Genomic DNA, 200,339 nt, shown 5'->3' with positions numbered 1-200,339 from the left:
GGGTGGGGGAAGGGGTGGGGAAAGGTGTTGAAAAATGGGGCGGTTCCCCATATTATTAATGACGTCGACAGGCGGGGTGGTTCCCCGCGTACGTGCCATCTGAGTAACCGAGGGGAGGGCGCACATGGGAATGACTGGTGCATACGAGCGCAATCTCGATGCAAAAGGTCGTCTGTCCCTGCCTGCACCCCTTCGCGAGGAGCTTGGAGAGCACGTTCGCGTGTTCAAAGCCCTGGATGTCGATGCTCTGTACGTGTTCTCTGCCGAGGCCTTCGATAAGTGGGTCGAAGGACTCTTCGCGGGTCGTGAGGGCCACGAGGGTTTTAACCCGCGTGACATTAACGACCAGAAGCTCATGAGGGCGATCAACAAGCGCACCACGTCGATGGACGTGGACAGCGCCGGTCGTATCGGTCTTTCAGAGTCTCTCCGCAAACAGGCGAACCTCGACCGCGAGGTCACGGTTGTGGGCAACTACGACCACCTTGAGGTTTGGGATCGCGCCGCGGCCGATGAGGACGATGACGATGAGGCCCTGCTGGACCTCTTCTTCTCGTAAGGGCAAGGCACGGGTAACGGATGGAGCGTGGGATCTTGACACAAGAATATCGGCATGAACCTGTCATGCTCGGCGAAGTGCTTGAGTCGCTGCGGCTAAAGAGCGGCTCCGTTGTCTGCGATTGCACCCTTGGCGGTGCCGGCCATTCGGTAAAGATGGCCGCGCAGGTGGGGGAGACGGGCCTTTTGCTCGGCGTCGATCAGGACGACATGGCCCTCGAGGCCGCTGGCGCTCGTCTGGACCGCGAGGTTCCCGGCGTTCCGCACCAGCTGCTGAAGGGCAACTTCGGCGACTTGGACGAGCTGCTTTGCTCGGCCGAGGTGCCCGGGGTCGATGGCTTCCTGTTCGATTTGGGCGTTTCGTCACCGCAACTCGATATCCCTGGCAGGGGCTTTTCGTATAACGAGGACGCCCCATTGGACATGCGGATGGATCCGGGTAATAACACCTTAAACGCAGCTGAGGTCATCAACACCTATAACGAACACGACCTCGCCCGGATTCTACGCGTCTACGGCGAAGAGAAGTTCGCCTCGCAGATCGCGCGCGAGATCGTGCGCCGCCGCGAGCAAGAACCGATCGAAACCACCGGCCAATTTGTCGAGATCATCAAGGCGGGTATCCCGGCTGCCGCTCGTCGGCATGGCGGACATCCGGCCAAGAAAAGTTTCCAGGCCATTCGCATCGAGGTCAATCACGAGCTCGATGTGCTCGAACGAGGGCTTGATGCCGCCACCAGGTGGCTCAACCCGGGCGGACGTATCTGCGTCATCTCGTATCACTCGCTCGAGGACCGTATCGTAAAGAATCACTTTAAGGAGATGAGCCAGGGGTGCACGTGTCCGCCGGAGATTCCGGTGTGCGTGTGCGGCAACGTGCCGATACTCAAGGTCATCACTCGCAAACCCTTGGTTGCCCAGTCTGATGAGGTTGAGCGCAACCCTCGGGCGAGATCAGCCAAAATCCGCGTGGCGCAGCGTCTGTAGGCGCGACCGCGCGATATTGGACCTCCCGCTCGCACCATAAACGAAGCTTAAACACACTACCAACGTACTCGGGATGGGAGGCGGCATATCATGGGCTACAACACTTCAAGCGCAGCACTCGCCTATGATATGAACGCCATGCCCGCCTATCGTGAGACGCCGCAGGCCCCCGTTGCTCCCCGTGAGCAGCGCACGCCGCGCTTTGATGTCTACACGGGCGCGGGCCGTCAGGCAAACCAGGCGGTAAGCCCGGTTTTCATGAGCGTTCTTAAAACGTTTTGCATCATTGCGGCTATCTTCATGACGATCGGCGTCGCCCGCGTGGCGCTCGCCGGCGTTACGGCCCAGGTGCTCAACAGCAACGCCGAGCTTACCAACACGCTCGAAAAGGCGACCGATGAGAGCTCCGACCTGGAGGTCATGCATTCGGTCTATGGCGCCGACACGCGCATTCGCGACCTTGCGGGCGCTTATGGCATGGTGGAGCCCAGCGAGAGCGTTACACTTGACTTTTCGCAGGATGCAGCCGCGGGCGCCAACGCGACCGCGACCGCTCAGTAGCAAGACGGTAGCTGAGTATGACAAATGACTATCGCCGCGGTTCCGATGGGGGCCGCGGTTCTGGACGTCCCTCGTTGCGGGGACGTTCTGGTTATCAAGGAACGGGTCGGCAATCTTACAACGCCGGGCAGTCCCGTGGCAACGACCCGGCGTCGCGACTTCGCGGCTCGGGCGGCCCTCAAGTGCATAACACCAGGTCGCGCAAGAGTTCGTCGACCGAATGGCTCACAGGCACGCCTCTGCCTCGCCGCAAAGCCGTCATGGGCTTCATTGGGCTTGGCTTGGGCTTGGGCGTCTTTCGCCTTGCCGACTATCAAATTGTCGAAGCCGATAAACTGCGCGAGCGTGCCGATGCGCGCCGCCTGCTTGCACAGACCCTCTATGCCAAACGTGGCACCATCTACGACCGCAACGGTAACGTGCTGGCGTCGTCGGTCGAATGTCGCAACATCGCCGTGAACCCCCAGCTTGTCGAGGATGTTGACAAGACGGTGTCGGCGCTGGTCAAGGCAACTGGAATCGATAAAAAGACCTGCCGCAAGCTCGTTGAGTCCGATGGAACCTGGGTGTATATCAAGCGCCAGGTGGACGAAGACGACGCTGCGGCGCTGGAGAAGAAGAACCTGCCCGGCGTGCTTTTTGAGCAGGCCATGAAGCGCGTATATCCATACGGCAATCTGGCATCGCAGGTGCTGGGTGTAGTGAATGTAGACAACGACGGCTTGACGGGTCTCGAAAAGCAATACAACAAGCTTCTGACCGGCACGAACGGCTCTCTCGTACGCGAGCGCGCGAGGGACGGCAGCTATATCGCGGGCGGTGCCTATAAAAAGGTGGCTGCGGTCGACGGCGTTGATATCGTGACGACGCTCGACGTCAATATCCAGCGTGCGGCCGAGGATGCCCTGGCAGAGGCTGTCGAGAAGACAAAGGCCAAGAACGGCTCGGCGCTGGTCACCGATCCTACGACAGGCGAGATCTTGGCAGCCTGCTCGTACCCGACCTACGACCAGACCGATCTGGAGAACGCCAAGACCGAGGATATGAACCTGCGCCTGGTCACCGACGCCTACGAGCCCGGCTCGGTCTTTAAGACGCTCGTGGCGGGCGCCGGCTTCGACTTGGGCGTCGTGCGATCGAGTACGTCGTTTGAAGTGCCGGCGAGCATCAAGGTGGGCGACGATACCGTCACCGATGCCGACAAGCGCGACTATGCCATGACCATGGATGTACGCGAGATGATGCGCCGTTCGTCCAACGTGGGTTTTGTCCTGGTGGGGCGCAAGATCGGTGCCGACGACTTTGCCGCCTATGTGGACAAGTGGGGCATCGGTCACAGCTCGGGTGTCGATTTTCCGGGCGAGAGCCTGGGCATCGTCAAGGAGCGTGACCAGTATGACGGCGCCACGCTGGGCTCGATGAGCTTTGGACAGGCGTTGTCCGTCTCGCCGATTGAGATCGCACGTGCCGTGGGCGGCATCGCCAACGGCGGCGTGATGATGACCCCGCACTTCTATAAGTCCAGCAAAGGCGACGAGAAGGACTGGGGCGAAGGCGAGCGCGCGATTTCGGAGGACGCCGCATCCCAGGTGACATCGTGCATGCAGACGGTCGTGTCGGAGGGAACGGGCGTTGGCGGCGCGGTTGACGGCTATGACGTGGCAGGTAAGACCGGTACGGCCGAACGTGCCGACGAGAACGGCGGCTACCTCAAGGAGAACTACATGTCGTCCTTTATGGGTTTTGCACCGGCACAATCGCCCAAGGTGCTGTGCTATATCACGCTCGACGGAACGCCGAGCGGCTCAGATGCCGCTGCGGTTCCGTTCCAGTCCATTATGGCCAACGCGCTCGACGTGCTGGGTATCCCGCACACGAAGTAGGGGGTTACAATCTTTGGGGCGTGGTTTGTTGTCCCATATGAGGGGTGTTCACATGCCCTGCACCACGCATGCGCGGCGCTGGGATACAATACGCCGATAGCATTATTAGGTTTACAGGGGAGCTGCAATGATAGAGATCGCCGTCAACAACCTCGCGGCCGCAACAGGGGCCCGAACCGTGACGGGAGAAGCCGATCGGGTATGCCGCGGGTGCGTTATCGACTCGCGCCAGGTCGAGGAAGGGACGATTTTCGTCGCCTTTCCCGGTGAAAACGTCGACGGCAATGATTTTGCTTCCCGTGCCGTCCAGTCGGGTGCCGGCGCCGTCGTGATGACGCGTGAGCCCGAGGCCGAGCTGGTCTCGCTGGCACAGGACAAGGGCTGTGCCATCTTGCTGACCGATGATCCCGAGGAGTTTCTGCTGCGTTTGGCGCACGCGTATCGCCTTGAGCTTGGCTGCCTGGTCGTTGGCATTACCGGTTCCATCGGCAAGACGACGACCAAGGACGTGCTCGCCGCTGTGCTCGCCAAGCGCTATCGCGTTTGGGCCACCAAGGGCAATTTCAATAACCTGATCGGCATGCCGCTCACGGTGCTTTCCGCTCCGGCCGATACCGAGGTTCTGGTGCTCGAGATGGGCATGAACCATTTCCACGAGATTGAGCGCCTGTCCCAGTCCGCCAATCCCAACCTTGCCATCGTGAGCAAGATCGGTACCTCTCATATCGGCATTTTGGGCAGCCGCGAGAACATCGCCCGCGCTAAGGCCGAGATTGTCCAGGGTATGTGCGCCGCCGGCGACTATTTGCCGCTGCTGGTTTTGGGCGGCGAGGACGACTTTACGCCATTCATTCGCGATACGTTCGCCCGGCCTGCTGGTATCGACGTGATGCTGGCCGGCGTCTCGGACGATGATGAGGTTCGTGCCCGCGACGTTCGCGTTGATGACGAGGGCCGTCCGGTCTTTACGCTCGATTTTGGCCAGGGCGAGACGATCGATACCATGCTTGCCATCCCCGGCGTGCAGTCCGTTCCTAATGCCGTTAAGGCCGCCGCGGTTGCCTATCGCCTGGGCGTGACGCCCGAGCAGATCGATGCTGCCTTTAGGGGCCTCACGATCACCGGTCACCGCCAGGAGATCAAGCGCGCCAAGAGCGGTGCCCGCGTCATCGACGATTCCTATAACGCCAGTGCCGAATCTATGGCTGCTGGCCTCGATCTGCTGTGCTCGCTTTCGTGTACGGGGTCTCGCATGGCGATCCTGGGCGAGATGGGCGAGATGGGCGATGAGGCTCCTCGCATGCATGAGCTCGTGGGCGCCTATGCCGCCGCCAAGAAGCTCGACATGCTGGCGTGCGTGGGTGGTGAGCTGGCCCAGCTTATGGCCGATGCCGCACGCATGATGGGCATGGACGAGGACCGCATCCAGGTGTTCTCCGATTATCAGCAGGTGCTCGACCGCATGGGCGGTGCGCTTGAAAAACATGATGTTGTACTGGTCAAGGGTTCCCGCTTTGTTGAGCTCGACCGCTTTGTGGAAGGTGTGTGCTAGCCCATGTTCGGCAATCCCTCGTATCCAACGTATCAGGCTTTTTTGGGGCTTGGCATCGCCGCAGCCATTGCGCTGCTGCTCATGCCGTGGTGGATCAAGCTGCTCAAGGTCGAGGGTATCGGCCAGCAGGTTCGTGCCGACGGCCCCAAGCGTCATTTGGTTAAGCAGGGAACGCCCACCATGGGTGGCGTTGTCATCCTCGTCGCGATCTCGCTGACCTGCCTGCTGATGGGCAAGCTCACCACCGAGCTCGTACTCGTGCTGCTCGCCACGCTGGCGACCGGCGTGCTGGGCCTGATCGATGACCTGACCTCCGTTACGCATGGGCGCTCGCTCGGTCTGACGCCCCATGCCAAGATGATCGGCCTAACCATTATCTGTGTCACCTTTACGGTACTTGCCGTCAACTGGTGCGGCGTCGCCCCCGAGATTCGTTTTCCCGGTGGGTTGACGATCGACCTTGGCGTGCTTTCGACTACCATCTGCGGCTATTCGTTCCCGTGGCTCTATATTGTCTTTTGCTGGCTGATGATTGCCGGTCTTTCTAATGCCGTGAACCTGACCGATGGCCTTGACGGTCTTGCTGGCGGCACCTCCATGATCGCCATGCTCGCCATGGCTGCCATGGCGTTTTTGCATGGAGACGTGAACCTGTCCATCTTCTGCACCGCGTGTGCCGGTGCCTGCTTGGGCTTTCTGTGGTTCAACTGCTATCCGGCGAGCATCTTTATGGGCGATACCGGCTCGCTTGCCCTGGGCGCCGCGTTTGCCTGCACGTCCATCATGACCAACACCGAGGTCGTCTCCCTCATCATCGGCGGCCTATTTATCGGTGAGACCCTGTCGGTCATGATTCAGGTTGTCTACTTCCACTTTACGCACAAGCGCGTCTTCCTTATGGCGCCCATCCATCATCATTTCGAAAAGAAGGGCTGGGCCGAGACCAAGGTCGTCATCCGTTTTTGGATTATCGCTGCTGCCTTTGGTGCCGTTGGCCTTGCTCTGTTCTTCCAGTTGGGATAGTGGTCTTTCATGCCTCTTGCTGATGTCTTTAGCCTGCTCGTTTTGGGTCAGGGCAAATCCGGTCTCGATGTCGCCCGCTGGGCGCTGGCACATCCCGAGCGCGTAAGCGCCGTTACCGTGTATGGCGGCGGCACCTCTGAGCCCAATGATGCCACGCGTGCGCTCGAGGCTGCTGGTGCGTCGTTTGTCTATGGGACCGAACAGGTCGAGGGCGCCTATGACGTATGCGTGACATGCCCGGGCATCTCGGAGTTCTCGGGCTTCTTTAAGGCCGGGCTCGAGCATGCCGCTCAGATTATGGGTGAGCCCGAGTTTGCCTATCGCCTGTCGCCCGATAACTGGATTGCCATCACGGGCACCAACGGCAAGACAACCACCACGTCGCTGACCGATTATCTGCTCAAGGTTGCCGGCGAGGCCAGCGTAGCTGTCGGCAACATCGGCGAGCCGCCGGTCAACGAGATTGACGGCCGAGCCCACAACGAGTGGTTTGCGGCTGAGCTCTCGAGCTATCAGATTGCTACGACCACCGAGCTCCACCCTCGCGTGGCGGTGCTGCTCAACATCACTCCCGACCACTTGGGCTGGCATAAGAGCCATAAGAACTATGCGCTTGCCAAGATCAAACTGTTTGACAATATGGTCGATGACGATCTGGTGGTCGTCGACGTCGAAGACGCCGGCATCCACGAGTTCGATGAGTACATCTACACGCCGGGTCGTCGCATCTGCAAGGTTGCCTTTGACGAGCCAGAGGGTGAGGATGTCGCCTTTGTGCGCGATGGCAAGATGATCGTGCGCCTGAAGGGCGTCGAGACCCCGCTCATCGCTACATCCGAGCTCAAGATCTCGGGCCATCACAATGTTATCAATGCTCTGTGCGCTGCCACGGCTGCGCTGGCCGTCGGTGCCGATCCCGAGGGCATTTGCCGCGGTCTGGCCTCGTTCCAGCCGCTCGAGCACCGCGTGGAGCCGTGCGGCGAGATTGACGGAGTGCGCTACGTCAACGATTCCAAGGCGACCAACACCGACGCGGTCGAGAAGGCACTGACGGCGTTTCCCGATGACGACGTGATTTTGCTGCTCGGCGGCCACGATAAGGGCACGCCGCTCACGGACTTCGCGCGCGTTGTTATGGATAACGTACGCTCGGTCGTCTGCTTTGGCGATGCGCGCGAACGCTTCACCGCCGCTATGGACGAGGCCGATGTCGATGGCGATGTGGATATCGCCCAGGCGGATGACCTACGCGATGCCGTGGACGTTGCCCGTTCGCTGTCGAGCCGTGGCGACGTGATCTTACTTTCTCCTGCCTGCTCTTCGTTCGATGAGTTCTCGGGCTATGAGGAGCGCGGCCGCGTGTTTAAGGACTATGTGGCCCAGCTTGCCGCTGCAGCGAAATCGCAAATGGAATAGGGGTTGCCGGTGAGAGAGGAGAGCCCCCGACAAGGTATGAGGAGGCCCGACTCGGACCGTGCTTCCTCGCGGCGTAGCACACCGCGTTCCGGACGCGGCGGGCAGTCGTTTAGCGAACGCTATATTGCCGGCGTTCCCGCCCGTATCATGCGCCCCCGTCTGATATTCATGGCCTGTCTGTTTATCTTGGTGTGTTTTGGCCTGCTGATGGTGTACTCGGCGTCTTCGGTCGAGGCGCTGCACGAGAATGGCTCAGCGACGTTTTTTCTGGGTAGACAGGTCGCGTTTGCCGTGGTCGGTGTTCTGGCGCTGATTGCCATCGTGCGCATTTTGCCGGACAGCTGGTTTGGGGAGGATGTGCTCAGGATCTTCCTATTCGTCATGATGTTCTTGCTTCTGCTGGTGTTCTTGGTGGGCAGCGGCAGCCGTGGCGCCACGCGCTGGCTCAACATCGCCGGCATTCAGTTCCAGCCTTCCGAGTTTTTAAAGCCATTTGCCATTGCGTATTCGGCCATCATGCTTGATCGCTTCTTTTCGCCCGGTGGCAACATCAACGAATTCCTTCGCAAGATGGGCATCTACCTGGGCATTTCGCTCTTTCTGATCTTTATCCAGCCCGATTTCGGTACCGTCCTGATCATCCTGTTGACTCTCATGTGCATGGCGTTATTTGCGGGCCTCGACCCCAAATTAATCATCGGCGTGATAATCTTCGGCATTCTCGTGATCGTGATTGCGCTTGTTGCAGAGCCGTACCGTATGGTGCGTATCCAGGTTGCCTTGAACCCTTGGGCCGACGAGTATGGTGACGGCTATCAGGCCACGCTTGCCATCATGGCCTTTGCCTCGGGCGGTCTGTTCGGCCGTGGCATCGGCAACTCAACCATGAAGTACTCGTATCTGCCCGAGGCGCACAATGACTACATCCTGGCCATCATTGGCGAGGAAGTCGGTTTTGTCGGAACCGTGCTGTTCTTCTTGGTGTTTGCGATGCTGATCTACTCGGCGTTTCGCATTGCCGAGCAGGCGACCGATCGTCGGGGCGCGCTCATGGCGTCTGGCTCCGCGGTCATTCTCGCGGTGCAGTTTTTGATCAATGCGTTGGGCATCCTCAACGTGTTTCCCATGACGGGCAAACCGTTGCCGTTTATTAGCTACGGCGGTTCGTCGATTATTGTGTCGCTCATGCTCGCCGGTCTGATCCTGCGCGTTTCGTATGAGAGCGCCCGTCGCGATGAGTACGACCGTCGCCGCGAGAGCTTTGCCGTTATGGATGAGAGTACCGCCGGCGTGCCCCACGTGCGCGGCGAGCGATCTTCGCGTAACGGCTTTACCGTTCTGGATGGCTCTGCGACCGAGCCGGCAGCCCGTCCGCGTCAGCGAACGGCGCCGCAAGGTCGTTCGCAGCGCCCAACCCCTCGCAATGCGGGCGGCGGATATAATCGAATCGATTTGAACTCGGACCCGTCGGCGCGTTTGCGCACCGACGACCAGGGACCGCGTGTACGAAGGGACTACCATGACCGATAAGATGACCGTTGCTATTGCAGCCGGCGGTACGGCAGGGCATATCAACCCCGCGCTCGCCTTGGCCGAAGAGCTGCGTGACCGTGGCCACCACGTTGTGTTCGTGGGCCAGTCGCGCAAGCTCGAGGGTCGTCTGGTCCCCGAGGCTGGGTTTGATTTTGTGCCCATTACGGTTACGGGCTTCGACCGCTCCCGTCCTTGGACGGCGCTGACCTCGCTGTGGCGTGTCAACAAGGCCAAGCGTGCGCTCGCCAGTCATTTCTCAAAGGTCGGCAAGCCCGATGCCGCCATCGGTTTTGGTGCCTATGTCGAGGTTCCGCTGCTGGGGTGGTGCAAGGGCGCGGGCGTTCCGTATCTGCTGCATGAGCAGAACTCTGTTCCGGGCCTGGCCAACAAGATGATGAACTCCCACGCCGCCCGCGTGTGCATCTCGGTGCCGGCAGCGCGCGCGGTCTTTGAGCGCGAAGGTGACCCTGACCACGTACTCATGACCGGCAACCCCGTACGTCGCTCGGTGATCGAGGGCGATCGCGCTCGCGGCCGCAAGGCACTTGGCGTTCCCGAGGACGCTACGCTGCTGCTCGTCTTTGGCGGTTCACTTGGCGCTCAGCACCTCAACGAGCGCGTGGCTTCGCTCAAAAACGAGCTGCTTTCGCGCAAGAGCCTCTATGTGTTGCATTCGACGGGTGCCGACGGCTTTGAGGAGACCGAGCGCGCTTTGGCGCTGACGCCCGAGGAGGCGAAGCGTTATCGCGTCCAGCCTTACATCGACAACATGGGCGATATGCTGGCTGCTGCCGATTTGGTGCTCTCGCGTTCGGGCGCATCGAGCGTGGCCGAGATCGCTGCGCTCGCCGTGCCCTCGGTGCTCGTGCCGTATCCGCATGCGACGGCCGACCACCAAACCACCAATGCCCGTTATCTGGTCGACGCCGGGGCCGGTGTGCTCTGCGCCGATGCCGATATCGATGGTTCTGCCTTTGCCGATGAGCTGCTGCACTTGGTCGATGACGCGGCGGCGCGCGACGCCATGCGTCAGGCGGCACGTGGTCTGGCTCAGGATAGGGCCGCCGCTCTTCTGGCGGATGCGGTAGAGGGTTTGCGTTAGTTAGACGGGATATCGTCGGTCGCCCTCGCGCTGATGCGGTAGGTGCGGTACAGTTAACGGGTTACAGGCAGTGTTTACGCAAGGAGTACACGAGCACATGGCTGATTCCCAGACTGCAACCTCCGCGCCCGAGTTCAAGAGCGCCCACTTTATCGGTATCGGCGGCGCCGGCATGAGCGGCATCGCCCTCGTTCTGCACGAGCGCGGTTATGCCGTTACCGGCTCCGACCTTAAGACGTCACGTTATATCCGCCAGCTTACCCGCGCTGGCGTGAAGGTGCATGTGGGCCATGAGGCCGCCACGATCGACGAGGTCAAGCCCGACGTGGTTGTTGTCTCCACCGCTATTCCGGAGTCCAACCCTGAACTCGTGCGCGCTCGCGAGCTTGGTATTCCCGTGTGGCCCCGTGCCAAGATGCTCTCTGCTTTAGGCCACGGCTACACCACCGTCGCTGTTGCTGGCACGCATGGCAAGACCACCACGTCTTCGATGTGCGCCACCATGCTCGACCGCATGGGTCTGGATCCGAGCTTCTTGATCGGTGGTATCGTCGAGGGCTATGACACGAATGGCAAGAACGGCTCGGGCGACTACTTTGTCGCCGAGGCCGACGAGTCCGACAGCTCCTTCCTGTTCCTGAACCCCAACGTGGTCATTGTGACCAACGTCGAGGCCGACCACCTCGATCACTACTCGGGTATCGAGGAGATCGAGGCAACTTTCGCCAAATTCATGAGCCTGGTGGGCGAGGACGGCACCGTCATCGTCTGCGGTGAGGATCCGCATCTGGTCGAGCTCGCCAAGTCGACGGGCCGTCACGTGCTTTCCTACGGCTTTGCCGAGAGCAACGACATCGTCTGCGTGCACCCGGATGTCAAGGGCATCCAGAGTGACTTTATCGTTCGCTTTGAGGACGGCACTGAGCACGCTGTGGAGATCAAGAGCAATCCCGGTCGCCACAACATGCTCAACGCCACGGCGGTGCTCACCGTCGCCCATGTCCTGGGCCTTGACATCGACGCCGCCGCCAAGGCGCTCTCGAGCTTTGAGGGCGTCCGCCGTCGCTTTACCCACGTGGGCGATATCGATGGCATCACCGTGGTCGATGATTACGGCCATCATCCCACCGAGATCAAGGCGACGCTTGCTGCCGCTTCGTCGCTGGGCTACAAGCACGTCGACGTCGTGTTCCAGCCGCACCGCTATTCGCGCCTGCAGGCCCTGTGCGACGACTTTGCCGATGCATTTGCCAATGCCGATAAACTGCTGCTGATCGATGTGTTCTCGGCTGGCGAGATGCCCATTCCGGGTGTCACCTCTAAGATGCTCGCCGATACCGTGCGCGCCAAGCATCCTGGCAAGGAGGTCGTGTACTGCTCCAGCCGTCTTGAGCTCAATCAGGAGCTCGAGCAGATGGTGGGCGAGGGCGACCTGCTGCTCACCATGGGTGCCGGAGATGTTACGACCGTCGGTCCCGAGTTCATTGAGTATCTGACTGCCAAGAAAGACGCTTAAGTCTAATGGGTCTGTTTAACGCCGTCATGGCGCTCTCGGGCATGATCGACACGGATGTGATCGAGGACGAGCGCCTTGCGCGTCATACGAGCTATCGTATCGGCGGCAAGGCCGACCTCTTTGTGACGTGCCATAGCTATCATGCCCTCCGCCGCGCCGTGGCGGTGCTCGATCGCGAGCAGGTGCCGTGGGTCATCATTGGCAAGGGCTCCAATCTGCTGGTTGCCGATGGCGGTTATCGCGGTGCCGTCATTTCGCTCGGACGTGAGTTTCAGCGCACGGTTGTTGCCGATGACGGTTGTACGCTGACGGTCGGTGCGGGCGTGATGTTTGCGCGCCTGGTCAACGATGCCCTGTCGCGTAGCCTCTCGGGCCTTGAGTTTGCCGTTGGCATCCCTGGTTCGGTCGGCGGCGCGATATCTATGAATGCCGGCACACGGACCGAGTGGATTGGCTCGCTGGTTGAGGATGTCGTAACGTTTGACCCGGCATCCGGCATCAAGCATTATGCGGGGTCCGAGATCACTTGGGGCTACCGCGAATGTAGCCTTCCCCGCAATGAGATTATCCTCGAGTGTGTGCTCAAGCTTAAACCGGCGCCCAAGGCCGACATTCGCGAGCGCATGGAACGGTACCTGACGAGGCGCAAGCGTACGCAGCCCATGGGTCGCGCATCCTGCGGGTCGGTCTTTCGTAACCCGCCCGATGCGAGTGTGGGCAAGCTTATCGAGGATTGTGGATTAAAGGGTTTTTCAATTGGCGGCGCGGAAGTTTCGCCCGTTCACGCTAATTTTATCGTTAATAACGGAACTGCCTCGGCCGATGACGTTGCCGCGGTTATCAGACATGTGCACGGAAAGGTGAGGGAGGCGTATGGCATCGAGCTCAGACCGGAAGTTAAATTCCTCGGCTTCTAGAGCATCGAAACCCACCTTCCGCCGCGCCGGAGGGCGTTCCGGCGCGCCTGCCAAACCTCAACGCAATACCGTCGCGCACTCTAAGTCTGTCGGGCATGCTCGACAGGCCAGTCGTCCGGTCGTCGGCTCGCAGCTCGGTAATCGTCCGGCCGCAAAAAAGTCCTCGCGTCCCTCGGTGACGTCAAAGCCTGTTATGGGCGTCAAGCCTGCCTGTCCCATGGCAACTCCTAAGCCCTCGACGGGAACTAAAGCGCCGCGTCCAGGTCGTACGCTGGGCGCATCGAAACCGCGCTCGCTGACATCGGTGCCGGCTACCGCTAAGAAGCCTTCGAGTAAAAAAGGCGTCAACCCGTTGTCTTCACTTGGGGCAATGGTAAATAAAACATCAGATGCCGCTTCTGTCGTTACAGGCAAAGGCAAAATCGTGGGCGGCGTTCTGGCCGTCTTGGCTGTGCTCGTCGTCGTTGCCATCGTGGTGATTAACTCTGGATTGTTTACCGCCACTGATATTCAGATTCAAGGCAGCGAGCATGTGACGAAGCACGATGCTATCCAGCTGATCGATTTGCCCGAGGGAACGTCGCTTTTTAACGTCGATCCCGACCAGATTACCGAGGACCTCAAGCAGAACCCGTGGGTCTCGGGCGTGGATGTCCAGCGTCAGTTCCCGCATACGCTCATCATTACGCCGATGGAGCGCAAGGTCATCGCAATTGCCTATATCAGCTCCGATGACCTTGCCTGGGCCATCGGGGATGATGACACCTGGATCGCCCCACTGTCGACGTCGGTCGAAGTGGACGACCAGGGCAACGTCATCACGACAGGGCAGGGTTCAAATACCTTGACCGGAATCGATGCCGCGCTGGCGCTCGCTAAGCATTATGGCGCGGTGTTGTTGACTGATGTCTCGGCGGATGTCGCTCCGGTTTCCGGCCAGGCAGTGAGCTCCAAGGCCGTTAAGGCCGGCTTGGATTATGTGCGTGGTTTTTCGAGCGAGTTCTTGGGACAAGTCAAGGACATTTCCACGCCTTCGGTCGAAGCCATCTCGGCAAACCTCAATAACGGCATTGAGGTGTCGCTGGGCGATTCGGACGATATCGTCAAGAAGGAACGTGTAGTCACCAAGTTGCTTTCGCAGGTAGAGGGCGTAACGTATATCAATGTGCGCTCTCCGGGCAACTACACATTTAGGAATGCTCCGACCTCGTAGCGCTGGTTGATGCTTTGTTGAGGGGCCATACCACGCCGTTTATCTGGTTTGTTTGGTTTTCACGGTCAATTATTTGACTGATACGTTCATAATGTGCAAACATAATACGGTTTACCTTTGCATTTACTTTCAACCTGAAGGTTAATGTGCGCAGGGGTCGACCCATGCTATGGCTATAACCTTTGTTCGGAGGACCGACATGCACGAGACAGAGATCAACAACTACCTTGCCGTCATTAAGGTGGTCGGCGTCGGCGGCGGCGGTACCAACGCGGTCAATCGAATGATCGAAGAGGGCATCCGCGGCGTCGAGTTTGTTGCCATCAACACCGATGCTCAGGCACTCGCGATCTCTGATGCCGATATCAAGGTGCACATCGGCACCGACCTTACCCGCGGCCTGGGTGCCGGCGCCAACCCCGAGGTTGGCCGTAAGGCTGCCGATGAGTCCCGCGACGACATTGCCGAGGCGCTCGCTGGCGCCGACATGGTGTTCATCACCTGCGGCGAGGGCGGTGGCACCGGTACCGGCGCCGCTCCCATCGTTGCCGATATCGCGATGAACGAGGTCGGTGCGCTGACCGTCGCCGTCGTGACCAAGCCCTTCACCTTTGAGGGCCGCAAGCGCAAGAAGAGCGCCGAGGAGGGCATCAAGACCCTCTCCGATTGCGTCGACACCATGATCGTCATCCCTAACGATAAGCTGCTCGACATCGCCGAGAAGAAGACCACCATGCTCGAGGCCTTCGCGATTGCCGATGGCGTCCTTTCCCAGGGCACCCAGGGCATCACCGACCTCATCACCGTCCCCGGTATCATCAACCTGGACTTCGCCGATGTTAAGACCATCATGAAGCAGGCCGGTACCGCCATGATGGGTATCGGTACCTCTTCTGGGGACACCCGTGCCGTCGATGCTGCCCAGCAGGCCATCTCCAGCCCGCTGCTCGAGAGCTCCATCGATGGCGCCACGCGCGTGCTGCTCTCCATCGCCGGTTCCAAGGACCTGGGCATCCAGGAGATCAGCGACGCCGCCGACGTTGTCGCCAACGCCGTCGACCCCGAGGCCAACATCATCTTCGGTACCGTTGTCGATGAGTCCCTGGGCGATCAGGTGCGTATCACCGTCATCGCTACGGGCTTCTCCGACTCCAACGTCAACCGTCAGGACGAGCTCTTTGCTGCTCAGCAGTCTCAGAGCAAGGCTGCTGCCTCCGCCGAGCCGCAGCGCACCACTCCTGCCGCCAGCCCGGCTCAGGCCGCTCCGACCCGCAACGTCGGTGGTACCGAGCTGCCCAACTTTGGCAACGACCAGTTCGAGCTTCCCGGCTTCCTGAAGCGCGGTAGCTTCTAGTTCGTTTTTCTCAACGACCTGCACGGGGTGTGTCCATTTGGATGCACCCCGTTTTGTTTCTCGTTTGTAAACGAAAGCCTCCAATCTCCTTACGTTCCCTTTACGTTTGGTCCCTACCGCTGCGGGTATCCTTTTAAGGAAGTATGACAGCCGTATAAACGCGGACTGCGCGGCAACGCCGCGGTACTTGTGTTATTAGGAGGCTTTAGTATGGCAGCACGTGCGGACAACGTTTCGCGTGTCGACCATGATGGAGTTACGTTGGTGGAGGGCGCGACATCCGATGTTCGCTTTGCCTTCACCGAGCGCGCCGGTGGTGTTTCCGAAGATGCGTACTCCTCACTCAACTTGGGCTCGCATGTTGGCGATGATCCCTTTGCTGTTCAAGAAAATCGTCGCCGCGCACTCGAGGCTATGGGTGCCGCCGAGTGCGAGCACAACCTGCTCGTTCCCAATCAGGTCCATGGTGACCATATCGTTGCGGTTACCTCGAACGGCGCCGATGACCTTGAGGACGTCCGTGAGCAGATTGCCGAGGGCTGCGATGCCATCGTCTGTACGGCGCATAACGTGCCCGTGCTTCTCTGCTTTGCCGACTGCGTTCCCGTGGTGCTGGTGGCCCCTGGCGGATTTGCCGTGGTGCACTCCGGTTGGAAGGGCACGATTGCACGTATTTCTGCCAAGGCGTGCCAGGCGCTTTGCGATGCTGCCGGCTGCGATGCGAGCGACGTTTCCGCCTATATCGGCCCCCATATCTTGGGTGACGAATATGAGGTATCCCAGGAACTCATGGATCGCTTTGCCGCCGAGTTCTCGTGCGTCGATGCGAGCACCTCTCGCATGCTCGATCTTTCCGCTGCCATTTGCGAGGCGCTGGTAGATGTCGGTGTCGACGCGGATAATATCGTGGATACCCAGCTTTCGACTGTGCGTCAGAACGACCGCTTTTATTCCTACCGTAACGAGGACGGCACCTGTGGGCGCCATGCTGCGATCGGCGTGATGCTATGAGAAAGATCGTATCGGTCCTGAGCGCCGCTGTGCTTACGCTTACGCTGTGTGCCTGTTCTTCGGGATCTTCTACCTCTTCCATTACCGTGGCCGGCTCCACGACCTGCCTTCCTATCGCCGAAATTGCGGCAGAGGGCTTTAAGGAAGAGACCGGCATCGACGTGCTCGTTTCCGGTTTGGGCTCTTCCGCTGGCATCGAAGCCGTCAGCGCTGGCACGGCCGATATCGCCAGCTCCTCCCGTGGACTCAATGCCGACGAACAGGATCTGGGCCTGACTCCCATCGTCATTGCCCACGACGGTATCGCGGTCATCGTGAACGAAGACAACCCCGTCGATAACCTCTCGACCGAGCAGCTCCGCGATATCTATGCCGGCAAGATCACCAACTGGAAAGAAGTCGGTGGCGAGGACCTGAGGATTCAGGTTATCAACCGAGATGAGGCGTCTGGCACGCGTGAAGCCTTCCGTACCATCGTGATGGACGGCACCCCGTTCGATCGCCGCTCCGCCGTTCTTTCGGGCACGGGCCAGGTGCGCGACGTGGTATCTCGTTCGCGCGGGGCTATCGGCTACATTTCGCTGGGCTTCGTCGATAGCCTCAACGCCAAGACCTCGGTCAAGGCCGTCTCGATCAATCATGTTGAGGCATCCGAGAAGACGGTCGCGAGTGGCGGCTATCCCATCTCGCGCGACCTTTACTTCTTTGTGAAGGGTGCGCCTTCGCAGCAGGCGCAGGATTACATCGACTACGTGACGTCCGAAAAGATGGACAAGCAGATTCGCGAGGCGGGCTTTATTCCCGTCACCAACGACGAGAAGGGGAGTGAGTAGCATGGAAGCACAGGAAAACTCCCAGACTGAGCAGAATGCTCAGGCGCCCAAGAAGCGCGAGCTGGCGCTTGTATCGCGCAGTACCTATATCAAGGAGAAGGCGCTGCAGTGGATCTTCTTTGCCTGCGCGTTCTTGGCGGTCGTTACCGTCATCCTGATTTTTGTCTTTACCACGTACTCGGCGCTGCCCGTCTTTACTGACATCGGTCTGGCGGACTTCTTTAGCTTTACGTGGGCGCCCTCTGAGGGCCACTACGGCATCATGTCGCTGCTTGCCGGCTCGGGTCTGGTGACCGTCGGTGCGCTCGCCATGGGCGTGCCGCTAGGTGTGGGTACGGCCGTATACCTGGTCGAGATCGCCGGCAAGCGTGTGCGCAAGCTCATCAGCCCTGCCGTCGACCTGCTGGCCGGCATCCCTTCTATCATCTACGGCTTTTTCGGCATGATCATCATCCGCCCGTTTATCGCACAACTGACCGGTGGTCTTGGTTTTGGTGCGCTGACGGCGTGGTTCGTGCTTGCCATCATGATCGTTCCTACCATCACCACGCTCACCATCGATGCTCTCAATTCCATTCCCATGGGCATTCGCGAGGCATCGTATGCCATGGGTGCCACCAAGTGGCAGACCATCTATAAGGTCGTGTTACCTGCCGCCAAGCTGGGTATCGTGGATGCCATCGTGCTGGGTATGGGCCGTGCCATCGGCGAGACCATGGCCGTGCTCATGGTCGTGGGTAACGCCCCGGTTATTCCCGACAGCATTGCGAGCCCCATCTCGACGCTCACGAGCCAGATTGCGCTCGACATGAGCTATTCCTCGGGTCTGCACCGCTCGGCGCTGTTCGGCATGGGCGTGGTCCTGTTTATCATCTCCGCTACGCTGGTGGGCATCGTCCGTCTGATTTCCAAGAAGAAGAGGGGGTAGGCTATGTCCGATTCCGTTGACATGACGGTCGATACGACCTCGTCGCGCGAGCGCATCAAGCGTGCCCTTTCCCACGGCACGAAGGGCCGCATCAACAAGGACCTGTCCAACAAGATCATGCTCGGCGTGTTTCGTGCCGCTGCCTACATCACCACGCTGGTGCTGGTCGCTATCATCGCCTACGTGGTCATTAACGGCCTGCCACATATCTCGCTTGACTTTATCTTCGGTTGGCCCCAGGGCGTCAACGCCGAGGGCGGAATTTGGCCCACGATCGTCTCAACCGTCTACGTGACGGCGCTCGCCATGCTTATCTGCACGCCGATCGCTGTGCTGGCAGCCGTCTATCTGGCCGAGTACGCCAAGCAGGGCAAGGTCGTCGAGCTCATCCGCTACGCTGCTGACGCTTTGGCCTCGGTGCCCTCCATCGTTATGGGCCTGTTTGGCTACGCCTTGTTTGTCGAGGCCATGGGCCTGGGCCTTTCGATGGTCTCTGCCGCTCTGGCACTCGCGCTCTTGATGCTTCCCATCGTCATGCGCACCACCGAAGAGGCCATTCGCGCCGTTCCGCGCTATATCCGGTGGGGTGCGTACGGCCTGGGCGCCACCAAGTGGCAGGTCGTCTCCAAGATCGTGCTTCCTTCTGCCTTTGGCCGTATTGCCACGGGTATCGTCCTCGCCATCGGCCGTGCCATTGGCGAGACCGCGGTGGTGCTCTACACCATGGGCCAGGCCATCAATCTACCTATTTCGCCGCTCGATTCCGGCCGCCCCATGACGGTTCACCTGTACCTGCTTGCCAACGACGGCATCAACATGAACGCAGCCTATGGCACCGCGCTCTTGCTGATGGTGATCATTCTGGCCTTCAACCTGTTTGCGCGCTTCCTGTCGCGCAAGCGTCGCTAGTTAAGGAGTCCCATGTCCGTTTATCAGTCCGCTCCCACGCTGGAGCAAGCGGCCATTACGGCCAAGGATTTCAACTTTTGGTACGGTGACTTTCATGCGCTGACGGGGCTTGACCTCAACATCGCCAAAAACGCCATCACCTCCTTCATTGGCCCTTCGGGCTGCGGCAAGTCGACGTTTTTGCGCTGCATCAACCGCATGAATGACCTGATCGAGGGCACGCGCGTCGAGGGCACCATGACGCTCGACGGCAACGATATCTATGCCGAGGGCGTCGACCCGGTCGACCTCCGTCGTCGCGTGGGCATGATCTTTCAGCAGCCCAACCCGTTTCCCAAATCCATCTACGAGAATGTCGCCTTTGGCCCTCGTCTGCAGGGCGTGACTAGCAAAAGCGACCTCGATGACATCGTGGAAGAATCGCTCAAGCGCGCCAACCTCTGGAAAGAGGTATCCAATCAGCTCAACAAGGATGGTTTGGCGCTCTCGGGCGGTCAGCAGCAGCGTCTGTGCATCGCGCGCGTGCTTGCGGTGCAACCCGATGTCCTTCTGATGGACGAGCCCTGCTCCGCCATCGACCCCACGTCCGTCTCTAAGGTCGAGGATCTGATGGCCGAGCTGGCGCCCGAGATGACGATCATCATCGTCACGCATTCAATGCAGCAGGCAGCTCGTATCAGCGACTACACCGCATTCTTCTTGCAGGAAGTTGCCGGCGAGCCCGCCACGCTCATCGAGTATGGTCAAACCGACGCGATCTTCACCAGCCCGGTGGACTCGCGGACGGAAGACTATATCACCGGCCGCTTTGGCTGATCGGTGCGACTAGTCCCAAGCCGATCGGACCTGGTCCGGTGCGTATTCACTGTGCGGGCGGCATGACCGCACCCAACTGATTGGAGTGAACCATGCGCAAACTGTTTTCCCGTCAGCTCGTCGAAGCCCGTCACGAGATGCTGAGCATCTATGAGGCCGTCGATCTGGCCCTCCACGATGCCGTGAAGGCCTATGTGACCGACGACCGCAAGCTCGCCACCAAGACCAAGAAGCGCACGCTTTCGATTGACGCACGCTGCGCCAACCTGGAGGCCGTCTGCTACAACCTGATTGCCACGCAGTCACCGGTCGCCTCCGACTTCCGCCTGCTTCAGACGATCATCTACGTCGACTTTAACCTGCAACGCATGACCGATAAGGTCCGTCAGATCTGCCGTGCCACGCGTCATATGATCAAGGCTGACATCTCGCTGCCCAAGGAGCTTGTCGGCACGGTCGAGGCCGAGGCTGAGGCCGTCTACCAGGTGCTGGGCTCTTCGCTTTCCGCGCTCGTCACCAATGACATGTCCATCATCTGCAACCTGGCTGTCGAGGACGAGCCAGTGCACGCCGCCTACGAGAAGTTCTTCCGCACCTTTAACCGCATGGATACGGGCGACTTTATGGACGACGACAGCAACTATGACGACCTGCGCCGCGCAATCATGGTTTCGCGCTACCTCGATCGCATCGCTTCGATTTCCATCGATGCCGCTTGCCGTCTGACCTTCCTGTTGACTGGTCAGCGTATGAACGCCGGCGATATCGCCCGTGTGGACGAGGATGAGCTCGAGAGCATGCGCGTGCCTTCGGGCGAGGGCGTTATCATGAGGCCCGCCGTCGACGCGCGCTACGTTGCCAAGGTGCCCGCCAACGAGGTCAGCGAGGGTCTTCGCTACCTGCTCGATCATCTTGAGGACGAGGACGATGGCGAGGACGACGAGGAGTAAGTAACCCCGTTCGTCGAAAGATTGTAAATACCTAAGTGAGCGCGGCCTTGCACATGCGGGGCCGCGCTCTTGCGTTAGCATGGGACTACTTGTTTGGCTGTCAGCGGAGGCGATTAGCAATGGATAACTATTTGGACTTGATGCGCGCTCGCCGCGAGCAGATTCTGGAACGTTTTTATGCGGCGCTCGATCGCGCGGGCCGCCCCCACGACGCCGCGCGCCTCATTGCCGTGTCTAAGACCGTTGGTGTCGATGAGACCGTTGCCGCCATCCAGGCGGGGTATCGCCATTTTGCCGAGAACCGCCCGCAGGAGCTGGTTCGCAAGCTCACGGGTCTGGCGGAGCATCCGGAGCTGCCCGAGGTGCGCTTCGATATGATCGGCAACCTGCAGACCAATAAGATCAATGCGGTGCTGGGCTCAGCCGAGCTGATTCACTCGGTGGGTTCGCTGCATCTGGCGCAGGCGATCTCGAGCCGTGCTGTCCGCAAGATTGAGGCAGGCGAGCTCGCCGGTCCCCAGCGTGTGCTCATCGAGGTCAATGTGAGTGGTGAGGAGTCGAAGGGAGGCTTTTCGCCCGATGAGATTCGCGCCGCCGCGGGTGAGCTTGCGGAACTTGAGGGAATTTGCGTACAGGGGCTTATGACTATGGCGCCCCGGGGGAATAAGGATGTGGCACGCCGCACCTTTGCGGGGCTTCGTGAGCTGAGGGATGAGCTGGAGGCGGCGCATCCTGATTTGAACCTGCCTGAGCTTTCCTGCGGCATGAGCGAGGACTTTGAGCCTGCCCTTGAGGAGGGCTCTACGCTCGTTCGCCTGGGCAGGGTAGTATTTAGCCCGGAGTTTGCAGTAAAATAAGGCTCTGAAGTGCGCACTGATTATCGGGGCGCCTGCACTAAACCGCGAGAGGACACAACCATGGGCTTCCTTGACGAGATTAAAAATAAGATGCACCTGGGCGGCCAGCAGGGTTACGACCAGGGTTATGGCCAGGACGACGACTACGGCTACGATGACGGCTATGACGATGGTTATCAGGGCAACGGCTACAGCGGTGCTTCGGGCGAGGGCTTCTACACCCAAGACGAGCCGAGCAACGGCCTGCTTGGTCAGACGCGCCGTGGTGAAGCTGAGTCGGTTGCCGTGTATACGCGCTCCGGTCAGCTGGTCGGCGATGACTCCCGCCATGCCACGACGTATAACCCGCCTTCGCGCTCGCAGGACAGCGTTGCGAGCGGTTATCGTCCTGGTGCCTATGACACGCCGTCGAGCTACGCCGAGAACACCCGCGCCCGTGCCGCCGCTGCGCCCGCGCCTGCACAGAGCGATGCCTCGGCCTATGCGAGCAACATCATCAACGCCACGCCGCAGCTGCCGGCCTATGTCCTGCGCCCCGAGAGCTATGACGACGTGGAGACCGTAGTGCGCCGCGTTCGCACCAAGCAGCCTGTCGCACTGATTTTTGTGGGCGTACGCACCGAAGTTGCTAAGCGCGTCTTGGACTTCTCTTACGGCTTTGCCTGCGGTCTGGGTGCCACGGTCAAGGAGGTGGGCGACCGCGTGTTCATGGTGCTGCCCGCCGGCTGCGAGGTCAAAGATTCCGATCTCAAGAAGCTTCGTGCCGACGGCTACCTTAAGTAAAGACAAGACGAGGAGATTCCCATCAACATCTACACTATCGTCCAGCTGGTCAACACGCTGTTCAACTTCTATTCCACGCTCATTGTCGTCTACTGCTTTATGACGTGGATTCCCATGAAGCAGGGCGGTTTGCTTCAGGATATTGCCGCGGTGCTTGATAGCGTGTGCGGTCCGTGGCTCAACCTGTTCCGTCGTTTCATCCCGCCGATGGGCGGTATCGATTTTTCGCCGGTCGTTGCGATTATTGCGTTGCAGTTGGTGCAGAGGCTGGTTCTGCAGCTTCTTATAGGTATACTCGTGTAGAACTGACTTAGTAACTTACGTCGGGCGTGTAGCGCCGAGGCGATGAAAAAGGAGACTTGTTATGGCTATTACCCCTGCAGACATCCAGGCCCAGACTTTCTCTGAGGCCAAGCGTGGCTACGATCCTGCTGAGGTCGACGTCTTCTTGGAGACGCTGTCCTCCGAGGTTGACGCCATGCTCGCTAAGATCGTCGACCTTAAGGGTCGTCTGACTGCTACCGAGCAGCAGCTTGCCGATGCGCAGGCTCAGCTTGCCCAGGCTCAGGATGCCACCGCCCAGGCCGTTCCTGCCGCCCCCGTGGCTGCTCCCGCCCCTGACTTCTCCGCTCAGGAGCGCCAGATTTCCGCTGCCCTGATCGCTGCCCAGCAGACCGCTGAGACCATCGTTAACGATGCCAACGAGAACGCTGAGCGTATCCGCAACGAGGCTGACGCCAAGGCCCGCGAGGTTATCCGCCAGGCTCTGACCGAGAAGCAGGCCGAGCTCGAGGAGATCGACCGTCTGAAGGCCTCCCGCGAGGAGTTCAAGGCCGAGTACCTCAAGCTCATCCAGCACTTCATGGACGATGCCCAGAACTCCTTCCCGGCCGACCTCATGGCCTCCACGCCGGTCGGTTCTGCCGCTTCTCCTGCGGTGACTGTTCCCGCCGAGCCGCTGCCCGTCGCTGACCCGGTTGTCCCCGTGGCCGATCCTTTCGCCCCGATCGACAACTTTGCCGCCGACGACTTGGACTAACATTCGTCCTACAATTTAGTGCCTAGAAAGGACCCGCACCTTGCGGGTCCTTTTTTATAACTGCGCAGGGGCGCGCAACATAAAAAACCGAGCCCTGCACATAGTGGCGCAGAACTCGGCAAATGGGTGAGCGGTAAAAGGTAGGTTTTAGGGCATGTGCCAAAAACTACTTGAGGAGGAAGTCGGAGAGGGGAATGGTGCGGGCCTCGCGATGCTCGGGGTCGGCGATATGGTCGGCGGGATAGCCGCAGACGAGCATGTGATAGGGATAGACGCCCTCGGGCAGGTTGAACTGCTCCTGTGCCACCTCAGGCTTAAAATGGCATACCCAGCACGTTCCCAGGCCCTGCTCGGTGGCCTCCATCATCATCTGATCACACACGATGGACGTATCGATTTCACTGGAATTCATCTGGTCATACGGGCGTACCCAAGCATCATCGGTAACGCTGCAAATAAGGAAGACAAGCGGAGCTCCAAAGATAGACCCATCACGAGCAAACCGAGGCTGACAAGCAGCAGCCTTCTCCAACAGCTCAGGCGTATCCAGCATCATCACACGGGCTGGATGATTACTACAAGCAGAAGGAGCAATCCGCCCCGCCTCAACAATGGCATCCACAACAGCTTGCTCAACAGGACGGTCTTCAAAAGAACGACAAGAATACCGACCACGAGCCAAATCCAAATAAGACATACAAGCCCTCCTACAATTAAAAATCAAACAAACCCAAAGTAACCCAAAGAGTACCCAAAGCAGCAATCGGCCAAACGCTCATCAAGGGCCAAAGTGTCCGAACGGGTACCAAAGGTCCCTTCAGCCAAACCCCCATTGCGCTAAACCTATCAGCCAAAGTTCCCAATGGTGGTACGTAAGGGAGCGGGCCCGACCACTAATACCTTTTGAACGACTCTGCTTGCAGCCGGAGTGAAAAGGGTATTAGTGGCGGGCCCGCGACCGGGGGGATACGTGCCCCCAATTAACTGTTCTTCATGACAATCGAATCCACAACATCGGCCACATTCTCACAGCAGTCAGCGCAGTACTCCAGGAAGGCGTACACGTCACGCCAAGCGATGACCTCGAGCGGGTCCTTGCCGTTAACGTGCAGGTTTCGCATGGCGTTGATATAGAGCTCGTCGGCCTCGGACTCGATGGTGTTGATCTGGATGACGAGCTCGCGCAGCGTTTTGGACTTGCGGTAGTTGGGAAGCTCGACCATAAGGTCCTTCATGGCGCGGCAGGCGTCGGTCACCTTGTGAGCGATGACGATGGCATCGGGGTGGATGCTCTGGATGTTGGTGAAGTAGACGCGCTGCACGACGCCCTCGATGCGGTCGAGCACGGTGTCGAGCGAGCAGCTCATCAGGTCCAGATCCTCGCGCTCGAGCGGGGTGATAAAGGCGGTGAGCAGGGCGTCTTCGAGCTCATGGTGCTTCTTGTCTGCCGCATGCTCGATCGCATGCATCTCCTCGAGCATATCGTGAATCTTCGCGGGATCGAAGTTCTCAAAAATCTGGGTAAGCAGCTCGGCGGCCTGGACGGCGAGGTCGGCGCAGGCGACGTAGTTGTCAAAGTAGAACGAATCGGGTTTCTTTGCCATGAGTGGGTCCTTTCGAGGCGAAGACGGGTGGGCGAGGCATTACGGTCCGGATGGACGCTCGGTTTGACTAGATGAACATCATGAACAGCTTGGCCATGACAAAGCTGATGAGTCCGCAGGCGGGGAAGGTGAAGAACCAGGTGAACATCATGTCCTTGACGACGCCGAAGTTGATGGCCGAAAGGCGCTTGACGGCACCGACGCCCATGATGGCGCAGGTCTTGATATGGGTGGAGGACACGGGGATGCCGGTAAGGGTGGCAAGCAGCAGGTTTGCGGCGCCCGCGAGGTCGGCGGAGAAGCCCTGGTACTTTTCGAGCTTGACCATGCTCTGGCCAACGGACTTGATGATGCGCTCGCCGCCCACGCTGGTGCCGATGCCCATGGTGGCCGAGCACAGCAGCATAATCCAGATGGGGATGCCGGCATCGCCGACGCTCGTCTGGCCGCTGGCAAAGGCCACGCCTAAAAAGAGCACGCCGATGAACTTCTGTCCATCCTGCGCGCCGTGCATAAAGCTCATGGCCGCAGCGCTTGCGATCTGAGCGTATTTAAAGAAGACATTGGCACGTCGCCTGTTGGCGGCGGCGAAAAGAATCGAGACGAGCTTGCACAGGACCCAGCCCATGACAAAGCCCAGGCCGATGGAGAGCGCCAGGCCGTAGATGACCTTCATCCACTCGTGGACGTTGACGCTGCTCGCACCGCCGAGGGCGATGGCGGCACCGGTCAGGCCGGCGATAAGGCTGTGGCTTTGCGAGGTGGGGATGCCAAAACGCGACGCTGTGGCGCCGTAGACGACGATGGAGAACAGCGCCGCGCACAGGCAGGCGAGCGCCATGGTGCTGTTTCCGCCAAAGTCGACAATATGGGAGATGGTGTTGGCGACGCTCGCGTTAAAGTGCGTCATGATGAGCACGCCAAGGAAGTTGAATGCGGCACTCATGAGGATGGCGGCGCGGGCGGGCATGCAACGCGTGGTGACGCAGGTCGCGATGGCGTTGGGTGCGTCGGTCCATCCATTGACGAAGATGGCGCCGAGCGCGAGGATCACGGTGACGGCAAGGACTGGGTTCGACACAAGTTGGCCGAGGAAGGTTGAGAACGTTACGTCCATATATGGGCTTTCTCGAAGTTTGCAGGCACGTTACAGAAACATGATAAATCGTATCACCTCCTGCGGGTTTCTTTACCGAGTTCTGATGGGAGCAGTGAATTTTTTGGCACTAAAAATGAATATTAGCCCTGTTGACCGCGGGTGTTCTTTTTGCTAACACACCATGAGGACACGTGCGCGCGCCCCAACACCCCAAAACCACAGTCTGTTCGCTTTACAATATGCAAACATGCGTTCGATAATAGGAGGCATGGAATATCGACAGACAGACGGCAAAACTCGGCGCGTGCACAAGCAGTATGTGGACGTCGTGACCCGCATCCTTGCGGGCGGACAAGTCGTGCCGGTCACCGTCTGCTGGGTCGACGGCCGTTGCTTTACGATCGACGAGATTGTCTCGTCCACCGGTTTTGGCCTGACGGTTCACGGCATTCGTACGGCAACCTATAAGGTACGTTTTGGTGGACATGCGACCGAGTTGTATCTGGAGGACCAAACGCGTGAGCGGGCGGACGGCTCGCAGGCGCACGTGATGCGTTGGTGGGTCTGGGCTTTTGATCGTACGCTCGAGGGCGAGCGCCGCAGGTAAGAGCGCGCGGCATTCGGGTACAATGGCAGGAATCTTGTCACCTACGGCGCTGTTGTGGCGCTTTTTGAAAGGACGAAGTATGAACGATATCCAGGGCTATCAGAACGGCCCCATCGAGACCGGCGCAAGCCGCGCCAAGGAGATGTCGCCGCGCGCGTACAATCTTGCCATGTCCGCCCTCATCTTCTTGGGCTTTTGCGCCATGGGCGCCGGTGCTTACTTTACGAGCACCATGGCGTTTGCCCGCATGATGATGAGCGGCGCCGCCCTGCCACTGGTCTTTGGCTCGTTTATTTTAACCATCGTCGGCATGGTCATGATGTCGGCTGCTGCGGGCAAGCAGTCCGTGGGTCTGTCCCTTGTGGGCTACGTAATCTTTGCGAGTACCTTTGGCCTGACCGCGTCGTTTGGCCTTGCCAACTACGACCTGCCCACCATCAACACTGCCTTTATCGCCACGGCCGCCATCACCTTTGTCTTTGGCGCCTTGGGCGTGACGTTCCCCAAGTTTTTCCAGCGCGTATATGGCATCGGCTTTGGCATTCTGCTCGCCACTATTCTGGTTGAGATCGTGCTGATGTTTATGGGCGTCTCGCAGACCATCACCGACCTGATCGTGATCGTGGTGTTCGCCGGCTTTATTGGCTACGACACCTATGTTGCCACGACGGTGCCGCCCACGCTGCCCAATGCGGTGCTCATGGCGTCCAATCTGTTCGTGGACATTATCAACGTGTTCCTGCGCATCCTGAACATCCTCGGTCGTCGCGACTAGCGCGGGGGATTGCAGCGTTTCTTGTCGGACGCGGTAAAACGATGTGAAAGGCGGTCCTGCGGGGCCGTCTTTTTTGTAGCGGCGGGGTATCATGGATGGGAAAAGCCGATAGCGGCAGCGACAGGAAAGGTGACCACTTATGGCAGACGTCGACAACAGGAACCGTAACCGCAGGTCCAACCGAGCGGGTCAGCCCAATCCCAAGCGCGAGGCCCGTGCCAAGGCCGCCGAGCGCCATGTGGCGACTGTGTCCGAAGCGTTCGCCAAGGATATCGAGCGTTCGCTTGCCGGTGTTCGCGAGTTTGACGGCATGCCCGCCGGCTTTGTCGCGGCGATGAAGGCCAAGGTTCAGAAGGCAGCGGCTGCTGAGGAGCAAGCTGCCGAGGACGTCGAGGCTGCTGTCGATGTCGAGGTGGCGCCCGAGCCCGTCGAGGAGCCTGCCGAGGAAATCGCCGAAGCTGAGTCCGCGCCTGCTGAGGAGCCCGCAGAGACCGAGTCCGCGCCTGCCGAGGAGCCCGCTCCGACCCTGCCCGAGGTCACCGTGCTTGATGCCTCCGCCACGCAGGCCATTCTGGACAACGGCCGTGGCTATGCGCAGTTTTGCGACATGGCAGTGCTCGCCTTTGCCTCGTTCACCAACCCGGGTGGCGGCTACATCCAGGGCTATCTGGGCCAGGAGGCTACGCTCTGCGCCGATTCGTATCTGTACAACGTGCTCGACAAGCAGCGCAAGTGGTATGGCGAGAACCGTCGCCGCAATATCAACTGCGAGCTCTACCGCAACCGTGCGCTGGTAGTGCCTGCGGTGCGTTTTGACCGCAACCACGTGCATGCGTATGCCGATGTGATCGTGGCCGCCGCGCCCAATGCCAAGCGCGCACGCCAGGAGTACCGCGTGAGCGACGATGCGCTGCTGGACGCGCTGCGCGACCGTATCCGCTTTGTGCTCGCCATCTGCGACGAGCTGGATCGCGAGAAGCTCGTACTGGGCGCTTGGGGCTGCGACAACAACGGTTTTGATGCCGAGGCCGTGGCCGAGATTTTCCGCAAGGAGCTCGCATCGGGCGACTTCAAGGTCAAGCAGGTCTTCTTTGCTGTGCCTTCTACGCGCTGGGATGAGGACTTCGCCAAGTTCGAGCATGTGTTGGCAAGCTTCCCCGAGCGCAACGAGGAGTCCTATGCCCAGGTTGCCGCCCGCACTGCGGCCGCCCGTGCCGCCGAGCGGGCTCAGGCCGCTGCCGAGGACGATGAGGACGAGGACGATTGGCGCAAGTACCTGTAATCGGTACGTGCTGGCAGATAGGTCGAGCCGACGGGAGAGGCTGCTTCCGTCGGCTTTTTATTGAGTGGGGAGCTTACGATGAAAAACGTTATGTGCTTTGGCGACAGCAACACCTATGGCTATGATCCGGCTGGTATGCGCGATGGCACCGCGGTACGCTATGCGCAGGATGTACGCTGGTGCGGCGTGGCGCAGCGTGACCTGGGCGAGGACTGGCATGTGATTGAGGAGGGGCTCAACGGCCGCACGACGGTGCGCGACGATATGTGCCACCTGGACACTAACCTCAACGGCATTCGCGCGCTTCCGATGCTGCTCGAGGCCCATAAGCCGCTGGACGCCATTGTGATCATGCTGGGCACCAACGACTGTAAGACGGTCTTTAACGTGACGGCTTCCGATATCGCCCGTGGCGCCATGGCGCTGATTCGCGCCGTCCGCGCGTTTCCCTGGACCGATGCCGCGCCCTGCCCGCGCATTTTGCTGATGGCGCCTATCAAGATTAAGCCGCAGATCGCCGATGTGTATATGACCGATTTTGACGAGCATTCCGCCGAGGCCTCGGAGCATTTTGCCGAGTACTACGCGCACGTAGCCGAGCAGTTTGGCTGCGACTTTTTGAATGCCGCCGAGTTTGCCGAGCCGGGCGATATCGATTATCTGCACATGATGCCCGAAAGCCACGAGAACCTGGGCCACGCCGTGGCAGCCAAGCTCCGAGAGATGCTCGGTGAGTAGCGCGACCCCAAACCACCGCAAAGGTGTCTGTCCCCTTTGCGGTGGTTTGGGCTGCGAATCTTAATACTGCCACATGTGATTGACGGGGCCGGAGCCTTTGCCCATGTTCAGGCCGGCGGCCAGAGCGCCTGTCAGGTATGCCTTGCCCGCATTGACGGCGTCGGCAAGATCCATGCCCTGGGCCAGCGCGCAGGCGATGGCGGACGAGAGCGTGCAGCCGGTGCCGTGCGTGTTGTCGGTCTCGATGCGCTTGTGGCGGAACCACGTGGTGAGTGGATCTCCCAGATGGTTGCCCTCGTCATCGAGTGGCGCGGGTTCGGCCAGTACATCGTTGGCCTCGTTGACAAGATGCCCACCCTTAACGAGGGATGCGCAACCAAAGCGGCGGGTGAGGAGCATGGCAGCATTTTGCTGCGTGCGCTCGGAATCGACCTCGTAATCGAGCAGCGCCATGGCCTCGGGAATATTGGGCGTGATGACGGTTGCCAGCGGGAACAGGCGGTGTGTAAGCGCTTCGGCGGCGTCCTCTGCGATCAGACGAGCGCCCGAGGTGGCGACCATGACGGGGTCGACTACCACGTTTGTCGCGTTCCAGGCGCTCAGGCGGTCGGCGATAACATCGATAATCTCGGCAGAGGAAACCATGCCGATTTTGACGGCGTTGGGGCGGATATCGTCAAAAACGGCATCGATCTGCGCCGCGACAATATCCGGGGAGATGTTCTGCACGGCGGTGACGCCCAGGGTGTTCTGTGCGGTGATGGCGGTGATGGCCGTCTCGGCATACAGGCGGTGCGCCGTGATGGTCTTGATGTCGGCCTGAATGCCGGCGCCACCGCTGGAATCGGATCCTGCGATGGATAGAACGGCAGGTACCTTACTGCGATCCATGTTCGCTCCCTTGTTCGGTCGGAATCAAATGGGTCTATAAGCCAGCATTATAAAGATGCCCGGGCCGACTCTATGTCGAACCCGGGCGGGCGATGCAATCTTTACGCAAATGCAAGCAAATGTTCACACGTCAACAATTGACAGGCACCAGCTCGCCGCCAGAGCGGCCGCGGCGACAGGGCTAGTCCTCCATGCCGAGGTCGATCGTGGTGCCCTCGAAGATCTTGTTGACGGTGCGGACGGCACACATCTTGCCACACATGGTGCAAGTGCCCTCGGTGGCGGCGGGGGACTCCTCGTAGCGCTTCTTGCCCGTAACCGGGTCGAGCGCGCACTTCCACATAGCGTCCCAGTCGAGCTTGCGGCGTGCCTGGCCCATCTTGTCGTCCATGTCGCGGGCGTGGGGCACCTTTTTGGCGATGTCGGCGGCGTGTGCGGCGATCTTGGTGGCCATGAGGCCGTCGAGCACATCCTGGGCGTTAGGCAGGCATAGGTGCTCTGCCGGTGTCACGTAGCACAGGAAGTCGGCACCGGAGCTGGCGGAGATGGCGCCGCCGATGGCAGCGGTGATGTGGTCGTAACCCACGCCGATATCGGTCACCAGCGGCCCGAGCACATAGAACGGGGCGTTGTGGCACAGGCGCTTCTGTAGCTTCATGTTGGCAGCGATCTCGTCGAGCGCCATGTGACCCGGGCCCTCGACCATGACCTGGACGCCGGCGGCCCAAGCGCGCTTGCACAGCTTGCCCAGCTCGATCATCTCGGCGGTCTCGGTGGCGTCGTTGGAGTCGTAGAGGCAGCCCGGGCGGCAGGAGTCGCCGAGCGAAATCGTCACGTCGTACTCGTGGCAGATCTCGAGCAACTCGTCGTAGAACTCATAGAACGGGTTCTCGTTACCGGTGACCTCCATCCAGCCAAACAGCAGTGAGCCGCCGCGGCTCACGATGTTCATGAGGCGGCCAGTCTCCTTAAAGGTCTTGGTGACCGACTTGTTGATGCCGCAGTGGATAGTCATAAAGTCAACGCCGTCCTCGGCGTGCGCGCGCACGACTTCGAACAGGTCGTCCTTGGTGAGCTTGACCAGCGGCTTTTCCATGTAGCCGATGGCGTCGTACATGGGGACGGTACCTACCATGAGCGGCGTCTCGTCGATGAGCTGCTGGCGGAACTGGCGCGTCTTGCCCGAGTTGGAGAGGTCCATGATGGCGTCGGCGCCAAAGTCCTCGGCGATCTTGACCTTCTTCCATTCCTCGGCGGCATCGGCCTTGTCGCCCGAGATGCCCAAGTTCACGTTGACCTTGGTGGACAGCCCTTCACCGACGCCAAAGGCGCGCATGCCCTTTTTGATGTGCACAATATTGGCGGGAATGGCGATGCGGCCGTCGGCCACGCGCTCGCGGATGTACTCGGGGTCGCGATGCTCGCGCTCGGCGACTTCCTTCATCTGCGGCGTGATCTGCCCGGCACGGGCGAAGTCGATTTGCGTGACGAGCTTGGGCTCGGTCTGTGTGCTCATTGGCACGGCTCCCTTCGTTGGCATTACCCATATCAGGTTTGCGGGTCAGGGCGGGCGCGCCCAATCTCAGCCTGCCGTCTTGTCCCGCAAGCTCCCCGTTATGTCATGGGCTCAAGTATAGCCTGAATGGGTACGATTGGGCCAACGAGCGTGCCTGTGGGGAGGCGTACATGGAAGACAAGCATCTATATCGAGAGACGCAATGGGACGTATCGGCCGAGGAGGGCCGTGCGCACCATGGGTTGGTCGCGATTGGCTTTGCGGTGCTTGCCGTGCTGGTGATTGCCTTTTGTATTTGGACGTTTGGCGGTCGCGGCGGCGCTGCCTGGGAATTTGAGGCTGATGATAGCCTACCGATTATGACGGTGAGGAGTACTGGCGGTAATGCCAATACGCTCGCCGTTCCGGGCGACTACTGGTATCCGCGCGACGAGTTTGTGCAGCTGCAGTTGAGCGGCGGGTCTATTCCGGGTGAAGAAATCGAACGCGTGACGTTTGATGAGGCACTCAAAACACTCACGGTGAAGCTCAAAGATCAGGGCGATGTGCCCACGACCATGGATATCGCTCTGACGGAGTGGCGTCTGGAACCTCCGTCGGGCGTTGCGGTATCCGACGTAGGGCACGTTAAGATTACCTACCAAGATGGCTCGACGAGCGAGATTGCAAAGGCCGATGGCTTGGCGGAGTAATGGGGTGTTTGGAAACGGCGGGCCTATTGTGCCTGCGCGTTCATGAAAACCAGGGTGTTTTTGTCTGAAAGCTCGGGGATGTGCCGATAGCCGATGTTGAATGCGGTAAGTTCGCTTGCATCCTCGAGCTTGTTTTCTGCCATCCACCGCACCATGGAGCCGCGCGCCTTTTTGCTGGCGGTCGACCGTTGGATGGGCTTCCCGTTGCGGATACCCTCGCCAAAGAGGCATGTGACGGCCGTGGCGTCGTCCGCGAGGTGGGGCAGAACGGCTTTGGCATACTCTACGCTGGCGAGGTTGACGATCGTGGTGTTTGAGCCTGCCGGGGCGGTAGCCCGTGCGAGCTTGTCGCCCCAAAACGCGTAGAGGTCTCGGGCATCGTCGACGGCGAGCTTCGCGCCCATCTCCAGCCGATACGGTTCGACGGCATGAAAGGGACGAACGCACCCGTAGAGGCCGGAGAGGATCCACAGGTGGCTTTGCAGCCAGGCGAGCTGTGCGGCATCCATGACCTCGGGCGCCATGCTTTGGTATTGGATGCCGTGATAGGACATGACGGCGGGGGAGATTCGACGCGCGATATCGGGATCGGCGAGGTCGGCATCGCTCAGGACGGGCATAAATTCGTGAAGCGTATCCAGGCACGCTGTAAGCAGCCTGTCGCTCACGTTCCAAAGGGCCTGCAGGCCGCCGCTGCCTTCATTCCGCTCGATATCTAGCAGTGCGCGGTGGAGGCGAGCTGTCTCGCGCACAAAGGGTGGAATGCCCAGGACTTCAAAAGCATCTTGGGCCGCGCGCATTTGCTTGGCGGGTGAAACGATGACCTGGAGCATGAACTCTCCTCTGCCAAAAAGAAGTTGCGGTGGAATGCGGTCTGCGCGGGCCGGTTGAAGGCCAGGTTAGTCCGTATTCCACCGCAAGTTATAAAGGGCTGGTTTGGTGCGCCTTACGAGGGTTTGCTAGGCGCGCTCGAGGAAGGCTTTGTAGCCGCGGTAGGCCTCGTAGATATCGGCCTTGTTGGCGACCTCCCACAGGGCGTGCATGGACAGGACGGCAACACCGGAGTCGATGACGTTCATGCCGTACTTGGCCATGATGTATGCGATGGTGCCGCCGCCGCCAGCGTTGACGCGACCGAGCTCACAGGTCTGGAAGTCCACGCCGGCCTCGTCCATGATGTCGCGGACGAGGGCCACATACTCGGCATCGGCGTCGTTGGAGCCACCCTTGCCGCGGCTGCCCGTGTACTTGTTAAAGCACAGGCCACGACCCATAAAGGCGGCGTTCTTGGTCTCGAACTTGCCGGCATAGCCCGGGTCGAAGCCGGCAGACACGTCGGAGGAAAGCATGCGGCTGCGGGCAAGTGCGCGGCGCAGGGCCAGCGGGCTATCCTCGCCGGCGAGCGTCATGATCTCGGCGACGGTGTTCTCAAAGAAGCGGCTCGTCATGCCGGTGGCACCCACGGAACCGATTTCCTCTTTGTCGACGATGAGTGTGATGCTCGTGCGCTCCACGTTGGCGACGTTGATCTGGGCGAGCATGGACGGATAGGCGCAGACACGGTCGTCGTGGCCATAGCCTAGAATCATGGAGCGGTCGAGGCCCATGTCGCGGGCCGGGCCGGCGGGCACGACCTCGATCTCGGCGGAGAGGAAGTCCTCCTCCTCGACGTCGTACTGCTCCTTGAGGATGTCCAGGAACATCTGCTTGACGGGCTCCTTGGGGGCGTCCTTGTCGTCCTCGTCAAACTTGACGGGGCGGCCGCCCACGATCACGTCGAGGATCTCGGCGTCGACGGCGTCCTTGGCGGGCTTGGACATCTGCTCGCTCGAGAGGTGGATCAGCAGGTCGGAGATGGTAAAGACCGGGTCGTCCGCCTTGTCGCCGATGTTGATGTCGACGGTGGTGCCGTCCTTTTTGCAGATGACGCCCACAAGCGCGAGCGGGGAGGCTACCCAGTGGTAGCTCTTGACGCCGCCGTAGTAGTGCGTGTCGAGGTAGGCCATGTCGCCGGCCTCGAAGGCGGGATTCTGCTTGAGGTCCAGGCGCGGCGAGTCCACGTGGGCGCCCAGGATGTTAAAGCCCTGCTCGAGCGGGGCGGTACCCAGGTTGACGAGCATGAGGTCTTTGCCGTGGTTGGCGGCGTACACCTTGTCGCCGGCCTTGAGCGCGCGGCCCTCGGCGATCACGGTCTCCAGGTTGACGTAGCCCGCCTCCTCGGCCATCTTGATACCGGTCTTGACGCACAGACGCTCGGTCTTATTCTCGCTCAAAAACTGCTTATAGCCGCGGCAAAGCTCCTCGAGCTCCTCGATTTGCTGTGGCGTGTACTTTTTCCATGCGCAGGGACGCTCCATGACGCAGGCTCCTTTCGGATCGATTGTGCTGGTTGATGTACCGTGAGCCATCGTATCACGCACAGGCGCGCGGTGGCGGGGGAGCTTGATGTGTGGTGGCCGCGGGGCGGGGAGCGTGTAAACTGGTGGGAGCAAACCGTGCCCAGCCCAAAGCGAGGTATTCAATATGTCTGACAAGCGCCGCACCTTTGCCGTTATCGACGGCAACTCGCTCATGCACCGCGCCTTCCACGCCGTGCCCCCGACCATGAACGCGCCGGACGGTCGCCCCACCAACGCGATCTTTGGCTTTCTGAACATGTTTCTTAAGATGATCGATGCCTTTAACCCCGACGGTGTGGTCGTGGCGTTTGACAAGGGCAAACCGCGCGTACGCATGGAGATGCTGCCGCAGTATAAGGCGCAACGCCCGCCCATGGACCCCGACTTGCACGCGCAGTTCCCCATGATTAAGGAGCTGCTCGCCGCGCTCAACGTGCCGATTTTGCAGTCCGAGGGCTGGGAAGGCGACGATATCCTGGGAACCATGGCGCGTCTGGGCGAAGAAGCCGGCTGCGACATGCTGCTGGTGACCGGCGACCGCGACATGTATCAGCTCGTGACCGAGCACGTCAATGTGGTCTCGACCCGCAAGGGCCTGTCCGACGTGGCGATTATGACGCCCGAGAGCGTGGACGACCTGTATCACGGCATTACACCGGCGCTCGTGCCCGATTTTTACGGTCTGAAGGGCGATACGTCGGACAACATTCCCGGCGTGCCGGGCATCGGCCCCAAAAAGGCGAGCGCGCTCATCGCGCAGTACGGCAGCCTGGACGAGGTCATCGCGCATGCCGACGAGGTCAAGGGCAAGATGGGCGAGAACCTGCGTGCTCATATCGACGATGCGCTGCTGAGCCGCAAGGTCGCAACCATTCGCACCGATGCGCCTGTCGAGCTTGACTTTGACGCAACGTCCTTCCCGGCGTTTTCTGCCGACGAGGTGTCCGCGGCGCTGGGCACGCTCGGCATCACGGCCATGCAGAACCGTTTCCTCTCGCTGATTGGCAGCGAGGGTGGGGCTGCGGCCGCTGCCAGTACGTTCGATATGCCCGCCGTTTCGCGTGCCGCTGCCGGCGATGCCGAAGCGCTTGCCGCCGCTGCCGCCGAGGTCGTTCGCGCGATTGATGCGGGCGAGTGGGTCGCCGCCGTGGTGGACGACGACAAGGAAGAGGGCGCGCTCTTTGGACTGACGCGCACGCTGTGGCTGGCGACGTCCAAGGGCCTGTTCGCGCTTGAGGAGGGCGACAGCGGTGCGGCGGCTGAGGTTGAGGGCTTCAACTTCGTCCACGGCGTGATTGCCGGCGTGCTCGCGCGTCTGTTTATGGAGGGCCGCGTGGCGAGCCCGGATATGAAAGCGCTGCTGCATGAGCTTTCGCCCATCGATTCTTCCGAGCCCGAGCTTATGGATCCGCTGGCCGTCGACTCCACGCGCATCTTCGATACCGTGGTCGCCGCCTACCTGCTGGATTCCGACCGCTCCGAGTTTGATGAGGCGTATCTGGCCGATACCTATCTGCAGATGGCGCTGCCTGCGGCGCGCGGCGCGGAGGGTGCTGGCGAGGACGCTCCTGTTCCCGCTGCCCGCGCTGCGGCCTTGACGCTGGCGCTCGTGGCGCCGCTGCGCGACCGCATGGCCCGCGAGAACGCCGCCAACGTGTTCGATGGCATCGAGATGCCGCTCGTGCCGGTGCTTGCCAAGATGGAGCGCGCGGGCATGCTCGTGGACCCCGATCGCCTACATAGTCTGTCCGAGGGCTTGGCGACCCAGATTGCCGAGGTCGAGCGGAGCATTCGCGACCTGGCCGGTGACGAGACCTTTAATATTGGCAGTCCCATGCAGCTGTCGCATGTGCTCTTTGATGTGATGGGGCTTCCGACCAAGGGCCTCAAGAAGACTAAGCGCGGCTATTATTCGACCAACGCCAAGGTGCTGAGCGACCTTGCGCGTGACCACGAAATCGTGCGTCTGATCTTGGACTGGCGTGAGAAGTCTAAGATCAAGTCCACCTATCTGGACACCCTGGGCCCGCTGCGCCGTGGTGACGGCCGTGTGCACACCACGTACAACCAGACCATCACGGCGACGGGGCGTCTGTCTTCGAGCGACCCCAATCTGCAAAATATTCCGACTCGCTCGGAGCTGGGGCGTACCGTCAAGACGGCGTTTTCGGCAGGCGAGGGAAGCGTCTTTTTGGCGGTGGACTACTCGCAGATCGAGCTGCGTCTGCTGGCACATCTTTCGGGTGACGAGCACTTGGTGCGCGCCTTTAACGAGGGCGAGGACTTCCATGCCGAGACGGCGGCGCGCGTGTTTGGTGTGCCGGTGTCCGAGGTAACGCCCGACCTGCGCAGTCGCGCCAAGGCCGTGAACTTTGGCATCGTGTATGGCCAGCAGGCCTACGGCCTGTCGCAGTCGCTGCATATCTCGATGGCCGAGGCACGCGACATGATCGACCGCTACTACGAGGCATATCCGGGCGTGCGCACGTTCCTCGACAACGTGGTGGCGCGCGCCAAGCAGACGGGCTACGCCGAGACCATGTATGGCCGCAGACGCCATATTCCCGAGCTCAAGGCCAAAAACCCGCAACTCCGTGGCTTTGGTGAGCGCACGGCCATGAACCACCCCATGCAGGGCACCGCGGCCGACATCATCAAGATTGCCATGGCCCGCGTAAGCCGTCGCCTGGAAGAAGAAGGCTTTGCAGCCCACATGATTCTGCAGGTACACGACGAACTGGACTTTGAGTGCCCGGTCAACGAAGTCGAGCGTCTCACCGCCATGGTCCAAGACGTCATGGAACACGTCGTAGACCTACGCGTACCTCTAATCGCCGAAGCCAGCACCGGCATAACCTGGGCCGACGCGAAATAGGGAAGCGCCCACAGTTCCAAAGTAGACAAAACAGAAGGGAGCTCCTCTCAACAAGGAGCTCCCTTCATCCAAATATATTCAGCTAAGTATCTAGACACTCAAGACGCCATCTTGGCGGCAGGTAAGTAAACCTAGGGCCTGGCTGGGCGGCACGGGTTAACTTTTCGTAGATTCCGCACGCAAAGAAAGCCACTTAATGTGGCTTTCGTCTTGCGCAGGACCTGACCGAGTGAAAAGTTAACCCGTGCCGCCCAGCCAGGCCCGATGGGACGGCTACCGAGCCGCCAAGATGGCGTCGATGAGCGTCAGTACGCCCCCGTCGTTGTTGCTCGGAATGCGCCACTTGGCGTGCGCGTTCATGTGCTCCTCGGCATTGTCCACGATAAAGCTGTGACCGACGCGCTCCAGCATGGGGATGTCGTTGTAGGTGTCGCCCACGGCGGCAGCATCGGCAATATCGATGCCCAGGTGCTCGCACAGGTGCGCGACGCCGGCGCCCTTGTCGACGCCCAGGTTCATAAAGTCGATCCACTCGCGCCCGGCGTTGGTGACGTAGAGCTTGTCCGAGAACTCGGGGCTATAGGTCTCGCGGAAAGCGGGCTCGGCGTCGTAGCCGGGGAAGAAGATCGAAATCTTGTTGGACTCGAGATCAATGCCCTCAAAGCTGTCGACGTAGTTGATTGTGTTGTAGTAGACGCTGATCTCGTCGTGGTATTGATGGTCGCGGGCAAGTACGTAGAACTCGTCGAAGCAGCACAGGACGGGGACAGCGCGAGGATCCTCCGAGGCACGGCTCAAGACCTGCTGATACAGCTCCACGTCAATATTGCTCTTATAGATATAGCTACCGCGATAGATCACGCACGCTCCGTTGTCGGGACAAAAAGCGAGGCGGTTCTTAATGCCCTCGAACATCTCCTCGAGCTTGGGGGCGGGACGTCCGCTGGCGGGGCAGAATACGATGCCGGCGTCGGCGAGCTTGTCCAGGCGCTCATCAAGACCCTGGGGCAGCACACGCTCGTCGGTCAGCAGCGTCTTGTCCATATCGACGGCGAGAATCTTAATGTTGCCGATGTTGGCGTCCGATTCGTAAGTTTGCATAAAAATGCGCCTTTCGTTTCGAGATTGTTTCAGACGTTATAACCATCAACTAGTAGTCGAGCGTATTTTCGCAGGAATGGTGCGTATTTGCACTGCAATTCACAAACTAATGAAAAAACTTTTCAGAAATTTGAATTTGTCGCTTGCGCAGCGTGCACTTTATCGTAATATAGCGAACATCGAAAACGGAGACGGCAAAAGAGCCGTTTACCGAGGAAAAGGTACCGTTTGCGATATTTGAATTGCGCCCGGCGATACGTGAAAGGAGAGGCAGATGCAGTTCGTAAAGATCATCACCACTGCAGACAATGCCATCCGACGCCAGCGCGCAATTTCCCGACGACGATAACAATCGTCTCTGTCCGCATGGGGCGCAATGCCTCAACAGAGTCATTTTGAGGTCGTTGGGTTTAAGCACGACATAGCCGCATGTTTCTAGGGCATGCCTGTGATGCATTCTGCTGAATAACCTGATATTGCACGGTTTTTGACCTCAAGGTGACTTGCAACTGACCGATGTTCTAACTAGCTACCAAGGGCGAAAGGAAACAGCCATGAGCAAGGAAAAAGTCGTTCTCGCATATTCCGGTGGTCTTGATACATCCGTATGTGTCAAGTGGCTCCAGGACGAGAAGAATCTCGATGTCGTTTGTGTCTGCGGCAACGTGGGCCAGGAAGAGACCGGACTGGATGCCAAGAAGCAGAAGGCGCTCGACCTGGGCGTTCTCGATTGCCAGGTGCTCGACCTGCGCGACGAGTTCTCCGATGAGTTCCTGACCAAAGCCATCGCAGCAAACTCCATGTACGAGAACAAGTACCCGCTGCTCTCCGCCCTGTCTCGCCCGCTGCTTGCCAAGAAGCTTGTTGAGGTCGCCCACGAGTTTGGCGCGACCTACGTCGCCCACGGCTGCACCGGCAAGGGTAACGACCAGGTCCGTTTTGAGGCCGCCGTCAAGGCCCTCGACCCCGAGCTCAAAGTTATCGCCCCGGTTCGCGAGTGGGACCTGAAGTGCCGTCCCGACGAGGTCGCCTATGCCCACGCCCACAACGTGCCGGTTCCCGAGGGTGCCAACGACAACCCCTACTCCATCGACGACAACCTGTGGGGTCGTGCCATTGAGTGCGGTCACCTGGAGGATCCCTGGAACGAGCCGCTCGACGACGCCTGGGTTATGACCAAGAACCCCGAGGACACGCCGGACACCCCGACCTACACCGAGATTGAGTTTGAGGCCGGCAAGCCCGTCGCCGTCGACGGCAAGAAGATGAAGCTCTCCGAGATCGTCATCGCCCTCAACAAGATCTCCGGCGACAATGGCTTTGGCCGCCTCGATTTGGTCGAGGATCGTCTGGTGGGCCTCAAGAGCCGTGAGTGCTATGAGGTTCCCGGAGCCCTGACGCTCATCACCGCCCACAAGGCGCTCGAGGACATCTGCGTCGAGGGCGACCTGCTCAAGACCAAGATCAAGCTCGAGCAGGATTGGGCCACCGCCGTGTACAACGGCCAGTGGTACAGCCCGCTCAAAAACGCGCTCGATGCCTTTATGGCCGATACCCAGAAGTTCGTGACCGGCACTGTCCGTCTGAAGTTCTTTAAGGGCAACTGCCATGTCGTCGGCCGCAAGAGCCCCTTCAGCCTCTACGACTACGGTCTGGCTACCTACGACCGCGACACCACGTTTGACGAGAAGGCCAGCGCCGGCTTTATCGAGATCGATACGCTGTCGCTCAAGACGTGGGCAAAGGTCCAGGGCCCCAGCTCTGCTGCCGCCCAGGCCTAGCGCCTCCTTCCCTTGGTATCCGCGCGGCCCATCCGCGTGATACATAACGGGCGCACGGGGTCCCTACCTTTCGTTATGCTTGCTGACACTTCTTAACATCGGTGGCCCCTACGTTCCGCCCGCATATATGATGCCGCGTCTGCGGCTGAGTCCGAGCCCCGCCGGGGTTGTCCGGCGGGGCTCCTTCTATCAATTTGGCGGTTCTGCGCCTATATATATGAGGAGTATCCATTATGTTCAATGCTATCGCGCATGCTTTACTTGCCCTCGCACCCGAGTTCGATGCTGCAAGGGTCGAGGACGTCCCTATGAGCCTGAAGGCCTGGATCGATGGTTCGCAGGGCAACATCCGGAGGGAGACGTTGGGCGCCAAGTGCATGGCGCGTCACTTCTTTGCAAATTAGCTACATGGCTCCGCACACGGTGGGGAATGTGTAAAACTAGCGGTTGAAAAATCGCTTTAGCGATATGGCGCATTGCTTTGGGCGCTTGTTTTGGTATTTGGAGAAAGGGGACGGTTCCATGGCTCTTTGGGGCGGTCGTTTTGAGGCGGGCGTGGCCGAGGTCACGCAGGAGTTTGGCGCGTCGCTGCCGGTCGACAAACATCTCTATAAGCAGGATATCGCCGGCTCTAAGGCGCATGCCAAAATGCTGGCGGCCCAGGGCATCATCAGTGCCGAGGACGAGCAAGCGATTGCCAAGGGCCTGACTGGAATCGAACAGGATATCGATGCCGGCAACTTCACCTTCGACATCAACGACGAAGACATTCATATGTCCATCGAGAGCGAGCTGACGCGTCGCATCGGCGAGGCCGGTAAGCGCTTGCATACCGGACGTTCGCGCAACGACCAGGTGGCGACCGACACACGCCTGGGCGTCAAGGCGCTGGCCAAGGAGCTCATGGAGGCCAATCTTGAGCTGCGCCATGTGCTGGTGGATGCGGCTAAGAAGTACGACAAGGTGATTCTGCCGGGCTACACGCACATGCAGCATGCTCAGCCCGTACTGCTGTCGCATCATCTGCTGGCGTATTCCTGGATGTTCGCGCGCGACTTTACGCGCCTGAAGGCCGCCTTTGATGCCGCCGACAACTGCCCGCTGGGTGCTGCCGCGCTTGCCGGCACGAGCTATCCGCTCGATCGCCAGATGACGGCTGCCGAACTTGGCTTTGCGGGTGTGATCCCTAATTCGCTCGACGCTGTTTCCGATCGCGATTTCCTGCTCGATCTGCATTACGCCGGCTCCGTTATGGCTATGCACCTGTCGCGTCTTTCCGAGGAGATCGTGCTGTGGTCGAGCTCCGAATTTGGCTTTATCACGCTTTCCGACTCGTACTCCACCGGCTCGTCCATCATGCCGCAGAAGAAGAATCCCGACTTTGCCGAGCTTATCCGCGGCAAGAGCGGCCGAGTCTATGGCAACCTGGTGCAGCTGCTCGTGACCATGAAGGGCTTGCCGCTCGCTTATAACAAGGACTTGCAGGAGGACAAGGAAGGCGCGCTCGATACCGCCCATACGCTCATGCAGTGCCTGTCCGTTATGGCCGGTATGATTTCGACCTGGACCGTCAACGAGGATACCATGGCGCGCGAGTGCGGCGTGGGGCACCTTGCCGCCACCGATGTTGCCGATTACCTGGCCAAGCGTGGTCTGCCGTTCCGCGAGGCACATGCCGTGGTGGGCCATCTGGTCCTGATGTGTGAGAAGCGTAGCTGCAATCTTGAGGACCTGCCGTTTGAGGTGTTCCAGGAGGCAAGCCCGCTCTTTGAACGCGATATTACCGAGGCGCTCGACATCCCCTCAATTGTCGCCGCGCGTACGACCGAGGGCGGTACCGCCCCTGCCGCCGTTGCCGTGCAGCTTGAGCGCGCCGAGGCACAGCTCGTGACCGACGAGGGCGTGTTTGGATCGCTGACCAAGGTCGTCGAGATGGGCCACGGGGTAAAGTAAGGGTTTGGCCGAAGCCGTTTTTGCCATGTATTGAGGAATCGTTTTTTGCTTTACGGGCGTCTGCTGATGTGGGCGTCCGTATTTTGTTGCTATGGGGGAGGGGCTTGTCGAGAAGTTCTGTAGGACCTTTGGGCAGGTTGTGAAGGGGGTACGTTCGCGGGCGGCAACCGACCGTCTGCTCTGCTCGATGCGGTTGATGGGCAGTCGGATGGTACTCTAATCGAGCTTCGAAACAGAAGTGACACATATGGAGCGCTTTAATAAATTGTAGCGTTTCAATAAACAGCTTTTTGTTTAACTGCAGCTAAAACTCTGTTACGATGCAGTCCAGGCGGGTGCCGGAATGGGACTTGGGCACGCGCGAACCTACTTGAAAGGCTACCTTATGGCTATCGAGAAGACCTTCATCATGATTAAGCCCGACGCCGTGCGCGATCGCAAAATCGGCGAGATCGTTGCTCGCATCGAGCGCAGCGGCCTTGTCATCGAGCGCATGGAGATGACCACGCTCGAGCGCGCTACCGTCGAGGAGCACTACGCCCATCTGGCCGACAAGCCCTTCTTTGGCGGTCTCTGTGACTTTATGACGAGCGGTCCGGTCGTCAAGATGGTCGTTTCCGGTCTCTCCGCTGTTGCTAAGATGCGCACCCTCATGGGCGCTACTAATCCGCTTGACGCTGCTCCTGGTACCATCCGCGGCGACTTTGCCGTCGATGTCAACGCCAACGTGATCCACGGCTCCGACTGCCTGGAGAACGCCGAGATCGAGATCAAGCGCTTCTTTGGCTAAACCAGCTTTGACTCCTTAAAGCTGTTAGCGTGTGGCTTGGGCGCCGCGGAACTCCATCCGCGGCGCCCTTTTATTCCATAATCTATGAAGGGGCCCGCTCGGACATGAGTTCCGAGCGGGCCCCTGCTGTTAGCTTGTGACACTGACTGGTTTAGGCCTCGTCGACGACCTTGAGGCCGCGCGTGTGGTCGATCTCGTTGAGGAGGTTAACGCGACGCTCGTGACGACCGCCCTCAAACTCGGCGTCGAGCCACTCGTCGACAATCATCTTGGCGAGCTCGGAGCCCACGACGCGGGCGCCAAAGGCGAGCACGTTGGTATTGTTATGCATGCGGGAGAGCTTGGCACTGAAGGGCTCGGAGCACACGACGGCGCGCACGCCCTCTACCTTGTTAGCAGCCAGGCTGATACCGACGCCGGTGCCGCAGATCAGGATGCCCAGGTCGACGTCGCCGTTGGCAACGGCCTTACCCACCTTGTAGCCGGCGATGGGGTAGTCAAAGCTCTCGGAGGTGTCGGTGCCAAAGTTCACGACCTCGCAGCCGCGCTCCTTCAGGTGCTCGGAGATGATGTTCTTGAGCTCGACGGCGGCGTGGTCGTTACCGATACCGATCTTCATGGATGGTTCCTCTCTGGTCTGTGCGGCGCAAATGCTAAAGGTGTTTACCGCGTTCGACTGCATGATAGCGCGACTTTTGCGTAAACGCTCGAGCGTTTTTTGGTCAAACGCTTTAGCAGGCAACAAGACTGGCTTCTCGTGAATGAATGTCGTCAGTTTGCGTTTGAGCGCCGTCCGCCGGAACCATGGTTGCGGTTTTTGATGCATTGTTATCAAATAAAGGAGCTAACATTTTTTGAGAGCCTAGCCCGTTATGCAAGCAGGAGATACCTATGCCTACCGATTCCATCCGTGATGCCGCGTTTTGCGATGTTTTGAACCGCGAACTTGTCTGTGCACTCGGCTGCACCGAGCCCATTGCCGTTGCCTATGCGGCGGCGCTGGCGAGTCAGACGCTCGGTTGCGAACCCGATCATATGGATGTTGCATGCTCGGGCAACATTATCAAGAACGTTAAGAGCGTGACCGTGCCCAACTCGGGCGGTATGCACGGTATTGAAGCCGCGGCCGTGCTGGGTGCCGTGGGCGGCGACGCTAAGAGCGCGCTCGAGGTGCTCGAGAGCGTTGACGATGAAGACCGCGCTCGCGTGGCCGAGCTCCTTGCCGACGCCGGCTACTGCGATGTGTCGCTTGTCGAGGGCGTGCCCAACCTCTACATTAAGGTGACTGCGACGGCCGGGGGCCATACCGCGGTCGTCGAGATTACCGACCACCACACCAATGTCACGTGCCATACCCTCGACGGTATTCCGGTATGCGGCAAGTCGGCGGGGGAGTGTGCCGCCTGCGCCGAGCGCGTGGTGGCCGAGCGCGCGGCAGATAGCGCTGACACGCCCATGTCGATTGAGTCCATCATCGACTTTATCGAGGACGGCGATATCGATGGTGCCCGCGCTGTCGTTGGGCGTCAGATTGAGCTGAATGGCGCGATCAGTGCTGAGGGCCTTGCGCACGCTTGGGGCGCCGAGGTGGGTCGTACGCTGCTGGGTGCTCGTGCCGATGACGTCGCCTGCCGTGCCCGTGCCCGTGCGGCCGCCGGATCCGACGCTCGCATGAACGGCTGCGCGCTGCCGGTCGCCATTGTGTGCGGCTCGGGCAATCAGGGCATTACCTGCGCATTGCCCGTCATGGAGTATGCCGAGTACCTGCGTTGCGACCACGAGCGCCTGGTGCGCGCCGTGATGCTGTCCGATCTTATCGCCGTGCATATCAAGAGCTATATTGGTGCGCTCTCGGCGTTTTGCGGTGCTATTTGCGCTGCGTGCGGCGCCGGCGCTGCGATTACCTGGCTGTGCGGTGGCACGCGCGAACAGATTGGCGCGACGGTCTCGAATACGCTTGGCAACGTGGGCGGCATCGTGTGCGACGGCGCCAAGGCGAGTTGTGCCGCCAAGATCTCGGCTGCCGTTGATGCGGCGATTCTGGGCCATGATATGGCTATGCAGGGTCGCGGCTTCCGCGCCGGCGAGGGCCTGATCCAGGATACCGTTGAGCAGACAATCGCCAGCATGGGCTACGTGGGCCGTGTGGGTATGAAAGATACTGACGTCGAGATCCTCAACATCATGATCGGCAAGACTCGAGTCTGCTAGTTGCGCGGTTTTACCAAACCGCGTAACCAGTCGACGCTGCAAACGCCCCTAAGCGGCAATCTGCCTTTCAATCGTCGGGCATGGCCAGAAGGCCTATGCCCTCCTCTTTCAAGGCACATTGCTCGCTTAGGGGCGTTTTCGCTGACTTATGCTCAACCTGCGGCGTTATTTTGTTTGAGGCGAGGGGTCCTATGACAGTTCGTCGGCTACTTGGTGTTCGTAGAAGGCTTCTACTACGGCGTTAAAGTCGCGGGCGAAGTCTTCCATGGTTCCGCGCCAGGTGGCTCGGCCGGGTTTTCCCTGGCCAACATAGGCGGTTTGAATGCCGCAGGCGGGACTGGGGAAGTCACGCTTGGGGTCGTTGCCCACCATAAGGACCTCGTGTGGCTCGAGTTCCATCACCTGAAGCTGCTCTAGATAGTAGGTGGCATCGGGCTTGCAGCGGGTGGTGTTTCCCATGTGCGTGACGAGCTCAAAGGGGGCGTCGGCCAGCCCGCCCCAACCCATGCGGCACTCGATGGCTCCCTGGGGAAAGCTGGGGTTGGTAAAGAGCGCGCAGCGTAGTCCTGCGTCCTGTACGGCCTGAAGCGCGGCGTGTGCGCCCGGCATGGCGTGGGCGTTGATGACATCGTCGTTCTTGTACGGAAGAACTTCGCGGTCGTAGTAGGTAAACGCCTCGTAGATGAGGGGATCGGAGAGGCAGATCCCGCATCGGCGCTCGACCTCTTCTTGGTAAAACTCAAGATTGGTGCGGTTGTCCGTGCCGCTGCGGCGATTGGCGTTGAGGTCGACCAGGATGGTGCCGAGGCGTGCCATCGTGCCACCGCGGCTGCGGCGCCCGATATCCGCGAGCATCGAAGAGACATCCTTAAAATAGCGAAGGATGAACGCGTTGAGGTTGATGCTGAGAAGCGTCTCGTCCATATCGAAAACGACTGCTTTGAGCACGCGGGCACCTTTCTCGAAAAATCGATCTAGAATCGTTGGCTCCGGATACTTTACCCCAAAGCCGAATGCCTGGCTGGTTATCGTCAAGTTGCGGAGACGTGTGTTCATAAGATTACGAAAAAGTCTCCACACGAGTAAAAAATCGCAGTTCACGCTTGAAATCGAACTCATTTCCCCGTAACCTATACGAACGTGATTGCATAAGCGTCACATTAGTATCTGTCGGCTCCCGAGTGTTCCTAAACGTTGTGTGCTTGTCGCACCCTTCTGTAGGTCCTAGCAATCGGGGCCCCGTAGTTCGAAAGGGGTCCACCTTTGAGTGAGATTCAGAACTCGTCCATTTTCTCTCTTGACGATGTCAATGAGGAGGAGATGAACAACCTCATCGACGGTACGATTACCGACTTTGATGAGGGCGATCTCGTTAACGGCACTGTCGTTAAGATCGAGCATGACGAGGTGCTCGTTGACATCGGATTCAAGTCCGAGGGCGTTATCCCGGTCCGCGAGCTGTCCATCCGCAAGGACGCTAACCCTGCAGACATCGTTGCACTCGGTGATCCCATCGAGGCTCTGGTTCTCCAGAAGGAGGACAAGGACGGTCGTCTGGTCCTGTCCAAGAAGCGTGCCGAGTACGAGCGTGCTTGGAACCGCATCGAGGAGAAGTTCAACTCCGGCGAGAACGTCGAGGGCGAGGTTATCGAGGTTGTCAAGGGCGGCCTGATCCTCGACATCGGCCTGCGTGGCTTCCTGCCCGCTTCCCTCGTCGACCTCCGTCGCGTCAAGGACCTCACCTCCTACATGGGCACCCGCATCGAGGCTCGCGTCATCGAGATGGACCGCAACCGCAACAACGTCGTCCTCTCCCGTCGCGTCGTGCTCGAGGAGTCCCGTAAGGCCGAGCGCTCCGAGATCCTGTCCAAGCTCAAGTCTGGCATGCGTCTCCAGGGCACCGTTTCCTCCATCGTCGACTTCGGCGCCTTCGTCGACCTCGGCGGTATCGACGGCCTCATCCACATCTCCGAGCTCTCCTGGAACCACGTCAACCATCCTTCCGAGGTTGTCAAGGTCGGCCAGGAGGTCGAGGTCGAGGTTCTCGACGTCGATCTCAATCGCGAGCGCATCTCCCTGGGTCTCAAGCAGACCACCGAGGACCCGTGGCGCGCACTGGTCAAGAAGTACCCCGTCGGCGCTATCGTCGAGGGCACTGTGACCAAGCTTGTCCCGTTCGGCGCTTTCGTCGACCTGGGCGAGGGCATCGAGGGCCTGGTGCACATTTCCGAGATGGCCAACAAGCACGTTGATCAGCCTTCTCAGGTCACCCACGTGGGCGACAAGGTTCAGGTCAAGGTCATGGAGATCGACCTCGACCGTCGTCGTATCTCCCTGTCCATGAAGTCCGCTGCTGAGACTCTGGGCGTCGAGATCGAGGTTACCCCGCTGCCTTCCGAGAAGAAGGACGAGGAGACCGACGCCGAGTAAATCGGTTTGACGATCACTTGTTTAAGGGATCCGTCCGTAATGGACGGGTCCCTTTTTGCATTTGGCGGTGATATGCACGATACTGCCGGGGCGTTCTGTTTGGAATTGGATTGTCGGTGCATGAAAAAATGCCGACATCCCGCCTCGGGGAGGAGGCGGGAACGCACCGAGTAGACGGAGGGGTGCGGAGCGCGGTCGCGTCTCGACTGACGACGTTGCCCATCGACAACCCTATTGTACTGCATGGCGTGGTTCTTGGTTTATCGTGTCGAACGCTTGCGTTGTGCCATTGCGTGTGCTGGCGGTGTGCTACACTCTTTCACTGCTGAGTGGGCCAGACGGTCGCGCGATGTGCTGCTTGCAGCACGCGTGAGGAAAGTCCGGGCTCCAGAGGGCGGGATGCCGGCTAACGGCCGGGCGGAGTGATCCGACGGAAAGCGCCGCAGAAAAGAAGACTCCCACCTGCGCCGCAAGGCGTAAAGGGAAAAGCTGAAACGGTGGTGTAAGAGACCACCAGCGTCGTGGCAACACGGCGGCTTGGCAAGCCCCATCCGGAGCAAGCGCGAATAGGAACGCTATGGGCCGGCCCGGTCCGCGTTCGGGTAGCGTGCGTGGAGCTGCACGGTAACGTGCAGACAAGATAAATGACCGTTCACGACAGAACCCGGCTTACAAGCCCACTCAGCACTTTGTTGACGCTGCGAACCCGTCAGCGCGGCAATCTGCCTTTCAAGCCTTCGGGCATGACCATAAGGTCAATGCCCTCGTCTTTCAAGGCACCTTGCTCGCGCTGACGGGTTCTCGCCTTCGACGGCGTCAGCATCATTGGCGTTTCCGTTCTTGTTGGCGAGGGCAATGGTACTGCCTTTGCCGTATTATTGAGGCTGTTTGTTGCTTTGCTTGTTGTTGAGGGGCTTTGTTGGACAGCTATTTTACTCTGCAATCGAATATTGAGGCTTCGGGCGAGTTTGTGGACCGCAAGAGCCGGTTTATTGCCCAGCTGGTCCATATTGAGTCCGAGGACGAGGCAAGCGCCTTTATTGAGATAGTTCGCAAGCGTCATTACGACGCTCGACACAATGTTCCCGCGTGGATTTTGGTCGATGGACGCGAGCGCCAGAGCGATGACGGTGAGCCGAGCCGCACGAGCGGTATGCCGACGCTCGAGGTGTTGCGCGGCGCGGGGCTCAAAAATGTTTGTTGCGTAGTGACGCGCTATTTTGGTGGCACGCTGTTGGGGCCTGGTGGTTTGGTGCGCGCCTATACCGCGGCGACGCAGGCGGCGGTGGCCGCGGCTCAGGAGGCCGGGCAGATCGTCGAGATGACGAGTGTCGTGCCGGTTGACGTGCATGTTGCCTATCCGCAGTATGAGCAGGTGCTTCGTTTGGCGCAGGATTCGGGCGCCAAGGTTTCGGATACCGATTACGCGGATGCCGTGACGATTCATTTAGTGTTTAAAGCGGGGGAGCAGGAGCCGTTTTGCGCTAAGATGCGCGAGCTTATGGCGGGGCGCGAGGAGATTGAGGTCGGCGCTCCCGAGTTTGCCGAGTTCTAACGGCGACGGCCGGCGTGCTTTTGGATGGATTCCAAGCGCGCCGGCCGTCGTTTTTCTGTTGCTGCCGTTTACTCGGCGAGCTGCTTTAGCACATCGCAGGCAATCTCGACAGCATCGTCGATGCAACCGGGGCAGCTGCGGAGCGGACCCTTATCCGATCCGATGCCCTTGAGCGTGCCGCAGACGGTCGTCGTGTTCTTCTCGCCAAAACGCTTGGCAATCTCGCGCGACAGCTTGTAGGTCTGGCCCTTAGTCTTGGGGTTTTCCATGCCGTCGCTCATTACAAAGCCCATGATGGCCACGGCGCCCGAGATGGCGCCGCAGGTTTCGGTCATGCCGCCCATGCCGGCGCCAAAGCCCTCGGTGAGGGCAAAGGCGACCTGGGGGTCGAGCCCGACGGCGGGCGCGAGCGTGCAGGCGACGGCCTGCGCGCAGTTAAAGCCGCGGGCGTGGTACTCGGCAGCCTGAGCCTGGCAGGCGGTGATGTCGAGCTGGGCCGTATCGATTTGCTTCATCGTTGTCTCCTTGGTCACGGTGTACCCGCCTATGGTACCCTTGCCGGCGCATTCGCTTATCGAGACCGCAGTGCATATCTCATTGTTTTTCGCTATCGAACACTTTCATAAGATTTGGGACAAATTAACCTGATTAATTTGTTCCATAACCTATCGGCGGGATGGGTTGAGAGGGGTGTGCGGTAGCGGTATCGTGAACCAAATAAAACGTAACCCAGGCAAGGGAGCTAGATATGAGCGAGCAGACCATCGGTACTACATGTGTTCAGGGCGGCTATCACCCGGGAGATGCCGAGCCGCGCCAGGTGCCCATCTACCAGTCCACCACGTGGAAGTACGACACGTCGGAGCATATGGGCAAGCTGTTTGACCTGGAGGAGTCGGGCTACTTCTACAGCCGCCTGCAGAACCCCACGTGCGATCTGGTTGCCGCCAAGATCTGCGAGATGGAGGGAGGCACCGCTGCGATGCTTACGAGCTCGGGCATGGCTGCGAACTTCCTCGCGATCTTTAACGTTGCCGGTGCCGGCGATCACGTGGTCGCGAGCTCTGCCATCTACGGCGGTACCTATAACCTGCTCGCCCATACCATGGAGCGCATGGGTCTGACCTGCACGTTCGTTGCCCCCGATTGCACCGACGAGGAGCTCGAGGCGGCCTTTGAGCCCAATACCAAGCTCGTCTTTGGCGAGACGATCGCCAACCCCGCCCTTGCCGTGCTCGATATTGAGCGCTTTGCCAAGGCCGCGCATGACCACGGCGTGCCGCTGATGGTCGACAACACCTTCCCGACGCCCGTGATGTGCCGTCCCTTTGAGTGGGGCGCCGACATCGTTACGCACTCCACCACCAAGTACATGGATGGACATGCCGCCTACCTGGGCGGCGTGATCGTCGACCACGGTCAGTTTGACTGGATGGCTCATGCGGACAAGTTCCCGGGTCTCACCACGCCCGACGAGAGCTACCACGGTGTGACCTATGCCGAGAAGTTCGGCCGTGAGGGCGCCTTCATTACCAAGGCCACCGCGCAGCTCATGCGCGACCTCGGCCCCATGCAGAACCCGCAGGCGGCGTTCTTCTTGAACAGCTCGCTCGAGAGCCTGCATGTACGCATGCCGCGTCATTGCGAGAACGGCCTGGCCGTTGCTAAGTTCCTGCAGAGCCATCCCAAGGTGCGCTTTGTGAGCTATCCGGGCCTGGAGGGCGACAAGTACTATGACCTGGCTCAGAAGTACATGCCCAACGGTACGTGCGGTGTCGTGAGCTTTGGCTTTAACGGTGGTCGCGCGGCGGCCGAGACTTTTATGAAGAGCCTCAAGCTCGCCCAGATCGCCACGCATGTGGCCGACGCCCGCACTTGCTGTCTGCATCCCGCTAATGCCACGCATCGCCAGATGAACGATGAAGAGCTCATCGCCTGCGGCATCTCCGCCGACATGGTGCGCCTGTCGTGCGGCCTCGAGGACACGGCCGATCTGATTGCCGACCTTGAGCAGGCGCTTGAGCAGTGCTAGGCTAGCTTCCCGTATGAAGTGACGGTGCCCCTTGGGGTTCCGGTGACATATAGTTCCGATTCCGTAGGCGGGACCCCAATCGCGGCTGTTCGCAGGCGATTGGGGCCCCGTTTTTGCGTTGTGCCACTCGAAAGGATGGATATGGAGAAAACTGCAGAGCAGCTGCGCCGCGAGCGTATTGCCCTAGAGGGCGACACCCATGGCAAGAACAAGTGGGCGATTCTGTTTACCGTGCTCATCATGACGTTTATGGTATGTCTGGATTCGACCGTCGTGACCGTGGCGCTGCCCGTGATGCAGAAGGAGCTGGGCGTGGGCCTCGATCGCATTCAGCTGGTAAGCTCGGTGTATCTGCTTGCGACTTGCGTGGCTATGTTGCCGTTTGGCCGTCTGGGCGACGTGCGCGGCAAGGTGAATGTGTTCCAGCTGGGCGTCATCGTCTTTTCGGTCGGTTCGCTGCTGTGCGGCCTTTCGGCCTCGCTCGAGGTTCTTATCCTGGCACGCATTGTTCAGGGCGTCGGTTGCGCGGCGGCCATGGCTAACAACATGGGTATCATCACCGAGTCGTTTCCGGCGCGCGAGCGCGGTCGTGCCATGGGTATTCTCGCGACCTTTGTGGCCCTCGGCATGATGTGTGGCCCCGTGCTCGGCGGCATGCTGGTGGCAAGCTTTCCTTGGGAGAGTATCTTCCTCATCAACCTGCCCATTGGCGTCATCTCGTTTATCGTGGGGCTCTACACGCTGCCGCATGTTAAGCCGGAGGCCGGCGAGCGCCCCATGTCCCTGATCGAGGCCGCTCGTCGCTGCTTTGCAAATTCGGCCTTCACCATCAACCTTGCCTGCATGCTCATCGTGTTTGTTGGCATTGGCGCATCCGAGTTTATCCTGCCGTTCTATTTTCAGGACGCCCACGGCTTTGGTTCCGACATTTCCGGACTGCTCTTTTTGGCGCTGCCAATGGTGAATGCCTTTATCGGCCCGCTTTCGGGAACGGTTTCGGACCGTGTTGGCTGCGAGGGTCCCACGGCGGTCGGCCTGGGCGTGTACGTGTGCGGTCTCTTTGCAGTAAGCACGCTCGACGAGCACTCTTCTATCCCTGTGATCGTGTGCTGCGTCGCATTTATGTCGTGCGGTACGTCGATTTTCCAGAGCCCCAACAACTCGCTGTACATGGGCTCGGCTCCGCGCGAGGCACTTGGCTTTGCAGGTAGCTTGGGCAGCTTGGCGCGCTATGCGGGCATGGCGCTGGGTATTACGGCAGGTTCGCATATCCTTTATGGGCAGATGAGCGTGGCGATGGGCGAGGCCGTGACCAGTTTTGTTGCAGGCCGTCCGGATGTATTCCTATTCGGCTTTCGCTCGGTGTTCTACGTGTTGATGGCTGTGGCCGCTGCGGGCTTTGCGCTCGCCATGGTGCGTTTGGTGAGGATGCGCGCCCGCCATTAGCGTGTTGGGAGGCTGTCTGCCACGATTCGCGCCGTCCCAAAAAGACTGGTTTGTGGTGCGATGCGGCTTGTGGGGCGGGCGGGGGTCGGTCCGTGGTAGACTATCGAACAACGTTTATTTATCGCGCGGTATCGTTGCCGCGAGAAGGGGTTGCGCCATGCAGGAGCTTGAGGATCGTATTCGCCATGACGGCATCGTAAAGGCCGGTAACGTCCTTAAGGTTGATGCCTTCCTCAACCACCAGTGCGACGTTGAGCTGTTCGACCACATGGGCGCCGAGTGGGTCCGTCTGTTCGAGGGTGTCGAGATCAACAAGATCCTGACGATCGAGGCTTCGGGCATTGGCATGGCTTGCATTGCAGCCCAGCATTTTGGCGGCGTGCCGGTGGTCTTTGCCAAGAAGGCCCAGTCCATCAACCTCGACGGCGAGCAGTATGCCACGACCATTTACTCCTTTACCAAGCAGAAGGAGTACCCGGTCATCGTTGGCAAGCGCTTCCTGTCCGAGGGCGACAAGGTCCTGATCATCGACGACTTCTTGGCCAACGGCTGCGCGCTCGAGGGCCTTATCAAGATTTGCGAGGCTGCAGGTGCCGAGGTATCCGGCATTGGCATTGCGGTGGAGAAGGGCTTCCAAGGCGGTGGCGATAAGCTCCGCGAGCGCGGCTTCCGCGTTGAGAGCCTGGCCCGTATCGCCGATATGGACTGCGAGACCGGCGAGATTACCTTCGCCTAAGCGCGTAACACAAGCGATTGGTATGCGATGTGACAAAGGGACTTTCCCTTTGTCACATTTTTTATGAGGGGAGGTGTTGATATGGATGAGAACAAGATGGGATGGCGCGATTATGCGCGCTATGCCGAGATGTCGGTCGAGGAGTTGGCGCGCGATTGCGAGGTTCAGGTGTTTCGTGCGACGGGCCCGGGCGGACAAGGCGTCAACACGACGGACTCGGCGGTGCGCATGAAGCATGGGCCCACGGGGATTGTCGTGACGGCGCGCGAGAGCCGTAGTCAGTTTCAGAATCGTGCGAGCTGTCTGCGCAAGCTGCGCGCTGAGCTTGAGCGTCGCGGGCGTCCACCGCGCCGACGCGTAAAGACCAAGGTGCCCCAGCGCTCTCGCCAGCGCAGGCTCAACGACAAGCACTTCAACGCCATTAAAAAGGCCAACCGTCGCAAACCGGGCGGGGAGGAATGATCTTCTCAATAAGTTGCGGTGAAATAGGGATGGCTAGTGGGTGGGGTGCCAGACGAGGAGGGCGCCGGCGAGGATGTCCACCTCGATGCGCGAGGCGACGATGGGCTCGCCGTCGGCCTGAATGGGGTAGTCTGGCTCCTCAAAAGTGAGCTCGGCATGGCGGCAGCGGCGCATGCGAACCGGTGGCAGCTTGGTATGGTGACCATCTTTGGCCGAAAGAAACATAGGCAGGGCAACCGCGCGAGGGACAGGGCCGCAGGCGTAGCAGACGTCGAGCATGCCGTCGCAGGGGTCGGCACCGGGGCAGATACGATAGCCCGAGCCATACGTGGGACCCAGCTGAATCGCCATGATGATCGCCCTCATGCGCTCGGCGGGCGCGCCGTCAAAGCTGGCTGTCATGGGGTAGTTGCGATAGCGCAGGCCAAACTGCTCAAGCCCCGAAAGGGTGTAGAGCGGAGCACCCGTCAAGCCGGTCTTTTTGCGCAGCTCGGTGGTGCCAAGGCCGATGGCGGCATCGATGCCGACGGAGAGTGTCTGGTCGTAGTACTCGACGGTAGCCTCGCCGCTGCCTCTTGCGGGGTTCCATGAGCGAATCCGCCCGATGTCCTGACGCTGCAGCTCACAGGTGAGCAGCGCGCCAAAATCCTTGCCGGAGAAATCTTCGATGCCGAGCGTTTGGGCAAAATCATTGCCGGAGCCTACGGGCAGGACGGCAAGCGCCGGTCGAACTGCCTCTTCTAGCGCCATCAAGCCGTTGACGACTTCGTGAATCACGCCGTCGCCGCCAAGGGCGATAACGGTGCGGTAGCCCGTTGCCTGGGCGGCGAGCTCCTTGGCGTGTCCCATGCGCTCGGTTAGCACAAGGTCAAACTGGGATGCGCGCGCGGTCATATCCAAAAAGCGCTGCAGGCGTTCGGCAACCTCACGCGCAGCGCCCGACTGGGCGGCAGGATTGGCGACGATGAGGGTGCGACCAAAATCAGTTGCGTGCATGGGGCGACTCCCGGCGTGTGGCATGACGGTGCGGTCGCGCTCAGGTCGAATTGCCCCCGATTGTGGCTGCACGGCGAATACTTACGTCTACTCTATCAGGTCGTTCTGGCGCTCGATAGCATCCGCTACCGTACCGCCCTCATCCACAATAAGCGAACGGCGCTTGGGTGAGATGATGCGCTGGGCGGGGTACACGCCGCGGTGTCCGCCGGCGAGATAGCTGATAAAGGCCACGATGACAAAGAACCCGGCGGCCGTGCCGTGGAACAGGTCGATGGCCATCATGCAGGTGGTGATGGGCACGTTGAGGCCGGCGCAGAACACGCCGAGCATGCCGAGAGCCGCCAGAAAACTGGGGTCGAGCCCGGTAAGGCAACCGATCCAGCCACCGAGTGCCGCACCGATGCCAAACAGGGGCGTGACCTCGCCGCCTTGGAAGCCTGCGCCCAGGGTAAGCGCTGTGACGACCAGCTTGATGGCTGCGTCCGCCAAGGTGGTGTTGCCTGCAAATCCGGCGCCCGAAAGCCACGTGGAAAGGCCGGCATAGTCCCAGGCATCGAGGAGGGCATAGGCGGCCAAAACCACGAGTGCGCCTATGAGTGCGCGAACGAGGTAATTGGTGATAAAGCGACCGTACAGGCTCTTGACGGTTCGAACCGACCAGGCAAAGAGGCGTGCCGTCAGACCGAAGATGATGGCGCTGATAACAACGATGACAACCGTTCGTGGTGTCATGTTGGGAACGCTGGCGATGACATTCGCTTCGTACTCGGTACCCAGGGCGAGTGATGTAAAGTAGCCGGTAAACGAGGCGACCAGGCAGTAGATGCCCGCGGTGTAGTCGATCTTGCCGATAAAGCACATCTCCATGCCAAAGAAAGCTCCGGCGAGGGGCGAGCCGAATACGGCGCCAAAAGCGGATGAGATGCCGGCGAGCATGAGGTCGTGGTGATCATGCTTTTTGAGGTGGGCGAGGCTCGAGATGTTGCTGGCGATGGTGCCGCCAATCTGCACTGCGGCTCCCTCGCGACCGGCCGATCCGCCCGTTAGGTGCGTGAGCGTGGAGCAGATGAAGGTGAGGACGGCCATGCGCATATGGATGAGGCGTGTGCCCAAGGCGGAGTCGATGACCAGGTTGTTACCGCGTTTGGCGGCAAGACCGTGGTTTTTGTACACCCATGCGGTGGCAACGCCCACAACGGGAAGCAGCGCGTAAATCCACGCATGGTGCTCGCGATAGTCGGTCGCGATATTCAACGAGGCCAAAAACGCCCAAGCGGCAACGCCCATGGCGAGCGAGACGATGACGACGAGTACGAGCAACTTAGCGCTCGCGAGTAGGTTGCGGGCGTTGCGACGCGTGTCGGCAGCCAAGAGATGTTCGGAGCGGGTGAGCTGATGCCTGCCTGCCATGATGGCGTCGTTCAGGGAGAAAAAGCCGCCGTCATCGAGCGGCTGGGAATGATCCTGCGCCTCGTTTGCGCTTTCGGGTTTGTCGTTATGAGCCATACGTTCCTCTTTTAGGTTGCAACGCAAGCATTATAGAACGCGGCAAACGCGACGAACCGGTGGGTTGGTTTCCATTCTGTTTCGCGGCTTGCGGCCGACAGGTGTATTTGCGGGTACAGGCCAAGTCGCGGTCGCGCGTCGGGGGATTATACTGAGACAAGCATAAAGAATCGGCGTCCCTGTTGTGCGCCGTGGCATTAAGAGGTGCATATGGCAGAGAAACTCATTCCGCTGGAGGACGCGCAGTCGATTGTTCTGTCGCACGTTGCTCCGACCGATCTCGTCGAGATTCCCGTGTGGCAGGCCGCCGGTCTTCCCTTGGCCGAGGACGCGGTGGCCGATATCGACATCTCGCCGTTTGCCAACAGCGCTATGGATGGATATGCCGTGCGCTCTGCGGACTTGGCGCAGACATCTGGCGAGGCGCCGGTGACGCTCGACGTTATCGGACACGAGGCCGCGGGCCATGTGTTTGAGGGTACAATCGGCGCGGGCGAGACAGTCCGCATCATGACGGGCGCGCCGGTGCCCGAGGGTGCGGATGCCGTGGTGAAATACGAGATCGTTGAGGTGCTTGTCGGTGACGGCAACGAGGGCTCGCACGTGAGCTTCTCGGCGCCGGCCAAGGTGGGGGAGAACGTTCGCTCTGCCGCCGAGGAGGCCCATGCCGGCGACGTCGTGATGCGCGCCGGGGAGGTTGTGGCTCCGGCGGGCGCGGGTCTGCTGGCAAGCGCCGGATACGCGAGCGTGAAGGTGCACGCTGCCCCGCGCGTGGGCATCATCTCGCTAGGCACGGAACTGGTCGCACCGAGTAACGTGCCGGCGCGCGGGCAGATTCGCGACTCCAACTCCTCGGCGTTAAGGGCCGAGGCACTCGATGCCGGCGCCGAGCCCGTGTTCTACGGCATTGCGCCCGATGATGAGCAGGCAATCGCCGAGCTGGTGCATCGTGCCGTGCAGGAGTGCGATTTTGTCATTACGAGCGGCGGCGCCTCGGCGGGCGACTACGACTACGTGACGGCGCTCGTCCGGCGTGAGGGCGAGGTGCTGTTTGACCGCATCTCGATGCGTCCGGGCAAGGCCATCACGTTTGGCTTGCTCGGGGGTAAGCCCTACCTGGGGCTTTCAGGCAATCCGGCCGCGGCGTATGTGGGCTTTGAGATGCTCGCCCGTCCGGCGATCCGCAAGATGCGCGGCTTTGCCGAGGGTGCGCGTCCCGTGCAGCAGGCGACGCTCACGCACGGCGTGAAAAAGCGACAGCCCCGCCGCTTCTTCGATCGCGCCACGGTTTTGCGCGACTCCGAGACCGGTGAGCTGTTGGTGACCGAGGCCAAGTCGCAGAATTCGGCGCTGCTCGGCACGATGCAGCGGGCCAACTGCCTGCTGCGTATTGACGAAGGACCGTGCGACCTTGCGGCGGGCGACGCCGTGGATGTCGTGCGTGTCGACCTGCCTGAGGGCACGGTGCTATAGGAGGAATACTGTGGACTTGAAGATTTCGATCGTGACGTGCTCGGATACGCGCGATCTTGCCCAGGACGAGGCGGGTGCTGCGCTCGAGGACCTTATCGAGACGCAGGGCTGGACGGTCGCCTCACATGTGGTCGTGCGCGACGACGCCAGCGAGATCGGTGATGCCATTGTGGAAGCCGCCGATGAGTGCCACGCCAATGTCGTGCTCACCTGCGGCGGCACGGGGCTTTCGATGCGCGATGTAACGCCCGAGGCGACGCGTGCCGTCTGCGACCGCGATGTGCCGGGTATTGCAGAGGCAATCCGTGCGTACTCCATGACCAAGACGCGCCGCGCTATGCTCTCGCGCGCCGTGTGCATGCAGCGTGGGTATACGCTTGTCATCAACTTTCCGGGATCCACGAAAGCGGCCCGCGAAAGCTGGGAGGCCGTGAGGGATCAACTGGAACATGCGGCCCAAATGACGGCGGGCGGCGGGCACGCCAAATAATCGCACTACCTGCGGCGGAGCGACCTCATCGGTCGCTCCGCTATTGTTTTCCGCCGAATCGACGCCGAGGTGCATGGTAACTTGAAACTATATTCTCTGGTGAGAATAAATTCTCACTATCATTATTCGCGCGGAAGTATAATCTAATTACAGTATAAAGCTCGCGGCGGGCGCCCGGGCGTAGCCTTCGAAAGGGTTGAACATGTTCGATATGGTTTCTCGCCGCGGGTTCGTCTCGCTTTCTGCTGTCGCCGCTGCCGGCCTTGGTCTTGCCGGCTGCTCCGGCAACAAGGGGCCTGAGCCGGCTGGCTCCGATACCGGTTCTGCTAAGGCATCTTCCAAGAAAGCTGCCGAGCTGCAGGTCTTTGCCGCCAACTCGCTCGAGAAGGCCCTGCCCGAGGTTCAGGAGCTCTACACCGAGCAGACCGGCACCACGTTTGCCGACACGCAGTTTAAGGCGTCTGGCGACCTTGTCGAGCAGATGCGCGCCGGTGCCGTCGCCGACGTGCTCATCACGGCTTCCAAGGGCACCATGGACGACGCCGAGGCCGCCGAGCTCGTCGACGCCGACACGCGTGAGGACATGTTCGTCAACGACCTGGTGATCATTCGCGCCGAGGGCTCCGACACCAAGGTCGAGGCCATCGCCGACGTCGCGAACCTGGACGGCAAGATCGCTATTGGCGACGCCAAGACCGTCCCCGCCGGCAAGTACGCCGACCAGGCCCTGGCCTCCGTGGGCCTCTACACCGGCACCGAGGGCGACGACGGCGAGTATGCTCCCGAGATCGCCGATAAGGTTGCACTGGCCGATAAGGTGGGCACCGCCGCCGCCTATGTGTCCACAGGTGACTGCGTGGCCGGTTTTGTCTACAGCTCCGATATCTTCCGCTACGACGGCATCGAGGAGGCCTTTGTGTGTCCCGAGGACTCGCATAAGCCCATCGTGTACCCGGGTGCCGTTGCCGAGAGCTCCGAACACGCCGACGATGCCAAGGCGTTTATCGACTTTTGCCTGTCCAACAAGAAGGCCCAGAAGATTTGGGCTAAGTACGGCTTTGAGCTTTCCGAGTAGTGCGGCTTGGCGCGATAATTCCATCGTTTTGTGTTTCACTCCGTCCTTGTATTCGCTTGGAGCTTTTCGTGCTTAATAGATTCCGCATGCTTGTCGCCTGTGCTTTGACCTTCGCGCTTTGCTGTGTGCCGGGATTTGCGTTTGCTGGGGACGCCGAGGACGGGGCCCAGGTCGCTGCGACCGCTCATGGGCTTTCCTATGGCATCGAGGGTTTTGAGCGGTTGGCCAAGGGGACCGCTCGTGCCATGGAAGGCCAGCCTGAGGGCTACCGGTTTCCCGTTGACGAGGACGTGGACCTTGTAGTGGCGCCTGCTGCCGATCGCGTTGTGGCGTGGATATCGCCCAAGGCGGTCGAGAAGTTTGGATTGGATCCGCAGGACAACGAGTGCGTATCGGGTCTCAAGGCCCTCGTCTGTAAGCTCGACAGCGCAAACTGCATGGGGGGTGCACAGCTGGGGGACGTGGATCTTCCTTGGTATGTCACGGCGGAAACAACGTTTGATGCCGGCGGGTATACCTATAGCTTTGACGAGCACGGTGCGGATGGGGACCGCTATGTGGTGATTGCATCAGCCTCGGGTGATGCCAAGGGCGGCGCGCGCTGGCTTGATAGCGCTCAAATGGTAGAAGCATCGTCTGTCGTGTTGCGGGATGAGCAGGGGCCCTTGACCTCTCTGGCCTCCTTTTTGGGCGACATCGACTATCGCCCGTTTTGGGTGTCCATAAAAACGAGCGGCCTTGCCCTGCTGATCTCCTTCGCGCTGGGCCTGTTCGCCGCGTGGAAGACTATGGGTACCTCGAGTCGCATCAAGGGCCTGCTCGATTCGGTCTTTACGATTCCTATGGTGCTGCCGCCCACGGTCTGCGGCTTTCTGCTCCTCATGCTGTTTGGCCGCTCGACCGGGGTGGGCCAGTGGCTCATCGCGCACGGCATCTCGATTGTCTTTACCTGGCCCGCGGCGGTCATTTCGGCCGTCGTTGTGTCGTTTCCGCTGGTCTACCGCACGGCGCTCGGAGCCTTCGAGAGCCTCGACACGCAGATGCTCGATGCGGCGCGCACGCTGGGCTGGTCCGAGCGCCGCATCTTTGCCAAGCTCATGATGCCGCTCGGCTGGCCCTCGATTGCTGCCGGCACGGTGCTCGCCTTCGCTCGCGCGATGGGCGAGTTTGGCTGCACGCTGTTCTTTGCGGGCAACTATGCCGGCATTACGCAGACCATTCCCATTGCGATTTACTTTGAGTGGATGGGCGGCAATACGTCGGTGGCCCTCTTTTGGGTCGTGGTCGTAATCGCGTTCAGCTTCCTGGTCATTCTGTTCATCAATATGTACACGGCGCATTCGCAAAAGTACCGCGAGCGCGGCCTGTCCCGCGCGGAGCGCAAGCAGGCCAAGCAGCTGGGCGGCCAGACCGATTCGCTCGACCCAGTCGGCGGCGATGCGCTGCGTATCGATCGCGAGGCGCTGGCCGAGCTCATGCGCGATGATACGGTCGCAAAGGGAGGTCGATAAGCCATGTCGCTTGTTCTGGATATCAAAAAGCGCTATCCGGGGTTCACCCTCGACATCCAACTCGAAGCCGGCGAGGAGTGTGTGGCGCTGCTGGGCGCCTCGGGTTGCGGCAAGAGCTGTACGCTGCGTTGCATTGCCGGCGTGGAGACGCCCGACGAGGGCGAGATCGTCGTCAACGGCGTGACCTTCTTTGACTCGGCGGCGGGTATCAACCTGTCGCCCCAGGAGCGCAAGTGTGCCCTGCTGTTCCAAAACTATCAGCTGTTTCCCAACATGACGGTGGCTGATAACGTGTGCGCCGGTGTAAAGGACGCGGGCGACGCCGCCGCGCGCAAAAAGCTCGCCGAGCGCTATCTGGGCATTTTCGGTCTGGCCGATTTCGCCGACCGCTATCCCGCGCGCCTCTCGGGCGGCCAGCAGCAGCGCGTGGCGCTCGCGCGCATGGTGGCGGCGCACCCAGGCATCTTTATGTTTGACGAGCCCATGAGCGCGCTCGATGCCTATCTTAAGAGCGCACTCGAGCAGAACATGCTCGACCTGTTTGACGTGTGCAACCGCACCGTGCTCTACGTGAGCCACGACATCGACGAAGCGTGCCGCCTGTGCCAGCGCATCTGCGTTATGCATAACGGGCATGTGGAGGAGATCGGCTCCGTCGGGGACGTGGTCCGCCGTCCGCAGACGCTGGCGGCGCTGCGCCTGACGGGCTGCAAGAACACAAGCCGCGCACGAAAGATCGGGCCCGAGGAAGTCGAGGCGCTCGATTGGGGCATGACCTTTAACGTGGGTCGCGAGGTTCCCGATAATGTGGCATACCTGGGCATTCGCGCAAGCTACTTCCATGTGGACAACCGTGCTGAGCGGGGTCGTAACAGCTACGACCTGCATGTGGCCCGTGTGAGCGATTCGCGCTTTGAGCGGCTGGTGCTGCTGGACGTGCCGCGCGGCGATGCGCCCATGCGTCTGCAGTGGAAGGTCAACAAGGTGGGTGTGCCTGTCGACGAGCTGCCGCAAGCAGGCGAGACGCTGCGCATGCACTTCGATGCGAGTAGGATCCATTTGGTTTGTCGATAGCGCCGGGTAATGCCGTCGGGGATATAAGCCTCGGCGGCTTTGTCTTGCCGTTCGCCGAATGAGGAATGGCAAACTCTTATCATTCAAGATAATTATTTATTAAACGACGACACACGGCGCTGTCGTACGAATGTCAACGGTGTTCGCATGGTCGACGACCGTTGATATAGTTGACCTCAACTTGTAAAGGAGGGTGCGCATATGCCGCAGACGACATACATTCGCCGCGTTGCCGCGCGTGCCCTATATATGGCTCGGAGCCGCATATGAGCAGGTATGTTCACGGCTCCGGGAGAGACGACGCACAACTAAATAATCGACCGCAAAGCAGGTTCCCCAAAATTCCGGGTTTAGGCGCGGCTGGGTTTTCGCCACCCACCGTGCAGCAATACCGTAGCTATTCATTTTTGGTTCGAGAGGGGAACCGTCATGGCTGAAGAATTCGATTTCCATCCGATGTGGGAGAGCCTCGGCATGAATCTTGCCGACCACGATATGCTTCTGGGCGCCGTGGGCCAGATGTACGGGGACATGTTCTTGTCGCAGAACAATCGTCCCAAGTCCACGTCCTACCTGGACTTTGTGGCCACCAACATCCACAGCGGCCGCATTAAGGAGATGCTCGACAAGAAGGAGGCCGGCGAGGCCACCAAGATCGTCGGTTCGTTCTGCGTGTACGTGCCCGAGGAGATCGTACTTGCCTGTGACGGCATTCCCGTGGGCCTGTGCTCGGGTGCCGATTGGGCAACCGATAAGGTTGAGGAGCACCTGCCGCGCAACACCTGTCCACTTATCAAGAGCTTTGCCGGCTTTAAGCTGGGCGAGGTCTGCCCCTACATTGAGTCGAGTGACTTGGTGGTAGGCGAGAACACCTGCGATGGCAAGAAGAAGGCCTACGAGTTCTTTGCCACGCAAAAGAACATGTACGTCATGGATATTCCCAACGTGCACGACGAGTCGACGCTCGTGACCTGGAAGGCCGAGGTCAAGAAGCTCGCCGCCAAGATCGAGGAAGAGTGTGGCGTCAAGATTACGCCCGAGCGTCTGAAGGCCGCCATCCACGCCGTCAATGAGAAGCGTCGTGCCCTGCAGCGCCTCGCTGCCACGCGCGCTGCCGACCCGGCGCCCATCAGCGGTCTCGACAGCCTGCTGACCGTTCAGGCCGCCTTTATGGACGACACGCCGCGTCTGACCGGAGCCATCAACGATATGGCGGCTGAGTGCGAGCAGCGTGTCGAGGCCGGCGAGGGCGTGGCGCCCAAGGGGACCAAGCGTATCCTGTACACCGGCACGCCCATGGCCGTGCCCAACTGGAAGCTGTTCAACCTCATCGAGAAGGCCGGCGGCGTTGTGGTGGGCGAGGAGTCCTGCACGGGCTCGCGCTACTACAAGGATCTGGTTGACGAGTCCGGTGAGACGGTTGACGAGATGCTCGATGCCATCGCCGAACGCTACTTTAAGATCAACTGCGCCGTCTTTACGCCCAACGACCAGCGTATGAAGGATATTGTCCAGATGGCCAAGGACCTGCATGCCGACGGCATCGTCGACGTGGCCCTGCAGTTCTGCACGCTTTACGAGATGGAGTCGTTTGTCGTGGAGAAGGCCGCCGAGGAAGCCGGCATTCCGTTTATGCACATCACGACCGACTACGCCGGCGAGGACGCCGGTCAGCTCCAGACCCGCATCGAGGCCTTCCTCGAGACGATTTAGCCGCACCTGCGTTAAGCCGTGCCGCCCGGTGTTCCTATCCACGCGATAGGGATTTCTTTGCTGCCATGCCGGTCGGTGTCCGGATGCACCGCAGGGCGCCGATCAGCTTCGCATAACTGCCGGGGCGGGGATTTTCGCCGTCCCGGCAGATTCTGTCCGTTTGTTCAGACACGAAAGGAACTCAATGAATAACGACCTTTTCAAGGCGGGCGTTTCCCGTCGCGGTTTTCTGACCGGCTCCGCTGCCCTGTGCGTCATGGCGGGCCTCGGCCTCACCGGCTGCGGCGGTTCGGGCGCCGAGAGCGGTAGCGCCGCTGCCTCCGGCCAGGATGTGGAGTATCGCGACGAGCTGCAGATCGCGCTCCCGGCGAGCCCGGACGGTCTCGATCCGCACACCACGTCGTCGCTTGTGACCGTGGATATTGCCTGCAATATCATGGAACCGCTTTTTGGCCTCGACTCCAAGTACGAGCCCCAGCCCGTTCTCGCCAAGAGCTACAAGGTCTCCGACGACGGACTGGTCTATACCATCGAGCTGCGCGAAGGCATCGTGTTCCACAACGGCAAGGAGCTTGGCCCCGACGACGTCGTCGCCTCGATGAACCGCTGGCTTAAAGTCAACGACCGTGCGGCAAGTCTGCTTCCCGATGCCCAGTTCGCTGCGTCGGGCGACCACGAGGTGACTTGCACGCTTACCGCGCCCGCCACGGATTTCCTCACGATTCTGGGTAACCACTCCCAATATCCCGCGATCGTTCCCTCCGAGGTTATCGACGCCGCGGGCGACACGGGCATCGCCGACTATATCGGTACCGGTGCCTATAAGCTTGTGGAGTGGAAGCAGGATCAGTACATTCATCTGACCCGTAACGACGATTATCAGACTGCTGAGGGCAAGGCGTCGGGCTACACCGGCAAGGTCTCCGCACCTACGAAGGATATTATCTATCAGTTTGTCACGGAGAGCTCCACGCGCGTGAGCGGTTTCGAGACCGGCGAATACGATATCGCCGGCGAGATTCCCACCGAGAATTTCCATGACTTTGATGGCAACGATGACGTGAAGCTGTACACGCATACCGCGGGTGTCCTCACCGCGTTCTTTAACATGAACGAAGGCATTTTTGCCGACGAGGCTATCCGCAAGTGCGCTTTTATGGCGATCGACTGCAAGGCTGCCGCTCTGGCTGCCTATGGCGAGGAAGAGCTCTTTACGATCGATCCCAACCTGGGCAACCCCGAAAACGACCAGTGGGCGACCGATGCCGGCAAAAAATACTTTAACCAGGCCGACCCCAAGGCGGCCAAGAAGGCACTCGCCAAGACCTCCTATGCCGGCGAGACGGTGAGGCTGCTCACCACGCCCGACTACAAGGATATGTACAACGCGACTGTCGCGCTGCAGGAACAGCTCGAGAAGGCCGGCTTTACCGCCGAAGTCGAGAGCTATGAGTTCGCGACCTTTATGGATATCCGCTCCAGCAAGGCCGATCAGTGGGACCTGTTTGTGGCATCTACGAACTACAAGCCGATTCCGGCGCAGTCGCTTTCGGTCTCCAAGGGCTTCTATGGTCTTTCGGACGAGAAGGCGCTTGCGCTGGTCGCTGAGACTCGCACGGCCGAGGACCAGAAGGCCGCAACCAAAAAGTGGGCCGAGTGCCAGGAGCGTCTGTACGAGATCGCGGTTGTCGAGCCGCTGTGCCATTACGTTGCCATAACCGGCACGCAGGCCGATGTCGAGGGCTTTGAGCTGCTCGATGGTGCCATCATCTGGAACGCCAAGCGCCCGGAGTAATGCAATAGATGGCGTGGCGGCTGGAGGGGTCTGGTCCCCTGTGGCCGCCACGCCCTGTCCACGTTCAGAGGGGAAATAGACGCCTCGCATGTTGAAGTACACGCTCAAACGTATAGGCGCGATGGTTCCGGTGATGCTCATCATCTCGGTTGTCGTGTTTTTGATTATCTATCTCACACCGGGTGACCCGGCCTCTTCGATGCTCGGCATGGAGGCTTCGGCCGACCAGATCGAGCGCGTCAACGATAGCCTGGGACTCAACGAGCCGCTGCCGCAGCGCTACGTTGAGTGGATGGGCGGCGTGCTTACCGGCGACCTGGGCGATTCGTATTTTATGCGCCAGCCCGTCACGCAGGCGATAGCCGAGCACTTTGGTCCCACGCTATCGCTTGCGCTTCTGGCACAGCTCATCGCGCTGTTGATTGCACTGCCCTGCGGCGTCGTCGCTGCCCTCAAACATGGGTCGCGCACCGACGCGGTCTTGCGTGTCGTTGCTCTTTTGGGCGTGGCGATACCCGGCTTTTTGATGGCGCTCATGCTTATGTGGCTGTTTGCCGTCACGTTGCGTGTGTTCCCGGTGGCCGGCTATGCGCCGCTATCGAAGGGCTGGTTCAGCCATTTACGCTATCTTGCGTTGCCGGCCATATCGCTTGGATGCGTTCAGGCCGCGCTGCTCATGCGCATGACGCGTGCGAGCGTGATCGAGGCCATGCAGCTCGACTGCGTCAAGACGGCGCGTGCCAAGGGCGTCTCCGAGGTTCGCGTGGTGCTGGCCCATGCCCTGCGCAACGCCGCGCTGCCGATTCTCACCTCGGTCGGCTATTCTTTTGGCGCCCTGATTACGGGCGCCGTGGTGACTGAGGCCATTTTTAACATCCCCGGTTTGGGCCAGCTGGTCACGAGCTCTATCGAGCGTCGCGACTATCCGGTGATTCAGGGCGTGCTTCTGGTCGTCGCCTTGTTGAATTCGGTGATCAATCTGGCCGTCGACCTTGCCTACGGCGCTTTTGACCCGCGCGCTCGCAAATGGGGCGATTCATGATGGCAAACTTTAAGAAGGCTCTTGCCAACAAGGGGTTTGTGGTCGGTGGCTGCATTTTCCTGGCGATTGCGCTGATCGCGCTCGTCGGTCCGCTGGTGTGGACGGTTAATCCCAATGCGCAGGAGATGACGTTGCGACTTTCGGCACCTTCGCCCGCGCATCCCTTTGGCTGCGATGACTTTGGCCGCGACCTGCTTGCCCGCGTCATCGTGGGCGCGCGCGTGTCACTTGGCGTTGGCATTGCCGTCACGCTCGCGACGAGTGCGCTCGGCTTGGTGATTGGCGCCTATGCGTGCTACAACGAGAGGCTCGATCATATTCTCATGCGCATCTGCGACGGCCTTATGTCCATTCCGGGCGTGCTTTTGGCTATCGCACTCATGGCTATGATGGGCGCCTCGGTCTGGAACGTCATCATCGCGCTCTCCATCGTCTATACGCCCAGCATGGCGCGCATCGTGCGCTCGCGTGCGATGGTGGTCAAGGAGGAGCCCTTTGTGGAGGCCCTGCGCGTGCAGGGCGCCTCGACCGCGCGCATCGTGTGGCTGCATATCGTGCCCAACGTTATGGCGCCCTTCCTGGTGCAGGCGACCTTCGTCTTTGCCGAGGCCGTGCTCTCGGAGGCCGCCCTCTCGTTTCTGGGCCTGGGTATCAAGGCGCCCGACGCCAGCTGGGGAAACATCCTGCAGGCGGGCAAGAACGTGATGCGCAAAGCCTGGTGGATGATTTTCTTCCCGGCAGCGGCCATCATCGCAAGCGTGCTTTCGCTCAATCTGGCCGGCGACGGCCTGCGCGACGCCCTCGACCCCAAGACCAAGGAGGACTAGCCCATGAGCGAACATCTTTTGGACGTGCGCGACCTCTGCATCTCGTTTGTGGGACGCGATGGCAACGCGCTGGAAGCCGTCAACAAACTCAACCTACATATCGATGCCGGTGAGATCGTTGGTGTTGTCGGCGAGTCCGGCTGCGGTAAGTCGGTGTTTGCCCAGAGTGTCATGCGCCTATTGGAGCATGAACAGAAGATGGCCTATGAGGGCCAGATTGTGTTTGATGGCGAGGATCTGCTGGCGCGTCCGCTCAAGACGATGCGCAAGGTGCGCGGCTGCGACATCGCCATGATTTTCCAGGACCCTTTGAGCTCGCTTAATCCCGTCATGACGGTCGGGGCCCAGGTCGTCGAGGCCGTGCGGGCCCACCGTAAGGTGGGCCGACGCGAAGCCCGCAACGAGGCTCTATCGCTGTTGGAGCGTGTGGGAATTCGAGATGCCGCGGCCCGCTTCGACATGTATCCGAGCGATTTTAGCGGCGGCATGCGCCAGCGCGTGATGATCGCCATGGCGCTCGCCGGACACCCGCGCCTGCTTATCGCCGATGAGCCCACCACGGCACTCGACACGACGACTCAAAAACAGATTTTGGACCTTCTGCGCGACCTCAACAGTTCCGAGGGCATGGCGGTGCTTTTTATCAGCCATGATTTGGGCGTCGTCACGAGCATCTGCTCGCGCGTGCACGTCATGTATCTGGGCCAAATCGTAGAAGAGATCGATGCCTGCGGCCTTATGGAGCGTCCGAGCCACCCGTATGCCCAGGGGCTCATCGCGAGCATTCCGCCGCTCGAAGGCGAGCGTGTTGACACGCTGGCGGATATTCCGGGCACAGTGCCGCCGCTTACGGCAATACCCTGTGGATGCCGCTTTGCGCCTCGTTGCGCCCGGGCGGACGAGCGTTGCCGAGCGCAGGAGCCTCCGCTGTTTGCCGTGAATGCGTGCGACCGGTCTAAATGCTGGCTTGTCGAGAAAGGGGAGTGCCATGGCTGTTGATAGCGAAGCCCTGCTTAGGGTCTCACATCTGACTAAAACGTATCCCATGTCGGGCTCAGGTTTTAAGCGTCAGGCCTTTACCGCCGTGGACGATCTGTCGTTTGAGATTGCACCGGGCGAGGTCTATGGCCTGGTTGGCGAATCCGGATCGGGCAAGTCGACGACTGGACGCCTGATCTGTGGTCTCGAGCGTGCGGATTCCGGCTCGATTGTCTATCGCGGGCACGACCTCGCCACGATGTCGGAGCGCGAACGCAAGCCATTTCGCCGTGAAATCCAGCTGGTATTCCAGGATAGCTCTACGGCTTTTGACCCACGTAACCGTGTCGGCCGCATTTTGGAGGAGCCGCTGATTATCGCCGGCGTGCGCGATGCGGATGAGCGCCATGAGCGCGCGTTCTCGGCCCTGGCCTCGGTCGGTCTTCTGGCAGAGCATTATGACCGCTATCCGCACGATCTTTCGGGGGGACAGCGCCAGCGACTCAATCTGGCACGGGCGCTTATTTGCGAGCCGCGCCTTGTGGTATGCGACGAGCCGGTCTCGGCGCTTGACGTGTCCGTTCAGGCCCAAGTGCTCAACTTACTTCGCGACCTGCAGCGCACATCGGGCGTGGCGCTGCTGTTTATCACGCATGATATGCGTGTGGTTCGGCATATGTCCGACCGGATTGGCGTGCTCTACCGCGGTCGTCTTGTCGAGGAGGGCGAGGCCGAGGACGTGATCGCGCACCCGAGCGATCCGTATACGCAGGAGCTTATCGACGCCATTCCCTAGAGGATGCTTCCTTTTGGGTATGGCGTGGGTTTGTTGTTTAATTGTCGGTATATCGGTGCAAGAGAGGGGAACTATTATGGCCGATATCGAAGAACAGCCGTTGCCGCGCACGTTTGAGGAGTTCAACGAGCAGCGCAAGGCGGCGTTTATTCGCGTTAAGGATTACAAGCAGGCGGGTAATCGCCTGGTCGGCTTTCTGTGCAGCTATACGCCGCTCGAGATTATCGATGCCGCGGGCGCCTCGAGCGTGGCTCTGTGCGGTACGTCCGACGAGGTGATTCCCGAGGCCGAGAAGGTGCTGCCGGCAAACCTCTGCCCGCTCATCAAGTCGACGTATGGTTTTGCCTATTCGCAAAAGTGCCCGTTTACGTACTTTAGCGACATGATCATCGGCGAGACCACCTGCGACGGCAAGAAGAAGATGTACGAGCTACTCAACGAGCTTAAGCGCACGCACATTCTGCATCTTCCGCAGGGTCGCGATCGCGCCTACGAGCGTGAGGGTTGGTACGAGGAGTGCCGCCTGCTCAAGGAGGAGCTCGAGAACTTCTACGGCATCACGATTACCGACGATGACCTACGTGCTGCCGTCCGACGCCGCAACCGTCTGCGTGCGGCGCAACTCGAGATGTTTGCCCTCCAGGCCAACCAGCCTGCGGCCATGAGCGGCGTCGACCTGATGAGCACCATGTTTGCCGGTACGTTCAGCTTTGATATCGAGGCTTATACGCAGCAGCTGGAGCAAAAGGTTGCCAAGCTGCGTGAGGCCTACAACGCGGGTGAGCGCCCGGTCGCGGCAGATGCCAAGCGCATTCTGATTACCGGTTGCCCGGTGGGCGGCGTGATCAACAAGATCGGTCGCACCATCGAGTCCAACGGCGGTGTGGTCGTATGCATGGACGACTGCTCGGGCGAGCGCACGGCGGCCATGATGATCGACCCGGAGGCTCCCGATATCCTGCGCGCCATCGCCGACCGCTACCTGGACATCAACTGCTCGGTCATGACGCCCAACGACGGTCGTATGGAAAATACACTGGCCATGTGCGAGAAGTATCACGTCGATGGCGTGGTAGAGGGCGTGCTACAGGCGTGCCATACCTTTAACGTGGAGAGTGCACGCATGCAGGAGGCTGTCGAGGGTGCGGGTATTCCGTACATGAAGATTGAGACCGATTACAGCAACGGCGATATGGGCCAGATCGAGACGCGCATCGCCGCCTTTATCGAGACACTCTAGCTTCCTCGGGCACTGGATCTTGCCCCTCAAACCGTCGCTTGCGTACCACAAAGTACGCTGCGCTCCTCTTTCGGGGCAACCTCCGGCACCTGAGGAAGCTAGAGCTAAGACGCCTGAACGCGCTGCTGTCTTTGATGTTTAGATTAGGAGAGAGCCATGATAGGGATCGGGATCGATATCGGGTCTACGGCGGCTAAGGCCGCTGTGGTCGATGGGGCGGGTTCGGTGGCGTGGACGTGCGTGCAGCCAACCGGGTTCTCGTCGGTCGATGCGGCCGAGCGCTTGCGCGGCGAGCTTGCTTCAGCCGGCTATGACGTGACGGCCGAAGATGCTCGCGTGGTCGCGACTGGCTACGGCCGTGTCGCCGTGCCCTATGCGCACAAGGTCGTGACCGAGATCACCTGCCACGGCACCGGTGCCGTGCGCCTGTTTGGCGAGCAGGGCACGGTGATCGACGTGGGCGGTCAGGATACCAAGGTCATCCAACTCAAGGGTGGCCGCGTGGCCAAGTTTGCCATGAACGACAAGTGCGCCGCCGGCACGGGGCGCTTTTTGGAGATCATGGCCGACCGCCTGGGCATTTCCCAGCAGCAGATGGCCGACCTGGCGCGTTCCGGCGAGCCTACCAAGATCAGCAGCATGTGCACGGTCTTTGCCGAAAGCGAGGTCATCAGCCTGATCGGTCGCGGTGAGCCGCGCGAGAACATCGCACGTGGCGTGATCGACAGCGTGGTCTCGCGCGTGGCGACCATGGCCGGGCAGGCCGCCGGCGCCCCGTACTACCTGACCGGTGGGCTGTGCGAGAACGCCTTCGTGGTGGAGCGGTTGGGCGAGCTACTGGGGTCGCCGGTGACCACCTCGCCCCAGGCTCGCTTTGCCGGTGCCATCGGCGCGGCGATTCGCGCCGCCGCCTTGGCCTAGGGGTGTACCGCGACATGCGCATCCTCAATATCTCGGCACAAAAACCAGATAGCACTGGCAGCGGCACCTACCTTGCCGCGCTCGTGCGCGAGCAGATCGAGACGGGGCATCGCGCCGCCGTGCTTTGCGGTGCGGCGCCGGGTGATACCCAAGGCGAGCTGGACCGGCGTGCTACCGTGTTTGCCGTACCGTTCGAGTCGCCCGAGCTGCCGTTTCCCATCTGCGGTATGTCCGATGTCATGCCCTATCCCTCCACACGCTATCGTGACCTGACGCCTTCGATGCTCAAGGCGTTTGAGCGGGCATTTGCTGCTGCAATCGATCGGGCGGTGGCTGAGTTTCGGCCCGATCTGGTGCTCTGCCATCACCTGTATCTGGTGGCCGCATTGGCGCGCGAGCGCGTTCGGGGCGTGCCTGTTGTTGCCGTGTGCCATTCGACCGACCTGCGGCAGTTACGTTCGCATGCTCTCGAGCGCGATCGCATCGTAAGTGCGGTTCGTCGGCTCGATGCCGTCTTTGCGCTCCAAGCTGAGCAGGCTGAGCAGATTGGCCTGGTGTGCGGCGTCGATGCCGATCGCATCCACGTGATTGGGACGGGCTACGACCATCGCGTCTTCTGCCGCGACGCAAGCGTGGCGAGGCAGCCGGGATCGCTTGTGTACGTGGGCAAGATTTGCTTTAAAAAGGGCGTCGAGTCGCTGGTTCGAGCCGTGTCATTGCCGATTGACGATGACGTCCGCCCATCTGGCTTGGTACTTGTGGGCGGCCGCGGGGACGATGCCGAGTACGTGCGTATCGAGCACTTGACCGCGGCCTCGGATGTGCCGGTGACGCTGGCGGGGCGCCTGGATAGCGATGGGCTCGTGCGTGCCTACCGCAGTTCCGACGTCTTTGTGCTGCCTTCGTTTTACGAGGGTCTGCCGCTCGTGACGATTGAGGCCCTCGCGTGCGGCTGCAAAGTTGTGGCGACCGATTTGCCCGGCGTTCGTCCCTGGATGGAGGCGATGCTTCCCGGTGCTCCCGTGACGTGGGTGGCGTTGCCGCGTATGACGGATGTCGACACGCCCGTGGCGGCCGACCTTCCGTTGTTTGAGCGCGCACTGGCAGATGCTATCGCGCAGGCGCTTGCGGCTCCGCCTTCGACGTTCGAGCCGTCGGCGGTCTCTTGGGAAGCGTGCCTGGGGCGTATACTTAAAGTTGTTGATTTGTTGGAAGGGGGTTCGTATGGCTAAGGACACCATGAGGCTCACGTCCATGACGGCCGCGAGCGGTTGAGCCGCTAAGTTGGCCCCCGGAGCCCTCGCCCAGGTCCTGGGCGATTTACCCAATGTGCATAACGACAACTTGCTCGTGGGGTTCGATACCTCCGACGATGCGAGCGTCTTCCGCGTAGGGGAGAACCTTGGCCTTGTGCAGTCCATCGACTTCTTCCCGCCGATGGTCGACGACCCGTTCCTGTTTGGCCAGATCGCCGCGGCCAACTCGCTGTCGGACATCTACGCCATGGGCGGGCGGCCGAGCCATGCCATGAACTTGCTGTGCATCCCGAGCTGCCTGGGCGTTGAGGTTGCCGGTCAGATTCTGGCGGGCGGCGCCGACAAGTGCGTCGAGGCGGGTTGCTCCATCGCGGGCGGTCACACCATCAACGACGACGAGCCCAAGTACGGCCTGTCCGTGAGCGGTTTTGTTGCGCTCGACCACATGCTCGCCAACAGCGGCGCACGCGTGGGCGATGTTCTGCTGTTGACCAAGGCGATCGGCTCGGGCATTATCACTACGGCCATTAAGGGCGAGCTTGTCGAGCAGGACGAGGCTGGTCCCATGTTTGACTCGATGCGCACCCTTAATGAGGCGCCGATTCGTCTGGCAGAGGGACTTGAGCTTCACGGCTGCACCGACATTACGGGCTTTGGTCTGATCGGGCATGCGTGCGAGATGGCCGAGGGCTCGGGTGTGCAGGTTGAGCTTGCGTCGGGGGCGGTGCCGCTCTTTGACCAGGTGCTCGACATGGCGCGTCTGGGCATTATCCCCGCTGGCTCCTACCGCAACCAGGACTTCTTTGGCCCGCGCGTGATGGCCGACGAGGACCTTGAGCCAGGCATGTTGGATGCGCTGTACGATCCGCAGACCTCGGGCGGCCTGCTTATCGCGGCGCCCGCGGCGGATGCGGATGAGCTTGCGCGTCGTTTACATGCCGAGGGGCGCGTTGCCGCCGCCGTCGGTCGCGTGTGCGAGCCGGTGCCAGGCGGTCCTGCCGTTCACGTTGTCCGCTAGCCCGCACGTTTATGTAACTGTTTACCGTTCTCTAGAACGGTTCTTTCGAAAGGAATTTGCTATGTCTACCAAAATTGAAGTCAATGCCATGGGCGATGCCTGCCCGCTGCCCGTCGTCAAGACGCTCAAAGCCCTGAAGCAGCTCAATGGCGAGGGTGCCGTGGTGACCTCGGTCGACAACGAGACCGCTGTCAAGAACATCTCCAAGATGGCGCAGGAGAAGGGCTGCACGGCCTCGGTCGAGAAGGTTTCTGACGCCGAGTGGCACGTGACCGTGGCGACTTCTGGCGCCGTTGCCGTGGCCAATCCCGAGCAGGATGGCGCTGCCTTCTGCGACGCCAACGCCGGCAAGGGCAAGCTCGTCATTTCCGTCTACACCGACTGCATGGGCCGTGGCGACGACGAGCTGGGCCACAAGCTCATGAAGGCCTTCATCTTTGCCGTGACGCAGCAGGAGGAGCTGCCCGCGACTATGCTGTTCTACAACGGTGGTGCCAAGCTCACCGTAGAGGGCTCTCCGGTGCTCGACGACCTGAAGGGCCTGGCGGAGCAGGGTGTCGAGATTCTCACCTGCGGTACCTGCCTCGACCACTATGGCATTAAAGACCAGCTTGCGGTGGGCGAGGTCACCAACATGTACGTGATCGTGGAGAAGATGGAGCAGGCCGTGCGCGTTGTGCGCCCGTAGCGTATTGGTTGGAGTTGCCATGAGGGAGAAGTGCCCGGCGCTTGTCATCACGTTTCCCACCACGGCGGCCGCCATGGGCTGCGAGTCCCTGTGCATCGAGCGCGGCCTTCCCGGGCGAACGATTCCCGTACCCGGGGAGGTCGCTGCCGGCTGCGGTCTGGCGTGGAAGGCGTTGCCTGCCGATGAGGAACTGCTGCGCGGCGAGCTTGCCGCAGCGGGCATTCCCACCGAGGGCTATACCGTGATTGATATGTGGGAGGTCGTGCGATGATCTACCTGGATAACGCGGCGACGACCATGCACAAGCCGCAGGCGGTCATCGATGCCGTGACGCAGGCGATGTGCTCGCTCGGCAATGCCGGGCGCGGCGCCACGTCGGGTGCGCTCGATGCGGCGCGTACCATCCACGGCTGCCGCGCCAAGCTTGCGCGCCTTTTGGGTTGCCCGAGGGCGGACCATGTGTGCTTTACGCCCAACTCCACCGCGGCGCTCAACACCGTCATCAATGGTGTGGTGCGCCCCGGCGACCGCGTGGTCACGACGGTGCTCGAGCACAACTCCGTGCTGCGTCCGCTCAACCGCCTGGCGGTAGAGCAGGACGTGACCGTTGAGCATGTGGGCTGCGACGCGAACGGCGTGCTCGACTACGACGAGCTCGAGCAGCTGGTCACGCCGGGCACGCGTGCCGTGGTGGTGACGCACGCCTCCAATGTGACCGGCAACGCGGTCGACATTGCGCGCGTGGCTGCCATGGCCCATGCGGCCGGCGCGCTGGTGATCGTCGATGCCTCGCAGTCTGCCGGCACGGCGCATATCGATATGCAGGCCATGGGGCTCGACGTGGTGTGCTTTACCGGCCACAAGGGGCTCATGGGTCCGCAGGGGACCGGCGGCCTGGCCGTGGCAGAGGGCATTGACGTGTCTCCGTGGGCCATGGGCGGCACGGGCGTGCACAGCTTCGACCCACTGCAGCCGCTTGAGTGGCCTACGCGCTTGGAGGCGGGCACGCTCAACGGTCACGGCATCGCGGGCCTTTCTGCCGGCCTCGACTTTATCGAGGCCCAGGGTGGGGTCGAGGCGATTGCTGCCCACGAGCGTGCGCTCGCTGATCGCTTCCTTGCCGGTGTGCGCAAGATTCCGGGGATTAAGCTCTACGGTGCGTTTGACCAACCCGTGCGCTCGGCGATCGTGTCGCTCAACGTTGGCGATATCGACTCTGCCGAGATCTCGGATGCGCTCATGCAAGGGTGGGGGATTGCGACGCGCCCCGGCGCCCATTGCGCCCCGCTCATGCACCGTGCGCTGGGGACCGAGCGCCAGGGCGTTGTCCGCTTCTCGTTTGGGTATTTCAACACGACCGAAGAAGTCGATACGGTTGTCGATGCTCTGTGCGATTTAGCCTGCTAAAGCTGCTAGACCGTTTATACTTGCGGGACGGGTGTTTTTGCCCGTCCCGTTTTTGTTTCGACCCGAAAGGTGGTCCCATGGCTTCATCCGCCCCGCGTGGTCTGCGCTCCGACCATGTCGTCACCGTCGGCATCGCCCTGTTCTCGATGCTCTTTGGCGCCGGTAACCTCATTATTCCGCCGCTGCTGGCGCTGCAGGCGGGTTCTGCCACGACGGTCGCCATGCTCGGCTTTCTCATCGCTGCCATCGGCCTGCCCGTCATGGGCTTTATCGCCGTGGCACTTGCCGGAACGGCGCGCGAGCTTGCCGGCCGCGTGCACCCCAAGTTCGGCGAGTTCTTTGTCGCGGCGGTCTACCTGGCTATCGGCCCGTGCCTGGCCATTCCGCGCACGAGCTCCACGGCCTTCGAGATGTTGGTGCCGCTGCTGCCCGAGGGCGTCTCGCTCGGCACGGCTCGCCTGGTGTTTGCCGTCGGCTTCTTTGTCATCGCGTTTGCGCTCACGCTGCGCCCCGGCGTCATCACACGCGTACTCGGCCGCATTACGGGCCCCGCGCTCATCGCCCTTATCGTATTGGTCGTGGGCGCTGCCGTGGTCTCGCCGCTGGGTCCCGCTGCCGCGCCGCAGGCTCCCTATAATGCCGGTGTTGCCGTGCAGGGCTTTTTGACCGGCTATCAGACCATGGACCTGCTCGCGTCGCTCGCCTTTGGCATCATCATCGCCGAGACCATTCACGAGCTGGGCGTGACCGACGACAAGCGCGTGGCCTTCGAGATCTCGCGCTCCGGCGTGATCGCCGGCGTGCTCATGGCCATCATCTACTGCGGTCTGGCCCTTGCCGGTATGCAACTCGGCACTGTGATGCCCGACGCCATCAACGGCGCTGCCATCCTTGCTCGCTCGGCCTCCATGCACTTTGGCCTTGCCGGCACGGTTGTGGTCTTTGCGATCTTTTTCCTCGCCTGCATGAACGTGTGCATCGGCCTCATCAGCTGCTGCTCGCGTTACTTCTGCGAGACGTATGTGGTCGAAGGGGGAGCGGAGGCGTCCGAGGAGGCCATGCGCCGTCCCTTTGCGGTTCTCGCCTTTGTGTTCGCGGCGTTTTCGTGCGTGCTTTCCAACGTGGGTCTCGACATGATCCTTATGTTCTCGGTGCCCATGCTCAACGCTTTGTACCCCGTTGCCATTGTGCTGGTGCTTATGGGCCTGGTGCACGGCTTTTGCGACGCTCATCCGCAGGTGTGGGTCTGGGTCGGCGGCGTCGTTGCTGTGCAGAGTGTGATCACCTCGGTCCGCGATGCGTTCTTTGCGGGCACGTGGCTGCCGTTTGATGCGCTACCCCTGGCAGACATCGGTGCCGCGTGGGCGCCGGTCGCCGTAGTTGCCTTTGTGATCGGTCTGCTCCACAGCAAGTTTGTCGCACATTCGAGGAGCTAGGGTTTCTGCGCTTGCACAGGCGGTGAGTCTCCCCTATAATTTCCTTCGCTTTGGGACACGCAAGGTTTAGACCTTAGCTGCTCAACACCTTCGGGACGTGGCGCAGTTTGGTAGCGCGCCTGCTTTGGGAGCAGGATGTCGCAGGTTCAAATCCTGTCGTCCCGACCATATCTTGCGGGCGTAGTTCAATGGTAGAACCCCAGCCTTCCAAGCTGATGACGCGGGTTCGATTCCCGTCGCCCGCTCCATAAGAATTGTTTTAACGGCTTTGGTTTTCTTTGGGGATCAGAGCTGTTTTCGTTTACGCGCCGGGCGACGGGAATCGAACCCGCTCCGCGCCCACCTAAGTTGCGGTGAAATACGGACTGTCTTTTGGCTTTTGCGAGCCCATTAAAGGCCGGGGTAGCTAATTTGGAGCGGGCTATTTGACTGCTCTAGCGATCGGCTGGCAAATGTGGCCAAAAAAGCCCTGTCACAAAATGACCGGTCTGGTGTTGGGCCACGAAAGCGGCCCATCTACTACGTTTGGCCTGCAGGGGTCGACCATAGCGGCATTTTCGGAAAATCGGCAAGCCGTCTACCAGCTGTTTTGATATTTCGGATTTCGGTATGGTCGAGGGTAATCGGTTAAACGTAGTAGATGGGCCCATTTTGTGGCGAACGGCGTGCTTCGCGGTCCAAGGCCGCCGGTTTCGGATGGCCAACGTAGAAGTCGCGGTGAAGTAGTTTCTGAAAAGCGCGAATAAGCCTAAACGGAACTATTTCACCGCAACTTAGGTGGGGATGGGGTTAGCTGCGACCGCGGTGGCGGAGCTTGTCGATGGTGGAGTCGGTGCTTCGGCTGCGGGCTTCGGCGGCGCGGTCGCGGGCTTCGGCAGCGGTTTGGCGCTTGCGGCGGTAATCGATCATGCCTTGGATGATGGGCTTGCCAAAGCTCACGACATCATCGTTGTAGATGGCGGTTCGGGCTGCGAGGAGGCAGTCGGAAAAGTCCATATGGGTCTTGCCAAAGAGTTTGACGGCAAGGGCGACAACGGTGGGCTCGTCGACCATGACGTCATCGAGCAGCCTTTTCATGGCCGCAGCAATCTCAACGCGGGGAACCTTATAGACGTCGCGCAGCGTGACCACGACGCGCGTGATGATTTCGGGGTAGACGCGAGCAGTGCGCGTGGCGATGACCTTGGCGGCGCGCGGTGACAGAACTTCGTCGTCGTCAAGCAGATAGCGTAGGATGACGGTCTCGTCGATGATGGTGCTACTCATGGATATCTACTTCCTCGGGACCCAAAATCGAATCGTCGCTTTCTGTGGCAAGGTATTCAATCCAGGCATTGCGCTCCTCGGAGCGGCGATTGGGATCTCCATATGCTTTGAGCGATCCATAGGCGGCGGTGCCGTCCTTTGTGCGCACGGCGACCGGCTGAAAGGGGAGCTTGCGCATCAAAATGCTCTGCGCGACAAAAAGGCGCACGGCCTCGGCGAGCGATGTGCCCATGGCGTCGTAGAGACGCTCGGCATGCTGCTTGTCTTCCTCGCGAATGCGCACCTGCAGGATGGCTCGTTTTTGAGTCGATGACATCACTGGCCTCCCTTAATGAGCGTGCAATTTGAATAGTCAAATACAGCATCGGCTAATAATAGTCAATCTTACAACCACTACTTTATTGCACTAGAGTAATTGAGTGTAAACGATATTACAAACGTACTACATCCTTCAGAAATGAGCGCAAAATCTCTCTCGGACGTACGCGTGTAATACACTCGCCTTTATATCCTATCGAGAATAATTCCAACCTGCCAAAACCCCTGCAATACACCCGTATTGCAGGGCCTATGCTCAAGTTTGCCCCCTGCAACTGCGTATATTTAACCTGTATATCGTTGGAGGAATTCTATCGAAGTGCCTGTTTCGCCGCATGCACTCGATACGCCGATGCCGGACCACGGGCGGTCCGGGGCAACGTCGGCAGGGTCTCTCCGGCATGGGATTCAGGAGGGAGTGAACAACATGGGCAATAAACGAGTCGTGGCTGATTCTTCACGCTGCATTGGGTGCCAAACCTGTATGGCGGCGTGCATCGAGGCACACGATATTCCCGGCAACATCGCCGCACCTCGCTTACGCGTAACGCGCACCTACGAGATCTCCGCGCCGGTGGCATGTCACCACTGCGAGGACGCTCCGTGCGCGAAGGCCTGTCCTACGGGCGCCTTGTTCTTTGATCCAAAGAACCATCGTATCGGCGTCAACGAGGACAACTGCATCGGTTGCAAGAGCTGCGTTATGGCATGCCCCTTTGGCGCCGTGAGCGTGGCGACCACGCAGGTCCCCGTCTTGATGGGTGACGTTCGCGTGGGTTCGCAGACTAAGAGCTTCGTGCTCAAGTGCGACCTGTGCGTGGACCGTCCCGGCGGTCCGGCGTGTGCCGAGGCGTGCCCGACCAAGGGCCTCACCCTGGTAGACGAGGAGCGTCTGGCAGAACTGACTGCCGAGCGTGCCCGCGCCACCATCGAAAACGAGGCGTAAGTGTTGGGGCGACAGGCCCAATGATTGTCAAATAAGTACCGAGTATTCGGTAGCAGAGAAAGGAAGGAGGGTGTCATGGAGAAGCATAAAGTGATCTGCCCGTATTGCGGCGCCGGTTGCCAGTTTAACCTCTTGGTCCAAAACGGCCAGGTCGTGGGTACCGAACCGCTCAACGGCATCACCAACCAGAGCGAGCTGTGCCTTAAGGGCATGAGCGGCTACGACTTCATCAACGACACCAAGATCTTGACTCCTCGCGTACTGCACCCGATGATCCGCCGCACTAAGGGCGCGGATCTTGAGCGCGTAAGCTGGGACGAGGCACTGGATTTCACCGCATCTAAGATGCAGGCCATAATTGACGAATATGGTCCTAACGCTGTCATGACCACCGGCTCTTCGCGAGGCGGCGGCAATGAGGCGAACTACGTCATGCAGAAGTTTACGCGTGCGTGCATCGGCACCCACAGCGTGGACAACTGCGCCCGTACTTGACACGGCCCTACTGTCCTCGGTCTGATGGACACGGTTGGTTCAGGTTGCATGTCATGCTCCATCCCCGGTATGGAGGATGCGGGCTGCATTTTCCTCTTCGGCTATAACCCTGCCGATTCGCACCCCATCGTCGCAAGGCGTATCGTGCGAGCCAAAGAAAAGGGTTGCAAGATCATCGTCGCCGACCCGCGCCATATCGAAACCGCGCGTATCGCCGATATCTACCTTCCGATCAAGAACGGTTGCAACGTCGCATTCCTCAACGCCTTTGCTAACTGTCTTGTCAACGATGGCCTCTACGACAAGGAATTCGTCGCCGAGCACACGAACGGCTTTGACGAGTGGTGGGAGACCATCAAGAACTACACTCCCGAATCCGTACAGGACATCACGGGTGTCGATCCCGCGCTGATCCACCAAGCTGCCGAGATGTACGCCACGGCGAAGCCCTCTGCCATCATTGGCTGGGGCATGGGCGTATGCCAGCAGAAGCAGAACCTGAAGACGGTGCACACCATCGCCTCCATCGCCTGCGTTGCCGGCCAGATCGGCAAACCCAATTCCGGCCTCGCGCCCGTGCGCGGTCAGAATAACGTTCAGGGCTCCTGCGATATGGGCATGCTGCCCAACCTGTACCCTGGCTACCAGAAAGTCACCGACCCCGCAGTGCGTGCCAAGTTTGCCAAGGCTTGGGGCGTGCCCGAGGAAAAGCTCCCGCTCGAGGAGGGCTACAAGCTCACCGACCTGGGCCACCTGGTCGACGAGGGCAAGGTGCACTGCTTCTACAACTACGGCGAGGACCCGGTGCAGACCGAGCCCGATTCGGCCGGCATGCGCAAGACGCTCTCCGAGCTGGATCTGTTCATTTGCCAGGACATCTTTATGACGCAGACGACCATGCTCGCCGACGTCATCCTGCCCGCTACCTCTTGGGGCGAGCACGAGGGTGTCTTTACCGCATCCGACCGTAGCTTCCAGCACTTTGACGCGGCCGTTCCGCCCAAGGGCGAGTGCCGCCACGACTGGGAGATCTTCGCGGACCTGTCCACGCGCATGGGCTACCCCATGCACTACGACAACACCGAGCAGATCTGGAACGAGTGCATTAGCCTGTGCCCCAACTTTGTGGGCGCGACCTACGAGAAGATGGCTCCCGAGGGCGGCTACGCCCAGTGGCCCGTCAAGAGCACCGATGTGAACGACCACGGCACGGCCGACATGTTCGCTGGTGGCAAGTTCACCACCAAGGACGGCCGCGCCAACCTGATGGCACACGACTGGGAGGCGCCCTCCGAGCTTCCCGACGATGAGTACCCGCTCATCCTGTGCACCGTCCGCGAGGTCGGCCACTACAGCTGCCGCTCGATGACCGGCAACTGCAAGACGCTGGCACTGCTTGCCGACGAGCCCGGCTTTGTCCGCATGAATCCCGCGGACGCCCAGGCACGCGGCATCAAGAATGGCGACATCGTCTCGATCCACAGCCGCCGCGGCCAGGTATACAGCCGCGCCGACGTGAGCGACCGCATCAACAAGGGCACGGTCTATATGACCTACCAGTGGTGGATCGGCAAGTGCAACGAGCTGACCATGCACAAGGTCGACCCGGTCTCGCATACGCCCGAGGACAAGTTCTCCGCCTGCCAGGTCGACGCTATCGCCGACCAGGTCTGGGCCGAGGGCGAGGTCGAGCGTCAGTACACCGAGCTCAAGCAGGCTCTGGTGGACGCCGCCGCTCCCCAGGACGTTGAGCCTGGCGCCGCCAAGTTCGACGACGAGACGCACGTGAATCAAATCGTGTAGTCCCGTTCTCGTTGGCTTTTTGGGCCGGGCGTCCCGTACGTTCGGGAGCCCGGCCCGTTATTTTGAAAGGAAGTGGGGATGAACCGCTTCATCGACATCAACCCGGAGAGGTGCATCGGTTGCGGAACATGCCAGTCCGCCTGTGCCGACGCCCACCGGATGCAGGGTCTTCAGGATACGCCGCGCCTGGCGCTCGTGAAGACCGGCGGTATTTCGGCCGCCCTTGCCTGCCACCATTGCGAGGGTGCCCCCTGCGCCGAGGTCTGCCCGGTGAATGCCATCGAGCACGATGGCGATCGCATCCACGTCAAGGAGCAGGAGTGCATCGGGTGCAGGCTGTGCGCCATCGCGTGCCCCTTCGGAGCCATCCATCCCGATGGCACGTCTATCGCCGGTGTCGCAGGCATGTGCGACCCGACGCCTTCGTATCCTAAGTCCCTGAGCAGCCTGCTTACGTGGGCTCCCGGCCAGTACACCTGCGCTGTTAAGTGCGACCTGTGCGCCTTCGATCCGGACGGTCCGCATTGTGTGGCGGCGTGCCCCACCAAGGCGCTGACTGTCATGGGCGGCGCGGCCGATCGCGAGCTCGACGAGGCCAAGCGCCTGCGCTCGATCGAAAACGGTCCGGTCGTCGACGTTACCGCTGTGGCCCAGGGTCTGTCCGAGAAAGCAGAAGGGAGCGTAAACAATGGATAGCATGACGCTGTTTATCGCATCGCTTGCCGTCTCGTGCATCGGTGCGCTCGCCTCGGTTCTGCTGATTAAGGCCGACAACGCCGCCAAGACCGCCGGCTGCCTGATCGGCGCCGTCGCGGCCGTGCTGTCGTTCATCGCGGGCCTCGAGGCCGTGCTTGGCGACGTTTCGTCCCTCAACACGGTCTTCTTCTTCCCGTTCGCCCGTCTCGAGCTCTTGCTCAACGGCCTTGCGGGCCTGATCGTGGTCCTCATCTCGATTCTCGCCTTTGCGGGCTTCATCTACGGTCTGTCCTACTTCGACGAGTACCCGGGCAAGGTCGGGCGCGCCGGCTTCTTTATGAACACCTTCGTCGCCTCGATGATGCTCGTCATCACCGCCGACAACGTGTTCTGGTTCCTGGTCGCCTTTGAGCTCATGTCCCTTACGAGCTACTTCCTTGTCGTTATCGAGGAGAACAAGAACTCCATTAGGGGCGGTTGGCTCTACTTCGTCATCGCGCACGTCGGCTTCGTTCTCATCATGGCGAGCTTCCTGCTCATGACCAACGGCGTGGGCGGTTCCTTCAGCTTCAGTGATTTCCGTACGCATGACTTTGGACCCGCCGTCTCCTCCGCGTGCTTCGTCCTCGCGTTCTTCGGATTTGGCGCGAAGGCCGGTATCATTCCGCTGCACTCCTGGCTGCCCCAGGCGCACCCCGAGGCGCCGTCCAACGTGTCCGCCCTCATGTCCGGCGGCATGATCAAGATCGGCATCCTGGGAATCCTCAAGGTCGGTCTCGACCTGCTCGCGGGTTCGGGCGTCCAGCTCTGGTGGGGCCTCATGGTCCTGGTCTTCGGATCCATCTCGTCGGTCCTGGGTGTCGTCTACGCCCTCCACGAGCACGACATCAAGCGCCTGCTTGCCTATCACTCCGTCGAGAACATCGGCATCATCTTGCTCGGTGTCGGCGCGTCCATGACGGCGCACGCCCTGGGCAACGACGTCATCGCGACGATCGCGCTCATGGCCGCCCTCTACCACACGCTCAACCACGCCATGTTCAAGGGCGAGCTGTTCCTCGGCGCGGGCTCCCTGCTCTATGCCACGGGTACGCGCAACATGGAGAAGATGGGCGGTCTGTTCCGCCGCATGCCGGTCACGGCCGTCTGCTTCCTCATCGGTGCCCTTGCCATCTCGGCCATCCCGCCGCTCAACGGCTTCGTTTCCGAGTGGTTCACCTACCAGTCCCTGTTCAACATCTCGACGCTCTCCGACCCGGTCGTCATGGTGTTCGCCGTCGCCTCCGCGGCCGCCCTCGCCATCACCGGTGCCCTGGCCGTCACGTGCTTCGTGAAGGCCTACGGCGTCTCGTTCGCGAGCAGCCCTCGTTCCCAGGAGGCCGCGAACGCCAAGGAGTCCCCGGCTCCGATGTTGTTCTCGCAGATGCTCCTCGCGGCCATCTGCGTGGTACTGGGAATCGGCTCCCCGGTCATCGCCCCGGTTCTGGGCGACGTCGCCCAGAGCGTGCTTGCCGGCTCCGCCGTCACAGCCACCTCGGGCGTGTCTCTCGTGAACGAGATTTCCGGTGCCGCCACCTCCACCCCCGCGATCGCCATCGCGCTCGTGGTCCTCACCGGCCTCGCGTTCGCGTTGAGGTCCTGCCTCGGCGCCAAGGCCCCCGCTAAGAAGACCGACCCTTGGGCGTGCGGCTACGAGCCCAACGAGCACATGCCCGTCGTCGCTACGAGCTTCGCGTCCGACGTCGAACTCTTCATGGGCCCGCTCTACACCCTGCGCGAGGTATGCACCAAGATCTGCTGGTCCATCGCGCACGTGTTCCAGAAGCTCACCGGTGTCGCCCAGGGCGTCGAGCCCCTGCCCGACCGTTTCCTGGTCGATGCACCGAGCGAGGGTGCCGACAAGCTGGCCGGCCTCGCCTCCAAGATCGAGGGCGGCAACTACTCCGTATACATCTGCTACATCGTCGCGGCGCTCGTGGTCTTCCTCGTGCTCGCCGTGGTCATGGTCTAGAGAGGGGAGAGGATATTATGAACATCGTTCTTGCGATGGCGCAGGGCCTCGTGGTCATGCTGGTCGCGCCCTTCTTCTCCGGCCTCGCCCGTGTGATTCGCGCGAAGATGCACAATCGCCGCGGTCCGTCCATCCTTCAGGATTACCGGGACCTCGCGAAGCTCATGGCGCGTCCCGAGTCCGTGAGTTCCGACTCGAGCTTCGTGCTGCGCATCATGCCGCCGCTGTTCCTCGCGGTGTCGTTTATGCTCGCCATGGGCCTGCCCATGTTCACGCTCCAGAGCCCCATGCCCGTCTTTGGTGACGCCATCACCATCATGTACGCGCTCGCGCTGTCCCGCTTCTTCTTCGCGCTGTCCGGCGTGGATTCCTCCAACGCCTACGCGGGCTTCGGCGGTATCCGCGAGCTCCTCATGAGCGTGCTCATCGAGCCGTCCATGCTCATCGCGCTGTTCACCGTCGCCATCGTGTGCGGCTCCACGGACATTGCGACCATGGGTCAGCACATCGTTACGGGCAACGTCTCGAGCGTCGTCGCCGTTATCCTCGCCGGCGTCGCCTTCGCGGCCGCCTGTTACATGGAGCTCGGCAAGCTTCCGTTCGATCAGGCCGAAGCCGAGCAGGAGCTCCAGGAGGGCCCGCTCGCCGAGCTCTCCGGCCCGTCCCTGGCCATGATGAAGCTCGCCATGGGCATGAAGCAGGTCGTGGTCGTCGCTTGGTTCACCTCCATCTTCATCCCCTGGGGAGAGCCCGCGACCATCGGTGTCACCGCTCTCGTGGGCGCCGTCGTCTTCCTCGTCAAGTGCCTGGTCGATTTCGTCGTCTGCGGCGTGCTCGAGAACTCCGTTTCCCGTTCGCGCTTCAAGGTGCTCGGTAACCAGACCTGGGCCGTCGTCGGCATCGCGGTCCTCGCGTTCGTCTTCGTCGTCGTAGGCGTGTAGGGAGAAGGGAGAAACTATGTCAATCGAATCGAGCTTGTCCCTCTTTGCCATGGTGGCGATCGCCGTCCCCATGCTGGGCTCCCTGCTCATCGTCATGCTGCCGCGTCCCTACGCTAAATGGATCTGCGCCTTTGCCGGCGGCATCGCCACGGTCGCTTCCGTTGGCTTGGCCGCGACGTTTGCCGGAAACGGCATGAACGCGGTCGATGTAACCTGGGCGAGTATGGGCCAGACCTTGGTCATGGGCTTCATATTCGACCGGATGAGCACGCTGCTCGCACCCGCGTTCGTCGCTATCGGCCTGCTCGTCGTCATCTATTCGTTCCCGTACATGAGCGATAAGAATAAGGAGCATCCCGACGCGCCCCGTCGTCGCTTCTACGTGTACTTCTCCACGTTCATCGGCGCCATGGCCGGTCTCGCCTACAGCTCCACCATCGTCGGCCAGCTCGTTTTCTTCGAGATCACCGGTGTGTGCTCCTGGGGCCTCATCAGCTACTACATGACGCCCACGGCCAAGAAGGCCGGTATGAAGGCGCTCATCATCACCCATATCGGCGCTCTGGGACTCTACATCGGCGCGGCCTTCCTGTTCGCCGGAACCGGCACGTTCGCGCTGAGCGCGATCTCCCAGCTCGATTCCGGTATGAAGACCGTCGTGCTGCTGCTCATCCTGTTCGCTGCTTGGGCCAAGTCCGCCCAGTTCCCGCTCTACATGTGGCTGCCCTCCGCAATGGAGGCCCCCACGCCCGTTTCCGCCTACCTTCATGGCGCGTCCATGGTTAAGGTCGGCGTGTGCGTGTTCGCCCGCGCTCTTGCGAGCGCCGGCGATATCCCCGAGATCGTCGGTTGGGTCGCCATCATCGACGCCGTCGTGACCATGCTCTTCGGCTTCCTCATGTACCTGCCCCAGAAGGATATGAAGCGCCTGCTCGCCTTCTCGACGATCGCGCAGCTCGCCTACGTGTTCTTTGGCCTGGGCCTCTCCGTGTTCGGAAGCCAGATGGCGTTTAACGGCGCCGTCGAGCACATCTTCAACCACGCGTTCACCAAGACCCTGTTCTTCCTCATCGCTGGCTCTCTCAGCTTCACGCTGGGAACCCGTATGCTGCCCAAGATCCAGGGCCTCATGAAGAAGTACCCGGTCACGGGCGTGGGCTTTGCGGTCGCCGCGACCGCTATCGCCGGCGTGCCCCCCATGAGCACGTTCTTTTCCAAGTTCCAGATCATTTCCGGTGGCTTCGCGGTTGGTGCTACCAACACGGTCATCTTTGTCCTCGTGTGCGTCATGGTCGTCGAGACCGTCGCCACCTTCGCATGGTTCCTGCGTTGGATGGGTAAGGTCCTGCCCGGTGAGCCGAGCGAGACCGTGGCCGCCGGCCAGCCCCTTCCGCGCGCCATGGCGTTCGTGTTCGTCGTCCTCATGATCATGGTCGTCGTCGCCGGTCCTCTGTCCTCTAGTTGGATGGGTTAGGAGGTAGGACATGGGTTATTCGTTAGTCAATATCCTGGGCGGTCTTCTGATCGTGACCTCCACCATGGTGGTCGTCTCGAAGACCATCCCGTCCGCCATCAAGTGGTACGCGATCCAGTCGGTTGTCCTGGTGGGCGTGCTGCTCACCCTGGGCCTCACCACCGGTGCCACCGAGCTTCTCATGTGGGCCGCGTCGGCCTTCGTCACCAAGGTGATCCTCGTTCCGTTCATTCTCAACCGTGCCTACAAGAAGATGGGTTCGCCTGCCGATAGCACGCTGACCTCCTCCATCAAGCCGGCCTGGACCATCATCCTCACCGGTCTGGAGGTGGCCGTCTGCTTCGCGGTGGTCACGCGCCTGAGCCTGCCCACCGCCGAGGTGGCCACTCCGGCCCTCGCCATCAGCTTCGCGCACTTCTTCGTCGGCCTCACGTGCATCATCTCCCAGCGCAACATCCTCAAGCAGATCTTCGGGTACTGCCTTATGGAGAACGGTAGCCACGTGACGCTCGCTCTGCTCGCGCCCACGGCCCCCGAGATCATCGAGATCGGCATCGCCACCGACGCCATCTTCGCCGTCATCATCATGTCCGCCGTCGTCGTGAGGATTTGGAACGACACCAAGTCGCTCGACTCCCACGACCTGACCGAATTGAAGGGGTAGGCCATGGATGTTTCAATGCTGACGGTCGCCCTGCTCGCTTGTCCTCTCGTGTTCTCCCTGATTATGGCTGCGCTCCCCAAGACGACGTCCTACAACGTCTTCGCGGGGCTCAACACCATCTCCGTCGCGGCGACCCTTGTCCTTTCGGTCGTCACCGCGGGAACCATGCTCTCGAGCGGGCAGAATATCGACGCTTTGGGCCTGTGGCTCCATCTCGATTCGCTCTCGTCGATCTTCGTCCTTCTGGTAGGCATCATCGGGTTCATCACCGGCGTGTACTCCATCTCCTATATCAAGATCGATATCGAGGAGAAGACCATGCCGGCCGAGCGCACCAAGCAGTACTACGCGCTGTTCAGCCTGTTCGTCTTCACGATGCTGCTCGCCTGCCTGTCCAACAACATCATCCTCACCTGGGCGGCGGTCGAGGCCACTACGCTGTCGACCGTGTTCCTCGTGGGCATCTACAAGAACAAGCAGGCGCTCGAGGCGTCTTGGAAGTACGCGATGGTCTGCACCGCCGGTGTGGCCTTCGGCCTGTTCGGCACGCTGCTCATCTACGCGAACGCCGCCGATATCATGCCCAACGCGCATGAGGCCGCCTTCCTCACCTCCATCATGCCCTACGCCGACCAGTTCGACCCGATGCTCGTGCGCCTCGCGTTCGCGTTCATCGTCATCGGCTTCGGCACCAAGGCGGGCCTGTTCCCCATGCACACCTGGCTGCCCGACGCGCACTCCCAGGCTCCGAGCCCGGTCTCCGCGCTGCTCTCGGGCGTGCTGCTCAAGTGCGCCATGCTGGTGATCATCCGCTTCTACTCCCTGTCCATCATCACGGTGGGCGACACCTATCCGCGAACGCTCCTGCTCATCCTGGGCACGCTGTCCATCCTGGTGGCTGCCCTGTGCATCTTCAAGCAGGACGATATCAAGCGCCGCTTCGCGTACTCCTCCGTCGACAACGTCGGCGTGGTCGCGCTGTGCCTGGGTATCGGTGGCCCGCTCGGTATCGCCGCCTGCCTGCTGCACTGCATCTTCCACGGCTTCACGAAGGCGCTCGCCTTCTGCATGGCCGGTAACATCCAGCACATCTACCACACCCGCGACCTGAACAAGATCAAGGGCGTCGTCGAGATCGCTCCCGTCACGGCAGCGCTCACCATCATCGCCCTGCTCGCGCTCGCCGCCTTCCCGCCGTTCGCCCTGTTCATCTCCGAGTTCCTCACCTTCGTGGCCGGCGTTCAGTCCGGTCCCATCTGGGTGGTCGTGCTCGTGGCCATCGGCCTCACCGGCGTGTACTTCGCCCTTACCGGCATCGCGCTCAAGTCCATCTTCGGCAAGGCGCCCGAGGGCATGAAGCGCCACGAGGTGCCCGCCCTCATGATCATCCCCGAGATCGCCCTCGCGATCGTGGTCATGTGGTTCGGTATCGCCACCCCGGTCGCCATCACGAGCGGCGTCGAGGATGCAACGTCCGTCGTTTTGAACCAGAGCGTCGAAGAGCTCCACGAGGCCCCTCTCTACCGCATGGTGTTCAGTTCCCAGACCAAGACAAGTGAGGTGAATTAGCACCATGGCAGAACCTGAAAAGAAGGACTACGCTCGTCGCTGCGAAAGCCACGTCGAGGCCCTGCGTGCTGCAGTGCCGGGCGCTATCGAGAAGGTCGAATGGCAGTGCGAGGACCAGCTGACGATCACCGTCAAGCAGGACAAGCTGCCCGAGGCCGTCCACTACCTGTATTACGAGCGCTACGGCTGGATTCCTGTGATTGTCGGCAACGACGAGCGCAGCCTGTGCGGCCGTTACGCCGTGTACTACGTCATCTCCATGGAGGGGGAGGACCCCGGCTGGGTTACCGTGCGTGCCGAGGTCGACCCCGCCAAGATGACGTTCCCGTCCGTGACGCCGTTCGTCCCCGCCTGCGTGTGGGGCGAGCGCGAGCTGCGCGATATGTTTGGCCTGATTCCCGAGGGTCTGCCCGACCGCCGTCGCCTGGTGCTTCCCGACGATTGGCCCAGCGGGCTGTACCCGTTGCGCAAGGATTCGATGGATTACCGTTTCCGCCCCGCCCCCGCGAGCGACATGGAAAACTACGAATTCCTGGCCGACACCAAGGGCAAGGAGACTACGCTCGTCCCCATGGGACCGCTGCACATCACCTCCGACGAGCCCGGCCACTTCCGCCTGTTCGTGGAGGGCGAGACGATCGTCGATGCCGACTACCGCCTGTTCTACGTGCATCGCGGTATGGAGAAGGTCGCCGAGACGCGCCTGAACTATGATGCCGTGACGTTCCTTGCCGACCGTATCTGCGGTATCTGCGGCTGCGCCCACTCGGTGGCCTACGCCGAGGCTGTCGAGCGCGCCCAGGGCATTCACGTCCCGCCGCGCGCGCAGTACATCCGCGCCATCATGCTCGAGGTCGAGCGCCTGCACTCGCACCTGCTCAACATTGGCCTCGCATCGCACTACACCGGCTTCGATTCCGGCTTCCAGCAGTTCTTCCGCGTTCGCGAGAAGTCCATGGACCTGGCCGAGAAACTCTCCGGCCACCGCAAGACCTACGGCCTCAATGTGATCGGTGGCGTGCGTCGCGACATTTTGGCCGAGCAGAAACTCTCCACGCTCACGACCATCCACCAGCTGCGCTCCGAGGTCCAGGAGCTCGTCGACGTTTTGCTCTCCACGCCCAACTTTATTGAGCGCACGAGCGGCATCGGCATTCTCGACCGTAAGATCGCCCGCGACTTTTCGCCGGTCGGCCCGCTCATGCGTGGTTCGGGCTATGCCCGCGACGTGCGCTTCGACCATCCCTTCGACGGCTACGCCGATCCGGACGTCATGAAGATGCATGCCGCCACGGCCGACACCTGCGACGCCTTCGGCCGTACCGCCGTGCGTATCCAGGAGGTCTACGATTCGATCGACATGATCGAGACCATGCTCGAGAACTGCCCGTCGGGCCCCATCCTCACCACGGATTGGGAGTACACCCCGCACAAGTACGCCATCGGCGCCACCGAGGCTCCGCGCGGCGAGGACGTGCACTGGGCCATGCTCGGCAATAACCAGAAGTGCTACCGCTGGCGCGCCAAGGCCGCCACGTACAGCAACTGGCCGGTCCTGCGCTACATGTTCCGCGGCAACACCGTGGGCGACGCGGCGCTGATTGTCGGCTCGCTCGACCCGTGCTACTCCTGCACCGACCGCGTAACGGTGACCGATGTCGCCGCCAAGCGCGACCACGTGCTCGACAAGGAGCAGTTCGAGAACGTCTGGCGCGACAAGTCGCCGCTTGCGGGCGAGGGCACCATGGCCGCTCCGCTCGATGAGGAGGCGCTCTAATATGCTGAAGCTTTGGAAGGTCAACGCCAAGGCCGGCGACGCGACGGTCAAGTACCCGTTTGCGCCGTTCCCCACCAACAAGGACATGCGCGGCAAGCCCGAGCACAATGCCGAGCTCTGCATCGCCTGCGGTGCCTGCGGCGTGGCGTGCCCGGCCGATGCCATTCGCATGGACACCGACCTTGCGGCCGATACCATTACCTGGTCGATCGACTACGGCCGCTGCATCTTTTGCGGCCGCTGTGAGGAAGCCTGCCCCATGGAGGCCATCAAGCTCACCGAGGAGTTTGAGCTGGCCGTCATGAGCAAGGACGACCTTACCAGCAAGAGCGTCTATACGCTCGAGCACTGCTCGCGTTGCGGCAAGCCGTTTGCCCCGCACAAGGAGATCGACTACGCTAAGCGCCTGCTGCAAAAGGCCGGCGGCATGGAGGCCGAGCAGGCTGCCCGTACCGTCGGTATGTGCCAGGAGTGCAAGCGCGAGCTCGACGCCCTGCGCGCCGCCTCGGCCGTAAAGACCGGCAACGCGCACGGCATGGCTGCCAACGAGACGCTCGCGTCCGGCGAGCCCCAGGGCCCCGGCATGGAGTATCTGGGCGGCCACGGCGTGAACCCGGAGTATATCGACCGCGAGCTCAACCCCGATGCGCCCGAGATTCCCGCCGGTCCTGCACCGGTCGAGGGCATCATCATGGATTTTGATACGAAGGAGGAGTAACCATGGCCGAACCCACGCTTTTGCCCGAGCGGCTTCAGTACCGCCCGACCAAGATCGAGCTCGACGAGAGCATCGAGAAGGCCAAGGCGACCCTTCTTAAGAAGATCAAGCGCTCGGTGTACGTCTACCGTGTTGACTGCGGCGGCTGCAACGGCTGCGAGATCGAGATCTTTGGTTCCATCACGCCCGTCTTCGACGTCGAGCGCTTTGGCATCAAGGTCGTGCCTTCGCCCCGTCACGCCGATGTGCTGCTGTACACCGGTGCCGTGACGCGTGCCATGCGCATGCCGGCCCTGCGCGCCTTTGAGGCCGCACCCGATCCCAAGATCGTGGTGTCCTATGGCGCGTGCGGCTGCACCGGCGGCATCTTCTACGACAACTACTGCGTCTGGGGCGGCACGGACAAGATTCTGCCGGTCGATGTCTACATCCCCGGCTGCCCGCCCAGCCCCGCGCAGACCATCTACGGCTTTGCCATGGCGCTCGGTCTGCTAGACCAAAAGCTCCATGCCGAGACCACGGTGGAGGCCGCCGGCGAGCAGGCCGATATCCTGCACCCCGGCGTGCCGTACAAGCTGCGCGTTGCCATCGAGCGCGAGGCTCGCGCCATGAGCGGCTACCGTTACGGCCGCGACCTGGCCAATGAGTTCATGGATACGCTCGAGGGCGCGCCCAAGGGCGATATCCGCGGTGCCATGGCGCTGCTCATCGACAAGCAGGACGATCCGCGTCGCGTCGAGGTGTACTCGGCGCTGCAGGATCTGGTGCTGGCCGGAGGTCGCTAGATGGAGCTCACGGACCGCTCTGGTTACTTTGCGGGCCCCGGCATGCTCGGCGGCTCCTTTGGCGATGCCTCGCGCGCAAGCGACGAGGCTGCCGAGGGCGTCGCCGACCCCTGCCTGGGCCATGCGCCCGACCAGGTGGTCTTCTACGAGCTCACGCGTAAGTTTGTGGAGACCGAGGAAGACGTTCCCCAGGAGGCCTGCGACGTGCTGTACTACACGCTCGCCGTGGGCCACCACACAGGCGTGCTCGACTGCTTTGAGCCGCGCCTGTCGGTGCCGGTGGATGTGTTCTATTCGCTCGTCGACGCGCTGCCGGAGGGGGAGGCCAAGACCAAGTTCGAGGCCATCCGCTCCTTTGGTGAGTGCCAGCTCGACAAGGCGGCCGTGCCGTCGCTGCTCGACGCCTGCGATGCGCTGCTCGACGAGCGCGGTTTTCGCGGGTCGGCCAAGGCCGGCATCTCGGTGTTCGACGACGACTTTGGCCTGCATGCCCAGCAGGTCGCGTTTCTGATGAAGTTCCGCGATCTGGTTGAGCGCGTGCACGATGTGTCGGGCGTGTATCTGACGGGGAGGTTGCAGTAATGGGTCGCGTTGTGGATGGTCGTGTGAACGGCGCCCCGTTTGCGGGCATTGTGCTCACGGCGGGAAGCGTGCTGCGTGCCGACGATGCCGCCGGCCCCGTGCTCTCCAAAAAGATGGAGGACGCGCCGCTTGCCGGCTGGTACACCATCGACGGCGGCCAAACGCCCGAGGATGACATCATCGAGGTCAAGCGCGAGCGTCCGCCGCGTTTGGTTTTGGTCGATGCCGCCGACATGGCGCTGCCCGTCGGCGCCATCCGCTTGCTCGACAAACGTGACGTGGCCCGCAAGTCGATGTTCACCACGCATTCGCTCCCTTTGTCGATTCTGATCGAGGAAATCGAGCAATCGTGCGAAGATATCGTCTTCATAGGGATTCAGCCGGGCGACACGGAGTTCTACAACCCCATGTCCCCGGAAGTCTTTGACGCCGTCGACGCCGTGTACGACGCCGTGGCCGCCAACGACTTTTCCCACTTTGTCCGCTTGGGGCAAGAGCAATAGGAGCGCTTGTCCCTGCTGATTAGGAAAGAAGTGATTGACATGGCAGATTCCAAGGTGGAGTATCCTGCTCCCGATTGCCTGGTGCCCGCCGCGATCGAGGCCAAGACCGAGGCCGCCGGCGTGGCCAAGGCTAACCTGCCGGTCGCAAAGGCTTTTCTGTTGGCAATGTTCGCCGGTGCGTTCATCGCCTTCGGTGGCCTGTTCTTTACCGTGTTCTTGAGCGATAGCACGCTGGGCTGGGGCGCTCAGCGTGTCGTGGGCGGCCTGTGCTTTTGCCTGGGCCTGGTGCTGGTGCTGGTGTGTGGCGCCGAGTTGTTCACCGGCAACTCGCTTATGGTCTGCGCGCTCAAGAGCAAAAAGATCACCCTGGCTCAGATGCTCAAGGCATGGATCGTCGTGTGGCTTGGTAACTTTGTCGGTGCCCTGTTCATCGTTTTTTTGGTGTACATGGCCGGCATTTACAAGCTCAACGGCGAGGCGGTCGCCAATTCCATGGTGAGCGTCGCCGCCGGCAAGGTGACGATCGACTGGGTGACGATCTTCTTCCGCGGCATCCTGTGCAACATCTTTGTGTGCCTGGCCGTGTGGATCGGTACCGCCGGCAAGACCGTGGTCGATAAGGTTGTGGGCATTCTGCTGCCCATCGCCGCCTTTGTGGCCTGCGGTTTTGAGCACTGCGTTGCCAACATGTATTTTTTGCCCATGGGTGCCGTGATGCACGCGTGCGGCTATGGTGCCGACGTCGCCGGCGCCGATGCGCTCAACGCCGCGGGCATTGCGTTTAACCTGTCCGCCGCCACGCTGGGCAACATCGTGGGCGGCGCGGTTCTGGTCGCGCTCGGCTACTGGTTTATCTACGCCAAGAAGTCCGAGGCGTAAGGTACCGTCTGTTTGACGTTGGGCCTCCCGCGGGGCGTTGCCGTGCGGGAGGCTTTTTGGGCCTGGGGCTCGTTGCCGGGCTTTTGGCCTGTTGTGTTTGGCTGATGAAAGGGGTAATCGAGATGGCATCTGCTGTGAAGCGTGACGGTCGCGCCGTGGTGACCACATGCGGGGGATGCTATGCCGATTGTGCCTTTGCGGCCCATGTTAAGGATGGGCGTGTGGTGGCAGAGTTGCCGGTGCCGGGACATCCGTGCGCGGCGCGTGCCCTGTGCGCCCGCGGACGGCATCGCCTGGCAATGCCGTTTGACGAGCGCGACCGGATTTTGCACCCCATGCGCCGCCGTCGTGATGGCTCGGGGTTCGATGCGATTACCTGGGACGAGGCGTTTTCGGAGATCGCGGCGCGCCTTTTGGGGATTGTTGACGAGCACGGGCCTCGTGCGCTGGGCATGACGCTCGGCGTGCCCTCGTTCGACCGTTACTGGGCGTATCGTTTTATGCATGCGCTGGGCTCGCCCAACGTATACGGTGCCGACGGCGCCTGCGAGGTAAGCCGTCTCACCGGCTGGGAGCACAGCTTGGGCTATAGTCCCGCCTCCGACCTGGCGCATACCGATTGCATCATGTATCTGGGGCGTTCCATTGTCGATTCGTCGACGATGGGGGCCGTTGATGCGCTCAACGATGCCCGTCGCCGTGGGGCGAAAATCATCGTCGTGGACCCGCGGCGCAGTGGCTCGGCTGCGCTTGCCGACCGCTGGCTGCGCGTGCGTCCGGGCTGCGACCTGGCCTTGCTGTTGGGCATTGCCCACGTCTTGATTGCCGAGGACCTGTATGACCACGAGTTCGTGACCCGCTATACCACGGGGTTTGATGAGCTGGCGCAGGCGGCTGCTGTTTGGACGCCCGAGTGGGCCGAGTCGATGTGCGACGTACCAGCGGACGATATCCGTGTGACTGCGCGTGATTTGGCTGCCGCGGCGCCTGCTGCGGTGGTGGACGCTGGCTTTCATGGTGGCATCGGTATCGCGTATGCCAATAGCACCCAGACCGCGCGCGCTATCTGCTTGGTCGATGTGCTGCTGGGCTGCATCGGGCATGCGGGCGGCGCGCTCAATCCGCCCACACCGCTTGTGCTGGGCGACTTGGACCCTGCGCGTTTTGCGACGCCGTCAGTGCCGCGTGAGCCTAAGTTGGGGTCCGAGCGCTATCCACTCGTCGACCCCGAGCGCGGTCTGTGCACGACCATCGGCCAGTCGATTCTGGCCGGGGACCTGCGCGGGCTCATCGTCTATGCCAGTAACCCCGGTGCGGGCTATGGCAATGCGCAGGCTTGGTTGGGCATCTTGCAGCAGCTCGACTTGCTCGTGACGATTGATATTCGCTGGTCCGAGACGGCGCGTGCTTCTGACTTCGTGCTGCCCGACGTGACGTATCTGGAGGCCGATCGCGGTGTGGGCACAGTCGTGGGCGCCAACGATGCGCGCGTGTTCTACCGCAATGCCGTGTTGCCCGTGCTGCATGACGACACGCGTCCCGGTCGGGAGATTTTTGCCGGTTTGGCGCAGGCGTGTGGCGCGGGCGAGTACTTCCAGTTTACGTCCGACGATATGGGGGCTGCCCAGGTGGCGCCGTTTGGGATTGATCTGGACGAGCTCAAGGAGCGCGGTTGGGCCGATACGGGCGTGGCGCTGCCGACGCGCACGGGTGAGCCGGCGATTCCCTTGGATGGCGGCAAAATTGCGCTGGCAAGCGACGTATGGGAACGAGCCGGCCTGGGTCGTGTACCCAACTGGATCGCTCCCATGGTGGAGCCTGGCCCGGGGATGTTTCGCCTCATTAGCGGCAACCGTCCCTTTGAGTCGCATACCTCGCGAAGGCTTGCAGCCCAAGGTGCCGCTGAGGCTGGGTCGGACCTGGATGCCGTGCAGATGAATGCCGATGCTGCTGCGCACATGGGCATCGCCGACGGCGAGATCGTCGAACTCGTGAGCGATATGGGCCGCGACCGCGTGCGTGTGGAGACGACGCCGTATCTGCATCCGGCGTGCATCTTCACCTCGGCCGCCCCCGGTGGGCGTTCGTTTGGCGCCGATGCCGGTGGCGCTCAAGGCTTGGGCGTGGGCCCGCTCGACCATACGCCGTTGCGTTGGGACCCGTTGACGGGTGCCGCGCTCACCCAGGAAAACGCCGTTCGCGTGGAAAAGATTGTCGCGCGCGGGGATAATGACGAGTAATTGACTCAGCTGATGCATTCGACTGATCCACGTTTCTTTTGAAAGGCCGCACATGAGCGATAGCCAGAACATGTCCGATGAGGTGCGCGCCCGCCTGCGCGCCATTCCTTCCGTCAACGAGCTGCTTGCCGAGTGGCCGGTGGTGAAGGCGGCGGGGGAGACCTGCGACGCGGTGGTCCATGCTGCCGTGACGGCCGAGCTCGACGAGGAGCGCGCCGCCATTCGCGCCGGTGCCGCCCCGCGCTCTAAGCGCGACCTGGCCTCGGCCATCGAGTGGCGTGCGCATCGCTCCGCACTGCCGAGCCTGCGCCCCGCCGTCAACGCCACGGGTGTGGTCATCCATACCAATCTGGGCCGCGCCCCGCTCGCGGAGTCGGCGGCCAAGGCCGTGGCCGAGGTCGCGCGCGGCTACAGCACGCTCGAGTACAGCGTGGACACCTGCTCGCGCGGGTCGCGCAAGGAGCACGCAGCGCAGCTGATCCGCTCGCTTACCGGTGCCGAGGACGCGCTCGTGGTCAACAACAATGCCGCCGCGGTGCTGCTGGTGCTGACGACTCATGCCGCGGGCAAGGAGGTCATCGTGAGCCGTGGCGAGCTCGTCGAGATCGGTGGCAGCTTCCGTATTCCTGACGTCATGGCGGCTTCGGGCGCCAAACTCGTCGAGGTCGGGGCCACCAACCGCACGCATCTGGGCGACTACGAGCGCGCCATCACGCCCGATACGGCGATGATCCTTAAGGTCCATCCTTCCAACTATCGCATCGAGGGTTTCCACGAGGAGGTGGGTTCTCGGGAGCTTGCGGCGCTTGCTCACAAACATGGCCTGCTGTTCTACGAGGACCAGGGCTCGGGCGCGCTGTTGCCCGACGACATCTTGGTGCGCGGCGGCGAAGAAACCACGCCGGCTTCGGTTTCGGCAGGGCTCGACCTGGTGTCGTGCTCGGGCGATAAGCTGCTCGGTGCCGCACAGGCGGGCATTATCATGGGCCGTCGCGATTTGGTCCAGGCCTGTGGGTCGCATCCGCTTATGCGCGCCCTGCGCCCGGGCAAGTTGGCGCTCACGGCGCTCGAGGCTACACTGCGCATCTACATGGACGGTGCCGACGTGGCCCATCGTGATATTCCGGTGCTCAGCATGCTTACGCTGCCGCAGGCCCATTTGGAACGACGTGCCCGCAAGCTGCGCGATCGTATGGTCGCCGGGTTCGATAAGGTGGGTTGCCCGTGCGCCGTGCAGGTGGAGATCGTCGAGGAATCGTCGACCCCCGGTGGCGGCTCGCTGCCTACCGTGGAGCTACCCACGATGTGCGTTGCCGTGCGTCTTGTTGACGCGCGCCTAACGGTCGATGCGCTCAAGCGCTCGCTTGTCCAAGACTTCGATACGCCGGTCGTCACGCGCGCCTCGCACGACCGCATTCTGTTTGATGTGCGCACGCTCGTGGGCGACCGCGATATCGAGACCGCGGCATCGACGCTCGTCGCGTGCGTTGAGAAGGCGATTGCTCGATGAGTGAGGTTCAAGCGCTGGTGGAATGCCCCGTTATCGTTGGCACGGCGGGCCATGTCGACCACGGTAAGTCGGCGCTCATCGAGGCGCTGACGGGTAAAAACCCCGACCGTCTGGAGGTTGAGCGCCGTCGCGGCATGACCGTTGAGCTTGGCTTTGGCGAGCTGGCGCTGCCGAGTGGCAAGATCGTCGGCCTGGTCGACGTGCCGGGCCACGCGCATTACTTGCGCGCCATGGTGCAGGGCGCCACGGGTATTGACGTTGCCGTGCTGGTGGTTTCTGCCGTCGAGGGCGTGATGCCGCAGACCCGCGAGCACGTGCATGTGCTGGAGCTGCTGGGCGTCACACACATGGTGGTCGCGCTGACGATGTGCGACCTGGCCGACGCCGAGATGACAGAGCTTGCCGAGCTCGATGTCGATGACTTTTTGTCGGGTACCGTGTTTGCGGACGCGCCGATCGTGACTGTGTCGTCCAAGACCGGCGCGGGAATCGATGACCTGCTGGCTGCGCTCGACGAGCAGGTTGCCGCTTGCTGGGGTGCCTGCCGTGTCCGTGCCGAGCTCACCGATGCCGCACCGCGTCTGCCCATCGATCGCTGCTTTACGATCAAGGGCGCCGGTACCGTGGTGACGGGAACGCTGCACGATGCGCCGGTTGCGGTGGGCGACGAGCTGATGGCTTTGCCATCGCGTACGGTCTGTCGCGTGCGCGGGATTCAGGTGCATGGCGATACGCCGCGGGCGTTGCCCGGTCAGCGTGTGGCGCTCAACTTGGTGGGCGATGCCGTCGCCACGCTCGATCGCGGTGAGATGCTCGGCGTGGCGGGCCGCTTTGGCCATGCGATGCGCTTTATGATGGCGTTTACGTATTTGGGTCGCGAGGGCGCCAAGCCGCGTGTGCTCGAGTCGGGTGCGCGCGTGCACGTGATGGCGGGTACGGCCGAGGTCGTCGGTCGCATCATGTTCATGGAGGGCGAGGCCCCCATGGCGGTGGGCGAGACCCGTATTGTTCAGGTGCGCTTGGAAAACTCGCTGCCGCTACGTGCCGGGGACCATGCCGTGGTGCTGTCCTATTCGCCCGTGATGCTTATCGGCGGCGGGCGCGTGCTGCTTTCGCGCTGCCGTCGCTCGCGCGAGCTTGCCGAAGGGGAGCGTTCACTGTATGCGGCGCTCGAGTCCGGCGATATCGCGGGCAGTGTGGGCGCTTGGCTGGCGCTGCAGGCGCTGCCGGTTACGGCGGTTGATGTTGCCGAGGCTTTGGATCTTGCTGTCGGCGAGGTCGATGCCGCACTGCGCGGGTTGGTGGCGCAAGGCTCCGTTCGCAAACTTGCCGCGGGTGATTCGGGTCTCTTGGCGGACGCCGTGGTGCTCGACGCCGCGATGGATGCCTTGGCGGCGACCCTGTCAGCCATGCACTCGGCGGCTCCCAAGGAGACGGGCTTTACGCCCGGCGCCGTTGCCCATGCTGCGTGGCCTGCCGCTGATGAAGGCGTTGCCGCGGCCCTGATTGCCGAGGGCTGCTCGCGTGGCGTGTGCGCTGCCGAGGGCGCCGAGGTATTCGATCCACATTCGGCCGCCGCGGCGGCACGCGTGGTGCGCGAGGCATGCGAGCGGATCGTCGCGCTGCTTGACGAGGCCGGTCTGGATGCACCGGCGCTTCCCGAGGTGGGCGAGCAGTTGCAGCTCGATCGCGACACCATGACGCGTGCCCTGCGCGAGCTTTCGCTCAACCGCTCGATCATTAAGGTCGAGCGCGACGTTGCCCTGTCCGCTGCCGCCGAGGCCCATGCGCGCGAGCTCGTCGCCGCCGCCATTGAGGCAGCCGGCGGCGCTGCAACCACGAGCGTGTTGCGCGAGGCGCTGGGCGTGTCGCGCAAACGCGCCATCAGCATCTTGGAGCACCTGGATGCCGTGCGCTTTACGGTGCTCGACAAGGAGGCCGGCGGCCTGAGGTCCCTGCGCTAGGCCACTCTTATCAATTGCGGTGGAATAGTTCCTGTTTTCGGCATCTAACGCCAAACCAGGAACTATTCCACCGCAAATTAGGCTGGGAGGTTTGATCCTTCCCGTCGTGCCGGGCAGTTGCGGCCTGCTCGGTTTGGTAAAATACCGCCGCACTTGGGAACGGATGGGCTCCGGTGGGCTCCGCGGTCCTCAAAACCGTTGCGAGGCGTGCAAAACGTCTTGGATGTGTTCGATTCACATACGTTCCCGCCATACGCTACCAGCGCTTTTGTGCTCGCGGTCTTGCTGCGTGCCGCAAAGGCGCTGTTTTGTTTTTGTACGGGTCCGCCGTGTCGCCTGTCATGACGTCTACGGTATTTGCCCCGTGCGCTGGGTTTTGAACGTGCCGATGGAGGTGTTTTGCCGTATGACTACCGTAAGACGTGCCGATCTTTCTTGCGTCGTCCAGGCGGGCGGGTTGTCGTCGCGCATGGGCTGCGATAAGGCGCGCATGGCGTTTTGCGGCGAGCCGCTCATCGAGCGCGTGCTGGGTCGGCTGGCGCCAGTTGCCGGCGAGTTGGTCGTGACGACTTCGCGTCCCAGCGAGCTTGCCTATCTTGAGGAGCACGCGTTTGGCGGCCTGGTGCCGCGTGTGGTAGCGGACCTTGAAGGGTCGGCGGGTGCCATGCGCGGCATCGCGAGCTCGTTGGCCGCGGCCCGATTGCCGCTCGTGGCAATCGTCGCCTGCGATATGCCGTTTGTCTCGCCAGAGCTCATCGGCGCGATTGCCGATCGTGTTGAGGCCGAGGCGCTCGACGTGTGCGTGCCGCGCGAGGAGCGGGGGATTGAGCCGCTTTGCGCCGTCTGGCGCCGTGACGTGTGTACGCCGGTTGCCCAAGAGCTGCTCGCCTGCGACCGTCAGCGAATTCGCTGCCTGATCAATCGCGTTCAGGCCGGTTATATGGATGAGCCTCAGGTCGTTAAGGCCGCGGGCTCCACGCTCTGCTTCGAAAACGTCAATACACCCGAGGAGTTTGCGGCAGCCGAGCTGCTCGCCTAGACGATGGGAGATGCCATGTCTCACGATATTTGCCCCGACACGGGAGAGCCTTGCACTTGCGACGGGTCCGAACCCTGTACCTGCGGTTGCGGTGGCTGTGGACATACCGCGGAAGAGGAAGCGGCCGCCGCGGCGTATCGCGAGGCACACCGCGAAGGCCCGTCCGGTGATGCCCTTGACCACGAGCGCAAGATTATCGTGTCGTTTGACAGCACCTTCGATGTGATGGAATGCGAGCAGCTGTGCCTGGATGCCGGCGTGCCCGGGCGCATCATGCCGCTGCCCGGCTCCATTACCGCCGGCTGTGGGCTTTGCTGGGTCATGCCGTTCTCCGGCGATGCACTCGCCGCCTTCCGCGCTGCCACCGAGGGCCGCATAACCCCCGCCGACTACCATCAGCTCGTCCTCTAACCGCCAGCACCACAAAAGTGCCTGTCCCCAATGTGGTGGTTTGGAACACGTGGACGAAACAGCTTCGAAACACGCGATTTGTTCGTCAGGCACTCAAAAACGCCTCTACCTGCATCGTAATCAAAACGAAACATCTGCTCGTCTGCTTATGCGAAACTTTCCCGCAACAGTGCGATATTATCCATACTCGATAAAGCTCGCGGCGCATGGGGTGCCGCGACCGACATTTTTCTTTTCCATCAATTGGAGGAAGCATGAGCTACACGCAGAAAGTTCTCGAAGAGCTCAAGGTCCGCTATCCCGAGCAGCCTGAGTTCATCCAGGCCGCGACCGAGATCCTCGGCACCATCCAACCGGCGCTCGACGCCCATCCCGAGTACGAGGAGGCCGCCCTGCTTGAGCGCCTCGTCGAGCCCGAGCGCATCGTTATGTTCCGTGTCCCCTGGGTCGATGACCAGGGCAAGGTTCAGGTCAACCGCGGCTATCGTGTCGAGTTCAACTCTGCCATTGGACCCTACAAGGGCGGTCTGCGCTTTAACCCGACGGTCACCCTGGGTATGCTCAAGTTCCTGGGCCTGGAGCAGATCCTCAAGAACAGCCTGACCACCCTTCCCATGGGCGGCGGCAAGGGCGGTTCCGACTTTGACCCCAAGGGCAAGTCCAACAACGAGATCATGCACTTCTGCCAGTCCTTCATGACCGAGCTCTATCGCCACATCGGCCCCAACACCGACGTTCCCGCCGGCGACCTGGGCGTTGGCGGCCGCGAGGTTGCCTACATGTTCGGTCAGTACAAGCGCCTGACCAACGAGTGGACCGGCGTCCTTACCGGCAAGGGCCTCTCCTTTGGCGGCTCGCTCGCCCGTACCGAGGCCACTGGCTACGGCCTGGTCTACTTTGTGGACGAGTACCTCAAGAGCCGCGGCGACTCCTTCGAGGGCAAGAACGTCGTCGTTCACGGCTCCGGCAATGTTGCTATCTACGCCGTCCAGAAGGTTTCCCAGCTTGGCGGCAAGGTGCTCGCCTGCTCCGACACTCATGGCTGGGTCGAGGATCCCGACGGCATCGACTACACCGTGCTCGAGCATGTCTACAACAAGAAGCGCTCTGGCCACGACAAGGGTGTCACGCTCGCCATGTACGTTGACGAGAAGCCCAACGCCGTGTGGCACGAGGGCGACGGCCGCGGCGTGTGGCAGCTGCCCTGCGACATCGCGCTGCCCTGCGCTCGCGAGAACACGCTGCTGCTCGAGGACGCCCAGGCGCTCGTCGCCAACGGCTGCAAGGTGGTCGGCGAGGGCGCGAACATGCCCACGACCATCGAGGCCACGACTTACTTCCAGGAGAACGGCGTCGCCTTTATGCCCGGTAAGGCTGCCAACGCCGGCGGCGTGCTCGTGTCCGGCCTGGAGATGAGCCAGAACGCCGAGCACCTGTCCTGGACCTTCGAGGAGGTCGACGGCAAGCTCGAGCAGCTCATGCGCGGCATGTTCCACAACGTGGACGACACCGCCAAGGAGTATGGCCAGGAGGGCAACTTTGTCATGGGCGCCAACATCGCCGGCTTCCTGAAGGTCGCCGATGCCATGCTCGCCCAGGGCGTCTGCTAAATCCAGCTCAACAGAGCTCCGTACAGCACTAGCTGATGCGTCTAAGGCTTCCGGCAATTCCTGCCGGGAGCCTTTTTCTATGGTGGTGAGGGTCGTGCGCCCTCGTTTGGTACACTAAGAGGTACTGGACAAGTAAAGAGATGGGGGAGAACGTGCTCAAGTTCGGTACCTACGTCCGTGTTGGAAACGCGGCCGAAGCCTATGAGCTCTTGCAGAAGAACCGCAACAACAAGATTGTGGGCGGCGGCATCTGGATGCGCCTGGGTTCGCGTCGCGTGGCGACGGCGATTGACCTTTCGGCCTGCGGACTCGATCAGATCGAGGAGACCGAGACCGAGTTTCGCATCGGTGCCATGTGCACCCTGCGCCAGCTCGAGCGTCATGCCGGGCTCAATGCGCTTGTCAACCATGTCTTTGAGTTTGCCGTCCACGACATCGTGGGCGTGCAGCTGCGCAATACCGCCACGGTGGGCGGCAGCATCTACGGCCGCTTTGGCTTCTCGGACGTTCTCTCCGCCTTCCTCGCGCTCGATTCGTACGTTGAGCTGACGGGCGCTGGGCGCGTGCCGCTTGCCGAGTTTGTGAACATGGGCTACGTGCGCGACGTAATCGAGCACGTCGTGGTCGTCAAGCACGACTACCGCGCGAGCTACGAGGCCGTACGCAAGGCCGCGACCGACTTCCCCTCCCTAAACGTTACCGCCGCCTGGTGGGATAACAGCTGGCATGTCACCGTGGGCGCCCGCCCGCTGCGTGCGACCTTGCTGCAGGGCGAGGCATGCGGCCTCACCAGCGAGCAGCCTTCCGAGGACGAGCTGCGCGCCCTGGCCGCATCAGTGCGCGCGCTGAGCTACGGCACCAACCTGTGGGGCTCGGCGGACTACCGCCGCCGCATCTCGGCCCCGCTGGCGATTCAGGCCGTGCGTCGCGCCGCCGGCATCGAGCTTTCGGCCGCGCTTGCCCGCGAGCTCGAGACCGTGCAGATCCCTAAGTTCGCCACGGACGAGTATTCCTGCCGCCGCGTGCCCGGCGTCGATTCTAGCGAGGTGCGCTAATGGCTGCCAAACTCATCGATCTTTCCTTTACGCTCAACGGCCGTAAGGTCAAGGTTCAGATTGCCCCCGACACCATGCTTTTTGCACTGTTGCGCGAGCAGGGTTGTTCGTCGGTGCGCTGCGCCTGTGAGACCACCAACTGCGGCCTGTGCACGGTGTGGCTCGACGGCGACCCGGTGCTGAGCTGCTCGGTTCCCGCCGCTCGCGTCGAGGGCCACACCATCACCACGCTCGAGGGCCTCAAAGCCGAGTCTGAGGCGCTGGCCCGTGCGATGGCTGCCGAAGGCGCCGAGCAGTGCGGTTTTTGCGCCCCCGGCCTCATCATGAACGTGCTGGCGCTTGCCCGCGCCGCCAAGGAGGACCCGAGCCTCGTCGCCACGCGCGAGGAGCTCTCGCGCCAGCTCGCCGGCAACCTCTGCCGTTGCAGCGGCTACGAGAGCCAGCTGCGCGCCATTGTCCGCTTCCTCAACGAGTTCGGCGTTCAGGTGGGCTTTGAGATGCCCGAGCTGCCGGTCAACGACACCAGCTGCGACGGTGTCTCGTACAAGCAGATTACCCACAAGCAGCCCAAGAAGGACTCGAAGGCCCTGCTTGAGGGGCGTCCCGTCTACACGGGCGACCTGGTGCCCGCCGGCGCCCTGATCGTCAAGCTCAAGCGCAGCCCGTATGCCCGCGCCAAGATCCGCTCCATCGATACGTCGCGCGCCCTGAAGGTGCCCGGCGTCGTGGGCGTTTACACTTACGAGGACGTGCCCAAGCGCCGCTTTACCATCGCCGGCCAGAGCTATCCGCAGCCGAGCCCCTACGATCGCCTGATCCTCGAGAACCTGGTGCGCTATCAAAACGAGGAGGTGGCGATCGTCGCCGCCGAGACCGAGGAGGCCGCCGACAAGGCACTCAAGCTCATCAAGGTCGACTACGAGGTGCTCGAGCCCTTGCTCGACTTTACCCAGGCGCTCGATAATGACATCGTGGTTCATCCCGAGGGTGACGTGACCTTTATGTTCCCGCAGGGCGGCGACGTTGCTCGCAACCTGGTGTGCAGCGGTACCAGCGACTTTGGCGACTTGGACGAGGCCTTCGCCCAGAGCGACATCGTCTTTGAGCGCACCTACACCAGTCAGGCCACGCAGACCGCGCCCATGGAGACCTTCCGCGCCTTTGCGACGACCGACGCGTTTGGACGTATCTCGGTGACCACCTCTACTCAGGTGCCCTTCCACGTGCGCCGCATGGTCGCGCAGTCGCTCGACATTCCGCAGTCGCAGGTACAGGTTATCAAGCCGCGCATCGGCGGCGGCTTCGGCTCCAAGCAGACGGGCTGCTGCGAGATTTTCGTGGCATTCGTGACGCAGCAGACCGGCCGTCCGAGTTACTGCTGCTACACCCGCGAGGAGACCATCACCGCGGGCAACTCGCGCCACCAGATGCAGATGACGGTTAAGCTGGGCGCTATGAACGACGGCACCATCACGGCTATCGACCTGCACACGCTGTCCAATGCCGGCGCGTACGGCGAGCACGCTACCACGACGATCGGCCTCTCGGGCCACAAGAGCCTGCCCATCTACAACCACGTGAAGGCGAGCCGCTTTAGCTGGGACGCCGTCTACACCAATACCAACCGCGGCGGCGCGTATCGCGGCTACGGTGCCACCCAGGGCCAGTTTGCCGTGGAGAGCGCCGTCAACGAGCTCGCCGACATGCTGCACATGGACCCCGCCGACCTGCGCCTTAAGAACATTGTGCGCGAGGGCGAGATCATGCCGCAGTACTACAACGAGAAGCTCAACGCCTGCGCACTCGACCGCTGCCTGCTGCGCGCGATGGACATGATCGGCTGGCGCGACAAGCCGCTGGCCGTGGACCTGGGCGACCGCGTGCGTGCTCTGGGCTGCGCGCTCACCATGCAGGGCTCGGGCATCTCCAACGTGGACATCGCCGGCATTGACATGCGCCTGGAAGAGGACGGCTTTATCACGCTTTCGACCGGTGCCACCGATAACGGCATGGGCGTCGACACGATTCTGGCGCAGATTGCCGCCGAGGAGCTGGGCGTGGAGAGCTCGCTCATCGTGGTGCGCGGCGTGGACACCGACGTGTCGCCGTTCGACGCCGGCTCGTACGCGAGCTCGGGTACGTACGTGACGGGCCTTGCCGCCAAGAACGCCGCGACCGAGCTGCGCGAGAAGATTTGCGCCAAGGCTGCCCAGATGTGGGATGTGGACGCCGCCGACGTGGTCTTCGATGGCCAGTACGTGCGCCTGTCCGACGAGCGTGCCGCGCGCGAGCAGAACCGCTACCTCACGCTGCGCGACTTTGCCAACCTGTGCGTCAAGAACATCGCGGGCGGCGACGCACTCACCTCGCACGCCTCTGCCTGCCTGCCCGTTTCGCCTCCGCCGTTTATGGCCGGCATTGCCGAGGTCGAGGTCGACAAGGCTACCGGCAAGGTGACCGTGGTGGATTACGCCGCTGCCGTCGATTGTGGCACCGTGATCAACGAGGCGCTCGCGCGCGTCCAGGCCGAGGGCGGCATTGCCCAGGGTATCGGCCACGCGCTCTACGAGATTGTCGAGCACGACGAACGCGGCCGCCTGCGCACCGGCAACTTTATGAGTTACAAGCTGCCCACGCGCCTGGATATCGGTAGTATTCGCGTGGCCTTTGAGCCGAGCTACGAGCCGACGGGTCCGTTTGGCGCCAAGTCGATCGGCGAGGTCGTCATCAACACGCCGCTCGCCGCCGTGGCCTCGGCCGTGGCGCACGCCACCGGACACCAGGTTCGCTCGCTGCCCATCACGCCCGAGAAGGCCCTGCTGGGGGAGTAGCGGGTCAGCGAACAAGTCGTAATTGGCGGGGTGGGGCAACTCGCCCCGCCAATTGCACTCGTGGTGAGGTCGTGAGCCTGTAAAAGGTGTGCGTGCGCTTGCCGTTCGTATCTGCTATCATTCCTAGTCTGTGCGCTCATGCGGGCGTGGCGGAATTGGTAGACGCGCCAGATTTAGGTTCTGGTGGGATTCCCGTGAAGGTTCGAGTCCTTTCGCCCGCACCAACGCACCCGCGTCGGCTTATGCCCTCGCGACGCTTGTTGCATAAAGGTACCAGCACCTCAGATAAGCTGGGCAGTATGAGGAGGAACGTGTTGAACATCACCGCTTCTGACGTCAAGGACGCCAAGCTCACCGCTACGGTCACCATCCCGGCCGCCGACGTCGACGCCGCGATCAAGAAGGCCTACAAGGACACCGCCAAGAAGTACCGCTTCCCGGGCTTCCGCGCCGGTAAGGCCCCCCGTCCGGTCATCGACTCCGCACTTGGCGCCGAGGCTACCCTCGCTCAGGCCACCAACGACCTGATCGCCGCCAACGAGCCCGCCGTCCTCAACGAGCTGGACATCGTCCCCACCAAGAGCGGTGACTACAAGGAGCTCGACCTCGCCAAGGATCACGAGGACTACACCTACACCGTCGAGTTCTCCCTGCGTCCCGCCGCTGAGCTCTCCTCCTTCGACGCCGTCGAGATCGAGATGCCCCCCGCGGAGGTCACCGAGTCCGAGATCAACAACCAGGTCGAGATGCTCCTCAACTACCGTGCCACCTTCGAGGACGTCGAGGGCCGCGCCGTCGAGGCCGAGGACTACGTCACCGTCGACCTCAAGGCCGTCGAGAACGCCGACAACTTCGCTGCCGAGGGCCGCATGCTCATCGCCGGTAGCGACAGCAACCCCAAGGAGTTCAACGAGGCCCTGATCGGCGCTAACGTTGACGACGTCAAGACCGTCACCTGGACCGACGAGGTCGAGGAGGGCGAGGAGGCCGAGACCCACACCGTCGAGGTCACCGTCAAGGGCATTAAGGTCCGCAACACCCCCGAGCTCACCGACGAGCTCGTCAAGTCCGACTTTGGCTTCGACAGCATCGATGCCATGCGCGACGCCATCAAGATCGAGATCGAGCAGGACAAGGCTTCCCGCCTCCCGGCCGAGAAGGAGAACCGTTGCGTCTCCGCTCTCGCTGAGCGCCTGCAGCTCGACGAGATGGACGCCGACTACGAGCAGTCCGTCTTTGAGGAGCTCGGCCAGAACTTCCTGTCCAACCTCGCTGCCCGCGGCATGACGCTCGACACCTGGCTGCCCGCTTCCGGCCTGACCATGGAGCAGTTCATCGGCGACCTGCACAAGCAGGCCAACGACGTTGCCCGTGAGTCCCTGGCTCTCGACGCCCTCGCCCGTGAGCTCAAGATTGAGGTCACCGAGGACGATATCAACGCCGAGTTCGAGAAGGCTGGCGTCAAGGACGTCGAGGCTTCCAAGGCCGAGTTCATCGCCGATGGCCGCATGCCTGCCGTCCGTGAGTCCATCCGTCGTTCCAAGGCCGTCGACCACCTGGTCGAGAACGCCAAGGTGACCGAGGTCGACGAGACCGCCAAGGACGCCGAGTAATTCTCGCCACCTTGCCCACGAGCGCATGCACGTGCCCGTGATGGGGTAAAGTTATAAGCCGGTTATCCGGTTGCTTCGTACGGTGCCAGCCAATGCATAGCATGCGGGCACCGTACGTTTATCTAGAACCAATTTGGTCCGCAAGAGAGAAATGGAGATGCGTATGATCGCTAAGTTCGATTCCGCCCTCGTGCCATACGTTATCGAGCAGACGCCGCGCGGCGAGCGCAGCTACGATATCTATTCGCGCCTGCTCAACGACCGCATCATTTTTTTGGGCGAGGAGATCAACTCCGTCAGCGCCAACCTGGTCGTTGCCCAGCTGCTGCATCTTGAGAGCCAGGATGCCGAGAAGGATATCTCGCTCTACATCAATTCGCCCGGCGGCGAGGTCTACTCCGGCCTGGCGATTCTGGACACCATGAACTTCATTAAGCCGCAGGTCTCCACCATCTGCGTCGGTATGGCCGCGTCCATGGCCGCCGTGCTGCTTTCGGCCGGCGCCAAGGGCAAGCGCTTCTGCCTGCCGCACTCCAAGGTCATGATTCACCAGCCCAGCGGCGGTGCCCAGGGTCAGCAGACCGAGATCGAGATTGTGGCCGAGGAGATCAAGAAGACCCGCCGCGAGCTCAACCAGATCCTGTCCGACGCCTCGGGTCAGCCCATCGAGAAGGTCCAGGCCGACACCGAGCGCGACAACTACCTGACCGCTGCCGAGGCCCTCGACTACGGCCTGATCGACCGTATCGTCACCTCGCGCGACCTCGCCGCGAAGGACGCCTAGGATGGCCGGTAACATGCAGGACAACTTTGACGAGAACGGCAACCCCATCCGCTGCTCCTTCTGCGGAAAAGAGCAGGGGCAGGTTCGCCGCCTTGTAAAGGGTCCGACCAACATCTTTATCTGTGACGAGTGCGTCGCCGCCTGCTCCGAGATCTTGGAGGAGTCGCTGGCTTCGGACTTTATGGATGCTGCCCGCAACGGCAAGCTGCCGGGCTTCCTCAACGACCACGGCCAGGCTGCGTCCCAGCCCGCCATGGATCCCGAGGCCGAGGGCTTTGAGCTCGAGGACGACGCCCGCCAGGTCATTACGCACGTGCCGACGCCGCATGAGATCTATAACGAGCTTTCGGCCTATGTTATGGGCCAGGAGGACGCCAAGCGCGCCATGTCGGTGGCCGTGTACAACCACTACCGTCGCGTGATCGAGGGCGGCGCCGCGGTGTCTGCCTTTGACGAGGCCTCGGGCATGGGCGGCCAGTTTGACGATGACATGGACGAGGTGGAGCTCGCCAAGTCCAACATTTTGCTGCTAGGTCCCACCGGTACCGGCAAGACCCTGCTCGCCCAGACGCTCGCGCGCATCCTCGAGGTGCCGTTTGCCATCGCCGACGCCACCGCGCTTACCGAGGCCGGTTACGTGGGCGAGGACGTGGAGAACATTCTGCTCAAGCTCATCAACGCCGCCGATGGCGATATTGAGCGCGCGCAGGTGGGCATTATCTATGTGGACGAGATCGACAAGATCGCCCGCAAGGCCGAGAACCTGTCCATCACCCGCGATGTCTCGGGCGAGGGCGTTCAGCAGGCGCTGCTTAAGATTCTTGAGGGCACGGTGGCCAGCGTTCCGCCCACCGGCGGCCGCAAGCATCCCCAGCAGGAGCTGCTGCAGATCGACACGACCGACATCCTGTTTATCTGCGGCGGTGCCTTTGTGGGTCTGGACAAGATCATCGCCGATCGCGTGGGCAACAAGGGCGTGGGCTTTAACTCCGAGATCGCCGGCCCCACCTCGGTCGACGAGAACGACCTGCTGCGTCAGGTGCTCCCGCAGGACCTCAACGCCTTTGGCATGATTCCCGAGTTTGTGGGACGTACGCCCGTCGTCACCCAGACACAGGCGCTCGACGAGGACGACCTGGTGTCGATCCTGACCGAGCCCAAGAACGCCGTGGTGCGTCAGTACCGCAAGATGTTCCAGCTCGAGGACGTTGAGCTTGAGTTTGAGGACGCCGCCCTGCACGAGATCGCCCGCATGGCACTTGCCCGCAAGACCGGCGCACGCGGCCTGCGCTCCATCTGTGAGGACGTGCTGCAGCAGACGATGTTCGATCTCCCCAGCGAGGAAGGCGTTACCAAGGTCGTCGTAACCGAAGCGGCGGTTAAGGGCGAAGAACAGCCCCAACGCATCTACGGGTAAACCTGCCAAAAACGTGCTTGCAAACAGCCTCCGACCATCCGCGGTCGGAGGCTATTTTATATATACGCAATAACCCCAACTACCTGTGTTATTCTGTGTGTTTGTTTAAGCCTCAGCGAAGTCCTATCAGACTGAAGTAATCGATACCTAAGGGGAGGAATGTAGGCCCGATTTTCGTAGATTCCGCACGAGCCGAAGACCACTTAATGTGGTCTTCGAGCGAGCCCAGGACCTGACCGAGCGAAAATCGGGCCTACATTCCTCCCCGACGGGCAAGGGAGAGATATATGGAAGAGATGCCCAAGAACTACGATCCGTCGACCAACGAGCCGGCGATCCTGCAGAAGTGGCTCGACGGCGGCTACTACAAGCGCCGCGAGGGCGTGGGCGACTGCACCGTCACCATTCCGCCTCCCAACGTGACCGGTAAGCTCCACATGGGCCATGCCACCGACGACTCCATCCAGGACGCCATCATCCGTATGGCCCGCATGCGCGGCAAGTCTACGCGCTGGGTGCTCGGCACCGACCACGCCGGTATCGCCACGCAGACCAAGGTCGACAAAAAGCTCAAGAGCGAGGGCATCAGCCGCCTGGAGATTGGCCGCGACAAGTTTGTCGACGCCTGCTGGGACTGGACCCACGAGTACGGCGGCATCATCGTCGAGCAGATCAAGCGCATGGGCTGCTCCGTCGACTTTGATAACGAGCGCTTTACCATGGACGAGGACTACGCCCAGGCCGTGCGCAAGGTGTTCTGCGACTGGTACCACGACGGCCTGATCTACCGCGGCAAGCGCATCGTCAACTGGTGCCCCAACTGCACCACCGCTATCTCGGACGACGAGGCCGAGTACAAGGACGAGAAGGGCCACCTGTGGCACCTGCGCTACCCGCTGACCGAGCCGGTCAACGGCCAGGACTACATCGTCGTCGCCACCACGCGCCCCGAGACCATGCTCGGCGACACGGGCGTTGCCGTCTCCCCGAAGGATCCCGAGAAGGCCGCCTTCGTGGGTAAGACCGTTAAGCTCCCCATCGTCGACCGTGAGATTCCTATCTTTGAGGATTGGCATGTCGACGCCAACTTTGGCTCCGGCTTCGTCAAGGTCACCCCTGCCCACGACCCCAACGACTACGCCATGGGTCAGGCTCACGACCTGCCGCAGATCAATATCTTCGATGAGCACGCGGTGGTCGTCGAGGGCTACGGCGAGTTCACCGGCATGACCCGCGACGAGTGCCGTGAGGCCGTCATTAAGTGGTTTGACGAGCACGGTCTGCTCGACCACGTCGAGGAGCACGACCACTCCGTCATGCACTGCTACCGCTGCGACGCCGCGCTTGAGCCGTGGCTGTCCGAGCAGTGGTTCGTCGCCGTCGACAAGCTCAAGGGGCCGGCGCTCGACGCCGTCAACTCCGGCAAGGTCACCTTCCACCCCGCGCGCTGGACGCAGACCTACACCACCTGGATGGAGAACCTTAAGGATTGGTGCATCAGCCGTCAGCTGTGGTGGGGCCACCGCATCCCCGTGTTCTACTGCGAGGACTGCGGCTGGGAGGACGCCCTCACCGAGGACACCGACGTGTGCCCCAAGTGTGGCGGCCATCACGTGCATCAGGACGAGAACGTGCTGGACACCTGGTTCAGCTCGCAGCTGTGGACCTTCGCCACGCAGGGCTGGCCGCAAAAGCCGGAGCTCCTCGAGGGCCATCACCCCACGACGGCGCTCGTCACCGCGCGCGACATCATCGCGCTGTGGGTCGCCCGCATGGTCATGAGCTCGCTGTACTTCCTGGACGAGGTACCGTTTAAGGACGTCGTCATCTACCCGACGATCCTGGCCAAGGACGGCAGCCGCATGTCCAAGTCCAAGGGCAACGGCGTTGACCCCATGGACCTCATCGGCATGTACGGCGCCGACGCCATGCGCTTCAACCTGCTGACGCTCTGCACCAACAACCAGGACGTCAAGTTCGACGCGAACATCGACAAGAAGACCAAGCAGCTCATCGACAGCCCGCGCACCGAGCAGGCCAAGTCGTTTGTGACCAAGATCTGGAACGCCAGCCGCTTCCTGCTCATGAACATGGAGGGCTACACGCCCGGCGAGCCCGTCGTGGAGACGCCCGCCGACGCCTGGATGTTCAGCCGCCTGGCCAAGGCCGTGAAGATGGTCACCGAGGGTATTGAGAACTACACCTTTGGCGACATGGCTCGCGGCGTGCAGCAGTTCTTCTGGAACGAGGTCTGCGACTGGTACGTCGAGGTCACCAAGTCCCGCCTGAAGGGCGAGGGCCGTTTGCAAGCTCAGCGCAATCTGATCTTTGTGCTCGACACCTCCATTCGTCTGATGCACCCGCTTATGCCGTTTGTTACCGAGGAAATATGGGACAACATGCCGGCGAGCGTGCTCGACCTGGACGCCGAGGGCAACGTGAACCGCGCCGAGGCGCTCATGATCGCCAAGTGGCCCGAGCCCGCCGACTACGCCAAGTACGTTGACGAGCCCGCCGAGCGCGCGTTTGAGCTGTGCCGCACCGTTGTGTCCGCCGCCCGCGCCACGCGTTCGCGTTATCGCTTGAGCCCCAAGGCCGAGCTTGACGTGGTCGTGCGCGCCGGTGCCGAGGACATTGAGAAGCTCGAGAGCCTGCGCTCGACCATCGAGCCGCTGGCGAACACCGCTTCGCTGGTTATGGGTACCGACGTTGAGAAGCCGGCTGCGAGCATTGCCGTGGTCGACAGCGGCGTCGAGGTCTTTGTGGTTCTCGAGGGCAAGGTTGACCTTTCGGCCGAGAAGGCGCGCCTGGAGAAAGAGATTGCCGCGGCCCAGAAGGAGCTCGCCGGCTGCGAGAAGACGCTGGCCAACGAGGGCTTTGTGGCTAAGGCCGCGCCCGCGGTGGTCCAGAAGAAGAGGGACCGTGCAGCTGAGCTCAAGGAGATCCTGGCGGCGCTGACTGCTCAGGTTGCTGACTTCTCGTAGGTCTAACTTGGGGGCGCGTCCCGATGCTTTGCTCTCCGCTGCGGACAGTCCTGCGCAAGACGGACAGCACATTAAGTGCTGTCCTTTGCGTGCGGAACTTGCGGCGAGCAAAGCATCGGGCCGCTCCTAGTTCGTTTACGTTGTTGTTTGCAACTGGTAGGTTGGGGCCACTGGTTTGTGGCCTTGATCTCGCTGCAAAGCGGTGTTTGGCTGATATTTTGAACGGGAGGGGCTCGTTGTTTGTTACGGGCCTCTTTTTATGTTGAGGGGACTTTGGTTTATGCCTAAGCGTTCGGGGTCGTATTCTGTGCCGTTCTCGTTTGAGTTGCTTTCGTTTGATGAGGCTGTGGGGCTGGCTGCTGATACGGGGCGGATTTCTGGGGATGCTGGGCCTCTGCTTGAGACGGTTGTCGATATGCTCGATGAGCTGGGACGTCCGGACGAGTATTTCGATTGCATTCAGGTTGCCGGTACCAATGGCAAGACTTCGACCACGCGTTTTTCGGCTGCCATCCTTCGCGGTGAGGGGTTAAAGACCGCGCTGTATACGTCGCCGCAGTTGGTGCGCTATCCCGAGCGCATGGAGGTCGATGGGCGCGTCGTGAGCGATGAGGCGTTTGCCCGTGGCGTTTCTGCCGCCGTCGAGGCGGGGCATCGCGTGAATGCTCGTCGTGTGGCGGCGGGGGAGCGCGCGTACACCATTACGCCGTTTGACCTGCTGACGGCTGCCGCACTGGTGGTGTTTGCCGAGGCTGCAGTGGATGTTGCTGTGCTCGAGGTTGGCATGGGCGGCCGTTGGGACGCCACGAGTGCGACCGATCCCGTCGCCGTTGCCATTACCGGTATCGGGCTCGACCACACGCGCATTTTGGGCGACACGCTCGAGGCAATTGCGGGGGAGAAGGCCGCGGTCATCAAACCCGGACGCCTGGTTGTGCTGGGCGAAGGCACCCACGAGCCGAGCGTTCAGCGCGTGATGGATGCCCGTTGCCGTGAGTGCGGTGTGGTGCCGCTGGTGGTGAGTCACTCCACGACCAAGGTGCCGGCGCATGTGGGCGATACGGTGGAGTTTAGCTGCACCACGCCGCGCGCGATTTATACGTCGAGTATGGTCAAGCCGGCCTATCAGCCGCAGAATGCAGCGTGCGCGATTATGCTCTGCGAGGGTTATCTGGGCCGCGAGCTCGACCATGACAAGCTCGATGCGTCGCTTATGGGCTGCCCCACGCCGGGTCGCTTTGATGTGCTGGGAACCGATCCGCTCAAGTTGATTGACGCTTGCCATAACCCTCAGAGCTGCGAGAACTTTGTGAGCGCACTGGACGAGATCGACCCATGCGTGGAGAATCGCCCCACGCTGCTGTGCGCCGCGCTGGCCGACAAGGATGTGGCGGGTATCGTCGATGTTCTGATCCCGGCCTTCCCGCGCGTGATTGTGACGCAGACCGATTCCGATCGCGCCCTGCCGGCAGAGGAGCTCGCTGCCCTGGTGGACGCCGATAAGCTCGCGGGCGTGTACCCCAGCGTATCCGAGGCGCTCGCCGCCTTCGATGCCGCGGGCGAGCCCTTCGTAGCCGCCGGCACCATCACCCTAGCCGGCGAAGTAGCAGGCCTGCTCCGTTAACCCATCCCCTCATCAGTTGCGGTGAAATAGGGACTGTTTTATGGGCTAGAAGCCTTAAACAGTCCCTATTTCACCGCAACTTCTTGCGGTGGCTTGTTGATGTGCCTAGTCTAGATGGACCGGATCGTGGGGGTAGACGTTGAGAATCTCGACGCCGGACTCGGTAACTAGGGCCAAGTCCTCGATGCGGACGCCAGTGCGGCCGGGGAGGTAGATGCCCGGCTCGATGGAGAAGGTCATGCCCGGCTCGACAACCTGCTCGTTGACGAGCGAGACGTCTCCCGGCTCGTGGTCCTGCAGGCCGATCGAGTGTCCCAGGCGGTGCGTAAAGTACTGCCCATAGCCCGCGTCCTCAATCACGTCGTGCGCGGCGCGGTCCAGGTCGCACATGCGCACGCCCGGGGCGATGAGCGCCTCGGCGGCCTCGTTGGCGCGGCGCACGATGTCGTAGATATGCGCCGTCTCCTCGTCCGTCTCGCCCCAAAAGAACGTGCGTGTCATGTCCGAGCAGTAGTTGCGGCGACGTCCGCCAATGTCGAACAACACCACGTCGCCTCGCTTGAGTACGGTGTCGTCGGGCTCGTGATGCGGGTCTCCAGCGTTGGCGCCAAAGCTCACGATGGGCGGAAAGCTAAAGCCCTCGCAGCCGTGATTACGGTACAGACCGAGCATCTGGTCGGCAATTTCGCGCTCCGTTACGCCCTCGTGGACGAGCTTGATGGCGTCGGCCATCACGGCGTCGTTGGCGGCCGAGGACGCGCGCATGAGCTCCTGCTCGGCGGCATCCTTGTGGGTGCGTGCGGCGGTGACGGCAAAGTCGCCCAGGAAAAACTCGCTGGCGGCATGGCGCTCCAGAAGGGGCATCAAAAAGCCGGAGCGCATGACGGTATCGATGCCAAGCGGCTTGGTCGGATCGATCTCGCGCGCGATGGCATCGGCCACGACATCGGTATCGGTGTGGTAGGCAACGCGGGCATTGTCGTACTCGGGCAGCTGATGCAGGGCGTTGACCAAGATTACGGGCTCGTCATCGCGCGCGAGCAGCACACCGCAAAAACGCTCGAACATATCGGCATAAAAACCGGTCAGGTAATAAATCGACCACGGGTCGTTTACGAGCAGCTGTGCGCCGGGGTGCTGAGCCTCGAGCGCATCGAGCACGCGCGCCACACGCTGGTCATCGACATGTGCCATAAAACATCCTTTCGCTAGGGTGCCACCATAGTATCCCCAATGCCAGGGTAGTCAATTTGCGACGGGGCTATTTTAACTGCGCCAAACATGCGGAATGATTTTTCTGGGACGGGGATTAGATAATCATTGGGTGCCGAATGATTATCTAATCCCCGTCCCAGAAAAATCATTTGAGCGAGCGTTCGGGCAAAAGTAGCCATAAGAGGCCCGTCCCAAATGGGCTGGTTTCAAAAGTATGGCGGATTACGGGGCTGGACCTGTATTACTTGACCATGGGAAAAATCGCGAAATTAAAACCGCAGGTAGACGGCTTATCAAAAATCTAAAATTGCCGGTATGGATGGGGGTCTCCGAATCAGCCCCGTAATCCGGCATAGTTTTGAAATGGCACTAAAGTGGGCACAAACTAAATACCGATTCCAGGGATAGTTGCGGTGGAATAGTTCCTGTTTGCCGGGGTTTTGGCGGAAATCAGGAACTATTTCACCGCAATTGAGGAGGGGCGGGGTGGATGGCGGGGTAGCTAAAAGAGCCCCGTCCCAAATTAGCTACTCGATGTCCATGCTGGCGATGAGGTTGATGTTGGTGTCTAGGAGGTTCTCCAGCACGACGTCGCCCATGCGGATGGGGGCGTTGACGACTAGGCTGCGGATGAGAGCCATGGCCTGGGCGTGGAGTTCTAGCGGGATGGCTTCGGCGGTGCGTACGGGGAGAAGCTTCTCGTCGCCGCCGGAGACGGCCACGGTCGTCGTGAGCACGCGCATAGGGCATGTGAGCTCCTGATGTGCGAACTTATCACCGCGCGGGCATCTGTTGCCGGTCACGGAGCGCACCTCTACCACGGCGCCGTCTGCGTCACGCTCTACCTCTACGGTCAGGAGGCACTCGGATGGGCAGGTGGTGCAGTTGAACTGCGGCGTTTCGATCGCGTTTATGCTCATGGCCTTACGCCTCCTCAACGGGGTCGACGGACAGGACAATCTCGCTAACACCCAGGTCGAGTGCGCGCTGGATTACCTTTGCCGGCAGCGGGAAGCTTTCCATTACGCTCGGTTTAAACGGGCGGACCTTGCCTACAAACAGTTCTTCGCCGCCTGCCAGAATGCGCACGCGGGCGGCGTTGACCGGTCGGCGTACGCGGAAGTTGAGTTTGGTGAGTGCCACAGCCGTAATGCGTCCCGGCAGCGCGTAGCCCGCAATGCCGGCGGGGGAGACCTTGAGCTGGCAGCCCGCGTTCGCCACTCCCGCTGCGGTGCCGACAGCCCCCAGCGCGTACGCCGCCGCAGCCGCACCGGCGCGCTCGGACTCGGTCGTCACGTTGTCGGCCAGGTCGTGGACGTGCAGCACGTTGCCGCAGGCAAAGATGCCCGGCACGCCCGTCTGCAGGCTCTGGTCCACCACGGCGCCGCGCGTACGTGGGTCCAGCTCTACGCCCTCGGCAACCGAAAGCTCATTCTCGGGAATCAGGCCCACCGAAAGCAGCAGCGTGTCGCACGGAACGATGCACTCGGTTCCCGGAATGGGTGCCAGGTGCTCGTCGACCTGGCTTACCTCGACAGCCTCCACACGATCGTGCCCGATCACGCGTGTGACGGTGGTGGACAGATGCAGCGGAATGCCAAAGTCATCCAGGCAGTTCTTGACGTTGCGGTGCAGGCCGTTGGCGTACGGCATGAGCTCGTACACGCCCTCGACCGAAATCCCCTCGAGTGTGCAGCGGCGCGCCATGATCAGCCCGATATCGCCCGAGCCCAAAATGACGGCGCGCGAGCCGGGCTTGAGGTTTTCGATATTGATGTATCGCTGCGCCAGGCCCGCCGTAAACACGCCGGCGGGACGACTGCCGGGGATCTTGGTCTCGCTGCGGGTGCGCTCACGGCAACCCATGGCAAGGACGACCGCGCGCCCGGTGAGCTGTAGCATGCCGCCAGGGCTCATGAGCGTGACGGTATGAACTGCGGTGGCTCCCGTCGGCTCGCCTGAATCAATCCCAATTACCATGCTGTTCAGGAACAGCGCGATGTCGGTCGCGCGAACCTGGTCGATAAAGCGCTGCGCGTACTCGGGGCCGGTGAGCTCCTGTTTAAAGTGCGACAGGCCAAAGCCGGGGTGGATGCACTGTCGGAGGATGCCGCCCAGGTGCTGCTCGCGCTCCACGATGGCCACGTGTGCGCCTGCCTTATGCGCGGCCAGCGCGGCCGCCATGCCGGCAGGTCCGCCGCCGATAACGACCACGTCGAAGGCCTGCATCGGCACGGCGTCCGCGGTGCCGTCGGTCGCGCTCGCTGCATTTACTTCAAAGCTCTCCATCCTAGCGCACCCCCTTCATCGGTCCCTCGACCAGCCAAGAACCGGCATCCTCCAACAGCACCTCGCTGGGGTTGCAGCCCAGCTCGCGTGCTAGGATCGCAACCACGCGGCTCTGGCAAAAACCACTCTGGCACCGACCCATGCCAGCGCGGCAGCGGCGCTTGACGCCCTCGACCGAAACCGCGCCCGGGCGGCGCCGAATCGCGGCCACGATCTCGGCCTCAGGCACCGTTTCGCAGCGGCAGACAATCTGGCCCCACGCGGGATCGGACTCGATCAGCTCCTCCTTGCGCGCCAGTGGTGCGCGGTCAAAGTCGTCCGGCGTGCGGCGAATTGGGTTCCAGTCCGCCCGCTCGTGCAGCTCCACGCCCGCCTCACGCATCACAAGCTCCATGCGCTCGGCAATGGCCGGCGCGCTTGCCACGCCCGGCGACTGAATGCCCGCGGCCTGGAACAGTCCCGACACCACGGCTGACTGCCCAATAAAGAAGTCGTTCGTTCCCTTAATGACCGGGCGTCCGCCGGCAAACGCGCGCACCACGCGGCGCGTGTCCAGATCGGGCACCAGTTTGCGCGCGCCGGTCAGGAGCGCGTTGACATCGGTCGCGTAGGTCTGTGTATCGCCGGGCTCGCGCACGACGGCCGTCGCGGTAATCACGGTGTTGCCATGTACGGTGCCCGTCACGATGACGCCCTTGGAAACCGGCGTGGGAACGGGGTAGAGCGGCATGAGCGCTCGCGGCTCCTTGTCCAGCACCACGATGTTGCCCTGGCGCCAGACCATCTGGAAATCCTCGGCGCCCGCCATATGCGAGATGTCGGCGGCGCCGTTGCCCGCGGCGTTGATCAGGTAACGGCAGTGCACGTCGCCGGCGGGCGTTGCCAACGTAAAGCGCGCGGCTCCGTCATCCGAGCCGGCAGCTTCAATTGCCTCCACTGGCGCAGACCGCATAAATGTCACGCCGTTGGCAACTGCGTTTTCCAGAGCAGCGATGGCCACTTCAAATGGGTCAACGTAACCGGTCGAAGGGCACCACAGCGCGCACGTGGCCTGGGCACTCGCGCGCGGCTCCAGCTCGTGGATGCGCTCGGGGCCGATAATCGCCAGCTCGGGCACGCCGTTGGCCAGGCCATTCTGGCGCAGCTTCTCCAGGTGTCCGCGGTCTTCGTCGTTAAACCCCAGCACCATCGATCCGGTGCGACGGAACAAAAAGCCCAGCTCCTGCGCCCACGTACCGTACAACTCGCAGCCACGAGCGTTGACCTGGGCCTTAACCGTGCCCGGTGTCGGATCGTAGCCGGCGTGCACCAGGCCGCCATTGGCCTTCGACGCGCCCAACGCAATATCGTTAGACGCCTCGACCACGCAAATGGAAAGGTCAAATCGCGCGAGCTGCCGCGCGATGGCGCATCCGGTGATGCCCGCGCCGACAATCGCGATATCAAACGTTTCTGTCACAGTGCCTCCCAGACGAGTTGACAGGCCGTCAATAAGACTATCCTACGGTCTGCACACCCCCAGTGCGGCGGCAATGCGGCGAACAGCCCCGCAGCACCCGCCAACGGCAGGCAAGGGGAGACTCGGCAACGTCGACAACCTCGTCTGCCGACAACTACGGCAACCGTTCGTCTCGATCTGTAACAGTTAGACGAGGATTTGGGTTCCAAATGTTACAGATTGAGACGTTAGTCTGGCGGGTCCTCCGTTTGTCTCGATCTGTAACATCTAGACCCGGATTCTGACTCCACCTGTTACAGATTGAGATGTTTGTGTCCGCACCAGCCCCGCCCCTAGCCGTGGTCCCATATAAACAAACCCCGTGGTAAACTTGTCCGAAATGTAAATATTCCGAAAGGTACCCGTAATGTCCAAGTACATCTCCGAGCTCATGTCGCCGCAGCTTATGGGCGTCGTCTATGCCTTCGTTGGCTTTATCATCGCCCTGTATGTGCTGTCGGTCGTCTATGTGTTCATCGACGCTCGCCGCCGCGGCGCCAGCGCCTACGTGGCATGGGGCATCATCGCCCTCATCCCGTTTGTGGGCCTCATTGCCTACCTGGTCCTGCGCCCGCACTCCTACGCGTCCGACCGCGAGGAGCAGGAGCTGGACATGGCCCTGCGCGAGCGCCAGCTTGCCCAGTACGGCACCTGCCCGCAGTGCGGCGCGCCCATCGAGAAAGACTTCGTCGTCTGCCCGGTGTGCGACACCCAGGTTCGCAACGTATGCCCCAGCTGCCATCGCCCGCTCGATGCGCACTGGAAGGTCTGCCCCTATTGCCGAACTCGCATCCAGTAACGCATCCATCGCCGGGCCGACCGCAAGCCACGGGCACGCCGCAAGCCACGCGCGCCCCGCAGCCCCGACCCCCACACGATGAAGCATGCGTAGAAAATCGCCCGCCGTGCCATTAAGGTGCGGCGGGCGCTTGTATACCAAGGCAACCTGCCTATAATGATGCAAGTCAAAAACGCCGAGCGCATCGCACGCACTTGCATCAGGCATCCGAGAGGAGAAAACATACCCATGAAGGCACTCTACAATGACGGTTCGGTGGCCGAGCTCCCGCAGGACGAGGTCACGCACGTCATCCGCCACTCTGCCGCGCACATCATGGCGCAGGCCATCAAGCGCCTGTACCCCCAGGCCGACTTTGCCTACGGTCCCGCGACCGACAACGGCTTCTACTACGACGTCGACCTGCCCGAGGGCGTCAAGATCAGCGAGGACGACTTCCCCGCGATCGAGGCCGAGATGAAGAAGATCGTCAAGGAGAACCTCAAGTTCTCCGTGTACGAGAAGCCCCGCGCCGAGGCCATCGCCCTTATGGAGGAGCGCGGCGAGAAGTACAAGGTCGAGCACATCGGCGACCTGGACGACGACGCCCGCATCACCTTCTACCAGCAGGGCGACTACATCGACATGTGCGTCGGCCCCCACATCTGCTACACCAAGGCGCTGAAGGCCTTTAAGCTCACCGGCGTCTCTGGCGCCTACTGGAAGGGCGACAAGGACAACAAGATGCTCACCCGCATCAACGGCGTCGCCTTTGCCACCAAGGAAGAGCTCGACGAGCACATGCACATGCTGGAGGAGGCCAAGAAGCGCGACCACCGCAAGATCGGCCGCGAGATGGACCTCTTTATGATGCGCGACGAGGCCCCCGGCTTCCCGTTCTTCCTGCCCAACGGCATGATCCTTAAGAACACGCTGCTGGACTACTGGCGCGAGATCCACCACAAGGCCGGCTACGTGGAGATCTCCACGCCGCTCATCATGAACAAGCAACTGTGGAAGACCTCGGGCCACTGGGACCACTACAAGGACAACATGTACTCCACCGTCATTGACGACGAAGAGTACTGCATTAAGCCCATGAACTGCCCGGGCGGCGTGCTGGTGTACGCCTCCAAGCCGCATTCCTACCGCGAGCTGCCCATCCGCGCCGGCGAGATTGGCCTGGTGCATCGCCACGAGCTGCGCGGCGCCCTGCACGGCCTGTTCCGCGTGCGTTGCTTTAACCAGGACGACGCCCACCTGTTTGTGCGTCCCGACCAGCTGACCGACGAGATCGTGGGCGTGGTCAACCTCATCGACTCCGTGTACCAGAAGTTTGGCTTTAAGTACCACGTCGAGCTTTCCACCCGCCCCGAGGACTCCATGGGTTCGGACGAGGACTGGGCTCGCGCCGAGGAGGGCCTGCGCACCGCTCTGGAGCAGCTGCACATGGACTACGAGGTCAACGAGGGCGACGGCGCCTTCTACGGCCCCAAGATCGACTTCCACCTGGAGGACTCGCTCGGCCGTACCTGGCAGTGCGGTACCGTCCAGCTCGACTTCCAGATGCCGCTCAACTTTGACCTGGAGTACGTGGACGCCGACGGCACCAAGAAGCGCCCCATCATGCTGCATCGCGTGTGCTTTGGCTCCATCGAGCGTTTCATCGGTATTCTGATTGAGCACTTTGCGGGCAAGTTCCCCACCTGGCTGGCTCCCGTGCAGGTCAAGGCGCTTCCCGTCTCCGAGAAGAGCCGCGACTACGCCCACGAGGTGTGCGCCAAGCTGGAGGAAGCCGGCATTCGCGTGGTCTGCGACGACCGCGACGAGAAGATCGGCTACAAGATTCGCGAGGCCCGCAGCATCGACCGCGTGCCCTACATGCTCATCCTGGGCGAGAAGGAGGTCGAGGCCGGCAACATCTCCGTCCGCGATCGCTCCAACGAGACCGTTCAGATGAGCGTTGACGAGTTTGTTGCCAAGGTGACCGAGGAGATTAAGACTCGCGCCTAAGGCAAACTTCACAACAATTAACAAAGGCGACCGTCCACATTGGGCGGTCGCCTTTTTTCTTACCAAAATAAGAAAAGCCGCTGGTTGAGCGGCTTTTTTTGTTGCACAAAAAGGTACAGGTTTTTATAAAGGGGTATGGAGATGTACCTACTAGCAGTACATTTTGCGTAATCTGGGCAAACGCTGATTAATTGCTCGTATAATGTTGTCTGTCGAAAGATGCAAAAACCTGTACTTTTGCGACTGCGCCTAGCTGCGAGCGAGAAGCCTGTTCTAAACGCCCCTGCATTTGCGTGCATCGCAAAGCCAAAAGAGGGGGGCGAGAACATGGAACAGTCGGCACGGCGCCAAGAGCAGCTGCCCGGCGCATTTAACGGCGCCACCACCAACAGCCAGCACGGCCGCGTCCGCTGGTATCTGGTCCACACCCCCAATGGAAAAGAGCGCGAGACCTGCGAAAAGGTCCGCCGCATTATCCCGCACTACCTTATGCAGAACGCTTTTGTGATGCAAAAGGAGTTCTGGTTTAAGCGGGACGGTGCCTGGTCGCTCCAAACCAAGCCCATGTACAAGGAATATTTCTTCGTCGCCACGCACGATGCCGCCGCGCTCGATAGGGCCCTGGCCCAGTTGAGCTTTGGCTGTCGCATCGCCGGCAGTAGGGAGCGGGCGTACATGCCCATGCCAGACGATGCACAGGACTGGTACCGCAGCGTGCTGGACGACGACGGCGTGGTGCGCAACAGCGTTGCGCGCATTGAAGACGGCGTGTTGCACATAGAGCAAGGCCCCTTGGTGGGGCAAGAGGCCCGCGTTAAAAAGATCGACCGTCATAAGCGCTGGTGCCTGGTGGACGTAGGCGAAGGCGACTCCGCATTTAGGGAGCTGCTTGCGCTCGACGTGCCCAGCAAAACGTAAGGGAGACGTTGCACCGGCAAATCATTCGTTTTTTGAATTCATGGACGGGGGGGGGGTTCCTGGGGACAGGGACGTAAGTTTTATCGTGACTGCTAATAAAGAAGTGACAGAGAGCAATGCGCCCGTAGGGGCGGCGCTGATTGCTCAGGCCATGGACCGGCGCGAAGGCGCTGGCTGCTACAAGGCCATGCAATCCATCATGGACTGGGACCGATCGCGCCTGGCTTACAGGGCCGTCAAGCGCGCGTTCGACATCGTGTTCAGCGGTGTCGTGCTCGTCGTCATCGCGATCCCTGGCCTGGTGCTCGCGGCGCTTATCCGCCTGGAGAGCGAGGGCAGCCCCTTCTACAGCCAGATCCGCGTGGGTCAGACCCACCGCGACGGCAGCCTGTCCACCTTCCGCATGTGGAAGTTCCGATCAATGTACAAGGACGCCGACGAACGCCTCGCTGAGCTCAAAGGGCGAAACGAGATCGCCGGCGCCATGTTCAAGATGAGGGAAGACCCCCGCGTCACCAAGATCGGCAAGTTCATCCGCAAGCACTCCATCGACGAGTTCCCGCAGTTCCTCAACGTGTTCCTGGGTCAGATGTCTGTCGTTGGACCCAGACCTCCGCTGCCGAATGAGGTGGCCGAGTACACCGAGTACGACCTACAGCGCCTGACCGTGAAGCCCGGGATTACCGGTTGGTGGCAGGTTACAGAGCGTAACTCGACGGGATTCGACGGCATGGTCCGTCGCGACCTGGAATATATCGCCAAACGTGGCGTTTTCTTCGATTTCAAAATAATCCTACTCACAGTGATTGAGGTTGTCAGCGGAAATGGCGCTTGCTAAAGAGACTATAGGGAATTACGAAGGCACCGGTTCAACGGTTGATCTTCCCGGGCGAGTCGAAGTCCTGGGCGCCCCCGTCGACCCCTGGACGATGGGGCAGACCGTCGAGGCGACCGATGCCCTCATCAAGGAGGGGCGCTTCGCCCACCTGATCGGCGTGAACGCCGACAAGTTGCTGCAGATGCGTGACGATCCCGAGATGGATGCGTGCGTACGCCGCTGCGAGATCGTAAACGCCGATGGCGCCTCCATGGTCATGGCCGCCAGGAAGCTGGGCGTGGACTTGCCCGGGCGCGTGGCAGGCATCGACCTAATGTGGGAGCTGTGCGGGCTGGCCGAGCGCGAGGGGCACAGGGTCTACCTGCTGGGCGCCAAGGCCGAAGTGGTCGTAAAGACCGCAGAGGTACTGTCCGAGAGGTATCCCAATATGGTCCTCGCTGGCTACCGAGACGGCTACTTCGGCGACGACGAGTTCGACGCCGTGGTCGCTGAGGTTGAGCAGACTCAACCCGATATCGTGTTCGTGGGCATCACCTCGCCCAAGAAGGAACGCCTGATCGAGCGTTTCCGCGAGCTGGGCGCCAAGGGCGCTTTCGTGGGCGTGGGGGGCTCGTTCGACGTCGTCTCCGGCAACATCCCGCGCGCCCCGATGTGGATGCAGCGCGCGAACCTGGAGTGGCTCTTCCGCATGATGCAGGAGCCCAAGCGCCTGGTGAAGCGCTACGTGGTCGGCAACACCCGTTTCTACATGCTTCTCCGTAAGGAAGCAAAGAGGAGCAAGGCCAATGGATAAGAAGAAAATCATGCTAGTCTTCGGCACCCGACCGGAGGCAATCAAGATGTGCCCGCTCGTCAACGAGCTGAAGGCACGTTCGGATGAGTTCGAGACAATCGTAACCGTGACGGGCCAGCACCGCGAGATGCTCGACCAGGTGCTGCGCGTCTTCGGCGTGACTCCCGATCACGACCTGGCGATCATGAAGCCTGGCCAGACGCTGTTCGACGTCACGTGCGACGTGCTGCTCAAGCTCAGGGCCGTCCTCGAGGACGAGAGGCCCGACGTCGTGCTCGTGCACGGCGACACCACGACCAGCTTCGCCGCGGCGCTCGCGTGCTTCTACCTGCAGATACCCGTGGGCCACGTCGAGGCCGGCCTGCGCACGCACGACATCTACAGCCCCTGGCCCGAGGAGTTCAACCGCCAGGCGGTCGACATCGTGAGCGAGTACTACTTTGCCCCCACGGAGGCCAGTAAGCAGAACCTTCTCGACGAGGGCAAGCCAGAGTCCAAGATCTGGGTCACCGGCAACACCGGCATCGACGCCCTGCGCACCACCGTGCGCGAGGGCTACTCCCACCCCGAGCTCGAGTGGGCCGAGGGCTCCCGCCTCATCCTCATCACGGCGCACCGCCGCGAGAACCTGGGCGAGCCCATGCACCGGATGTTCCGCGCCATCCGCCGCGTGATGGAGGAGCACCCGGACACCAAGGCGATCTACCCGATCCACATGAACCCGCTCGTCCGCAAGGCCGCCCACGAGGAGCTCGACGGCTTCGACCGCCTGCATATCATCGACCCGCTCGAGGTTCTCGACTTCCACAACTTCATGGCGGCGAGCCACCTCATCCTCACCGACTCGGGCGGCATCCAGGAGGAGGCACCGAGTCTTGGCAAGCCGGTGCTCGTCATGCGCGACACCACGGAGCGCCCCGAGGGAGTCGCCGCCGGCACGCTGAAGCTCGTGGGCACCGAGGAGGACGTCATCTACCGCGAGTTCAGTCGTCTGCTCTCCGATGAGGGGGAGTATGCGGCCATGAGCCATGCCTCGAACCCCTACGGTGATGGTCATGCGAGCGAGCGGATCGGCGACGTGTTGGAAGGTAGGTCGCGATGATTCGGGTCCTGCACATCATTCAACAGTTAGGACCCGGCAGGGGCGGGGTGAGGACCTTCGTCTCCACGATGCTCGATTGCCCGGCTCCCGATATCGAGCAGAGCGTGCTGTCGGTGGGAAGAGTCGAAGGGGATAGGTTCGGAGAGCGATTCTTCGGTCCTTTAATCGATAGCTACAGCCCGCTGCTGGTTGGCACTCTGGGGGCGAAGCGCCTTGGCGCTTTTCTGTCGAAGCACCGTTTCGATATCGTTCAGATTCACACGAACAACGCACTCGGCTTCGTCTTCGCCTCTGAGGCGAAAAAGGCCGGAGTTCCCTCGCGCATCGTACACTGCCATAACAGCGCGCTTGGCAGCACCTCGAGTCTGAAGAATATGGTCAACGTGGCCATGATAGAGAGGTTCCTCCCGGCGGCGAGTGAGCGCTGGGCATGCAGCGAGGTCGCAGGTGAATATCTCTTTCGGGGCGCTGGCTATGCCTTGGTGCACAACGGGGTCGATTCCGATAAATTCCGGTTTTCGCCCTCTGACCGGGCTGCCGTTAGACATCGGCTTGGGATCCCGGGGAATGCCACCGTCATAGGGTTTGTCGGGGCAGGCATTCCTGCGAAAAACACCCTGCGCGCCCTCGATATCTTCAATCAGCTGCGCTCCAGTGAGGCCGATTCCCGCCTTCTGCTCTTCGGCCAAGCCGAGGAACTTCCCCTTGCGAAGGAGAAGGCGGCTGAATTGGGGCTGGGCGAATCGGCGGTTTTCATCGGTACCGTTGACGATATCTGGAGGTACTACAGCGCCATGGATGCGCTGGTTGCCCCCTCTTTCCACGAGGGGCTCCCGATTGCCTTCATTGAGGCCCAGGCAAATGGACTGCCCATCCTCAGCTCTGACGCGGTTACCCAGGAGGCCGATCTGACAGGCCTTCTCCAGCGAGCAGGGCTTTCGCTTTCCGACAGGGAGTGGGCCGATTTGCTGCAAGCCTGCGCCGGCAAAAGGGAAATTACCGCCAAGGTCGACTACGTTCCGTTTCTTGATAAAGCGGGTTACACCACGCGGTCGCTCTACGAACAGCTTTCCGATCGCTATAGAAATATGACTAAAGGGGCGTAATATGCCGACCGAGTATTTATCCATGCAAGAGGTGAAAGATGCCGAACTACACCTCCTCCGCATTTTCGATTCCTATTGCCGCAAGAACAAATTGCGGTACTCGTTGAGTGCCGGCACGCTGCTCGGTGCGGTTAGGCACAAGGGGTTCATCCCCTGGGATGACGATATCGATGTCGTCATGCCTGTCGAAGACTATAAGAGTTTTATAGCTGGTTTTTCCTCCCGAATTGGAGAAGAACATTCCCATATTGGGCTTGCCAGTCAACTGAACTTTAAAGGTTCCGCTGCAATTCCTTTTGAAAAGCTGGTGGATACCAGCATCGAGGTGAAGTCTGCGTACATTGCTGAGGGCATACGTGAATATGTCTGGATTGATATTTTCCCGATCGTATCGTTTGACAGCGAGGCCGAAGCCAACAAAGCCTGGGATGCCGCTGTTCGATACAAGCACCTGTTTCAAGCGTCAAGATGGAGTTCGGGCCAGCCAGGGGTCGCTGGTTGGATCAAGACTGTTCTTGGTACGGTTGCCAGGCGTACCTCCCTTCAACAGTGGGCGCTCGGTAAGCTCAGGGCGTTAACGGATAACGGATCCTTTTCCACCAAAGGTTTCGCCGCTGATTTGTCGTGGGCGGTCAGCAGCTCGCTTGAGGTTTTTCCCGCGAGCCTTTTCAACGATCTTGTCGAGTACGAGTTCGAAGGCGAGCGGTTTTTGGGCTTCAAGGATTTCGACTGCTATCTCTCATTAATGTACGGGGACTATATGACGCTCCCGCCCGTCGATAAACGCATCACTCATGGGTTGAAGGCTTGGCGTATCAACCCTTCCAATGATTGTGGTCGTTCATGTTGCGGCAACAATAAACAGAACTGTTAGGTCTCTTAAATGGGGCGCTCCTGCCTGCGTGTTGTTAGGAACCGGGCTGTGCACGGCGATCCCGCTCGGTTGATTGAGAAATATTAGAATCGTGAGAAATGGGGTCTGATGATTCCCAAAGTTATTCATTATTGCTGGTTCGGAGGCAACCCGCTTCCGCGTACTGCTCGTAAATGCCTTGAATCGTGGAAGAAAGTTTGTCCCGATTTTGAGGTTCAGTGTTGGGATGAGTCTAATTTCGACGTTCATCAGCATCCCTTTGTGGCTTCTGCGTATGATGCGGGCGCATGGGCTTTTGTTTCTGACTGGGCAAGGCTCAAGGTTCTTTATGACAATGGTGGAATATATCTCGATACTGACGTTCAGCTTCTTAAGCCCCTAAATGGGCTGTTGGATAGCCAGTGCTATATAGGGGTCCAACAGTGTGGACATTTGTGTACCACTGGACTCGGCTTTGGCTGTGCCAAGGCGAACCCAGTGGTACATGAGATGCTTGCACAATACAATGAGCTAATTTTTGACTGGGAGCATTCTAAGGATTTAGCCTGCCCTTATTTGAATGATCGTGTAGTACGCTCCCACGGCTACGCGGGGGACGGGTTGGGAGATGTTGAGCGTTTTGACGGATTGACTGTTTATCCTTCACGCTATTTTGATCCTATTGCTCCTGGCGATTCGCTGAATCTCATGTGTGATGAGACTTTGTCCATTTCCCTGTATGCGAATTCATGGGGAAGTCGCTGGGATAAGACCCGACGCTTTCTGATTAATTCATTCGGAGTTGAACGGATAGAGAAAATTAAGAGGACTCTTCATAATGGTTAATTATTCTACAGTGCCTCGGCGGACATCAATAGCAAATAAGAGCATTGCAAGCTTGATTCGTTATTTTGTGTTGATTCCGCTTCTCCTACCGCAGGGCTTGGGTTCTATTATTCCTGGATATAAGACCGTTACGACGCTGTGGGCAATGCTGGCGTTGTATTTTGTTTTGCTCGATATAATATTTCGCGTGTGCCATGGAGAGCTATCTTTAAACATTCCCGCTGGTATAGTAATTTATTTTTTAATGGCTATTTCCGTGACGGTATTATCCAGCAAAGGAGTTGCAAACGGTTTACAAGAACTTCTTTTCTTTCCCGCTGTTTCAGTTTATATGCTGAGTTTATCCGAAGACGAGTTACGAGTATATGCCGTTGCCTGCGCACGTGTTCTGATGGTTCTATTTCTATTGCAATTGCTGGTTCCCTCGTCGCTGTTTGCGGGCCGCTTGCATATGACGATGCTTGGCCATGTGCAGGTTTTTAGTCAGTACGGGCTACTATCTATAACCCTAGCCTGCTTTCTCTATCTAAAAAAATGGGTTAAACCTTCGTTTGCATTTTTGCTTCTTGGCCTTTCTGTTGTTTGCATGGTGACTGCTGACGCAGATTCTGCACACTATGCTTTGTTCGTATTTGCCGTAGTTCTCCTTCTACTCAAAATATGTCCTATTCTGCTTAAGCTGGATTTTCGTATAGTCGTTATCTTTTTTATTGCTTTTAGCATGTTGGTCGTAATGCTAACAATCCGCCGACAGAGTCCGCTCATGGGGACCGATCTTGACTGGACCTTCAGCGGTCGATTGTTTGTCTGGGATTCTGCAGATGCTTTATTTCGCCAGTCGCCCCTCTTTGGTTATGGCGTTGAGAACTCGGTTATTACGACTTTTTGGAGCGCCGGTATGAGCTATGCGCACAATCAGGTAATGCAATGCTTAATCGATGGCGGTATTGTCCTTCTGCTTGCTATGGTCTGGATGCTTTGTTCCATTGCGGGAAAGGTGAACATGATTTTGGATGTGAGCTTTCGGAAAGTGGCGATATCTGTTTTGTGCGCACTTCTTTTCGTGACGGTATTCGATAGCTTTACGCCCTATAGCTACGTTTTTATTATGTTGGCCTTCATTACGCGTGAGGGAATGCTTTCGAGAAAAGGTTGAAAATGAAATTTAGCGCTTTAAAGCAGAAGCTGGCACGATTTTATTACACCAAGAAAATTAAGAATACCGCCGCCGTCTGCGAGGGACGTGTTTATGTTGGTGGCAAGTCTTACGTTACGCATAAGACATATCTTTCGGACAACGTATGCTTCAATGGCATGGCGATGTCGGGTAATGGCAGGATAACAGTTGGTGCCAACTTCCATTCTGGGCCTGGATGTCAAATTATTACCTCCTTTCATGATTATGATCACGATGATGCAATTCCCTACGGCAACCGAATGATCGACAAAGACGTGACAATTGGCGAAAACGTTTGGCTTGGCAATAACGTCATTATTTTAGGTGGGGTCATTATTGGAGAGGGCGCTGTTATCCAAGCGGGCAGTGTTGTCTGTAGAAATATCCCCGCATATTCGATTGCCGGTGGGCATCCTGCCGTTCCGTTTAAGCAGAGAAACGTTGAGCATTACGAGGAGCTCAAGCGGCTTGGCCGATTCCATTAATGCTGAGTTATAAAACGTTGAGTAATACTGGAGTTTTATTTGAATTTCCTTTCTAAATATAGAACGATGTCCGCACCTGCTAAGGCTGCAGTTTGGTTCGTTGTGTGTAATGTTCTGAATAAGGGTCTATCGCTTTTGGCGACGCCCATTCTTACGAGAATAATGTCGACGGATCAATACGGAACATTCAGTGTTTTCCAGTCGTGGGTATCCATCATGACGATATTCTGCACGTTGAACCTTTTCGGAGGTGCGTTCAATCGAGGCAGGCTTGATTTTAAGGCTAATGAGAATCAATTCGAATCTTCGCTTTTAGCACTTTCTTCTGTGCTGACTCTCATCTTTTTCATAATCTTCTGCGTGGCTCCGGAATTTTGGTCTGAAATGATGGGGCTCACGCCGTTCTTGGTGTTTTTGCTCTTTGTAGAAATTGCGCTGAATACTGCTTCTAGTTTTTGGAGCGCGAGACAGCGATTCGAATACCGCTACCGTGCGCTGGTTGCTGTTACCCTGGGGAGCAATATTTTCAGTTTGGGAGCTGGTATCCTTGCCATCTTATGTACCGATGCCAAGGTTGAGGCACGCGTGATAATGGATGTTGTAGCGAAGGGTTTACCGGGCGCTATTCTTATGGTTCTCATCTTTGCGAGAGGCAAATGCTTCTTTAACAAAAAATACTGGAAGTATGGCCTGAGCTTCACTCTTCCACTGCTGCCTCATTTTCTTTCGCACTACGTGTTGAACCAGTCAGACAGGCTGATGATCAGCCAGATGGTGAACAACAGCGCCGCAGCACTTTACAGCGTATCGTACTCTATCGCCATGGCTTTGGTTATCGTCGTTACAGCAATAAACGACTCTTACTGCCCGTACACTTTTCAGGAACTCGATGAAGGCAGAGTCGATGGTGTAAGGAAGAGCGGATACTTAATAATGGCGCTTGTCGCTGCTCTCACTGTGATGGTGATGGCTTTTGCGCCGGAGATTCTTGCCGTATTTGCGGGACCAGAGTATTCGGACGCTGTCGATGTCATACCGCCGTTGTCGGCGTCGGTGTTTTTCATATTCTTTTACTCAATGATGAGCAATTTAGAATACTTCTACAAGAAAACTTCGCTGATCGCTGCGGCATCCATTGGTGCTGCTGTTCTGAACATCTCACTTAATTTGGCACTTATCCCTCTGTTCGGCTATAAAGCTGCGGCATGGACGACTCTCGCTTCGTATATGGCACTTGCTTTCATGCATTGGGCGTTTAGCGCCCGCATTTGCCGCGTAGAGTTGGGCCGGCAGGTCTACTCAGGTAAGTATCTGCTTCTTTCTGTCGCCTTGGTCATCGCTATGACGCTCGGGATGGACGTTGTTTACGGCATAGCCATTGTTCGATATGCCGTGCTCGTTGTGCTTGCTTTCTGTCTCTTTGTCAAGCGTCGTGAGATTCTTACCGTCGTTCGCAGGAAAGGCTAGGCTAGGCCAATGAACCCCTTAACATATCTGAAAGAGAAAGGCCTCCGCAGGGCCTTGCAGGTAATTTGGCTGTTCAAACTGCCAAAGATACAGGTGTCGATTGTCGCGTTGCTGACGCGCGGGCGAACGCTCGAGAACAAGATTGTTATTGAGAGTCACAACGACTTTGACTGTAACGGCGGGGCTCTTTACGACTGGCTTATCGAGAACGGATACAACGATCGAATCAAAATCGTGTGGCGCTTGTACCACGACGCTCCGGCTCATCTTCCCAAGAACGTGAGCTGTGTGTCTGTGTACGGCCCGAGCTGGAAGAAGGCATGGGCAATTTGTACGGCCAAGTGGCTGACGGCGGATTGCACTGTAGCGGATAAGGTCCGCGAAGATCAAGTATCTGTGTATATGACGCACGCTGCGTTTTCTTTGAAGGAGACTAAGGGCTTAGTGGAGGTTTCTCCCTCAGTTGACTATGTACTTGGCTTGACCCCCGAGATGGATGACTATTTCATCGATGAGTGTGGCATCGATGCCGAGAGTACCGAAATTCTTCATCTGGGTTATCCCGATCTTGATAGACTTTTTAGCGGAAGGCACACTAGTGGTTACGCGTCTAATACGCATTCTGCCAAGAAAGTTATCCTTTGGATGCCTACGTTTCGAAAAGGGGTCGCTTATGGCAGGGAAGATTCCAATGCAATTCTCCCTTATGGTGTACCGCTGATTGATAGCGAGAGCCGTCTTATTGATTTGAATGAGCTCTTAGCGAAGCTCAATATGGTACTCGTTGTCAAGCTCCATCCGAAACAAGACGTGTCTTCTATTGGTTTAGACAAATTGGGAAATGTTGTATTGCTCACTGGTGACGCTGTGAGGAAGTCAGCCTTCGATAACTATGATTTGATGCTTGAAGCTTCGGCGTTAATTAGCGACTATTCGGGTGCTGCGTATCAGTACCTGGTGCTCAATCGCCCCCTCGCATTTGTGCTTTCTGATTTAGATGAGTACAAGGTCGGGCTTATCAATCATCCGGAGGACTATATGCCCGGCTCTAAAATCATGACCTACGAAGGCTTGTGCAGCTTTATCAGAGAAGTGGCCGTAGGGTCTGATTGCTATTCCGAAGAGCGAAGGGCATTAAGAAGTAAATTCTATGGGGATTGCGACGCGAGAAGCTGCGAACGGCTTGTGCGTTTTCTCGGCATCCTCTCGGAAGATGAGAAAGACAATGGGTGAGACTATGAATATCGCGGTTATTTTTGCGGGCGGCGTGGGTTCGCGCATGCATTCAAAAGATCTGCCGAAGCAGTTTCTTTGCATTCATGGCGTGCCTATTATTGTGCGCACAGTTCGGCACTTTCAAGAACACCCCATGATCGATGCGATTGTTGTTGTGAGCGGTGCAGAATGGTTGAATTATTGCCGCGGGTTGTTGGACGCAAGCCATATGACGAAGGTTGTCGCAGTGGTGCCGGGCGGTTCTACCGGGCAGGAATCCATTTTCCAGGGCTTATTGGCGGCCGAGAAGATTGCCGATGGAAAGCGCTCCGTAGTGCTCATTCATGATGGGGTGCGTCCGCTTATTAATGCGCAGTTGATTACCGATAATATTAAGTCTGTAGAGGCAACGGGCTCTGCCGTGACTTGTGTGCGAGCCAAGGAGACGGTGCTCGTCGAAGGCGCGGACGGTGCGGTGGATTCGATACCCGATCGCTCCAACCTTAGGTTGGCAAGAGCTCCGCAGAGCTTTTGGCTCGATCAGATATTGGCTGCCCATCGCGATGCCGATGCCGCTGGAAAGCACGATTACATCGATTCAGCTTCTATGATGTTCGAACGGGGATGCGCGTTGACGTCCATCGAGGGACCCGATGAGAACATAAAGGTTACGACGCCCGGGGACTTCTTTTCGCTGCAGGCCATCTTGAACGCCCGCGAGAACGAACAGATTTACGGTATCTAGGAGAGAATGCATGAGATCTGAGCTGCTTGACGGCTTGCTGGCCGGAATTGATGAGAGTTTGTACGAACCTTTCAGAAATAAGACGATCGCGGTGACCGGGGCCACGGGGCTCATTGGCTCACTTGTCTGCAAAGCACTTTTGCTGGCGGATGACCGTATGGGACTGGGGTGCGTAGTCGTTGCGGTAGTTCGCGATGATGCTAAATTGTCATCTGTTCTTCAGGGCTATTCCGAACTTGGGAAACTTGAGGTTGTTAGATGCGACCTTGCTGAAGATGAACCCAGTATCGATGCTGCCGATTTCATCCTTCATGCTGCTGCGGTCACTAAATCGAAGGTAATGGTGCAGTGTCCTGCAGATGTCGCCCTGATGTCGCTACGAGGAACGGAAGCCATGCTAGAGATCGCTCGTAGATCGGGCGCGCGTATGGTGTATGTTTCATCGATGGAGGTTTACGGTACGTTGCCTGACGGGGAAGTGGCAGACGAATCTGCATTGGGTTGGATAGACCTTACAGCTCCTCGCAGCTGCTATCCGGAGTCAAAGCGTATGTGCGAGTGTCTATGTTCAGCTTATGCGGCTCAGTATGGCGTTCAGGCCCTTAGCGCTCGTTTGGCACAGACTTTTGGGGCGGGTGTCTTGCCAGGTGAGAATAGAGCGTTTGCTCAGTTTGCCCGCTCTGCCATGCGCGATGAAAGTATCGTTTTGAGGACTCATGGTCTATCTGAGGGTAATTATGTAAATACAATCGACTGTGTGGCGGGGCTTTTAACTTTACTCGCGCGTGGGGAGGCTGGTCTTTCCTACAACATTGCCAATGAGGAATCTCACGGCACTATTCGATTTGTAGCTGAGCTGGCAAGTGACATTCTTGGTGGCGATAAATGTAATGTTGTAATTGATGTTGACGAGTCAAACTCTGCCGGTTATGCACCTGATGTGCATTTGCGTCTATCTTCTGCACGATTGCGTGGGCTAGGTTGGGAACCCAAGACCGGCCTAGCGGATTCTTTTGCCGAGTTGGGTGCTTATTTACGCGAGCAAGATTAATCTTGTGAGCTGCGAGATCTAGACGTTTCTTATATTCGGCGCAATATGGCTCAGCATCCGAATGGGTTCGAGTTTGCTGTGTGCATTGCCGGAAGGATCGAAACTGATAGTAAACATTTGGCGCTGGCCTTCGGGCTATTTGTGACCGCCTTCAGCATCATCGAGGCTTTTATTAAACTTGGTTTCAAAATTGCATGCATGTCGCCCTTCTTTTTCGTGTCTTTGGTGTGTTCGAACATGAAATAGAAGGGCGATTTTGCACTGGTTCCTTACATGGATAATTTGACCATTTGGACGCGACGTGGCGAAGTGCCTTGGCGACTCTTTAGTCCTCAAATAAATGGGGTGTGTTGAAATTTCCAACACACCCCATTTATTTATGAGCCCTCTCTAAAGGCGACTGACAGAAGGATCCCTTGCATTCATCTCGATTATGTCCACAAGGGAACCTACCCAGAACAGGCCGACCACCAGCAAAGTCTGACCCATCGAGATTAGCGTGATGGCAACACCATACAACGAAGTGAACGACTTCTAAGTAGCTGTACTGCGCAGAATCTAACGAGCTGCCGTCTTCCCGAACAGCTCTTTCCAGTCACAGGCGGCAAGAACGGTGCCCGCGAGAATGAGAACGCAGCAGCCGATCTCGAGAGGCTCGGGGACATTGCCGAGGGCAATTCCCAGGATGACCGCCCAAGCTGAGTAGGAAATATTGAGTGCCATGCCTCTTGCCGCGCCGATCTTGGAGATGGCCTTGTAGTAGAAGAGGTACGATGCCACGCCGGCGAGTGCCGAAAGGGCGACGGTGCCCGTCGCCATGGTGGGCGCCGCCTGTGCGGCAAAGCCCCATGCTCCGAATACTGGGAGAACGATCAAGGCGTAGACAAGGCCGGAAGTCATCTCCCTGATCTGCAGCGCGGTTTCGTCGTCGACGCTATCGCCCTTCATGCCCCAGGCGCAGAACACCGCTTCGGAACCCCAGCCGACGACGCACAGGAGCGCGCAGGCTATGCCGAGTACGGGGTTGGTCATTGCGTCAGAACCGAGTGCGCCCGCGCTCATTCCGATAATGCCAAGGAGTGCCGCCGCCAGCGCAACCATGCGCGGGACGGTTACCTTCTCCTTGAGGACTATCGCGGCGAGCAACGTTCCGAATGCCGGATAGAAGGCGGAAATAACCGCAGTGTAGGAGGGCCCGATGAGGTTGATGGCCATTACGTAGCCACTCATGCCGATGGGGCCGCCCAGCAAGGCGCCGACTGCCACGACCAAGCCGTCTCGGGTTTTAATTGCAGCCAGGGCCTTTCCGAGTTGACCCCTGATGGCGGAATAGATCGTCATCCAGAGGGCGCAGAGGATGTCGTGGAATGCGGAGCTCACGATCGCGGCGAAGGCGATGGCGGCTGCGGTTCCATCGGAAAACGGGGACATCGCGAGGGCTATCGAGAGCACAGTAGTGTCCAGTGCCCAAAGAGCACCGCTGAGTATGCCGTAATGCATAGTTTCTTCTCTTTTCTTGTTTGCCAAAGTGACTGGTTTACTTACTTACCGGACTTCTCGTATAGCTCAAGGGCCTTCTTGAGGTAGGTCTTGCCGTAGCGGTAGTAGATGTGGGACCACTCGCCGACATTGTCGCCCTCGGCTTCCTTTAACAGGGCCCAGGCGTACCAGCACCAGCCCGCCATGCCGACCTGGCCCAAGTTATGGCGCCATTCCGCGTCGGTGGGCGTGCGGCCGAAGTAGTGGGTGAGTGCGCTGCGCATCTCGTCCTCGGAGAGCTGCTCGCAGACGCAGAACGTCCCGAAGTCGTTGGCGTAGTCGCTCATGCCGGCGTATTCCCAGTCAATAAGGTCGACATGGCCATCTTCGCTTACCAGGAAGTTGAGGCCGAAGAAGTCGTTGTGGCACAGGACGGGATCACCCCCATCTGCGAGAAGCATGTCGTTGAGCTTCGTTGCCTGCGCTTCCATCTCGGGCCAGTCCTGCACATCGATGCGCCCGCGTTCTAAGATGGCTCGCTCGTAGCCTTTACCTTCCTCGTAAAAGCTGAATGCACGCTCGACCTGGGCACCGCTCTCATGGAGCCTACGCGCCATCTGCATGGCCTGTGCAAGCTGGGCATCGTCGTGTGCATCGAGGTTCCTGTAGTTCGTCACGAAACGGGAGACTTTCCAGCCGCGACGGGGGTTCTCGAACACGAAGGTGGAGTCGAGGCCGAGATTTCGCGCCGTCTCCAGCGCAGTTTTCTCTGCCTTGCGGTCCACGAGGAGCTCGGTGCCCACGCCGGGATGGCGGTAGACCCATTCGCCATCATCGGTCGTAAAGTGGCAGCTGAGGTTGGTAAGTCCCTGCTTGAGCGGGTAGACATTTCTGATTTCGGACTTGTCGCATCCAAGAACCGCAACGATGTTGTCGAAGATCTCGGAGTCGAGATTCTCCAGGAATAGGGGGTCGAAATCGCGCAGCTCATCGAGTGAGTCAAACTCATGGATGATGGGCGGGTCGTACTTGCGAATTCGCATGTCAAGCTCGCCGATGTGCTCGGCATAGAGATCCTCCCAGAGCTTGTCTTGCGTCTGGGGGAGGTCGTACTCGTCTTCCAGGATCTGGCGGAAGCGAGCGGAGAACTCGCGGTCGAAGTAGGCGTGGCCGATCATGTACCATGCATCGGAGCCGCCGACGCTTACCTTGGTAATGCGATCGTGGGAGCCCGTCTCGAGGCACCATTCAGCAGTTTGCCCCTGGTTGTACTCGGCTGAGTAGTAGGCCTTCCAGACATGGTCCGTGAAGGGGTTTTCCTCAAAGTAATTATCCGAGGAGCAGATATAGGTGTTTTCGAGCAGTTCTCGCACGAGCATGAGTGAGGAGTTGTTGTTGCGTTCGGCGTAGGCGCGATTGACGACGATATTCACGCCGTACTTGTCCTCGAGATAGTAGAAGGACTCCTTTTTGTAGCCGACGACCACGACGATGTCGAGGATTCCCGCCTCGTGCAGCTGTTCAATCTGGCGTTCGATGAGGACTTCGCCGCGAACCTTGAGAAGGCCCTTGGGGCGCTCATAGGAGATGGGTGCGAAGCGGCTGGAGAGGCCTGCCGCGAGGATGACGGCATTGTCCACGGCGTATGGCTTTAGCGCGGTCATGCCCTTGGGCGTCAAGCGCGCGCCCTCTATGAGTCCGGCTTCCGAGAGGTCCTTGACGGCGGCATTTGCGGTTGCAAGGCCAATACCGCATTGATCGGCGAGATCCCTCTGCGTAATGCCCGGGTGCTTGCTCAGGGCATATAGTGCGTTGAATTGCTTATGGGTTAGCTGCATGAATTACTCCCTTGTTCGACTGTTTGAGATAATAGACTAAAACCGAACAAATGGAACTGATTTTGTTCGAATTCATATATTTGCAAAGAATTTCCGAACAGATGGGGCTAGCCGATACTTTATATAGCTATTTTTGAGCGGCTGGTATCCACTTGCCTGTTTTATCTACGTAATAGGAGCCTATCCAGCAATCGGTTGCGATCGATCTGTCGGCTTGGACGTAGTACCAGTCGTCCTTAAGTTGCATCCATCCAGATGGGGCTAGTCTTCCGGATTCTGTGAGGTAGTAGCGCTTTCCCGAGACTTCCTGCCATCCGGTTAGCATGGATTCGTCGTTTCCGAGCAGATACCTTGCTCCGCTGACTTCTCGCCAGCCGGTTGCGGCCGAGCCGTCATCCTCGATGTAGAACCAGGTTCCGTCCAGAAGGAGCCAGCCGGGTGCGACAAGTTTTCCTGAATCGGTCAGATAGTACCGCTTCCCGGACAGCTCCTGCCAGCCTGTCAACATCTCGCCTTTATTATTGAATAGATACCAGGAGTTGTTTACTTTGTGCCAACCTGTTGCGACCTCGCCGTCATTGACTACGTAGTACCAGATGCCGTCAAGCCGCAGCCAACCCTTGGCGGCAGACCTGCCTGAGCTCGTGAGGAGGTGATGCTTCCCGTCTATTTCCTTCCAGCCAGTTGCCATGGCGCCGTCGTCTTCAAAGTAATAACGCGCGCCGTCGATTGTTTGCCAACCGGTTGCGGCCGACCCGTCGCCCTCGATGTAGAACCAGGTTCCGCCTAGAAGGAGCCAGCCGGGTGATGCCAGCTTTCCTGAATCGGCCAGATAGTATAACTTTCCGGACACCTCCCGCCAGCCCGTCGCCATCTCGCCCTTGTCGTCGAACAGATACCATGCGTTATTGACTTTGCGCCATCCGGTTGCAACCTCGCCGTCATCGATTACGTAGTACCAGGTGCCGTTGAGTAGTAACCAGCCCTTCGCGGCCGGACTGCCCGAGCACGTGAGGAGGTGGCGCTTTCCGCCGATTACAGTCCAGCCGGTTGCCATGGCGCCACTATCTTCAAAGTAGTAGCGAGAGCCGTCGATTGTTCGCCAGCCGGTTGCGTACGATCCGTCAGCGTTAAGGTAATACCAGATGCTATTCTCTAATCGCCACCCTTTGGGTGTTGTTGACGTGTATTTGGCTTCAAAGTCGTAGAATGCGGCCCATTTGCTGCTCGATTGGGTGGATACGTCGGAAGTCGCGGTGAGATTTACCTTGGCGTTGTTCGTCTTCCATTCCCTCTGATTCATCGCATAAGCAACAATCCCATTTTGAATCCCCGAGATGCTGGGCGGAAACGACTGGTTGTCGGCATCAATGGAAAAGCTCTCTTCCCTAGCATTCAAGTGCTGCTGAATGCGGTCGGCATACTTCTCGGCCCATTCATCGGCCTTGCCATTCCGCACAAAGTAATTGTTTGACAGGTCGGTCGAGCGGTATGCGTAGCCGTCCTTCTGGTAGTTAGCCGTGTGGTCGGAGTGGGCGATTGCCATGAGCTCGTCGGTCAGGCCAAAGTACAGATGGCGCTGGTCAAGGTCTCCGTACCAGTTGTCGCTGGTGTCGTCCCAGGTTAGGTCCATCTGGCACCATTTGCCGTCGATCTTTACGGCGTTCCAGGTGTGGCCGTTGCCGGTGATGCGCCCGTTGGCGATGCCCGCAGCGTCAAGGAGCTTGGAGTAGATGCGCTGGTAGCTCTCGCAGGTACCCTGGTGGCGCGTGAGGCCGCTTTCGGCCGAGCACCAGTTGAGGCTGTGGTCGTACTCCAGCTGGTCGAGCGTCCAGTCGTGGAGCCACAGGGCGCGGGCGTAGTCGGACCCGTCGGTATCGGCGCTGCATTTGTCGACTGCGGACTTCACGATGGCGCTGACCGCCGGATAGGCGTCGTCGTTCGCGCTCGCAAACACGTTTGAGCGCAGATAGTACACGCCGGCCGCCTTATCCATCAGGTAAAAGCGCAGGTAATAGGTGCCGCTAGCGGTCATTTCGAACTGGTAGTCGTGCGATGTGCATTCGCCGGTGTATTGCTGCCACTGGTTACGGCTGGGGTCGGCAACGCTTTCGCTGCTACCGTCGGGATCCATATACGTCGGTGCGTCCATGCGGAATTGGTACGCACCGCTTCCGCCCGTCGCAGTCACATGGAACGTGGTCTCCTGGCCGAGCCTCGGGTCGTTCCATTGGACGGTGAGCGTGATGTCGCCGCTTTGCGCGGTGGTGCTGTGCTGGTAGTTCGCGGCCGCGTTCGCCGGTTTGATTTCAAATGGGATCGCGCAGGTGCCGCTGTAGTTCTGGTCGTCGGCGGTCACAACGGCGGTCGCCTGACCGATGGCTACGTTGTTCTCGTAGGCGACAGTGTACTGGTCGCTCGGCACGGTCGACGACGTGACGGTGGGCATCACGGGATTGCCCGTGTAGCGAATGTCGGTGTCCTCGATACTGAACATGCTGGCGTCGATCGGCTGCGTTGCGTTGGCCGTTACATTGGTGCCGGAGGCGGCGCTGATTTGATCGTTTGCCCGGGCTTGGCCCGACGTGGTTTCGGCTGGGCTCTCGTTAGGTTTGCCGGCGCTTTGCGCGGCGGGTTCTGGCGCACTGGCGATTTCGGCAAGCGCGGGTGACGGGATAAAACCAACCGTCATTACGAGCGAGAGCGCGATGGAAAGGACGCAGGAGGCAGGCTTACGCATGACGGCCCCTTTTCTGTAATCGGAACAGGTACGATTCTGCAAGCGTACCGGCATTTAATATGAGCAGGACATTGTCAAGAGGCAAAATCGGGCCTGGCCCCAACGATATGGGGTCAGGCCCTCTCCCTATATCAACCCGTCCGCGGCGACCTCGGCGTGTCTTACCGACGCTCGTCTTTGCAGTTTAATATCCGCCCGTGGCGATCTCTCGCTGGGCAATCCGTTGCTACGGCTGAGGCTTCTACGTCGAACCGACAGTCTGTGCACGCGTGTGGCGCCCTGGGCGCTCGCAGAAAAGGGACCTGAGGTTCGCCTCAACGGCTTCGGATCGAACCGCTTCCGGGGTGACTGGCTTATGTGCGGGGGACCGCCCCCCCTACGCCTCCTCGGCCATGAGGCCGACCGCCCACACCCAGCAGGCGAGCTCGCGCGCCGTGGCCACGTTCGCCTTGTTGCCGTGGACCCCGCGCGCGAGCAGCGCCTCCCGCCTCTCGACCAGCCTCCGCACGCCCTTGGCGGCATGCCTCCGGGCGCCCCGGTCCGGGGCCTGGCCCTTGGCGAGGTCCTTCGGCCGCCCCGAGCACGTCAGGTAGTGCCACGCGGCCTCGACCAGCGTCTTCCTCAGGTGCTTGTTGCCGGTCTTGGTGATCGCGCCCCTGCGGTCGCTCTCCCCGCTGGAGTGCTCGGAGGGCGTCAGGCCGACCCACGCGGCGAACGAGCGGGCGTTCCTGAACCTGGAGAACTCGCCGGCCTCGAACACGAGGTCGGCGGCGGAAGCGGTGTCGACGCCCTTGAGGCAGCGCAGGGAGTCGACCCTCCTCCTCCACCTGGGCTTGCGGGCCTCGCCCTCGACGAGCCCCTCGAGCCTCGCCTTCTCCTCCGCCGCCCGCCTGACCGCGTCGACGTAGTAGGCGAGCACCTCCTCGTCGGCCCCCTCCGCGAACCTAATCGACTCGATCCAGGACCAGTGCGCCCGGGTCCAGTTGCCCTTCCTGCGGCCGGTGGGCGTCCTCTCGTCGAAGGCGAGCCCGTGCCTGAGCAGGAACTTGGAGAGCCGCTGCTTCGCGCGCGAGAGGTCGTCCCTCGCGTCCTCGAGCGCCCTGGTCAGGTCGCGGGCGGCCTCGCACTCGTCGTCGGGGACTCACACCTCGACGACGTTGCCGACCGACAGCATGCGGGCGAGGAACTCGGCGTCGTTGCGGTCGTTCTTCCTGCGCCTGTCCGCGCTGGGCTTGATCATCTTCGAGACGGCGCCGACCACGCAGTCGACCCCCAGGCCGGAGAGCCTCTTCTGCAGGTCGAAGCCCGTGACCCCGGACTCGTACACGCACCTGGCCCCGGGGTCCACGGAGCGGACCCACTCCGCGACGGCGCCGGCGTCGTAGCCGAAGGTCGCGGCGCGCACCTCCCCGGTCATGACGTCGAGGGAGACTGCCTTTATCGAGCGGGCGTGGACGTCGAGGCCGACGAAGGTGGTAGTATCGAGCATGGGAGCCCCTTCCATGAATGCGGCGTGGCCGCCGCGGCTGAATTAGACACTCACCATTGTCGGCCTAATCCGCGGTCTTTCATGCAGCAGGGGCTCTCAATGTTTTTATGTCCTGCTCATATCGTCTGTAATCGGAACAGGTACGATTCTGCAAGCGTACCGGCATTTCAACGATTGCAGTATAAACGAAAAACCGCAGGTTGTAGACGAGTTTGGCGTGTTTCAAGGGCGCGGTAAGCATTTGCCGTTCCAAGCGATGTTGCGAACGCAGACTGGTGATTGCTTGCTGGCTTGTGGTGGTGTTTGGGTTGCTAAGCGAGGGCTGCTTGTTGCGTGGGTTGGTTTTATTGGTGTGGGTTTGGACACTGTATGGAGATGACGATGGCTGGAGCGGGGTAGGGAGTTGTGACGCGGATTGGGGATGCTGGGTGGCTGGCCGATTGCGTGCAACGGCCTAACGCGTTGTTTGCGGTGCACGGCCAATAGATCTCTGTAGGGGGCCTACCCAACGTAAGGCGTCTGAAGGCATTTCCCTGGAAGCTCGGGCTTCCTGGATATCTTGGCGATTAAGATGCGCCCCATGCTCAGCCGGCATATAGAATGGACTGTGGACGTGACGATTGCCTGCTGCTGACATGTTGGTTAATCGACGATGATGGCAGCGACGGAGATTGATTGGGGCAGTCGGCATGTTCGCGAGCGAAAAGGCGGCCCTGCTCGGCGATGTGCCGACTTTTATTGTAGCGAAGGCGTTGGTGACGCCGAGAGGCGGCAAGGCCGACAAAACTATTGCGAAGGCAAGGGATCAACATGGCATTTGAAGCACGTCAGAGTACGGTTGGAAAGCTGCTTAATGACTCAATCTATAGAATCCCTCGCAATCAGCGCGCTTACGTGTGGGATGAGCATAACTGGAAAGATCTATTCGAAGACATCAAGCTTGTGACAGAGGAAGTTGCTACGTCGCATTTCATCGGTTCGATAGTGCTGATGGAGGAAGAAGAAGAAGACAGCCTCGGGGTTTTTACAATAATTGATGGTCAACAAAGAGTTATTACCCTAACGCTCTTGCTGTCTAGCCTCATGTTCGCTTTCAAGAAAAGGAATATGATTAACCACGCTAATGGCACAAAAAAATATCTAGTGGCGATAGATACTAAGGATGTTGAGCACGCGATCGTCGCTCCGGAGAATCATTTATCATTAACGAGGATCGTCGAAGGAGTAATTGCTATCTCTCCTGAAGATGCGGCTGCCATGTCTGCTGTGGCTTTCTCGAAGAGCAAACGCGCGTCCGGATCAAAAGACGAACTGATCGTTAAAGCCTTCCAATATTTCAGTGCAAGTTTCGCCAAGATGAAGGATGAGGAGTTGCTGGCCTTCAGGGATGCGGTCATTTCTGTCGCATATGTAAACATCAAATCATCGTCTGAGGAAGATTCGTACACAATATTCGAAATATTGAATGCGCGAGGTATCGAGCTTGAGGACCATGAGCTTCTGAAGAACTATATTATGCGCTATATCCATCCTATAGAAAAGCGCGATGATGCAAAACAGGTATGGTCGGAAATTGAAGCAACAGTCGGCTCGAACATGAAAGCTTTTTTGCGTCACTACGCAATTCAAAAATATCGCCTAGGACAAGGCGACAAGGATGGAGCATATAAGAAAATAAGGGATTTTACGGATCCAAAGAAGGCTGCTGATCTTCTCTATGATTTAAGGCTAAAAGCCGGATATTATGCAGAGATTGTCGAGCCAACCAGCGATGACAGAAATGCGGAAATCTTGAGTTTCTTAAGAACACACAATGTCCGCGTCTTCAGGCCGCTTCTTATGAGTTTAATGCACGCTCGCGAAATAGAGCAGCTAACGAGCGAGCAGTATGATGATGCGATTGGATTTATTTACCGGTTCTATATTTGCTATAAGATAATCGGGGGAATGGAGTCGAACCACCTATCGGATTCGATCGTGAAACACTCATACGCAATCGAGTTGAACTGCACCCAGCAAGTGTTAGATGAGTGGAAAAATAGTTTTAACGAAAAACTGCCTTCAGAAGAAACATTTCGAATTAATCTCCTTTCGCTTGGATGGTCTCATTCGTGGCCGTTGTATAGCGAAACAAAGTTGAAGGATCGCTGCAAGTTGGTCCTTGCCTTGCTCGAGGAGCTTAAGTCTGGTGTTAGGGTTTCTGAGGCATTCACAATAGAGCACATTCTTCCGGATTCGCAGGCTCAGGAAAACTCGATTATTGGGAACTTGCTCATGCTAGAAGAGCGACTTAACGCGAAATGTAAAGACAAATCGCTTAAGGAAAAGCTGCCCATATACGCTGAATCGCGTTATGCCACTACAAGAGCTTTTGCTAAACGCTATGCGAATGGTTGTTTTGACGTTAAGAAGCGCGTTGATTTTATCGCGAAAGATTTGTTTGAAATGGTCATCCACTAGCTTGCACCGCGCGGCCGCGGCGCTTGAGCTCGTCAAGAAGTGCATCGACCCGGCGATAAGGCGGCAGGCCGAAGGGTTCGAATGGGATCCGAAAGCGCTGGAGTAGGCTCTCGCCTGGCCATAGGAAAGGTAAGGGTGGAAACCGATGGCGGACAAGGAGCGACCAAGGTGAACGAGGATGACATCATCGGCGTCGTGAGGGAGTACATCGAGGACAAGGAGAACTCGTACGCCCTCATGCTTACCGGGGAATGGGGATGCGGGAAAACCTACTTTGTCGAGCACGCACTGACCGAGAAGCTGGAGGAGGATGAGAGCCGGCATCCCGTCGTGGTGGCGTCCGCCTACGGCGCCAAGGACTTAGCGGAGCTCTGCGGGGCGATTGAGTCTGGTTTCATCTCGAAATACGCCATAGGGTGCGCGGCCGGCGGGGAGAGGGGCAGGTGGGATTCACTCGTCGGGTTCGCCAAGGACACGGGAATATCGTTCCTCGGGAAAAAAATCAGGGAGCTGGAGAAGAAGGCGGGCGTCGATCTCAAGATGGCGCCGCTGAATGCCGTGAACCTCATCATCGGCCCCGAGACCCTCCTCGTCATAGACGACGTGGAGAGGTGCGACATGGGCATTCGCGAGCTGCTCGGGGCGGTCGACCACCTCGTCGTTGGCTGCAGGAAGAAGGTCCTCCTCGTCTGCAACGAGGATGAGTGGAGGAAAGGGCTAGGACCGAAGGGGGAGAAGGGGACGACCAGGGAGTACGAGAGCCTCATCGAGAAGACCGTCTGGCGGAAGTGCCGGTTCAGGCCCTCGGTCGGCTCGGTTGTGGAACGCGTTCTGGGAGGCGTGCTGGGCGGCATCTACCCAGGCGCGCTCGAGGACGCCGTTTCGGCGATTGAAGGAAGCGAATCGCCGAACTTGCGATCCCTCAGCAAGATGCGCCCCGTGCTGGTCGGGATGAAGGAATCCGGGTTCTTCGCTGAACCCACCGACCCGGAGTCTGCCAGGGCAGTTTTCAAAGAGGCTTTCGGCTTTGCAGCGGGGGCGGCGAAGGGGATGCGCATCGGGCCTCCGTCAAGCCGGGAGGATTCCATCCTTAGGGGTGGCATTTTCGAGTCGCGCCGGCTCAAATACGCCGCTCTGGACTTCATCCCCCGCTTTTTCGAGAGGTGTGAGGGGGTCGATTCCAAGCATGTTCGTTCCTGCCTGGAAGATTACCTTGCGACCTTTCATCCCGACGGGCCGGCCGCGCGGAAAGCTATTGAATGTATCGAAGGCATCAGACACGCCACTTTCCGCGATGCCGATGTCCTTGGCATGGTGGAGACTTTAGTCGCCGGGATTGTCCCCGGGGACGGGAGCCGCGGCTTGTCGTTCGACGTCTATCCCGACGTCCTGCGTGCCGTCAAAGGCATTGCGGGGGAATTTGCTGACGCCTTTCCCGAAGGGGTCGCGCCGCTCGTCAAGGCGATGGAATCCTCCATTGGACGGGATCCCGAGTCTGCAGTGAGGTCAATCGGAAAGAATCGAGTCGAATGGCAGGAGATCCCTTTCGACTCGAGCGAAGCGCATGAGATTCCGGCTTTGGAGGAGGTCGACAGGCTGAGGGAGCTCGCCTTGACGACGCTACGCGAACGGGAGTCGGAGTCTCTTGGCAACGTCCTGATAAACGCCCCCGACCAATTCGCGACGAAGCTCTATCTGGCTTTCTCGAAATCAGATGACTGGTCGGAACCCATCCTGTCGCTCATTTCCCTCGACACTTCCCTCCTCGCGAGGGCGATGGAGAAGATGCCTCCCGAAGATATTCGGCTTGTGCACAGTGTCCTTTTTCCGGGCGACCACATGAGGTCGTGCACGGCCTCGCTCGAGGGCGAGGACAGGAAGGCCCTCGTAGCTTGGGCCAAGAGGCTCGGATCGGAGATCGGCAAGGTCGAGACCATGGAGTATTACCAAAGGATCTATTTCGACGCCATATCCAAGAGTCTCGAATGTCTTGCCGATATCTAGGATCCGCAGCTGTTGCCAAGTTGAAACGTGGCTTAGGATTTGCAGAAATCTTCTAATGGCAGTCTTACGACAAGGACGAGGATGCCCTAATGCCTTGCCCAGGCTCCATCCAGCTCCGCCGCGCAGCTCTCGAACACGCACCTAACGGCGGCCATTTCCGACGGGGTCACGCGCCCTCCGCTCGCCTTATCCGAGGGCCTATGCGGCGGGGCTTGACTTCGAGGACGTCGTCGACTCGTCCCTCGAGCTTGTAAGGCTTGCTGAGGTAGGCGGACTAGAGTAAGAAAAGAGAAATCAAAAGGCGAATTTATCGCGAGGAGCAAAATGTCCCAAATAAATCAGATCCAAGAAGAGCTAAGGCAGATCGAAGGCGGGCGTTTTCAAACACTAGCAAATCAGTATCTATATAGGAGATATTCGCTTAACAACATCATTGAATTAGGATCCCAATGCGGCACGGATAAAACCACGACCGGAGTGCCAGACATGTACTCCGTAGGAGAGAATGGACACTACCTCTTCGCGGCATACACAACCTCTAAATCCGACATCCGCAATAAGCTGCTAAATGATGCTAAAGACTGCCTCGACAGGAGCAAAACCGGAATCAATCCGCAACTCATAGATCGAATCATCCTGTGCCACACATACTTTCGCCTTTCACCTTTGGTACTCGAGGAGGTCCGTGCCATCGATCCACGGATAGAAATAATCGGGCCAGAGACAATTGCGAGCGACCTTGATGGAAAATACCCTGCGCTAGCGCATACGGTATTGGGCGTTCCACTCGGAAAGGGATCATTCATCGCCCCAGACCGCTTCATCGAGCGAAGCCTGAACGACCGTTTCTCAACCGACCTGTCGAAGCTCCTCATGCACAGGGATTCCGAGTTTTCAGTCATCGTCGAATCGATAGAGCAAAACAAGGCAGTGGTGATTCAGGGGCAGTCTGGATCGGGGAAAACCAAGATCGCCCTCGACGCATGCCTCTCATTCAGCAAACGGCATCAATGGGATCTTCTTATCTTGGACTCTAGGTATTCATCGCATCTCGACGATGATATCGAGCTGATTTTGTCGGAGTCGGAAAACATTATCCTTCTAGTCGATGATGCAAACGGCAACCTGTCACTTGAGCACTTGCTGGGAATCTGTTTGGAAAACAAAAAGCTAAAGATTGTCCTCACCTGCAGGAAGATGCACCGAAGCGAGTTGACCGCAAAAATCGGCAGTTATCTAAATTTCAGAGAAATAGAGCTGGAGCCTCTAACCGCGGAAAATATAGAAGCGATACTCGAGACCGAATACAACATAAAAAACATAGCACTGAGGGAGAGAGTATCGGCAATCGCAAACGGAAACCTGCGCTTGGCTATCATGGCAGCAAGCCCCATAGCAGACGGCAATTTCGAAGCCATCCAAGAGCCATACGATCTTTTGAACATCTATATGAATTCTGCTTTAGCTGGGTACTCCAGCAGGGAGCAGCGTCTCGCAGAGAACCTTGCAATCTACGACTGCTGCGATCTTATTGAAGGAGACCCTTGTTACGAGGAACTCTTGGGGCTGGGGTACGACGACGCCGAGATTCGGGATTTTGCATCCAGATTGAACGACCAGGAAATTGTCACGATCCTTACCTCCGCCGATGGCGTGCTAGCCATAAGAATGGAAGAGCAGAATCTTCGCGACTTCTTGATATGCCGCCACTTCGCAAAAGAAGGGAACGGCAGTTTTGCGGATTTCATTCTGCATACCGCAGAAATGCCGAACGCGCCGTATCTCAAAGCCGCCAAGTCAATGGCTGAAGTGTGCGGAAGTGCGAGCGTGTACGACTACCTTCGAAGGGAATGCGAGAAAGCTTGGGATGAAATAAAGAATCGGGATGCGCGAATTGCCGATCAGTTCATAGTCACATTCAATCAATTCCTCCCCATACAGGCGCTCGCCTTTGCCTCAAACCGCATCGAAAACGCTGATTGCGCTGACGTATCGGAAGAAATTCTCGGCATGAATTCGACATCCGACGGATCTATGCCCCTGCAAATTTCTGTATCCCTGATGAACTCAAGCGAGTATTCGCAAACAGCCTCCGAGTTGTTCGTGAAGTGTGTAGAAAGAGGCACCGAGCGAGCGGCCGAGTACAACTGGGCATGCGGGCCGGACGGCGCTTTCGCTTACGATCTCGATCGTACGGGATTCGATTTGGAAAACAGCAAACTCGATGCCCTCGCTCAAAAATATCAACAATCGCATTCCCGCAATGTTGCAGCATGTCTGATCGTCTTGACGAGTTCATACCTCTCTTCAAGGGCCCAGCGCGTTTGTCAAAACGGCATAACGTACACATACAACACTTTGACCTTCAATTTCACATCAGAGCTGGCCGAGCTCCACGCCCATTGCTTCCGGGCGCTCTCCGTTCTGGTCGAAACCGAATTCAGCAGGCAAGTTAAATCCACTTTTCGGCAGCACTTCTCGTTCTATGGCAAAGAACCTGAAGCGGAGTACGCAGAAAACATGTATTCGGTGCTCTCGAGGATTGAAGAGCTATTCCCCAAATATATAACCGAAGACTCGACAATCGATCTCTTATGCAGCTTAAGCATCAACCAGATTTACGAAACATGCGCGCAGAATCCCCCTCTGAGCCTCGATGGGTTCCGCCAGAGCGCATTCGACGCACTTGGTCTGGAGAACTCCGAGTCTCTCGTAGAGAAAGAACCGAGGATATCCGCGGAAGAGTTACCGCTAGAACGACTGACCGAAGCCCTGGGAAAGCTAGCCGAAGATTATGAGATTTCCGATAAAGAGTGGGAGTCGGGCAGGGCTATCGGAAAAGTCCTTCTGGAAATCGCCAAAAGGACCCCAGATACTGCCTCAAGCATAATCGCACGCAATATCGCTTCGTCGCCCTCGACGATCCCTGTCCCGTACGAAGCACTTGATCATCTTGCTGAAACCATCGGCAGGAAGGTCCTTAGAAACGAGCTGGGCGCGGTGATCGACGTGAGTGACCATCCGGCCCTGTTTGACTATCTTGATTTGCTAGCAATAAAGAACGGGCCCGACAAGGAGGAGCTCGACGAAATTCTCGCAAGACTCGATGACGGCAGAACGCATCTCTGCTTGGAAGATTTGGAGATGGTCGAGCCAAAGCATCCTGGCTATATCCTCAAATATGCTTCTTGGCTTTCCGAACATATACACAATGATGGGGTTTGGCGGTTTTTCGGCAACTGCGGAGACGAAAAGCGCGTCTCCGCTCTAGATTCGTACTTCGAATCCAATCCCTCACCGGCCGTCAACCTGTATTTTCTCGCACTTGAAGGATATCCTACTTTCGACTATAACCTCGCTTTCCTACGCTGCCTTTTACGCCTTGACAGCTCAATGATTGACCGTTTTTTGGAGTACGTTGCCAACCTCGACTACCGACAAAGGCACGATCTCCTGCGAAGAATCAGCTCGTTTTGGACCGTCCAGGATGATCATGCCTGGAATCTGCTGAAAGCAATGATCGATGAAGCGCTGAGCGAACCACTCGGCAGGCTTGAAATAGCCGTTTTGTTTCCCGTTCATGACGCAAATGCGCTCTCGAGCGATATTTTTTGGGAGCGCTTGGAATATACCATCCGCGAAAGGATCGCCGACGCAAATAGCCTCGATAGAATTAGCTGGGCCTTGTCCGATTGCAATGACGAGACGAGGATTAGGGCTATCACCCTCATTCTGACGCTCGATAAAGACGGGATATCGATCAACCATTTGGATCTCCGTCGATCTTCAATGAGCGGGTCCCCTGAAAAAGGCTTTATTCCAGCAAAGCTCAAGGAGATTGAGGCGATTGACTCGATTGCTGCTCAGCTGCCCGCAGGTGTTGCATATTTAAAACACAGAGAATGGCTGTCAAAAGTGAAGTCATCAATTGAAAGAGACATCGAAGACGAAAAGTGGAGGCTATTCCACGGCAGGCAGTAATCGACTTTAACACCTAGAATTAGGAAAAGCCTCGGGGCTCCTGCCTAGCCCTTCGACCTGCACTGCGTGCAGAAGACGGTCGAGGGCGAACCGTGGTGCAGCTCCATGAGCTCGAGCTGCATCGCCCTGAACAGGTCCTCGGGCTTGTTCAGCAGCCGCTCGTCGATGTTTGTGTCAACGGCCTACTGAATACTGTTCAGTTTTACGCTACCACTGACAGCGAGGTCGAAGTGGCTCGTTGCTATTTCGAAGCCGCGCGCGCGGCGCGGAAGGGCGGCGTGGACCCCGAGGCCACTGCCTACAAGCTCGACAAGATGATTTGGTTGCTCTGCACAAGCGACTTTTACCTCGAAGGGGGTCTAAAGCTCTTTTCAACCAATGCACTTGTTGAATCGAACCTGAGCGCTTATTCGGGGGATGGCATTTAAATCGGAGCCACTTTCAGAAAAGCGGCGCTGCAAACGCATGCCAAAACTGGCAAATTATTATGAAAGGTAATCTTATGGCAAACGCAGAGGAATCAACTAAGGCCGGTCTATCGCGCTTGCAAGACGACGCAAGGCCGACTATTTGCAGCGACTCTCTCGAACTTATTTCGAATATCGCAGAGGTTGGCCTGGACGAAATTCTCCAAAACGAGTTCTTGAAGGACATCCCCGTCATCTCAAGCCTAGTGAGCATCAACAAAATCGGAAACAATATCCACAATGCGCATCTGCTGAAGAAGTATGCGTGTTTCCTCGATGAGTTCAACCGCGACTCTTTTGAAAATGGCTCATGGAACAAGTACAAACAATACTTTGAAGAGTCAAATAGGAAGCGCGATATTGAGTACCTGCTTATCCTGCTCGAAAGATACATTGAGGAGGACAAAGCGCGGCGACTAGCAAAGATTTATGAGGCCTACCTAGATAAAGAAATTAGCTGGGACGATCTTCGTTTGTTTGCAGAGACTTTGGACAGATTTCTACCTGGAGACTACGAAATGCTTCGAGAAAAGGAAACTTTTCAGACGCTCAGAGGCAGAGATGCAGAAGTTCTTCTTCGATTAACCGGGCTGGGATTGCTGATTGAGGATATCCATCGGCAGCAGTGGGACGTAGTAGATACGACGCTCATCTTCGACGATCCCGACGAAATTGAGAAAGAAGAAAGGGTTTATCGTAGGACCGAATTTGGAAACAGGATGGTATCTATACTTGGCTAGCTACTGCAGACAACAATCTGAGCGCGCTCTTGTCGTCTTGATTAAACTGCTCGCATGCCAGTGACAAAGCAATTAGCTTAATTGGTCGAATGGTTTATTAGCCCAATACGCGTGGCCTAAATCGGCTAATACACATGATGGCGAAATTCTAAGCCGCTTTTAAGCGAACATGACTTTCCTCATCTTCGGTTGATTATTTCGTCTTCGTTTTGTTAATTCGCATGGAAACAAGAGCTGCGGCTATCGTTGACAACGGGAGAGGCGGCGCGAATGGCGCTATTCGACGAGAGAGTAAATTGCCTTGCAGATTGTCACGCCGAAGTCGACCAGGAACCTTTTTTGTCCATCGGTTAGCCTTGCTCTCTCTTCCAGTGATTCCTTGCTCGAGTGCCTGAAACACTGGATCTTGTATCTGAAGCTCTTCACCGTATTGTCGTCGACGAGTCCAAGCGTCGCCTTCGAGTAGTCAGGTTGTATGAACTTCCCGTTCTCTTTCAGCAGGTTCTCGATCAGGTTCGCGATCTCCCTGAGCTTCTCGTTGTCCTCCATCTCCTCGAATCGCGAATTGCCTGCGGAGATGAGCTGGATCCTCTTGTTCAGATTATCGCCGATTGCCACCGAGGACGCCTTGCGCACGAAGGTCATGTCGGCAACCATCGCGCGGCGGGTCGCCCAGCGTACCGTGCCATCATCGTCGAGCCCAAGCGATATGGCTCTGTCCCTGATTGTCCCGTATGTAAAACTGGATGGTTCTTTCGGGGGCCTGCGCAGTACGTCGGGGAATTGATCGATGATATAGCCGTGTGCGTTCAGATAGTAGGCGACGACATAGAACCAGCACCTGTCCTCTTTCCTATTCGGCTCGTTTTCTGGTTGACACAGCTGCCGGAACTTCTCTATCGCTTCTATCTCGTCGTGGACTAGGAACTCGAATCCCTGTGTCTCATCCTTCCCGTAGAAGACGTTGTAAGTTCTGTTCACGCCTTCGATAAGTGAGAAAAAGTGATAGTAGTAGTCGTTCTCTGAAATGTTATCGAGATAGTACTCTCTCAGGTCGATCATCTGATTTCAGGTCTCCGTTCGTCTTTGGTGAAGTGGCTGTGCCCGCATTTGGCCCTGGCTGTCATTAGGCTCTGACCTGTTACCGACTTGGGCTGGCGGGCAGCTGCAGGTCGTCTTCCCGAACGGCGCGCGGTGATGCGGTTTCGCCGCGATGTCTCTCTGTGCGGCGCATTTCCTCAAACACTGTAGAAATGTTTTTGCGAGCTGCCGCACTTAACTAAGCTCGCATAGACACCGTAGCACATGGTATCGAGGTTGTTGCACGCGTTTTCAGTTGAGGGCACTGTTGGCGACAGGGCTGCTCAAGCTCCATTTGATGTCTCTTCGAAAGAGCGGTATCGCTCACGGGCGGCCGGCACAGCCGCTCTGGCATTGGAGTGCTAATTCGCTCCGGAACCACGTTCCGAACAAGGAGCCCAGCTAGGGCGTATGAGTACTGGAACCCATGGAGGCGGGCAACCGCTGCAAGGACGAGTGCCTGCCCGAGGAGACGAGCCGCCGCATCGTGGACGTCATCAGCGACGTGAACTCGCCTACAGCGATCACGCGCGGCGCTACCTGCTCGCGACGGGCTGCGTGACGGAGCGCACCTACGTGACGGGCTCGCCCATGGCGGAGGTGCTGCGCACGAACCTGGCGGCCATCGATGCGAGTGACGTGCTGGAGCGCGAGGGCCTGGAGCCGGGAGGCTACTTCCTGCTCTCCGCCCACCGCGAGGAAAACATTGACACCGAAGCGAACTACACGTCCCTCTTCGGCGCGATAAACGCCCTCGCCGAGGAATACGGAAAGTCCATCCTCTACAGCTGCCACCCCCGCTCCCGCAAGCGCCTGGAGGCCTCGGGCTTCCAGGCGCATCCCCTGGTGCGCACCCACGAGCCCATGGGCTTCCACGACTACAACAAGCTGCAGTCCAGCGCTTACCGCGTCGTCTCTGACCCCGGTACCCTCCCCGAGGAGTCGAGCTTCTTCGCGAGCGTCGGCCGCCCGCTCCCGGCGGTCTGCATCCGCACGAGCAGCGAGCGCCCCGAGGCGCTTGACAAGGGATGCTTCGTGCTCGCGGGCATCGACGAGCGGGGCCTGCTCAACGCCGTGCGCACGGCGGTTGCGCTCACGGAGGATGGCCTCCACGGAATCCCCGTGCCGGACTACCAGGACGACGTGGCCCCCAAGGTCGTCCGTATCATCCAGTCCTACACCGGCATCGTTGACCGCATGGTGTGGAGGAAATACTAATGTCTCTTTTTACGACGGGTTCGCCGTTGGTCGCTGAATCGATGGGTATGCAGGCTCTATGGCAAGACTCACACGTTATGGTCAAGTGGCTCAAAGATATTATATCGTCTAGTTTGACCGTTGAAGAAAAGACTCACTGCATGGCCTGTGCCTTCATGCTTGCGTAGAGGAGGTGTCTGATGTATCAGCTCATCGTAATCGGCAACGGGTTCGATCTTTCCTGCGACCTCAAATCGAGCTTCTCCGACTTTCACGACTACCGAGCGAAATCCGATTTGGTTGCCCATCCGGAGAACACCACTATCTGGGATCTCATTCTCAAGCAGGAGAAGGGGCATAATTGGCGCTGGTGCGACGTCGAACACCAGATTAGGCGGTGGCTGTACAAAAGCGGGCAGAAGGATCCCCAGATGCTCCGGCTCCCGGAATGTGTCCTCGATCCTTCGGTCAAGCCCTCGCAGACCGCGCGCACCAATGCCGTCTATTCCTATGTGCTGAGCAATTGGCTGAGGGACCGAAAGCTGGACGGCAGCGTGCTCGCCGCGCTGTCCCTTGCCGACCTGAACCGCTACGAGTCGTATTTCGCCACCTACCTCAACGACCTTGTGCAGCGGACGCCCGGCTACCTCGACTCCGCCGCGACCCGGATGGAGCGCATCTGCATAGACCTGGTTGACGAAGATGGCGTGCCCCCCTCGACCTCCGTCCTCAGCTTCAACTACACCGAGCCCCTGTCGAGCAACGTTCGCCTTTCCGACGCCCTCGGCATCGACTGCTTCTGCAACATACACGGTAGGGCGAGCGACTACGAGCACGGCATCGTCTTCGGCATAGACGCGAAGGGGATCAGGCCCACCAGCGTGGCCATACCGTTCACCAAGACCTACAGGCTGCTCGCGCAGGACCCCGTCGACTTCCAGAGGGTCGTTCGGCCGAAGTCGTCAAACGGCGCTTCGATGGGCTTCATCAAGTTCTTCGGCCACTCCCTTTCCGAGGCCGACTACTCCTACTTTCAGTCGATCTTCGATGCCGTGGACCTCTACGGTGGCGATACGAGGCTCGTCTTCTACTATAGGCCTCATGGCAAGAAGGGTGAGACCGAGAAGGTTATGGTCGAAAAGGCTCGCAGGGAAGTTCATAAAAACGTGACGAAGCTCTTGGCTGCCTACGGCGAGTCTTTCGACAACAAAGACCACGGGAAGAACCTCATGCACAAGCTCCTCCTCGAGGGCCGCCTCATGGTTCGCAGACTTCCATAGGGCTTCGGCGACGCATGGCTGGTCGTCGGCGCGTTTGCACCAACATTCCCGGCGTGATCTTGAGTCTAGATTCAACATGGCTAAGGAGGGGCTTGATTGATCCTCAGTGGAGTCCAATGGGTGGTTGCAACTCTCATCGGACAAATGGATAACCGTGAATATGCATCAATTATATTGATGGGTCTTATAGCGATTTATCTTCTGACTAAGGGTAAGTTGTTAAGCGTTATTAAATCGTTTGCTGATGTTGTCAAGTGTGCGCTAAGCCCCAAAATTCTGATTCCTGCGCTCATTCTTGTAACGTACTCTGCGCTTTTGATATACGGAGCGTTTGAATTCGGGTTTTGGAATACGGGTATCTTGCTGGACACGATTCTTGAGGTTGTATTTGTTGGGTTTCCCTCTATGTTAATTGCATCTAAGGCAACATCGGTCACTTCAATTAAAAACGAATTGATTGTGCCTGAGGTCCGCTTTGGTGCACTAGCGTCTTTCTATATCAATCTGGTCTGCTTCCCTATTCCGTTTGAAGTTGCTCTTCAAGTAGTCCTTTTGTTTCTGGGTATTGGCCATGCCCAATTTTCATCCAGACGTGATGTATCCAATCTATGCTTGTTTGAAAACATGAGGGTTGTTTTGTGCATCATTGTTTGTGTTGCAACAACGTTGCTGCTTTCAAATGCTTGGTTTTCTATGGACTGGGGCGTTGAATTAAGTTCGCTATTTCTTTCAATTTGGTACCCGGTATTTATCATGCCTTATGTTCTTGCCCTTGCTTATTATGCCTCGCTTGAATCGATGGCCATGCGGATTAAAGTTTCGGAAGAGAACCTGCCTACAAAGGAGTTTATTAAGATTGCAATGGCGTTGCTTCCAAACTTTCGATATATCAGGCATTTCAACGGATGGAATGCCCATGAGTATCTAGAGTGTTTAAACCCGTCTGAAAAAGCTTGCTACTTGGGTACTTTTAAGCGCGAGATCGACACGGTCGCCGCTAACGCCAACGCTAAGGTTAAACGGTTTGAATCGGGTAAGGGGAGTAACGGGTTTGATGAAGATGGGATATGGCTTGACTGGACACATCTGGAAGAGATGAAGTCCTTTCTTTGGACAATTGCAAGCTTGGAGAATCGGAGTTGGATGGAATCCGGTGCCTATTCGTCTTTGGATGAGGCGTTTAACTGCTTCTTGCCTAAAGGCTGCAATGGATCGTTGTTGCTTTCTCGCGGAAAGGATACATACGTCTGTTGGGTAATTAATTCATCAGGTTTTGTGTTTGCTGCCGGTTCCAGAGATGGTGCTTTTCCTTTTATGAAATACGAGGGCGATCGCCGCCCAATTACTGACGGTGCGGATATGCTCTCTGAGTTTGTTGATGACAGCGGGGATGCTGATACGCGACTTAAAAACTGGCACTTCAGCTTTTATGTTGATAAATCTTACTTGTGATTACGCTTGAGACTGGATGATTTAACGATGCTTCTCTCTATGACGGGGCACGCTCCATGTTCCGCTGCACGGTGGTCAATTAGCAAAAGAAATTATGCGTCACCGTTTGGGATATATTTATATTCGTCAAGCTACGTTGTTTCTTCAGACTTCCTCTGAACGATCCGGAGGCATGATGTTTCTTGGATTATAAACAAGAAAAATGTTTATAATTGAATTGCCTAAGAGGAGGTTGCTGTGAAACTTCTTAAATTAAGAATCGATGGGGTCACGCTGTTTAAGGACAAGCGTTTGGAACTTGATTTTATTGCCTCCGATCGCGTTTCTCGCGATGAAGAAGGTAATGTCGCCGACGTGTTCCCGCTACCGGTGGGGTCTTCGATCTATTCTCAAAATGTAATGGGCGTTGTTGGCGTAAACGCATCCGGTAAGACAACGACTCTCAACCTTGTGCGCTTTGTACTTGGTTATATGTCTGGCAGCTTTGTTATGCGCCGCTTTGCAACTGGCTCCGATGTTCTCGGAAACTTGGAGCGCCAGGTCAATGTCGCCTGTGTATTTTTCGAAAAAGGTTCAGTCTATCTTATTGAGTCTCGGCTTCGCAAAGTAGATGGCGTAGCTGCGGAGGATACTTCTTTTGCGGAATCACTTGCATTTGAGAACGAATGGCTTTGGAGATGCCCCGCATCACGCGTCTCTAGAAAGGTCGTTTTGAATATCGAGCGTCTGAAGGATGTCTCTGAGCCTATTCTGGTTCGTGAGGGGCCTGATGATGGTGACCTTGTTCTTAACGATGCCCAACGAACTTTCCTGGATGACAACATGTCAATCGTGTCTGTCATCACGGGTAAAAAGGTGGTCTCGGTGGAGTCCCCCGAGCGCACGCTGCCTTTGACGAGCTTGCCAACCCCTGTTGTTCAGGCTTTTGATCCGAGTGTTGAATATCTTGTCTGGAACAAAGAAAACCAAGTGTTCCATCTTAAGTTTAAGGGTGAGCGAGCGGAGCGAGTGATGAATGTCGCTATTGCGACTTCTGTTCTGTCAAATGGAACGATCTTGGGCGCTGAGCTGGTCAATCAAGCGATAACTGCTCTCAGAAATGGGGGTTATCTGATTGTGGACGAGATTGAAACGGGTCTTAATAGATCACTTGTTGGCACAGTGATTGAGCTTTTTGCTTCTCCTGTTACGAACCCACATGGGGCAACCTTGCTCTTTTCGACTCATTACTCGGAGCTTCTTGATGTGCTGAGGCGCAAGGACAATGTCTTTGTTCTTGTGCGCGACGATTCGTTTAAGACGGAGCTCATCAAGTATTCCGAGCGTATCAATCGGATTGAGAACAAAAAGAGCGATGTGATTATCAACAATGTAATCAAGGGATCTATGCCTAAGTACCCCGACGTTCAAGCGATGCGCGAGTATGTTTGCGAGCACATCAATGGGTAATCAGGCAAAAGACATTCTATCAAGTTGTTTTGTCTTGTTTAGCTGTGAGGGAACTGCGGAGGGCGCTGTTATTCAGGTGCTGTATGACAACGATTTGTTGATCGTCCCAAGAGACCGAGTGGTCAAAGATGCCCTCATTGTTGATCGTCCTTACACGCGAAAACGCAAGGCTTCCGAAATTGCAAACGACTATTTCTCGATGAACTACGAGACTGCTGGGGCTGAAGGACTTGCGGTCGCACGGATTGTGGATAGCGGTGCTCCCAAGTTTGAGTTTCCAAAGCGCAGGCAGAACGGTACTAAAGTGCTGAGTTTTGTTACGCGACCGGAGATCGAGATGCTTGTGATTCACGCCGAGGGTGCCTATCGGGATTGGGGAATTGCGACCAGAAGGGACAGGCAACTTAAGCCTAATGAATTCTGCAAACAGCGTCTTGGGCTAGGCAAAATTAAAGAGAAAGATTTTCTTGAGGAATATTGGGGCAACGGCGAAAAACTTGTAAAAGCAATTAAGGCCCATGCGGAGACGAGTAAGCGTAAGAGCGGAGAGTTTTTACTGGTTGACTTGTTGAAATAGCAGCTGAATGCCCGACGGAAGTATGCGGCAAATTTCGGAACCCTCGAACACATCGCCCTTTTCATGTAAAGAAACCGCAGGTAGAAGCGTTGCCGTTATCCAGTATGGTCGGCATGTCAAGAATTTGCCGCATACTTCCGGATTGAGCGCTCATTTAGCACTCTTAATGTCCCCTCATCCTCTAAAAAAGTTCTAAAACAGCCTTAAAGGCGTTTCAACTCGCGTTGACAGCGTAAAATACGCATGTTTGACTATGAACGAAGTGGATTTTAGGGGAGGAGAACGCCATGGAGGTGCTGGTTGTTGGCAACACCGCATATGTTGACGATGACTTTTGTGCCAAGGCGTTCCCCGGGGACCATGTCCAGGTCGTCGCTGCCGCGGAAGCGCGCCGCGATGAGGCGTCGCCCCATGCCTCGTGGAAAGAGCTTCTGCAACACCTGGATCAGGCCTATGAGTTCGACCGCGTGGTCTATCTTTCTAATTACCTTACCCCGCATATCGATAGCGTGGGCGATATCGAGCTGCTGCGTTCAGTCTTTCGCGCGTGCATGGGTCGCCGGATCCAACTGTTGTATATAGCAGGTCCCGCAGGTGCCGAGGGTGCCGCCGATGCCGCGGGGCGAACGGGCAAGGGTATTATCGCGCACGCAGCTAACGACCTGTGCCGCTACTACGCTGCTCGCGAGGGCGTTCAGGCCAAGATCCTGCGCGTGCCGTTCCTGTATACCGCGTCTGCCGCGATGGAGGACCCGTTTTTGGTGCCGCTGTTCGATGCGTGCTCGACCGGCTCGGTTGCTCTGCAGGGCGCGGAGGATGCGGCGTTTCCCCTGCTGTGCGCCGAGGAACTCGCGGTGCTGATTCGCCGCATCTTTGATAGCTGGGATGCCTCCTTTGAGACGCTCGACGTTGCCGATGCCTTCCATCACACGGCGGGTGAAGTGGGCGACGCCCTCAAGGCGCTGTTCCCCGGTCTTGCCGTTGCCTATGGCGATTCCGCCGGCTACGCCCTGCCCGTCAGCGACGTCGCTCGAGTGCGCTATGGCTGGTTTCAGCGCTACGACTTGCTGCGCGATCTCTCGACCATTCAAGCGCGTTGGGATGCTGGCCGCGCAAAGAAGGTCAACCCCTTGCGCGCCGCCATCGACCGCATCCAGATGCGCTCGCTGCCCATCAAATGCCTGGAGACGGGCGTTGCCTGGGTTCTGTTCGAGGTGCTGGAGCATCTGTTCTCCCAATCTGCCCAGCTCAACGTGCTCGATTATCGCCTGCTCTACGTGGTGCTGATCGGCACGCTGTATGGCTTGGACTTTGGCCTGGTTGCGGCGCTGCTGGCGTCGGTGGGTTTGGCCGCGAGTTACTTTACTCAGTACGGCTATACCTTCCAGGGCCTGTTCTACGAGCCGTCTAACTGGCTACCGTTTATTGCGTACTTTGTTGTGGGTGCCGTGTGTGGCTATGTGCAGCTGCGCAACAGCGAAGCCATTAGGGCGGAGCGCGATCAAAACGAGCTCGTGCGCAACCGCAATACGTTCCTTACGCAGCTCTACCACGACGCGATCGAGGACAAGCGCGCGTACAGGCGTCAGATCGTGGGTCGCCACGACAGCTTTGGCAAGATCTTTGCCGTGACGCAGGAGCTCGACGTGCTTAACCCACGCGACATCTATCGCAAGTGCTGCGAGCTTCTGGGCGAGATCCTCGAGAACGATTCGGTGGCGATCTACCATGTTTCGGGCGGGGCATTTGCACGCCTGGTGGCAGCAAGTCCCGCGATTGCCGAAGATGCCGCACGCTCGCTCACGCTCGAGCAGCTTGCACCTCTTTTGGGCGACGGGGGTCGTTCGAACCTGTGGGTGAACCGCGAGCTGACGCCGGGGCTTCCCATGTTTGGATACACGATCGAGCGCGACGGGGCACCCGCCGTGTTGATCTTTGTGCGTAGTGCGGCCGAAAACCAAATGACCCTCTATTATCAAAATCTGTTCCGTATCTTGTGCGGGCTGGTCGAAAGCGCGCTGGGCCGTGCCTTTGACTATGAGGCGGTGGCGCAGGATAAACGCTGCGTTGACGGCACTTGCGTGCTCAAGCAGGCGGCCTTTGGCCAAGAGCTTGCGGCGGAGCAGGCGCTGGCAGATAGCAAGATGGGGAGTTTTTTGCTCCTGCGCGTGGTACCGGGCATGGAGCCTGTCGGCGAGCTGGTGGGCGCAATTGGGTCGGCAATCCGCGAGAGCGACGCGGCGGGCTTGGTCGACGGCAACGTGCTCTACCTGCTTATGCGCCAGGCAAAGGCGTGCGATCTTCCCATTATCCGCGAGCGCCTGAGCGCAAAGCAGATTGCGGTGGAGCCCGTCGACGGCGAGGGCATCGTGGAGCTGCTGCAGCACATCTCTTACACCGGTGACGGTGAGGGGGGCGCCGCTTGATCTCGCTTGTCGTTGCTGCCGTCTTGCTGCTGATTCATGCGCTGGTTTGCCTGATGCTGTGGACGCTCATGAAGCTGGGCCTGCTGCCGGTGCGCGGGCACATGCTGGCTGTGATAGTGCTGGTGCCGCTGTGGGGCCCGTTGCTGGTGGTTCTGCTATCGGTCCGCAGCGCGGTGTTTGGCGAGGGGCTGAAAGGGTCTGCGCTGGAGTCGCTGCGCTTCAACGATGACCCGCATCGTAGTATGTCGGTACCGAGTGGTGAGGACGATGCAGGCGTAGTTCCGCTCGAGGAGGCGCTCATCGTCAACGACCCGGCATACCGGCGCCGCCTAATGCTTTCCATGCTCACCGAGGAGCCCGACGCGTACCTGGCGCAGCTGCAGGCGGCTAAGCTTAACGACGACGTTGAGGTGGCGCACTATGCCGCGACGGCGGTGGCGCAGATCTCCAAGGAGTCTGACCTTAAACTGCAGCAGCTGGAGCGTGCCTTTAAGACGGACCCGAGCGCGCAAAACCTCAACGAATACTGCGATTATCTTGGTGAATACTTGGGCTCGGGCTTGGCTGAGGGGCACGTGGCTCAGATTCAGCGCCAACAGTACGCGCGCCTGCTTGCGCGTCGCTGCGAACGCGAGGATACCCTTAAGCTGCGCATTCGATACGCGACGGCGCTGGCCGATGTCGGACAGATCGACGAGGCGCAGACCGTGACCGACCAGCTGGTGCTCGACGTGCCCGAGGAGCAGGAGGTTTGGATGCTTTGCCTGCGCCTGGCCGTGATGCGCCGCGACGGTGACGAGGTCCACCGTGTGATCGATGCGATCGACAATCAGCATGTGTATTTGAGTGCCGCCAACCGCGAACAGTTGGCGTTTTGGCGCGACGGGGAGGAGACCAGATGAGCGTGGTGCAACATATCCGCGACCGTGCAGACCGCTTTCGTTGGATGGGGCTGCTCGTAGTGTGGGCTGTTTTTATCGTCATGGCCGCCGTGCTGCTGATCGAACGCGCCGGCGTGCAGTACAGCGCTGGACAGCACAAGCTGGGCATGCTCGCCGCCAACGACGCGGTGCCGGCCTCCTCGGCAATCTTTGGCCAAAAGCCCACGTGCCTGGTCATTACCGATTCCGATCAAGCTGGCGTCGAGGACGTAAAGGAACAGTTCGACCAGATCCTGCTCGACATGAAGATCGCGCACCGCGACGTGGACCTTGCCCTGGATGGTGCGGATGCCATTCCCTCGCTGACCTCCTTCGATCGCGTGATTTTGCTCATGCCGTCGCTCGATGGGCTCGGTACGCACCTGAGCGACATTATGAGTTGGGTGAGTGCCGGCGGTTCGCTTATGCTTGCCATGCCTCCGGATAACTCGAGCTATCTGCAAGTGATTGCCTCCAAGCTTGGCATTGAATCGGCCGGATATGACTATGTAAAAGCCGAAAGCATTGTGCCGAGCGAAGACTTTATGCTGGGCGGGGGAGAGCGCTACGAGCTCTCGGATCCCTTCGATTCTTCGCTCTCGGTTTCATTGCGCGAAACGGCCCACGTATGGGCAAAGACCGGTGACACTGGCACGCCGCTCATTTGGTCTAACGATTGCGGCAGTGGTCACACCGTGGTGTGCAATATCGGTATCTATGACAAGGTCATGCGTGGCTTTTACGCCGCGGCGATCAGTCTGCTGGGTGATACCACGGCCTATCCGGTCATCAACAGCGCCGTGTTCTTTTTGGACGACTTTCCTAGCCCCGTGCCCTCGGGCGATGGTACTTATATCAAGCGTGACTACGGCCTTTCCATTGCCGATTTTTACACCAAGGTCTGGTGGCGCGATCTGCAAAAGCTCGCGCAAAAATATGGCATTCGCTATACCGGCGTGATGATCGAAAACTACGAGGACGCGGTCAACCAGACCGAGCCCGCGCGCCAACCCGATACCACGCAGTTTCGATATTTTGGCGGCATGCTGCTGCAGATGGGCGGAGAGCTGGGCTTTCACGGCTACAACCATCAGCCGCTTGCGCTCTGGGACACCGACTATGGTACGTTGTACGCCTACAAGACCTGGAAGAACAAAGAGACGCTCGTCGCTTCGCTCAACGAACTTATCGCGGTTCAGGACGAGGTCCTGCCCAATGCTCATGGCTCGGTTTACGTGCCGCCGTCAAATATCCTTTCGGCCCGCGCGCGCAAGCTTATCGGTACCGATGTTCCGCGAATTAAGACCATTGCCAGTACGTATTTTGAGGATGGCACCGACCTGCCGTACGTGCAGGAGTTTGGCGTGGCGAGCGATGGCATTGTGGAGCAGCCACGTATTGTTTCGGGCGGCATGGTCGACGATTCCTATATGCGCCTGGCAGCCGTGTCCGAGCTCAACATGCACTATGTGAGCACGCACTTTATGCACCCGGACGACCTTTTGGACCCCGATCGCGGAGCCAAGGAGGGCTGGGAGGTCTACAAGGGCGGCCTGGTCGACTACCTGGAGTGGCTTACCAAATCCGCGCCCGACCTGCGGCACCAGACGGCGTCGGAGTGCTCCGGTGCCATCCAGCGCTTTTCGTCGGTTACGGTGAGCGTGGATACCAGCGCGGATGCCTGGACGCTCAGCCTGGGCAATTTCCACGACGAGGCGTGGCTCATGTTCCGCGCTAATAATGGCGAGCCGGGTGCGGTGACGGGTGGCGAACTGACGCACCTTACGGGCAATCTGTATCTGCTCAAGGCCACGGACAAGACCGTGACGATTGAGCGCAAGGAGGGCGGCGACAAATGAGAATCTGCTTGGTGCTCGAGGGTTGCTACCCCTATGTGCACGGCGGCGTATCTACCTGGATGCACGGCTATATCCAGGCCATGCCCGAGCACGAGTTTGTGCTGTGGGTGATCGGCGCGCATGCTGCCGACCGCGGCAAGTTTGTCTACGAGCTGCCCGGCAACGTGGTAGAGGTGCACGAGGTGTTCCTGGACGATGCCCTGCGGCTTTCGGGCGAGCAACATGAAGCCAGTTTTAACGACCGTGAGCGCGATGCGCTACGCCGTCTGGTGTCGCTCTCCAATCCGGACTGGGACGTGTTATTCGATATCTTCCACCGCCGTCGCGTGCATCCGCTCTCGTTTTTGCAGAGCCGCACGTTTATGGATATCTTTCGCGACGTGTGCCTGGCCGAGTATCCCTACACGCCCTTTGCCGATGCATTTCACACCATGCGCTCCATGTTGCTGCCCGTGCTCTACCTGTTGGGCAGCGAGGTGCCGGTGGCCGATGTGTACCATGCCATCTCGACCGGCTACGGTGGCCTGCTCGCCTGCCTGGGCTCAAGCGTTCACCATGCGCCGGTGCTGCTGACCGAGCATGGCATCTATACCCGCGAGCGCGAGGAAGAGATCATTCGCGCCGATTGGGTGGTGCCGTCGTTTAAGGACCGCTGGATTCGCTTTTTCTACCTGCTTTCGGAGGAGATCTACCGCCGCGCCTTCCGCGTGACGAGTTTGTTCCATAACGCCCGCAAGACGCAGATTGATATGGGCTGCGATGCGGACAAATGCCTGGTCATCCCCAACGGCATCCAGTTCGACCGCTTTAAGGATATTCCCTTAAAGACCGATGACGGCTGGGCGGACATTGGCGCGGTGGTGCGTCTGGCGCCCATCAAGGATGTCAAGACCATGATTTATGCCTTCTTTGAGCTGCACGAGCGCCTGCCCAAGGTGCGCCTGCACATCATGGGCGGCGTGGACGACGAGGAGTACGGCGCCGAGTGTCACGCGCTGGTCGAAACCCTGGGCGTGCGCGACCTGATCTTTACCGGCCGCGTCAACGTGGTCGAGTACATGGAAAAGCTCGACTTTACCATTTTGACGAGCATCTCCGAGGGCCAGCCGCTCAGCGTGCTGGAATCGCTTGCAGCGCGCCGTCCCTGCGTGACGACTGAGGTGGGCTGCTGTCGCGAGCTTCTCGAAGGCGCCCCGGGCGACGATTTTGGCGTGGCGGGTTTTGTGACGCCGCCTATGTATCGCAAGGGCTTGGCCGATGCCATGGAACGCATGTGCACAAGCCGCGCTCGTCGCATTGAGATGGGGGAGCGCGGCCAGCGTCGCGTTGCCACGTACTTCTTGCACGAGCAGATGCTCGCCAACTATCGCGCGCTGTACGACGAGACGGCGCAAGCGTTTGACCTGCCCAGAGAGGGGGAGTAGCCGGTGGCCGGAATTGGTTTTGAGCTCAAGCGCCTGTTTAGGCGCAAGGGCCTGTTTGCCACGATGCGCGCTTACGGCTACGCCGGCATTGTGTGCACTGGTCCCATGCTGTTGGGCGTGCTACTCCAGGTGGGTATCTTGGTGCTGTGCGGTCTGTGGGGTGTGGGCCGTGCCAACCAGGATCTGCTGGTGTGCATGGTGACCTACACACTGCTGGCCTCGCTTACGCTCACGAGCTTTTTCTCCATGTCGGTCACGCGTTTTTTGGCTGATATGTTGTTTGCCGAGCGCGAGGACGAGATTCTTCCCTCGTTTTGGGGCTCCAATGCTGTCATGCTCGTTGCGGGCACGGTGCTCTACGGCGTCTTTTTGCTGTTCTCGGGCGCCACGCTGCTGCAGGGGCTGCTATGCCTGTGGCTGTTCAACATTATGATCGTCAACTGGAACGGCATGAGTTACCTCACGGCCATCAAGGATTACCGCGGTATCCTATGCAGCTTTGCGGCTGCCATTGGCGTGGCGTGCCTGTGCGCCCTGGCCGCGCTGGCGCTGGGGCTGCCGCCGGTCGAGGGCCTGTTGGCGTCAATTGCTCTGGGCTACGGCGTCATGCTCGCCTGGGACGTTGTGCTGCTGTACCGGTATTTTCCGCAGGGCGACCGCAGCCCCTGGCTTTTTTTACGGTGGCTCGATCAGTTTATGCCGTTGGCGCTCACGGGCTTGTTTACCAACCTGGGCCTCTTTGCGCACTTGGTGATAATTTGGGCCGGTCCCATTGGCGTGCAGGTCAAGGGCTTGTTTTATGGTGCGCCCTACTACGATGTGCCGGCGCTCATCGCGTTTTTGACGATCCTGGTCACGTCCGTCAACTTTGTGGTCTCGGTCGAGGTCAACTTTTATCCGCGCTACCGCGACTACTACAGCCTGTTCAACGACGGCGGCGTGGTGGGCGACATTGTGGTGGCCGAGGAGGAAATGCTTGCCACGCTCAACCGAGAACTGCGGTTTTGTGCGCTCAAGCAGCTGTTTGTGACGGCGGCGGTCATCTCGCTCGAGACCACGGTGCTGTCGGCCCTACCGTTGGGCTTTAACAACCTGATGCACGGGTATTTTCGCACGCTGTGCGTGGGCTACGGCCTGTATGCCGTGGGCAACACGATCCTGCTGATCTTGCTGTACTTTACCGACTACAAGGGGGCCGTGCTGGCCTCGGGACTGTTTGCCGGTGTGGCCGGGCTGGCGACTGCCGTGTCGTTGCTTTTGCCGCAGCAGTTTTACGGCTTTGGCTTTTTGTTGGGTGCGGCGGTGTTTTTTATCGTGGCGCTGCTGCGGCTCGATACCTATACCGCCAACTTGCCTTATCGTATCCTGAGCCAGCAGCCCATTGTGGCGACCGACAAGACGGGCTGGTTTACACAGCTGGGCCGCTTGCTCGACCGTGCCGAGCAGCGCTATGAGGAAGGTCGCCATAAGGGTGAGTCACATGGCGCGTTTGAGCGCGCAGTAGTTCACGTGTATCGCAAGCATTGGGGAGGTTCTGATGACCGATAGGATGATGTCTCGCCGTCGCCTGTTTGAGGCGGCTGCCGGTGCGCTGTTGCTTTCGGGCTGCTCGGTGCAGGAAGACTCCTCGACCAAAAAGGTCAAAAAGCAGGGCAAGATAAAAAAGGCCGAGGCCTCCGACCAGTCCAAGCACCTGCGCGATAAGGACGAGCTGTACGAGGTTTACGACGACTCGGGCATTGTGACCATGTACCTGACGGTCTCACGCGGCAACAGCTCCGAGAACACCGACCACAGCTGGGCCGAGATCAACACGTACTCGGTGTATGACTATGCCGACATGGGCGTGGCGCGCTATCAGGTTATGGGCCTTTTGCAGGCGGGCGACGAAGACGGCCCGGAGGCCGGCGAGGTTGGCTATGGCGAGGAAGCGCCCAATGCTACCGTGCAGGTGCGTGGCCAGACGTCGAGCTCCTACACGCAAAAGAATTACAAGGTGGAGCTCAAAAAAGGAAAAGGTACCTGGCGCCAGCAGCGTGCGATTGCGCTCAACAAGCACATGGGCGAGGGTATGCGTTTTCGCAACAAGATGGCCTACGATCTTATCCGCGGGATTCCCCAGATGATGGGCCTGCGTTCGCAGTTTGTGCATCTGTGGGTGTGCGACCAGACCGAAAAGTCCAACGATACCTTTGAGGACTACGGCCTGTTTACGCAGGTGGAGCAGCTCAACAAGACGGCGCTTAAGGCACATGGCCTGGATAAGAGCGGGCACCTGTATAAGGTGAACAGCTTTGATTTCCATCGCTACGAGGACACCATTAAGCTTGCCGATGATCCCGACTACAACCAGGCAAGCTTTGAAGGCATGCTCGAGATTAAGGGCGATACGGACCACACCAAGCTCATCGAGATGCTCGATGCGCTCAACGACGAATCGCAAAAGATCGATGACGTGCTCGACACCTACTTTGATACCGAGAACCTGGTCTATTGGTTGGCGTTTCAGATCCTGACGGGCAACTGCGATACGCAGAACCGTAACTGCTATCTGTACAGCCCGCTTAACTCCAAGGTCTGGTATATCCTGGATTGGGATAACGACGGCATGCTGCGTAAGCTGGAGCTTTCTCTTACCGGGTTTTCGGACTACGCGAGCTGGGAGCGCGGCGCAAGCAACTACTGGGGTAACGTGCTGTTTAACCGCGCGTTGCGCAGCAAGTCGTTCCGCAGCGAACTCGACCGTGCCGTCAAGGACTTGCGCTCGTATTTGACCGAGACTCGCCTGACCAAGATGATCAAGCACTACCGCGAGGTGACTGAATCCCTGGTCTTTGCTTCGCCCGATATCGACAATCTGCCTGTCACCAAGGACCAATACGAGCAGATCGCCGCGGCGATTCCCTCCGAGATCGAGGAGAACTACAAGAGCTTTCGCGAGAGTTTTAAAAAGCCCATGCCGTTCTACATCGGCGTGCCGCAGATCGATAACGGTAAGCTGCGCATTAACTGGGATGCGTCCTACGACTTTAAGGCGCGCGACATTCGCTACACCGTAGAGCTTGCGCGCGACTATGCCATAAGCGACGTGGTCTTTAAGGCCGAGGACGTGCTGCTTCCCGAGGTGACCTGCGATGCGCCCGATGCCGGCCAGTATTTTGTGCGCGTGCGTGCCACCAACTCCGACGGTTATACGCAAGATGCGTTTGATTACTATGTGACCGACGACGGCAAGCACTACGGCATAAAGTGTTTTTACGTGCAAGACGGCGGTAAGGTCGTGGAGGACACGTATGAGGAGGGCTAGCGCGCTGCTTGAGCGCTTGTCGGCCCCGCCTGCACGTGCCACGCAGGAGCGTTACCGCCACGAGCTCAAATATCTCATTAACGAGGGCGAGCACGCCGCGCTTGCCTGTCGCATGGCGCCGGTGTTTAAGCTGGACAAGCATGCGCGCTCGGGCGGTTACACCATTCGCAGCCTGTACTTTGACGACTACTGCAACTCGGCCTACGAGGAAAAAGACGCCGGCATTCTCATGCGCAAAAAGTATCGCGTGCGCATCTATAACGGCAGCGACAAGGTGATTAAGCTCGAGCGCAAAAAGAAGTACGGTAGCTGGATCTATAAGGAGGACGCGCCGCTCACACGTGGCGAGTTTGAGCAGATTCTGGCTGGCGACTACGGCTTTTTGCTGAGGAGCCCCTATCCGCTCTGTCGCGAGTTCTACATCGAGTGCATCTGCAACATGATGCGCCCGCGGACCATCGTGGATTACGAGCGCGAGCCGTGGGTGATGGACGAGGGCACCGTGCGCATCACGTTTGACATGAACGTGCGTGCCGCGGTGGGAAGCTTCGATATCTTTGACGCGACGCTGCCCGCGCTGCCGGTCCTGGAGCCCGGCAAGCTGGTGATGGAGGTCAAGTTTACCGAGTTTTGCCCGCAGCTGGTGCGTGATATGGTGCCGCCGGGAGCGGCCGAGCTTACGGCGGTCTCCAAGTACTGCCTGTGTTACGAAAAGACCGCCTACCTGCGCGGATTTAATTACTGGGAATCGAATTTTGAGAACCGAGGGGATATTTAGACCATGAGCACCAGGGACTTTTTTAAGAACTCCGTCTTGGAGGCGTTTGGCCAGGTCGACCCTGCCAAGATTGGCCTTTCGCTGCTCGTGGCGCTCGCCATGGGCATCCTGATCTATTACGTGTACAAGCGCTTTTTTACCGGCGTGGTGTATTCGCGTAGCTTTGCCGTGACGCTCGTAGGCATGTGCGTGCTCACGTGCATGGTGACGCTCGCGATCTCGACCAACGTGGTCATCTCGCTCGGTATGGTCGGTGCTCTGTCTATCGTCCGCTACCGTACGGCGGTCAAGGATCCGCTCGACCTGCTGTATCTGTTTTGGGCCATTACCACGGGCATTACGGCAGGCGCCGGCATGTACGCGCTCGTGGGGCTCACGGCTGTGGTGATCGTGGTGATGATCGCCGGCTTTGCGAGCCACCAGGATAAGGCACGCGTGTACATGATGGTCATCCACTACACGGGCCAGACCACCGGCGACGATATCGTGCGCGCATTTGGGCGCACCAAGTTCACCGTCAAGTCTAAGACCATGTGCGGCGACAAGGTCGAGATGGCCGTGGAGGTGTTCTCGGACGGTGTGGATATGCCCTATGCCGATGCGATTCGCGCGCTCGACGGCGTTGAGGACCTGACGCTCATCCAGTACAACGGCGAATACCACGGCTAGTTTGGTTCAGTTTTATTTAAGGGACGGTGTCGCATGGACGTGCAGCAGCTTGAAGAGACCTGGGCCGTAAGGGCTGGTGCGCGTGAGGCGCGTCTTGTTGCGGCCTCGCATGTGCCGGCGGCGCTGTCTCTGCTGGGGATTGTGCGTCCTGGCGATCGCCTGGTTGCGTATGCCGACGATTTTGCCGGTGCGTTTGCGCACGGCTTTGATGGCCGCGACGTTGTACTCGCGGGGGAGCCGTCGGCTGCAGCGTTCGCTGCTGCGTCCGAGGGCTTTGATGCTTCGTTTGATGCTGAGGGGCCGCACCTGTGGTGGTTCGTCAACTCCATCGGCGGCTTTGGTCTGCGTGTGCCCGATCTGCGCGCTCTGGGCCGGGCGGCTCGTGAGGCCCACGCGCTGTTTGTGGTGGATAACACGGTGGCTGGCGTCTTTGGCTGCGATCCGCTGCGTTTGGGTGCCGTCCTGTCGCTCGAGGCGCTCGACCGCGTGTGCGCAGGCGAGGCTCCGTGCAAACTCGTTGCCGCTTCGGTGGCGCGCTCGCAGCTCAAGCGCCATCGTGTGGATGCCGCGGCTGAGTGCGCGCATGCCCTGCTTGAGGGCCGTGGCTTGGCCAAGCTTGATTTGACTGCTGACGAGGCCGGTGTGCTGAAGCGCGGGCTGGACTCGCTCGATGCCCGCATGCAGGCACACTTCGACCGCGCCCGTGCGCTGGCCGAGTATCTGGCCGCCAACGAGATGGTGCGCAACGTGCGCTATCCCGGGCTGAGCTCGCATCCCGATCATGCGGTTGCAACGGGAATCCTCGAGCACGGCTTTGGTCCGGCAGTTGAATTTGATCTTATCGAGCGTAGCACAGGGGAGCTGTTCGATGCTTTACCGGGGGAGTTCCGTACATCGCCGGCCGGCGGCGCAACGACGCGCCTTTCGGCCCCACGCGGCAAGCAGGGGAGCACCATCCGCCTCTACGCCGGCACCGACAACCCCCTGGTTGTAGCGGCCACCCTAGACAACGCCCTTCGCAGCTAGCTAAATCATCCTCGACTCCATAAGTTGCGGTGAAATAGGGATTGATTTACGGCTTTAACCGCATAAACAGTCCCTATTTCACCGCAACTTAATAGGAAGGGGTTGCGTAGCTAAAAAAGCCCGGTCCCAAATTAGCTACTCTGCATTGATGCTGGCGATGAGGTCGTTTGCTTTGGTGGCAATGACGTTGTTGATGTTGGCCTGCAGCTCCTCGTAGACTGCTATGGCTCGCTCGCCGGCCGGCGTGAGCGTGGATCCGCGGGCGCCGTCGCGCTCAATGAGCTTGCAGCCCAGTTGACCTTCGGCCTCGTTCACGATGCGCCAAGCCTTGGAATACGCCATGCCCATGCTTTTGGCGGCCCGGTTGAGCGAGTGCTCGCGGGCGATACCCTGCAGCAGCAAGACGCAGCCGTGGCCGAACACGCCCGGCAGATCTTTGTCGCACGCTTGAATGACCAACTTTGCCGTCGTCTTGTACTCCATGTGCTCCGCGTCTCCCCGCTAAAGTGTTTGCTGGGCAAACGCAAAGCCTGCGTCAAACCCTCGTGTGCTCTTCTTAAATCATGCATTGTAGCAGTCAAAGTGCGTTAAGATACTTGCCCAGTATTGGGCGCCCAAGGTTGGGCTGGGTCCTACGAGGCCTGCAGCCGACCGGTCGCATGAAAAAAGGAGAAACATGGCTACGTTCTTTCCCGGTGAGTCCCACACGTTTTCGGAGTATCTGCTGGTCCCTGGTTACTCGTCCTCGCAGTGCATCCCCAACAACGTCTCTCTTAAGACGCCGCTGACCCGCTTTAAGCGCGGTGAGAAGCCGGCAATCACCCTGAACATCCCCATGGTTTCCGCCATCATGCAGTCCGTCTCGGGCGTCGACATGGGTGTCGCGCTCGCTACCGAGGGTGGCCTGTCCTTCATTTACGGTTCCCAGAGCGCCGAGTCCGAGGCCGCTATGGTCAAGGCCGTCAAGGATCACAAGGCCGGCTTCGTTCAGTCCGATTCCACGCTGACCCCCGACATGACCATGGAGCAGGTCATCGAGCTCAAGGAGAAGACCGGCCACTCCACCATGCCGGTTACCGACGACGGCACTCCCAAGGGCAAGCTCCTGGGCATCGTCACCAGCCGTGACTATCGTCCCAGTCGCGATGACCACCAGACGAAGGTCTCCGAGTTCATGACCCCGCGTGAGCAGCTCATCGTGGGCGACAAGAACATCAGCCTCAAGGTTGCCAACGACGTCATCTGGGACAACAAGCTCAACGCTCTGCCCATCGTCGACGATAACGATCACCTCATGGGCATCGTCTTCCGCAAGGACTACGACAGCCACAAGACCAACCCCAACGAGCTGCTCGATAACGACAAGCGCTACATGGTCGGCGCCGGTATCAACACCCGCGATTATGCCGAGCGCGTGCCGCTGCTCATCGAGGCCGGCGCCGATGTCCTGTGCATCGACTCCTCCGAGGGCTTCAGCGAGTGGCAGAAGCGCACCATCGAGTGGATCCGCGCCAACTATGGCGAGGACGTCAAGGTCGGTGCCGGTAACGTCGTCGATGCCGAGGGCTTCCGCTTCCTGGCAGACTGCGGTGCCGACTTCATCAAGGTCGGTATCGGCGGCGGTTCCATCTGCATTACCCGTGAGACCAAGGGTATCGGCCGTGGCCAGGCCACCGCGCTGATCGACGTCTGCCGCGCTCGCGACGAGTACTACGAGGAGACCGGCGTCTACGTGCCCGTGTGCTCCGACGGCGGTATCGTCTACGACTACCACATGACGCTCGCCCTTGCCATGGGTGCCGACTTTATGATGCTGGGCCGCTACTTCGCTCGCTTCGATGAGAGCCCGACCGAGCGCGTCAATGTGAACGGCCAGTACATGAAGGAGTACTGGGGCGAGGGTTCCGCGCGTGCCCGCAACTGGCAGCGCTACGACCTGGGCGGCGCCGCGAAGCTCAGCTTCGTCGAGGGTGTCGACTCCTACGTTCCCTACGCCGGTTCCCTCAAGGACGGCGTGGGCGGCACGCTCTACAAGGTCAAGTCCACGATGTGCAACTGCGGTGCCCTCTCGATCCCCGAGCTCCAGGAAAAGGCACGCCTGACACTGGTCAGCTCCACCTCCATCGTCGAAGGCGGCGCCCACGACGTAGTCGTGAAGGATTCTCAGCAGAGCGTTTCCTATCGATAAGGTAAGAGCTGCATATCAAAGGTTGATTCCCAACCACGTTATTTAGATAAAGCGAGATGCCCGCAAGTCGCAGGCATCTCGCTTGTTGTATTTGCTATCATCATGCGAGTTAACGATGTGGCGGGGCGTTCTTACCTTTGCTCGCTGCAAGTTCCGCACGAGCCGAAGAGCACTTAATGTGCTCTTCGTGCGAGCAGGACTGTCCGCAGCAGCGAGTAAAGGTAAGAACGCCCCGTCCCAACCCAGCTAACAAAGGAGCTGATATGTGCGATTGCACAGATCATAAGGACGAGATCCCTGCATACGACGCGCAGGCCATTGAGTCCAGGTGGATGAAGGCTTGGGAGGATTCCAACCTCTTTGCTGTCGACACCGACGTCAGCAAGCCCAAGAAGTATGTGCTCGAGATGTTCCCGTATCCGTCGGGCGACCTGCACATGGGCCACGCGCGCAACTATACCATCGGCGATGCCATGGCCCGTCAGGCCCGCATGCGCGGCTACGACGTGCTGCATCCCATCGGCTTTGACGCCTTTGGCCTGCCCGCCGAGAACGCCGCCATCAAGCACAACACGCAGGCTGCTGCCTGGACGTACAAGAACATGGACCAGGCGCTCGCCACGATGAAGCGCATGGGCTTTTCCTACGATCTGGATCGCATGGTCAAGACCTGCAGCCCCGACTACTACCGTTGGGGTCAGTGGATCTTTGAGAAGTTGTGGGAAAAGGGCCTGGTCTACCGCAAGAAGAACCCGGTCAACTGGTGTCCCACTTGCAAGACCGTTCTGGCCAACGAGCAGGTCACCGAGGGTAAGTGCTGGCGCTGCGGCACCGAGCCCGAGAAGCGCGACCTTGAGCAGTGGTACTTCAAGATCACCGAGTACTCCCAGGAGCTGCTCGATGATCTGGAGAAGCTCCCCGGCTGGCCCGAGCGCGTCAAGCAGATGCAGGCCAACTGGATCGGCCGCTCCGAGGGCGCCGAGGTCGACTTTACCCTGTGCGACCAAGATGGCGAGCCCATCGAGGGCGACGAGGGCAAGATCACCGTCTTCACCACGCGTGCCGATACGCTCTTTGGCGTGTCCTTCTTTGTCCTGGCTCCCGAGTACGCCGGCCTGCACGAGCTCGTCGAGGGCACGGAGTACGAGGAGGCCGTCACCAAGATCGTCGAGGACGCCAAGCATATCTCTGCCGTCGAGCGTGCCCAGGGCACCCTCGAGAAGCACGGTGCCTTTACCGGCCGCTACGTGGTGAACCCCGTCAACGGCGAGAAGGTCCCCGTGTGGGTTGCCGATTATGTCGTTGCCGACTACGGTACCGGTGCCGTCATGGCCGTTCCCTGTGGCGACCAGCGCGACTTTGAGTTTGCCCGCAAGTACGACCTGCCGATCGTGCCGATCATCCTGGACGATGACGATCGCGCTGCCGTCGAGGCCAGCGGCGAGACCATCGATACCTTCCATGCCGAGACCGTCGACTGGGATTGCGCTCACGCTGCCGAGGGCACGCTCGTCCAGTCCGGCAAGTACACCGGCATGCGCGGCGGCAAGCACTCCGAGGGCGAGGCTGCGATCGTGGCCGACCTCGAGGCCATGGGCTGCGGCCGTCGCAAGGTCGAGTTCCGCCTGCGCGACTGGCTCATCAGCCGCCAGCGTTATTGGGGCAACCCCATCCCGGCCATCCACTGCGAGCACTGCGGCATCGTGCCCGTGCCCGAGGATCAGCTGCCGGTGACGCTGCCCGAGAACCTGGACCTGGGCGCCGGCGAAACCCTCGCCGAGTGCAAGGAGTTCTACGAGACCACCTGCCCGGTCTGCGGTCGCCCGGCCAAGCGCGAGACCGATACCATGGACACCTTTACCTGCTCCAGCTGGTACTACCTGCGCTATACCGACCCGCACAACACCGAGCTGCCCTTCTCCAAGGAAGCCGCCGACCGTTGGATGCCCGTCGATAACTACATCGGTGGCATCGAGCACGCCATTCTGCACCTGCTCTACAGCCGTTTCTTTACCAAGGCCCTGCGCGACCTGGGTCTGCTGAGCGTGGACGAGCCCTTCACCAACCTGCTGTGCCAGGGCATGGTCAAGGACGAGAACGGCGACACCATGTCCAAGTCCAAGGGCAACGTCGTGCCCCCGAGCTCGGTCATCGAGCCCTACGGCGCCGACACCATGCGTTTGGCGATCCTGTTTATCGCCCCGCCCGAGAAAGACTTCGACTGGGATCCCAAGGCCGTTGAGGGTGCCAATCGCTTCATCAAGCGCGCCTGGCGTATCGTGTGGCAGCTCGTCCAGTCCGGCGACGCCAACGTGGCCTTTGACAAGTCCGCGCTCGACGAGGTTGCGATGAAGCTCTATCGCGAGCGTCACCGCACCATCGCCAAGTGCACCGAGGACTTCGATCGCGGCCAGTTCAACACCGCGATCTCGGCCGTCATGGAGCTCGTCAACGCGGCGAGCGCCTACCTCAACGCCACCGAGGGTGCTACCCGCGACAAGGCGCTGTGCTACGGCGTGGCTAAGGATATCGTGAGCGTCCTTGCCCCCATCTGCCCGTTCTGGGCCGACGAGCTGTGGCACGAGGCCCTCGGCTGCGAGGGCAACGCCTACACCGCCGCCTGGCCCGAGTTCGACCTGGCCGAGTCCGTTGAGGACACGGTGCAGATCGTGGTCCAGGTGCTCGGCAAGGTCCGCGGTCGCGTCGACGTTGCCCGCGATGCCTCCAATGAGGATATGCAGGCTGCCGCCGAGGCCGCCGTCGCCAAGTGGCTCGAGGGCAAGACGGTCGTTAAGGCCATCTGCGTGCCCGGCAAGCTGGTCAACCTGGTGGTCAAGTAAGCACTGCGTGCTTAACTGACGCATAAAAGACGGGGGGGCGATCCGGCTGGGTTGCCCCCCGTTTTGTTTTGTCTGCCCAAAGCGCCTGCGGTCAATTGTCCTATTCTTGTGGAGAAGCTGTGCGCACGCTGACCTGCAGATTCGTACTGTGCTTGCACGTTTCCGCAGCTATTGGTATAGTTTGCTTGCAAATGAAGTTGTAATTGAAAGAAGTGGGGTTTCGGCCCCGCTTCTTTTTTGTATGGATGGAGGTGCCGCAATGGTCAAGACCAAGACCGAGCAGGCGATCATCGACGCGCTCGAGGCCGTCGCCCCCCAGCACGATGTCGACATCGTCGACGTCGAGCTCGTGGGCGCCACCAAGGCCCCCTGCGTGCGCGTGCGTATCGAGGGTGCCGAGGGTCAGAGCCTGTCGCTCAACGACGTCACGGCCAATACCAAGTGGGTCGGCGACGTGATTGAGGAGCTCGACCCCATCTCTTCGAGCTATACGCTCGAGGTGTCGAGCCCGGGTATGGCGCGCCCGCTGCGCCGCCCGAGTGACTTTGCCCGCTTTGTGGGCGAGAACTGCGAGCTCACCTCCACCGCCACCGAGGGCCGTCGCAAGTACGCCGGCAAGATTGCCGCCGCCACCGAGACCGACGTGACCCTCGAGCTCGAGGACGGCGAGTCCGTCACCCTCGATTTCTCTGATGTTAAGAAGTGCAAGTTGAAGCCCACCTACGACTTCAAGCCCGCGAAGGAAGGAAAGTAAGATGGCAGCATCCGACATGATGTCCGCCCTGATGGAGCTTTGCCAGGAGAAGCACATCGACCAGCTCTACCTGATCGACCGCCTGGAGCAGTCGCTCGCCAAGAGCTATGCCGAGATCCTGCATCTTGAGTGGGGCGCCAAGGTGACCATCGACCGCACCACCGGCAAGATCTACGTCTACCGCCTGGAGCCGATCGACGATTCCATGGACGAGGAGGGCAACTTCACCGAGTTCGAGGAGATCGACGTCACCCCCAAGAATACGAGCCGCATCGCTGCCCAGCACGCCAAGGCCGAGATCAACGCAATCGTGCGCAACTCCGCCCGCGAGCAGATCTACGAGGAGTTCTCCGGCCGCATCGGTGACCTCATCAGCGGTACCGTGCTGCAGTCCACGCCTGACTTCACGATCGTCAAGATCCGCGAGGGCGTCGAGGCCGAGCTTCCGCACTTCGATCAGCGTCGTTACGAGAACGAGCGCAACGAGCGTCCGATGGGCGAGCGCTACCTGCACAACCAGCACATCAAAGCCGTGATCATCGACGTTCGCGACCCCAATTCCAACCTGCAGCCGGTTCGCGGCGAGCACAGCCGTCCGCCGATTGTCATCTCCCGTACCCACCCCGAGCTCATGCGTCGCCTGTTTGAGCAGGAGGTGCCCGAGATCTATGAGGGCACCGTCCAGATCAAGTCGATTGCCCGCGAGCCCGGTCAGCGCTCCAAGGTCGCCGTCCACTCGCTCGACGACCGTCTGGATCCCGTGGGCGCCTGCGTCGGCCCCAAGGGCAGCCGTGTTCGCGCCGTCGTGGGCGAGCTCCGTGGCGAGCGCGTCGACGTCATCCTGTGGGATGCCGATCCTGCCGTCTACGTCGCCAACGCCCTGTCGCCCGCTAAGGTCACCCGCGTCCTCATCGACGAGGAGAAGGCCTACGCCGGCGTCATCGTGCCCGACGACCAGCTGTCCCTCGCCATCGGCAAGGAGGGCCAGAACGCCCGCCTCGCCGCGCGCCTGACCGGCTGGCACATCGACATCAAGTCCGAGACGCTTGCCGCCGACATCCTCAAGAACGTTCCCGTTCACGAGGAGCCCGCCGCCGACCTGATCGGTGACGAGGAGGACGAGGACGTCCGCCGCTGCGAGTACGTGTCCGAGGACGGCATCCAGTGCCGCAACCAGGCTCGTCCCGGCTCCCGTTTCTGCGGTGTCCACGACACCGACGCCTTCGATGATGCGGAGGACCTGATCTAGCGCGCGGTCGCGCCGGGCGGGTCCCGGCGCATCTCCCACGCTCGTTCAGTCTCTAGGCACCCAAGGTGCCAGAAAGGGTAGGTGAAGTCATATGGCAAAAGTCCGTGTGTCCACCCTGGCCAAAGAGTTCGGCATGACCTCCAAGGAACTGATGGGTCATCTCGCCGATATGAAGATTCCCGCTAAGTCCGCTTCCTCCACCTTGGAGGACGCCTACGTTGCCATGGTCCGCAAGCAGCTCGCCTCGGTGATCGAGGCCCGCGCTCAGGAAGTCGAGGCCGCCAAGCAGGCCGAGGAGCAGGCAGCCGCCGCCGAGGAGGCCGCACGCGCCGCCGAGGCCGAGCGCGAGCGCATCGCCGCCGAGAAGGCACGCGAGGAGGAGCGCCGCCAGTTTGCCGCAGCCCAGGCTGCCGAGGAGGCTGCCCGCGCCGAGGCCGAGGCCAAGAAGAAGGCCGAGCAGGAGCGCCTTGCCCGCGAGAAGGAGGAGGCTGCCCGCGAGGCCCAGCGCCGCGCCGTTCCCGCTTCCGACTCCGGTTCGCGCTTCCGTTCGCTGCTTGACCAGATCGCCGCACAGGAGACCGTGCTCAAGGAGAAGAAGGACGCCGAGGACAAGGCCAAGGCCGAGCGCGCCGCCGAGCGCGGTAACCGTCGTGGCGGCAACAACGACCGCCGCGGTGGCCGTCGTAACGATCGCAACGCCTCCGACAACAACTCCGAGCGCAACGCCTCCGAGAGCCGTCCGCACAGCCATCGCACCAACGCCAGCAACAACGTCGCTGCCGGCATGGACTTCCCCAACCCCGATAAGCAGGGCAAGGGCAAGAAGCGCAAGGGCGGTCACAACAACGAAGAGGACCACTACAGCCGCATGGCTCGCGAGGCCGAGGAGTACAGCCGCGAGAAGGTACTCGAGGAGGCTCGTGCCGCCGTCGAGGAGGCCTCTCGCGAGTCCACCGGTCGCCGCAAGAAGCGCAAGGAGAAGCGCGAGCGCGAGGCAGCAAAGGCTCAGGAGGAGCGCAAGATAGAGGAGGCATTGGCGCAGGGTGTGAACCCCGAGGAGCTCGATGCCATCAAGGTCTCCCAGGGCGTTACCGTCCAGGAGCTTGCCGAGGCGCTCGACGTTCCGGCCAACGACATCATCAAGCGCCTGTTCCTGCTGGGTACGCCGCTTACCATGACTCAGTCCATGTCCGACGACCTCGTCGAGCTCGTCGCCGACGACCTGGGTCGTCAGATCAAGATCATCACCCCCGAGGAGGAGAACACCTTCTCGTTCTACGACGATCCCGCCGACCTTAAGCCGCGCGCCCCGGTCGTTACCGTCATGGGCCACGTCGACCACGGTAAGACGTCGCTGCTCGACGCCATCCGTCACACCGGCGTTGCTGCCGGCGAGGCGGGCGGCATTACGCAGGCCATCGGCGCTTCGCAGGTCATGATCAACGACCGCAAGATCACCTTCATCGATACCCCGGGTCACGCCACCTTTACGGCTATGCGTGCCCGTGGCGCCAAGGTGACCGACATCGTCATTCTGATCGTGGCTGCCGACGACGGCGTCATGCCCCAGACCATTGAGTCGATCAACCACGCCAAGGCCGCCGGCGTACCCATCGTCGTCGCCGTCAACAAGATCGATAAGCCGGGTGCCAACCCCGACCGCGTGCGCCAGGAGCTCACCGAGTACGGCATCATCCCCGAGGAGTGGGGCGGACAGAACATGTTCGTCAACATCTCGGCCAAGCAGAAGATCGGTATCGACGACCTGCTCGAGACCGTGCTGCTCCAGGCAGACGTGCTCGAGCTCAAGGCCAACCCGGACACCTTTGCCTCGGGCAACGTCCTCGAGGCCAAGCTCGACAAGGGCCGCGGCTCGGTCGCTACCGTGCTCGTGACCCGCGGAACCCTGCATGTGGGCGATACGCTGGTCGCTGGCCTTACCTACGGCCGCGTCCGCGCCATGCTCGACCCCAAGGGCAACGCCGTCACCGAGGCCGGTCCCTCCGACGCCGTCGAGATCCTGGGCCTGCAGTCTGTGCCCAATGCCGGTGACGAGTTCCGCGTGTTCGAGGATGAGCGCGAGGCTCGCGCCCTTGCCGACGAGCGTTCGCTCAAGGCCCGTATCGAGGAGCAGAGCCGCGTCAAGCACGTCACGCTCGAGAACCTCTTCGAGACCATCGCCGACGCCGAGGTCAAGGAGCTCAACCTGATCATCAAGGCCGACGTCCAGGGCTCTATCGAGGCCCTTCAGGACTCGCTCGACAAGATGGATCAGTCCGAGGTTCGCATCAACACGATCCACTCCGCCGTCGGTGCCATCAACGAGACCGACGTCGTCCTGGCCGACGCCTCCAACGCCATCATCATCGGCTTTGGCGTCCGTCCCGACGGCAAGGCCCGCTCCGCCGCTGAGCGCGAGGGCGTCGAGATCCGTTGCTACGACGTCATCTACAAGTGCCTCGAGGACCTCGACGCTGCCCGCATCGGCATGCTCAAGCCCACCGAGGTCGAGGTCTCCACGGGTACTGCGACCGTCCTGGACACCTTCAAGGTGCCCAAAGTCGGTATCGCCGCCGGTGTCCGCGTCGAAGAGGGCGAGATCGCCGCGACCGATTCCGTGCGCCTGGTGCGCGACGGCATCGTGGTCTTCAACGGCAAGATCGCCTCGATGCGCCACTACAAGGACGAGGCCAAGAGCCTCAAGAGCGGCTCCGAGGGCGGTATTGGCCTGGAGAACTTCCAGGACATCAAGCCTGGCGACACCATTGAGGGCTACCGTATCGACCAGGTTGCCCGTACCGAGTAGGGGGTAGCGCTATGAAGCAAACGCAGGCAACCCGCCGTCTGGGCGAGCAGCTTCGCGAGAAGCTCGGTTATATCCTGCTCTTTGAGGTTTCCGATCCGCGTCTCGACCTGGTCACCCTGACCGCGGTCGAGGTCGCGGTGGACCGTTCGTTCGCGCGCGTGTACGTGTCGTGCGACGCGAGCCGCTACGACGAGGTCATGGAGGCGCTCGCCAGCGCCAAGGGCCGCATCCGTAGCCTGTTGGCCCGCTCGCTCGATTGGCGCGTCACGCCCGAGCTCGATTTTCGCATCGATCGCTCGACCGATGAGGCCGAGCGCATCACTCGTGCGCTGGAAAACGTTCCAGCCACGCTTGCGATCGAAAAGGACGAGGACGGCTACCCCATAGCGGATGCCGCCCAGGAGGCAGCTTTAGATGAGTAATTCCGCCGACCTCGCATCGTGCGAGTCTGCAGATATTCAGCGACGCATCCTCGAGCTCATCGAGGGTGCGTCCTCCATTGCGATTTCGGGACATACGTCTCCCGATGGCGACGCCCTGGGCTCCGTGCTGGGTCTGGGCTTATCGCTTATGAAGTTTTTCCCCAACAAGGACATTGCCCTGCTGCTGGCAGACGATGACCCGGTTCCGCGCATCTACCGCTTTATGGAGGGCGCCGACCGTCTGGTGCCGGCATCTGCGTATACCGGCAATCCGGACCTGTTCATCTCAGTGGACGTGCCGGTCGTCGAGCGTCTGAATAACTCCGCCGAGGTGCTCCGCCGCTCGTCCCATGTGGTGTGCTTCGATCATCATCCGGCGCGTGAGGAATTTGCCGAGCTGAGCCTGAGGTGCGTTGGCGCCGCGGCCTGCGCCATGATCATCGACCGCTTTTTGGACAATTGTGGCATTGTGGCTCGCGATGGTGTCGCGACCTGCTTGCTGTGCGGCCTGGTGACCGATACCGGTCGTTTTCAGTATCAAAACGCCGATGCCGCCGCGTTCCATGCCGCCTCGCGCCTGGTCGCTCACGGTGCCGATCCGGCGCGCGTTGCGCTCGAGGTCTACCAGAGCATGCGCGTCGAGTTCTTGCATCTTAAGTCCATCGTTATGGGCCGCATCAAGACAGTGGCCCACGGGCGCGTCGCGTATAGCTACGCGTACCAGAGTGACCTTGAGGCTTGCGGTGTCACCTCGGATGAGTGCGACGGCCTGGTTGACGTGGTGCGCTCGGTGATGGGCGTCGAGGTCTGCCTGTTCCTGAAGGGTATCGAGGGCGATACCAAGGTGCGCGGCAACCTGCGCTCCAAGGGCGACCTCAACGTGTCCGAGATTGCTGCTGCCTTTGGCGGAGGCGGACATTCCGCTGCCGCCGGTTTCTCCAACAACGGAACGATTCTCGAGACGCTCACCGTGGCACTTCCCATGCTGGCCGAGCTGGTAGGGGAGGATCCCGCTTCGGTGACCGTCGAGCTTTAACTTTTTGGATGGTACATGGCTCGTCGTACGCCTTCTCAACTGAATATGCTGCTCGCCGTTGATAAGCCGGTGGGCTGCACGTCCCACGATGTGGTCTCGCAATGCCGACGCGCCCTCCATGAGCGGCGCGTCGGCCATGCCGGCACGCTCGACCCCATGGCATCCGGCGTCATGGTGGTGGGCGTGGGCCAGGCTACTCGTCTGCTGGGTATGCTCACGCTCGATACCAAAAGCTACGTTGCCGACATCTCGTTTGGTGCCGAGACCAATACCGATGACGCGGAGGGCGAGGTGGTCCGCACGGTGGCTGTTGCCAACGAGCTCCGCGATCCTGCCTATGCCCGTGAGCGCTTAGCCGTCATGCTGGGTCCGCAGATGCAGGTGCCGCCGGCGTTTTCGGCTATCTCGGTCAATGGCGTTCGCGCCTACAAGTCTGCTCGCGAGGGCAATGCGGTGGACCTACCTCCGCGCCCTGTCGAGGTCTATGCCGCCGACCTGATCGCCGTGGGCGGCGAAGGTGATACGTGTGTGTGGACCGTGGCGTTCTCGGTGAGCAAGGGCACCTACATTCGTGCGCTCGCTCGCGACCTGGGCCGCGTCTGCGAGAGCGCCGCGCACATTTCCGCGCTGCGCCGCACGGCTTCCGGTGTTGTTTCCATTGGCGCCTGTCATGCGGTGGAGGAGCTTTCTCCCGAGTCCGCCGCTGACTTTGCCCTGGACCCCATTGTGGCCCTGGGCGCCACGCGTGTTGACTTGCCGGGCAATCTTGCCGACGACCTTCTCTGCGGCCGACGCATTCCCGTTGAGCGTGCGCTTGCCGATTTCGATGCCTCGAAGGTGCCGTTTGCGCTGGTGCTCGATGGGGGACTCAAGGCGCTCGCCCGCATTGAGAGTGGCCGCTTTGTTATGGAGCACGTGTTTCCGCAGGCAATCGGCGGTGTTCGATGATGTTGTCCGCTCGCGAGCTCGCGCGTGTCTTTTTCGCGAGCGAGTCGGACGAGGCTCGCATCGTTACTGCCGATACGTTTGATGAGTGTGAGCACTTGGGTGCCGCATCGATTGCCATCGGCGTGTTCGACGGCGTTCACCGTGGACACCAGGAACTCATCGAAGCGCTTGTCCGTGATGCACGTGCCCATGGCTGTAGGGCGGTCGTGGTTACCTTCGATCCCGACCCGGACGTTGTGGTGAGCCTTTTGCCCGCTCAAAAATTGATGACGACGGCCGACCGTCTGCATGCCTTGGCTCAGACCGGGGTCGATGCGGTGGTGGCCGTTCCCTTTACACCAGAGGTTGCGGCACTCGACCATGTTGGTTTTCTCACACTGTTGTCGCGCGTGGTCGACATTCGTTCGATTCGCGTTGGCAGCGACTTTAGGCTGGGTCGCGGCGGTGCTTCTGGTGTTGCCGAGATGCGCGCCTGGGGTTCCGAGCACGGCGTTGACGTGTATGGCCACGACTTGCTTTGCGAGGGCGGTGAGGCCATTTGCGCCACCCGCATTCGTCATGAGCTGGGACAGGGCCATGTGGAGCTTGCTGCTGGGTTACTCGGCCGTCCGTATATGGTGCGTGGCGGTGTTATTCGCGGCCGTCACGAAGGTTCTGGCATGGGCTTTCCCACGGCAAACCTACAAGTTCCCGATGGTATTCAGGTGCCTGCCGATGGCGTGTATGAGGGTCTGGTGCTGGTCAATGACGCCGTGTGGCCCGCTGCCGTGAACGTCGGCCTGCCGCCAACGTATGCTGACGATGCAGCATCTGCGCATCTCGAGGCTAATTTAATTGGTTATACGGGCGACCTGTACGGCGTTTCCCTTTCGCTGGCGTTTACGCGCTGGCTGCGTCCGTCGCGCGTGTTCGATTCGTTGGATGAGTTGATCGCGGCCGTCGAGGGTAATATCGAGGACATTCGTCACAACTTGGGTGAGCAGGGGGTGAGCATCCGTGATTAGCGATGAGGAAAAAGACCAGGTCCGCGCTGCGTCCGACCTAGTTGCCATCGTGCAGGAAACGGTTGAGCTCAGGCCTCGCGGCCATGAGTTTTGGGGCTGCTGCCCCTTTCATGGCGAAAAGACGCCGTCCTTCCACATTATTCCCGCCACGCAGGTGTGGCATTGCTTTGGCTGCGGCGAGGGTGGCGACGTCTTCACCTATATTATGAAGCGCGAGAACCTGAGCTTTCCCGAGTCAATCCGTTATTTGGCCGATCGCGCGGGTATTGAGCTGCATGACACTGGAGATCGCCGCGAGCGCGGTACCAAGCGTGCCCGCATCTATGATCTGTGCGCCGAGACCGCCCAGTTCTACCACACCATGCTTATGCGCGGCAAGGACGGCCGTCCGCGCGAGTACTTTGCCAGCCGCGGTATGGGCGGTGATGTCTGCCGCCGCTACTGCCTGGGCTTTGCGCCGGGTCGCAACGCGCTGGTCTCGCATCTGTCACAGGCGGGTTTTACCCCGCAGGAGATGATCGACGCCAACGTGGCCGTGAGCCGCGGGCGCGGGCAGCTTGCCGACCGCTTCTACGACCGCGTGATGTTTCCCATCTTTGATGAGCAGGGTCACAACATCGCCTTTGGCGGTCGCATCATGGGAGACGGCCAACCCAAGTACCTCAATACCGCCGAGACGAGCGTGTTTCATAAAAAGCGAAACCTCTACGGCTTTAATTGGGCCAAGGAGTTTATCGTCGCGCAGGATACCGCCATCGTGGTAGAGGGCTATACCGACTGCATCGCCTGTTGGGAGGCGGGGATTAAAAACGTCGTCGCTACGCTGGGCACCGCGCTCACGGAGCATCACGTCAAGACGCTCACCCGCTTTGCCAAACGCATCGTGTATATGTTTGACGGCGATGCCGCGGGCCAGAAGGCCGCCCGTCGCGCGATTCAGTTTATCGAGCAGGATTCGATGGACCTGCGCTGCGTGGTACTGCCCGACGGCAACGATCCCATGGAGTTCATCACGGCGCATGGTGGCGAGGCGCTGCAGGCGCGCATCGACGCGGCCGAGCCGCTTATGGACTTTGTTTACCGTTCGCTGCAGGAGTCGAGCGACATCACCACGCCAGGCGGTCGCGCCAAGGCGCTGGAAGATGCGCTGACGCTTATCTATCCGCTGCGCGATAGCTATATGATCGACACGTACTTTATCCAGATTGCCGACCTGTTGGGTTTGGATCTGGAGACCGTGCGTGCGAGCTCGGGCCGTGTGTTTCGCGATGTCGCCAAGCGCGAGGATGCGGAACGACGTCGTGAGCAGAACTATGAGCGCCAGCGGGCACAGGCTGAGCGGTCCGGTAGCGCGGGCGGTCGGTCGTCTGGTTCGCAGGGAACATCTCGTGGTGCTTGGGCGTCGGGCGCGACGCCGCCGGTGTCCGCGCCGGTCGAAGAAGAGCCGTACGACTACGTCCCACTCGATGCCTACGGTGCCACGCCGGTCGAGGTCGTCGACGACCTGCCGCCGATCGATGCGCCTGACGGTATGGGCTCTACGCCTGCCGGTGCCCCGGCAGACGCCTCGGCCCCTATGGTTTTGACAGATCTAGAGCGCAAGTCCTTGGCAGGGGAGCGCGAGCTGCTGACCATGCTCACGAGCTACCCCGACCTGTTCCGCACGTATGCCGACCGCATCTGCTCCATCGAGTGGGTCGACCCGCGCCACGAGTCCATCGCATGGGCCGTACTGGCGACGCCGCCGGGCACCGACCCCACGGCGTGCATGGATGCGGCGCGTGCGGTGTGTCCCGAGGCGGCAACGCTTGTGAGTACCGGGCGCATCTCGGCGACGAGCAAGCACCCCACCGAGACGAACATCGTGTTTATGCTCGATACGCTCGAGCTCTACACCATCAAGCGCCGCATGCGTGCCGCACAGGCCAAGCTGCGCCAGGACCGTTCGCTCGATGATGAGGCCCGTCGTGCGCTGACCGTGCAGGCCGCGCAGGATTCGCAGCGTCAACGCGAGCTGCAAAAGTCTATCGGCGGCGTGGCGGACCCGTTCCGTTTGATCGGCTTGGAGGCCGCAGGCACCGAACAAGCCTAGATGTTGTGGTCAACCAGCGTATTCTCGCCTATATCCAGTTCTCTTTTTGGGTATAGACGTCAATGTGTGTGCTAAAGTATTGAGTCCTGTGGACTATGAAGGGAGAATCTGTGCCAAAAAAGACTGAGAGCACGGGTACTGGGCTGGAATCCTACGTTGCAAAGCTCATGGGCAACGGCTCAAACAGGACTTCGGTAACCGAGGACGAGATTCAGGTCGCCCTGAAGGATATCGATGTTTCTGACGAGCAGCTCACCGCGGTGTATTCCGCGCTGCGCAACAGCGGCATCCAGATTATCTCCGCGAGCGGTAACGACGACGCCCCCATGGACGTCGACGATGACGATAACGATACCGATACCGATGATTTCGATGACGACGACGAGCACGATTCCGGCTCGCTCGACGATCATGAGCTCAAGATGGCCCGTCAGGCCGACGCCGAGATGGGTTCTTCCAAGAGCAAGAAGAAGCGCACCGTGCGCACGTCCCGTTCACGCTCCCGCGTGCGTGGCATCGATGCCTCCACGGTGATGCTGACCGGCGATCCGGTCCGTATGTACCTCAAGGAGATCGGCAAGGTCGACCTGTTGACTGCCTCCGAAGAGGTCGATCTGGCCATGAAGATCGAGGCCGGTCTCGAGGCCACCGAGAAGCTCGAGGCTGCCGAGTCAGGCGAGCTCGAGCTCACGCGTGCCGAGATGCGTCGTCTTACGCGCATTGAGAACGTGGGCCTCGAAGCCAAGCAGGCACTCATCAGCGCAAACCTGCGTCTGGTCGTTTCCATCGCCAAGCGCTATGTCGGTCGCGGCATGCTGTTCCTGGACCTGATCCAGGAGGGCAACCTCGGTCTGATCCGCGCCGTCGAGAAGTTCGACTACCAGAAGGGTTTTAAGTTCTCCACGTACGCCACGTGGTGGATCCGTCAGGCCATCACGCGCGCTATCGCCGACCAGGCCCGTACCATCCGTATTCCCGTGCACATGGTCGAGACCATCAATAAGCTCGTCCGCGTGCAGCGCCAGCTTCTCCAGGATCTGGGCCGCGACCCGACCCCCGAGGAGATCGGTGCCGAGATGGACATGAGCGCCGACCGCGTCCGCGAGATCCAGAAGATCTCGCAGGAGCCGGTGTCGCTCGAGACTCCCATCGGCGAGGAAGAGGATTCCCAGCTGGGCGACTTTATCGAGGACTCCCAGGCCATCGTTCCGCCCGATGCGGCCAGCTTCTCCATGCTGCAGGAGCAGCTCACCCAGGTGCTCGACTCGCTTGCCGATCGTGAGCGCAAGGTTATCGAGCTGCGCTTTGGCCTTGTCGACGGACATCCCCGTACGCTCGAGGAAGTCGGCCGCGAGTTTGGCGTCACGCGCGAGCGCATCCGCCAGATCGAGTCCAAGACCCTGGCCAAGCTCCGTCACCCGAGCCGTTCGAGCAAGCTCAAAGACTATATCGAAAGCTAGTCAAGCAAGAAGCGCCCTCAAGCACATCCGCTCGGGGGCGCTTTCATGTAGTCGTTGGGGACGTTCTTAAACGACTAGGTCGGAAAAATTCTCAAAAAAGTTCTTGCCCTGAGCTGATTCGTCCGTATAATAAATTTCGTTGCTTGAGAGCACGCACCTATTCCTCGGTAGCTCAATGGTAGAGCACGCGGCTGTTAACCGCGCTGTTGTAGGTTCGAGTCCTACCCGGGGAGCCAGGTTGTAAAACCCGTCGCTTATGCGGCGGGTTTTTTTATGCCGCGACCACTTGACTCGAACGTTGCCATATCAACATTTCGTGTCGAGGATGTAATCCCGCGACCCACCACCTCAACATGGCGCGGTCGTTGTAGAATATTGCAATGATTGCTCCCACGAGATGGTGCCGCGAGCACCAGATAAGGAGATTCTTGTGTCTGAGACCATTAACGGCAGCCTGAGCGTCTCGAACGACGTTATTGCCGATATTGCCGGCTATGCCGCGATGACGTGCTATGGCGTTGTCGGTATGGCTGAGCAGCTCCAGGGCGCCGAGAGCGTGCGCCTGCTTGCCGGTCAGCGCCTCCGCAAGGGCGTGCTTGTCTCCGCCGACGAGAACGGCCTTACGGTCGATCTTCACGTCGTGCTCGAGAACGGCGTCAACATGAAGTCCGTCTGCCACAATCTTTCGAGCTCCGTTGCCTTCACTCTGCAGGAGATCGCCCAGATCGATCCCGCCAGCCTTAAGATCGGCATTCACATCGACGCGCTCAAGAGCCGTCTGAACTAGCATCCGAACACGGAGATTTCACCACTCATGATTGCAAAGACCATTCGCACCTGTTTTCCGATCGCTGCGGCTGCTGTTTCCGACAAGGCCGAGGAGATCAACAAGCTCAACGTCTTCCCCGTACCCGACGGCGACACCGGTACCAACATGTCGCTCACGCTCGCTTCGGTGACCAAGGAGCTCTCTGCCCTTCCTGCCGACGCCGACATGGAGGCCATCGCCGGCGCCATCACCCACGGTTCCCTTATGGGCGCCCGTGGCAACTCCGGTGTCATCACCTCGCAGATTCTGCGTGGTGTGGCCGAGGGCCTTGTCTCTGCCGATGAGCCCATCACGTCCGCTAACATCGCCTATGCGTTCCGCCGAGCCGTCAAGGTTGCCTTCCAGGCCGTCCGCAAGCCCATCGAGGGTACGATCCTCACGGTGCTGCGCGACGTCTCGACCAAGGCAGACGAGTGCGAGAAGAAGAAGTTCTCGGCCGAGGACGCGCTCGACGCCATCGTCGTCGAGGCCTACCAGTCCGTCGCCCGCACGCCCGACTTGCTGCCCGTCCTCAAGGAGAACGGCGTGGTCGACTCCGGCGCCTTTGGCTTTGCCATCTTCCTTGAGAACTTTGTGGCTGCAGCACTTGGTCGCAGCACCGTTGTCGAGGATTTCTCCGCTACGTTTGACTCCGCCGGCTCTGCCCGCGATGCCGCTCTTGGCCGCGTTGAGATCGAGGCCAATGACGACTGGGAGGGCTCGGAGTTCCGCTACTGCAACGAGTTCCTCTTTAAGGCCGACGCTCCGTTTGACGAGGACGAGTGCCTTAAGTTCCTGGGCTCCATGGGCGACTGCGAGCTGCTCGTGGGTGCCTACCCCGACTACAAGATCCACGTGCACTCCAACACCCCCAACCTGGTGCTCGAGCACATGCTGCAGCTCGGTCAGATCTATGAGGTCTTTATCCACAACATGGAGATGGAGGCCCACGACCGTACCGCCAAGATTCACGAGGACCAGGAGAAGGCCGCCGAGCCCGCGAAGGCCCTGGGCTTTGTCGCCGTTGCCGCTGGGTCCGGCGAGGCAGACATCCTCAAGTCTCTCGGCGTCGACGTAATCGTGTCTGGTGGTCAGACCATGAACCCCTCGACTGCAGACCTGCTGGGCGCCGTCGACCAGGTCAACGCGACCTCGGTCATCATCCTGCCCAACAACGGTAACATCCGCATGGCTGCCGAGGCCGCTGCCTCTGCCTGCACCGATAAGAAGGTCGCCGTCGTTCCCACCAAGACCGTTCCCCAGGCGTTCTCCGCGCTGTTCGCCGTCCTGCCCGATTCCGAGCTCGAGGACGCCGTTGCCGCTATGGTCGACGCCATCAGCGAGGTCCGTGATGGCGAGGTCACCCGTGCCGTGCGCGATTCCAGCGCCTCCGACGGCTCGCCGATTCACTCCGGTGACGTCATGGGTATCATTGCCGGTTCCATTGACGTGGTCGGCTCCGATGTGAAGCAGGTCACGCTCGATTGCATCAACCGCATGCAGGAGGAAGAGGAGGGTGACGCGCTGACGATTCTGGCCGGCGAGGAGCTTTCCGACGAGGCCTTCCAGGAGATCGTCGACGCCATCGAGGAGGCTCAGCCCGATCTGGAGATTGACGCCCATCGTGGCGAGCAGCCGCTCTATCCCGTGATCTTCTCGATCGAGTAGGCATCTGCCCATGTCCGAGCTGTGCTCTGTGCCGCGCGTCTCGGAGCGCTTTGCCCAGAGCAATGCGCTCGACGAGGATATCGCGCGACTTAAATATGTTTCGGGTAAACGTGAGGAGGCCCTTCGCCGTCTGGGAATTCGGACGGTGGGGGACCTCCTTCTCCATATCCCTCATCGATACCTCGACTTTACCCGTTCTTGGTCTATCGAGATGGCGCCCATCGGTACCGTGTGCACCATCATCGCCACGGTCGACCGTATCGTCCAAAAGCAGCCGCGTCCGCGCATGCAGGTGACCGAGGTCTCACTCGTTGACGAGACGGGCGTGCTGCAGGTCGCCTTTTTCCGCCAGCCCTGGATTGCCCAGCAGCTTAAGCAGGGCGACCGCCTGGCCGTGATGGGCAAGGTTGAGTTTGCCTACGGTTTTAAGCAGATGGCCTCGCCGCACTTTGAAAAGCTCGAGGAAGGGCGTGCCGCGGGCACTATCCTGCCGGTCCATTACGTGAGTGATGGCGTGAGCCAGGCGTGGATGCGCCGCATCGTAAGCGGCGCGCTCGAGGTCGTCGGCAATCCCTTTGATCCCATTCCGGCACGCTTACGCGTTAAGCGTCGCCTGATGAGCAATGCTCGTGCGCTTCGATCGATCCACTTTCCCTCGAGCATGGCCGAGCGCGACATCGCACGCCGGCGTCTTGCCTACGAGGAGTGCCTCTACCTGCAGCTGGCGCTGCGTCTGCGCAACGACGGCGGCCTGGTCGATGTGGTGCCCTATGCCCACACCGCGGGCGAGCACCTGGCCGTGCTCAAGCAAGCCCTGCCGTTTTCGCTGAGCGACGAGCAGGAGGCCGCGTTCCAAGACATCCTGCATGATATGTGCGATGGCGGGCGCGTGATGAACCGGCTGCTGCTGGGCGATGTTGGTACCGGCAAGACCGCCGTTGCCGCCTGCGCGCTGGCTGTGGCTGCCGATAGCGGCACCCAGGCCTGCGTTATGGCGCCCACGGGCGTGCTGGCGCGCCAATATGCCGACAAGACCGGCCCTCTACTCTCGCAGGCCGGCATGTCCTGGGCGCTTCTGACGGGTGCCACGCCGGCCTCTGAGCGCGAGCAGATCCATGCCCAGCTGGAATCGGGCGAGCTCGACGTCCTCTTTGGAACCCACGCGGTCCTTTCGGATAACGTTACGTTCAAGCATCTGTCGCTCGTGGTCATCGATGAACAGCACCGGTTTGGTGTGGGCCAACGCAACGCCCTGCGCGCGAAGGGCCCCGGTGCCGATCTGCTCGTTATGACGGCAACGCCCATCCCGCGTACGCTGGCGCTTTCGGTCTACGGCGATCTGGACACGAGCATCATCCGCCATCGGCCTGTTCCGGGGGCGGGCGTGATGACACGCGTACTCACCGAGTCGAGCCGTGACCTCGCCTATGGAGCCATCCGCGAGGCGCATGAAAAGGGTCAGCAGGCCTACGTGATTTGCCCGCTCGTGGAGCCGAGTGACTCGGCCGATGAGCTGGAAGACGTGCCCGGTATTGCCCGCGACGATGAGGGCCGCGTAACCGTCCCCGTGCCGCTGCACGATACGGCGACCGAGCTCGATCGCCTGCGTCTGGCGTTGCCGGGTCTTGCCATCGAGCGCCTTCACGGCCGCATGCCGGCGGGGGAGAAGGATTGCGTGATCGACGCCTTTAAGCGTGGCGAGATCGATGTGCTCGTCTCGACTACGGTGGTCGAGGTGGGCGTCGACGTGCCTAACGCTACCGTCATGGTCATCGAGAACGGCGAGCGCTTTGGTTTGGCTGCCCTGCACCAGCTGCGCGGTCGCGTGGGCCGCGGCAGTGTGTCGGGCACGTGCCTGGTCATGACGCACTCCAAGGGCAACGGCGGCGCGTCGGCGGCGCAAGACCGTCTCCAGTCGCTCGAAAAAACTTCGGATGGTTTTACGCTTGCCCAGATGGACCTGCGTCTGCGTCACGAGGGCGAAATCCTAGGGTACCGCCAGCATGGCGGTGTGACCCTGCGCTTCGTCGACCTCGATGCCGACGAGGAGCTGATCGAGTGGGCCCATTTGGACGCGGTCGAGCTCTTGCGGTATGCTTGCACTCTTGACTCCCTGGCGACTCGCCCCCTGCGCGATGCGGTTGCCATGCGATATCGACACATTTTTAAGGAGGTCAGCGGAGGATGAGAATCATCGGCGGCGAATGGCGCGGTCGTAAGATCGAGGAGCCCCGTGGTCGCGATGTCACCCGCCCCACGACTGATCGCGTGCGCGAGGCGTGCGCATCTATGGTCATGTCGGCATTCGATTTCGATTTGGACGTGGTTCGTGTGCTGGACGCCTTTGGCGGCTCCGGTGCCTTAGGGTTAGAGATGCTCTCTCGTGGGGCCCGCTCGCTCACGACGTTTGAGATCGATCGGAATGCCGCGCGGCTCATTACCAAGAATATCGAGTCGCTCTGCCGTGACCGTGCGCGTTGGCGCGTGGTTACGGGCGACATGCTGGCGAGTGCCTCGCGCGGTCGTGTACCGGGCGGCCCCTTTGATCTGGTCCTGCTCGACCCGCCCTATGCTTTTGGTGCCGAGCCGGTCGAGGAACTGCTGCAGAATCTGGCCCAGCAGGGTTTACTTGCGTCTGGCGCTTACGCCCTGTTTGAGCATGCCGCCGCCGATGCGGGCGCGCATCCGGCAGGTTTTGAGACTGTACGTGAGAAGCGCTACGGCATTACCTCGGTCGACCTGCTTCGTTGGGTCGGCGATGACGACGGTGAGGGTGATAGCGCCGGCACCGATGCTGGCAACAACGATGCTACGACGTTTCAGGAGGACGCCCATGAGTGACACCATCAACCGCGTGATCGTCCCGGGCACCTTTGATCCCATCACGTTTGGCCATATCGATGTGATCCGCCGCGCCCGCCGCATCTTTCCCAGCGTGATCGTCGCTGTTGCCGAGTCGCAGGGTAAAAACGGTGTGGGCACCACGTTTACGCTCGATGAGCGCGTGGCGCTGGCCCGCGAGGCGCTTGGTGATATCGACGGCGTCGAGGTCCTGCCCTTTACCGGCCTCTTGGTCGACTTCGCTCGCGAGCAGGGGGCGGGGGCCGTGGTCAAGGGCCTGCGCGCCATGACCGACTTTGAGTACGAGCTGCAGCAGGCCGACCTCAACTATCGCTTGGATAACGAGCTGGAGTCCATCTTTGTCATGAGCGCGCCGCAGTACGGCTATATCTCGAGCTCGGTTGTTCGCCAGATCGCCTCGCTCGGTAGTGACGTATCGACGTTTGTCCCGCCCAACGTGGTCGAAGCGCTCAAACATCGCTTTTCGTGACGTTTCTTATTGCCTGGTGGCATGTGGTAAACTAGCACGATGATATGTTACCTATGAAAGGAGACCGGATGCCGGGCGAGAATTTTCCTGGCGATAGGATCGTCAGCTTGGTCGATGAGCTCGAAGGGCTGATCGAGGAAGCCAAGCCGCCTTTCGGCAAGAACGCTCAGTTCAAGGTCATCGACGCCGACGTGTTCTTCAACATCCTCGACGAGATCCGCATGAGCTATCCCGAGGAGTGGCAGAAGTCCCGCCGTATCCTTAAGGAGCGCGAGGAGCTCATGGCTTCCGCCGCCGCTCAGGCCGATTCCATCATCGCCGATGCTCAGCAGCAGGCCCTCACCATTGCCGGTGAGCAGGAGATCGTCCGCTTAGCGCAGCAGCAGGCCGACGACATCCGCGATCGTGCCCAGCAGTACGAGCGCGAGACGCGTTATGCTGCCGAGGACTATGCAGAGCAGGTCTTTACGCACCTGGAGGAGAACCTCAAGAGCCTGACCGGCACCGTTACCCGTTGCCGTCAGCAGCTCAACGAGGGTGCCGCCCAACAGAATGGTCAGTGGTAATGGCTGAGTTCCCGAGCGTTACCGTCGATCTTTCCGAGCAGCTCGAGTTTCCTGGAGATTCGTATCCGCTGACCGGTAAGGTCGATGTCGCCACCTACACGGTGGGCGAGAAGGAGTACCAGCTTCAGGACGGCATCGACTACGACGTTGTCTTTACCAATGCCGGTACCGGTGTCTTGCTCACGGGCATGGTCCGCGCGCACGCCACCGGCGAGTGCGACCGTTGCCTGGAGCCCGCCTCGTTTGATATCGCCGGCGAGATCGAGGAGTTCTACCTCTTTGAGGAGCCCGAGGATCCCGAAGCCTACGAGGACGGCTACGAGCTCCTGGGTGAGGACCGTCTAGTCGATCTGGGTGAGCCCATCAATGACGCGGTCGTTATGGACACGCCGTTTGTAGTGCTCTGCAAGCCCGATTGCCGTGGTCTGTGCCCCACATGCGGTTGCAATCTCAACGTCGAGCAATGCGATTGCGCCGCCCAGGCAGAGGCGGAATGGGCCGCTGCCACGGAAAATCCATTTGCAGCATTGAAGAATCTCAAGCTCGATGAGTAAAACTGTGGTAGTATCGCTACTTGCGCGTAATCGCCACACTGGATAGTTCATAAGGAAGGTCACTATGCCCGTACCTAAACAAAAGCAGGGTCGTATCCGCACTCACACCCGTCGTTCCGCCAACATGAAGATCTCGGCTGCGGCTCAGTCCACGTGCCCCCGTTGCGGCGCTGTCAAGCTTCCGCACCACGTGTGCCTCAGCTGCGGTTTCTACAAGGACCGCGAGGTTATCGTTACCGAGTAACGGTATACTCTGGATGCGATGCCGTTCCAAATGGAACCACAATGGCCGGCTCAATGAGTCGGCCATTTTTGTATAAGGAGCATGTATATGAGTAACGTTCGCGTTTGTGTAGACGTTGTGGGTGGAGACGAGAAACCTCAGGTCGTTCTCGATGGTATCGAGGCTGCACTTGCCGCCGATCCCGATATCGAGGTCTTGGCAGCTGGCCCCGCCGAAATCGTCAATCCCTTTGCTGCTTCCCACGCACGTGTTGAGGCCCTTGAGGCACCCGACGTTATCGCCATGGATGACGATCCCATTCGCGCCGTGATGACCAAACGCAAGTCTTCGATCGTGCTGTCGTGCCGCGCCATCAAGAAGGGAAATGCGGACGCGTTTTTCTCCGCCGGCTCCACCGGCGCCATGACCGCCGCTGCGACCGCCTACGTCACGCCGTTTAGATATATGGCCGAAGGTAAGAAGCAGCCGGTGCGTCCCTGTCTGACCAATGCGCTGCCCAATCGCGCCGGCGGTCTGACGGTGCTGTGCGATATGGGCGCCAACCCCGATGTCGAGGTCGATGACATGGTGCGTTTTGCTCAGATGGGTAGCGCCTATGCTCGCGTCGTCCTGGGCATCGAGCATCCCCGCGTGGGCCTGCTTGCTAACGGCACCGAGGACGAGAAGGGCTCCAACTTTACCAAGGCCTGCTTCCCAGCCATGAAAGCCGCCGTTCCCGGCTTTGTTGGTAACTGCGAGGGAACGGACATCACCTCCGGTAACTTCGATGTCGTCGTTGCCGATGGCATGTCGGGCAATATTGCGCTCAAGGCCACTGAGGGCGCTGCCAAGTTTTTGCTACAGGAGCTCAAGGGCGCCTTTATGGCCTCGCTCGGCACCAAGATCGCCGCGCTGCTCATCAAAAAGCAGATGCGCGAGATTAAGGCCAAGCTCTCTGGTGATGCCAAGGGCGGCGCGATTCTTTTGGGCCTGCGTGGCGTGGTCCTGATCGGCCATGGCGCCACATCGGTCGAGGCTGTTAAAAACGGTACGCTCGCGGCGGCCGAAGCCGTGCGCGCGGGGCTGGTCGAGAACGTCGCCAACTCCATGGACGGCATCGTTTTGTAAGAGCGAGTTAGAGCGCTGTTATGTGCCTCGCGGCCTGCTTCGTGGGGTAGAATCAGAACCGTGTCTTGGTACCGCCCGGGCGGTACCATTCTTTTGGTATTCATGCACTATGAGAGGAAGCGCTATGGACCGCTCCGAAATCTTCGACAAGATCGCCGAGGTCGCTGCTGACGTTCTGGGCGTCGATGTTGCCGAAATTAGCGATGAGACCACCTTTGACGACCTCGATGCCAACTCGCTCGAGCGCCTGCAACTGGTTACGGCTATCGAGGACGAGTTCAATCTCGAGATCGATGACGAGACCCTGCTCTCGCTCAACTCTGTCGCCGACGCCGTCGACGCGATCGAAAACGCCAGGGAGGCTTAGGTCTTGGCTTTATCCGAACGACTTACGCGCGCCCAGGAGATTCTGGGCCACGAGTTCAATGACAAGGTGCTGCTGCGCGCGGCCCTTACGCATCCTTCGGCCGTCGAGGGCCAGCCAGTCTCGGCAAGCTACGAGCGCCTTGAGTTCTTGGGTGATTCCATTTTGGGCGCCGTTGTCGCACGCTCCCTGTTTGTGTCCTATCCGGAGTTTGACGAGGGCAAGCTCACGCGCCTGAAGGTGTCCCTTGTCTCGGGCGCCACGCTGTCCGAGGTGTCGCACGAGCTGGGTATCGATGACATCATCATCTTTGGTGCCTCCGAGACCGGTACCGGCGCGCGCGGTCTGCACTCGGCGCTCGAGAACGTCTACGAGTCGCTCGTGGGCGCGCTGTATCTGGACGCCGGCTGGGATGCCGCGGCGGAGTTTATCCATCGTACGCTCAAACCGCACCTGGCCTCCGAGCGTGCCGAGCACCCCGCGAACCCCAAATCGTTCTTGCAGGAGTGCGTGCAAGCCGACGGTCACGAACCCCCGGCGTATAAGCTCGTTGGCTCCGAGGGCCCGGCGCATGCGCCCACCTTTACCGCCGTGGTGTTGATCGATGGTATTCGCCAGGGTCGCGGCTCCGGCTCCTCAAAGAAGGAAGCCGAGGGAGCCGCTGCACTTGAGGCACTTGACCGCATGGGCTACACCACCAACGGCGTGATTCTCAACAAGAAGCCTGTTTAAGCGAGGAACCGTGTATCTCAAGTCCCTCACGCTCAAAGGGTTCAAGTCGTTTGCCGACCGCGCCCATATGACGTTTGAGCCGGGCCTGACCGTCATCGTCGGTCCCAACGGCTCGGGAAAATCGAACATCTCTGACTCGATTCTGTGGGTCCTGGGCGAGCAGAGCGCCAAGCAGCTGCGCGGCCAGGCCATGGAGGATGTCATCTTCTCGGGCTCGTCAGCGCGCAAGCCGGTGGGTGTCGCCGAGGTCACGCTGGTGCTCGATAACTCGGACCATATGCTGCCCGTCGACTTTGACGAGGTCGCCATCACCCGTCGTATGTATCGCTCGGGCGAAAGCGAGTACCTCATCAACTCGAGTCCGTGCCGCCTGATGGACATTCAGGACATCCTGCACGATTCGGGCTTGGGCAAGGATACGCATTCCATCATCAGCCAGGGCAAGCTCGACGCCATTTTGCAGAGCCGCCCCGAGGAGCGCCGCGCCCTCATCGAGGAGGCCGCCGGCATTTCCAAGCACAAACGCCGCAAGGAGCGTGCGCTCAAAAAGATTAAGTCGATGGACGAGCACCTGACGCGTGCCCGCGACATCAATAAGGAAATCGCCCGTCAGCTGCGACCTCTGGAGCGTCAGGTCGATCGTGCGCGCAAGTACAAAGAGCTGT

General features: G+C 59.9%; 169 protein-coding genes, 5 tRNA genes, 1 other RNA gene, 1 pseudogene and 1 riboswitch (1 of these 177 cut by a window edge). Of the genes and pseudogenes, 150 read left to right on the top strand and 26 right to left on the bottom strand.

Annotation, left to right across the window (positions count from 1 at the left end):
• Window positions 1-124 precede the first annotated feature (124 nt).
• The 23 genes from DWY05_RS03095 (at window position 125) to DWY05_RS02985 (ending at window position 23,741) form a co-directional block, all read left to right on the top strand.
• A complete protein-coding gene (locus tag DWY05_RS03095; RefSeq protein WP_006234269.1) occupies window positions 125-559 on the top strand; it encodes a division/cell wall cluster transcriptional repressor MraZ in 435 nt (144 codons plus the stop codon).
• Window positions 560-579: 20 nt separating this feature from the next.
• Window positions 580-1,545, top strand: coding sequence for a 16S rRNA (cytosine(1402)-N(4))-methyltransferase RsmH (gene rsmH / locus DWY05_RS03090; protein ID WP_117820391.1), 966 nt, complete (start codon window positions 580-582; stop codon window positions 1,543-1,545).
• Window positions 1,546-1,635: 90 nt separating this feature from the next.
• Window positions 1,636-2,106 carry a hypothetical protein gene (locus DWY05_RS03085; RefSeq protein WP_022094483.1) on the top strand — a complete coding sequence of 157 codons (471 nt, stop codon included), beginning with the start codon at window positions 1,636-1,638 and terminating at the stop codon, window positions 2,104-2,106.
• 260 nt (window positions 2,107-2,366) lie between these two features.
• Window positions 2,367-3,989 carry a penicillin-binding protein 2 gene (locus tag DWY05_RS03080; RefSeq protein ID WP_055251727.1) on the top strand — a complete coding sequence of 541 codons (1,623 nt, stop codon included), beginning with the start codon at window positions 2,367-2,369 and terminating at the stop codon, window positions 3,987-3,989.
• A 127-nt stretch (window positions 3,990-4,116) separates the two neighbouring features.
• The gene (gene murF, locus DWY05_RS03075) at window positions 4,117-5,541 is read left to right on the top strand and encodes a UDP-N-acetylmuramoyl-tripeptide--D-alanyl-D-alanine ligase (RefSeq protein ID WP_117820390.1); all 1,425 of its coding nucleotides are present in this window, start codon (window positions 4,117-4,119) and stop codon (window positions 5,539-5,541) included.
• A 3-nt stretch (window positions 5,542-5,544) separates the two neighbouring features.
• The gene (mraY, locus tag DWY05_RS03070; protein WP_117820389.1) at window positions 5,545-6,564 is read left to right on the top strand and encodes a phospho-N-acetylmuramoyl-pentapeptide-transferase; all 1,020 of its coding nucleotides are present in this window, start codon (window positions 5,545-5,547) and stop codon (window positions 6,562-6,564) included.
• A gap of 9 nt (window positions 6,565-6,573) precedes the next feature.
• Window positions 6,574-7,980 (top strand): UDP-N-acetylmuramoyl-L-alanine--D-glutamate ligase, encoded by a 1,407-nt coding sequence (gene murD, locus DWY05_RS03065; protein WP_117820388.1) that lies wholly within the window; start codon window positions 6,574-6,576, stop codon window positions 7,978-7,980.
• Between the two features lie 36 nt (window positions 7,981-8,016).
• Window positions 8,017-9,510 carry a putative lipid II flippase FtsW gene (gene ftsW, locus DWY05_RS03060; protein WP_117820387.1) on the top strand — a complete coding sequence of 498 codons (1,494 nt, stop codon included), beginning with the start codon at window positions 8,017-8,019 and terminating at the stop codon, window positions 9,508-9,510.
• Entirely contained in the window at window positions 9,500-10,615 is a 1,116-nt protein-coding gene (gene murG, locus DWY05_RS03055; RefSeq protein WP_117820386.1) for an undecaprenyldiphospho-muramoylpentapeptide beta-N-acetylglucosaminyltransferase, read from the top strand. The genes ftsW and murG overlap by 11 nt, the downstream gene beginning before the upstream one ends.
• Window positions 10,616-10,712: 97 nt before the next feature.
• Window positions 10,713-12,131 carry a UDP-N-acetylmuramate--L-alanine ligase gene (gene murC, locus DWY05_RS03050; RefSeq protein ID WP_099431529.1) on the top strand — a complete coding sequence of 473 codons (1,419 nt, stop codon included), beginning with the start codon at window positions 10,713-10,715 and terminating at the stop codon, window positions 12,129-12,131.
• Window positions 12,132-12,136: 5 nt separating this feature from the next.
• Window positions 12,137-13,048 carry a UDP-N-acetylmuramate dehydrogenase gene (gene murB, locus DWY05_RS03045; RefSeq protein WP_006234257.1) on the top strand — a complete coding sequence of 304 codons (912 nt, stop codon included), beginning with the start codon at window positions 12,137-12,139 and terminating at the stop codon, window positions 13,046-13,048.
• Between the two features lie 424 nt (window positions 13,049-13,472).
• Complete coding sequence (locus tag DWY05_RS03040) at window positions 13,473-14,261, top strand: cell division protein FtsQ/DivIB (RefSeq protein ID WP_233503963.1); 789 nt, start codon at window positions 13,473-13,475, stop codon at window positions 14,259-14,261.
• 199 nt (window positions 14,262-14,460) lie between these two features.
• Entirely contained in the window at window positions 14,461-15,615 is a 1,155-nt protein-coding gene (gene ftsZ / locus DWY05_RS03035; RefSeq protein ID WP_117820384.1) for a cell division protein FtsZ, read from the top strand.
• A 210-nt stretch (window positions 15,616-15,825) separates the two neighbouring features.
• Complete coding sequence (locus tag DWY05_RS03030) at window positions 15,826-16,626, top strand: polyphenol oxidase family protein (protein ID WP_117820383.1); 801 nt, start codon at window positions 15,826-15,828, stop codon at window positions 16,624-16,626.
• The gene (locus DWY05_RS03025; RefSeq protein ID WP_117820382.1) at window positions 16,623-17,459 is read left to right on the top strand and encodes a phosphate ABC transporter substrate-binding protein; all 837 of its coding nucleotides are present in this window, start codon (window positions 16,623-16,625) and stop codon (window positions 17,457-17,459) included. The genes DWY05_RS03030 and DWY05_RS03025 overlap by 4 nt, the downstream gene beginning before the upstream one ends.
• A 1-nt stretch (window position 17,460) precedes the next feature.
• Window positions 17,461-18,387 carry a phosphate ABC transporter permease subunit PstC gene (gene pstC / locus DWY05_RS03020; RefSeq protein WP_117820381.1) on the top strand — a complete coding sequence of 309 codons (927 nt, stop codon included), beginning with the start codon at window positions 17,461-17,463 and terminating at the stop codon, window positions 18,385-18,387.
• 3 nt (window positions 18,388-18,390) lie between these two features.
• Entirely contained in the window at window positions 18,391-19,296 is a 906-nt protein-coding gene (gene pstA, locus DWY05_RS03015) for a phosphate ABC transporter permease PstA (RefSeq protein WP_117820380.1), read from the top strand.
• 12 nt (window positions 19,297-19,308) lie between these two features.
• Complete coding sequence (gene pstB, locus DWY05_RS03010) at window positions 19,309-20,112, top strand: phosphate ABC transporter ATP-binding protein PstB (protein WP_089571588.1); 804 nt, start codon at window positions 19,309-19,311, stop codon at window positions 20,110-20,112.
• Between the two features lie 92 nt (window positions 20,113-20,204).
• Window positions 20,205-21,062: a PhoU domain-containing protein gene (locus DWY05_RS03005; protein WP_117800724.1), complete on the top strand. Its 858-nt coding sequence runs from the start codon at window positions 20,205-20,207 to the stop codon at window positions 21,060-21,062.
• A gap of 119 nt (window positions 21,063-21,181) precedes the next feature.
• Window positions 21,182-21,919: a YggS family pyridoxal phosphate-dependent enzyme gene (locus DWY05_RS03000; protein ID WP_089571590.1), complete on the top strand. Its 738-nt coding sequence runs from the start codon at window positions 21,182-21,184 to the stop codon at window positions 21,917-21,919.
• Window positions 21,920-21,979: 60 nt separating this feature from the next.
• Window positions 21,980-22,702 carry a cell division protein SepF gene (locus DWY05_RS02995; RefSeq protein WP_117820379.1) on the top strand — a complete coding sequence of 241 codons (723 nt, stop codon included), beginning with the start codon at window positions 21,980-21,982 and terminating at the stop codon, window positions 22,700-22,702.
• A 15-nt stretch (window positions 22,703-22,717) separates the two neighbouring features.
• Window positions 22,718-23,005, top strand: a complete 288-nt coding sequence (locus tag DWY05_RS02990; protein ID WP_040358293.1) for a YggT family protein — start codon at window positions 22,718-22,720, stop codon at window positions 23,003-23,005.
• Window positions 23,006-23,066: 61 nt separating this feature from the next.
• Window positions 23,067-23,741: a DivIVA domain-containing protein gene (locus DWY05_RS02985; RefSeq protein ID WP_006234242.1), complete on the top strand. Its 675-nt coding sequence runs from the start codon at window positions 23,067-23,069 to the stop codon at window positions 23,739-23,741.
• Window positions 23,742-23,907: 166 nt separating this feature from the next.
• On the opposite strand, the gene DWY05_RS02980 is transcribed toward DWY05_RS02985, so the two are convergent.
• The 3 genes from DWY05_RS02980 to DWY05_RS02970 all read right to left on the bottom strand — a co-directional run bounded on the left by DWY05_RS02980 (window position 23,908) and on the right by DWY05_RS02970 (window position 26,462).
• Window positions 23,908-24,438, bottom strand: coding sequence for a nitroreductase family protein (locus DWY05_RS02980; protein ID WP_117820378.1), 531 nt, complete (start codon window positions 24,436-24,438; stop codon window positions 23,908-23,910).
• A 283-nt stretch (window positions 24,439-24,721) separates the two neighbouring features.
• Window positions 24,722-25,345: a DUF47 domain-containing protein gene (locus DWY05_RS02975; RefSeq protein ID WP_117820377.1), complete on the bottom strand. Its 624-nt coding sequence runs from the start codon at window positions 25,343-25,345 to the stop codon at window positions 24,722-24,724.
• Window positions 25,346-25,412: 67 nt separating this feature from the next.
• Window positions 25,413-26,462 carry an inorganic phosphate transporter gene (locus tag DWY05_RS02970; RefSeq protein WP_055251696.1) on the bottom strand — a complete coding sequence of 350 codons (1,050 nt, stop codon included), beginning with the start codon at window positions 26,460-26,462 and terminating at the stop codon, window positions 25,413-25,415.
• Window positions 26,463-26,712: 250 nt separating this feature from the next.
• On the opposite strand from DWY05_RS02970, the gene DWY05_RS02965 reads away from it, so the two are divergent.
• From DWY05_RS02965 to DWY05_RS02950, 4 genes are all read left to right on the top strand, one after another.
• Window positions 26,713-27,051, top strand: a complete 339-nt coding sequence (locus tag DWY05_RS02965; protein ID WP_117820376.1) for a hypothetical protein — start codon at window positions 26,713-26,715, stop codon at window positions 27,049-27,051.
• 79 nt (window positions 27,052-27,130) lie between these two features.
• Window positions 27,131-27,826 carry a Bax inhibitor-1 family protein gene (locus DWY05_RS02960; protein WP_158558639.1) on the top strand — a complete coding sequence of 232 codons (696 nt, stop codon included), beginning with the start codon at window positions 27,131-27,133 and terminating at the stop codon, window positions 27,824-27,826.
• A gap of 139 nt (window positions 27,827-27,965) precedes the next feature.
• A complete protein-coding gene (locus DWY05_RS02955) occupies window positions 27,966-29,108 on the top strand; it encodes a TIGR02452 family protein (RefSeq protein WP_117820374.1) in 1,143 nt (380 codons plus the stop codon).
• A 78-nt stretch (window positions 29,109-29,186) separates the two neighbouring features.
• Window positions 29,187-29,846: an SGNH/GDSL hydrolase family protein gene (locus DWY05_RS02950; RefSeq protein ID WP_117820373.1), complete on the top strand. Its 660-nt coding sequence runs from the start codon at window positions 29,187-29,189 to the stop codon at window positions 29,844-29,846.
• A 60-nt stretch (window positions 29,847-29,906) separates the two neighbouring features.
• Here DWY05_RS02950 and thiD read toward each other — a convergent pair whose 3' ends face one another.
• Window positions 29,907-30,737, bottom strand: coding sequence for a bifunctional hydroxymethylpyrimidine kinase/phosphomethylpyrimidine kinase (gene thiD, locus DWY05_RS02945; RefSeq protein ID WP_117820372.1), 831 nt, complete (start codon window positions 30,735-30,737; stop codon window positions 29,907-29,909).
• A gap of 181 nt (window positions 30,738-30,918) precedes the next feature.
• On the bottom strand, window positions 30,919-32,253 hold the full coding sequence (gene thiC / locus DWY05_RS02940) for a phosphomethylpyrimidine synthase ThiC (protein WP_117820371.1): 1,335 nt from the start codon (window positions 32,251-32,253) through the stop codon (window positions 30,919-30,921).
• Window positions 32,245-32,361: riboswitch (TPP riboswitch) on the bottom strand. (Overlaps the previous gene by 9 nt.)
• 62 nt (window positions 32,362-32,423) lie before the next feature.
• Here thiC and DWY05_RS02935 point away from each other — a divergent pair.
• Window positions 32,424-32,945 (top strand): hypothetical protein, encoded by a 522-nt coding sequence (locus DWY05_RS02935; protein ID WP_117820370.1) that lies wholly within the window; start codon window positions 32,424-32,426, stop codon window positions 32,943-32,945.
• A 23-nt stretch (window positions 32,946-32,968) separates the two neighbouring features.
• On the opposite strand, the gene DWY05_RS02930 is transcribed toward DWY05_RS02935, so the two are convergent.
• The gene (locus tag DWY05_RS02930) at window positions 32,969-33,778 is read right to left on the bottom strand and encodes a YaaA family protein (RefSeq protein ID WP_117820369.1); all 810 of its coding nucleotides are present in this window, start codon (window positions 33,776-33,778) and stop codon (window positions 32,969-32,971) included.
• A gap of 126 nt (window positions 33,779-33,904) precedes the next feature.
• On the bottom strand, window positions 33,905-35,302 hold the full coding sequence (locus tag DWY05_RS02925; RefSeq protein ID WP_117837206.1) for an aminopeptidase: 1,398 nt from the start codon (window positions 35,300-35,302) through the stop codon (window positions 33,905-33,907).
• Window positions 35,303-35,468: 166 nt separating this feature from the next.
• Between DWY05_RS02925 and polA the strand changes: the two genes are divergently transcribed.
• Entirely contained in the window at window positions 35,469-38,219 is a 2,751-nt protein-coding gene (gene polA / locus DWY05_RS02920) for a DNA polymerase I (protein WP_117820367.1), read from the top strand.
• Window positions 38,220-38,492: 273 nt separating this feature from the next.
• Here the strand turns inward: polA and DWY05_RS02915 are convergent, their stop codons facing one another.
• Window positions 38,493-39,320: a Cof-type HAD-IIB family hydrolase gene (locus DWY05_RS02915; protein WP_117820366.1), complete on the bottom strand. Its 828-nt coding sequence runs from the start codon at window positions 39,318-39,320 to the stop codon at window positions 38,493-38,495.
• 554 nt (window positions 39,321-39,874) lie between these two features.
• On the opposite strand from DWY05_RS02915, the gene DWY05_RS02910 reads away from it, so the two are divergent.
• The 4 genes from DWY05_RS02910 (at window position 39,875) to ndk (ending at window position 43,844) form a co-directional block, all read left to right on the top strand.
• Complete coding sequence (locus DWY05_RS02910; RefSeq protein WP_035138001.1) at window positions 39,875-41,101, top strand: argininosuccinate synthase; 1,227 nt, start codon at window positions 39,875-39,877, stop codon at window positions 41,099-41,101.
• Between the two features lie 233 nt (window positions 41,102-41,334).
• Window positions 41,335-41,505 (top strand): hypothetical protein, encoded by a 171-nt coding sequence (locus DWY05_RS09920; RefSeq protein WP_158550218.1) that lies wholly within the window; start codon window positions 41,335-41,337, stop codon window positions 41,503-41,505.
• 118 nt (window positions 41,506-41,623) lie between these two features.
• Complete coding sequence (gene argH, locus DWY05_RS02905; RefSeq protein ID WP_117820365.1) at window positions 41,624-43,054, top strand: argininosuccinate lyase; 1,431 nt, start codon at window positions 41,624-41,626, stop codon at window positions 43,052-43,054.
• Between the two features lie 385 nt (window positions 43,055-43,439).
• Window positions 43,440-43,844 carry a nucleoside-diphosphate kinase gene (gene ndk / locus DWY05_RS02900; protein WP_006234152.1) on the top strand — a complete coding sequence of 135 codons (405 nt, stop codon included), beginning with the start codon at window positions 43,440-43,442 and terminating at the stop codon, window positions 43,842-43,844.
• Window positions 43,845-43,995: 151 nt separating this feature from the next.
• On the opposite strand, the gene rpiB is transcribed toward ndk, so the two are convergent.
• Complete coding sequence (gene rpiB / locus DWY05_RS02895) at window positions 43,996-44,463, bottom strand: ribose 5-phosphate isomerase B (protein ID WP_006234151.1); 468 nt, start codon at window positions 44,461-44,463, stop codon at window positions 43,996-43,998.
• Between the two features lie 272 nt (window positions 44,464-44,735).
• On the opposite strand from rpiB, the gene DWY05_RS02890 reads away from it, so the two are divergent.
• Window positions 44,736-46,055: a serine dehydratase subunit alpha family protein gene (locus tag DWY05_RS02890; RefSeq protein ID WP_117820364.1), complete on the top strand. Its 1,320-nt coding sequence runs from the start codon at window positions 44,736-44,738 to the stop codon at window positions 46,053-46,055.
• 189 nt (window positions 46,056-46,244) lie between these two features.
• Here the strand turns inward: DWY05_RS02890 and DWY05_RS02885 are convergent, their stop codons facing one another.
• Window positions 46,245-47,003 carry an HAD family hydrolase gene (locus DWY05_RS02885; protein ID WP_117820363.1) on the bottom strand — a complete coding sequence of 253 codons (759 nt, stop codon included), beginning with the start codon at window positions 47,001-47,003 and terminating at the stop codon, window positions 46,245-46,247.
• A 315-nt stretch (window positions 47,004-47,318) separates the two neighbouring features.
• On the opposite strand from DWY05_RS02885, the gene rpsA reads away from it, so the two are divergent.
• The 3 genes from rpsA (at window position 47,319) to DWY05_RS02870 (ending at window position 50,040) form a co-directional block, all read left to right on the top strand.
• Window positions 47,319-48,485: a 30S ribosomal protein S1 gene (gene rpsA / locus DWY05_RS02880; RefSeq protein ID WP_022095232.1), complete on the top strand. Its 1,167-nt coding sequence runs from the start codon at window positions 47,319-47,321 to the stop codon at window positions 48,483-48,485.
• A 326-nt stretch (window positions 48,486-48,811) separates the two neighbouring features.
• Window positions 48,812-49,173: RNase P RNA component class A (gene rnpB, locus DWY05_RS02875), an RNA gene on the top strand.
• 228 nt (window positions 49,174-49,401) lie between these two features.
• Window positions 49,402-50,040 carry a YigZ family protein gene (locus DWY05_RS02870; RefSeq protein WP_199409533.1) on the top strand — a complete coding sequence of 213 codons (639 nt, stop codon included), beginning with the start codon at window positions 49,402-49,404 and terminating at the stop codon, window positions 50,038-50,040.
• A gap of 68 nt (window positions 50,041-50,108) precedes the next feature.
• On the opposite strand, the gene DWY05_RS02865 is transcribed toward DWY05_RS02870, so the two are convergent.
• Window positions 50,109-50,555, bottom strand: a complete 447-nt coding sequence (locus DWY05_RS02865) for a C-GCAxxG-C-C family protein (RefSeq protein ID WP_117820361.1) — start codon at window positions 50,553-50,555, stop codon at window positions 50,109-50,111.
• A 233-nt stretch (window positions 50,556-50,788) separates the two neighbouring features.
• Between DWY05_RS02865 and DWY05_RS02860 the strand changes: the two genes are divergently transcribed.
• From DWY05_RS02860 to DWY05_RS02845, 4 genes and pseudogenes are all read left to right on the top strand, one after another.
• Window positions 50,789-52,072, top strand: a complete 1,284-nt coding sequence (locus tag DWY05_RS02860; RefSeq protein ID WP_117820360.1) for an O-acetylhomoserine aminocarboxypropyltransferase/cysteine synthase family protein — start codon at window positions 50,789-50,791, stop codon at window positions 52,070-52,072.
• Between the two features lie 141 nt (window positions 52,073-52,213).
• Window positions 52,214-53,518 carry an MFS transporter gene (locus DWY05_RS02855; protein WP_117820359.1) on the top strand — a complete coding sequence of 435 codons (1,305 nt, stop codon included), beginning with the start codon at window positions 52,214-52,216 and terminating at the stop codon, window positions 53,516-53,518.
• Window positions 53,519-53,675: 157 nt separating this feature from the next.
• Window positions 53,676-54,254, top strand: a complete 579-nt coding sequence (locus tag DWY05_RS02850; RefSeq protein WP_117820358.1) for a xanthine phosphoribosyltransferase — start codon at window positions 53,676-53,678, stop codon at window positions 54,252-54,254.
• Between the two features lie 150 nt (window positions 54,255-54,404).
• Window positions 54,405-54,716 (top strand): annotated as a pseudogene (locus DWY05_RS02845) (peptide chain release factor-like protein); the annotation flags it as partial.
• Window positions 54,717-54,749: 33 nt separating this feature from the next.
• Here the strand turns inward: DWY05_RS02845 and DWY05_RS02840 are convergent.
• Both DWY05_RS02840 and DWY05_RS02835 read right to left on the bottom strand, forming a co-directional pair.
• Window positions 54,750-55,712 (bottom strand): diacylglycerol kinase family protein, encoded by a 963-nt coding sequence (locus DWY05_RS02840; protein ID WP_117820357.1) that lies wholly within the window; start codon window positions 55,710-55,712, stop codon window positions 54,750-54,752.
• A gap of 87 nt (window positions 55,713-55,799) precedes the next feature.
• A complete protein-coding gene (locus DWY05_RS02835) occupies window positions 55,800-57,221 on the bottom strand; it encodes a chloride channel protein (protein ID WP_199409531.1) in 1,422 nt (473 codons plus the stop codon).
• Between the two features lie 210 nt (window positions 57,222-57,431).
• Here DWY05_RS02835 and glp point away from each other — a divergent pair, with 210 nt between their 5' ends.
• From glp to DWY05_RS02730, 21 genes are all read left to right on the top strand, one after another.
• Window positions 57,432-58,694, top strand: coding sequence for a gephyrin-like molybdotransferase Glp (glp, locus tag DWY05_RS02830; protein WP_117820356.1), 1,263 nt, complete (start codon window positions 57,432-57,434; stop codon window positions 58,692-58,694).
• Between the two features lie 10 nt (window positions 58,695-58,704).
• Window positions 58,705-59,184: a molybdenum cofactor biosynthesis protein B gene (locus tag DWY05_RS02825; protein ID WP_199409530.1), complete on the top strand. Its 480-nt coding sequence runs from the start codon at window positions 58,705-58,707 to the stop codon at window positions 59,182-59,184.
• A 202-nt stretch (window positions 59,185-59,386) separates the two neighbouring features.
• Window positions 59,387-60,259 (top strand): molybdate ABC transporter substrate-binding protein, encoded by an 873-nt coding sequence (gene modA, locus DWY05_RS02820; RefSeq protein ID WP_117820354.1) that lies wholly within the window; start codon window positions 59,387-59,389, stop codon window positions 60,257-60,259.
• 68 nt (window positions 60,260-60,327) lie between these two features.
• Window positions 60,328-61,770: a molybdate ABC transporter permease subunit gene (modB, locus tag DWY05_RS02815; protein WP_233503961.1), complete on the top strand. Its 1,443-nt coding sequence runs from the start codon at window positions 60,328-60,330 to the stop codon at window positions 61,768-61,770.
• 3 nt (window positions 61,771-61,773) lie between these two features.
• Complete coding sequence (locus DWY05_RS02810) at window positions 61,774-62,844, top strand: sulfate/molybdate ABC transporter ATP-binding protein (RefSeq protein WP_117820352.1); 1,071 nt, start codon at window positions 61,774-61,776, stop codon at window positions 62,842-62,844.
• 429 nt (window positions 62,845-63,273) lie between these two features.
• Window positions 63,274-64,557 (top strand): double-cubane-cluster-containing anaerobic reductase, encoded by a 1,284-nt coding sequence (locus DWY05_RS02805; RefSeq protein ID WP_117820351.1) that lies wholly within the window; start codon window positions 63,274-63,276, stop codon window positions 64,555-64,557.
• Between the two features lie 184 nt (window positions 64,558-64,741).
• Window positions 64,742-66,352, top strand: coding sequence for an ABC transporter substrate-binding protein (locus DWY05_RS02800; RefSeq protein ID WP_117820350.1), 1,611 nt, complete (start codon window positions 64,742-64,744; stop codon window positions 66,350-66,352).
• 88 nt (window positions 66,353-66,440) lie between these two features.
• Complete coding sequence (locus DWY05_RS02795; RefSeq protein ID WP_117820349.1) at window positions 66,441-67,394, top strand: ABC transporter permease; 954 nt, start codon at window positions 66,441-66,443, stop codon at window positions 67,392-67,394.
• The gene (locus tag DWY05_RS02790) at window positions 67,391-68,221 is read left to right on the top strand and encodes an ABC transporter permease (RefSeq protein WP_199409529.1); all 831 of its coding nucleotides are present in this window, start codon (window positions 67,391-67,393) and stop codon (window positions 68,219-68,221) included. Before DWY05_RS02795 ends, DWY05_RS02790 begins: the two co-directional genes overlap by 4 nt.
• A 3-nt stretch (window positions 68,222-68,224) precedes the next feature.
• The gene (locus DWY05_RS02785; protein ID WP_117820347.1) at window positions 68,225-69,220 is read left to right on the top strand and encodes an ABC transporter ATP-binding protein; all 996 of its coding nucleotides are present in this window, start codon (window positions 68,225-68,227) and stop codon (window positions 69,218-69,220) included.
• Complete coding sequence (locus DWY05_RS02780) at window positions 69,210-69,995, top strand: ABC transporter ATP-binding protein (protein WP_158558670.1); 786 nt, start codon at window positions 69,210-69,212, stop codon at window positions 69,993-69,995. Before DWY05_RS02785 ends, DWY05_RS02780 begins: the two co-directional genes overlap by 11 nt.
• Window positions 69,996-70,071: 76 nt before the next feature.
• On the top strand, window positions 70,072-71,235 hold the full coding sequence (locus DWY05_RS02775) for a double-cubane-cluster-containing anaerobic reductase (RefSeq protein WP_199409528.1): 1,164 nt from the start codon (window positions 70,072-70,074) through the stop codon (window positions 71,233-71,235).
• A 156-nt stretch (window positions 71,236-71,391) separates the two neighbouring features.
• Window positions 71,392-72,156 carry an acyl-CoA dehydratase activase gene (locus DWY05_RS02770; protein WP_117820345.1) on the top strand — a complete coding sequence of 255 codons (765 nt, stop codon included), beginning with the start codon at window positions 71,392-71,394 and terminating at the stop codon, window positions 72,154-72,156.
• A 14-nt stretch (window positions 72,157-72,170) separates the two neighbouring features.
• Window positions 72,171-73,388 (top strand): glycosyltransferase family 4 protein, encoded by a 1,218-nt coding sequence (locus tag DWY05_RS02765; protein WP_117820344.1) that lies wholly within the window; start codon window positions 72,171-72,173, stop codon window positions 73,386-73,388.
• The gene (selD, locus tag DWY05_RS02760) at window positions 73,381-74,430 is read left to right on the top strand and encodes a selenide, water dikinase SelD (protein ID WP_117820343.1); all 1,050 of its coding nucleotides are present in this window, start codon (window positions 73,381-73,383) and stop codon (window positions 74,428-74,430) included. Before DWY05_RS02765 ends, selD begins: the two co-directional genes overlap by 8 nt.
• Window positions 74,431-74,491: 61 nt before the next feature.
• On the top strand, window positions 74,492-75,118 hold the full coding sequence (gene yedF, locus DWY05_RS02755; RefSeq protein WP_117820342.1) for a sulfurtransferase-like selenium metabolism protein YedF: 627 nt from the start codon (window positions 74,492-74,494) through the stop codon (window positions 75,116-75,118).
• 19 nt (window positions 75,119-75,137) lie between these two features.
• Complete coding sequence (locus DWY05_RS02750; RefSeq protein WP_117820341.1) at window positions 75,138-75,389, top strand: DUF3343 domain-containing protein; 252 nt, start codon at window positions 75,138-75,140, stop codon at window positions 75,387-75,389.
• Window positions 75,386-76,525 (top strand): aminotransferase class V-fold PLP-dependent enzyme, encoded by a 1,140-nt coding sequence (locus DWY05_RS02745; RefSeq protein ID WP_117820340.1) that lies wholly within the window; start codon window positions 75,386-75,388, stop codon window positions 76,523-76,525. Before DWY05_RS02750 ends, DWY05_RS02745 begins: the two co-directional genes overlap by 4 nt.
• A 77-nt stretch (window positions 76,526-76,602) precedes the next feature.
• The gene (gene brnQ / locus DWY05_RS02740) at window positions 76,603-77,961 is read left to right on the top strand and encodes a branched-chain amino acid transport system II carrier protein (RefSeq protein WP_117820339.1); all 1,359 of its coding nucleotides are present in this window, start codon (window positions 76,603-76,605) and stop codon (window positions 77,959-77,961) included.
• A 91-nt stretch (window positions 77,962-78,052) separates the two neighbouring features.
• Window positions 78,053-78,129, top strand: a tRNA-Pro gene (locus tag DWY05_RS02735).
• Window positions 78,130-78,135: 6 nt separating this feature from the next.
• Window positions 78,136-78,209, top strand: a tRNA-Gly gene (locus DWY05_RS02730).
• A 541-nt stretch (window positions 78,210-78,750) separates the two neighbouring features.
• Here the strand turns inward: DWY05_RS02730 and DWY05_RS02725 are convergent.
• Together DWY05_RS02725 and DWY05_RS02720 are read right to left on the bottom strand one after the other, a co-directional pair.
• Window positions 78,751-79,227 carry a PIN domain-containing protein gene (locus tag DWY05_RS02725; protein ID WP_199409526.1) on the bottom strand — a complete coding sequence of 159 codons (477 nt, stop codon included), beginning with the start codon at window positions 79,225-79,227 and terminating at the stop codon, window positions 78,751-78,753.
• Window positions 79,220-79,543, bottom strand: a complete 324-nt coding sequence (locus tag DWY05_RS02720) for a type II toxin-antitoxin system RelB/DinJ family antitoxin (protein WP_117820338.1) — start codon at window positions 79,541-79,543, stop codon at window positions 79,220-79,222. The genes DWY05_RS02725 and DWY05_RS02720 overlap by 8 nt, the downstream gene beginning before the upstream one ends.
• Window positions 79,544-79,897: 354 nt before the next feature.
• Here DWY05_RS02720 and DWY05_RS02715 point away from each other — a divergent pair, with 354 nt between their 5' ends.
• The 29 genes from DWY05_RS02715 to DWY05_RS02580 all read left to right on the top strand — a co-directional run bounded on the left by DWY05_RS02715 (window position 79,898) and on the right by DWY05_RS02580 (window position 116,470).
• Window positions 79,898-80,491 (top strand): 4Fe-4S dicluster domain-containing protein, encoded by a 594-nt coding sequence (locus tag DWY05_RS02715; RefSeq protein ID WP_324249591.1) that lies wholly within the window; start codon window positions 79,898-79,900, stop codon window positions 80,489-80,491.
• Between the two features lie 75 nt (window positions 80,492-80,566).
• The gene (fdhF, locus tag DWY05_RS02710) at window positions 80,567-82,789 is read left to right on the top strand and encodes a formate dehydrogenase subunit alpha (RefSeq protein WP_117820337.1); all 2,223 of its coding nucleotides are present in this window, start codon (window positions 80,567-80,569) and stop codon (window positions 82,787-82,789) included.
• A 78-nt stretch (window positions 82,790-82,867) separates the two neighbouring features.
• Window positions 82,868-83,485, top strand: coding sequence for a 4Fe-4S dicluster domain-containing protein (locus DWY05_RS02705; RefSeq protein WP_022095203.1), 618 nt, complete (start codon window positions 82,868-82,870; stop codon window positions 83,483-83,485).
• Window positions 83,478-85,496, top strand: a complete 2,019-nt coding sequence (hyfB, locus tag DWY05_RS02700; protein ID WP_099431573.1) for a hydrogenase 4 subunit B — start codon at window positions 83,478-83,480, stop codon at window positions 85,494-85,496. The genes DWY05_RS02705 and hyfB overlap by 8 nt, the downstream gene beginning before the upstream one ends.
• A gap of 17 nt (window positions 85,497-85,513) precedes the next feature.
• Window positions 85,514-86,437: a respiratory chain complex I subunit 1 family protein gene (locus DWY05_RS02695; protein WP_006234113.1), complete on the top strand. Its 924-nt coding sequence runs from the start codon at window positions 85,514-85,516 to the stop codon at window positions 86,435-86,437.
• Between the two features lie 16 nt (window positions 86,438-86,453).
• Window positions 86,454-87,911 (top strand): hydrogenase 4 subunit D, encoded by a 1,458-nt coding sequence (locus DWY05_RS02690; protein WP_006234112.1) that lies wholly within the window; start codon window positions 86,454-86,456, stop codon window positions 87,909-87,911.
• A gap of 10 nt (window positions 87,912-87,921) precedes the next feature.
• Window positions 87,922-88,575 (top strand): hydrogenase 4 membrane subunit, encoded by a 654-nt coding sequence (gene hyfE / locus DWY05_RS02685; protein WP_099431574.1) that lies wholly within the window; start codon window positions 87,922-87,924, stop codon window positions 88,573-88,575.
• A gap of 3 nt (window positions 88,576-88,578) precedes the next feature.
• A complete protein-coding gene (locus DWY05_RS02680) occupies window positions 88,579-90,144 on the top strand; it encodes a hydrogenase 4 subunit F (RefSeq protein WP_099431575.1) in 1,566 nt (521 codons plus the stop codon).
• Window positions 90,145-90,148: 4 nt separating this feature from the next.
• On the top strand, window positions 90,149-91,921 hold the full coding sequence (locus tag DWY05_RS02675) for an NADH-quinone oxidoreductase subunit C (RefSeq protein WP_117820336.1): 1,773 nt from the start codon (window positions 90,149-90,151) through the stop codon (window positions 91,919-91,921).
• A 1-nt stretch (window position 91,922) separates the two neighbouring features.
• Window positions 91,923-92,639: a formate hydrogenlyase complex iron-sulfur subunit gene (locus DWY05_RS02670; protein ID WP_117820335.1), complete on the top strand. Its 717-nt coding sequence runs from the start codon at window positions 91,923-91,925 to the stop codon at window positions 92,637-92,639.
• Between the two features lie 2 nt (window positions 92,640-92,641).
• Entirely contained in the window at window positions 92,642-93,424 is a 783-nt protein-coding gene (locus DWY05_RS02665) for an NADH-quinone oxidoreductase subunit B family protein (RefSeq protein WP_022095195.1), read from the top strand.
• Window positions 93,425-94,006 (top strand): formate hydrogenlyase maturation HycH family protein, encoded by a 582-nt coding sequence (locus tag DWY05_RS02660; RefSeq protein ID WP_117820334.1) that lies wholly within the window; start codon window positions 93,425-93,427, stop codon window positions 94,004-94,006.
• The gene (gene hycI, locus DWY05_RS02655) at window positions 94,006-94,509 is read left to right on the top strand and encodes a hydrogenase maturation peptidase HycI (protein WP_117820333.1); all 504 of its coding nucleotides are present in this window, start codon (window positions 94,006-94,008) and stop codon (window positions 94,507-94,509) included. The genes DWY05_RS02660 and hycI overlap by 1 nt, the downstream gene beginning before the upstream one ends.
• Window positions 94,510-94,548: 39 nt before the next feature.
• Complete coding sequence (locus DWY05_RS02650) at window positions 94,549-95,388, top strand: formate/nitrite transporter family protein (protein WP_117820403.1); 840 nt, start codon at window positions 94,549-94,551, stop codon at window positions 95,386-95,388.
• Between the two features lie 122 nt (window positions 95,389-95,510).
• A complete protein-coding gene (locus DWY05_RS02645) occupies window positions 95,511-97,628 on the top strand; it encodes a molybdopterin-dependent oxidoreductase (RefSeq protein WP_158558669.1) in 2,118 nt (705 codons plus the stop codon).
• Window positions 97,629-97,680: 52 nt separating this feature from the next.
• Entirely contained in the window at window positions 97,681-99,138 is a 1,458-nt protein-coding gene (selA, locus tag DWY05_RS02640) for an L-seryl-tRNA(Sec) selenium transferase (RefSeq protein WP_199409524.1), read from the top strand.
• Window positions 99,135-101,102, top strand: coding sequence for a selenocysteine-specific translation elongation factor (selB, locus tag DWY05_RS02635; protein ID WP_117820331.1), 1,968 nt, complete (start codon window positions 99,135-99,137; stop codon window positions 101,100-101,102). Before selA ends, selB begins: the two co-directional genes overlap by 4 nt.
• Window positions 101,103-101,257: 155 nt before the next feature.
• Window positions 101,258-101,354: transfer RNA gene (locus tag DWY05_RS09915), tRNA-Sec, on the top strand.
• Between the two features lie 154 nt (window positions 101,355-101,508).
• Window positions 101,509-102,141 (top strand): molybdenum cofactor guanylyltransferase, encoded by a 633-nt coding sequence (locus tag DWY05_RS02630; RefSeq protein ID WP_158558668.1) that lies wholly within the window; start codon window positions 101,509-101,511, stop codon window positions 102,139-102,141.
• A gap of 15 nt (window positions 102,142-102,156) precedes the next feature.
• A complete protein-coding gene (locus DWY05_RS02625; RefSeq protein WP_158558667.1) occupies window positions 102,157-102,552 on the top strand; it encodes a DUF3343 domain-containing protein in 396 nt (131 codons plus the stop codon).
• 254 nt (window positions 102,553-102,806) lie between these two features.
• Complete coding sequence (gene gdhA / locus DWY05_RS02620; protein ID WP_117820328.1) at window positions 102,807-104,162, top strand: NADP-specific glutamate dehydrogenase; 1,356 nt, start codon at window positions 102,807-102,809, stop codon at window positions 104,160-104,162.
• Window positions 104,163-104,314: 152 nt separating this feature from the next.
• A complete protein-coding gene (locus tag DWY05_RS02615) occupies window positions 104,315-105,217 on the top strand; it encodes a xanthine dehydrogenase family protein subunit M (RefSeq protein WP_199409523.1) in 903 nt (300 codons plus the stop codon).
• Window positions 105,217-108,048, top strand: a complete 2,832-nt coding sequence (locus DWY05_RS02610; RefSeq protein WP_117820326.1) for a molybdopterin cofactor-binding domain-containing protein — start codon at window positions 105,217-105,219, stop codon at window positions 108,046-108,048. The genes DWY05_RS02615 and DWY05_RS02610 overlap by 1 nt, the downstream gene beginning before the upstream one ends.
• A gap of 140 nt (window positions 108,049-108,188) precedes the next feature.
• A tRNA-Leu gene (locus tag DWY05_RS02605) sits at window positions 108,189-108,272 on the top strand.
• 87 nt (window positions 108,273-108,359) lie between these two features.
• Entirely contained in the window at window positions 108,360-109,661 is a 1,302-nt protein-coding gene (tig, locus tag DWY05_RS02600) for a trigger factor (protein WP_158558666.1), read from the top strand.
• Between the two features lie 163 nt (window positions 109,662-109,824).
• Entirely contained in the window at window positions 109,825-110,445 is a 621-nt protein-coding gene (locus DWY05_RS02595) for an ATP-dependent Clp protease proteolytic subunit (protein ID WP_022095182.1), read from the top strand.
• 1 nt (window position 110,446) lies between these two features.
• Window positions 110,447-111,862 (top strand): ATP-dependent Clp protease ATP-binding subunit ClpX, encoded by a 1,416-nt coding sequence (gene clpX / locus DWY05_RS02590; RefSeq protein WP_117820324.1) that lies wholly within the window; start codon window positions 110,447-110,449, stop codon window positions 111,860-111,862.
• Between the two features lie 287 nt (window positions 111,863-112,149).
• Window positions 112,150-114,846, top strand: a complete 2,697-nt coding sequence (locus tag DWY05_RS02585) for a valine--tRNA ligase (RefSeq protein WP_117820323.1) — start codon at window positions 112,150-112,152, stop codon at window positions 114,844-114,846.
• 280 nt (window positions 114,847-115,126) lie between these two features.
• On the top strand, window positions 115,127-116,470 hold the full coding sequence (locus DWY05_RS02580; protein ID WP_117820322.1) for a folylpolyglutamate synthase/dihydrofolate synthase family protein: 1,344 nt from the start codon (window positions 115,127-115,129) through the stop codon (window positions 116,468-116,470).
• Window positions 116,471-116,575: 105 nt separating this feature from the next.
• On the opposite strand, the gene DWY05_RS02575 is transcribed toward DWY05_RS02580, so the two are convergent.
• The 4 genes from DWY05_RS02575 to DWY05_RS02560 form a co-directional block, all read right to left on the bottom strand.
• Window positions 116,576-117,664, bottom strand: a complete 1,089-nt coding sequence (locus DWY05_RS02575; RefSeq protein ID WP_117820321.1) for a Xaa-Pro peptidase family protein — start codon at window positions 117,662-117,664, stop codon at window positions 116,576-116,578.
• A gap of 548 nt (window positions 117,665-118,212) precedes the next feature.
• Entirely contained in the window at window positions 118,213-118,605 is a 393-nt protein-coding gene (locus DWY05_RS02570) for a DUF1667 domain-containing protein (RefSeq protein ID WP_117820320.1), read from the bottom strand.
• Window positions 118,606-118,609: 4 nt separating this feature from the next.
• Window positions 118,610-119,914, bottom strand: a complete 1,305-nt coding sequence (locus DWY05_RS02565; protein ID WP_117820401.1) for an NAD(P)/FAD-dependent oxidoreductase — start codon at window positions 119,912-119,914, stop codon at window positions 118,610-118,612.
• Between the two features lie 61 nt (window positions 119,915-119,975).
• Window positions 119,976-121,433: an NAD(P)/FAD-dependent oxidoreductase gene (locus tag DWY05_RS02560; RefSeq protein WP_117820319.1), complete on the bottom strand. Its 1,458-nt coding sequence runs from the start codon at window positions 121,431-121,433 to the stop codon at window positions 119,976-119,978.
• A 406-nt stretch (window positions 121,434-121,839) separates the two neighbouring features.
• On the opposite strand from DWY05_RS02560, the gene DWY05_RS02555 reads away from it, so the two are divergent.
• The 15 genes from DWY05_RS02555 (at window position 121,840) to DWY05_RS02485 (ending at window position 136,859) form a co-directional block, all read left to right on the top strand.
• Complete coding sequence (locus DWY05_RS02555; protein WP_055251579.1) at window positions 121,840-122,271, top strand: zinc ribbon domain-containing protein; 432 nt, start codon at window positions 121,840-121,842, stop codon at window positions 122,269-122,271.
• Window positions 122,272-122,499: 228 nt separating this feature from the next.
• Window positions 122,500-124,263, top strand: coding sequence for a threonine--tRNA ligase (gene thrS / locus DWY05_RS02550; protein ID WP_117820318.1), 1,764 nt, complete (start codon window positions 122,500-122,502; stop codon window positions 124,261-124,263).
• 327 nt (window positions 124,264-124,590) lie between these two features.
• Window positions 124,591-125,181 carry a hypothetical protein gene (locus DWY05_RS02545; RefSeq protein WP_117820317.1) on the top strand — a complete coding sequence of 197 codons (591 nt, stop codon included), beginning with the start codon at window positions 124,591-124,593 and terminating at the stop codon, window positions 125,179-125,181.
• Between the two features lie 85 nt (window positions 125,182-125,266).
• The gene (locus DWY05_RS02540) at window positions 125,267-126,019 is read left to right on the top strand and encodes a sugar transferase (RefSeq protein ID WP_233503959.1); all 753 of its coding nucleotides are present in this window, start codon (window positions 125,267-125,269) and stop codon (window positions 126,017-126,019) included.
• Window positions 126,006-126,812, top strand: a complete 807-nt coding sequence (locus DWY05_RS02535) for a WecB/TagA/CpsF family glycosyltransferase (protein WP_117820316.1) — start codon at window positions 126,006-126,008, stop codon at window positions 126,810-126,812. Before DWY05_RS02540 ends, DWY05_RS02535 begins: the two co-directional genes overlap by 14 nt.
• On the top strand, window positions 126,805-127,914 hold the full coding sequence (gene wecB, locus DWY05_RS02530; protein WP_117820315.1) for a non-hydrolyzing UDP-N-acetylglucosamine 2-epimerase: 1,110 nt from the start codon (window positions 126,805-126,807) through the stop codon (window positions 127,912-127,914). The genes DWY05_RS02535 and wecB overlap by 8 nt, the downstream gene beginning before the upstream one ends.
• Window positions 127,911-129,020: a glycosyltransferase gene (locus tag DWY05_RS02525; protein WP_117820314.1), complete on the top strand. Its 1,110-nt coding sequence runs from the start codon at window positions 127,911-127,913 to the stop codon at window positions 129,018-129,020. Before wecB ends, DWY05_RS02525 begins: the two co-directional genes overlap by 4 nt.
• 1 nt (window position 129,021) lies before the next feature.
• The gene (locus tag DWY05_RS02520) at window positions 129,022-129,894 is read left to right on the top strand and encodes a phosphorylcholine transferase LicD (protein ID WP_117820313.1); all 873 of its coding nucleotides are present in this window, start codon (window positions 129,022-129,024) and stop codon (window positions 129,892-129,894) included.
• Between the two features lie 108 nt (window positions 129,895-130,002).
• Entirely contained in the window at window positions 130,003-130,719 is a 717-nt protein-coding gene (locus DWY05_RS02515) for a glycosyltransferase family 32 protein (protein ID WP_117820312.1), read from the top strand.
• Window positions 130,712-131,875, top strand: a complete 1,164-nt coding sequence (locus DWY05_RS02510) for an O-antigen ligase (protein WP_117820311.1) — start codon at window positions 130,712-130,714, stop codon at window positions 131,873-131,875. Before DWY05_RS02515 ends, DWY05_RS02510 begins: the two co-directional genes overlap by 8 nt.
• Before the next feature lie 2 nt (window positions 131,876-131,877).
• Entirely contained in the window at window positions 131,878-132,381 is a 504-nt protein-coding gene (locus tag DWY05_RS02505) for a DapH/DapD/GlmU-related protein (protein WP_117820310.1), read from the top strand.
• A gap of 66 nt (window positions 132,382-132,447) precedes the next feature.
• On the top strand, window positions 132,448-133,848 hold the full coding sequence (locus DWY05_RS02500) for a lipopolysaccharide biosynthesis protein (RefSeq protein WP_117820309.1): 1,401 nt from the start codon (window positions 132,448-132,450) through the stop codon (window positions 133,846-133,848).
• 93 nt (window positions 133,849-133,941) lie between these two features.
• Complete coding sequence (locus tag DWY05_RS02495) at window positions 133,942-135,081, top strand: CDP-glycerol glycerophosphotransferase family protein (protein ID WP_158558664.1); 1,140 nt, start codon at window positions 133,942-133,944, stop codon at window positions 135,079-135,081.
• Between the two features lie 4 nt (window positions 135,082-135,085).
• Window positions 135,086-135,808, top strand: a complete 723-nt coding sequence (locus DWY05_RS02490) for a 2-C-methyl-D-erythritol 4-phosphate cytidylyltransferase (protein WP_117820399.1) — start codon at window positions 135,086-135,088, stop codon at window positions 135,806-135,808.
• Window positions 135,809-135,818: 10 nt separating this feature from the next.
• Window positions 135,819-136,859, top strand: coding sequence for an NAD(P)-dependent oxidoreductase (locus tag DWY05_RS02485; protein WP_117820307.1), 1,041 nt, complete (start codon window positions 135,819-135,821; stop codon window positions 136,857-136,859).
• A 558-nt stretch (window positions 136,860-137,417) separates the two neighbouring features.
• On the opposite strand, the gene DWY05_RS02475 is transcribed toward DWY05_RS02485, so the two are convergent.
• From DWY05_RS02475 to DWY05_RS10075, 5 genes are all read right to left on the bottom strand, one after another.
• Complete coding sequence (locus DWY05_RS02475; protein WP_117820305.1) at window positions 137,418-138,359, bottom strand: DMT family transporter; 942 nt, start codon at window positions 138,357-138,359, stop codon at window positions 137,418-137,420.
• A gap of 41 nt (window positions 138,360-138,400) precedes the next feature.
• The gene (locus tag DWY05_RS02470) at window positions 138,401-140,176 is read right to left on the bottom strand and encodes a phosphotransferase (RefSeq protein WP_117820304.1); all 1,776 of its coding nucleotides are present in this window, start codon (window positions 140,174-140,176) and stop codon (window positions 138,401-138,403) included.
• A 127-nt stretch (window positions 140,177-140,303) separates the two neighbouring features.
• On the bottom strand, window positions 140,304-142,916 hold the full coding sequence (locus DWY05_RS02465; RefSeq protein ID WP_117820303.1) for a transglutaminase domain-containing protein: 2,613 nt from the start codon (window positions 142,914-142,916) through the stop codon (window positions 140,304-140,306).
• Between the two features lie 376 nt (window positions 142,917-143,292).
• On the bottom strand, window positions 143,293-143,835 hold the full coding sequence (locus DWY05_RS10080) for a transposase (RefSeq protein WP_233503957.1): 543 nt from the start codon (window positions 143,833-143,835) through the stop codon (window positions 143,293-143,295).
• 222 nt (window positions 143,836-144,057) lie between these two features.
• Window positions 144,058-144,405 carry a hypothetical protein gene (locus DWY05_RS10075; RefSeq protein WP_233503955.1) on the bottom strand — a complete coding sequence of 116 codons (348 nt, stop codon included), beginning with the start codon at window positions 144,403-144,405 and terminating at the stop codon, window positions 144,058-144,060.
• A 689-nt stretch (window positions 144,406-145,094) separates the two neighbouring features.
• On the opposite strand from DWY05_RS10075, the gene DWY05_RS10165 reads away from it, so the two are divergent.
• The 6 genes from DWY05_RS10165 to DWY05_RS02435 all read left to right on the top strand — a co-directional run bounded on the left by DWY05_RS10165 (window position 145,095) and on the right by DWY05_RS02435 (window position 154,057).
• The gene (locus tag DWY05_RS10165; protein WP_255413097.1) at window positions 145,095-145,226 is read left to right on the top strand and encodes a hypothetical protein; all 132 of its coding nucleotides are present in this window, start codon (window positions 145,095-145,097) and stop codon (window positions 145,224-145,226) included.
• Complete coding sequence (locus DWY05_RS02455; RefSeq protein ID WP_117820302.1) at window positions 145,216-146,865, top strand: DUF262 domain-containing protein; 1,650 nt, start codon at window positions 145,216-145,218, stop codon at window positions 146,863-146,865. The genes DWY05_RS10165 and DWY05_RS02455 overlap by 11 nt, the downstream gene beginning before the upstream one ends.
• A gap of 168 nt (window positions 146,866-147,033) precedes the next feature.
• The gene (locus DWY05_RS02450; protein ID WP_158558663.1) at window positions 147,034-148,869 is read left to right on the top strand and encodes a P-loop NTPase fold protein; all 1,836 of its coding nucleotides are present in this window, start codon (window positions 147,034-147,036) and stop codon (window positions 148,867-148,869) included.
• A 324-nt stretch (window positions 148,870-149,193) separates the two neighbouring features.
• Window positions 149,194-152,850 (top strand): hypothetical protein, encoded by a 3,657-nt coding sequence (locus tag DWY05_RS02445; protein ID WP_117820301.1) that lies wholly within the window; start codon window positions 149,194-149,196, stop codon window positions 152,848-152,850.
• Window positions 152,851-152,942: 92 nt separating this feature from the next.
• Window positions 152,943-153,278, top strand: a complete 336-nt coding sequence (locus tag DWY05_RS02440) for a hypothetical protein (RefSeq protein WP_117774269.1) — start codon at window positions 152,943-152,945, stop codon at window positions 153,276-153,278.
• A gap of 74 nt (window positions 153,279-153,352) precedes the next feature.
• Window positions 153,353-154,057 carry a hypothetical protein gene (locus DWY05_RS02435; protein WP_117820300.1) on the top strand — a complete coding sequence of 235 codons (705 nt, stop codon included), beginning with the start codon at window positions 153,353-153,355 and terminating at the stop codon, window positions 154,055-154,057.
• Window positions 154,058-154,333: 276 nt separating this feature from the next.
• On the opposite strand, the gene DWY05_RS02430 is transcribed toward DWY05_RS02435, so the two are convergent.
• Window positions 154,334-155,119, bottom strand: a complete 786-nt coding sequence (locus DWY05_RS02430; RefSeq protein ID WP_117820299.1) for a hypothetical protein — start codon at window positions 155,117-155,119, stop codon at window positions 154,334-154,336.
• A 474-nt stretch (window positions 155,120-155,593) separates the two neighbouring features.
• Here DWY05_RS02430 and DWY05_RS02425 point away from each other — a divergent pair, with 474 nt between their 5' ends.
• From DWY05_RS02425 to DWY05_RS02360, 14 genes are all read left to right on the top strand, one after another.
• Entirely contained in the window at window positions 155,594-156,355 is a 762-nt protein-coding gene (locus DWY05_RS02425; RefSeq protein ID WP_304650824.1) for a UDP-N-acetylglucosamine 2-epimerase, read from the top strand.
• A gap of 179 nt (window positions 156,356-156,534) precedes the next feature.
• A complete protein-coding gene (locus DWY05_RS02420) occupies window positions 156,535-157,614 on the top strand; it encodes an AbiH family protein (protein WP_117820298.1) in 1,080 nt (359 codons plus the stop codon).
• 120 nt (window positions 157,615-157,734) lie between these two features.
• Complete coding sequence (locus DWY05_RS02415; RefSeq protein WP_147335189.1) at window positions 157,735-159,066, top strand: hypothetical protein; 1,332 nt, start codon at window positions 157,735-157,737, stop codon at window positions 159,064-159,066.
• Between the two features lie 237 nt (window positions 159,067-159,303).
• On the top strand, window positions 159,304-160,515 hold the full coding sequence (locus DWY05_RS02410) for an ATP/GTP-binding protein (protein WP_117820296.1): 1,212 nt from the start codon (window positions 159,304-159,306) through the stop codon (window positions 160,513-160,515).
• Window positions 160,508-161,092: a hypothetical protein gene (locus DWY05_RS02405; RefSeq protein ID WP_117820295.1), complete on the top strand. Its 585-nt coding sequence runs from the start codon at window positions 160,508-160,510 to the stop codon at window positions 161,090-161,092. The genes DWY05_RS02410 and DWY05_RS02405 overlap by 8 nt, the downstream gene beginning before the upstream one ends.
• Before the next feature lie 287 nt (window positions 161,093-161,379).
• Window positions 161,380-163,518: a DUF4118 domain-containing protein gene (locus tag DWY05_RS02400; RefSeq protein WP_117820294.1), complete on the top strand. Its 2,139-nt coding sequence runs from the start codon at window positions 161,380-161,382 to the stop codon at window positions 163,516-163,518.
• Entirely contained in the window at window positions 163,515-164,420 is a 906-nt protein-coding gene (locus tag DWY05_RS02395) for a hypothetical protein (protein WP_117837205.1), read from the top strand. The genes DWY05_RS02400 and DWY05_RS02395 overlap by 4 nt, the downstream gene beginning before the upstream one ends.
• Entirely contained in the window at window positions 164,417-166,297 is a 1,881-nt protein-coding gene (locus DWY05_RS02390) for a DUF2194 domain-containing protein (protein WP_117820292.1), read from the top strand. Before DWY05_RS02395 ends, DWY05_RS02390 begins: the two co-directional genes overlap by 4 nt.
• The gene (pelF, locus tag DWY05_RS02385; protein ID WP_117820291.1) at window positions 166,294-167,721 is read left to right on the top strand and encodes a GT4 family glycosyltransferase PelF; all 1,428 of its coding nucleotides are present in this window, start codon (window positions 166,294-166,296) and stop codon (window positions 167,719-167,721) included. The genes DWY05_RS02390 and pelF overlap by 4 nt, the downstream gene beginning before the upstream one ends.
• Before the next feature lie 3 nt (window positions 167,722-167,724).
• A complete protein-coding gene (gene pelG, locus DWY05_RS02380; protein WP_117820290.1) occupies window positions 167,725-169,269 on the top strand; it encodes an exopolysaccharide Pel transporter PelG in 1,545 nt (514 codons plus the stop codon).
• Window positions 169,259-171,028, top strand: a complete 1,770-nt coding sequence (locus tag DWY05_RS02375) for a CotH kinase family protein (protein ID WP_117820289.1) — start codon at window positions 169,259-169,261, stop codon at window positions 171,026-171,028. Before pelG ends, DWY05_RS02375 begins: the two co-directional genes overlap by 11 nt.
• A complete protein-coding gene (locus tag DWY05_RS02370; RefSeq protein WP_117820288.1) occupies window positions 171,015-171,806 on the top strand; it encodes a polyphosphate polymerase domain-containing protein in 792 nt (263 codons plus the stop codon). Before DWY05_RS02375 ends, DWY05_RS02370 begins: the two co-directional genes overlap by 14 nt.
• A gap of 3 nt (window positions 171,807-171,809) precedes the next feature.
• Complete coding sequence (locus tag DWY05_RS02365; protein WP_117820287.1) at window positions 171,810-172,475, top strand: DUF4956 domain-containing protein; 666 nt, start codon at window positions 171,810-171,812, stop codon at window positions 172,473-172,475.
• 33 nt (window positions 172,476-172,508) lie between these two features.
• Window positions 172,509-173,501 (top strand): PLP-dependent transferase, encoded by a 993-nt coding sequence (locus tag DWY05_RS02360; RefSeq protein ID WP_117820286.1) that lies wholly within the window; start codon window positions 172,509-172,511, stop codon window positions 173,499-173,501.
• Between the two features lie 135 nt (window positions 173,502-173,636).
• Here the strand turns inward: DWY05_RS02360 and DWY05_RS02355 are convergent, their stop codons facing one another.
• A complete protein-coding gene (locus DWY05_RS02355; RefSeq protein ID WP_117820285.1) occupies window positions 173,637-173,984 on the bottom strand; it encodes a winged helix-turn-helix domain-containing protein in 348 nt (115 codons plus the stop codon).
• Between the two features lie 193 nt (window positions 173,985-174,177).
• Between DWY05_RS02355 and DWY05_RS02350 the strand changes: the two genes are divergently transcribed.
• From DWY05_RS02350 to smc, 24 genes are all read left to right on the top strand, one after another.
• Entirely contained in the window at window positions 174,178-175,689 is a 1,512-nt protein-coding gene (locus DWY05_RS02350; protein WP_006234046.1) for an IMP dehydrogenase, read from the top strand.
• Between the two features lie 263 nt (window positions 175,690-175,952).
• A complete protein-coding gene (leuS, locus tag DWY05_RS02345) occupies window positions 175,953-178,529 on the top strand; it encodes a leucine--tRNA ligase (protein ID WP_117820284.1) in 2,577 nt (858 codons plus the stop codon).
• 259 nt (window positions 178,530-178,788) lie between these two features.
• The gene (gene rimP, locus DWY05_RS02340; RefSeq protein ID WP_089571694.1) at window positions 178,789-179,283 is read left to right on the top strand and encodes a ribosome maturation factor RimP; all 495 of its coding nucleotides are present in this window, start codon (window positions 178,789-178,791) and stop codon (window positions 179,281-179,283) included.
• 1 nt (window position 179,284) lies between these two features.
• A complete protein-coding gene (gene nusA / locus DWY05_RS02335; protein ID WP_006234042.1) occupies window positions 179,285-180,532 on the top strand; it encodes a transcription termination factor NusA in 1,248 nt (415 codons plus the stop codon).
• A 91-nt stretch (window positions 180,533-180,623) separates the two neighbouring features.
• The gene (gene infB / locus DWY05_RS02330; RefSeq protein WP_117820283.1) at window positions 180,624-183,338 is read left to right on the top strand and encodes a translation initiation factor IF-2; all 2,715 of its coding nucleotides are present in this window, start codon (window positions 180,624-180,626) and stop codon (window positions 183,336-183,338) included.
• An 11-nt stretch (window positions 183,339-183,349) separates the two neighbouring features.
• Window positions 183,350-183,760, top strand: coding sequence for a 30S ribosome-binding factor RbfA (rbfA, locus tag DWY05_RS02325; RefSeq protein WP_117647311.1), 411 nt, complete (start codon window positions 183,350-183,352; stop codon window positions 183,758-183,760).
• Window positions 183,753-184,796, top strand: coding sequence for a bifunctional oligoribonuclease/PAP phosphatase NrnA (locus tag DWY05_RS02320; protein ID WP_117820282.1), 1,044 nt, complete (start codon window positions 183,753-183,755; stop codon window positions 184,794-184,796). The genes rbfA and DWY05_RS02320 overlap by 8 nt, the downstream gene beginning before the upstream one ends.
• A 15-nt stretch (window positions 184,797-184,811) precedes the next feature.
• Complete coding sequence (truB, locus tag DWY05_RS02315) at window positions 184,812-185,744, top strand: tRNA pseudouridine(55) synthase TruB (protein WP_117820281.1); 933 nt, start codon at window positions 184,812-184,814, stop codon at window positions 185,742-185,744.
• Window positions 185,741-186,748, top strand: a complete 1,008-nt coding sequence (gene ribF / locus DWY05_RS02310; protein ID WP_233503954.1) for a riboflavin biosynthesis protein RibF — start codon at window positions 185,741-185,743, stop codon at window positions 186,746-186,748. Before truB ends, ribF begins: the two co-directional genes overlap by 4 nt.
• Window positions 186,741-188,840, top strand: coding sequence for a DNA primase (dnaG, locus tag DWY05_RS02305; protein WP_117820280.1), 2,100 nt, complete (start codon window positions 186,741-186,743; stop codon window positions 188,838-188,840). Before ribF ends, dnaG begins: the two co-directional genes overlap by 8 nt.
• A 110-nt stretch (window positions 188,841-188,950) precedes the next feature.
• Entirely contained in the window at window positions 188,951-190,300 is a 1,350-nt protein-coding gene (gene rpoD / locus DWY05_RS02300) for an RNA polymerase sigma factor RpoD (protein ID WP_117820279.1), read from the top strand.
• A gap of 161 nt (window positions 190,301-190,461) precedes the next feature.
• Window positions 190,462-190,536: transfer RNA gene (locus DWY05_RS02295), tRNA-Asn, on the top strand.
• A gap of 161 nt (window positions 190,537-190,697) precedes the next feature.
• On the top strand, window positions 190,698-191,087 hold the full coding sequence (locus tag DWY05_RS02290; protein WP_187361832.1) for an Asp23/Gls24 family envelope stress response protein: 390 nt from the start codon (window positions 190,698-190,700) through the stop codon (window positions 191,085-191,087).
• A 27-nt stretch (window positions 191,088-191,114) separates the two neighbouring features.
• The gene (locus DWY05_RS02285) at window positions 191,115-192,776 is read left to right on the top strand and encodes a DAK2 domain-containing protein (protein ID WP_117765715.1); all 1,662 of its coding nucleotides are present in this window, start codon (window positions 191,115-191,117) and stop codon (window positions 192,774-192,776) included.
• A gap of 10 nt (window positions 192,777-192,786) precedes the next feature.
• Window positions 192,787-194,964 (top strand): ATP-dependent DNA helicase RecG, encoded by a 2,178-nt coding sequence (recG, locus tag DWY05_RS02280; protein WP_117820278.1) that lies wholly within the window; start codon window positions 192,787-192,789, stop codon window positions 194,962-194,964.
• Window positions 194,961-195,617, top strand: coding sequence for a 16S rRNA (guanine(966)-N(2))-methyltransferase RsmD (rsmD, locus tag DWY05_RS02275; RefSeq protein WP_117820277.1), 657 nt, complete (start codon window positions 194,961-194,963; stop codon window positions 195,615-195,617). The genes recG and rsmD overlap by 4 nt, the downstream gene beginning before the upstream one ends.
• Entirely contained in the window at window positions 195,610-196,107 is a 498-nt protein-coding gene (gene coaD, locus DWY05_RS02270) for a pantetheine-phosphate adenylyltransferase (protein WP_117820276.1), read from the top strand. Before rsmD ends, coaD begins: the two co-directional genes overlap by 8 nt.
• 68 nt (window positions 196,108-196,175) lie before the next feature.
• Window positions 196,176-196,673, top strand: coding sequence for an ATPase (locus tag DWY05_RS02265; protein ID WP_040358176.1), 498 nt, complete (start codon window positions 196,176-196,178; stop codon window positions 196,671-196,673).
• Entirely contained in the window at window positions 196,673-197,227 is a 555-nt protein-coding gene (locus tag DWY05_RS02260) for a DUF177 domain-containing protein (protein ID WP_117837204.1), read from the top strand. The genes DWY05_RS02265 and DWY05_RS02260 overlap by 1 nt, the downstream gene beginning before the upstream one ends.
• 64 nt (window positions 197,228-197,291) lie before the next feature.
• On the top strand, window positions 197,292-197,471 hold the full coding sequence (rpmF, locus tag DWY05_RS02255) for a 50S ribosomal protein L32 (protein ID WP_117837203.1): 180 nt from the start codon (window positions 197,292-197,294) through the stop codon (window positions 197,469-197,471).
• A gap of 87 nt (window positions 197,472-197,558) precedes the next feature.
• Window positions 197,559-198,578 (top strand): phosphate acyltransferase PlsX, encoded by a 1,020-nt coding sequence (plsX, locus tag DWY05_RS02250; RefSeq protein WP_117837202.1) that lies wholly within the window; start codon window positions 197,559-197,561, stop codon window positions 198,576-198,578.
• Window positions 198,579-198,702: 124 nt separating this feature from the next.
• Window positions 198,703-198,945, top strand: coding sequence for an acyl carrier protein (locus DWY05_RS02245; protein WP_055309519.1), 243 nt, complete (start codon window positions 198,703-198,705; stop codon window positions 198,943-198,945).
• A gap of 3 nt (window positions 198,946-198,948) precedes the next feature.
• Window positions 198,949-199,674 carry a ribonuclease III gene (gene rnc, locus DWY05_RS02240; protein ID WP_117639314.1) on the top strand — a complete coding sequence of 242 codons (726 nt, stop codon included), beginning with the start codon at window positions 198,949-198,951 and terminating at the stop codon, window positions 199,672-199,674.
• Between the two features lie 10 nt (window positions 199,675-199,684).
• Window positions 199,685-200,339: the start of a chromosome segregation protein SMC gene (smc, locus tag DWY05_RS02235; protein WP_117837201.1), read on the top strand. Its footprint extends 2,882 nt past the window's final position; 655 of the gene's 3,537 nt are visible here — the first part of the coding sequence; it begins with the start codon at window positions 199,685-199,687; the stop codon falls past the right edge of the window.

It is taken from the genome of Collinsella sp. AF23-4AC (assembly GCF_003462685.1).
Classification (GTDB): Bacteria; Actinomycetota; Coriobacteriia; order Coriobacteriales; family Coriobacteriaceae; genus Collinsella.
The sequence above is the reverse complement of the archived record's forward strand: the minus strand, read 5'-3'. Positions and strand labels throughout refer to the sequence as shown.

What these genes read in the sequence shown, in the direction of transcription:
- DWY05_RS03095 (WP_006234269.1), top strand. Translation starts at nt 125, where the DNA reads ATGGGAATGACTGGTGCATACGAGCGCAATCTCGATGCAAAAGGTCGT.
- rsmH (WP_117820391.1), top strand. Translation starts at nt 580, where the DNA reads ATGGAGCGTGGGATCTTGACACAAGAATATCGGCATGAACCTGTCATG.
- DWY05_RS03085 (WP_022094483.1), top strand. Translation starts at nt 1,636, where the DNA reads ATGGGCTACAACACTTCAAGCGCAGCACTCGCCTATGATATGAACGCC.
- DWY05_RS03080 (WP_055251727.1), top strand. Translation starts at nt 2,367, where the DNA reads ATGGGCTTCATTGGGCTTGGCTTGGGCTTGGGCGTCTTTCGCCTTGCC.
- murF (WP_117820390.1), top strand. Translation starts at nt 4,117, where the DNA reads ATGATAGAGATCGCCGTCAACAACCTCGCGGCCGCAACAGGGGCCCGA.
- mraY (WP_117820389.1), top strand. Translation starts at nt 5,545, where the DNA reads ATGTTCGGCAATCCCTCGTATCCAACGTATCAGGCTTTTTTGGGGCTT.
- murD (WP_117820388.1), top strand. Translation starts at nt 6,574, where the DNA reads ATGCCTCTTGCTGATGTCTTTAGCCTGCTCGTTTTGGGTCAGGGCAAA.
- ftsW (WP_117820387.1), top strand. Translation starts at nt 8,017, where the DNA reads ATGAGGAGGCCCGACTCGGACCGTGCTTCCTCGCGGCGTAGCACACCG.
- murG (WP_117820386.1), top strand. Translation starts at nt 9,500, where the DNA reads ATGACCGATAAGATGACCGTTGCTATTGCAGCCGGCGGTACGGCAGGG.
- murC (WP_099431529.1), top strand. Translation starts at nt 10,713, where the DNA reads ATGGCTGATTCCCAGACTGCAACCTCCGCGCCCGAGTTCAAGAGCGCC.
- murB (WP_006234257.1), top strand. Translation starts at nt 12,137, where the DNA reads ATGGGTCTGTTTAACGCCGTCATGGCGCTCTCGGGCATGATCGACACG.
- ftsZ (WP_117820384.1), top strand. Translation starts at nt 14,461, where the DNA reads ATGCACGAGACAGAGATCAACAACTACCTTGCCGTCATTAAGGTGGTC.
- DWY05_RS03030 (WP_117820383.1), top strand. Translation starts at nt 15,826, where the DNA reads ATGGCAGCACGTGCGGACAACGTTTCGCGTGTCGACCATGATGGAGTT.
- DWY05_RS03025 (WP_117820382.1), top strand. Translation starts at nt 16,623, where the DNA reads ATGAGAAAGATCGTATCGGTCCTGAGCGCCGCTGTGCTTACGCTTACG.
- pstC (WP_117820381.1), top strand. Translation starts at nt 17,461, where the DNA reads ATGGAAGCACAGGAAAACTCCCAGACTGAGCAGAATGCTCAGGCGCCC.
- pstA (WP_117820380.1), top strand. Translation starts at nt 18,391, where the DNA reads ATGTCCGATTCCGTTGACATGACGGTCGATACGACCTCGTCGCGCGAG.
- pstB (WP_089571588.1), top strand. Translation starts at nt 19,309, where the DNA reads ATGTCCGTTTATCAGTCCGCTCCCACGCTGGAGCAAGCGGCCATTACG.
- DWY05_RS03005 (WP_117800724.1), top strand. Translation starts at nt 20,205, where the DNA reads ATGCGCAAACTGTTTTCCCGTCAGCTCGTCGAAGCCCGTCACGAGATG.
- DWY05_RS03000 (WP_089571590.1), top strand. Translation starts at nt 21,182, where the DNA reads ATGGATAACTATTTGGACTTGATGCGCGCTCGCCGCGAGCAGATTCTG.
- DWY05_RS02995 (WP_117820379.1), top strand. Translation starts at nt 21,980, where the DNA reads ATGGGCTTCCTTGACGAGATTAAAAATAAGATGCACCTGGGCGGCCAG.
- DWY05_RS02985 (WP_006234242.1), top strand. Translation starts at nt 23,067, where the DNA reads ATGGCTATTACCCCTGCAGACATCCAGGCCCAGACTTTCTCTGAGGCC.
- DWY05_RS02980 (WP_117820378.1), bottom strand. Translation starts at nt 24,438, where the DNA reads ATGTCTTATTTGGATTTGGCTCGTGGTCGGTATTCTTGTCGTTCTTTT.
- DWY05_RS02975 (WP_117820377.1), bottom strand. Translation starts at nt 25,345, where the DNA reads ATGGCAAAGAAACCCGATTCGTTCTACTTTGACAACTACGTCGCCTGC.
- DWY05_RS02970 (WP_055251696.1), bottom strand. Translation starts at nt 26,462, where the DNA reads ATGGACGTAACGTTCTCAACCTTCCTCGGCCAACTTGTGTCGAACCCA.
- DWY05_RS02965 (WP_117820376.1), top strand. Translation starts at nt 26,713, where the DNA reads ATGGAATATCGACAGACAGACGGCAAAACTCGGCGCGTGCACAAGCAG.
- DWY05_RS02960 (WP_158558639.1), top strand. Translation starts at nt 27,131, where the DNA reads ATGAACGATATCCAGGGCTATCAGAACGGCCCCATCGAGACCGGCGCA.
- DWY05_RS02955 (WP_117820374.1), top strand. Translation starts at nt 27,966, where the DNA reads ATGGCAGACGTCGACAACAGGAACCGTAACCGCAGGTCCAACCGAGCG.
- DWY05_RS02950 (WP_117820373.1), top strand. Translation starts at nt 29,187, where the DNA reads ATGAAAAACGTTATGTGCTTTGGCGACAGCAACACCTATGGCTATGAT.
- thiD (WP_117820372.1), bottom strand. Translation starts at nt 30,737, where the DNA reads ATGGATCGCAGTAAGGTACCTGCCGTTCTATCCATCGCAGGATCCGAT.
- thiC (WP_117820371.1), bottom strand. Translation starts at nt 32,253, where the DNA reads ATGAGCACACAGACCGAGCCCAAGCTCGTCACGCAAATCGACTTCGCC.
- DWY05_RS02935 (WP_117820370.1), top strand. Translation starts at nt 32,424, where the DNA reads ATGGAAGACAAGCATCTATATCGAGAGACGCAATGGGACGTATCGGCC.
- DWY05_RS02930 (WP_117820369.1), bottom strand. Translation starts at nt 33,778, where the DNA reads ATGCTCCAGGTCATCGTTTCACCCGCCAAGCAAATGCGCGCGGCCCAA.
- DWY05_RS02925 (WP_117837206.1), bottom strand. Translation starts at nt 35,302, where the DNA reads ATGGAGCGTCCCTGCGCATGGAAAAAGTACACGCCACAGCAAATCGAG.
- polA (WP_117820367.1), top strand. Translation starts at nt 35,469, where the DNA reads ATGTCTGACAAGCGCCGCACCTTTGCCGTTATCGACGGCAACTCGCTC.
- DWY05_RS02915 (WP_117820366.1), bottom strand. Translation starts at nt 39,320, where the DNA reads ATGCAAACTTACGAATCGGACGCCAACATCGGCAACATTAAGATTCTC.
- DWY05_RS02910 (WP_035138001.1), top strand. Translation starts at nt 39,875, where the DNA reads ATGAGCAAGGAAAAAGTCGTTCTCGCATATTCCGGTGGTCTTGATACA.
- DWY05_RS09920 (WP_158550218.1), top strand. Translation starts at nt 41,335, where the DNA reads ATGTTCAATGCTATCGCGCATGCTTTACTTGCCCTCGCACCCGAGTTC.
- argH (WP_117820365.1), top strand. Translation starts at nt 41,624, where the DNA reads ATGGCTCTTTGGGGCGGTCGTTTTGAGGCGGGCGTGGCCGAGGTCACG.
- ndk (WP_006234152.1), top strand. Translation starts at nt 43,440, where the DNA reads ATGGCTATCGAGAAGACCTTCATCATGATTAAGCCCGACGCCGTGCGC.
- rpiB (WP_006234151.1), bottom strand. Translation starts at nt 44,463, where the DNA reads ATGAAGATCGGTATCGGTAACGACCACGCCGCCGTCGAGCTCAAGAAC.
- DWY05_RS02890 (WP_117820364.1), top strand. Translation starts at nt 44,736, where the DNA reads ATGCCTACCGATTCCATCCGTGATGCCGCGTTTTGCGATGTTTTGAAC.
- DWY05_RS02865 (WP_117820361.1), bottom strand. Translation starts at nt 50,555, where the DNA reads ATGAAGCAAATCGATACGGCCCAGCTCGACATCACCGCCTGCCAGGCT.
- DWY05_RS02860 (WP_117820360.1), top strand. Translation starts at nt 50,789, where the DNA reads ATGAGCGAGCAGACCATCGGTACTACATGTGTTCAGGGCGGCTATCAC.
- DWY05_RS02855 (WP_117820359.1), top strand. Translation starts at nt 52,214, where the DNA reads ATGGAGAAAACTGCAGAGCAGCTGCGCCGCGAGCGTATTGCCCTAGAG.
- DWY05_RS02850 (WP_117820358.1), top strand. Translation starts at nt 53,676, where the DNA reads ATGCAGGAGCTTGAGGATCGTATTCGCCATGACGGCATCGTAAAGGCC.
- DWY05_RS02840 (WP_117820357.1), bottom strand. Translation starts at nt 55,712, where the DNA reads ATGCACGCAACTGATTTTGGTCGCACCCTCATCGTCGCCAATCCTGCC.
- DWY05_RS02835 (WP_199409531.1), bottom strand. Translation starts at nt 57,221, where the DNA reads ATGGCTCATAACGACAAACCCGAAAGCGCAAACGAGGCGCAGGATCAT.
- glp (WP_117820356.1), top strand. Translation starts at nt 57,432, where the DNA reads ATGGCAGAGAAACTCATTCCGCTGGAGGACGCGCAGTCGATTGTTCTG.
- modA (WP_117820354.1), top strand. Translation starts at nt 59,387, where the DNA reads ATGTTCGATATGGTTTCTCGCCGCGGGTTCGTCTCGCTTTCTGCTGTC.
- DWY05_RS02810 (WP_117820352.1), top strand. Translation starts at nt 61,774, where the DNA reads ATGTCGCTTGTTCTGGATATCAAAAAGCGCTATCCGGGGTTCACCCTC.
- DWY05_RS02805 (WP_117820351.1), top strand. Translation starts at nt 63,274, where the DNA reads ATGGCTGAAGAATTCGATTTCCATCCGATGTGGGAGAGCCTCGGCATG.
- DWY05_RS02800 (WP_117820350.1), top strand. Translation starts at nt 64,742, where the DNA reads ATGAATAACGACCTTTTCAAGGCGGGCGTTTCCCGTCGCGGTTTTCTG.
- DWY05_RS02795 (WP_117820349.1), top strand. Translation starts at nt 66,441, where the DNA reads ATGTTGAAGTACACGCTCAAACGTATAGGCGCGATGGTTCCGGTGATG.
- DWY05_RS02790 (WP_199409529.1), top strand. Translation starts at nt 67,391, where the DNA reads ATGATGGCAAACTTTAAGAAGGCTCTTGCCAACAAGGGGTTTGTGGTC.
- DWY05_RS02785 (WP_117820347.1), top strand. Translation starts at nt 68,225, where the DNA reads ATGAGCGAACATCTTTTGGACGTGCGCGACCTCTGCATCTCGTTTGTG.
- DWY05_RS02780 (WP_158558670.1), top strand. Translation starts at nt 69,210, where the DNA reads ATGGCTGTTGATAGCGAAGCCCTGCTTAGGGTCTCACATCTGACTAAA.
- DWY05_RS02775 (WP_199409528.1), top strand. Translation starts at nt 70,072, where the DNA reads ATGGCCGATATCGAAGAACAGCCGTTGCCGCGCACGTTTGAGGAGTTC.
- DWY05_RS02770 (WP_117820345.1), top strand. Translation starts at nt 71,392, where the DNA reads ATGATAGGGATCGGGATCGATATCGGGTCTACGGCGGCTAAGGCCGCT.
- DWY05_RS02765 (WP_117820344.1), top strand. Translation starts at nt 72,171, where the DNA reads ATGCGCATCCTCAATATCTCGGCACAAAAACCAGATAGCACTGGCAGC.
- yedF (WP_117820342.1), top strand. Translation starts at nt 74,492, where the DNA reads ATGTCTACCAAAATTGAAGTCAATGCCATGGGCGATGCCTGCCCGCTG.
- DWY05_RS02750 (WP_117820341.1), top strand. Translation starts at nt 75,138, where the DNA reads ATGAGGGAGAAGTGCCCGGCGCTTGTCATCACGTTTCCCACCACGGCG.
- DWY05_RS02745 (WP_117820340.1), top strand. Translation starts at nt 75,386, where the DNA reads ATGATCTACCTGGATAACGCGGCGACGACCATGCACAAGCCGCAGGCG.
- brnQ (WP_117820339.1), top strand. Translation starts at nt 76,603, where the DNA reads ATGGCTTCATCCGCCCCGCGTGGTCTGCGCTCCGACCATGTCGTCACC.
- DWY05_RS02725 (WP_199409526.1), bottom strand. Translation starts at nt 79,227, where the DNA reads ATGAGTAGCACCATCATCGACGAGACCGTCATCCTACGCTATCTGCTT.
- DWY05_RS02720 (WP_117820338.1), bottom strand. Translation starts at nt 79,543, where the DNA reads ATGTCATCGACTCAAAAACGAGCCATCCTGCAGGTGCGCATTCGCGAG.
- DWY05_RS02715 (WP_324249591.1), top strand. Translation starts at nt 79,898, where the DNA reads ATGCCGGACCACGGGCGGTCCGGGGCAACGTCGGCAGGGTCTCTCCGG.
- DWY05_RS02705 (WP_022095203.1), top strand. Translation starts at nt 82,868, where the DNA reads ATGAACCGCTTCATCGACATCAACCCGGAGAGGTGCATCGGTTGCGGA.
- hyfB (WP_099431573.1), top strand. Translation starts at nt 83,478, where the DNA reads ATGGATAGCATGACGCTGTTTATCGCATCGCTTGCCGTCTCGTGCATC.
- DWY05_RS02695 (WP_006234113.1), top strand. Translation starts at nt 85,514, where the DNA reads ATGAACATCGTTCTTGCGATGGCGCAGGGCCTCGTGGTCATGCTGGTC.
- DWY05_RS02690 (WP_006234112.1), top strand. Translation starts at nt 86,454, where the DNA reads ATGTCAATCGAATCGAGCTTGTCCCTCTTTGCCATGGTGGCGATCGCC.
- hyfE (WP_099431574.1), top strand. Translation starts at nt 87,922, where the DNA reads ATGGGTTATTCGTTAGTCAATATCCTGGGCGGTCTTCTGATCGTGACC.
- DWY05_RS02680 (WP_099431575.1), top strand. Translation starts at nt 88,579, where the DNA reads ATGGATGTTTCAATGCTGACGGTCGCCCTGCTCGCTTGTCCTCTCGTG.
- DWY05_RS02675 (WP_117820336.1), top strand. Translation starts at nt 90,149, where the DNA reads ATGGCAGAACCTGAAAAGAAGGACTACGCTCGTCGCTGCGAAAGCCAC.
- DWY05_RS02670 (WP_117820335.1), top strand. Translation starts at nt 91,923, where the DNA reads ATGCTGAAGCTTTGGAAGGTCAACGCCAAGGCCGGCGACGCGACGGTC.
- DWY05_RS02665 (WP_022095195.1), top strand. Translation starts at nt 92,642, where the DNA reads ATGGCCGAACCCACGCTTTTGCCCGAGCGGCTTCAGTACCGCCCGACC.
- DWY05_RS02660 (WP_117820334.1), top strand. Translation starts at nt 93,425, where the DNA reads ATGGAGCTCACGGACCGCTCTGGTTACTTTGCGGGCCCCGGCATGCTC.
- hycI (WP_117820333.1), top strand. Translation starts at nt 94,006, where the DNA reads ATGGGTCGCGTTGTGGATGGTCGTGTGAACGGCGCCCCGTTTGCGGGC.
- DWY05_RS02650 (WP_117820403.1), top strand. Translation starts at nt 94,549, where the DNA reads ATGGCAGATTCCAAGGTGGAGTATCCTGCTCCCGATTGCCTGGTGCCC.
- DWY05_RS02645 (WP_158558669.1), top strand. Translation starts at nt 95,511, where the DNA reads ATGGCATCTGCTGTGAAGCGTGACGGTCGCGCCGTGGTGACCACATGC.
- selA (WP_199409524.1), top strand. Translation starts at nt 97,681, where the DNA reads ATGAGCGATAGCCAGAACATGTCCGATGAGGTGCGCGCCCGCCTGCGC.
- selB (WP_117820331.1), top strand. Translation starts at nt 99,135, where the DNA reads ATGAGTGAGGTTCAAGCGCTGGTGGAATGCCCCGTTATCGTTGGCACG.
- DWY05_RS02630 (WP_158558668.1), top strand. Translation starts at nt 101,509, where the DNA reads ATGACTACCGTAAGACGTGCCGATCTTTCTTGCGTCGTCCAGGCGGGC.
- DWY05_RS02625 (WP_158558667.1), top strand. Translation starts at nt 102,157, where the DNA reads ATGTCTCACGATATTTGCCCCGACACGGGAGAGCCTTGCACTTGCGAC.
- gdhA (WP_117820328.1), top strand. Translation starts at nt 102,807, where the DNA reads ATGAGCTACACGCAGAAAGTTCTCGAAGAGCTCAAGGTCCGCTATCCC.
- DWY05_RS02610 (WP_117820326.1), top strand. Translation starts at nt 105,217, where the DNA reads ATGGCTGCCAAACTCATCGATCTTTCCTTTACGCTCAACGGCCGTAAG.
- DWY05_RS02595 (WP_022095182.1), top strand. Translation starts at nt 109,825, where the DNA reads ATGATCGCTAAGTTCGATTCCGCCCTCGTGCCATACGTTATCGAGCAG.
- clpX (WP_117820324.1), top strand. Translation starts at nt 110,447, where the DNA reads ATGGCCGGTAACATGCAGGACAACTTTGACGAGAACGGCAACCCCATC.
- DWY05_RS02585 (WP_117820323.1), top strand. Translation starts at nt 112,150, where the DNA reads ATGGAAGAGATGCCCAAGAACTACGATCCGTCGACCAACGAGCCGGCG.
- DWY05_RS02580 (WP_117820322.1), top strand. Translation starts at nt 115,127, where the DNA reads ATGCCTAAGCGTTCGGGGTCGTATTCTGTGCCGTTCTCGTTTGAGTTG.
- DWY05_RS02575 (WP_117820321.1), bottom strand. Translation starts at nt 117,664, where the DNA reads ATGGCACATGTCGATGACCAGCGTGTGGCGCGCGTGCTCGATGCGCTC.
- DWY05_RS02570 (WP_117820320.1), bottom strand. Translation starts at nt 118,605, where the DNA reads ATGAGCATAAACGCGATCGAAACGCCGCAGTTCAACTGCACCACCTGC.
- DWY05_RS02565 (WP_117820401.1), bottom strand. Translation starts at nt 119,914, where the DNA reads ATGCAGGCCTTCGACGTGGTCGTTATCGGCGGCGGACCTGCCGGCATG.
- DWY05_RS02555 (WP_055251579.1), top strand. Translation starts at nt 121,840, where the DNA reads ATGTCCAAGTACATCTCCGAGCTCATGTCGCCGCAGCTTATGGGCGTC.
- thrS (WP_117820318.1), top strand. Translation starts at nt 122,500, where the DNA reads ATGAAGGCACTCTACAATGACGGTTCGGTGGCCGAGCTCCCGCAGGAC.
- DWY05_RS02545 (WP_117820317.1), top strand. Translation starts at nt 124,591, where the DNA reads ATGGAACAGTCGGCACGGCGCCAAGAGCAGCTGCCCGGCGCATTTAAC.
- DWY05_RS02535 (WP_117820316.1), top strand. Translation starts at nt 126,006, where the DNA reads ATGGCGCTTGCTAAAGAGACTATAGGGAATTACGAAGGCACCGGTTCA.
- wecB (WP_117820315.1), top strand. Translation starts at nt 126,805, where the DNA reads ATGGATAAGAAGAAAATCATGCTAGTCTTCGGCACCCGACCGGAGGCA.
- DWY05_RS02525 (WP_117820314.1), top strand. Translation starts at nt 127,911, where the DNA reads ATGATTCGGGTCCTGCACATCATTCAACAGTTAGGACCCGGCAGGGGC.
- DWY05_RS02520 (WP_117820313.1), top strand. Translation starts at nt 129,022, where the DNA reads ATGCCGACCGAGTATTTATCCATGCAAGAGGTGAAAGATGCCGAACTA.
- DWY05_RS02515 (WP_117820312.1), top strand. Translation starts at nt 130,003, where the DNA reads ATGATTCCCAAAGTTATTCATTATTGCTGGTTCGGAGGCAACCCGCTT.
- DWY05_RS02510 (WP_117820311.1), top strand. Translation starts at nt 130,712, where the DNA reads ATGGTTAATTATTCTACAGTGCCTCGGCGGACATCAATAGCAAATAAG.
- DWY05_RS02505 (WP_117820310.1), top strand. Translation starts at nt 131,878, where the DNA reads ATGAAATTTAGCGCTTTAAAGCAGAAGCTGGCACGATTTTATTACACC.
- DWY05_RS02500 (WP_117820309.1), top strand. Translation starts at nt 132,448, where the DNA reads ATGTCCGCACCTGCTAAGGCTGCAGTTTGGTTCGTTGTGTGTAATGTT.
- DWY05_RS02490 (WP_117820399.1), top strand. Translation starts at nt 135,086, where the DNA reads ATGAATATCGCGGTTATTTTTGCGGGCGGCGTGGGTTCGCGCATGCAT.
- DWY05_RS02485 (WP_117820307.1), top strand. Translation starts at nt 135,819, where the DNA reads ATGAGATCTGAGCTGCTTGACGGCTTGCTGGCCGGAATTGATGAGAGT.
- DWY05_RS02475 (WP_117820305.1), bottom strand. Translation starts at nt 138,359, where the DNA reads ATGCATTACGGCATACTCAGCGGTGCTCTTTGGGCACTGGACACTACT.
- DWY05_RS02470 (WP_117820304.1), bottom strand. Translation starts at nt 140,176, where the DNA reads ATGCAGCTAACCCATAAGCAATTCAACGCACTATATGCCCTGAGCAAG.
- DWY05_RS02465 (WP_117820303.1), bottom strand. Translation starts at nt 142,916, where the DNA reads ATGCGTAAGCCTGCCTCCTGCGTCCTTTCCATCGCGCTCTCGCTCGTA.
- DWY05_RS10075 (WP_233503955.1), bottom strand. Translation starts at nt 144,405, where the DNA reads ATGCTCGATACTACCACCTTCGTCGGCCTCGACGTCCACGCCCGCTCG.
- DWY05_RS10165 (WP_255413097.1), top strand. Translation starts at nt 145,095, where the DNA reads ATGTTCGCGAGCGAAAAGGCGGCCCTGCTCGGCGATGTGCCGACTTTT.
- DWY05_RS02455 (WP_117820302.1), top strand. Translation starts at nt 145,216, where the DNA reads ATGGCATTTGAAGCACGTCAGAGTACGGTTGGAAAGCTGCTTAATGAC.
- DWY05_RS02445 (WP_117820301.1), top strand. Translation starts at nt 149,194, where the DNA reads ATGTCCCAAATAAATCAGATCCAAGAAGAGCTAAGGCAGATCGAAGGC.
- DWY05_RS02435 (WP_117820300.1), top strand. Translation starts at nt 153,353, where the DNA reads ATGGCAAACGCAGAGGAATCAACTAAGGCCGGTCTATCGCGCTTGCAA.
- DWY05_RS02430 (WP_117820299.1), bottom strand. Translation starts at nt 155,119, where the DNA reads ATGATCGACCTGAGAGAGTACTATCTCGATAACATTTCAGAGAACGAC.
- DWY05_RS02420 (WP_117820298.1), top strand. Translation starts at nt 156,535, where the DNA reads ATGTATCAGCTCATCGTAATCGGCAACGGGTTCGATCTTTCCTGCGAC.
- DWY05_RS02405 (WP_117820295.1), top strand. Translation starts at nt 160,508, where the DNA reads ATGGGTAATCAGGCAAAAGACATTCTATCAAGTTGTTTTGTCTTGTTT.
- DWY05_RS02400 (WP_117820294.1), top strand. Translation starts at nt 161,380, where the DNA reads ATGGAGGTGCTGGTTGTTGGCAACACCGCATATGTTGACGATGACTTT.
- DWY05_RS02390 (WP_117820292.1), top strand. Translation starts at nt 164,417, where the DNA reads ATGAGCGTGGTGCAACATATCCGCGACCGTGCAGACCGCTTTCGTTGG.
- pelF (WP_117820291.1), top strand. Translation starts at nt 166,294, where the DNA reads ATGAGAATCTGCTTGGTGCTCGAGGGTTGCTACCCCTATGTGCACGGC.
- DWY05_RS02375 (WP_117820289.1), top strand. Translation starts at nt 169,259, where the DNA reads ATGACCGATAGGATGATGTCTCGCCGTCGCCTGTTTGAGGCGGCTGCC.
- DWY05_RS02370 (WP_117820288.1), top strand. Translation starts at nt 171,015, where the DNA reads ATGAGGAGGGCTAGCGCGCTGCTTGAGCGCTTGTCGGCCCCGCCTGCA.
- DWY05_RS02365 (WP_117820287.1), top strand. Translation starts at nt 171,810, where the DNA reads ATGAGCACCAGGGACTTTTTTAAGAACTCCGTCTTGGAGGCGTTTGGC.
- DWY05_RS02360 (WP_117820286.1), top strand. Translation starts at nt 172,509, where the DNA reads ATGGACGTGCAGCAGCTTGAAGAGACCTGGGCCGTAAGGGCTGGTGCG.
- DWY05_RS02355 (WP_117820285.1), bottom strand. Translation starts at nt 173,984, where the DNA reads ATGGAGTACAAGACGACGGCAAAGTTGGTCATTCAAGCGTGCGACAAA.
- DWY05_RS02350 (WP_006234046.1), top strand. Translation starts at nt 174,178, where the DNA reads ATGGCTACGTTCTTTCCCGGTGAGTCCCACACGTTTTCGGAGTATCTG.
- leuS (WP_117820284.1), top strand. Translation starts at nt 175,953, where the DNA reads ATGTGCGATTGCACAGATCATAAGGACGAGATCCCTGCATACGACGCG.
- rimP (WP_089571694.1), top strand. Translation starts at nt 178,789, where the DNA reads ATGGTCAAGACCAAGACCGAGCAGGCGATCATCGACGCGCTCGAGGCC.
- nusA (WP_006234042.1), top strand. Translation starts at nt 179,285, where the DNA reads ATGGCAGCATCCGACATGATGTCCGCCCTGATGGAGCTTTGCCAGGAG.
- infB (WP_117820283.1), top strand. Translation starts at nt 180,624, where the DNA reads ATGGCAAAAGTCCGTGTGTCCACCCTGGCCAAAGAGTTCGGCATGACC.
- rbfA (WP_117647311.1), top strand. Translation starts at nt 183,350, where the DNA reads ATGAAGCAAACGCAGGCAACCCGCCGTCTGGGCGAGCAGCTTCGCGAG.
- DWY05_RS02320 (WP_117820282.1), top strand. Translation starts at nt 183,753, where the DNA reads ATGAGTAATTCCGCCGACCTCGCATCGTGCGAGTCTGCAGATATTCAG.
- truB (WP_117820281.1), top strand. Translation starts at nt 184,812, where the DNA reads ATGGCTCGTCGTACGCCTTCTCAACTGAATATGCTGCTCGCCGTTGAT.
- ribF (WP_233503954.1), top strand. Translation starts at nt 185,741, where the DNA reads ATGATGTTGTCCGCTCGCGAGCTCGCGCGTGTCTTTTTCGCGAGCGAG.
- DWY05_RS02290 (WP_187361832.1), top strand. Translation starts at nt 190,698, where the DNA reads ATGGTGCCGCGAGCACCAGATAAGGAGATTCTTGTGTCTGAGACCATT.
- DWY05_RS02285 (WP_117765715.1), top strand. Translation starts at nt 191,115, where the DNA reads ATGATTGCAAAGACCATTCGCACCTGTTTTCCGATCGCTGCGGCTGCT.
- recG (WP_117820278.1), top strand. Translation starts at nt 192,787, where the DNA reads ATGTCCGAGCTGTGCTCTGTGCCGCGCGTCTCGGAGCGCTTTGCCCAG.
- rsmD (WP_117820277.1), top strand. Translation starts at nt 194,961, where the DNA reads ATGAGAATCATCGGCGGCGAATGGCGCGGTCGTAAGATCGAGGAGCCC.
- coaD (WP_117820276.1), top strand. Translation starts at nt 195,610, where the DNA reads ATGAGTGACACCATCAACCGCGTGATCGTCCCGGGCACCTTTGATCCC.
- DWY05_RS02265 (WP_040358176.1), top strand. Translation starts at nt 196,176, where the DNA reads ATGCCGGGCGAGAATTTTCCTGGCGATAGGATCGTCAGCTTGGTCGAT.
- DWY05_RS02260 (WP_117837204.1), top strand. Translation starts at nt 196,673, where the DNA reads ATGGCTGAGTTCCCGAGCGTTACCGTCGATCTTTCCGAGCAGCTCGAG.
- rpmF (WP_117837203.1), top strand. Translation starts at nt 197,292, where the DNA reads ATGCCCGTACCTAAACAAAAGCAGGGTCGTATCCGCACTCACACCCGT.
- plsX (WP_117837202.1), top strand. Translation starts at nt 197,559, where the DNA reads ATGAGTAACGTTCGCGTTTGTGTAGACGTTGTGGGTGGAGACGAGAAA.
- DWY05_RS02245 (WP_055309519.1), top strand. Translation starts at nt 198,703, where the DNA reads ATGGACCGCTCCGAAATCTTCGACAAGATCGCCGAGGTCGCTGCTGAC.